Genomic DNA, 225445 nt, shown 5'->3' on the forward strand with positions numbered 1-225445 from the left:
CTCCCCGGTGCGGATAATGATGTTGGCAAAGTCGTCGGCCTGGTTTAAGCGCCCTAGCCCGTTGATGGTTAGCGTCTGCTGCTGGCCGTTAAACACCGGCGGCGTGCCGACCTGGCCTGCCGCCCCCTGCACGTTCTGCTCGCGCAACGCCTGCGCCACGTCATCGCTGGTCACGTTCAGGGCATTCATGCGGTCCGGACGCAGCCAGATGCGCATGCTGTAGTCGCGCGCGCCAAACATCTGTACCTGCCCGACGCCCGGCAGACGCGACAGCGCCTCGCGCACCTGGGTGCTGGCGTAGTTGCTGACGAACAGCGGCGTGTGGGTGTTATTTGGTGAGTAAAGGCTTACCCCCATCATCAGGTTGGTGGCGCGCTTGCGCACCTGCACGCCGTTTTGCTGCGCCTCGGTCGGCAGCTGCGCCACGGCCTGCGCCACGCGGTTCTGCACGTCTATGGCGGCGAGATCCGGATCGGTGCCCGCCGCAAAGGTGATGTTCAGGCTGTACGTGCCTTCGTCCGAACTGGTGGACTCCATATAGAGCATATGATCCACCCCGTTCAGCTGCGTCTCCAGCGGCGTGGCGATGGCCTCCGCCACGTCAGCCGAGCTGGCGCCCGGCCATGACGCTGACACATTCACGACCGGCGGTGTGATCTGCGGGTACTGCTCCACCGGAATAATCCTCAGCGCGATGGCCCCCAGCAGGGTGATGACCAGCGCAATCACCATCGCAAAGCGCGGGCGTTTGATGAAAAACGTCAGCATGATGGCTCCTTAATTCAGTATCTGAACGGCAGCGCCTGGCTGCACGCGCTGCGCACCGTCAGTAATTGCTCGCTCACCGGGCTTAACGCCGGAGGCAATCAGGAACTGCTGGCCCATCTGCCCGGCGACCTTAAGCGGACGCATTTCGGCTTTATCCTCGGCGTTAACCACCCAGGCGAAGAACCCGTCGCCATTCTGTTGTACCGCAGCGGCGGGCAGGGTCAGGACAGGCTGCTCGCTTGCCGGACGCAGGTAGACGTTCACATTGCCGCCGGGCAGCAGCTGATGGCGCGGGTTGGCGAACTCGGCGCGCAGCATCACGCTGGCGGTACGCGGGTCGATGCGGTTGTCCACGGAGGTGAGTTCCCCGCTGACGCGCTGGCCGTTGCTGTCAATCAGCGCCTGCCAGGCCTGCTTCATGGCGCTGATATCCGCATGCTGTCCGGCTTTGGTGGCAAACGCGCCCTCTTCCAGCGCAAAGGCGATGCGGATCGGATCGAGCTGCACCACCTCTACCAGCACACCGCTGGCAGGATCCACCAGGCTGCCGACGTGAAAGTTGCTGTGCCCCACGCGTCCGTCAATCGGTGAGGTAATGCGCGTGTAGTTGAGGGTGACGCTGCGGGTGTCGAGACGGGCTTTCGCCTGCTCCAGCGCGGCGCTGGCAACGTCGCGCTGCATGCGGGCGTTGTCCACGTCGTGGCGGCTGATGGCGTTGCTGCTGCCCAGGCTTTCGAAGCGGGACAGCTGCTGCTGCGCCTGACGCAGCGTGGCTTCGGCGCTTTTCACTTCGGCCTGCGCCAGGCGCAGGGCGGCGCGCGGCTCGGCGTCGTCCAGCTCGAACAGCACGTCACCTTTTTTCACGTACTGGCCGTCGCGAAAGTGGATTTTGGTGATGACGCCTTCCGTACGCGCGCGCAGTTCAACGGTGTGAATCGCTTCAATGCGACCCGGGATCTGACGTTCGGCGGCGTGGGCGGTCTGCTCCACGGTGGCGACACGCACGGGAATGACTGCGGCGAATGCGGGCGGCAGGGTAGCGGCGAGGAGCGCGAACAGAAGTGGGAGTTTCATGGGAGTACCTCAGTATTTTCCCCTCACCCTAACCCTCTCCCCAAAGGGGAGAGGGAACTTGAACACCCTCTCCCCTTTGGGGAGAGGGCAGGGTGAGGGATAAGGTTTTAGTTATGCAGCCTTACGGAACCTGCGGGTCAGTCGCTTCTCGATTTCGACGACGAAGAACATCACCCCCGCCACCGCCAGCGTCACGAACCAGTAGCGCAGCGGCAGCGCTTCGGTGCCGAACAGCATCTGCATAAACGGCAGGTAGATGATCGCCGCCTGGAGCAGGAACAGTACGCCCGTTACCAGCCAGATCCCTTTGTTCGCCAGCAGGCCGCGGTTCAGGGAGAACCCTTCGGTGTTGCGGCAGTTAATCATGTACACCCACTGGGCGCAGACCAGCATCTGGAGCAGCACGGTGCGGATGAACTCCGCGCTGTGCCCGCGCGGGGCCAGCCAGGCTTCCAGCGCAAAGGCGGCGATGGCAATCATGGTGCCGACGAAAGCCACGCGCCATACGGCGTAGGCGTCCATCACGTGCTGCCCGGTCTGACGCGGCGGGCGGCGCATGATGTTGCGCTCGGCGGCCTCGAAGGCCAGGCCGAAGGAGAGCGTGGCGGAGGTCGCCATGTTCATCCACAGGATCAGCACCGGCGTCAGCGGAATGATGTTCCCCGCCAGCAGCGCAATCACAATCAGTAGCCCCTGCGCCAGGTTGGTCGGCATGATGAACAGAATGGTCTTCTTCAGGTTGTCGTAAACGCGACGCCCCTCTTTCACCGCGCTGGCGATGGTGGCGAAGTTATCGTCCGTCAGGACCATGTCCGCCGCCTCTTTGGTGACTTCCGTGCCTTTGATGCCCATCGCAATACCCACATCCGCCTGACGCAGCGCTGGCGCATCGTTCACGCCGTCACCGGTCATGCCGACGATTTCGCCTTTGTCCTGTAACGCTTTCACCAGGCGCAGCTTATGCTCCGGGCTGGTACGGGCGAAGATGTCGTACTTCACCGCCGCTTCGGCCAGCTCCGCGTCGTCCATCTTCTCCAGCTCATAGCCGGTGACCGCCTGCTCGCTGTTAGTGATCCCCAGCATCTGGCCTATGCTCATCGCCGTCTGCGGGTGATCCCCGGTGATCATCTTCACGCGGATCCCCGCCTGCTGGCAGGCGTTAATCGCCTCAATCGCTTCCGGACGCGGCGGATCCATCATCCCGGCAATGCCGAGGAAGATCAGGCCGTGGCTCAGGTCGTCGTGAGTCAGTGCCTGCTCACCGTTCGCTGGCCTGAACGCCGCGGCGACCATGCGCAGCCCCTGACGCGCATAGCGCTCCATCTCCGTTTCCCAGTACGCGCGGTCAAAGGCTTGCGCACCGTTGCGGGTCTGCTGCTGCTCACACAGGGCGAAAATCACGTCCGGCGCGCCGGTGATCAAAATCTGCTCCTCACCGCCAATCTGGTAGTGGGTGCTCATGTACTTGTACTGCGAGTCGAACGGGATCTTGTTGACCAGGGTGGTCTCGACCGGTGCGAGGTGGGCTTTTGCCGCCAGCACCTTCAGCGCGCCCTCGGTCGGGCCGCCGGTGATGCCCCACAGGCCGCGCTCGTCCTGAATCAGCTGGCTGTCGTTACACAGGTCGATGGTGCGCAGGTACTGCTCCAGCACGGTGCCCGGCTGGATCTGCACCGGCTCGTCGCTGCCTTCGAGGTAGAGGTTGCCCACCGGCTCGTAGCTGTTGCCGTCCACGCGATAGCACGCATCGGCGGTAATGATGGCTTTCACCGTCATCTCGTTCATGGTCAGGGTGCCGGTTTTATCCGAGCAGACCACGGTCATCGCGCCCAGGGTTTCAACCGTCGGCAGCTTGCGGATAATCGCCCGCTTACGCGCCATCGCCTGTACGCCCAGAGAGAGGATGATGGAGATAATCGCCGGCAGACCTTCCGGTACGGAGGCTACCGCCAGGCTAATCAGGGAGAGCAGCAGCTCGCCCATCGGGATCTCGCGGAACACCAGGCTGAAGACAAACAGCGCGGCCATCATCGCCAGAATGATGGCGAAAATCGCTTTGCCCAGCTTGTCCATCTGCACCAGCAGCGGGGTGCGGTGCTTTTCAATGCCCGCCATCATCTGGTTGATGTGGCCGAGCTCCGTATCCTTACCGGTCGCGGTGACCAGGCCAACGCCACCGCCCGCGCTTACGGTCGTCCCGGAGAAGACCATATTGGTGCGGTCGCCCAGCGGCAATTCACCGCTCAGCGGATTAATGTGTTTATCCACCACGGTGGATTCGCCGGTCAGAATTGCCTCTTCCACGCGTAAATTATGCGCTTCTATTAAGCGCATATCCGCCGGAATACGATCTCCTGCGCGCAACACAATAATATCGCCCGGGACGATTTCCGTCGTCGGGATGGTTTCATGGTTACCATTACGAATAACGCGCGCCTCGCTGGAGAGCATATTGCGAATACTCTTCAGGGATTTTTCTGCGTTACTTTCCTGAATGTGGCCAATTAAGGCATTGATTACCGCCACGCCCAGGATAACCAGCGTATCAACCCAGTGTCCCATTACAGCCGTTAATACGGCGGCCGCCAGCAGGACGTAAATCAGGACATCGTTAAAATGCGCGAGAAAACGCAGCCAGCCCGGCTTGCCTTTTTTCTCCGGCAGCGCGTTCGGGCCATGCTTCTGCAAACGCGCCTGCGCCTCGGTGCGGTCCAGACCATTCGCCTGGCTCTGCGCCTGAGCAAGCACCTGCTCTACGGTCTGCTGGTACGCCTGCCCGCCTGCGGGTGGCATATTCTGCGAGAAATTTTTTTTGGTCATGGTATTTTTCCTTCAATATCCGGTGGACGGAAGCCGGAATTCCTTTCTGGCTTTAAATAATTCATTTTTAAGTCTTGCGGGTTAAATTGATCTACCGCAATATATTGACTACCCGGTTATTCAAAACTGATTAAAATTATTTCGACGCGTTGATTTTTACAAAATATTTCTAAACCAACACTAAACGAGGAGGAAGCATGTTTGGTATTTATCGCGGGCGGCGCCTGGCGTTATACATTGTCGCAGCCATTGTTATTGCGACGTTAATTGGATATAGCACCTATAGCTTTGTAAAATTATTTTCGTGAAAAAGACGTTTATTTACATTACGCGATATTAATTTAATCGCCCCGGAAATATTATCTATTTCCCGTTATTAACTCGCAGAATAACGGTGGCCTTTCACTCAATTTTGCCAGTGGGGATGATATTGCTTTACGTTTCAGGATGCCGGACAATGACATTTTTAACTCACGATTAACATTACGATGAAACACCCGTTAGAATCGCTGCTCACCGCAGGGGGCATTTTGCTGATGGCCCTGCTCTCCTGTCTGCTGTTACCTGCGCCGTCGCTGGGTCTGGTGCTGGCGCAGAAACTGGTTCAGACCTTTCATATGGTCGATCTGAATCAGCTGTACACCATTCTGTTCTGTCTGTGGTTTTTGGTGCTCGGCGCCATCGAATTCTTTATCCTGCGTTTCATCTGGCGCCGCTGGTTTTCACTGGCGTCGTAAGCCAGTAAGATCGCGCATCCCGTGGATCAGCGCTTCACACCAGGCCGCGTAGTCGTGGCCGCTGGATGAGGGGTGGAAGCTGACGCGATAGCCTTTTTCCTTCAGCACCTGTTCAAAATCCTGCGTGGTGCGATAAATGCCGCCGCCCGGCCCCGTGGTTTCAAACTTTCCGGCCTGTAACCAGAAGCGCACCGGATACGGCGGCGACTGCTGGTACTGACGCGTCAGCCAGCCGGGGGCGTCACCTTTCGGCGCCCACCAGTAGGAGCCGGAAAGGCTCAGCACGTTGCCAAACAGGCGCGGATAGCGCAGCGCTACCCATGACGAGGCGATTCCCCCGTAGCTCGACCCCGCCAGCACCGTTTTCTGCCGCTGCATGCCGATGCCCTGCTCGCGCAGCCACGGCAGCAGCTCGTGCGCCAAAAAGTCAGCAAAATCCGGGTTCGGCGGCAGCTCGTTGCCGCGACGGGCGTGATCGAGGCTGTCGATAAACACCACGTTAATCGGTGGCAGGTGATGCCGGGCAATCAGACCGTCCAGCACGTTGGCGAAATGGTATTCGTCCTGATAAATCTGCCCGTCGAACAGAATTAACGTCCAGCGTGCGGGCTGTGCGCCGCGCGGTTTGTAGATCATCACGTCGCGGGCGTTGCCGAGGATGTGGCTGGAAAAACTCTGACGGCTCAACGTCCCGTGCACCAGCGGCTTTGCCGTGGCCTGAACGGAGCAGTAGCGCGCCGGGCTGAGATCGAGCAGCGAGTAACGGTTCCATCGATCCGCCTTCTGCTCCCCAAAGGTGTTCGGGTTAAGCGGATCGGCCTGTGCGCTCACCAGGATGGCGCGGCGTTGATCGCGGGCAGAGCCTTCAACGATCGGCACATCGGGGGCGAGCTTATATTGCATCACCGTATCAGCGGGGACCACGTAGCTGCGGAACCAGACGTCGCTGTTGCCCAGGCGGAACAGCGGATCGTGATCCCCCGCCGGAGAGCCGAGAATGAAGACGTTATCCCGCGCGCCGCGCCACAGAAAGGTCACGCGCTTATGGTTCGCATCTACCGGTTCCACCATTGGCGTTCCCTGTCGACGCTGCGCCTGCCAGAACGCCTCGGTACTTCCACCGGCAGAAATGACGTTTGCCAGCGCCTTTAGCGTCGGGCTTTCTGGCGCCAGCATCTGCACGCGTGGTAACGGAGAGGTCTCTTTCATCCGCCACTGAAAACGCCACGGCTTACCGGCTTCGCCGTGTAGCACCAGCGAGGTGTTCTGTTTCACCGGCAGGGCAAACAGCAGCGTGTGTTCCCCGTCCGCAGGACCGTTTTCGATCAGCGTGCGGATGCGGCGGTTTTGCCCATCCAGCAGGCGCGCATCCGTCACGCCATTCAGCGTGGCGGAAACGTAATTTTCACCCAGTTCAGGCAGGGAGAAGCAGACTTCGCCGCTGGCATCAAACTTTCCCTGAACATCGCCCTGCCGGGACGACTGCTCGCACGTTGCCGCCATGGCGGGCAGCGCGCCGATCCCCAACAGCAACCCACTCCATACCCTCTTCATTACCGCTTGTTCCCCAACGAAATTTGTTAACAACGCTAATGCAAATGGTAATAATTTGCAATATCATCAACGGCGATTTACCGGTGTTTTTATGGCGATAGCAACCAAGGACGTTCAATAAAAATGTTTAAAAATAATAAGATAATGTATCTCTGGCTGATGAGTCTGGCGACGACCAGCGTCGCGGCTCAGGCAGAAACGAAAGAAGAAACGATTACGGTGACGCAGGGCGTGAGTGAAGAGCCCACTGCGCCCGTAAAAGGCATTGTGGCGACGAAAACGCTCTCCGCCACCAAGACCAGCGCGGAGATTGTGAAGACGCCGCAGTCGGTATCGGTGATCACCCGCGATCAGATGAACATGCAGGACGTCACATCCGTTTCGCAGGCGCTGCGCTACTCGGCGGGCGTGTTTACCGAATACCGGGGCTCGTCTAACCGTAACGACGAGGTGTTTGCGCGCGGCTTTAGCTACGTGCCAAAATTCCTCGACGGCTTAAGCTTTGGTGCAACGGCCTCATCACAGACGGGCACAGTTGACCCGTGGCTGCTGGAGCGCGTGGAGCTGGTGCGCGGCCCGGCGTCGGTCCTGTTTGGTCAGGTGAATCCTGGCGGGTTAATCAGCATGACCAGCAAGCGCCCGACGGCGGAGGCCATTCACAACGTGCAGTTCCGCACCGGCAATAACGATCTCGCCGAAGGTGCGTTTGATTTCGGCGGCAGGCTGAGCGACGACGGCCGCGTACTGTATCGCGTGAACGGTATCGCCCGTACGCAGCATAATCAGGTGGACGATTATAAAGAGACGCGGATGGCGATCGCCCCGGCGATCACCTGGTATCCGAACGATCAGACCCGCTTTACGCTGCTGACCAGCTACCAGAAAGATCCGGATGCCGGATACCGCAACTTCCTGCCCGCGTATGGCACGGTGAAAAGCGTCGACGGGAAGTACATCCCACGCGACTTTAACGTCAGCGATCCGAATTACAATCAGTCCTGGCGCGAGCAGACGATGATTGGCTACGAGCTGGAACACCAGTTCGCCGACAACCTCACCTTCCGCCAGAACGCCCGTTACGCCACCATCAAGCAGAAATACCGTTATCTGGTTTACGCCAACAGCGCGGCCAACAGCACGGTGTTGACCCGTCGCGCCCAGCGTGAAGAGCGCACGACCAATGAATTTGGCCTCGATAACCAGCTGGAATATCTGCTGGAGACCGGGAGCGTCAGCCATACCCTGCTCGGCGGGTTTGATTACAAGACAAGCAAGGATAAACAGCTGCTGGCGCGCGGGAGCGGCTCACAGTATGACCTCGACTGGACAACCCCGGTTTACGGCGTGAACGTGGATGAAAGCACCTTCAAAACGGCCTCCGACGAGCAGCAAAATCTCGACCAGATGGGGCTGTATCTTCAGGATCAGATGAGTTGGAACAACTGGGAGTGGCTGGTTTCCGGGCGCTACGACTGGAGCGAAGTGCGTACCAACGACTTCACCGATAATAGCTTTACGCAGCAGAACGACAGCAAATTTACCTGGCGCACTGGCCTGCTGTACGCGTTCGATTTTGGTCTCTCGCCGTACATCAGCTACAGCACGTCGTTTGAGCCGAACCTGCAAACCAACCGTGCGCCGGGCGTCGCGCCATTCAGGCCTACTACCGGGGAGCAGACCGAGATTGGCCTGAAATATCAGCCGGTCGACACCACGCTGATGACTCTCGCGCTGTACGATTTAACTCAGGACAACGTAGCGACCTATAACAGCGCTGAAGGCTGGTTCGAAAATGCGGGCAAGGTGCGTTCGAAAGGCGCTGAAGCGGAAATCCACGCCACGCTGATGGATAACATCAACCTGATTGGCTCCTACACTTACACCGATGCAAAAACCGAAAGCACCACGGTGGCGGGCACCGAGGGCAAGACCCCGGCGCGTATCCCGACGCATATGGCGTCTGCGTTTGCCAGCTATACCGTTCCGGGCGGGGCGCTCAAGAGCCTGACCGCTGGCGTGGGGATGCGCTACATCGGCACCAGCTACGGCGATGCGAAGAACACCTTTAAGGTGCCATCGGTGGATCTGTATGACGCGATGCTGCGCTACGATCTGGGCGAGATGAACCGCAGCCTGAAAGGGGCAAGCGTGCAGTTCAACGTCAATAACGTGGCGGACACGAAGTATGTGGCATCATGCGCAAGCGATACGGCGTGCTTCTACGGGATTGGCCGGACGGTGACGGCGACGGTGAATTATCGGTGGTAAGTGATTTGTAGGCCCGGTAAGCGCAGCGCCACCGGGCAATTACGGGCACCGAGCTCACAAAAAAGCCGGGTGGCGGCTACGCCTTACCCGGCCTGCACGCGACATGTTAATGTGTCTGGCTATGGTTCTCTTTGCGGTACGCCCCGGGCGGCTGGTTGAAGGTGCGGGTAAAGATGCGGGTAAACGTCTGCTGCGAGTCAAACCCGTAGCGCAGGCAGATATCGTACACGCGCTCGTCTGACTCACGTAGATCGCGCGCCGCCATCAGCAGCTTGCGTTCGCGGATGTAGCGCCCCAGACTTTCGCCTTTGTACTGCATAAACAGCCGCTGTAAATGCCATTTTGAGTAACCCGCATGGCGGGCAATCTCTTCGATGCGTAACGGCTGGTGTAGGTTGTCATCGATCCATTCGACAATCGTATCAATGACCTGAGCGGAAATCGTCATACTGCTCTCCCCCTCTGCTTCTCGCTTAAACATTATTCCCACCACTCGCGAAATTGTTGCGTGGTATCACTCACCAGCACGGGCTCGCCCAGCTCCGGTGTCAGCAGCCGGTAGTTTTTATCCTTACTGGCTTTCGCCAGCTGGATCAGTGGATCGTTCCAGGTATGTTTCGCCAGCACAAAACGCCCGTTATGTCCCGGTACGACCGCTCTGGCATTGAGATCTGCCGAGGCCTGCGCCGTTTCCGCCGGATGCATATGAATGTACTTCCAGTCCTGGTCGTACTGGCCGTTTTCCATAATGGCTAAGTCCACTCCGCCAAACTGCTCGCCAATTGCTTTGAAGTGCGGGCCATAACCGGAATCTCCGCTGTAGTAGACCTTCTGCTCCGGAGAGACAAACATAAAGCTGCCCCACAGGGTCTGGTTACGCTTAATGCCGCGCCCGGAAAAATGGCGCGCCGGCAACACGTGAACCGTCAGCGCATCGCTGATACGTACCGACTGGTTCCAGTCCCGCTCGTCGATAATCTCAGGGTTCATCCCCCAGTAGCGCAGATGCGAACCCACGCCCAGCGGGGTGACCACGCGCTTAACCTTCGGCAGCAGCGCCTTGATGGTGGCGTAATCCAGATGATCATAGTGATCGTGGGAGATAATCAGCAGGTCGATCTCCGGCATGCTCTCCGCACGCCACGGGTACTCCCCCGCAAAGGCTTTATTGAGGAAGGAGAACGGTGCGGCGTAGTTACTCAGAACCGGATCGATCAGGATTCGTTGCTCCGCCAGCTGCATATACCAGGAGGAGTGGCCGAGCCACACCAGCGTGTCCTGTTCAGGCGACAGGCTCGCCAGATCGGTTTTCACCAGCGGCAGCGGCTGCGCAGGACGGGCGTTTTCGGTTTTACGGGTAAGGAACTGCCACCACGCCACCAGCATATTTTGTTGCCCGGTAAAGCCCGGCGTAGGGAGCGTGTTATGGAATTGCCCGTCGCGATAGTGCGGAGAGGCCTCCACTTCAGAGAGCTGCGCACCCTGCGGTGGCTGGCCAAATCCGGCATTCAGTACAAACGGTAAACTGGCAGCTGAAGCAATAATCATGACTAACACCACGCAGATGAATAGAGGCTTTTTCATTATCCTGACCCGCCAACGCGCCCTGTCCGATAGTTTGCGCGGGTTGAACTTGATTATGAGTGAGTAAGCACTCATTATAGATAGGATGATTACGCCGTCAAGAAGGTTTTCGATCTTTGACATTCCGCGTTGCAGCGTGACAAAGCACGTGTTTCAATCAGGGTTTTTACAATTGACGGGAGGAAAAATTTAGTGGCACGTCCGAAGAGTGAAGATAAAAAACAGGCCTTACTGGAAGCAGCAACGGCTGCGTTTGCGCAGTCAGGTATTGCCGCCTCAACGGCGTTAATTGCCCGTAATGCGGGCGTCGCTGAAGGGACACTGTTTCGCTACTTTGCTACCAAAGACGATCTGCTGAATGCCCTCTATCTGCATCTGAAGCAGGATCTTTGCCAGACCATGCTGGCGAACCTCGATCGCACCATCACCCAGCCAAAAGAGCATACCCGTAATATCTGGAACAGCTATGTGGACTGGGGCATTCGTAACCCCCTGGCGCATGCGGCTATCCGCCAGATTGGCGTCAGTGAAAAGCTGAACATTGAAACCGAGCAGGCGGTGAAAGACATGTTCCCGGAAATACACGAACTGTGTCACCGCTCGGTGCGCCCGGTGTTTATGTCTGACGAGTTTAAGACCTTCGGTGATGCAATATTCTTATCGCTGGCTGAAACCACCATGGAGTTTGCCGCGCGCGATCCGTCCCGTGCCGTCGATTTTAAAGCGCTGGGCTTTGAAGCCATGTGGCGCGGGCTTGCTGAGGAAGAGAGCCATGGACAGTAAAGCCTTGCAGGAACATGCCAGACGCGTCGCGCTGGAGATGCCTTTTACCGAACATTGCTGGCCGTTTGGCCCGGAGTATGACGTGTTTAAGGTGGGCGGGAAAATTTTTATGCTGATGGCGACCGCTCACGGTCGGGCCCACGTCAGCCTGAAATCCGATCCGGAAAAATCGCTGCTCAATCAGCAGATCTACCGTGGCGTGGAGCCTGGCTACCATCTGAATAAAAAACACTGGATCTCCCTTTATGGCACGGACGACATCACGCCTGAACTGGTCACCGACCTGATTACGGATTCGTGGAATCTGGTCGTTGATAAACTGCCGAAAAAAGATCAGAAGTGGATTCGGCCAGCCTGATTGTTCGTCTGAGACGAACAGAATAAGCGCTCGAATCGCACTTATCTTTTCCCGCTTCGCGCGGTAATCTGCTTTCCTTTCACGCCCGCCCGCGGGCGAATTTCATCACCAGGAGTTGTTATGGATATTATTTCTGTCGCCCTGAAACGCCACTCTACCAAGGCGTTCGACCCAGCCAAAAAACTGACCGCAGAAGAAGCGGAAAAAATCAAAACGCTGCTGCAATACAGCCCGTCCAGCACCAACTCCCAGCCGTGGCACTTTATTGTTGCCAGCACTGAAGAGGGTAAAGCGCGCGTGGCAAAATCCGCGGCGGGCACCTATGTGTTTAACGAACGCAAAATGCTGGATGCCTCTCACGTGGTGGTGTTCTGCGCGAAAACCGCGATGGACGATGCCTGGCTTGAGCGCGTCGTCGATCAGGAAGAGGCTGACGGCCGTTTCGCCACGCCAGAAGCAAAAGCCGCGAACCACAAAGGCCGCTGCTATTTTGCCGACATGCACCGCGTGGATCTGAAAGATGACGACCAGTGGATGGCGAAGCAGGTTTACCTGAACGTCGGCAACTTCCTGCTGGGCGTGGCCGCGATGGGCCTGGACGCAGTGCCGATTGAAGGCTTCGATGCCGCAATCCTCGACGAAGAGTTCGGCCTGAAAGAGAAAGGCTTCACCAGCCTGGTGGTGGTGCCGGTTGGGCATCACAGCGTTGAGGATTTCAATGCCACGCTGCCGAAGTCTCGCCTGCCGCTGAGCACGATTGTGACTGAATGCTAATGAAAATGGGCCGCTGCATGCGGCCCGTTACGCTTTACTGATGACAAGCCTGCGATGCGGATGGACCTCACGATCGTTTCCCCAGGCAAAAGCAATCCAGCGCTCTTCCAGCTCAGCGTAGGAATTTACGGGCGTTAACGTCCACTCTTCTCCCACCGTACCGTCCGCCACACTAATGCGATAGTTCATGGTAAACGCCCAGTCGATCATGCGCAGCCAGAACCGTTGCCCGTCTCCCGTTTGTTCGCTGTCAGAGACAACGATGTCGTATTCGCTTAGCAGAGCCAGCTCTTATTCCCTGAAAGCCCCTCACAAAAAATTATTTCCCCTGCGCCTCCAGCCATGCCATCGCCCTCTCACCCGCCTCGTCCACCGGTAAATAGACCAGCAGCCGCGATCCGTTTCGCGGGGCGGAGTACCAGTACATCTGCTGGAGATGAAAATCCCCCAGCTCGGGATGGGTGAACAGCTTGAGCTGGTTCTCCACGCCGCGCACGTCGTTGCGCTGGTGCCACAGGGTTTTGAACTCCTCAGAAACCGCAAAAAAACGCGCCAGCTTCGCTTCCCAGAGCGGGTCGCCACGGTGCTCAGCCATTGCCGCGCGGAAGTAGGAGACGAAAATCGGCAGCACGTCGTCACGTTTGCCGAGCCGCGCGCGCCACGCCGGATGGGTGAGGAACAGGTAAATACAGTTGCGATCTTCCGGCGGGATAGCGTTGAAATCGACGCCCATCAGGTGTCCGAAGCTGTCGTTCCACGCCACGATATCGAAATTCGGTTTCTGAATACTGGCAGGCTTCGGCATCAGGGTATCCAGCAGGCGACGCGTGCCTTCGCTGATCCCCTCACAGCACACCGCCTGCGGGGCTTCGCCCGGCGGCAAACCGGCAAGCACAAAAAGATGCCGGGCTTCGGTCGGGGTGCATTGCAGCGCTTTTGCAATGGCGGCCATCACCGCGCTGGACGGATTGACGTCCCGGCCCTGTTCCAGCCAGGTGTACCAGGTCACACCGACATCCGCGAGCATCGCTACCTCCTCCCGGCGCAGGCCCGGCGTGCGGCGGCGGCCGCTGCGCGGTAAGCCGAGCCGCTGCGGATCGAGGCTTTCGCGCCGGGCACGCAAAAACGCGCCCAGCTGCTTGCGGGTGTCATCCTGGAGAGAGGTGACAGGTTCAGACATCAGCGCCATAACATCTCCTGCATGGTAGTGCCAGTACCAGTATAAGTAAGAACTGGTACCCGTTTATCAGATGGTTGATGCTACGACTCTACGCTGTTTGACGCAATGGAGTCACCATGAATACGTCAGTTGTTTCACCGGGTCGTGCGGGCCTGATATTGCTATTAACCGGCCAGATGCTGCCGCTGATTGATACCTCGATCACCAACGTGGCGCTGGATTCCATCACCCATTCGTTACACGCCACCGCCACCGAACTGGAGCTGATCGTCGCCCTCTACGGCGTGGCCTTTGCCGTCTGCCTGGCCCCCGGCAGCAAGCTGGGCGATAACCTTGGCCGCCGTCGCTTGTTTATGTGGGGCGTGGCGAGTTTTGGCCTGGCCTCGCTGCTGTGCGGCATGGCGGGCAATATCGAACAGTTGCTTGCCGCGCGCATTATTCAGGGCGCGGGCGCCGCGCTGATCATGCCGCAAATTCTCGCGACGTTGCACGTGACGTTAAAAGGAACGGCACACGCCAAAGCGATCAGTCTGTTCGGCGGTATCGGCGGTATTGCGTTTATCGTTGGCCAGATGGGTGGCGGCTGGCTGGTGTCGGCGGACATCGCCGGGCTTGGCTGGCGTAACGCCTTCTTTATCAACGTGCCGATTTGTCTGGTGGTGCTGGCGTTGAGCCGTCGCTACGTACCGGAAACCCGCCGCGACACGCCGTCGCGCATTGACTGGACCGGGACTATCCTGCTGACGGCGATACTGTGCTGTCTGCTGTTCCCGATGGCGCTCGGCCCGCAATGGCACTGGTCGTGGCCGCTGAAGGCCGCGCTGCTGGCGATTGTGCCGCTGGTCTATTTGATGGTGTTAAACGCGCGTAAGAAAGAGCGAGAAGATGCCCACCCGCTCATCGCGCCGCGCCTGTTGCAGTTGCGCAGCATCCGCTTTGGCGTGCTGATCGGGATACTCTTTTTTAGCGTCTGGTCCGGGTTTATGTTCTGTATGGCGCTGACCATGCAAAGCGGTCTGGGGATGGCGCCGTGGCAGTCCGGGAACAGCTTTATCGCGCTCGGCGTCACCTATTTTATTTCCGCCTGGTTCGCCCCACGCCTGATTGCCCGCTACAGCACCAGCGCCATCCTGCTGACCGGGCTTGTGATTCAGCTTGTTGGCCTGGTGGCGCTGATCGCCACGTTCCGTCACTGGGGGATGCAGAATACCGCGCTGACGTTGGCCCCGGCCACCGGGCTGGTGGGTTACGGGCAGGCGCTGATTGTAAACAGCTTCTACCGTATCGGGATGCGCGATATTCAGCCTGACGACGCGGGGTCCGCGAGCGCGATTTTAAGCACGCTGCAACAGGCTGCGCTGGGGCTTGGCCCGGCCATTTTCGGCGCGATTTTGCTGCACGGGCTGCAAAATCATCACGGAGATTACACACAGGCGATCAACGTCTTCCTGATGTTGGAAACGGCCATGATGGGGGTGCTGGCAGTGGCCACGCTGCGTATGCGCCATCGTCTGTGTTTACCGGTCGTCAAGGCCTGTCCGGCGACAAAATAAAACTGCCTGAATTTGCATAATAGATCCGCAGCCGCCATTATGGGGCTGCATCAATACAGGAGACGTTATGCAGGAATTAATTGCTCAGGTTGAAGAGTTAGGGATTGAAATTAATCACACCACCTCTTTAGTGATTATCTTTGGTATTATTTTTCTTACAGCCATTATCGTTCATTTTATTCTGCACAAAGTGGTGCTGCGCGCCTTCGAAAAACGCGCGCAGGCCAGCAGCCATTTATGGTTGCAGATCATTACGCAGAACAAGTTATTTCACCGTCTGGCGTTTACCCTCCAGGGGATAATCGTCAACGTTCAGGCGGTTCTGTGGCTGCAAAAAGGCAGCGAAGCGGCGGAAATGCTCACCACCTGCGCAAAATTGTGGGTGATGGTCTATGCCCTGCTCTCCTTCTTCTCGCTGCTGGACGTCATATTCAATCTGTCGCAGAAAATGGCCACCGCATCACAGCTGCCGCTGAAGGGGATATTCCAGGGCATCAAGCTGGTGAGCGCCATTCTGGTGGGAATATTAATTATCTCCCTTCTGATCGGTCAGTCACCCGCCATTCTGATAAGCGGCCTGGGTGCGATGGCTGCCGTTCTGATGCTGGTCTTTAAAGACCCGATACTGGGCTTAGTGGCCGGTATTCAGCTCTCCGCCAACGACATGCTGAAGCTCGGGGACTGGCTGGAGATGCCGAAATACGGGGCCAACGGCACGGTGACCGACATCGGCCTGACCACCGTTAAAGTGCGCAACTTCGATAACACCATCACCACCATCCCGACCTGGGCGCTGGTGTCCGACGCGTTTATCAACTGGAGCGGCATGTCAGCCTCCGGTGGTCGCCGCATCAAGCGTAGCCTGAATATCGATACCACCAGCATTCATTTCCTCGATGAGCAGGAGCAGCAGAAACTGATTCAGGCGAAACTGCTGAAGCCGTATCTGGCCGCGCGTCATGAGGAAATTAACCTGTGGAATCAGCAGAACGGCGAAGGGGAATCGGTATTAAACCTGCGCAAGATGACCAATATCGGCACCTTCCGTGCCTATCTGAATGAATATCTGCGTAACCACCCGCGTATTCGTAAAGATATGACGCTGATGGTGCGCCAGCTCGCGCCCGATGCCAACGGGCTGCCGATTGAAATATATGCCTTTACCAACACGGTGATTTGGGCAGAATACGAAGATATTCAGGCCGACATCTTCGATCATATTTTCGCGGTGGTGGATGAATTTGGCCTGCGTATTCACCAGTCGCCAACCGGAAACGATATTCGCTCGCTGGCTGGCGTCATCGCCAGATAATCAGGTGCTGGCGCGGGAAATAAAGCGCCAGTCCATCATGACCCTTTCCGTGGGCGCATCCGGGTTGTCGATCTTATTTAACAGCAGATTGACCGCCTTGCGCCCGATATCCCGCGACGGTTGTTCAATGGTGGTGAGAGAAATCATCTCCGCCAGCTCGGTGCCGTCAAAACCCACCACCGCGATATCTTCTGGCACCCGCAGCCCTGCCTGCTGAATGGCGCGCAGCGCCCCCGCCGCCAGCGTATCGGAAACGGCAAACACCGCATCCGGCGGGTTTGCCGTTAACAGATTTTGCATCGCCGCCATGCCCGCACTGGAGCTGAGCTCACTGGCGTACTCCACCGCCTGATAGTCCAGATCCCGCAGGTGTATGACGCTCTTATAGCCGCGTTCGCGCAAACGGGCATATTTGTAGCTGAGGTCGTGGTTGATGAGCGCAATGCGTTTGCGGCCCTCGTCGGCAAGCTGGCTGACAACGTGCTGGGAGGCATCAACATCGTTAATCCCCACGCAGGAGACCGCGCCCGCATCGGCGTATTCGGCGCACTGCACCCACGGCGCGTTGCCAATCAGCGCGGCCAGCTCCGGCAGCTTCGAGAACGCATCCATAGTGATAATGCCATCGACGATTTTGCCGGAGAGCAGGCTTAAGCCCGAGCGGGAGCGCTCAATATCCGAGCCAGAGTTGCACAGCAGAATGCGGTAGCCGTTTTTCTCCGCCTCGGCTTCGATGCCCTTCACCACTTCGGCACAGAACGGGTTGGCGATGTTCGAGACCATCACCAGGATCATATAGCTGCGGGCGGTGCGCAGCTGACGCGCCAGCAGATTGGGCTGGTAGTTACTCTCCTGGATCGCCTGCAAAACGCGCTCGCGGTTTTTCGCCTTCACGGTATCGCTGTTATTCAGTACGCGAGAGACCGTTGCCACGGATACCCCGGCCAGTTGAGCGATTTTCTGAATTGACATAGCGACGATACATCCTGCGGTTAGCGTTTTGTGCAGGCTACCATAAATTGGTTGCCCGGCGAACCGGGCAATGCGTCAGTATTCCACACGCACCCAGCGCTGCTGCTGATGGCTTTTCACAATCGCATCAAGGATATACATCACACTGGCGCCATCGTGGAAGGTGGCAAACTGCGGCTTATCCGGCATCGCTCCCGCCTGCACGGCACGGTAAAACTGCGCCATCATATTTTTAAAGGCATCCGGCCAGCCTTCAATGTGTCCGCCGGGGAAATGGGCGCTGTCGGCCACATCACGGTTCATCAAACCCGGATCGTCGCTGAGCGTCTGGTTTGCCCGGGCGCGATGGCCGATCCACAGCTGCTGCGGGGTTTCCTGATCCCACGCCACCGACTGCTCGCTGCCGTTAATTTCAAAGGTCAGGCGGTTTTTTCGCCCCGCGCTCACCTGCGAGACGCTAAAGCTGCCCTTGCTGCCGTCGTCAAAACGCAACAGCACCGAGCCGAAGTCCTCGGTGGTGACCAGTTTATCTTCATAGTGAGCATGTTCGTCGTGCGTAAACGTCTGACTGCCCGCCACGTTAGCCTTGCGCGTCGGCCAGACGATGGATAAATCAGCCATCACCTCAGTAATGCGCCTGCCGGTGACATACTGCACCGTATCGCACCAGTGGGAGCCGATATCCGCCACCGCCCGCGATGCGCCGCCGAGCGCGGCATCCACCCTCCAGTTGTAGTCGGTTTCCAGCAGCATCCAGTCCTGTAAATAGCTGCCGTGCGAGGCAAACAGCCGCCCGAGGGTGCCGGCGCGCATCATGCTCGCCGCCTGGCGCACCATCGCAAACTGACGATAGACAAAGCTCACGCCATGCACCACGCCCGCCTGCTCTGCCAGCGCCACCAGCTCGCGCGCCTCGTCCGGCGTCATGCACAGCGGCTTTTCGGAAAACACGTGCTTGCCCGCGCGCAGGATCTGGCGGTTAATCTCCGCGTGCAGGTGGTTCGGCGTGCAGTTGTGCACCGCATGCAGATTGGGGTGCGCGAGCAGTTCTTCCACGCTGGCGTAAGCATGCGGCACATTTAGCTGGCGCGCCTTTTCCTGCGCCTTAACGAGCGAACCGTCGCAGAGCGCGACCACCTGCACAAACCCGAGACGCCTGAGCGCCTCGATGTGTGCCGGGCCAATAAACCCGCTGCCGATAATCCCGACGTTAATCATGGCTGCCCCCTGCGGCGAAATCATCAAACGCCCGTCCGGAAACGGGAATAATGTGGCGGCGGATAAATTCGCTGCCTTCACTCGCGCCAGTATCGCCATCCTTCAGGCAGCACTCCCACTCCAGCACCGCCCAGCCGTCGTAGTCGTACTGGGTCAGCTTGCTGAAGATGCCCTTAAAGTCGATCTGCCCGTCACCCAGCGAGCGAAAACGTCCGGCGCGGTTGATCCACGGCTGGTAGCCGCCGTAGACGCCGCTGCGCCCGCTGGGGCGGAACTCCGCGTCCTTGACATGGAACGCTTTAATGCGCGCATGGTAGAGATCAATAAAGGTCAGGTAATCCATTTGCTGAAGCAGCATATGGCTCGGGTCGTAGAGAATGTTGCAGCGCGGATGGTTATCCACCAGCGCCAGAAAACGCTCGAAGGTTACGCCGTCGTGCAGATCCTCCCCCGGATGCAGCTCAAAGCAGACGTCCACGCCCTGCTCGTCGAAGGTATCCAGTATTGGCCGCCAGCGGGTTGCCAGCGCCTCGAACGCCTCCTGAAAACGCTGCTCGTTGTGCGGCGGCCACGGATAGAAAAACGGCCAGGCCAGCGAGCCGGAGAAGGTGGCGTGCGCTTTCAGGCCTAATCGGGCCGAGGCGACCGCCGCCTGCTTCAGTTTTTCCGTCGCCCACGCCTGACGCGCCGCATCGTTACCGCGCACGGATGCGGGTGCGAAGTGGTCAAACGCCTCGCTGTAAACCGGGTTCACCGCCACAAGCTGCCCTTCCAGATGGGTCGACAGCTCGCTGATGACCAGCCCGTGCGCGGCCAGCTTTGCGGTGATGTCGTCGCAGTAGGCCTGACTCTCTGCGGCTTTCTCCACATCAAAGATATGCGGATGGTTGCAGGGGATTTGCACCGCTCTGTAACCCTTCGACGCCGCCCATCCTGCCAGCCCGTCGAGCGTGTTGAAGGGCGCTTCCCCGCCAATAAACTGCGACAGAAAAATACCCGGTCCTTTCATTGTCCTCATACCACCTCCAGAACATTACGCCTTGTCATCGTCATACTTAAACGTGAGAAGGAAAATCAGCGCGATCGCCGCGGCAGCCACCGCCGGGATCCACCAGAATGTAACCCACGCCTGCGGCACGGTCTGCCCTGCCACCAGGCGGTTGTAAAGCGCCCCTGAAATCTGCGAGCCGAGCAGCATGCCGATGCCGTAGGTGAACATCACGATCATGCTCTGCGCCTGGCCTTTGACCTTTTCTCCCGCCACGCGGTCGGTGTAGATAAAGCCGACGACAAAGAAGAAATCGTAGCAGACGCCGTGCAGCAGAATGCCCAGATACAGCAGAATGCGCCCCTCCTCGCTGACGCCCAGCGCGAACATGGCATAACGCACGAACCACGCCAGCATGCCGATCAGCAGCATATATTTCACGCCCAGGCGGCGGAACAGCAGCGGAATAACCAGCATGAAGACGATCTCAGACATCTGCCCGAAGGACATGGCGGTGCTGACGTCGGCAATGCCGGCATCCGCCAGATACGAGGCGGTGTAGGCGTAATAGGTGCCGAGCGGGACGGAGATCAGCATTGCGCAGACGGAGAAGACGAAGAAGTGGCGGGTTTTGAGCAGCGCGAAGGCGTCCGCGCAGAAGAGATCGCGCACCTTCACAGGCAGGCCTTTCGCCGGTGCAGGCGTGTGCGGCAGCGTCAGGCTATAGAGCGCCAGCAGCACGGAGCTGACCGCCGCCACCTGGAAGATGGTCACGCTGGACGCCACGCCGGTGACGCCAATAAAAATGCCCGCCACGATCCAGCCGATGGTGCCAAACACGCGCACCACCGGGAAGGTTTTATCCACGTTTGCCAGGCTGTGGAACGCGATGTTATTGGTCAGCGCCAGCGTTGGCATGTAGCAGAGCGTGTAGCCAAACAGCAGGCCAATCAGCAGCGCGCCGTTCTCAGCAATCAGCGCCCCCGGCACGAACCAGAGGATCGCCGCGCCCGCGAGGTGCATCACCGCCATCACCTTCTGTGAAGCGAAGAAGCGGTCCACCAGCATCCCGAGCACGAACGGCGAAAGAATGGAGGCGATGGGCCCGGCTGAGAACGCGTCGCCAATCAGCAGTGACATGTTGTGCCGGGTCATCACCAGGCCAAGCGTGACCGACCAGCTACCCCAGATAAAAAATTGCAGAAACATCATCAGCGACAGACGCGGCACCAGCAGCCGGTGCTGCGTTATCGTCTTTTCACTACTCTCAGTTGACACCATGATAAGCCTCACCCGGAAAAAGTAATCGATTACAAATTAGCTCAAATGAAAAGTAATCGATTACAAAACAAAGATCCTGTGGATCGAAACAGAATTGGGAGAGGGGTCACGATAATGGTGAAGCGGAGGTGCCGGGTGGCGGCTTCGCCTTACCCGGCCTACTAAATAACGTCCCCGAACATGTAGGCCCGGTAAGCGCAGCGGTGCCGGGCGTGAAGGCGGGCAGTGTGGTGCGGTCTGGTTTGGTGCGGTCTGGTGCCCTCACCCCGGCCCTCTCCCACAGGGAGAGGGGGCAAACACTAAAAACGGCAACCAGGTTGCCGTTTTGCTTTTACCTTCGAGAGAGTTTAAACGCAACAAACAGGAACACCACCCACACCGGCAGCAGCATCGCTGACAGGCGCATCTCATCCATGGTGCACATCAGCACCAGAATCAGGCCGAGGAATGCGATACAGATGTAGTTCCCCGCCGGATAGAGCAGCGCCTTGAACTGCGTCTCGCGCCCCTTGCGGCGCATCGCGGCGCGAAAGCGCAGGTGCGCCAGGCAGATCATGATCCAGTTCAGCAGCAGCGTGGCGACAACCAGCGCCATCAGCAGGCCAAACGCCTCTTTCGGCAGCAGATAGTTGATCAGCACCACCAGCGAGGTGATAGCGCCGGAAAGGAACAGCGAATTGATCGGCACGCCGCGACGGCTGACGCGGGTGAGGAACTTCGGCGCGTTGCCCTGTACGGAGAGGCCAAACAGCATGCGGCTGTTGGAGTAAACCCCGCTGTTGTACACCGACAAAGACGCCACCAGAATGACGAAGTTCAGCGCGGAAGCCACCACGTTGCTGTTCAGGTCATGGAAGATCATCACGAACGGGCTGCTGTCAGATTTTACTTCCACCCACGCATAGAGCGCCAGCAGCACCACCAGCGAGCCGATATAGAACAGCAGGATACGGTACACCACCTGGTTGACCGCTTTCGGAATGCTTTTGTGCGGATCGCGCGCTTCGGCAGCGGTAATACCTATCAGCTCCAGACCGCCAAAGGAGAACATAATGACCGCCAGCGAGAGGATCAGCCCTTTCCAGCCAGTCGCCAGGAAGCCGCCGTGCTGCCACAGGTTGTCGATCGATGCACGCTCGCCGCCGTGGCCGGAGAACAGCAGCCACAGGCCAAAGCCGATCATGCCGATAATCGCCAGCACCTTGATCAGCGCAAACCAGAACTCGGTCTCGCCATACAGGCGCACGTTCACAAGGTTAACGGCGTTAATAATGATGAAGAAGGCCGCCGCCCAGATCCACGTCGGGACATCCGGCAGCCAGTACTGCATATAGATGCCTGCGGCGGTCAGCTCCGCCATGCCCACCAGCACAAACATCACCCAGTAGTTCCAGCCGGAGAGGAAGCCTGCGAACGGACCCCAGTATTTATAGGCAAAATGCGCGAAGGAGCCGGACACCGGCTCTTCAACAACCATCTCGCCGAGCTGGCGCATGATCAGGAAGGCGATAATCCCTGCGAGAGCGTAACCCAGCAGAACCGCCGGGCCAGCCATTTGAATGGCGGGGCCGATGCCGAGAAACAGCCCGGTACCGATCGCGCCGCCAAGGGCAATTAACTGAATATGTCGATTTTGCAAACCACGTTGCAGCGTCGGACTCTGATCCGACGAAGCTTCAGCGCTACCATGGCCTGAAGCGGATGACGCGTCTTTCACGCCCTACCCCTGTCTCTTTTTTAGAAGGGGCACGTTTTAACACTTCATGCTGGTGGTAGCAAGCTTAACGCCGGGCCAGCGCATGCGCCCGGCGGATAAACGTCACGACCCGATGATCCCGCCGTCTGCTTTGACGATCACCACCGTTGACGATCGCGGACGCCCGTTCGGGCTCGCGTCTGGCCAGCTGGAAACAGCGCGAGGGTTGGCCGGGTCGGTAATATCATCCCCACCCTCCCCCGGATGCTGAATGTTGATAAACAGCGTCCGGTTGTCTGGCGTAAATGCAATGCCGGTGATTTCGCACCCGCGCGGCCCGGTCAGGAATCGGCGATACTCGTTGGTGCCTGGAATGGTAGCCACCATCTGGTTATTGCCCATCCCCTCGTACGCTTTCTTATTGATGGTGCTGGAGGAGACATCGGTCTGGATCCACAGGACGCCCTGGTGGTCAAACGACAGGCCGTCCGGGCTGCCAAATTCCGCGCCCTGCATCGAGCCTTTGGCCTTCGGATCGTCGCCGTCGGTGCGCCCGGCCATGACCAGAATATCCCACTTAAAGCGTGAGGCGGCAGGATCGGCCCCCTCTTCGAGCCAGTGCATAATATGCCCGTACACGTTGTTGGCGCGCGGGTTAGCAGCATCGACCGGTGCCTTGCCCTCTTTCCCGCGATCGCTGTTGTTGGTGAGCGTACAGTAGACGCTGCCGCTGGCGTGCGGATCGACGGCTATCCACTCGGGGCGATCCATCTTCGTTGCCCCCACCACGTCGGCCGCCAGACGGGTTTTAATCAGCAGATCGCCCTGGCTTGCAAAACCGTTGCTTTTATCCAGGCCATTTTGCCCGAAGACAAGCGGCAGCCAGTCGCCGCTGCCGTTTTCGTTGAACCTGGCGACGTACAGCGTGCCGGACGTCAGCAGCTGCATATTGGCTTCGCGGTTCGCGGGATCGTATTTTTTATCCGAAACAAATTTATAGATGTACTCAAACTTTTGGTCGTCACCCATATAAACCACCACGCGATTATCGGCGGCGAGCGTGACGGCTGCCCCCTCATGCTTGAAGCGGCCCAGCGCGGTGTGCTTGCGCGGGGTGGAGGTCGGGTTGTAGGGATCGATTTCCACGACCCAGCCGAAACGGTTGGGTTCGTTAGGGGTTTTATCGACGCTGAACCGCTCATCCACCTCGTTCCAGCGGTATGATTCATCGCTGTCGCTAATGCCGTAGCGTTTTTCCAGCGGGTTGAGATCGGCTTTTTTCACAAATATGTCCGACCAGTTCTCCTCGCAGGTGAGATAGGTCCCCCACGGCGTGTGGCCGTTGGCGCAGTTCTGCATGGTGCCCAGAACGCGTTCCCCCTGCGGATCGGCGGCGGTTTTCATTAAGTCCTGATGCCGCGCCGGGCCGGTAAGCTGCATCGGCGTATTGACGGTAATACGGCGGGCGAACGAAGACGGACGCACCACCTCCCAAGCGCTGCCCGTTTTTTTCACTTCCACCACCGACACGCCCATCGCGTTCTGCCCCTTGCGGGCTTTGTCGAGGCTCCAGTTCGCCGTACCGTCCGTAAACAGCATTCCGTTGTCGATGTATTCATGGTTCAGCGCCAGCAGGCCATGCTCCGGGCTTTGCCCCCCCTGCGGCAGGCTAAACCACGCCATGCCGTCGTGGTGCATGCCCGCCTGCACGGCCTGTTCGTCTGTGGTATTGCTGGCGTCCGGTTTAAACGCCGGCATGTTGTTTTTGATGCCTGTCGGATCGCCCCAGCGATAGAACGGACGGGCAATATAGCCTTCCGGCACCCTGACCGTATCTTCCGTGGAGACGTCGATGCTGGTAAAGCCCAGGGAAACCGCTTTTGCCAGCGCGGACGGTTTTGAGACCGCGGCAATGGCATTCTCGGGTGTGATCAGATACGGGAATGATACGGCAGCCCCCGCTACGGCCCCCATCTGGAGAAAACGGCGGCGGGAGAGGAACACCTCTGCCACCTCGGAGAATACCGGGTTAGCGCTGCGGTTACTGATATCGTCGCGATGTTCTTTTTTAAATACGGATTTGAGGGGTCTGCCCATAGCGGCTTCCTGTCATTGGCCAAGAGGTAAGGATGTGGCGACCAGTGTAAGAAGCTTTTATTACAATTTTATAACACAACAACGAAGGGATTGGGGCGTCCCTGCCCCGGATAACGAGGTGGAACGCTTAGAACTCGTAGCCAACCGAGACCTTAAAGGTACGCGGCTCGCCCTGAGTGATGTAAGTACCGGAATCATCCACGCTTGACCAGTAGTTCTCGTTGGTCACGTTGTCGATGCCTGCGCGCACGGTCATCTGGTTTTCATTGTGGTTCACCGCGAAGCGATAGCGCATGCCCAGATCCAGCGTGGTGTAGCTGTCCAGCTTTTTGGTATTCGCCAGGTCAGCATACTGCGTGCCGGAGTGGTTAACGCGCGCGGTCGCCGTCAGGCCCTCAATCGGCTTGATATCGTATTCTGCCCCCAGCACGGCGTAGAAGCTCGGAATACCGATCGCGTCGTTCCCCTGGTTCACGCCGTTTTTAGTTTTGGTCAGCTCGGCCTGAAGCCAGGTGGCGCTGGCGTTCAGACGCATCCCAAGCATTGGCTCGCCGAAAACGTTCAGCTCCACGCCACGGTTACGCTGTTCAGCGTCCAGGCCGTAGTGGCCGCTGTCGTCGAGGATAGCCGACGGCATTTTGATCTCAAACAGTGCCAGGGAGCCGCCCACGCGGCCAAAGTCCGCCTTTACACCCACTTCGTTCTGCTTAGAGTGCACGATACCGGTGCTCTGGCCGTAGTTGTTTGCTGAGCGAGGCGCAGTTTCACCGGGCTGTAACGCCTCGGTGTGGTTGGCGTAGAGGGAAATTTCCTCCCACGGCTTATAGACCACGCCGTAGGTTGGCATCCAGCGGCTACCGTCAAAACCGTCCGCGTCGTTTTCCGCACCGGTAATTTTGTTGTACCCGCGAATCACCACTTTCTGATGGCGTGCGCCTGCGGTAAACAGCAGTTTGTCGTCCAGCACGCCCAGGGTATCGCTCAACAGCCAGCCCTGCGTGCGGGTGCGCCCACTGGTCAGCGGATCGCTGTATTTGCCGCCTGAGCCGCTGAAGTTGCTGCTGTCCGGCATAGCAACGCCAGTGTTGTGGTAGATGTTGGTGGTCGGGTTATCCGCCGCGGCAGACATTTTCCACGCGATTTTTTCGTTTTTGGTCATCGCCGAATACCCGACATTCACCTTGTGCGAGACGAAGCCGGTCATGAAGTTACCGCGAATGCCCGCCATGCCGCTGACGGAATCGCTGATGCGGTTGGTATCAAGGCGGCTGACCGTCGCATTACCGCCTTTATCCAGGAGCTTCGGCGCGCTGTAGATCCCCTCTTCGTGCGCGTGCTGTGCGCCGAGGCCGGTATAGGCCGTCCAGCTATCGGTGATGTCGTACTCGCTGCGCCACATGCCGAATTCGTTTTCGATATCGCTGTAGGCCCACTTCTGCGAGAAGTTGCGATCGTTCTTCGGTGGTTCAGGCACGAAGTCCACCGCCGAGATGTTGACGCTGGTCGGGCTGCCGTGGAAGGTTTTTTTCTGATAGCCCAGGTCCAGCGAGGTGCGGAAACGGTCACCTTTGTAATCCAGACCGGTGGAGAGCAGCGTGGTGCGGCGGCGGTCGTTCGGCACGCCGGTTTCGCCTTCACGATGCACAAGGTTCACCCGCGCGCCGAACTGGTCGTTATCGCCAAAGCGACGCCCCGCATCCAGCGTGGTGCCAATCTGGGAATCCGAGGTGTAGTCGACGCCCACTTTCGCCTGCGGGATGTCGCCCGCGTGTTTTGGCTCAAGGTTGATCATCCCGCCCACGCCCGAGCTGGCCGCGCCGTTCATCAGGGAATTGGCCCCTTTGAAGATCTCGATGCGGTCAACCATCTGGGCATCCACCACCTGGCGCGGCAGTACGCCGGACAATCCGCCAAAGGTCATATCGTCGCCGTCAAACTTCAGGCCGCGGATACGGAAGGTTTCCGCGCTGTTGCCGTACCCCTGAACGAACTGCACGCCCGCGTCGTTAGCGACCACGTCAGCAATGGTTTTCGCCTGCTGATCTTCCACCAGCTTCGAGGTGTAGCTAATGATGTTGAACGGCACGTCCATGGCGTTCTGCTGCCCGAGCATCCCCATACGTCCGCCGTTAGCCACCTGGCCGTCGAGGAAGGCCGGAAGCAGTTGGTCACCGCCGGGTTTGAAATCACTCCCCGCCGTGGACTGGACCACGATGGTGTCCTCTTTTTTCTCTTCCGCCGCAAAGGCGGAGTGTGTAACCGCGCCGATGGCAATCGCCAGCAGCGTTTTGTGCATTGTGGTGTTGTTCATAATGAGCTCTTAACATGCGCGCAAAAATGGCCCGTTGTCGGGCCTTAGTATTTATCAAATGAAATGCAAATGAGAACTATACGCATTATGCATACGTAATCAAGCGTCAACGAGGAGTACTGCGCGAGAAGAGGTTAAAAACGATGTGGGGGAGAAGTACGGCGCACAACCACCCCAGACAGGGGTGGTTGCTAAAGCATTATTTTTTCTTGTAAATATCGGCGGTGCCGTGAATTTTGTTGTTTGTATTACCGGAAGTCAGCACCAGCACATCAGCACCTTCTTTATCGGCCTTTTCGACCAGCTCTTTTTTCGCATCGTCGACAGAGACTTCGTTAGCCGTGCTCACGGTACCGATTTTTTCGTACTGAGACTCAACTTTTTCGAATTCGTTTTTTGTCATCATTTCAGCCGCAAAGGCGTTGGTGGTAAACAGAAACGCGGTGCCCAACAAAATAGCAGTCGTTTTTTTCATAAACTTTTTCCTTAAGATTAATGAGCAACTACGAAAAGCCCCCACGCGAAACGGTGAGGTGTAATGAGCATGGTAGAGGATTGGCGAAAATGCCATATACCAGGGAAAATTCTTTTATAACAGGCTGTTGTCCTGCATGAATAAAGGGTTTAAGCGGTATTTGAACGCGCCAGATACTTCCTCTGGACGATTTTATGGTGTCGTCTGATTTTTTTTGCGATCAGGCGTTTTTCCCAACGCCGGTGGGATTCAATGGGAATACCAATGCGAAGGCTGGCCGTCACGTTGTCTTCAACAATCCTTTTCGCGTTACAACGCTTCCCGGACAGATCGATGATCCTTATTCCTTTTTCACTCAGGATGAAGTTCCCGCCGTGCGCATCGCCGGAAATGATTTTCAGATTGTGCATTTTCTGCATACTGTGTCGGATTTCACGCTTTATGTCCGGCGTGATCGCGGGAAGAACGCGTAACTCCGGACCGGGGACATACTCAAACAACATGAGCGAGATTTTTGCGAATCTGAAAATCCGGCGTTCAGCCAGGAGATAAAAATCATTCGGGAAGGTATGACCTTGCCTGCCAGCATAGTCGATCCGCTCAATCAAATTTTCGTTGGGGTTGGGCGTAAAAAACGATTTGAAAAATTTTTCTATCCTTTTTTTCCTGGGGGAGTAAATCTTTAATACAAACTGTCCATAGGGGGTATTCAGTAAAGAGACGTGGGTATGCGGAAGGCTTTTAAATACCATCTGAACGCTGAGTCGTTTTACATTACAGGACAATATATCGTCCAGTATTTCCAGGTATCGTGTATCGTTATTTTTATAACAGACGTGAAAACCACGGTATTTCATTTTTGTAATCATAATAATGTGCTTAGTATGTTTTTTCCACGGTGGTATTAGAACCCGTTGTGATGATACGAACTTTGTCGCCAGGGTTAAATGTCAAACCATTATTGTGCTGCACCACCTGAATAGTCTGCCCGGATTGAGTCTTGATAAGTAACTTCACTTCCTGTGCTGCCAATTCGTTAGACTGCCGGTTATGAGAAGCCGCCGCCCCGGCTGTTGCACCGGCTACCGTCATGGCGGTTTTCCCTTTGCCGTTACCGAACTGGTGACCCACTACGCCACCAATCGTGCCCGCGGTTAAGGTACGCAGCGGATGATACCCTTCTCGGGTATGCGTAATAATTTGGCTCTGCAGAACCGTGCCATCCTCCACCAGCGATCGGATGCCAGCGTAACTCGCCGGACTGGTGATAGCCAGAAAGCTCAACGCGATGAGTAAATATTTTTTCATTTTAAGCCTTTCTTATACATTGAAGGTGACACTATTCTGCCCGGCGAAAAATCATCTCCTTTAGCTAAATATGCTTTACCAGGCAAATAATTTATTTTTACACAAAACGACCATAAATTTAAAAATAAACAATTTAAAACTGGAAAGGTATATTGACTTCAATTATCAATAACGTGTTTTCCAGATACATTGTCAGAGTATTTGATTCAGACGAAGCAATATCCATTGCACAATTCTCAATAAGTACCAATCATCGTTATTAAAATAATGGTCCCTGTCCATACAGGGAAAACATCAGGAGTTATATTATGAAAAAAGTCATTCTCGCTCTGGCTTTCACTGCGGCATCATTTTCTGCATTTGCAAATCATCCGGTAGCCCGTGCGACTGCCGTCGCCTCCGCCGATCATCCTGTTGCCGTTGCGGCGGCCACCGGTGAAGGTAACCATCCTGTCGCCCGCACAACGGCGGTTGTATCTGCCGATCACCCTGTCGCCGTCGCAGCCGCAACAGACGGTAGTTATCATCCCGTCGCCCGTGCAACCGTGGTCGCTAACGCTGACCATCCGGTCGCCGCCGCGGCCGTTACAGGGCACTAATGGCGCTCTCCCCCGGCAAGTAAGTTGGGGGAAAAGTCAATGTGTCGTATGACCCTGGAAGGCCAGTTATAAAAGGTAATGAAAACACGATTCAGGCTGGTCAGGAACGGCTGAGTGCCGGAGGGTTAATGGCACGCCCTGTAGGATTCGAACCTACGACCTACGGCTTAGAAGAACGTAGAGTACTATTTAACACACTGTAATATCATTGGTTTTTCCGCGCTCGCAACGCGTTTGTGTCATTACGTGTCGTTACCTGCTTTCTCGTTATATTCTGATACATCCATGCATGACACATCTATGACACAGAGAATTCATAGCCATGCAGCCTGGCATAGCTATGCCTTTTCCACATCATATCACCGGGCAGTCGTCGTCATCCCTCGCGCGGTTGATGAAGAACGTCACCCGCCCCATTACCTCAACCTCTTCCAGTGCCGGGCCCTCTATCGCCTCGCCATCGTCCGTGATTAACACCTTACCCATCAGTTTGGCGAACTGCGTATGACCGTCGCAAAGAATCAGCAATATATCGCCCGGCGTTTTTTTCGTGGCAGGCTCAATGATGGCAAAGCCAACATCAGTTTCAAGCACCCTACTCTCTGCCCCCATATTACAGATCACCTCAGGGGATAGCCGTCGCTCGACGTAATCATTCGCAGGTGATGCAAATCCCATTACTGGACCCTCCCCATGTTACGCAGGACCCAATAGCGGTTATCGCTGCCGTCGGTGGTCTTATCAGCGAAGCCCGGCTGGTTGCGCTCTATCCAGGCATTCGCTTCTTCGCGCGTGTAGTGCCAGTTGAACTCCCGCAGCTTCTCGATAAAGCTGTCTGTGCTCAGATATCTATAGCCCTTATGGTTGAGCTTAATTACCGCAACGAAGGCGGCGTGTATGTCTGCTGTGCGTGGCATAATTACCTCACAAAATAACTGTATGCATATACAGTATTATCATTTGTAGGCTCAGATCAAGCGAAGCGAGTGAGATGGTTTATAAGTGGCGGTTCGGGCTGGGAAAATAGTTGTGAAAAACCCGCCGAAGCGGGTTTGATAAGTCTATGCGCTCATAGTCGTTTCGAGTTAAAACAGTTTTCTAAGTTCAATGCTGTTGACGGCCTTCCATGCCTCGGCAGGCCATGATTTAACGCTCCCGTAGGTTTCATCCGGTACATCTCTGGGCTTCATGCCATTAGCGGCACACCATTTCTTCATCGGCCAGTGACTGAATGACTTACCAGTGACGCGCTGAACGGCCTTGATCGTCGCATGCTTCTTGCACTCACCCAATTTCTCCGCCAACGCATTAGCCTTACGCTTCTCGGCTGAGGCTGTCGCCATCGCCGTGGCTTCACGCTTATCTGCGATCCAAAGCTTCTCTTTTACTGCTCGGTCACGCTGCTCTGTGATGATGCGGTTTTCCTTTACCTTTGACAGCAGATCTTCCAGTGCTGCTTCATAGGTAAGTGGAATGCCAGCAGAGGCGGCAGGACGAAAATACGAGTCCTCAAGACGTTCGAAGAAAGACCAAGCCTCGTCAGTGTCGACAATCTTAGACATACGGGCAGCGCCCTTCTCGGTCCAAAGAATAACGGAACGGGCTTTGCTCGAAATTTGTGCGTGACTATTAGTCACTCGCAAATCCTTCAACTCTTGACCTTTAATAGTGAAAATGTGGATGCCATCCATGAATCGACTAGCGTTGCGTGACAGGTTTTTCCGGATGTTAGCCTCATCAGAACCATACCCTGCGGCCAGCGTTTCAGTCGTAACAACACGCAAACCCTTCCATTCAATAACCGGCAGCGGCTGGGGATCGACATTTCGCTCTTGAACTGCTAAATTTAATGATGTCATTAGTTGGATCCTTCTGACATGTTTCAATGGAAGCCGGCAGCTCGTAACTACCGGCTTTTCTATTTGCATCACTGCAAAATTCCTTTCCCGTATGAGAAGACGTTTTTCCAGTCACTATCTCCCCATGGTTGTTCTTTGATGTGATCTGTTTCGCGCTTAAGAATGGCGCGAGCCTTATTGATCCCCCGGTTGTAATTTGTGCCAATAGAGCTAAATCGAGGAACCAGTCGATGCTCGGCAACTAACAGTAGAGGATGTACTTCGCGGCAAGCCTCATACATCACCGCAGCCGAACGCCAAAGATATGCGAGGGTGCATAATTCATCGTCCGTAAACTGCTTAGCGATTGGCGAGCGCTGAATTTCTCTGTCAAGAATGTCCAGAACCCAGCGGCGGAATTCTTTGGCCTTCGGGGTGGTAGCGAACATCGCGACAAGATGAGCGCCACGAAGCGAAAAAACGCGAACCGGAATATCAACAGCACCAGTCTTTCTAACGACACTCATTTTGAGGGTCGTTGACATATGTTCCGTAAATTCATCGTGATACCTACTGAATATTTGGGTAACGGCATCTGACTTTTTGTAACCGAGCGCCGCTGCTAACTCAGATGAAGTGAGCCATGTTTCACCAGCGTGTGATACCGGGTGAAACTCTGTCTGCTGGAAAGTTAATTCTTTGTTCTGTACACTGTTCATGTCATCATTCCTACGGTGGTTTGTTGGCAAAGAAGCCCGGTTAGTGTCCCCACACTGCCGGGTTTCGTCTTTTTTACTGACCATTAGCGCGATCCTCACGCAAGCTTTTAGCCAGTCGCTGCACAATCGCAGAGTTGATTGAAATTCCGTCCATCTCAGCCATTCTGCGGATCTCCTCTTTCATCTGTCCCGGTAGGCGAAGCTGGAAGCTTTCATTTTTACGACCAGCGTATGTAGTGGTTTGCATAGTAAACTCCTCATCAATGATACCAACTTGGCACTACAACCAATTTAACACCATTTATGATGGTGTCAAGTAGGTGCTATCATGATACAAATTTGTATCAGCGAGTCTTGATAATGAGTAAATTCCCCAGCCAAGAGATGGACCGTTTCAACGTGAGACTGCCGGCAGGAATGCGAGACGCCATAGCAGAGCGTGCCAAGCGCAATGGAAGATCGATGAATTCTGAGATAGTCGACATCATTTCCAGTGCTATGTCGCAACCAGCTTTAGCACAGGAAGGAATTGAGTATTTGCTTGGACTTGCTGAAGAAGGTGAGGCTGAAAAACTATCCGCGCATGATAGAGAGAGAGCCAGGAGTCTTGTTTTGGATGCAGCAGCTATTATGGCGCATAGGTTGGAATCAGAAAGCAAAGATTTAAGAATTCTCCTGTATCTGGCTTCGAAGGATAGTCCTCTCAAGGAGTCTGAGGATCTAAGCTAATTGTTAAAGAGCACCTGCTGGCGTGATTAAAGCGTCTTCTGGTGCTCAAGGATAGGGTTAAAGATGCAGAAATTACCCGTCAGGTAATTTGAATAGGTATGAGTAAGTAGCGATCGCACAAAATGCAAAATAATCTTTACTGGTACCATATTTTGGAAGAAATATTTGATGAATCTGACATGTGGTTAACCTCAGAATCACCTACCGTTCGTCAGGTTGGTATTTGAGTTTTACTCAGGTAGTATTCCCGACGTTTGCTCGGGCATGAACACTGAGCAATCAGCCGCCGCTCATTCTTACACAAAATGGGCGGCGGTTTTTTACGAGCCCTGTTCCTGCTTTAAAGCCTCTTCCGTTTGTTTCTGATTCCAGATGCTGTCAGCTGGCATTTCTACACGAACGCTGACGAACTGATGAGCCGGGATGTCAACCGGCTCACCATCTGCCAATCCATCACGCTCATTCCTGGCAAATGCTGGCGCAGAAGAATGTTCGCGGTGATAGGTTTTTACCAGCACAGAGCCGTCTGCGTTAACCTCGTAGTCCAGCCATATGAGCGGTTGCTTATTCCTGTCTGTGGGGATTTCAAATCCTCCGTCGATACCGCCCCAGGCAGCGTCTGAATTGAGTGCTTTACAGCCTTCAATAAGGTATTGTCCGATATCCAGACGAGTGACCGTGACGCCTTCTGATTCGTCGTTAGTTTCATATTTACCATTAGAGAAGACTTTGACGACCGGGGATGCCTGTTTTATAAAGCCATTGCTATCTACAACCGTATTTTTATCATCATACAAGATCCTGCTGTGCGTCCAGCCTGTGCTGGCAGAACCCCCCAAAATACGAACTTTGCCAGATGATTCAAAAGGCATTGAGAAAAGACTATAAGTATCACCGGTACGGGCAAATATTGTCGGAGAATAGTTCCATATATTCCATGGCTCAGGTATTTGGGCATCATTTCGAAGAACTGTAAGCCCATATCCTGTCAATCCAACAAGAAGATCATCCTGGCTCGTTGTGTTGAATATTAATGCCCCATCCGGACGACCAAGCCCAAACATGCCGGGCTGCATGACATTGTCGCTCATTGTTCCTGTGTTTTTTGTTGCAGATGTTCCCAAACCGAGGTTTGTGCGAGCGTCAGCAGCATTCTTTGCACCTGTACCGCCCTGGCTGATACTGAGCGCGGTAGTCAGGCCGCTTAGGCTGGTTATATCGCTGTTAGCCCCTTTCTTCGCCAGTGATTTCTGGCCCGGTACGGTAACGGCCACACCGTTAATCGTGATAGTGACGTCTGTAGTACCGTTCATCACATCAGCGAAACCGCTCATGTAACGCTGATACATAGTGAAGGTTTCAGCGATGTCCTGCGCCAGACCGTCGACGCTCAGGCTGTCGCTCAGAAGAATGGCATATTTTGTTCCAGCAGGGATTGTAGGGTTAGCAGCTGGCGTAACGGTGAGACTTGTTGCGCTGCCAATGGTGGTAATCTGAAATACCTGCACAGGGCTGGTCATTGCAATAACGGTACAGCCGTTACGAATAAGAGAACCAGCAGCAGTGAAGTTTGTGCCGGTACCTGTAAGGGTGTTTCCGCTGATGGCGATAGTGCCAGTAGTATAAATCATGTTTTCTCCAGGCAATAAAAAACCCCGCCGAAGCGAGGTTGATTAAAAAGACAGTTTATTCAGACGTACATATCGGGAAGAACGGGAAGGTTCAGTGGCGTTACCGTGTCATTACCAAAAATTGCATACCGCTCGCGCCCCAGATATTTCCCGCCCTGAACTGAAGCACTGCCGTTCTGTATTTTTATTCCGAACATTCGATACACGTACATGCCATTAACTTCGTGAGCCATCAGCCCGAATCTACCCAGCGGAACATACCCGCTGCCGATGCTCACGGCATTTTTTGAAGGCGTCCAGAGCTGGTTGAGGTAGACGAAAGGCCGCTTTGTCGTTGAAAACGTGCAGGCCCCGGCTGCATTGAAGATGTTTAGCCCCGTTCCCGGCTGCGGCGCCACACCACTGGCGAATATGACAATATCTATCGTGCCGGTTGTCGGAGCGTCATCGTTGGTGGATGGAGGGCTGAAGAACCTGACCGTGTTGCCATCGAAATCGACGGTGTTACCGCTATTGCAGCGCCCAAAGACGATATATTTGGACTTGTCGTACCCCGCTATCGTGGGAACTGTCCAGCCGCCTGTGGGGATATTGACGGTCCCCTTCCAGATACACTGCCCTGACTGCGTGGCATTGGTAATCGCCAGGAAGTCAGTACTGTCATCAATAAGCAGGCCTTCTCCTTTACGCTGGCCAGGAGGAAATATCTGCCAGATGCTTCCGGGGAACGTGTACGTACTCTCACGCTCACTGATGCTTACGTCCTTCATCGTGGAGTTCTGCGTCACACGGCCACCGGATATGGTGACCGAGTTCATTTTATGAAGCAGCCCTGAATCAAGGTAAGCTGTCGCGTGCGGGATAAACAGCACCTGCGCCCCGGAAACATAACCGGCAATATCAGCGTATTTGGCTTTCTGGTAGCCACTGTCAAAGTAGGATCCAAAAGACGGGCATCGAAGACCCGCCGTTATCTCCATCCGCTTTCCGCCATCATTCAGATCAATTAGTAGTCCTCTTGGCATGTTATGTCCATTCTCCAAGTACGATACGGCCGCCTCCGGTCAGGTTGATAGTTACACCATTACTGTCTATCACCGTCGCCTTGTTCGGCCCACTGAATCCAAAGTTACCCGTTGTGGCGTAAATCGAGCCACGAACAGTCACGTTGTTAAACACGGCATACCCGGACTTGTTGATATGCCATCCGACATTCCCTGTTCCATCCCAGGTTGATGACTGGATGTAATTACCGATTTTACTGTTACCGATCGTCCCCTCCCCGATAACAGCATCGCGGATTATCAACTGACCATTTTGCGTGGTGAAGACGATGGTAGGGGTTCCTCCTGCCTGCATCATCACTGCAAAACGATCTGCGAGGAATAATACCTGCGACTGCATGCCAGATGGAGTATTCTCAACACCTATCCCCATACCAGCAGCATACTGTTTTCCGTTCGCATCCACGGCAACCTTGATGCTGTACATCGCCTTCAGGTCGCCGTTGACGTTAGCAATGGCCTGCGCGTTGGTGGTGATCGCTGAAGTGTGCCCGTTGATGGTCGCCGTAATGCCGTTTATCTGCGTGGCCGTGGCCTGCTGATAATTGGAAAACGTCTGGTTCAGGCTGTTGATTGCTGCCTTGTTGCCGTTCACGTCAGTCTGCAAACTCAGCAGCGAACGCGCTGTTGCCTCCCTGTCGCTTGCCATAACATTATCAATACGATCGATGCTGGCCTTACTGTCACCGTACTGCGCGCTGAGTCTCACCTGCTGATCAACCTGCGCCAGCGTACTCGTAATTAGCGCGATGGAGTTACTCTGAATACCGCCGCTGGCCTTATCAGTTTGTGCCCCCAGCTCTTCCAGGCGTGATGCCATTGAGGAATCGAGGTCCGTGACAACCTGGCTAAGGTCAGTGATTGATGCTGTATTCTGAGCACCTACAGCAGCTGCTGAATCAGCTTTGTCAGATGCGGCCTGAGTGGCAGCCGTCAATTGACTTACCGCAGAAGCGCGAGCTTCAGTTTCCGTTGCTAACGCCTGGCGAACATCAGTAATACCCGCTTCATTCTGGGCAGTTTTCGCCTCAAGACGAGTAACATCCGTAACGCGGGCTTCCGTCTCAGTGGCGATCACCTCCCTGAGCTGTTCGAATGTCGCAGAGTTAGCGCCCTGCTGGGCTGTCTGGCGCACGACAACATCGGCAATAGCCAGCGCGTTTCCGATGATTGCTTCAGCGGTCTGCTTATTCGAACCTACGGCGGCAGCCAGACCATCGGCGTTCTCCTTAATCGCATCAGAAAGTTCAGCCAGTTTCTCGCTGCTGGCTACTGCATCCTCAATTAGGTCCTTGAAGACTTCAGAACTTTTGATGTCCTCCAGGATTGCATTGGTGATATCGGAAACATCGATACTGGCCTGCCCGCGCACCCAGTCTGTCCAGTCGCTCTGATTCCCGATGCGGTCAACCAGCCGGGCGCGATACCAGAATTCCTGACCTGCCTTCAGCCCCATCTGCTGATAGAGTTTCTGAGGATACGGAACATCAGCCAGAAGCATCGGACTCGCACCGTCAGAGGTCAGGCTGTATTGCAGTTCTGTATTAAGCGTATCACCGGAATCAGCAGGGAATCCCCAGGTTACGTTGATGCCGAAAACAACATTATCCGTTGCAGAAAGACCAACCGGCTTAGGCACATTACCAGTGCGTCCTTTCAGATGCGTGAGAGCTGAAGTTGCCCATAGACTTGAGGCCCCGCCAGAGTTAATTGCCCTGACTCTGACAAGGTAATCACCATCGAAGATACCGGCCACTTCGATATTGCGCAGGCCAGTCTCCGGCACGTTAACCCACTCATTGTCGCCGCGCTTCCACTGCACCCGATAGGCTATGACATCCGCCTGTGGTTTGCCGTTCTTGTCGACCGGCGCATCCCAGGATGCCGTCAGGGTAGCCACTCGCTGCCCCTGGCGCACTGCGTCATAGCTCGCTACCACGATATTGGTCGGCTGGTTGACGAGACCGGTTGGTATCAGACTAATTGGCGGCGTGTCCAGGCGGGCATTGTTATCGACCGCATCATATTTTGATGCGTTATATTCGGCCCCGGTGATTGTGAAGGTGTTTTCTTCATCATCAAATCTCAGGTTCGTAACGCGGAAGTATTGCAGGCGCAACTGCCCGGCATCGATGACGAATACAGCGTTGGGTAACGGCTCTGCCGTGAAAGGCGTGGCGACCACCAGCTGCGTGCCGTTTACGGCCTGGATCACCCTGCTTTCAACGGTACCGCCCCGTGTGCGGATCATCAGTGTGTCACCCGCAACGGCACTGGTTCCCCGATCGGTTGTCACAGCCTTCAACCCGGCGTTATATCCGGTTATACGCCCGCCATAAACACGCCCTGAAAGGCGTTCGTCAGCAAATGCAAACACGGTACCCGGCACGTAGACATAGCCATCAAGCCCGGTCTGTAGCGTGATAATCCGGTCAAGTGAGTTGGAGTACACAGCCCACCCGCCACGGCGCTGTGCTTCGCTCTCGCGCGTACAGCCGATTGCGGTGATCTGCGTCTGCTTAAACTTGAACTGCTTAACCAGGTCCGGGAACATCACCGCTGTTGTGCGGTCCTGATAGTGATTGTCAGGGTCGCTGAAGTTAATCAGCGCGCTGGAGTAGCGGGTCTTTTCACTGCCGCTCGAGTAAACCGGTTTGCCCACCACCGAAGCGCGGGTAAGGATTTGCAGCTTCGACGTATCTGCCGGCATGTCCGAGACAACATTGAACATATTGTTGCCCCAGAACGTCATGCCATTGAACCCTGCGGCGATATCCTTGATCACCTGCCAGGCGTCGGCCTGCGCCTGAATGTACACGTCAAACATGAAGCGCGGCTCGGTACCGCTTCCGCCTTTCCCGTCGGGTACCTTCTGGTCGCAGCGCTGGGCGATGCGATAGAGCTCCCACTTATCGAGCATTTCTGGCATCACGCGACGGCCAAGGCCGAAACGCGGCTCTGTCAGAACATCGAACCAAATCCAGGCCGGGTTATTCGTCCAGCCCCACTTAAACGTCCCGTCCCATGTGCCGCTGTAGGTTCGGGCTATCGGATCGTAATTCGAAGGGATGCGGATAATGCGCCCCTTAGGTTTACAGGAAACCTTCGGGATATTATTGAACGATTTGGCGTTGAACGACACATACAGCAACGCCGTGTGGGGATAACGCAGGCGCGCATCAATAACCTCAGTGATCGCCTGTACCTGCGTTTTGTTCTGCAACATCTGACTGGTGCTGTCATCAGTGTCACGCACCACGCGAATCTGCCAGCCAGTGCTGGCTTTGGGAAGATTAATACGGTGGGTTAGTTCATAGAGCGAACTGAGTTTCTCTGTGACGGTTCTTGTCATGACCGTAGAGAACGCACCACCATCTACAGCAAGATCGATATGGTACTTTACGGTAGTGCCGACAATATCCCCGTCGTTTTCCTGCTGCTGCAAACCCGGAATACCAATGCGAACGAGCACAGCGTCAATCTGGGTGTTGCTCAGCGCGCGCGTCCAGGGCGTGGCTTTTGTCAGCGATACGCCGACTGTAGTTTCGTTCTCCACTGCGGGGAAACCCGGAATCGGCGTCTGGGTCTGTGTGCCTGGCCGAAATTCCCAGGAAACGTTTTCAAAGTTCATCGTTCCGTCTGAGTTTCCCAGCGGCGTACCGTCCAGGAAAATGCTGGTCGCATCCAGACCACCAGCAAACTCACCCTCCCCGAGCGCCAGCAGCATGCGGCAGCGCGCCATTGACTGCGCCGAATCAGGTTGTTCTACAGGTGTGTGCTGCTTCTGGCTGCCACCCTTTGCACCAGTGATCGCTTCCATATTACATCCATAAAAAAAGCACCCGACTGGGTGCTTGATATTCAGAAAGGAGTTATCAGATGTCTTCGGCGACTATGCCAGCGCTGATGATAGCGCCGCCGATCTCGCGCTCACCATAAAGAAGCGCGACCGGGTTTCCCATCGCAAGGGTATTAACTGAGCCACCAAAGGCATAAGAGGGTTTATTGTCAGGGTCGTCTCGCCCCTGCAACCCTTTGGGCTGGGGCGAAAGCATCTGGTAAATACCGCCGGCCATCATACCGATGCCAGCGGATATCATCGCCCCACCAACTGGCCCAGCCCAACCAGCAGAGAGACCAGATACTACAATGCCCGCAACCACCATCACGGCACCAAGGATGGTTTGAAAAATGCCGGCTTTTTTGGCCCCCTCCATCACTGGCGCTATGCGAATATCGCTATTGCCTGCCAGCTCCTGGAAGTCCTGCACGCCTATGTTGCGCTTACCGCGAAACACCGCGAAGATCATGCCATTTTTTTTGGCATTCATCAGATAGTCTTCCAGCCCGTCGAAATTGATACATAGGGCTTTTACCGCTTCGGCAGATGTCTGCACTGCCAGTTTATGCACACGCCCGAAGCGGGCGCCCAGTGCGCCATACAGACGAATGGTGGTTAAACGCGCCATGGCTTTATCTCCTGCGGCAGGTCTTTGTGACGAACGCAGATCATCGTGCGGTCTTTGAAATAGCCTCGGGCATACGGGGTAATGCAGGAAGGCTGGCCGTAAAGGTGGTGGAGCAGTTCACCTTCTTCAGTGATGATGCCCGCATGGTTCCACTTATCGGAATCAACCTGCATGATGACCATACAGCCTGGTAGCGGATCGCACTCGACGAATCCTTCCCGCTCCCAGTTTTCGAAATAGAGATTGTCCGGGTACTGGGTTTCCCACCACGGGTAATCGACGCGAAAATCGTTCAGCGTGACGCCCTGAATGGCGTGCCAGTCCATAATTAGCCCCCAGCAGTCATTCGAGCCCAGGATAAACGGACGCCCAATAAGCGGCACCGCCTCCGGCATTATCTCGGCGTATTCATCGCTGTCAGGTGAGTAAATACCCCAGATCACGCCGGAGTTGTTGCACTGCTGGCGGTCCAGTTCGGACGGAATAGGCCGGGCACCGTCGCCAGGGTGGGAGTGGATGACGCGAATAATCGTCCCGATATCTTCGGCGTTAGCCCAGTGCTCGCCATCGATGCGAAAATGTTCTGTCGGATTTTCGTGCGTATTCGGCACGGGAATGTAGCGCTGGCGACGGCCAGACTGAATAACGAAGCCACAGCACTCACGCGGGGATTCCTCCAGTGCATGCGCCCGGATAGCTGCCATTATGGTTTTATTCATTGGTACGTCCGGTTATCGGGAAAAAAGCACGGTGGCTGGATAGCCTCCAAAATCAAGGGTCGCGGTATTAGGCTCTGCCAGCCCGGCACCAAACCGCTTACGGCAGTCACTCAGGCAACCGCCACAAACATCAAGGGCAGGATCTGATACCGGATTCCCTTTCGCGTCGAAATACGCAGTGCCGTTATAGGTGCATCCATCGCCGCTACGGTACTGACCGCGCAGCGCCCATTCACAAAGCGATGTGATTTGTCGGGTGGGGATCACAAGGCTCTGCAAATCGGCTGGGCTGCTGAGTGCCCAGGTAACCACCTCATCATCTTCGGAGGTTTTGGTGTCAAGCCAGAAGGTCTGAAGTGTGAACATTGACGAATCAGCTGTAGGGTTTACGCCACCAGGGTAATTTACGGCATCGAGATAGACCGCATAGGTATCGATAATGCTCACTTTGGCGTTAACCATGTCCTTAAATTGCAGGCACAGCGCAGTGATATGGCCGTCAAGGTTTGAGACGCTGAGGGTGGGCTCCGCCGCCTGGTCTGTTGATAGCTCCAGGCCTGAAACCTGAAACGGCCAAAAATCGTAGGTCTTGCCACCGAATGCTATTGGCTTTGGTCCAAGCTTTTCTTCTTCACCATTGGCAGCGTCGATCTCTTCCGGTGTATGGGGGAAAGGTGCGTAGTGGAAACGGTGAATACCGCCACTGAACTCTGAGGCGTCAACTTCAACCAGGCGTACTCTGCCACCTGGTGCCAGCATCGCCGCCTGATCGACTAATGCCATTATGCATACACCCCATAAGCCCGTTTGATAGTGAATGTCAGCTCAGCGAATTTGCTGCTGATCTGATTTTTCCGCACAGAATCTGCGACTACACGGTAAAGCCCCTTCTCTTCTCCCGGCGGCGTGATGATGAAGGCCTTCACGGTATGAGCCAGGAGGAAATCACGGACTGCATCAACCTCAGCCTCTGCTCCTGTATGCTTCATCGGCACCTGAATGGCTGTGGAGTTGATGCCATTCTCAGCCACCTGCTCATAGCCATCACCGAACTGCGCCGCGCGTACTGCCTGGCTATATTCAATCGCGCCAGCACCGAGCTGCGAGCGCCAGCTGTATGTTTCAACTGCCATATTTGCTCCATAAAAAAGCCCCGCATGTGCGAGGCTTAATACTGGTTGAAAGCATGGGGGGAAAGTTTTCAGACCATTTTGATTTAACTTCCATTCATTTCTACAAGCCGGTAATCAGTCTTCCCATCCTTGTCTTCAATACATTCAGCCCTGAATTTCTGCTCAAGACCAAATTTATTTTTGGCGCTAAACTCCTGCGTGGCGTAAAACTTACCGTCATCACCGAGCCATCTGTTCGAGCCAAACACCGACATATCCAGGGTGCTTTTGTTAATGACTGACATCCTTACGTAAGCTTCACAGGCATCGCGAAGCTCATCCAGTTTTTTATCCGTAAGTTCCTTGGCTTCTTTTTGCTTCTTTTCTTGTTCTGAAGGTTTGTTAACCAGCGCTGCAACAATAATCACTACAATCAGAAGCAGTAATAGTCCAATGGTTCTTAAGATCTTCTTAAAGATTTTTTTTAACACAATCATCCCCTGATTTTTATGGTTTTCATCATATTAACCAGGGGACGACGTAAACACTACCTGCCTTTACTGAAGTTGTAGATCATGCCTCCAGGCTTAAGGTGCTTCTGGATAACCTGCAACGCAGCGTTCTGCATTTCATCAGCAAGGGCACGGCCCATAGCATCACCAGAACTTGATGTGTTGGCTGTTGCCGAGCCACCAGCATCGACATTAACGGTGGTATTAATGATGGGAGCCATTGCCCCACCGCCTTGCGCTCTAACTCCAAGTCTTCCGGCAGAATCTTTTGCCAGTGGCATGATCGCTTCAGCTCCGGCCTCTGCGAATACACCGCCCTTCGCAAACTTGGACGTCCCCTGGAAAGTAAAATACTGGGGAGAGTCGTATACCCCATTAACGTACTTACTGAGCCCTGGCGAATCATAAACACCGCCTTTAGCGTTAAAAGTTAGGCCAGCGGCAGCGTTCGCGTAAGATCCCCCTGGTGTGCTCCCGCCTTTACTGCCACCGCTTATCCAGCCCATCGCGGCCTGTACTGTATAGGCCACTATAAGTTGGTTGGTTATCTCGAGGATCATCTTGAGCATAGATTTGCCGAACTCTTTAACTGACGCGGTGCCAGTTGTCATAAGCTCAGTCAGCATGTTGCTCAGGCCGGTCAGCGTGGAACTGGCAACGTTTTTAACGGCGTCGTAAGTGTTGGTTGCAGCATCGAGATATTCGTTCCATCCACTCACCGCACCCGCTTTCCAGTCGCCCCGTAATTTGTCCTCTTCGGCATAATATTTCCTGAGAGCCGCCAGTTCTTTTTCATACCCGGCATCCTCAAGTTTACCCCCACCGTTGAGCCAGCCCTGGCGGAGTTGCGCTTCCTCCATCATGCGCTGTGTTTGCCGACTGCTGAGGCCTACACTAGCGCGCAAAGCATCAGTCTTTTCCGACATCTGCGTGACGTATTTATTCGCCTGCTGCGCCAGGCCGTTAATCTTCTGCTGCGCCTCTACTTCCTTATTCTTCTGATCAACCACCTTGGCGGCGTTCAGAATCGCCTCACGGCTCGACAGTAAAGATTTTTCCTGAGCAGTCAGCGCGCGGGTTTTGGCTGCCTCATCCAATTCAGCAAACCGAGATTGCTGTTTACTGAACTCGGTATTTTTAGCGTGGGTTTCGCCAGTTTGTCGGAGGGTCTCGAGCGTTTCAGTTAACGTTCTGGCCTGGGCGCGGTAGTTCTCCAGGGTGCGATCGCCAGCATCCAGCGTGGCCTTGGCCTCTTTGGTCTTTTTGGCTGAGTCTTCGGCAAGCTTCGATACTGCGTCCCTCGACTCGCGGATCGATCCCCCCTCCCCTTTAACGCTGGCACCTCGCGCTTCGGCTTCATAATATGCCTGTGCGTTAGGAGCAGTGACACGCTTCCAAAGCTCGTTATAGCGTTTTTTGTTCGCCTCAATCTCTTTGTCCGCTTCCGCTCCAGCCTTTTTCATTGCCTCAGCGTCCATGCCGAGGAAATTAGCCAGTGCCCCACCACCAGGGATTTTTTCAGCCCAGCCAGCAATTGTGCCGGTGAATTTAGCGTCCAGTGAAGTAATGTTGAGGAACAGGTCTTTAATCGAAGCCTTAACAAGTTCGAAGATATCGATGATCTGGTTTCCCCATGCGCGCACGGTAACCCCGATTTGACCGAAAATGTCGGAGGAGAAAGCCTTAAACCCGTTCCACGCCTGCCCGATATTATCGGTGGCCTCTACAATTTTATTACTTCGATCCTCCATGGTGTCGGCAAAAAGCGTTATAGCTTCGTTTGCCGCTGCTGTTTTCCCCTTCGTTTTCTCCAGGGTAATGATGTGCTTCATCATGGCTTCATCAACAAAGCCATATTGCTGGTTCAAGCTTGCGAGCGCTTTAATAGGGTCGCTTGCCAGGCGTGAAAAATCCGCCAGCGCAGCCTTTGTATCCAGCCCAGCATCGCCCATAGCCAGAATTGATTTGGCGATTTTCGACATCTGGTCGGCGGTATACTTCCCGGTGTCATTTAGTTGGACCAGGGTATCAACGGACTCAGCCAGGGAAGCACCTGCGTTATCAGCAACAGCTTTTGCCGCATCGTTCAGTTGCTGCATGGAGGAAAAACCAGCCCCGCCCATCAAAATGAGCGATCTGGCAACGTTGTCGAACTGTTGGGATGAACTGTATGCAGCCCCCGCCAGAAGAGCCAGCAAACCCACCGAGCCAGCAATCGCAAGGTTAAAGGTATTTAACAGGCCACCCGCCCGCCCCAGCTTCTCCGCTGCCTCACTGGTGTTGTTAAGTCCTTCAGCAGCGTCACTAATCCCCGCTGCCGACTCGGATGTTTCTCTGCTCTCCTCGTTAAACCCAAACAATGCGTCCCGCAAAGCCTGGAGCATTGGACTTAACCCCCCGAAGGAATCTTTTATTTGCCCACCTTGCTGGAGCAGGATAAGGAATGGAGACTGCCCTCCCGCCAGTTGCGTAGCGATATCGGTAAACTGCGCCGGAAGCGTGCGCAGCGCTGCGCTGTATTGACCGACGGAGATTCCAGCGCGGCGGGCCGCCGCCTCTTGGCGGGATAGTGCCTCTGGGAGAGCGTCAGCCACGCCAGAGAGGCGCTCACGCGTCTGGTTAAGGATTGTGTTGAAGTGCTCGAACTGAGCGCCGTTAATGCGCCCTGCTTCGAAATGGGCCACCAGCTGTGCGTGCTGTTCATCCAGTGAATTGAACGCACGGATAGTCGGGTCGATGGAACCCAGCAGGTTCTTTAACGCTGCGGACTGCTTCTCTGCCGCCTGGGTAGCGGCTAATTCGGCCTGAGCGCGCGCCGCGGCTTCTCCGGTGTCGGTCAGCTTGAGACGGGTGTCATCCAGGATTTTGTTGTAAGCCTGAAAGGTATCGGTATCCAGGAAACCTTTGGCCTGGAATTTCCGCAGCGATTCTTGCTGCTCATCCAGGCGGTTTAAGGCCTTGGTAACCGGGTCGATATTCTCCAGCAGCCCTTTGAGCGCGTTCTGCTGCTCCTTGAGCCCTTCACTTCCTTGCTTCGCAGATTCAGCGCCAGCGCGAAACACGCTATTCAGATCATCTGCTTTATCTACAGCACCGGCCGCCGCCTGGCCGAGTTTATCCAGTTCGTTGCTGGCTGTTTTCAGGTCAGAAACATCGGCCCGCAAAGTAATCGAGGCGATCTGGTCTGTCATTATTTCGTCTCCTTATGCATTACCTTGAGAGCCTCGCTTTCCATAATTTGAAGGTCAGCCATGCAGGCCGCCGCATCCTCAACCCCGTGTAACTTGAACATCCAGGGGAGAACGTTGTAATCAAGGCCGGTCGCCCCGCTCCCGCCGACGCGCCACTGGGTTGCCAGGGCAGAGAAGATGGTGAAAGACTTCCACACAGAGGGCAGGATCCACACCTCTTCCTCCACATCATCAGGCGTTAAACCAAAAGCGCTCAGTTCCGCGAGCGTCGGACCCGGCGTATACAACGCTGCGGCGACCTGCCTCAGTTTTTTTCGCGGATACCCATCAGCTCTTTGGTGTAGGCCAGACCGATGCTGTCGAACGCGCGCGGGTAGTTCTGAAGAAGGACAATAACGTTGTCGCGGGTGAACTCGTCAGGTAGTGCCCACCCCTCGACAATTTCCATGAGGTAGTCGGCCTGCGGCTCGATAGCAGCCTTTTTACCTTCAGCGGCCTTTTGCAGCTTTTCGTCCATAGAGCGCAGCTCTTCCAGTGTCTTATGGCGGAAGGTGAACGTCAGCTTGCCGTCTTCGGCTCCAGCACGCGGAATGCTCGCGGTCACAGAAAAAGTTGGGTTGGGGTTCAGAGAAAATTTGGTCATTTCGGTTCCTTAGAAAATGAAAAACCCGCCGTAGCGGGTTGAATATTCGAGTGCGTGATGGGGGGGTTATCGTTTGTACAGCAGACCGCCTGGCTTGAGCGCATTGAGGAGAGCATCGTTCACCGCTTCGTGCATCGCCTGTTGCAGGCCAACTACTGAAGCTGTCTGCGCATCAATCTTTGCCAGGAGGGATGCGAACAAATCGCTTTCACGCACAGCATCAATGACGGCCTGCTTCGTTTCATCGCCAAGTGCGATATTTATCTTCGTTTTTGTTACGACGGCGTTCTCGATGATGGATGAAGCGGCTTCATGTACCTTAAAGCGATCGGCCAGAAACTCAACCTTGCTATGCTCACCTTCAACACCGAGGGTCATGCCAGCTTCGTGCGGCTTGCCTTTGCCGGCGACGTTTAATTTAACGCTGTAGTTTTGAGACACTACGCCATCGCCAATCAGCGCTTCGTGGATGTAAGCCTTGCCGGTTTTATCGACAAACCAGCCACCTTTAAGGCCATGAAGTGCGCAGCTGTTACGGATCTCTTCGTCCAGCGCCTCAATAATCTCTTCGGTATCGACAGAAGAAACCCCTTCGATCCAGTCACCGGCTCGCCAATCTCGTGCTGAGCCATCTTCTGCAATTGGACGCAGGCGCACCTGCAATCTCTCACCAGCTTTGAGGCCGGAAATAAGGCATACGGTAGCTGGCCAGAAGATGCGTTCTTTCATAAGTCGGCCATCTTCATGAAGGCATTGCAGTTCTAGCACCGCGCAGCCACCTGGCCATTTCCATTCGACGTCCACACCAAAAGGTTTGGGAGTGGTTTTTACGTAAGGGACGACTGAAGGTTCTGACATTTTAATTTTCCTTTTAGACGTGATCCTGTCGCACGGAAAAGCCGCCGAAAGTTAACGGTTTGCCCAGGCTCACAGCTGAAAGACTTTCTTCGATGTGCGCGTGCGATGCGCAGATGTGTTTTTACCTGGAGCCTTCGTATGCGGTGTTCGTCAGCTCATCTGACAGTTCGCTGATGGAGTAAGCGATAGCCATCTTCTGTTCCCTGCTGAACGACGGCCAAAGATGACGCAAAGATTTAGTGAGGTGATGTTGCCAGTGTCCATCACCGCTTAGATCTTCCCATCCATCAGGCAGGAGACATAGCCCGTGACCGTAAAGCCCCTCTTCCGGGGTAAGGGGTGGCCGAGCGGTTATTGTATTTACTGGGCCATCACCCCAATTGCCGATAACTATTTTCCCGCCACCAGCCATATTGACTGTCATCCCAACCTCACTAATCTCAATTGTTCCGCTCATGGGTTACTCCAAAAAAAAGCCCGGCTTACCGGGCCTGATTGGTTAGCTGACCGTGACAGTACACGCAGCAGAGGTGATGGTTTTGCCCGCGGCGTCGGTGACTTCACAGGTGTAAACGCCAGCATCCCCGGACGCGACGGACGAAATGTTGAGCGTCGAAGCGGTTTTGCCAGGAATAGCGGTGCTGCCTTTCTTCCAAACGTAGGTGTAAGGTGCTGAGCCGCCCTTCATTACCACTGCCAGATCCAGCGCTGCGCCTGTGGCAACGGACTTGGTGGCCGGCAGGTCAGTCAGGAACGCCAGAGGCGTCACGGATGAATCGGCGATCGGGTAAATCTGCATGTCCGATTCGAAGTTCATGCGCGCCTCGTTACTTTCCACAGCGTTGATTTCCGTGCGCGGCACGCGCTGGAACGAGACTTTGGCTGAGTAGAAACGATCGGCTTTGCCGCGTGGGTTATGGAACCAGACCGCGGTGGTGTCGCTGGAGTCATCCAGGTCAATGAGGCGTTTGTAGATCGCCAGTTGAGGGTCATGTGCAAAGGTGTAAACCTGAACCACCGCGTTTTTAAACGTTGGGATAGTTCGCGCTTTGTCATCTTCCAGGAACTGCACGCTGATGGTCTGCTGGTCACCACCTTCAGTTGATAGTGTCATCACCTGAGGCATGGTGATCCATGAGTCGATTTTACGCAGCGTGCCCGCGCCAGTGCCTGCCGGGAATTTGGTGGTGTCGGTAGTATCGAATGCTTCCAGCACGATTTTATTACTGGTCACCGATTTTACGCGCAGCACCATGTTATCGAGCTTTAACCAGCCGGAACTCACCTGAACTACGTCACCGGCCAGAATGCCGGAAGCCGATGCAACGGTCAGTTCGCATTCCGTCGCGTTAGAGGCTGCGGTAAAGGTGATTGGGGCTTGATAGGCCTTGGCCACGTTCACACGCGAGCCGTTAGGGATTGCGAATGCCATAGCACTCTCCTGAATTTAGCTAATAAAAAACCCGCCATCTGGCAGGTCAGTAGTCAGCGCGGTACTGCATGCTGACGGGAATGGTGTAGGTTATGGAGCCACTGGACCCGTTGGGCGCCGAGGTTGGCCGGTCCTGGATGGGTTGTCTCACCTGCGGCGGCCCGTTGATGTAAACCGTCAGATTACCGTCCACCAGCGGCAGTCCTTCAGGGAATGCATCTGCCACCGACTGGGCCAGCCCTCTTGCCTGGCTCACGCCTGAGCCTGCGGGAGTAATGATGTTTACCTGCAAGATCCCCTGATAGGTACGCATCAGACCTTCTATGTCCTGACCTACAGTTTGTGCAGGTAAAACATAAACACGGGCGTATGGCGCATCCGGTGGATCAAATACGATATTCGGCCATGCGATCGGCAAGCCGAGAGAGGCCGAGATTATGGCTACCCGACTCTCCAGCAGGTCAGCTATTCGCATGGACTGATCACCGACCATTGCGTACCTCGCTCATTGCCTCACGGAAATATTGGGCTGCATCCAATGCGGTCAACCCGACCATACCTCCGGGCGCCTGGTTTGAATGTCCGTTCTCCAGTGCCTGGGCATATGGCAGGTTGTTAGTGAAGTAAATCGTGCTCACTTGCCCTACTTTGAACACCTCAAGCACCGCCAGACCGCGGGAGTTTGAACCCTGCCCCGAAGCGTCCGGGGTATCGTTCGTCTCTGTTGGCTGGCTATCGAACCCGACATACCAGTTGTTCTTGAACCGACCACCGACATAACCCTCAGGCTTTTTGATGTCCATCGAGTCGTTTACACGCAAACCGCGCTTTAGTCGTCCCGATTTGGTCAGGTTGGCAGGATCATCGCGAAGGGCAGCATTATGTTCACGCACTGCAGTATTATAAGCAGAGGCCGTTTGGTTCACTTGCCAGGTCTCCGGCTGCCCGACTGGTGACATCTCCACCAATCTACCCAGGATTTTGATACCCGTCCGGCGCACCGCCTCGTCAATCTCCTGCTTTGAGCCATCAACGAACAGCTGAATAGCAGCCAGGAACGGCTGATTTGCAGAACTGGTCATAATCAGGTCCTCAGCTGGATGTTGTAGGAGATCAGCACATCTGCGGGCTTAACCGGATTCGGCTGAACCACGCGCCACTTTTTTCCGTCGATATCAATGAGGTCGCCAATGCGCACTTCCGTTTCAAACGTGGCCGCCAATTTTTTATCGCCCGTAGCAATCAGTGAACCGTCGATTTCACGCGTGGAGTATTCGGTGATAACGCCGGTAACGGTCGCTGTAATAGGCTCGGTGATAACCTCTTTCCCGTACTGATCGCGGGTGGTGGTTCCGCCGCGAGTCAGTTGGTAGGCTTTGCCGTTCTCCGTCAGTAGCCGCGTTGCCGTAGCGCGCATGCGGCGATAGTCGATTGCCATGCTACCCCCTTTCGATCCGGACCTGGTTGCCGCCCACCACAAGCCCGCGCAGCGAGGAATAGAACCAGGGGAATGATGGAGTAGCCTTATTCGTTCCCGGCTCGTACTGCACAGAGACCGCCCCCTGTACGCTCTCAGCTATGACCGCGCCGCCACCGGAGACCGACGGCGTGAGGTCAATCTCCTGCGACTCGATAGCCAGGCGGCATTGGGCATCAATCAGGCGCTGTGGAATAGCATCATCCGGCAGGTCCACGCCATCGAAGCGTACGCCGGAGCGCGGCCAGGATAGAGGCTGAGATGCGCTGGAGCGCTGACCACGCCAGGTCCTTCCTTCCAGAAAGTCCATCGCCTGCATCAGCATCTGGCTGCATTCGCCATCTTCGGCAGGTATGGTGTATCCGCGCGCGGCGGCAAAGACCCGCAGGTCGGACACGCTGGCGTAGCTGTTAAAGTCCGGCGAATGGGGATCGGCAACCAGCATGGTTATTCCTCCAGACGCCAGTCCAGCGCCAGCCAGTTATCCACTTCATCAGGATGAACATCTGCACGCAGCGGGCCGCCGGGGAACTCTGGGGTGTCACGCACCATGACCACCAGCTCAATACCCTGCTGAGCTGCAAGCTTTTCCGCGTCACGCTGCGCGCGCTGCTCTCTGGTTAATCCGGCCATTGGGCCTCCTGAAAAACAAAGGGGCCGAAGCCCCCTGGGTTAACCCATGATGATGGCGGAATGACGTGGCGCCACAGCAGCCACACCCCATGCCAGACCAACTTCATAACGCACCTGACGGTACTGGCGGTACAGCGCAACCTGGAAGGTGATGCCAGATACCGGGTCGGTCACATTCATGACGTCATCAGCAGTATCGCCACCTTCAGGCATCGCCGGGGTACGACTGGCCAGCAGGAATGCCCCGCGGTCAAACGCCATGTTCGGTACAAATTCGCTCAACACAGTGACATCAGCCTGGTCTGCCAGATCCTGACGGAGCCCCGGCGCGCTGATGGTGATAGTGGAAGACGTAGCCGCAACAACCAGATACTGATTGTCATCACCAGCGAACTTCACCGCAGTACCTGCAGCAATACCGCCGGTGCCGGCAGAGATAGCGATGATGATATCGCCCTCTTTCTTCTCGCCATTGACCTTATAGCCAGCAGCAGCGCTTTTCGCGGTACGCTTGATGCTGAAGGATTCGTGGAGGTTGAAGCCCATGATGCGACCGATAACACCTTCACGCAGCAGCTGGTCGGTTCCCGCTTCGTTCGCTTTGAAGAGGACAGCCTGTTTACCACGGATGGATGCCATCGCTTCGCCACCAAGCACCATACGCAAATCGGTAGTCGGCGCACCGTTATCGGTCAGGATTTGACGCGCCAACGCAGCATCAGTCAGATCGTCTTTGATGCTGAACGGGGTATTCTTCGGCGCGCCAACAGCGCGGGAGGAGTTGAGGTACAGCGCAGCGAGGTCTGCATCCACTTCGTTCGCCAGCGCTCGGAAAGCCTGCTTGAACTGGTCAGCCAGGATGGTGTTGTAGGTACCAGCCGGGCCCAAAGCCAATTGCTCTTCACCATTCCATTTGACCGGGGCCATCTTGGATTTGGTGATTTTGACATCCACACCACCGATGGTCTGGTCGCCAGAATTAGGTGCTGACGGACCAGGGACAATATCTTCAGTGGTGGCTGCAGGTGCGACTGGCGCACGTACGGTCTGGTCTTTTGCAGCAGCATCCGCTTTCGCGTCACGCGCCACCGCAGGAATAAAACCAGTTTGCTCGCGGGACACTACGTCCAGCGCGGTATAGATGGTCGGGATCAGACCAGTAAGGGTATTGCCTGCCATTTATGGCTCCTTTCGATTTAATCGACGATGCTGACGCCGTCTTTCAGCGCTGCTTGCTTGCCAGCGTTATCCAGGGAATCAAACGCATCGCGTTTCATGGTTTTTTGCCCGGCCTGGTGCTGCGACTGGTGAGAACCGCCGCCGCTGTTGCCGGACGCTTTGAGGATGTAGTCTTTCTGCGGGTGCGACTCGACCAGAGATTCCAGCGCTTCATCGAAGCTGGCCAGCTCGCCGGGCTTGGTGCGGGAGAACACCTTATTGCCCTGACCGTCGAAGGCCACGACCTTGCCGTCTTCGATTTTGAAGTTCTGCCCGAAGTACGAACGCACGAACTCAGCCGGGATCGCCATCTTCTCTGAAATGAATTTGGAGCCACCGAAGCGGCCGCCGATCATCTCGTCGTAGAGCTGGCTTTCGAGCTGTTTGGTCTTGCCGTTCGCTTCATCCAGCTGCTGCTGGAATACCTTGGTAATCTCAGCCTTAACCTGGTCAACAGCGCCAGCGTCGATCAGTTTTTTCTGGTCGATTTTGGTCATCATCTCCAGGGCTTCGAGCGCCTTGGCCGGGTCACTGATGCCAGAGAATTTCGCGAGGTTGGCTTCCGTCGCTTCCTTAGCTTCACGGTGAGTTTTCGCCTCACCATTCAGGGAGGTGATTTTGGTCATCGCTGCGACCGCATCAAACGGGATCTCTTTGCCATCATCATGGATGTACACAGGCATACCGTTTTCAACGACCACATTTCCGTTAGCATCAAGTTTCAGTTTCATTGTTTTTGCTCCAGCCTTCCGGCCATACGTAATGGGTCATCCGACCCGGGCACCGCGTCGCATCCGCTCAGCGGCAGGCATAAAAAAAGCTGCCCGGAGGCAGCCTGTTAGATAAATTCGATGGTTATGTAACCGCGCAGCTTGCGGGAGTAAATTTCACCCCGCTTTCGCTTGTGGATCCGTAACGGGTGTGGATGAATACAGGCGATACCACGTTTGACATCAGCCCATACACAGCTCTTTATCTCATTGCCATTAACGAACACCCTTCGCCTTCCACGACCATCTCCAACGTAGTGAAAATCTTCGTTACGCATACCCTATTCCTCAAACGCCGACGCATCCACGCGGCGCAGTTCGTCCAGGGTCAGAAACTCCCCGGCATCATTGAACATCTCAGGCACGGTGATTTTGCCGTCACGCAGCATTCGCGCGCGAGTAACGCCCAGCACCTGCTCCTGCCGTGCGTACGGTTGCCTGACGAGCCATTCGGCATAGCTGGTATGCGAAGGCACCTGTCCATCCATCGAAGCGCGTGTGGCGCTGCTCAGTTCGCCAGAGGCTATCTGCAATTCCTCCCACGATTTAGTGATCAGAATTTCGCATGAGCGACAGCAGAAATGAATTTTGCCGGGCCCGCGCAGATATGGGATTGCATGGCCCAGCGGCTTGCCATCGAGCGAGTAGAGTTTGCGGTCGCGGATGATGCACCACTGGCTGGTGTGGGTGTCCAGAGTCGAAGACCACTGTTTCGCCTTCACGATATCGCTGTTGGCTTGGGCGAACTCCTGGCGCGCTGTAGCGGCCACATGGTTCACCGCCGTGCGGGTTACTACCGCAAGGTCTCGACGTGAGGCATTGATAACCCCGTCCTGGCGTTTAAGTTGCGGCGTGCCGGCGACCCGCTTCACAATCTGCTCGACGGTTTCTCCCTGAAGAAATCCTGTGCGTACGGCACTGGTAATTTTTTCCAGCCGATCCGATTCGAGTTTCTTGCCCCACTCTTTCAGCAACCTCCCCTGGAACGGCTGCGCCACCGCAGCAGCATAGACCTGTTCCGGGACAATGCTTTGCAGCGGGACGTGCTTAAGCACCTGACCGGGAATAAGGCTGCTGAACAGGTCAAACTGATACCCGGTCTCATAATCAGCGTAACGCGTCAGTTCGCGCATCAGAGCAGCATTGACCGGTTCGTAGGCCTGCTGGTTTAGATCCCGCACACCAGCCAGTAGCGATGCAAGGCGACGCGCGCTGTAGGTGTCAGCGCGCTTACCCTCCAGCAGTACAAGCAGTCGGGCAGCCAGTTCAGCATCCATCCTGTTAAGCAGCGTCACCATTCGTCGGGCAACGCCCGTACCGTAGCGCGTCACGTAAAGTCCGTGAGCTATGGTCTCGTCCTGCAACCTGTCGTTTACCGAACGAGCCATATCACACCTCACCCGGCGGCGGTTCAGTCAGAGATGCTGACTCAGCAAGCAACTCGCTCAGAACCACATCGGGATCAGCGTCGGCATCAATCAGGTTGAGTTTTTGCAGGGCTTTGATTGCATCGATACGACGAAGGTCACCGCCCTGGCGCAGCGACTGAATGGCCATAGCCGCTGGTGGATTAAACTCTTTCGACTCGACATCAAGCTCGGTGCGCACATCAACGTTGCCGCCTTCCGCTTCACCGATGTACTCAGCCATGATTTGCAGGATATTGTCGATCGCATCTTCCAGGCTTGTCGCCATGGTGTAGAGCGGTGACTGCTCCTGCATTTTCTCTTCAGAGGTCTGGTCTACCGACTTGGTAGAGGTATTTTCGGTGCGCAGCAGCTTCGCACCTGCCTGTCGCATTTGCTCCACTAGCTCTGCCAGCGACTCTTTGCCAGCACCGATGGAGGAACCTGTATGCTCGACGTATTCCAGGCCCTGGGTGTTCCGATCGGAGAATGACGTAGCAGAGGAAGAGCCAATCACTAATTCCTGATCCTGCTCGAGACCGAATACTGTCAGTATCGGCACCCGGGCGACATGCAGAATGTTGTCCTGCTCGCTCTGGCTCTGCCAGTGCTTAATGTTCAGCAGGGCCATATTGAGCAATGGAGGTGAACCACACATAAACCCGGTGCGCTTGGTGTAGAGCGTGACCAGAGTGATATCCTGGCGGGATGTCTGCCACCCATCGAATAGCGCCCAGTTCGCGGCACCGTCAGCATCTTTAGCCTTGCGGTAAATTTCCACCTTTCCGGGTGTCAGGTACCGTATTTGTTCGACTTTGGTCTGCCCGAAGTCGTCGCCGTCTTCGACCACAACCTCTTTGATACGCAGCGCAGTCAGCACCACTTTGCCGTCCACCATTTTCGACTTCCAGCCAATTACCTGGCGTGGATTGAGCATGGTGACATAGGGGCGCGCGCCGGTAGCTTTCTCTTCAGCTTTGGTTTTCACCTTTTCGGTGTCCACCCTGGGATAATCCACCAGCGCGTGGGAGAGGCCATACTGCATCGCCAGACCGAAGAAGGCCTGCGCCCATACGTCCAGGCGCGTCCCTTCAAGGTCGAAGTTTTTCGCATACTCTCGAAGCTGATCCGGCACATTCTCGGCAAGCTTAATGGGCTCGGCGAATACACGCCCGATGTTTTGCTTAATGGTCTCTTCGTAGGCTGGCAGAAGCGTGGCCACGGCGAGGCGTTTTTTGTAGTCCTCTTTGTCTTCTTTCGGCCAGCGCGGTAGATATTGCTCGCCCAGCTGTCGCATATAGAGCGTGCCGCCCATCAGGGCATCGTTGATATCCCACGCCTCGACCATGTTCCCATAGTCCAGATTGGGTGTTGAGATGTCAGGCATGGAGTTAAATCCGTAGTTGAGTGACTTTTCCGGTCGGCTTGATGATCGGGAATTGCTTCACGATGAAATAGCCACCAGCATCATTTGGGTGATCGTTGTCGGCTGATTTATCCGGTTCGCCGTTTGCCGCCCATACCTGCTGCTCAAGGCTGTCGGTATAGACCGGGCAGCGAGCAACATTCACTTTGTAGCGGCGCTCGCCGTTGCCATTGCAGAACATGGCGTTCATGGAGTTGATGCGATCCTTCACTGGCGGGTTGGCTGCGTTTACCACCACGCTGAATCCGGCCTGTTTGAGCTGCGCAATATCCGTAGCGCTGGCGTTATTCGATTTGCGCGAATCACCAGAGGCATCTGGAAAGATATAAATCTGCCTGGACGACACGTAGCGTCCGCCCTCGTAGCGCCAGAACTCTTCCTGGATACGCTTTATCATGGCCGGCGTGTCATAAACTTTTATCAATTCGCGAACGGCGCGCGGCTCGCCATTCCGAAGGACGTGGACGATGGCTGCCATTTTGCCAACGTTAAAGTCCATGCCGATATACAGCGGCTCGCCTGCCTGTTCTTCATCGGTGCAGTTATTCAGGCGTCGATCGAACTGGTGATAGATAGTGCCGCTGGTCAGGTTGGTGAAGCGCCCCCTCAGATACGCCTTAATCAACTCCGGAGGATAGGAGTTCATCAGCGAAGGGATGTAATCCGCGGGCAGGTTCTTCGCGTTGTCGAACGTACTGGCCTGAATCAGCCCGTACAAAGCAGAAAGCTCAGGTTTTTCACGCACAGCCTTAACGAACTGCTGGTAGACGAATTTGAACCCTTCTGGCGTGGTCGTGACGTCAATACCGTTACGCAGCCCATCAACCTTATAACGCATACGGGCAATGATTTTTCGCCACGCCTGCTGCGCTTTGGCAGCCGCCATAACGTCCAGCTCATCCACCATCGCGTTACCGATTTTAAAGCCGACTATCGAGCCGGGCTTCTCCATCGAGCGGCAGATAGTTGTCCCGCGGTACCGTCGCCCCTCGTAGAAGTGAACCTCTTTGTTCCCCTCGTTGATTTTGACGGTCAGCCCCCAGTCAAAGGCCACCTCTTCAATCGTCGGGTAGAAGATGTCACGAATTTGCGGGTACGTTGGCGCGAAATAGCCCTGGTTAATCTTCGGGTGTTCCCACATTCCTTTGCAAATGCCGCCACAACCCACCCACGTCTTACCGGAACCGAACCCAGCAACGTAGGCTTTGAATTTGTGCTGCATTGCCAGGAACCGCGCCTGAGGGATATTAAGTGTCGGGCTGATCCCCATCTTCCGCCCTCGCGTCCACTACGTTGATATTGATTGCAACTGGCGTTGGTTCGTCATCATCACCATCACCGGCCAGCTCTTTGCGGAGTTTCTCAACCTCCAGCTGCCGGCGGTCGATTTCGATCTGCTGGAGGCGCTGCGCGAATTCGCTATCTGCCAGGCCAAGCCGCTTCATAACGGCTTCATACATGCGCTCGCGGCTGATTGCCGTTATCTCAACACCATTCTTCCCAAGCTTGACGCCGGAATAAGCCAAAGCAGCATCAGGGGAAAGTTTCCGGGTGTCTGCGAAGTAAGGCTGTCCTACTCCGTCGCCATTGCAGCGCGGGCATTCAGGGTTAGGCTCTCGGTTGTGGTCATAGCCATACCCGCCGGGGTCTTCCGGTTGCTTAGCACCTTCCTTGCCCTCGATTTTCGCGACTGCTTCGTCAAACTCCACAGCATCACGCCACTGATAATGGTGGCCAAAGCCCCAGCAATAGCGACAAGCTCCGCGACGATACTGTGAAAGCTGGTTTGCATCGAAAGTGGCAAGTTGCCACATCTGGGAGAGAACCTCATCAGCACTGCCAAGCGTGCGCGCAATGGAGGCTTTCTGCTGCTGCGCAATGGCCTGTGCAACTGAAGTTTTCTGAAGAAGTTGATAACCGATTTGTTCAGCGGATTTTTTGCTATAACCCGCCCTGATAGCTGCTTGTGTGGCGTTACCATCCTTTAGGTATTCTGCGACAAAACGCCTTTGCTGTGCCGTTAATCCATCATCATCCACCAGCTCTTCTGCGCTTTGTTCTTTCTGCGCAGTGCGCACTTTTTTCTGCGCAGATTTTTGCGCAGTTTGCGCAGAAGGTTTTTTGATATATCGGCGTGCGGTTGCATAATTCAGTCCCTGCGCTTCACACCAATCCTTCGGTGATACGCCGGTTACGGCATGGTCGGACAGGAACCGTTGCTGAAGCGCGCCCCAGTCCGGTTTTGCCATATTGTTTATTCCTGTTTGATGTATGGCAGGAAGTGACTGAACATGCGATCCAGCATGTAGCAGTACGTTTCGTTGGCGTCTTCCGGCTTGGTTGTCACGCCGACATCACAGCAAACGTAAAAGCATACGTGAGCGCATTCATGAACGAGCGTGGATATCTGATTATCGAATACTCCGATCAGGTAGCAACGCTCTCCGGTATCGGTGTTTTCATAGTTGCTTGCCAGTCCAGAGTTAAACGGCCTCTCATCCCCGCTGCCGCCAAGGAATTTATCAGCGTGCTGAAACTGTTCTCTGGTTGTTGCGAGGTAGACATGCGCACTTTGAAACAGCGGAATGGTGAATGCCGGAAGTCTGTGCCATTTGGCTTTTGCCATTTGTTGCTCCGTCATTATCCGTTGCAGGGGTTATTTTTGATTTATCCGCTCAGTGGGATATCCATTATCAAGCCCACCAGCAGGTGAGCTTTGTAATGGCTACGAATCCACCGCGTTATGCAGTGCTTCCTGACTGGCAATATGCTCGTAACGAGAAACCGTCTTTCCGTTCTGGTTCATCACGTAGGCGACCTCGCCAGGTTTCAGGAATACATTTTTGTCCATTCCCGATACCGCGATGCTCTGCTGGGTGGGATTAAAGCCAACACTCAGGCCGCAATGAATCTCTTCGCCACCACCTGGCGACATCACTTTTACTGTTAACATGCTTATTCTCCTGCTTCTTCTGGTATTAAAAAGCCCCGCACGATGGCGAGGCTCGTTTACTTCAGGCACTGCGTATTGATGTACTCCTGCAGCACCCTCAGTGCTGACTGGTCTTGCTTGATTCCGGATCGGATACCGAGAACGTTTCGTCCAGCAACGTCAGAGAGTTCGACGGTGGCATCATGGCCCACGCCGGAGGTGCTGGCGGTTTCGGTTGTGGCTGGCACTGGACACTTGCCTTTGACGAGCACCCGACCACCATTATCAAGCTTGCGCTGAAGAGCATCATTTTCAGCTTTAGCATCTGCCAGCTCCTTCGTGTATTTGGCATCCAGTGCAGCAACGTCTCGCTGGCGGGCCTGCATATCAGTGATGGTGGCCTTTGCCAGGCTGAGTTTCTCGGTTTCCTTGTCGCGCTGGTCTTTGTAGGTGATGGCGTTGCCGCGGTAGTGGTTAATAGCCCAGGCCATTGAACCCAGCAGGCAGATAACGACAGCGCAGATGATTGCTGTTAGTCGGCTCATTTCTGGCCCCACTCGCAAACTTCACGCTCAATCTCGCGTCGGGTGATCAACCCCTTCCACTGTTTACCACCGGCATACGTCCAGCGCTGCAGTTCTTTGCATGCACCCGGTACATCACCGGCGTTCAACTTCTTCAGCAGCGTGGAACTGGCGAAGGCACCAGAGCCAACGTTGTAGGTAAAGGAGTAAAGCGCGGCGCGGGTCGGCTCAGAGATGCGAACCTTGATCAGCGGGTCGATGGCGTTTGCCACCTTTCGCAGATCTGCCTTCAGCAAGTTGTCGCACTCTTTGTCGGTGTAGCGGTGGCCGCGGCGAATGTCGGTACCGGTGTGCCCATCACAAACAGTCCAGACGCCGACAACATCCTGATAGGCGTAATAGCGCCGCCCCTCCAGACCATCTGCATTACCCAGCATTACTGCAGAAATGGTGATTGCTCCGGATCCGCCAACAATGGCACCCACCAGCTTATTCCTGAGTGTCGGGTTCATCTCGGCTCCTGCTGCGGCGGTTGTCTTCGCGGATCTTGAAATACAGATTCGTCAGGTACGTCAGTACGGCAATGATGATACCCACCAGCACGCCGATCGCATTCCACTGCTCGGGGCTGTAGGCATTCAACATGCCATTTAGGATGCTCCCGGCTGAAGCGCCATAGGCAGCACCAGTGGTTATTTTTTCCATGCGATACATACTCTCACCTCGCGTATCTAGCGGGTGCTGTGTTTGAAAGGGGTCAGGTTCTCGGGCTGAGTTTAACAACAAAGCATGTCGAGGATGATTCCTGGAACCTGATAATAAAAAAGCCAGCGGCGTGGCTGGCAATGTGAGGGTAAGGCAATGTCGGCTCTACGGCCTATCCCAGCTGGCGGGATTCTGGTGCTGATTGACGGAGTTGAACCGCCGACATCCTACTTACAAGGCAGGCGCTCTACCTACTGAGCTAAATCAGCTAATAAAAAAGCCCAAGGCGTTAACCTCGGGCTTGTAATTTTTTTGCTTCGGAACGACTGAACGGATTCCCAGCGTTAGAGATGAATCTATCCAGTTCTTCCGCAAAATGCAAGTCTATTTTCTACATAACCAATGTTTCATGGAAAGTATTTTTCATCTCGTGACTTTTGAGAGAATAGAATCAGCCATAGACTCCTGTTTATGGCATTCGGCGACCAGTTCCTCAAAGATCGGCTGAAGTTGCTCATATGCTGCGGTTTTCTTTATCTCCACAACGGTATTAACACCATCAATTACCGTCGAGAACTTGAGTCTTGCATATCCTCTACCTCCGCAACGGCCACAGACCTTCATCACCGGCACGCCCTGCCGATAGCTTTCTGCCTTGTCCAGCACCTTACCTTTTCCGTGGCAGCGACACGAATTGCTGATAACACCTTTTCCGTTACATGGTTTGCATTTAACCCGCACCACCTCACGCGCCTGAGACCAACTCTCCCAGTCGCTCGGACGCACGGCCCGTGACATTTTCGCCCAGTACGGCGGTTTGCCCCACGGATAGGTGACCTTGTTCGTAAACACCTGAGCATCTGTAAATCCGTCCCCATCGCAGCAATCACATTTTCGAGTGCTGGCAGCACTTCTTGAGTAATCCTGGTATGCAAAAGCGCAGATAACTTTAAGAACGCCTGCGCGAAGTGATTCATCGAGATCTGATAATGCTCTGTTCTTACCTGATAATTTCCTCGCCTGCTCATACAGTCTCTCCAGTGCTATGTCAGGGGTGGTGACGCCAATCTTTGACAGGTAAAGATCGAAGCCAAATCCGCATTTGTGCCCAACAAGGCCAAGCGCCGCCATAACGTCAGTTCCGGTCAGGCTGTCTGATGCTGTTGCGCGAGGAGAGTCACTGAACATCGGTGATTTAGGCGCAAAGTATTTAGCGATTGATTCGAGGTTCATTATGCGGCTTCCTTCTGTGGCTGGTTGGTTTTGGTCTCGCTGTGCTTTGCTACTGGTGGCAGGCTGGCGCGCTTAACGCTTTCGGCCTGGTACTGGAGGAAGTCGGTATAGTTCATGCGGCCTCCTGACGGCGGGTCCGGCGTTTTTCCAACTCGCGGGCTTTGCGTGTGAAGATGGATTTGATGCGCTGCAGGTATGGGATATCGAACCGGCGTGGCTCGTTGTCAGATTCAAGGCGCTCGACACGCTCCAGACCAATACGCTCAATCAGCCGAACTCGATACTCAACGGCATTACCGCTCAACTGCCGGTTACAGCGGGTGCAAGCGGAGTGGACGTTAAACACGTTGAATTTGAGGTGTGAGGCAGCACCACGTGATCGGTAATGGCTGGCGTCAATGGCGCTACCGGTCAGGTAATTGCTTTTGCCGATGAGTGGATTGCCGCAGCTGACGCATTCTTTCCCCTCGTCACGGATCCGGATGTAGCGGTTGAAGGCCGATTGGGCCTCTTTATCCCACTGAGCTTTAGTCTTGAATGACTCGCGCTTGGCCTTGCGACGCTGGCGTCCTGCCTTCTCTTCGGTGCGCTGGCGCTGCGCCGCCTTCTGCTTAGCGGCTTCACGGGCTTTTGCGGTCTGTTCTTTGCCGATCGCGCTGGCGCATTCGAAGCTACAAACTAACTGCCCGTTGCGTACCGGGTGGAACCACTGGCGACAGCCATGATGTGCGCACTTGCGGCGCGGTAACTTAGCCATTGAACCAGCCCTCATATTCAGATGCGGGCACACGCTCAGCGACGATCCGCAACTCGCGCTCCTTATTGGTGGAGTGCTCATCGGCATTTATTTTTTCCGCCTCTGCAGCCAGGCACTCTACAGCCTTCAAATAATCTTCTTCCCTGAAGTTATCTACGGCCATAAATGCATCCATTACCCGCCAAACAACTCGCTTCTCTTCCTGCTTTTTCTGGGCGATAAGTTCGTTGATGTGATTCCTCAGCGACTGAAGCTGGCAGAGGTCATAATCTTGAAGTTGCTGAATGATATTGCTCACGATGACTTCCTCCGTGCCGCCAGGCGCAGCCATTTCTTATCGACCAGACGGGCGGTGTAGTCCTTCAGGGTCGGGATGTCGGACGGCTTAATCACTGGCTTGCGCTGACGGCGAGTCCGAACGCGGAAGATTTCGTTTGTGATGACGCGTGCGAGAGGATTATTCATGCAAGCCTCCCAAAATAATCGCCACGATAACGGACATCGCGAAGTTGGATGTTCTGGCTGACGGCGAAAGCCTGGGTGTACTCAATCAGGCTGTTCATCCGCTTGATCCCCATCGATGAGGTGCTTTCGCGAATTGCCACCAATTCCCCCTCAAGCCCGGCAATAACCTTCCCCTGCCCTCCAGTGGCAATGGAGTGACCGGAGACCAAAATTGATTTCCACGACGGAAGCGACCAAGCAGAGCCAGCCCACTGAATGCGATGCTTTGCCAGGTCGCCGCAAAGCGCGTGGAATAGTGAATTCTGAGGAAGGGTGCGCTTAGGGTCGGCAAAACTCACCACGAGCGGAAAATCTGCGTTGACAGGCTGCTTGTTGATGTAGTCGATGAGGTTGCGGCGAACCTGCTCGTCGCGTAGGTAGAATTTGATACTCATACGCCACCTCCAAGAGGTAACGCAGAATGCAGAAAATCGCAGGTGCATTTCTGCATCTGTGACAAGGTGAGGAGTTCAGATTGTGGTCGCATTTAAGTCCCCTTAAATGCGCAGAAGTCACCGGAGTTGTTCAGGCTCCGATGACATGATTATGGCTGCTTGATTCTTGAAAATCAATTTAAGGAGGGTCAGTAACCGGAGATTATTTCCTGTATCTTATTGAGCAATTTTACAGCATCAGCGCTTTCATCGTCTGGAATGCAGGTAAAGTCTCCTCGCTCAATTTCGAACTTTGCGCCGCTCCAGTTAACGTCACGTAGCGCTACGTCATGTAGCAATTCCTCTATCATGTGAATCTTGTCGTCTTGCACCTCGTGGTCTATTACGATAGTGGTCATTTGATTTCCTTTTCAATAAGTTATGTATAAATATTGAGCTTTTACTTCTTTTCTTTATTAACATTTCGTGCTGTGTAATCAGGCCTCCGAAGAGGCCTGTTTGTTATGCGTCTAATGGGTCAGGCATTATGCGATACCACTGATGGCGAACTGAGTGGGCAGGCGACACCGATAGGATGCTTACCATTGCAGATAAAGCACCGCATCTCACTAAGCACCTGAGGATGGGTAGTGATCGTCTGCGTAGGATTACCCTCGCTCAATGCATCCCGGAACGCGACCGCTACAACCTTCCCGCCCAAAGCTTCCATATGGGCATGCACTGGCGGCTCCTTGCCTTCTTCGAACTCAATGACGAAAGTAAACTTGCCCATCACTTCACCTCCTGCCGCTTGAATTTTGCTATCGGGTTATTCCATGCGTCGATATCTTCCTGAATGACCTTGCCAGAACCTTTGCATAGCCCACATTTAGCGATCCCGTGAAAGCATTCAGGGCATCTGACAAACGGGCCAAACTGTCTTTTCCATGAAATCAATCTGGCTCTGGCCGCAATAACGTTGAGACTACTCATTGTCGGCCTCCTGCTGCGGTGCTGCTGGCAGTGGCATCCAGTGGGTCGGCGTCCATGATGCGCTATACACCGTCCATTTCCCCGCTAAGTAATAACCAACCTTTTGGCGCCAATCACCTGGACCATCGAATTCTTTGGCACACAAAACTTCATCAGCTTTCTCCGGCATCCGCTCACTGCAAGCCACCCAACCATCCGGCAACTCATCACGATTACTTACAAGTTCGGCACCCTGAAGCATGGCGGCGCGGCATTCATCTTCGCGCTCACCAAAAATTGCTGACTCCAGGACATCGATAGCCTGCGATGGTGAGTACGCGTATTTATCGAATGACGCCCCCTTGATTCGCTGTGCGAGCTTGAACAGCCGTTTCTCCTGCGCGTGATAAAGCTCACTCAGATGCTGATAACGCTCATCAGGCACAGATACCGGCGCTGGCGGGGCGGCGTAATAATACTCGTCCTCAATCCCATCAACTGGTTTTGAGAAGCAGATAAAATTACCGTAATGCCAAGGATAAGGGCCGTATGGCTCAGCGGTCACCCTGCGCCAGCGATGAATGGCAGGCTCCGCTTCGAGCGATGCCAGCGCGATACGCGCCAGCTCAAGATCCATTTGCGCTTTTTCTGACTCCGGAAATCCTGATGCGACAGAAATTCTGTGCTGAAGCTTTTCGATTAACTGCTCTTTGGTGAAGGTGCTCATGATGCCTCTCCTTTCCCGGCTGCAGCGGCCGTTAGTTTGGTATTCACGTCGCCTTCAAAAATCGGCAGCACACCAATTGCAGCGGCCCAGTTTTTAGCTAGCTCAGGGTCAGATGTCTCGTCGGTGTAGTCTGATGCTCGCCAACCAATAATTCGCTTCTGGTCAGGAAGGTCAGAATTTCTCTTCTCTGATGATTGCCCTAACGCATTAAGAAGCGTTCGTATCTCCTGCTGCTGAGTGGCTATGGTTGAGTCTTTTGCTTCCAGCTCATCCAGCAGCACCAGTACGGTGGCGGGGTTGGCTGCGGCGATGAAAACTGAATCAACCTTGAGGCAATGTTGCGCTACCGCTTTCACGCCAACCTTAACCTCATAGCCTCGCGCTCCTTTGTGTGGCTTGTAAGACTCCCAATATCCCCATGATGCTGCGTTTGCCGCATTGGCTGCTTCACGTAATGCCCGTTTGTCGATGTTGCTCATTGGGCGGCCTCCTGGCGAAGCTGGGCGGCGATGTCTTCGAGTACGCCATCAGCGAACGAGCGATCGAAATCGCCTTCGGGAGCATCAGCCATAAACTCTGTTGATGTGAGAATCATCCGCGCGATGTCTGCCGCGCTCTTTGCTGTGTCGTCGATAAATCCAGCATCCCATGCGGCCAACATTCGGTTAGCAACAAAGTGAGCGCCTTCCTTGCGAGCCTGAGCCCGCACTTCAGTAAAGAAATTTTCTGTTTCTGGAGTTTCTGGCATACCTCCATCTGTAGCACTGATATACGCGTCGGATATTTCATGCTGTTCACCATCAAACACGTAGCAACTCTGTGTGATGAATTTGTTCAGCCTCGCATTCTCCGCAGCCAGCCGCGCGCATCTGGCTTCACCTTCTGCCACGCCAGCCTGGTAGGCTTCGAACATGTGCTGCGTCATCTCGTAGACAAAGCTTCTGTCGTCTTCCATCGCTGGCGAGCAGCCGTTGTTGTTCTTGGTAAACCACTCGATAAATTTCTGTTTCATACCCCTACCCTCCCCCAAACCATCAATACCCTTCTCATCGCCGGACTGTTGCGGCACTCCTGAAATATTCCGTTGGTGCAGCTGCGCGCGGTGCCGTCCTGCTCTTCCGGCGTAGCCAGGCGATAAGTCACCGTTCGCCAGACCTTGCTCACGCGCACAATCTTGCGGGCCCGCTCCAGATCGATAGCGTTCTTCGTGATGCAGTTGATGGTCATGCCGCACTCTGTGGCCACATCCTTCGCGGTGAAGGTCCGGTGCGTTTCGAGATAACGCAGAATTGCCTGTTTGCCTTTCATCGTCTTAGCACTCATAGTCAGCCTCCTGTTGCATCTGGCCGCTGTAGGTGAAATCTACCGGGTCCAGGCCGGAGTAGCGGCTGCTGAAGTGGTAGGTCTTTTCTGCCCCCGGCGCATGGCGGGACTTCACACAGATGATTTCGGTGATGCCTTTCAGTTCGGTGTTTTCGTTGTACTTCTCATCCCGATACACCATGAAGATCACATCTGCCTCCTGCTCAATAACGCCAGACTCTCGCAGGTCTGCCGCAACGGGACGCTTATTAGCGCGCTGCTCCAGGTTTCGGTTCAACTGGGCCAGAGCGATGACCGGGCAACGCAATTCTTTTGCCAGGTTTTTCAGTCCAGTGGCGATCTCCCCTACGCTGCGGTTCATGTTCTCCGGGTCTGACATCCGCATTTTCTGAAGATAATCGACGATTACCACGCCCAGTCCGCCCAGCTTCTTGCTCATTCTGCGCGCTTCAGCACGCACCTGGTGAACGCTCAGGGATGGCTTGTCATTGATGTAGATTGGAGAGTCGATGAACTCCTTCATGCAGTGACTAACCTTCCCCCATGCCTCGTCCATTTTCCCGCTAACTTTGCTCAGCAGATCTTCTTTGCTTACCCGCGCCCGGTGGAAAGCGACTCGCTCAGAGATTTGTTCCACTGGCATTTCGAGACTGAAGAACAGCACTGGCTTTTTGTTTTTCAGGCCTACGGTTTCTGTCACTGTGGTGCTAAACATGGTTTTCCCCATGCCAGGACGTCCACCAACGACGATAAAATCGGTGTTGTTGAACCCGCCGAATGCGCTGTCGATGGTTGCCATGCCAAGCTCGGTTTTGTGCTTCCAGATATCACCGCTGATAATCGACTGGATGGTCTCTAACGACATGTCGATCCCGGTGGTGATGTGTTCGGTTCCATAGTCAGCACTGTGCTCAATACCGGAGATATCGGCCTGTATGTTGCCGATGATGTCAGCGATACCCTCACTGGATGGTTCGGACAGTTTCTGGATCCCTACCTGTAGCGCCAGGGTCATCCGGCGGCCGAGATGCATTTCCCGCAACTTTTCGCAGTACGAGGCAAGGTTCGCGAACGACGGTGTGTTTTTGCTGCATTCAGCCAGGTAAGCGAATCCGCCCGCACTCTCCAGCGCTCCAAGGCGCTCAAGGTCGCTGGTCAGTGTCAGCAGGTCTATCTTCTCCCCGGATTCGTTAAGGCGCTTATAGGACCGCAAAGCCACCTTGTGAGGCGTTGCTGTGAAGTGGTCCTCAGTCAGCCCCTCAATCGCGTCAGTCGCCATGTCAACGCCGTCTGTGCGGCCCGCTGCGAGCATGATCCCGCCGATGACGGCCTGCTCAACGTATAAATCAATAAAACGGCTCATGCTTTGACTCCCTTGCGCTCACGGTGCTCGTTGATGGCCTGCTCGTAGACAGATCCCCAGTTCTTCGGATTAAGTATCCAGTCGAGAGTCAGCCATGGCTGATCGCCTCTGGTGCCGAACAGGGAAGACTTGCTAATCAGCTCGAAGGCCATGCCCATGTGCTTCAGTTCGCGCCAGTTGCCCTGGGTGGTTTTGCCGTTCCATACAGCTTCCAGGTCTCGATAGGCCGGGCGGCGGCGGTTCCACTCATGCAGCGAAACGGCTTTCGAAGGGAATTTTTCATTCCAGAGCTTGATGATCTCTGCGTGCGGACAGGCTTCCGGGTTGCTTCCATGACCATCTGCCCATACCAGGGCGTCTGACAGGTATCCATCAAAGCGGGTCATACGGCACAGGTTCTCTGGCTTGAAGCTGTGACCCCAGTTCACATGGGCCCAGCGGATAACGAGTTTCAGCTCTTCAGCGGTGTAGCACTGGTCTTTGCTCTTCACCGTGGAGAGAGCTTTCTCGAAAGGTGCCAGCGCAGCACAACGACTACCAGTTAGCTCGTTGAAGTAATCCATCACATCCTGAGCGAGCGATTTTTCCCCCTGGGGGGATTTAGGGGGATCTTGTCTTTCTGTATTTTGATTATTGTCTTTTGTGGTTAGCACCTTCTGCTTAGTTCTGTTAGCAACTTCCGCTAAGGTTTTCTTAGCAGGTTTAGCTAATGTTTTGCAGAATCCGTTAACCTTTGTTTTCCACTCGGAGACATTAGTGTTCATGCCCACTTTGCGGCCTTCCTGAATGAATACCTTCTTGCCGATCAGCAGGTTTTTGGCAGTAGAGCAATGCGTGTGGTGCTTACCAACCATCTGCTCCAGTTGCTCGTTGCTGACCCAATCCATTTTTTTATTGAAGCCGTATGTTTTGCGCCAGACAGCCAGCACAATGCACATCTCAGTTTCGCTCAAACCTGAAGCCATAACGGCATCAAGAAGCTCATTCGCGACGCGAGTGAACCCATCTTCCAGTTGCGCCACACGATGCTCCACGACCTCCAGCGGCGGCCTGTAGTCTGCTAAATGCTTAACGACGCCCATGCTTCACCCCTGCCTGAATCAGTGCCAGTCTTGCCATGCCAACGAAGCGCTCCGCGAACGCCCGGTTTTTTGAGGCAGCGACAACCAGGCCATCTGGTGAATCTGGATGGCGACGTTCCTCTTTTTCCTGGTACTTTTTGCGAGTTTTTGACATACTTACTCCCGTTACTTGGCGTAACACAGTGTTTGGAAGGCCTTTGAAGTGACCGCTTCAAGGGCTTTTTCTTTTCTGGCACCTATCACATAACCCCCAACATCGACGTCACCATTGTCATCAGCGGCCCTACCTGCTCCGGCATGAGGCGGAACAGCGACGCTATACCTTCGCTTACCTCTTTCAGCTTCTGATGCTCTGGAGCGTCCAGAAGCACTGCCTGTTTAGCCTCGGCGCACTCTTTCATTGCAGAGGCGATTAGTGACATCGTGTCGTTCTTCGGCGCCAGGCGGTTGCGGTACTCCAGCGGCAGCACGGCCATGATTGCCGGAGCCAGCTGGCGAATGTTGTTGGCGGCGTACTCGGTGTCGCCGTCGATCCAGCGGAATACTTTCTGCATCTGGCGGTGCGAGTCAGTCGGGATATCCAACCCGTTGCCGCCGGTTGCCCGCCACTCTTCAACAATCAGTGCAGCGACAAATTCACGGCTGCGGCAATCAGCGGCCCAGGCGCGAACTGCTGCGCGGATCCCATCGATGTTTAACGCCTTGGAATCAGGTTCCCGGCGATTCTGGTAAATCATCGCCGTTGGCGAAAATTTGTTACCTTGTTGATACGCAAGTGAATGCATTGCTTTCCCTTTCGTGGTTAGGGCCGCAATTAAGCGGCTGTGTTATTCGCCTCAAGCAGCTGGGCGAGGTCTGGACGGATATCTGCTGGTTTTAGCTTGCCGTTTGTTGCAGTGACAATCTTCATTACGTAGCGGGCATCAATGCCGCCGCCGTGCAACCAGCGCCATACCGTCGGCTGAGCAACGCCGCAAAGGTCGGCTAATTTCTTCTGGCTACCAGCGATATCAATGGCGCGCTGGATTGTTTTGTTCGTCATCTTCCAATTCCTATGAGTATTGGTGTGAATTGATAATAGCAATGCGTATTGATTTAGGCAATAGCTAAACGTGTTTTGACCATCAATACGCAAGCGTATAAATTAAAACTCATGAAAAAAGAAACTCTTGCAGAACGCCTGAATCAGGCGATGGAACTATCTGGCATGTCTCAGGGCGCTTTAGCTAAGGCGTCTGGCGTTGCTCAGCCCACCATCTGGAGGCTGACCAGTGGCAATGCCCGAGGCTCAACTAAAATCGTTGAGATCGCCAATGCGCTTGGCGTTCGCACTGAGTGGCTTTCAACCGGAGTTGGCCCAATGCGTGAAGATGGTCAAATGCCCGCAATTTCGCAGCCGAAAACAGAGCTGGCCCCTACTGACACATTCCGCATTGAGGCGCTAGACTTTTACGTAAGCGCCGGGCCAGGAGCCATCAACAGCGAATTTGTAGAGGTGCTTAGATCCGTGGAATACTCAGTGGAAGATGCTCGTCGGATGTTTAATGGCAGGAAGGCTGAGCAGATCAGAATCATTAATGTTCGCGGAGACAGCATGTCCGGGACCATTGAACCAGGCGACTTATTGTTCGTCGACATCAGCGTCCAACATTTTGATGGTGACGGGATCTACGCCTTTATCTACGACGATACTTCCCACGTTAAACGCCTCCAGAAGATGAAAGATAAGCTGTTGGTCATCTCCGACAATCAGACTTATCGCCCGTGGGAGCCAATCGAAAAAGAAGAAATGAACAGGATACTCGTATTCGGCAAGGTGATTGGTAGCATGCCTCAGACATACAGAAAACACGGTTAACAAACCCAGCTATGAATCAAGCCCAGCCATAGTGCTGGGTTTTTTATTGCCCGCAGCCAGCCCATTCGTCACAGCAATACCCGCCGCAGTAAAAAAACGATCTGAATCTCAATCCCGCGAAAAAATATCCAAATAAATTCCTTTAGCTATCAACGCATTAATAGCAATTGCTATTATTTAATATCAATACGTATTGCTATAAACAATACTCATCGCTATTATCAATCCATCGAAACGAAACATCGACAGCTGAGCGAAGTTAGCCAGCGGCGAAGTGGAGATTCGGTCAGTCGAACGGCGCGACAGTAAACCATGCGTCGGACGCCCGGCGGGCTCAGGGAGAGCGGCAATGGTGCGTAACTGGAATGTTTTGGGATTGGATGAATTAGCTGTAGAGGCATTTGGTCGCAGCGCGGTCAATGCCCAGCCGGAGTCCAGCACCGGCCATCCAATCGCCAAAGCATTTCTCCCGCATCAGCGGGTAACGACAGAGGGTAAGGGTATGTCAGATAAGCAGGTTCAACTGTCTGGTAAATGCGTCTTGAAGATAGACACCATCAAAGGCAGCAGCACTATCGAAATACCAAAAGTGAATCTCAGCGGCAAAAACAATGCAGACGCTTTGCTTAATGAAGTGTTCCATTTTGGAGTAATGCGTCACGGGAAAAACAAGCTTCGCGAAATGCTTGAAGAGAAGCTTGATGGCTACGGGGAAGAGTACGAAAACCATGGCCTCACTTACGACTGACCCGCTCCGGCGGGTTTTTTAATGCCTCATACCTCAGTCGCTTCACCGAGGCGGCTTAGTTATGACAACCGGTGGCCATCCACCGCCCATTGAAACACTGAATAAATGCGTTGAAGTCTTGTATTAACTGTTCCGTTCGCCGCGATAAGGCCAAGAGGAAATCATGGTAAACCAGCAGCAGATCAGAGAGGCCCAACGGCTCGCGTCGTTCGCGGTACTCCATCGCAATGCTCCGGCGTGGGAAGCAGCAAAGCGCCTTTACGCCATCGCCATCGGGAGGACTCTTCACTGATGGAAACTTTATTCGCGCTCGTCCTGACCGTGGCAATGACCAACGGTGATTATCAGGACGTCATTCTCGGCGTTTACGACAGCCAACAGGAATGCAGCCAGGCAGCAACAGAGCAGAAAGTAACAGCAGAATGCTGGCCGGTAGAAAGCATCCTTCGCAACGGCGAGTTCCCGGCGAAATCCATCGCGCAACAGTAACCACCCTATTCAACCGATCGGCCTGGCATTAAGCGGGCGGGATCTGCACATCCAAATTTCAGGAGAAACCATGAGCGAAGTAACGGATTTAGTCGTCATTGAAAAACAGAACGCAATGGCGGTATTCACCACCAAAGAGCAGCTCGACCCGATTATTGAGGCGATCGAGAAAGAAGCTCGCAGCCTGGTGCCGGATGTGTCGACCCGAAAAGGCCGCGACGCTATCGCATCCATGGCGCACAAGGTTGCCCGTTCAAAAACCTACATCGACAACGCCGGTAAAGATCTGGTTGCCGAGCTTAAAGCCCTGCCGAAGCAGATCGACGAAAGCCGCCGCATTGTGCGTGAGCGGCTGGAGGCGCTTAAGGATGAAGTGCGCCGTCCTCTAACCGAATGGGAAGCCGAGCAGGAACGTATCAAGGCTGAAGAAGCCATGAACGCGCTGCACGCCGAAGCGCTGGAAATGAACATTAAGTTCGATCAGGAGCTGGCGGCCAAGTTCGAAGCAGACCACGAAATGGCTCTGTTGATGAACAAGGATTTCGACCGGGACCGCGAAGAGCAGCGACGCTTGGCAGAACAGGCTCAGCGTGAACGTGACGAACGACTGAAGCAGGAAGCGGCAGAACAAGCCCGCCGCGATGCCGAAGCAAAGCACAAAGCGGAGATTGACGCCGCAGCACGCCGTGAAGCTGAAGAGAAAGCGCGTGCAGAGCTGGCAGAGCGCCAGCGCATCGAAACGGAGCAGCGTGCGGAACGCGAGAAGCAGGAAGCGGAAGCGCGGGCGGAACGCGAAAAAGCCGCGGCGGTTGAAGCTGAGCGCCTGAAGGCAAAACAGGTTGAAGATGCTCGCTTGGCCGAAGAGAAGCGCATCGCCGATGAGCAGGCAAAACGTGAAGCTGACGTGAAGCATCGCAAGACGGTCGGCACCAACATCGTTAACGCGCTCACCAGCCAAACCAGCTTAACCCGCGAACAGGCTATCGAAGTGCTCACCGCACTGAAAGATGACCTGATCCCCTGCGCGAAAATCCATTACTGAGGCAACCATGAACGCATACCTCACTTACGACCGCATCGAAGATCGGCGCTGGGTTGAGCAGCAGCTCACCGACGAGAAAGAGAAGTGGATCGACGACCGGGCGCAGAAAATCATCGACATGATGCCAAAAGAGCCGTCCGGCCTCTTTCACTTCACGATCCCGATTGACTCCAGCCCATACGAAGGACTTCGCAGCGATAAAGCTGGCGAAGCCTACAACGATTTCATTTCGGCAGTTGCTTACGCCCAGGCGGAATACGACTGGGAACACCGTACCGGCTGCCCATTTTAATTTTTGAGGGGATTAACGATGGCAAACGAATTAACAATCACGGCGAGTGCGCTGACGGAAAAAGGTATCGACGTCGCTACCTGGAGCGCGCTGAAGAACAGTATCTACCCTGGCGCCAAAGACGAATCGGTAATGATGGCGCTCGATTACTGCCGCGCCCGCCAGTTGGATCCGTTGCTGAAGCCCGTTCACCTCGTGCCGATGAGCGTCAAAGACTCAAGAACGGGTAAAAGCGAATGGCGCGACGTGGTCATGCCGGGCATAGGGCTTTACCGCATTCAGGCGGACCGCTCCGGCGATTATGCCGGGGCCCGCGAACCAGAGTTCGGGCCAGACACGACTCAGACGCTTTCTGGTGTCGAGGTCACCTTCCCTCAGTGGTGCAAATACACCGTCTACAAGCGCATGCCCAGCGGCGAGATCGTCGAGTTCAGCGCTAAAGAGTACTGGATTGAAAACTACGCCACCGGAGGGCGCGACACCACGGCGCCGAACGCGATGTGGAAAAAGCGCCCGTATGGACAACTGGCGAAATGCGCGGAAGCTCAGGCGTTGCGTAAGGCATGGCCTGAGATTGGCCAGCAGCCTACCGCTGAAGAAATGGAAGGTAAATCACTGGACGTAGATATCCGTGACGTCACGCCTCGCAGCACAACAGAATCACTTCCACCAGCAGCAAGCGAAGAAACGCTGCAGGCGATAACCGATCTCTTAACATCGCTGAATAAAGACTGGGAGAAAGACTTCCTCCCACTGTGCAGCGACATCTTCAAACGGCAAATTCTTGAGGCGTCAGAACTCACTGAAGAAGAGGCGCAGAAAGGGTTTGGCTTCCTTCAGAAAAGGGCTAAGGCGGCAGCATGACACCAGAAATTATCCTTGCCCGGACCGGTATTGACGTAACCACTATCCAGCAAGGCGACGAGGCATGGCACCGGCTGCGCCTCGGCGTTATCACCGCCTCTGAAGTGCACAACGTTATCGCCAAGCCAAGATCGGGGAAGAAGTGGACTGACATGAAAATGTCCTATTTCCACACCTTGCTCGCCGAGGTATGCACCGGTGTAGCGCCTGAGGTTAACGCCAAGGCGCTGGCTTGGGGTAAGCAGTACGAGGAAGATGCTCGCACCCTCTTCGAGTTCACAACTGACGTAAAAGTCACGGAGTCTCCGATCCTTTTCCGTGACGTGAGCATGCGCACTGCGTGCTCTCCTGACGGCCTGTGCAGTAACGGATTCGGCCTCGAATTGAAATGTCCGTTCACCTCCCGCGACTTCATGAAGTTCCGCCTTGGCGGTTTCGAAGCCATCAAGTCTGCGTACATGGCCCAGGTGCAGTACAGCATGTGGGTTACCGGAAAAGACGCCTGGTTCTTTGCCAACTACGACCCGCGCATGAAACGCGAAGGTATTCACCACGTCGTCGTTGAGCGGGATCCGCAGTACATGTCCAACTTCAACGAAATGGTGCCTGAGTTCATCGAGAAAATGGACGAGGCGCTGGCGGAGATTGGCTTCACGTTCGGGGAGCAGTGGAAATGAAACGCACACCCTTCTACCGCAGACCCGGTCGAACCGGACAATTCTCAGGCCTCCGTGAGCGCGTTATCTGGATGATTCAGACGCGCGGCCGCCCGGTAACCGGCAGCGAAATCGCCGAGAAGTTTGGCGTAACGCTCATCGAGTTTAACCGTGTAGCCAACGGCATTACCCGCGGCTCCGGGCAGATAGCTCAGATCGTTGAGTCGGAAAAATGGGTCAACGAGGACGGCATCTGCGATCGGACATTCGACCTGGTCACGAAGCCAAAGGTCATTACACCTCAGGGCAAATCGCGGCTGTTCACCAGGCGCGCCATTGAGCAATCGCAGGAAGGTAGGCGGCAGGAGTGCATTGAACGTGCCTCCCGCCGTAGCCGCCTGATTGCTCAGGGCCTCTACATCGACGAAATGGAGTCAGTGCTATGAAAGCGTGGTCACTCGAAGAGCTGGCGCTGCTGTGGCGACACTCAAACGCTGAAGTCGCAGAGATTACCGGCCGCAGCATTGAAGAGGTCGGAGATAAGCGGCTGCAAACCAATATTGAGCGTAATGGCTGGGATGTTAACGATCCGGAGCGTGCATCATGAAATACGGAAGCGTGTGCAGCGGCATCGAAGCTGCCAGCAAAGCATGGGAACCTCTCGGCTGGAAACCCGCCTGGTTCTCTGAAATCGAACCATTCCCATCCGCAGTCCTCGCCCATCACTGGCCGGAAGTAACCAACCTCGGCGACATGACCAAAATCGCCGATGCGGTGCGCGCTGGTGATGTCGAAGCGCCTGATGTTCTTGTCGGTGGCACGCCCTGCCAGGCATTCAGTATCGCAGGCTTACGTGAAGGCCTGTCTGACGACCGCGGGCAGTTAACCCTCTCTTACGTGGAATTAGCCAATGCAATCGACGCAAAGCGCCGCGAACGCGGTGAGCCAGAATCAATCATCGTCTGGGAAAATGTTCCCGGCGTGCTCAGCAGCAAAGACAATGCCTTCGGGTGCTTTCTGGCAGGACTTGCCGGAGAAAGCAGTGAATTGCAGCCAGCAGGGGGAAAATGGACGCACGCTGGTTGTGTGTCTGGACCAGAAAGGGTTATCGCCTGGCGCATCCTTGATGCTCAATTTTTCGGAGTGGCCCAACGACGCCGTCGTGTGTTCGTTGTCGCAAGTGCTCGAAAAGGATTCGATCCCGCAGCGGTACTTTTTGAGCAAGACGTCGGCGGCGGGTCGATTGAGACGAATAATGATGGGAGCGAAAGACGCGCCAGCACAGTTGATAACTGCACTCTCTATCGCTTCAGAAGAACAGACTCATACGTCGATGACGGAGTAAGCAGTACGCTTTCGGCCAGAGATTATAAGGACCGCAGAGAGATTGTCGTGATGGATGATAATCGCGTAAGAACCCTCACCCCACTCGAATATGAAAGGCTTCAGGGATTCCCTGATGGGCACACGCTGATCCCATATGAGGGAAAATCTGCTGATGATGCACCGCGTTACAAGGCGATCGGCAACAGCATGGCAGTACCGGTTATGCGGTGGATTGGTGAGCGCATCGCCGCAGCGCTTCCAACAGAGAAGACGAATGGTGATTATGGCGGAAGTAAAACACCGCTCGATCAGCGCGACCTCTGGCGCACTCCACCAGCCCTTTTCGCCTCCCTTGATGCTGAGTTCTGTTTCCAGCTGGATGCCGCTGCGGCGCCGCATAACGCGCTGTGCCGGAAGTTCATCACAGCCGAGGAGAACACTCTGGAAACGCCTTGGGCTGATTACCTGAATGTGCCTGGATACGTCTGGATGAACCCGCCATACAGCGACATCACGCCCTTCGTTAAGAAGGCCGCTGCCGAGAGCGCCAATCAGATCGGCACGGTAATGCTGGTTCCGGCAGACACTTCGGTTGGCTGGTTCAAAGAAGCGATCCAGACCGCCAGCGAGGTTCGCTTCATCACCGCGGGGCGGCTGGCATTTATCAACCCGGTCACCGGTAAGCCGGTATCGGGAAATAACAAAGGGTCGATGCTCATCATCTGGCGACCGTATCCGCGAACACACTGCCACTTCGCAACTGTGGATCGGGACGAGCTGATGGCTTTCGGGGCGAAACTCTCGCCCGTCGGGAGGCCGCATGACGCCAGAGACAGAGAACGCCATCCGCGCCGCCTGCCGCCGCTGCACCGAGGAAATCCAGCAGGCCATGCGCAAGAAGCCAAAGCCTAACTGGAACGAAACGGTGCCTACCATCATCAACAAGCATCACAAGAAAATTGAAGCTCTGGGAGTTAGCCTCCTGGAGTTCGTCGTATACACAGGGCGGCTTAATCGCCGCTTCGGAGTTGAATCGTGAAGGTAGAAAAAAGCGATGTTATGGCGTTTACCATTTCAGATGTTGAACGCCTCGACCCGGTCAGGGTGATGATTGAAAACTATGAGCCGGGTAAGGGTCGCATCACCATTACCTGCTTCGGTAAGGCGTGGGCCGGAGCCTGGTTTGCTATGGGCGGTGACACTGTTCAGGACTTCATTAAGCGCGTCAGCAATGAGTACCTTATCGGCTATTTCGACCCGCAACTGCAAAGCACAGTAGATGATGACAATGACGCCAACCTCGCCTTCGTTAAGGGTGAGATCATCAAACTGCGTCGCGAGCATGAAATTGACGGCAATGAAGCTCGCTCAATGTGGGATGAGGCTGAAGATGCTGAAGATGTGAAGGCGAGCTGCTGCAACTATCTCGTCGGCGACAAGCTGCTTAACCTGCTGGGTGATGATCCATGGTACGCAAAATGGCCGTCTGTGCCGAACCATCATTATCAGTACCTCGAACGCATCATTGATGCAGTGCGCGGTGGGCTCGAAGAGCTGGAGCGTGCTGCATGAACAAAGCCTCGCCCGTTGATTTGAGAAAAAGCCTCGATATTGCCAACCACCTGGCGCACATCGGGATTCGCTTTGTGCCGATCCCGGTGGCGACCGATGAAGAGTTCCAGACTCTGGCCGCCGAGTTATCGCGACGGCTTGAGCAGATGGCAGTCGAAGCCGTGAAGAATGAAGGCGGTGCAGCATGAAGGCACTAATCCCCCGGGAGCTTAAGGCTCCTTTTTTATTGCTGGCGTTCACCTTCAACCGAATTAACCGACAGTTCCGGGAGCATTGACCATGATTACTCAGGCAAGACTTAAGGAGTGCTTAGATTATGACCCGCTTACTGGATCGTTTACTTGGATAAAATCCACCGCTTATTGCATAAAGCCGGGAATGCCAGCTGACAGCCTGACCTGCAATGGTTACATCGGGATTAAGCTCGACGGGAAGAATTACTTGGCGCACAGATTGGCCTGGCTTTACATGTTTGGCGAATTCCCTCCAAGTCATCTTGACCATATCAACTGCGTTCGTACCGACAATCGTATCGCAAATCTACGCCCAGCGACTCACACCCAAAACATGCATAACCAAAAGCTGCGCAAGACCAACAAAAGCGGTCACAAAGGTGTCAGTTGGTGCAATAAAACTAAGAAATGGCACTCCCAGTGCATGTTTGACAGAAAGAAATATCACTTGGGTAAATTTGAAAATATTGAAGATGCAATTCAAGCCGTTGAGTCATTTAGAAATGCACGACATGGCGAATTCGCTAATCACGGCCAAACCGCGAGTAAGGAGTGACCATGGACATCATCGACACAGCAGCAGAGATTGAAGAGCTTCAGCGTAACGCTGCCCTTTCCGCTCACCGCATCGACCGCAACGCTGTATCAGCTGAGCGTTGTGAAGAATGCGACGAACCAATTCCCGAGCCGCGACGCGCTGCCGTTCCCGGCTGCCAGACGTGCGCCAGTTGCCAGGCTGATTTGAAACTTATCCGTAAGCAAAGGGGCTGCTGATGGATTACACCAAACTCAGTGATGGTCAAATCAGCGTGCTTCTCGCAAACCTTCTTAAGCCGAAATATGAAGCAGAAATAAGTCCTCATCACTCAGGAGGTGCTCAGCTTAGCTGGGATTGGTGTGGAACCAAAGCAACCACTGGCTTCTTCCCTTTGCACAAAGCGGAAGAGCTTTTCCCGGTAATGAAGAAACATCGGATCAGGCTCGTTCCATCAGGAAAGACTGTGTGGATGGCATCACACGAATTAGGTTTTACCGCCACTCACCGTAATCCACTTCGCGCCGTGGCAATTGTCTACCTCCTTTTGCAGGAGTCATCCAATGTTCCAGCTAATTCAACGGGGTCAGATTTACGCTGACCAGCACGGTTGGCCCGTCATCATCCACAGCTGCACTTCTCAGATAGTCCGCTACTGGCGACAGGGCCGGATAAACACCGCTTCAATCGACCGATTCAACAATGACTTTGAGCACCTTGATCACAGAGAGGCGGAACAGATACGCGCCGAACTGGAGACGAGCGAGCATATCAAATCGCTGCGTGCCCGGCGCGCTGCATGAGGAGAAATTATGTCAAATTTAGCAATGAAGGTTTTGCAGTGGCAGGCGACAGGAGATGTCGGCGTTAGCAGTGCGACGATGGCATCCATTGCTTTGGGTTTGGATAAGCCATTTTACGGAAGCCATTTCGGCGCGCCGCATGACCCATCCGATATGTTGCGTTGCATGAAGTTACTGGAAGCCATCCCGGAGATTCGGGATCACTTCCCTGCTATCGCCAAACGAGTTCCAACCTTCAAAGGGATTATTGAGCAGTGGGATGATCTGGTCGAGGTGATGAAACGTGAGTGCGTTGGTGAAAGATGGCGCGCTCCGGATGCATACAACCTGATTAAAAAACTGCGAGGCGACGACAAGCAGCGCCGAACAATCAGATTCGCCTGACGCAACTGATAGCCAGTTATGAGCTATGAGCTGGCTATTGGGTGCGAAAGCGCCACCTCGTGATCCCTTTTGCCCGGCCCCGCGCCGGGTTCTTTTTTGCCTGGAGGAAATGCATGGTTGAGGCAAAAACACTGACAGCCAGACAGGCGGCCGAGCTACTAATCACCTCACCGAGAACTGTCTACCGTCTTATCGACTCCGGGCAACTAGCCGGTAAGAAGATCGGTAACAAATACCGCACGACCGACGTTGCATGTATTGCGTATTTACATGACCCGCGCGATCCTGTTCCTGCGAGCGCGGGTGAACATAAAGGAGAAATTTTATGTCAATCACCCTCAGAGGCGGCGTCTGGCACTGTCATTTCGTTACGCCGTCAGGGAAAAGAATTAGACGATCTCTTGGTACGGGGGACAAGAAACAAGCGCAGGAGTTGCACGACAAGCTGAAGGCAGAAGCGTGGCGGGTTGATAAAATTGGAGAGCTGCCGACGAGGACGTTTGAGGAATGTTGCATCAGGTGGATCCGCGAGAAGGAGCATAAGCGGTCACTCGATGACGATAAGACCAAAATCGAATATTTCCTGCGGCATTTCTCCGGCCGGGATATTTCAACCATCACAGCTGATCAGGTTCATGAGGCTGTTTCGAAGATGGTCAACCGTAAGCATATTCAGGTATGGGAGTCGCGCAGGGACGCGGCTATACGCCGGGGGAAGGAACCGCCTCCGTATGTTGAGAAACCGGTAAGCCAGGCCACAAAGAGCCAGCACCTTTCGTTCATGCGATCTCTATTCAAGGCTGCGGCTAATGACTGGGGCTGGATTAAAACGGCCCCGGTTATAAAAACGAAAAAGCCGATCAGCAAACGCATCCGATGGCTGACCAGGGACGAGGCAGAACGGTTAATTGCCTGCATGCCGGAGTCGATAAAGCCGGTGGTGATATTTGCACTGGCAACCGGCCTGCGCCGCTCCAACATCATTGATCTGGAGTGGCAGCAGGTCGATATGCAGAGAAAGGTTGCATGGGTAAATCCGGAGAACGCGAAGGCGGGCAAGGCTATCGGCGTGGCTCTGAATGATACCGCATGCAGGGTGTTAAGGGATCAGATCGGGAAAAGTTCCAGGTGGGTATTCGTTCACACGAAGCCATCAACGCGCCCGGATAAAACCGTCACTCCGGCTGTCCGAAAAATGCGAGTGGATGACAATGTCGCCTGGCGCATTGGACTGGAAAGAGCGGGTATAGAGGACTTCCGTTTTCACGACCTTCGACATACCTGGGCGAGCTGGTTAATTCAGTCCGGCGTACCGCTTTCCGTTCTGCAGGAAATGGGCGGCTGGGAGTCCATCGAAATGGTCCGTCGATACGCTCACCTGGCACCGAACCACTTAAGCGAACACGCACGGAAAATTGATGCCATTTTTGGCAACCATGACACAAATACGACACAAGGAGAAAATCAGGCTGGCTTGAAACTGGCGTAAGCGCCTGTTTTTAAATGGTACGCCCTGTAGGATTCGAACCTACGACCTACGGCTTAGAAGGCCGTTGCTCTATCCAACTGAGCTAAGGGCGCACGGAGAAGAGTGTACTTCGCGGTGGTGAAACGCCTGGAATTATACGGTCAATGCGTAGTGAGTCAATGCCTTTTCCACCTTCTCTGCCGTTAATGACTAGCTGATTGTAAATACGGCTGTTTTTTCAACATTTATCCCTCTTTTACGGGCTGCGAAAAGGCTTAGCCGCTTTTAAGTAACGCCTGCTGTTTTCCTGTTTACTTCCCCTTCACACTGTCCTGCGGTATCCCGGCCGCCTGGAGGCTGGAAATGAACAGGACGACGGAGTGACAGCGTCAGACCAGACAGGTTTCCCCTCGTGCGTGCAGCACATCTCACACGACATTACAGGCATCAAGCTTGAACCCATTGTCGCCCTCTCCTCTTCGCGCACGGTAGGGGCTGAAGTGCTCAGCGTGCTGTCACCGCATCAACAAAGCGAAGGCTTTTTTCACGACTGGTCCGCTGCTCGGGCGCTTATGCTGCTGGAAGCACAGATCGCTGCGTTAAAAAAACCCTTTCCCTGCGACAACCTTTTCATAAATTTGCCGATAACCGTTCTGACCATACCGGAAATGTTCCAGCGTTTACTGCAACTTAACAGCCCACCGCTGAACATTGAACTCGTGGAGCCTGCTTCCTTCTTTTCTCTCTCAGACCCGGCACGTCTGAGGGTGAGTTGTGCGCTTCAGCAGTTGACGGCGCAAGGACATCGGATCTGGTTGGATGACATTGATGAAGCGTCAGGGCGCGCGTTTTTGTCCTGCCGCATGCCGTTAAGCGGAATAAAAATCGATAAGATCGCTTTCTGGCGTTTACGTGCAACGCCAGCGCTGGCAAACCTGGTCACGCTTTGTTCAAAAATTGCTGAAAATGTACTCATAGAAGGCATTGAAACAGAAACGGACCGTAAGTTTGCGCTTCAGGCTGGCGCGCGCTTCGGTCAGGGATATTATTGGCCATCCTGGAGATGGCAGGAGGACTGAACGGTCATCGCCAAGAGGGAAGCTATGCGAATGACAGTACGCCGTTACCGGCGTCGTCGGACAGGAAGTGATTCACCGGGTTCAACGCACTCGCCTTTTGCTCTCCCATTTTTTGATCGTCTCGAATATTTGAGCCAGTCAATCAACCAGACCCGCAAAACCGATGCTCCCTTTATCGTTCTGGTCACACAGGATAACTTTTTCCGTTCCGGTTTTCTGAGCGGGCACTCTCCCCTGAGCAATTGCTGTGACTATTCCACCCTGGAAGCCGCCCTCAGCGATCTGAATCAGTGGCCTTCATCACGTCTGGTGGTAGATGTAGAAAGCCGCGCCTCGCCGCTTATTGACCTGCTGGACCGATTACGACGCCACAGCCTGTTCGCCCCCTACCTGACACCCTACCTGCTCATCCGCGCCGATGATTACGATACACGCCTGTTTTGCAAAGCGGCTGGCCCTTTTCATGTGATTGAACGGCAACTTACGCCGCGGGCGTTGCAACAAACCTTGCTGGAAACGCCGTCACCCGCCGGCCACCGGAAAGAGTGGTTTTCACGTGATGAATGGCCGATCCTGCAGGCGCTATCGCAGGGTAGCACCCTGCGACAGATTGCTCAGTTACAGAACCGCCCCTATAGCCGCATTATTTACCGTCTCAGCTGCATCCTGGCGAAACTTGGGCTGAATCATCGTCATGAGTTGCTACATCTTCTCAACAACCTTTCAGATTTCACGTATTAACGTATTCAGTAACCCCTTAATTCCTAAAGACCTTTAAGAAAATACTTAGGATATATGTTAATTTTTTGTGTTTTTTAACAAAACTTTCGATTTTATAACTATTCCTAATTCTTCATCTTAAACCATGCGAAATGCTGCCTGTACGCTAAACGAGAGTCGTTTTATCCATGCGTTAAGTTTCCGACGTTTCCGTTAACAGGATGATAATGGTGTAAAAACAAGCGATTTATCTGTAAATAAAAGCGATGAGAGGTGAAGAAAACAGCAGATAGTGCTGTTTTGACGAAGGGATCATCCTCCTGGCCTGAGGTGTTAGAAATGAGGCGATGACGCGCTAAAGAGCGGACATCAGAGGTAGCGGACAGGCGGAAAACACTTTGTCACGACCTGCGTATTGTTAACATTTGATCAACATACAGTAAGATCGTTTATTTTTTGTTATTACATAAAGATGAAACTGTGTGGTAAATGCAATATCAGGACATTTTTGCTAATTTTAAAAAGTTAGCGATTCAGATACAGAAGATAATAATCATCAATATATGGACATTAATTTACAGGCTTTTCGGACAATACTTAAACGGTATAATAAGACGTGTTTGACACGCGAATAAGAAAAATCATTTTGCCATAACAGCCTTATGAGATAACTGCGCTCAGGCATTGATATCACCACTACGTAAACAAGGATGCTTTCGCTCTTCCCAGGGATCTACCGTACAAGGATCTGCGTAATTATCCTTCCGGCTTTTCGAGAGTTTTAACAAAACTCAGCATAACGCTTTTAACAATCTGAGGCATAAAAAATGAAACCGGCATCCGTTATCATTATGGACGAACACCCTATCGTCAGAATGTCGATAGAAGTCCTGCTACAGAAAAATAAAAACATCCAGGTCAAACTGAAGTCAGGCGACAGCCACGAAGTGCTTGACTGTATACGCAACCACCCCATCGACCTGGTCATTCTCGATATCGAAATGACAGGCACGGACGGCTTCGTATTATTGAAAAGAATCAGAAACTTAAATAAAGATATTAAGATTCTCTTCCTCTCTTCGAAATCTGAAGCCTTCTACGCAGGGCGCGCCATCCGCGCCGGGGCAAATGGTTTTGTCAGTAAGCGGAAAGATCTGGGGGAAATTTATAACGCGGTGGAAATGATACTGACGGGCTATTCTTTTTTCCCGTCAGAAACATTGAGTTTTATAAACCATATAGGCTCCCGGACAGGCGCCGCTGTGGATATGCCATTATCGAATCGTGAAGTGACGGTTCTGCGATATCTGGCGAACGGATTATCTAATAAGGAGATTGCGGATCAATTATTACTTAGCAACAAAACAATTAGCGCTCATAAGTCTAATATCTTTTCCAAGCTGGGCGTACAAAGTATCGTTGAATTAATTGATTACGCGAAAGCGCACGAATTACTGTAATCCTTCCCTCTCCCTGCAACATATAACCGTTACAGGGAGAGGGGATACGATTAATTATAATTAATCATGAAAGTTGCATCGGCATCAGCCCGGCCCGGCTGCGGGTTATCCGCCGTGGCGATATAATTGGCATAAAACGACAGTTCGGCATTTCCCTGCGCATCCACCGACACCGTCTGGCTGGCCTGCTGCAACGCGAGGCGCGTTTTATCCCGGTCGAGGATCTCCACGGCCACGTTACTGGCCGCGCTGGCATCATTCAGCGCCAGCAGGCTGTTATCATGCCCGTCCATCTTCCCCGTAAATGTGATCGAAGCCGCCCCCGGCGGGCATCCGGTCAGCTTCAGGGTGAACGGTACAGGCTGCGTCCGGCTTCCCGTTGTGCGGAGCTGTTTCGTGGGCCAGGTGCCGAGCGTGACGGTTTTATTGCTGTCGTCCCCCTCCGCCACGCAGGTAAAGTCCACTATATTGCCGTAAAGCTGAATGTTAATTTCCCCAAGCGCCGTCTCTGCGTGCGCAGGGGAGCAAAGCGCAAAGAGCGCGACGGCTAAATACCGCATTCCGTTTCGCATACCTGCTCCTTAGTCATAGTCGACGCGTAAATAGCCGCGAGAGGTAAAACGCCCCTCGGCAGGTTTTTTACCGGTCACGCTGACGGGCCACGCGCGGATCCCCACCAGTGCCTGTGCGCTGTCGTCCAGACGGAACGGGATTTTGCTGGTCAGGTTGTTCGGCGTCAGCGGCACGCCATTACTGTTGGCAATCACAAAACCCACATCCGCGTTATCAGAGACCAGCGTACTGCCTGAAACCTTCTCCGCTTCAACACGCATTGTGAGCATGGCGTTCGCCTCGACGTTGGTGCATTTTATGCCGATGGTTTTGCTTTGCGCTGAGATCCCCTCCGGCTTATTTCCGATGCCCGCTTTACTGAACAGAGAGGCGCCGATGTCTCCGAAATCGAACTCCACCACATTTCCGGCATTAATCTCACAGCTCTGAGGCACCTGAATGGTCCCGCTGTAGCTGATGGTATAAACCGGCGTGGTGAGCGGATCCGTGGAGGTCGTGGTGACGTAAACCCGGAACATGATTGCCCGGGGGATCACCACCATATTGATAAAGCGTCGGGTCACCTTAAGCCGAAAGACGAGGCTGGAATCCTGTACTCCAAACGGTTTGTTTTTAGACACGTTCGGATGGCTCCCCATCTGAATGTACTTTCTGGGTGGATAGAACGTGCCAGCGTAGCTGTCGGTGATTTTCATCGCCCCGTCCAGATAGTCGTTTAGCTTCAGATACTGGTAGCCATCGCTGGTGCCTGTGACCGGGAATTCGGTCACATAGCTACGCTTGGTGGTGTTCCCGGACGTTCCCTTAGGGCAGACGGCGTTGACGCCCACCCACTGGGACTTCTCGCTGAGTGTAACAATCTGCCCCACCTGGTTATTGGAGCTGTTGAATTTATCCGTCAGGTCGTAATACACCTCCGTCGGCACGCCATTTTCATTGACGCAGACGGTGGCGAACGCCTCAGATAGCGGCAAAAATGCCAGAAGGGATAGCCCCAGATAATGGATTTTATTCACAGCGGATCCCCTTAAGTGTGATCGCCTGTTGCAGGCTCTGTTCTGGCAGGCTGTAGGGCGCACGACACTGGGACTGCTTCCCGTCTCCCCACTGAATCAGCAGTTCCCCGCTCAGCGGCAGCCCGCTCAGGTAAATCTGACCGTCATCTCCCACCATGCTGGTTACGCCGCTCTGCGTCTCACGCACCACCGCCCCAAACGGCACAGGCTGGTTATCACGCTTCACGGTGAGCAACGCACGCACGCCGATGCGGGTGTCAAAACTGGCGCGCACCAGCGCACCGTTCGTCGGCACGACGCTGGAAACGTTATTTTCAATGTCGGTGTTGTTGCTCATGGTGTTAGTGTCGAGCGCCACGCGGTTGTAACGGTACACCGTGGCGTACGGCATCACCGCATAGCCACGCCAGTCTGTTTTGACGCCGGTCTGGTTTTCGACGCTCACGCCTGACGCGCCCGGCGCTTTGATCAAGACGTTGGTATCGCCCAGCGGCTGACTGAATGTGATGCCGTCTGAATGCCCTACCACGCCGCCGGAGAGCTGCCAGTTGAGGTCGTGCTGATCCCGCGTGTAGTTGTAGCCCACACCCAGCGTACCGTACGTTGCCTGCCAGTTGGCGCTGGCGCTGCCGCTGGCACCGTTATTGCTGGTGTGACCCTGCGTGACGCTGTAGTTCAGGTTACGATCCTGGAGCAGCGTTCCGCTGATCCCGGTCTGCCAGCTGGTATCACCGTCGCTGTTGCGGCTGGCTGAGGCCGTGGCATAGGCCCGGTCGATCGCGTTATCGCGACGGTAGCCGTGACGGGTGAACAGGCTGAACGGGACGGAGACGTTAAACGAGGCGATCCGGTCAGTTCCTTCAATGCCGACGGCCTTGTTCCATGACCAGGATAAGGCGTAGCTGATCCCGTTCACCCCGCCGGCGTAGCCGAGCTGATACCAGACGTTGGACTCGCTGGTGCCCCAGTAACTTTGCTGGCTGCCCGACACGTACACCGAGCCGTAATCGCCAAGAGACTGGGAGATATTGAGCTGGAAACGTCCTTTTTTATTCAGCGTCAGGTTGTGATAGCTCTGCACGTCCGGCACGCCGTCATCGTCCTGATCGTCGCCATACTGGTAGCCTTCCATTGTGCGCCAGGCCACATCGTCGAGGGTGTAGAAGCCTTTGGTCGAGTAGCGATAGCCCAGCAGCTGGAAGTTGGTGCCGAATCCGTTAAGGGATTTTGCGTACAGGAACCGCAGAGACTGCCCTTCATGGCGGCTGTCATCGGCAAGCTGGCTGCGGGCATGGGTGAGGTCAAGTGACACAGCCCCCCAGTCACCGAGGTTTTTACCCGCGCCAATGGCGATGGCGGTATAGCGCGAGGCCAGCTGCGTTCCGCCGTACAGCGTGTAGCCGTCGGCAATACCCGCAATCATCGTACCCTGAGTAAAGAACGGCGTGTCCTGCTCGCTGTTGCCGCTGCGATAGTCCCCTGCCACCAGATCGTATTTCCAGCGTCCTTCACGCTGAAGCAACGGAACGGTGGAATACGGGACGGTGTAGCGCTGCTGGCTGCCGTCCTTCTCTTCCACCGTCACCTCCAGGTCACCGCTTGAGGAGGTCGGGTTAAGGTCAGTTATCGCAAAAGCCCCCGGCTGCACATAGCTCTGGTAAATCACGTATCCGTTCTGGCGGATAACCACTTTGGCAGGGGTGCGGGCGATTCCGCGTACGGTAGGCGCGTAGCCTTGCAGGCTGTCCGGATACATGCTGTCGGACGAATAGAGCCGACCACCGCGAAAACCGACGCTGTCGAAGACATCGTTACCGGTGTTGCTGTCGCCGAGCACCAGCTCGCTTTTTAGCGGAATGACCGTACGCTGCGCCCAGGTGCCAATATTTTGCCAGCTGCTGTGCCGCTGGCCGTTGCTTTCGGTATAACGCCACGCGCCGTTATTGCGTAATCGCCAGGCGCCATAGTTCAACCCGCTTTGCAGGTTCAGATAGTAGCTGTCGTCGTCGCTGCCCCGGTTGCCGGTGAAGCTGTAGTTCAGCAGCGCGGCGGGGATGCCTTCATCCCACTGTTCAGGCGGAATATACCCGCGGGCGCTGTTTTGCATCGCCACCTGAGGCAGACTGACGTTAAGGCGCAACGAGGCGAAGTTGAACGCCGTTTCGCTGCCCGGAATAGCCGTGGTGAGCGGAACGCAGGTCTCGCCCTGCACGTTGCTCAGTTCCGGGAAGGCGGCGATATTGACGCCAAAGCGATCGAGCATCGCGCGCGTAATGCACGGCGACAAACCGCCCGCGACCGGCGGCGTGTTGTCGGCTTGCTCAAACCGCACGTCCTGGGTGCCGATAAACTCATCGTTACGCCAGATATCGACGCGATAGACGCCCGGTGCCTGCTGGTGGCCTTTCTCAAAACGCGACAAATCCGCCACGTTCGCCGCGTCATCGGAGAGAAACGCCGGGTTAAAGTAGCTTTCGCCCCAGCCAGCGTGTGGCCAGAGCGTTGCCATCAGTGCCAGCGCAACCGGGCAGTAACGCCATTGAGTGTTCATCGCCCTGTCTCTGCTCACAGGCTGACGCTACGCGCCGGCGTAATGGCACCGTAGTCATTCACACTCTGCCAGGAGAGCGTGCCGCTCGCTGCGGCAGGCAGCACCTGCTGCGCCGAGCTTTTAGGAGCAACCATCAGGTTCTCCAGCGTCTGACCGCCGAGCTTCAGATTGACCAGCGTGACGTAATACGGCGAGGCATTGCTCACCTTAAGATGGTTGCCGACGCGCTCAAAACGCAGCTGTGAGAGCGCCTCTTCCGGCGGCATCGCCAGGTTAGCCGGGCGAACAAACAGCTTGATGCGTGACAGAATGGCCAGTTGCAGGACGTTGTTGCCGTCCTGATGTTTTTTGCTGACGGAGGGAATCGCTTTGACGTTCATGTAAAAGAGTGATTCGCGATCGGCAGGCAGCGCCGGGCCTGCGTAGATAATGCGCAGGGTGTTTTCGCTGGCCGGCTCGCTGACAAACAGCGGCGGCGTGACGGCAAAGGTTTTTTCCTTTTGCCCGTTGGCATTTTCTATCCACGCGTTAATTAAATAGCGCTCTTGTTTATTGCTGTTGGTGATCGCCAGCGACGTTTGTTTTGCATCGGCCGGATAAATAACGCGCGTCGCGCCCAGCGCAATTCCGCCGGATGCATTCGCGCTGGCAGAAACCATCATCAAAATAAAAGTTAAAAACAGTCCAGGTTTAATCAGGGTGTTCATCACAACCGTACCTTTAATAATTAGTTCGCAGGCGTCAGGGATAAATCAACGTAAACCAGACATTCGACTGAATAGTGCCTGGTACAAGGTGTTCGGAAATAGCCCGGTAGCGGGCGCTGAAATGAAATACCAGCTCGCGGGTGTTAATGGGTAACCAGCTCACTGCCGTCGCGTTCGGGATGATCTGACGTTGCTGTTCGTCAAAAAGCGCCAGTCCGACACCACTGCTGACCGCATTTTCCCCCGGCCGCGATGTCGCCAGGAAAACCTGCGGGTCTTCTGCCGGTGTCACTCCCTGGAACTGGATCCCCACGGTGCGGGAGACGTCCACGCTGCAATCCAGCAGACGTACGGTGAAAGGCACATTAACCGTGGAAAAGCTGCCGACGCCGGAAAAGGCGTTTGTGCGGTATTGCCCCATATCCACGCGCATATTCTGGCTGTCCGGGGCCACGGCGCAGCCGCCGTTAACCAGCTCTCCCCTGAGGTGTACTTTGCCGCCGTCTATGACAACGGTATGTGCGTTTACCGCTGAGGCAATCGCAAGGGCACACAGCAGTATCCCAGTCCTTGTCATCCTTCGCTCCCGGTATAGGCGATCAAAAGACCTCTTCCCTGAGGCCAGCCACATCCCTGTACTCAGGCATTACTCGTATTTCATTACGAATGTTGCGTCCGCGTTTGCCTGGCCTGGCGCGGTGGTCGCCGCCGTGGCTTTATAGCGCGCGGTGAAGTTCAGGGTGTTAGTCCCTTCAATCAGGTTCTGCGCCGCAGAGAAGGTTGCACCGTCCGGGGTCAGCGTGGAGGATTTGCTGTCGAGGATCTCAATGCCTACGCCCTTCGCGGAGTTGTCGTTGTTACCGGAGCTTACCGCCAGCAGCGTTTTGTCGGTGGCGTCGATCTGGCCGGTAAACGCGACAGCAGCAGTTTTCGCTACCGCAGGATCGCAGTCGTTCAGTTCGATGGTGAAGGGAATATTGGAGGTGGTGTCACCCACTTTAGTGAATTTCGCGGTACGGTACTGGCCGAGATTAACCGTCTGCTCTGAAGAGTCAGTATTCACTGAACACGCGGCATTCACTAATTCACCTTTAAAATGCACCGTACCACCGTTTACAGTTACAGGTGCTACCGGATCTTCTGCGTGAGCGGCACCCGCGACCAGGGCCAGAGTTGCAATAACAGTAGAAGCAATGTTGCTGAGTTTCATGTCTATTCCTTTAAAATGTAAATAACCCTTCCCGCGCATATTCGGGAATAAGAAATACGTTCAATTAAAAAATTGAAGGCTTATTTCGGAGAGGACAAAGTAGCTCAAGAATCTATTTTGTAATATGTCAAAACGCTGCCATTTTGCCAGGTCACATCCTAATCGCCTCTAAGAAATTGACCATGCCCTGAGAAGGGGTTTTGCGGGCCATCGATGAAATCTCGTAAAGGGTGACTGACAGCGGCGCTCGCTTCTGACAAAATACAGGTAATCCCCCCTTTCTAACGTTACAGACGGAATCTTCTCTCTGATGGCAGCAAAGATTATTGACGGTAAAACGATTGCGCAGCAGGTGCGCTCTGAGGTTGCGGAAAAAGTGAAGGCGCGTAAAGCTGCCGGAAAACGCGCTCCAGGGCTGGCCGTAGTGCTGGTTGGCAGCAACCCGGCCTCGCAAATTTATGTCGGCAGCAAACGCAAAGCGTGTGAAGAGGTGGGGTTCGTCTCCCGCTCTTACGATCTGCCGGAAACCACCAGCGAAGCGGAACTGCTGGAACTGATTGACACCCTGAATGCCGATAAAGAGATCGACGGCATTCTGGTTCAGCTGCCGCTGCCTGCGGGCATCGACAACGTGAAGGTGCTGGAGCGTATCGCGCCGGACAAAGACGTTGACGGTTTCCATCCGTATAACGTGGGCCGCCTGTGCCAGCGCGCGCCGCGCCTGCGTCCGTGCACCCCGCGCGGCATCGTGACGCTGCTGGAGCGTTATAACATCGACACCTATGGCCTGAACGCCGTGGTGATTGGCGCCTCCAACATCGTGGGCCGCCCGATGAGCATGGAGCTGCTGCTGGCGGGCTGCACCACCACCGTCACCCACCGCTTCACCAAAAACCTGCGTCATCACGTCGAAAACGCCGATCTGCTGATCGTTGCGGTCGGCAAGCCGGGCTTTATTCCGGGCGAGTGGATCAAAGAGGGCGCAATCGTCGTGGACGTGGGTATTAACCGTCTGGAAAACGGCAAAGTGGTCGGCGACGTGGTGTATGAAGATGCCGCAGCGCGCGCATCCTATATTACTCCGGTCCCGGGCGGCGTAGGCCCGATGACGGTAGCAACACTGATTCAGAATACCTTGCAGGCGTGCGAGGAGTATCACGACGTAGAGGACGCGTAATCATGGCAACTTTTTCTTTAGGAAAACATCCGCACGTTGAGCTGTGCGATCTGCTGAAGCTGGAAGGCTGGAGCGAAAGCGGCGCGCAGGCGAAAATCGTCATCGCCGACGGGCAGGTAAAAGTAGACGGCACGGTGGAAACCCGCAAGCGCTGCAAAATTGTCGCGGGCCAGACCGTGAGCTTTGCAGGTCAGAGCGTGACCGTGACGGCCTGAGCTGTCTGATGCCCGGTGGCGCTGCGCTTACCGGGCCTACGTACTGTCTCCGTTTGTAGGCCGGGTAAGGCGAAGCCGCCACCCGGCAATTTCTCTCACAATCCCCTCACACCCATCACGGTTAATTATCGATCAACTTCAAATAATCACTATTCCCTCTGGCGAAACGTGAAAATTATGTTGCGCGATTTTCAGACTTTCCCCACGATAAGTAGAACGTTCTACTAAAACGTTATACTTACAATAACAGCGCGAAAATAGCGCTACTCGGGGGGAAATCAGCATGAGTCTGATATCAGGGTTTGTTAAATCGCTGTCTAAGTTATCGATGATTGGTCGCGCCTTAATGCTGCCAATTTCACTGCTTCCCGCTGCGGGCCTGCTGCTGGCCTTCGGCGATAAGTTCCACCTGCCGCTGATGATGAACGCCGGCGGGGTTATCTTTGATAACCTGCCGATGCTGTTCGCCATCGGCTCTGCCGTCGGTCTGGCTTCGGAATCCGGCATTGCGGCACTCTCTGCGGCGGTCTCGGTGTTTGTCACCAACATAACCATCAGCACCGTGCTGAGCATTACGCCGGAAATGGCCTCCCAGGGCGGGAAATACGCCATGGTCGTCGGCATTCCGACGTTGCAAATGGGCGTCTTTGGCGGCCTGATCTGCGGTATTCTCGCGGCCTGGTGCTACAACCGCTTCCACACCATGCAGCTGCCGGAATTCCTCGGTTTCTTCTCCGGGAAGCGTTTTGTGGCGATTGCGACGGCATTTCTGTCGTTCCTGCTCGGCCTGCTGCTGCCGTACGTGTGGCAGCATATTCAGTCCGGGATCGACGCCCTGTCCGTGGTGGTGAACGGCGATAACCAGGCGGCCTCGACCTTTATCTTCGGGCTGGTGGAGCGCGCGTTGATCCCGCTCGGCCTGCACCACATCTGGTATCCCTCCTTCTGGTATTCGTTCGGGGATTACACCACCCAGGCGGGTCAGGTGATCCACGGCGACCAGACCATCTGGTTCAAGATGCTCGAAGAAGGGGTGAAATCCTTCAGCAGCGATACCTACCAGAACGCCGGGAAATTCATGCAGGGCGAGTTCCCGCTGATGCTGTTCGCGCTGCCTGCAGCGTGCCTTGCGATGTACCATGAAGCGCATACGAAGAATAAGAAAATTGCGGCCGGTATTCTCTTCTCCGCCGCCCTCACCTGCTTCCTGACGGGCATCACCGAGCCGGTAGAGTTCACCTTTATCTTCGTGGCGCCAATCCTTTACGTCTTCAACGCCATCATGGCGGGCCTGGCGTACATGACCATGTACCTGCTGCATGCGCACATCGCCAAGTCGTTCTCGGCGGGCTTTATCGACTACCTGTCGTTCGGGATCCTGCCGTCGTTTAACGGCTATCAGACCAACTTCCTGAGCGCCATTATCATCGGTATCCCTATGGCCCTGATTTACTACTTCACGTTCCGCTTCGTGATCCGCCGTTTCGACGTGAAAACGCCGGGCCGCACCGAAGTGACCGCCAGCGCGAATGACAAGTCCGATTCCGAACTTGCCACCGAAATCATCGGCCTGCTGGGCGGTGCGCAGAACATTGATTCTGTCGGCTCCTGCATCACGCGTCTGCGTCTGGAAGTGGCGAAGAGCGAAGCGGTGGACCGGGACGGGCTGAACGGGCTGGGCGCGCGCGGCGTGGTGTTTGTTGGCGACAACGGGATACAGGTGATTTTCGGGGCCAGAGCACAGTTTATCGCCCAGACCATGTCCACGATGATTGGCAAATAATAAGATGCCTGAAGGAGGCGTCTCCTGTACGCTGGGGTACGCCTCTTATCTGGCTGATAATCGGTAAATTTCAGGGAGCGGTTTTGAAGAAAGTCAGCATTATTGATGTTGCAAAGCATGCGGGCGTGTCGGTTTCTACCGTGTCGCTGGTGCTGCGCCAGAAAGGGAAAATCTCAGAGGCGACGATCGGGAAGGTCAATGCCGCCATCACAACGCTGGGCTATGTTCATAACGTCGCCGCTGCCAACCTTCGCGCCAACACCTCCAATTTAATCGGCCTGATCCTGCGGGACTTCAGCGACAGCTTTTCCATCAAAGTGATGGCGAGCATCGTTCAGGAGCTGGAGAAACAGGGTTATATGGTTTTTCTCGGTCAGCCGCTGAACGACGACGAACATCTTGAGCGTACTCTGCTCTCATTTAAGCAGCAGGGCGTGGCGGGCGTCATCTATCTGGCGTCGGACACCCGCGCCGCCTCTCTCCCGGAACACATTCGCCAATGCCCGCTGCCGCTTGTGGCGGTTTCGCAGTCGTTGCTGGAAGAGAAATGCAATCTGGTGATGCGCGATAACCGCCAGGCGGCGAACCTGGCCGCGCGTTATCTTATCGAGCGCGGGCACCGCACCATCGCCTACATTGGCGGGCGCGACGGGTGCCGTATTCGCGAGCAGCGCCTGCTCGGTTTTCGCAGCGCGATGACGCAGAACGGCCTGGTCTGGCGTGAGGAATATTCACCCGCCTGCACCGATGATACGCAGGCGGCGGCCATGGCGACTCGCCAGCTGCTGGAGAAGAACAACACGATTACCGCCCTGCTCTGCCATTCGCCGGACGCGATGATCGGTTCGATCTCCGGCATTCACCAGGTGGGGCGCACGGTGGGCAAAGACGTGTTTTTAACCCAGCAGGTGGCGCTGATTGGTTTTGAAGATATGCTTCACGTAAACCTCACGTCGCCGTCACTGACTTACGTTTCGTCTGCCAGCGAAGAGACCGGCCGCCAGGCGGCAGGGCTGATGATCCGCAGGCTGAAGGAGCCGGATCTGCAAACGCAGCGTATTACCCTCTCCGGCCAGCTTATCGCGCGGGAATCGGCGTAAATTCAGAATTTAGCATGGGTCTTATAGCGCGTGATGACTGCTATATTTCCATGATTTGCCATGGATAAATGTAATGCCTACCGTTATCACCCACGCTGCCGTACCTCTGTGTCTGGGCTTAGGGCTCGGAACCAAAGTCATCCCACCCCGCCTGCTGTTTGCCGGGATCGTCCTCGCCATGCTGCCTGACGCTGACGTACTGGCGTTTAAATTCGGTGTCGCCTACGGGAATATTTTCGGCCACCGCGGTTTCACTCATTCGCTGCTGTTTGCCTTGGTAGTGCCCATACTTTGCGTGCTGGCTGGGCGTCGATGGTTCCGGGCCAGCCTGTCGCGCTGCTGGCTGTTTTTAACCGTGTCGCTGCTGTCGCACAGCCTGCTGGATTCGATTACCACCGGCGGGAAAGGCGTCGGCTGGCTGTGGCCCTGGTCAGATGAGCGCTTCTTTGCGCCGTGGCAGGTGATTAAGGTCGCGCCGTTTGCACTGTCGCGCTATACCACGCCGTACGGGCATCAGGTGATTATCTCGGAACTGCTGTGGGTGTGGCTGCCGGGGATGGTGCTGATGGGGTTGCTGTGGTGGCGACGGAGGTAAAAAAGCCGGGTGGCGGCTGCGCCTTACCCGGCCTACTTTCAACTGTAGGCCCGGTAAGCGTTAGCGCCACCGGGCGTTACGGACTTACTTACGACGCCAGGTGGTTCCCTGCGGGCCATCTTCCAGAATAATGCCCATCTCGGTCAGACGGTTACGCGCCGCATCCGCCGCCGCCCAGTCTTTCGCCTGACGCGCTTCCAGACGCGCTTTAATCAGTGCTTCAATTTCCGCCACTTCGCCGTCGTCCGCCTGCGCGCCGCTTTGCAGGAACACGTCCGGGTCCTGCTCCAGCAGGCCGAGCACGGAAGAGAGCTTACGCAGATGAGACGCCAGCGCATTCGCCGCCGCCATATCTTCTGACTTCAGGCGATTCACCTCACGCGCCATGTCGAACAGCACGGAGTAGGCTTCCGGCGTGTTGAAGTCGTCGTTCATGACCTCAACGAAGCGGGCTTCGAACGCCTCGCCGCCAGCGGCCGGAACAGACCTGTCGGTGCCGCGCAGTGCGGTATACAGACGCTCCAGCGCAGCGCGCGCCTGCTTCAGGTTCTCTTCGCTGTAGTTCAGCTGGCTGCGATAGTGGCCGGACATCAGGAAGTAGCGCACGGTTTCCGCGTCGTAATACTTCAGCACGTCGCGCACGGTGAAGAAGTTACCCAGCGATTTCGACATCTTCTCGCGGTCAACCATCACCATCCCGGAGTGCATCCAGTAGTTCACGTACTCGCCGCCGTGAGCACAGGTGGACTGCGCGATTTCGTTTTCATGGTGCGGGAACATCAGATCCGAACCGCCGCCGTGAATGTCGAAATGGTTGCCCAGCTGTTTGCAGTTCATCGCGGAACATTCAATGTGCCAGCCCGGACGCCCTTCGCCCCACGGGGATGGCCAGCTCGGTTCGCCCGCCTTGGACATCTTCCACAGCACGAAGTCCATCGGATTACGCTTCACGTCAACCACGTCCACGCGTGCACCGGCCTGGAGCTGGTCCAGATCCTGGCGGGAAAGCGCACCGTAGGTTGGGTCCGTCGGCACCGAGAACATCACGTCGCCGTTGTCCGCCACATAGGCGTGACCGCGCTCGATCAGCTTTTGGGTGATCTCAATGATTTCATGAATATGGTGGGTCGCACGCGGCTCGCTATCCGGGCGCAGAATATTCAAGGCATCAAAATCCTTGTGCATTTCGGCGATCATGCGATCCACCAGCGCGACAAAGCTTTCGCCATTTTCATTAGCACGTTTAATGATTTTGTCGTCGATGTCGGTGATGTTGCGCACATACTTCAGGTTATAGCCCAGGAAGCGCAGGTAGCGGGACACCACGTCGAACGCGACAAAGGTACGGCCATGGCCGATATGACAGAGATCGTAAACCGTAATACCACACACGTACATGCCGACTTCCCCGGCATGGATAGGTTTAAATTCCTCTTTTTGGCGCGTCATTGTATTAAAGATTTTTAACATCGAAGATTCCATGTAAACACGTGTGTGGATTGTTTGTTCCTTATAATACCCATAATTCGGAGCACGGTCAGCACACAATGCAAGGTGATCGTGTCCTGTGGTTATGCTATAACAAGCCCCTATATGTGACCCGAGCACGGGTCGACGCACCACAATAACGGAACAGGATGCAAAAATGGTTACTTTCCACACTAATCATGGCGATATCGTAATCAAAACCTTTGATGACAAAGCGCCTGAAACAGTTAAAAACTTCCTGGACTACTGCCGCGAAGGTTTCTACAACAACACTATTTTCCACCGTGTGATCAACGGCTTTATGATCCAGGGCGGCGGTTTCGAGCCTGGCATGCGCCAGAAAGAGACGAAAGAAGCGATCAAAAACGAAGCGAACAACGGCCTGAAAAACACCCGCGGTACGCTGGCAATGGCCCGTACTCAGGCCCCGCACTCTGCTACCGCACAGTTCTTCATTAACGTGGCGGACAACGACTTCCTGAACTTCTCTGGCGAAAGCCTGCAAGGCTGGGGCTACTGCGTATTCGCAGAAGTGGTTGAAGGCATGGACGTGGTCGACAAGATCAAAGCCGTTTCTACTGGCCGCAGCGGTATGCACCAGGACGTTCCTAAAGAAGACGTTGTGATCACAAGCGTGACCGTCAGCGAGTAATTCGTGGCGACACTCTTTATTGCGGATCTGCATCTGCAAACAGAAGAACCGGCGATAACCGCCGGTTTTCTGCGTTTTTTACGCGGTGAAGCGAAAAGCGCCGATGCGCTGTACATTCTGGGTGACCTGTTTGAGGCCTGGATAGGCGACGACGATCCGAACCCGCTGCACCGTGAGATGGCAGCGGCCATTAAAGCGCTGGTGGATTCCGGCGTCCCCTGCTATTTCATTCACGGCAACCGTGATTTCCTGATCGGCCAGCGCTACGCCCGCGAGAGCGGCATGACGCTGCTACCGGAAGAGCAGGTGCTTGACCTCTATGGCCGCAATATTCTGATCATGCACGGCGACACGCTCTGCACTGACGATACCGGCTACCTGGCGTTTCGCGCCAAAGTTCACACCCCTTGGATCCAGAAAGTGTTCCTCGCCCTGCCGCTGTTTATCCGCAACCGCATCGCCGCCAGAATGCGCGCGGGCAGCAAGGCCGCCAACAGCAGCAAATCGATGACCATCATGGACGTCAACCCGCAGGCGGTGGTGAACGTGATGGAGAAGCATCGCGTTCAGTGGCTGATCCACGGCCATACCCATCGTCCCGATGTGCATTCCCTTATCGCCAACGGCGAGCCCGCCCATCGCGTGGTTTTAGGCGCCTGGCACAGCGAAGGATCGATGGTCAAAGTCACGCCGGAAGGTGTGGAACTGATCGCCTTCCCGTTTTAACCCTCCTCGTTTTTTCGCTCATTTCCCGACCACGCAACCGTTTTCCTTGCCGGTATTACATGCTATTCTCTGTGCCCTCGAAAGCAGTGTGTTCCGCACCACAGGAGTTTTAAGACGCATGTCTTCCCGCAATAATCCGGCGCGTGTCGCCATCGTGATGGGGTCCAAAAGCGACTGGGCTACCATGCAGTTCGCCGCCGAAATCTTTGAAATCCTGAATGTTCCGCACCACGTCGAAGTGGTTTCCGCGCACCGTACGCCGGATAAACTGTTCAGCTTCGCCGAAAGCGCCGAAGAGAACGGTTACGAGGTGATCATTGCCGGTGCGGGCGGCGCAGCACATCTGCCGGGCATGATTGCCGCCAAAACCCTGGTGCCGGTACTGGGCGTGCCGGTACAGAGCGCCGCGTTAAGCGGGGTTGATAGCCTGTACTCTATCGTCCAGATGCCGCGCGGTATCCCTGTCGGTACGCTGGCGATTGGTAAGGCGGGTGCCGCAAATGCCGCCCTGCTGGCCGCGCAGATCCTCGCGACGCATGATAATGACTTACATCAACGCCTGGCGGAGTGGCGTAAAGCCCAGACCGACGAGGTGCTGGATAACCCGGATCCGCGGGGTGCAGCATGAAGCAGGTTTGCGTTCTTGGTAATGGTCAGCTTGGCCGGATGCTGCGTCAGGCCGGTGAGCCGCTGGGTATTGCCGTCTGGCCCGTCGGGCTGGACGCCGAGCCGGAAGCCGTGCCGTTCCATCAGAGCGTGATCACCGCCGAAATTGAACGCTGGCCGGAAACCGCCCTGACCCGCGAGCTGGCGCGCCATAACGCCTTTGTGAACCGCGACGTCTTCCCGATCATCGCCGACCGTCTCACGCAAAAGCAGCTGTTCGACAAGCTCGGCCTTGCGACCGCGCCGTGGCAGCTGTTGTCCGACAAAAGCGAGTGGAATGACGTCTTCGCCATGCTGGGCGATCTGGCGATCGTGAAGCGTCGTGTCGGCGGCTACGACGGTCGCGGGCAGTGGCGCCTGCGCGCGAACGACACCGCCGAGCTGCCGGACGACTGCTACGGCGAGTGCATCGTTGAGCAGGGCATAAACTTCAGCGGTGAAGTGTCGCTGGTGGGCGCGCGCGGGCATGACGGGCACACCGTTTTTTACCCGCTAACGCATAACCTGCATCAGGACGGGATTCTGCGCACCAGCGTCGCCTTCCCGCAGGCCAATGCTGACCAGCAGGCGCAGGCGGAAGAGATGCTCTCTGCCATCATGCATGAGCTGGGCTATGTGGGCGTAATGGCGATGGAGTGTTTCGTCACGCCATCGGGTCTGCTGATCAACGAACTTGCGCCGCGCGTGCACAACAGCGGCCACTGGACGCAAAACGGCGCCTCCATCAGCCAGTTCGAGCTGCACCTGCGCGCCATCACTGACCTGCCGCTGCCGCAGCCGGTGGTGACCAGCCCGTCGGTGATGATCAACCTGATCGGCACCGATCTGAACTACGACTGGCTGAAGCTGCCGCTGGTGCACCTGCACTGGTACGACAAAGCGGTGCGCCCGGGTCGTAAGGTCGGCCACCTGAACCTGAACGATACCGACACGGACCGCCTGAGCGCCACGCTGGAAGCGATTGTTCCCCTGCTGCCGCCAGAATACGCGAGCGGGATTGTCTGGGCGCAGTCAAAACTGAAGTAAGTAACCCCCGCCGGGGAGTTGACCTTCCCCTTCCCCGGCGTACAATTCCCGCCCATTGCTGCTTAGCTTTCTTCTGGAACCACCATGAACGATGGAACGGACTATCGCGCGATCCTCGCGTCCGATACCCCTTTAATCGACGTTCGCGCGCCGATCGAATTTGTCCAGGGTGCGATGCCCGCCGCACTCAACCTGCCCTTAATGAACGACGACGAGCGTGCCGCCGTCGGCACCTGCTATAAACGCCAGGGTCCGGACGCCGCACTGACGCTCGGCCATAGCCTGGTCAACGGCGAGACGCGAGAGGCGCGCATCAACGCCTGGCGCGAAGCCAGCCTGGCCCATCCTGAGGGCTACCTTTGCTGCGCGCGCGGTGGCCAGCGCTCACATATCTCCCAGGCCTGGCTTAAAGAGGCGGGAATCGATTATCCGCTGATCCGCGGCGGCTATAAGGCCCTGCGCCAGACGGCAATTCAGGTGACGATTGAGCAGTCACAAAAACCGATGGTGCTTATCGGTGGCTGTACCGGAAACGGCAAAACGCTGCTGGTGAAGCAGCATGCGCAGGGCATCGATCTGGAAGGGCTGGCGCACCATCGCGGCTCGTCATTTGGCCGCACGCTCACCCCGCAACTTTCTCAGGCGAGCTTCGAGAATCACCTTGCCGTCGAGCTGCTAAAAAAAGATGCCGCGCGCTGGGTGCTGGAGGATGAGGGCCGGATGATTGGCTCTAACCACCTGCCGGAGTGCCTGCGCGACCGCATGGCGGAAGCGCCTGTCGTTGTGGTCGAAGATCCGTTTGAGATCCGTCTTGAGCGGCTGCGCGAAGAGTATTTCGACCACATGTGGGCCGACTTTTCTGCCGCCTACGGTGAAGAAGCGGGCTGGAAAGCCTACAGCGAATACCTGCATCACGGCCTGTTCGCCATCCGCCGTCGTCTGGGGCTGCAACGATTCGCGGAATTTACCGCGCTATTGGATTCCGCGCTTCTGGAACAACAGCGCTCTGGAAGCACTGACGCGCACTTCAGCTGGCTTGTGCCGCTGCTGAAGGACTATTACGACCCGATGTACGGCTATCAGCTGGAGAAGAAAGCGGAGAAGATTGTTTTTCGCGGGACGTACGAAGAAATTGCCGAGTGGCTTGATCGCTGAAAAAAGCCGGGTGGCGAGGTAAAAGCAAAACGGCAACCTGGGTTGCCGTTTTTAATGTTTTTTCCCTCTCCCCGTGGGAGAGGGTCAGGGTGAGGGCATCAGGCCGCACCCTACATGACAACTTAGAAGTCGTAACGCAGACGCACCAGGTTCATGTCGCCCAGGTTGTCGGTGCTGGAGGTGAACACGTGTTCGTAATCCACGCGGAAACCGTAGTCCAGCTGGACGCTGATACCTACGCCGTTGTCGATGCGCTGGTAGTTACGGCCGTTCACGTACTCAATGCGGTCGCCCATGAAGTACGGCTGAATGGATTTCACCGCATACTGACCGACCGGGAATTTGTATCCTGCGAAGTATTCAATACCCCATGCATCACCGGCGAAGTAGTCGTTAACGGACACTTTTTTGGTGGTCATGAAGTTCTGATACCAGCCGCCGCCTGCGGAGAAGGTCCAGTTATCCGGCGTCCAGCTCAGTGCGGTGCCGAGAATGTTCTGGTCGTAGGATTTGCTGTCGCCGTTGTCCGGATTACGCATGTCCGCGCGGGTGTAGTTCCACGCTGCGCCCCAGGTCAGATCGGTGGTCAGGTGGTAATCGATACCCAGTGAACCGCCGCCTTTACGCTTGTAGCGCAGGCCGTTGCCCGGCAGGTATTCGCTGTCTTCAAACAGATAGGATGCGTAGATGTCAGCATCGCCCACGGTTTTCTTGTACTTCAGCATCTGGCGTGAACGGTAAGAGCCGTCGTAGTCGCCGTTGATCCCGTTACCCGACGCCTGACCAATCATGTCGTAGTCCCAGATATCGGTTTTTGCGCCCACCACGTCATAGTACACGCTGTTCTGCTGGCCGAAGGTCAGCGTACCCCAGGTGTCGCTCTTCAGACCGGTGTAGAGCATACGGCGTGAAGTATCGTGCGCGCCGTCGGCGTAGTGGTTATCCCAGTTAAACTGCGCCGGAATGTTCACACCCAGCTCGTAGTAGGTGATCCAGCTGATGTCATCGAACAGGTAGTAGTCTGCCGCGAAACGGAAACGGGTACCGCCGTCAAAACCGTTACGCTTGTAGCCGTTTTTGCCGTCATCACCGGTCATGTTCTGGAACTGAGGACGGATGCTGCCGCCAACGGTGAAGTTCAGACGGCTCAGCGGGTTTCCCGCCTGCGGATCCTGTTTCAGAAGGGTGATTTCCGCCTGAGATGCGAAAGAAGCCAATGCCACTGCTGCGCCGATCGTTGTCGCCAGCGCTGTTTTTCTTATAGTCATTATTTTTCCTTGATAGACACGCTGCTAAATATTTAGCTGGTGAATATTAACCGGAAAAATTCGGGCTGTGTGGGCGGGTTTTTAATGTTTTGTGCTACTAAATGCATGGGTATTAACGATTTGTGCTATTAAGCGATGACACACCAGCAGAAATGCCGGTGCGTCATCATCACGCAAGTAAACTAGCTGACAAACTGGCGGAACAGCGCTTTACCTTTCAACAGCCGCGTCCCGAGCCAGCCACCGCACAGGGACAGCAGCACCGCGCCGCAGACGGGCAACGTTAACCACAGCCGCCAGTCAGGCTCCCATGGAAAATCAAAGACTTTCGTCTGAAGCACCGCCAGTGCGGTTTCCGCCCCGATGGCCGCCACCAGGCCCGCCACCAGCCCGAGCAGGGCAAATTCGCTCCACAGCGTGGCGCGCAGCAGCCGTTTACTGGCCCCCAGCGTGCGGTAGACCACCAGCTCCTGATGACGCTGACGCATGCCGACCTGCACCTGCGCCAGCAGCAGCAATAGGCCGCAGACGGTCACCAGCACCACCATCACCTCCAGGGCGCGGCTCACCTGTTCCAGCACCTGCCCGACATGTTTGAGGATCGCGCCGATATCCAGCAGGCTCACCGTCGGAAATTCCCGGTTCAGTTGCGTCAGCATGCCGTTGCCGTTTTCCCAGCGGAAGCTGGTCAGCCAGCCCTGGGGCTGTCCGTCCAGCGCGCCCGGCGGGAAGATGAAGAAGAAATTTGGCCGCAGGCTTTCCCAGTCCACTTTGCGCAGGCTGGTGACTTTGGCGGTGAAATCCTGGGTATCACCGGTAAAGGTCACGCTATCGCCGAGCTTCACGTTCAGGCGTGTCGCCAGCCCCTCCTCCATCGACACTTCCCCCGCTTTCGGCGGCCAGGTGCCGGCAACGATCGGGTTATGGTCCGGACGTTTCGCCTGCCAGGTCAGGTTGAGCTCGCGGTTGAGCGATTCATCCTTATTTCCCTCCGTGGACTGGCCGTTGATCTGCGTCAGGCGGGCGCGCACGATCGGATAGAACGATTCCGGAATAATGTGATGCTCAGACAGGAACCCCTTCAGCGGCGTCACCTGTTCGGGAGCAATGTTGATCAGGAAATAGTTCGGGCTTTCCGGCGGAAGCTGCTGCTGCCAGCGATCCAGCAGATCCCCGCGCAGCACCAGCAGAAGCGCCAGCAGCATAAACGACAGCGAAAATGCCGAGAGCTGGCTGAGGGTAGACCACGGCTGGTGCAGCAGTCGGTTAACCGCCAGCCGCACCGGCAGCGATCTCACCGTCAGCTTTTTGAGAAGATTGAGCAATAGCCAGCCCACCACGCCGCACAGCAGCGCCAGCACCACCGCGCCCGCCAGCACCGCCCACAGCAGCGTACTGCCGCCCATCAGCCAGGCCAACAGCCCGACTGCCACCGCAATAATCACCGGCAGATAGAACTTCAGCGGCCAGACGCTGGCCACCACATCCCGGCGCAGCACGCGCAGCGGCTGGGTGGCGAGCAGCAGCCGGTAGGGGCGTAACCCCACCAGCAGGGAGATCGTCGTCATCGCGCCGATGGCCCACAGCCACGGCCAGAGGCTGGCAGGCGGCAGCGCAGCGGGCAGGACCGGTTTGAGCAGCACCATCAGCAGCTTTTCAAACAGCAGCCCTATCGCCCCGCCGGTCAGAGCCGACAGCGCCAGCACCATCAGCCACTGGCCGACAATCAGCTTGCGCAGCTGTGCCCGGCCCGCGCCGAGAGTTTTGAGGATCGCCACCAGATCGTAACGGCTGCGGCAGTAGTGCCCCATTGCCACGGCAACGGCCGCAATGGCCAGCAGCAGGGTTAACAGCGCCGACAGCAACAGAAACTGCTGAGAACGCTCGAGGGATTTGCCGAGCGCCCCGTCATCCTGCTCCAGCCCGTACCAGCGATGTTCCGGCTTGAGCTGCGGCAGGATCCATTTTTCATACGCCTCCAGTTGAGCAGGCGTCCCGCCAAACTTATAGCGCCATGTGACGCGGCTACCCGGCTGGACGGCGTTGGTTTTCGCCACATCAGCGGTGTTCATCAGCAGGCGCGGCGCGAGCTGGAACGGATTAAATCCGGAGTCGGGTTCCTGCACCACTTCCCCGGCAATTTTGAGGGTCGCGTCGCCGACGTCGATACTGTCGCCGGGTTTCAGGTTCAGCAGCGCCATCAGACGCGATGCCAGCAGTACCGTACCGGCCGTCGGTTTTAGCCCCGGCGGACTGGTTTGTAAATCACCATACATCGGGTAGATGTCATCCACGGCTTTTACGCTGGCAAGCTGTGGCGTGTCGCCCGCAAAGGTCATGGTCTGGAAGGTGATTTGCTCTCCCACCTTCAGCCCCTCTTTGCGCGCTTCCTCAATCCAGCCCGGCGGCACGGGGCGAGAACTTTGCAGAGCCCGGTCCCCCGCCATAAATTCCCGGCTCTGCTGGCTAAGCCCTTTCTCCATACGATCGCTGACGCTGCCGAGCGCCAGCACGCAGGCCACCGCCAGGCTCAACGCCAGCCAGACAATCAGCAGCGAGGGCGAGCGCCATTCGCGCCAAAACCAGCGGGCAATCATGCTTCCTCCTGAAGAACACCGTTCACCAGCCGCAGGCGGCGGTCGCAGCGGGCGGCCAACTGCGGGTCGTGGGTAACCAGAATCAGCGTGGTGCCATGCTCGCGGTTGAGGGAAAACAGCAGATCGGCAATTTTGTCCCCGGTTTTACGGTCGAGATTGCCCGTGGGCTCATCGGCAAACAGCACTTCCGGGCGCCCGTTAAACGCCCGGGCCAGCGCCACGCGCTGCTGCTCACCGCCGGAAAGCTGCGCCGGAAGGTGGTCGAGACGTTTTCCCAGCCCCAGCTGTTCCAGCAACGCTTTGGCGTGATCGCGGCTTTCGCGGGTATTTTCACCGCGCAGCAGGCCGGGCAGCTCAACGTTTTCCAGCGCGTTGAGGGTTGGAATCAGCATGAATGACTGAAAGACAAACCCGATATGCCGAGCACGCAGCGCGGCGCGCGCCTCTTCATCAAGCGCGTGGAGGGGCTGGCCGACCAGGTTCACTTCCCCGCTGCTGCCATCGTCCAGCCCGGCGAGAATGGCCAGCAGCGTGGACTTACCGGAACCGGATTCGCCAATCAGGGCGATGGTTTCGGCACGTTTGACAACGAGTTCAACTCCGGTGAGGATGGAAAGCTCGTGTTCTCCCTGACCGACGGACTTCTTAAGACAATGAACTTCAATAATGTTTTCCGCTGGCATTTGCCCTTCCTGTTTTTGATGCTGATGACCTTCCGCGCGGCGGCTGCGGACACGTTATTGATTCTGGGCGATAGCCTGAGCGCGGGCTATCGTATGGCGGCCAGTGCGGCCTGGCCCGCCCTGCTCAATGATAAATGGCAGTCCCGGGCGTCTGTCGTTAACGGCAGCATCAGCGGCGATACGTCGCAGCAAGGCTTATCGCGCCTGCCTGCCCTGCTTAAGCAGCATCAACCGCGTTGGGTGCTGGTCGAACTGGGCGGTAATGATGGTTTGCGCGGCTTCCAGCCACAGCAAACGGAGCAAACGCTGCGGACTATTTTGCAGACCATTAAGGCCGCTAACGCCCAGCCGCTGCTGATGCAAATTCGCCTGCCCGCTAACTACGGCCGTCGGTATAATGAGGCGTTTAGCGCGATCTATCCTAAGCTTGCCAAAGAGTTTGATATTCCGCTGCTGCCATTTTTCATGGAAGAGGTCTATCTGAAACCCCAGTGGATGCAGGATGATGGCATTCACCCCAATCGCGATGCCCAGCCGTTCATTGCCGACTGGATGGCAACCCGGCTGGCTCCTTTAGTAAAACATGACTCGTCAAACAGCTGAGAACCTGACAGGTAAAGTTATGCAAAAATCGGTCTTAATAACAGGATGTTCCAGCGGAATTGGCCTTGAAAGCGCCCTTGAACTGAAACGTCAGGGGTTTTGGGTGCTGGCAGCCTGCCGCAAACCCGAGGATGTCGAACGCATGCGAGGGCTGGGATTTACCGGCATTCTGCTGGATCTCGATTCGCCAGAGAGCGTGGAGCAGGCCGCCGACGAGGTTATCGCCCTGACCAACAACCGGCTTTACGGCCTGTTCAACAATGCGGGCTATGGCGTGTACGGCCCGCTACAGACCCTCTCGCGGGAACAGCTGGAGCAGCAGTTCTCCGCAAACTTTTTTGGGGCGCATCAGCTCACCATGCGCCTTCTCCCCGCCATGCTGCCGCACGGCGAAGGGCGGATTGTCATGACCTCCTCGGTGATGGGCCTGATCTCCACGCCGGGACGCGGGGCTTACGCTGCCAGTAAATATGCGCTTGAAGCCTGGTCCGATGCGTTGCGCATGGAGCTGCGCCACAGCGGCATTAAGGTCAGCCTGATTGAACCGGGCCCCATCCGCACCCGCTTTACGGAAAACGTTAACCAGACGCAGGCGGACCAACCGGTCGAAAATCCCGGTATCGCGGCGCGTTTTACGCTTGGGCCAGAAGCCGTGGTTGCCAAAGTGCGCCACGCATTTGAGAGCGATACCCCTAAAATGCGCTATCCGGTGACGCTGGTGACCCATGCCGTCGGCTGGTTGAAACGCCTGCTGCCGGGGCGGATGATGGACAAAATTTTGCAGGGTTGAGTTGAAGCGACGACGCTTACCCCCATGTAAAGAGTAAACCGATAAAAGAGAATGCCGCATGTCCGTACAGAATATCGTCAACATAACTGAAGCTAACCTGCAACAGACACTCGAACAGTCAATGACTACACCGGTGCTGTTCTACTTCTGGTCTGAACGCAGCCAACACTGCCTGCAGCTGACGCCGGTCCTGGAAAGCCTTGCCGCGCAGTACAACGGTCAATTTATTCTGGCGAAGCTGGATTGTGACGCCGAACCGATGGTGGCTTCCCAGTTTGGCCTGCGTGCGATCCCAACCGTCTACCTGTTCCAGAACGGTCAGCCGGTGGATGGCTTCCAGGGGCCGCAGCCGGAAGAGGCGATCCGCGCCCTGCTGGATAAAGTCCTGCCGCGCGAAGAAGAGCTGAAAGCGCAGGAAGCCATGGCGCTGATGCAGGAAGGCAAGTACGACGAGGCGCTGCCGCTGTTAAAAGACGCGTGGCAGCTGTCGAACCAGAACAGCCAGATTGGTCTGCTGCTGGCAGAGACCCAGATTGCGCTGCACCGCCCCGAAGACGCGGAAGCCGTGCTGAAAACGGTGCCGATGCAGGATCAGGACACCCGCTATCAGGGCCTGGTGGCGCAGATTGACCTGCTGAAACAGGCGGCGGATACCCCTGAAATTCAGCAACTTCAGCAGCAGGTTGCGGACAACCCGGCGGATGCCGCGCTGGCAAGCCAGCTGGCGCTTCAGCTTCATCAGGTGGGGCGTAATGAAGAGGCGCTGGAGCTGCTGTTTAGCCACCTTCAGAAGGACCTGGGCGCCGCAGACGGTCAGGCGCGAAAGATGTTCCAGGAGATCCTGGCCGCGCTCGGCACCGGTGACGCGCTGGCGTCTAAGTATCGTCGTCAGCTGTACGCATTGCTTTACTAACAAAAATGCCCGGTGGCGCTAACGCTGCCGGGTCTACAAAAGCCGATATTACCCCGTCTTTTTCAACTGCGTCACCACCAGCTGGTGGCGCGCGTTGTAAAACTTCCGATAGGTCAGATAGCAGGCAATAATCGTCGACAGGCTCGCCGTAGAGAGCAGCATAAACGTCACCATAATCTGGTATTTAATCGCTTTTACCGGATCGATACCGGCAAAAATTAGCCCCGACATCATGCCCGGCAGGCTCACCAGACCCACGGTTTTGGCGGAATCCACCGTTGGGATCAGCGAAGAACGAATGCTGTCGCGGATCAACCGCGCCGAGGCCACCTTCGGTGTCGCGCCCAGGCTTAGCTTCTCCTGAAGCTGTTGCTGTTCACTGCTGAAGCGTTGCCCCAGATTGTTGTAGCATAACCCGACCGCCACCATCGCATTGCCCGCAATCATCCCGGAAATGGGGATCACCTGCATCGGCGTAAATTCTATCGAGCCGGAGAGCACCAGTACCGCCAGCGTTAACGCGGTCCCGGTGGTGATGGCAATAAACGACGAGAGGAACGCTTTATCGATGTATTTACTGCGTTTCTGCGCGTTCCATGCCGCGTTAAAGCAGATAAACAGCACCATCAACAGGGTCAGCACGGCATGATTGACGTTGAAGATGTATTTCAGCACATAGCCGACGATGATGAGCTGAATGACCGCGCGAACGATACTCCACAGAATATCTTTTTCCAGCCCCAGCTTCTCCCGGTAGCTGACCACAATCGCCACCAGCACCAGCACCATCGACAGCGCCAGCGATTCGTTGGTTATGTTATGTTCACCCACGGTGAGCCTCCTCCATTTTCCCGCCCTGCGGCCTGAGCGTGATGACATCATCCGCATGGCTAATTTCATTTGAATCGTGCGTCACCCACAGCACGGCAATATCCTGTTCACGGACGTAGCGATGAATAATCTCATTGACGTTGCGCTTGTTAGCGTCATCCAGCGCGCTGGTGATTTCATCCAGCAAAAGCACCTTCGGCAGGAATTGCAGGTTACGGATCAGCGAGACGCGCTGCTTTTCCCCGCCTGACAGTTCGGCAGTCGATTTGGTCAGCGTCTCCGGCGGAAGCCCAAAACGGGTCAGATCGTCCGCAAACTTTTTCGGATCGGGCGTTTGGTTGCGGATGTGCCAGGGGAAAACCAGATTGTCGTACACCGTGTCGCCAAACAGGGACGGCGTTTGCACGCAGTATGACACCTGCTGGCGATAGCTTTCCGGTGTAAGCGTGGCGATATCTTTCCCTTCAAACAGGATGGTTCCCTCCGTTGGACTCAGTAGCGAAGCCACGATTTTCAGGAGGGTGCTTTTGCCGCAGCCGGAGGGGCCGGTTATGAGTTTAAATTCGCCCGGAGAGAGACAAAAATCGACGTGCTGAAGGATGGTGTTATCACCCACACGAAAGCCAACATCCCTGATATCCAGAAGATTTTTTTTATTATTCATTCCGATTCCGTTAACCGCTGTGATAAGAACAGCCTTTAGCATAATCCTTTCCGCTACGCTGCGCGAATAGCCTTAACCTATCGCAAGTGTTAAACTTTTTGTTCGGTAATTGTCACCTCTATAACTACAGGAAGTCAGCAACATGACACATATCTTTTATGAGTTCTCTTCCCTGAAGCCTGGTGTTCCAGATGTGGAAACATTAATGGAAGTCATCAATTCTTCTGAACTCACGCGTTTTGTCATGGGTGCAGAGGTGGTCGATTTTGTTAAGAAGGCGCTCATCGTTAACACCACGATCGGAAGCTTTAAAAACTGCTATTTTGCTTTCGATGATGGGGCTTACTTTCTCGAGTTTGACGGCAAGGGTAAATCCAGACGCTTTACTGAGGTGCCGGACTGGTTCGTTTCCCCCGCGGAATTTGCCCGCTCGCAATGGCTGATTAACCATGACCTGGCCGATGTGAAGGCGACGGCGTTTATTGACGTGCTAATGTCCTACCCGCTTAAAGAGCGCCGGGCGCACTGCAATCTGCTGTTTGGTCTGGATCTGCATAAGGTCAATGTGGTTCCGGCGCCTACAGCCCCTGCCGGAAAAATGGGCAATAAAAACGGAAAAACCACCAAGCCTCGCGTCACGGATCTCGGCTCTTTTGAGCTTTTTACCGCGTTCTTTGCACGCATGAAAACCGCCGTCAATGCAAATGAGTTCCCCACCTTACAGGTGCTGACAGGCCAGAAGGATCTTGCAAAAGCGCCGCACAGCTTAAAGCAAGGGATCAGAACCTGGTTTAAGGGGATTACCGGCGATCTGCCGCCGAACAACAAACGTGTCGGAGCGGGCAATGCAGTACTGTTCTGCGCGCCCGTTCGCGAGCAGATCCAGCAGATAGAGGCCATCGGCCTGGAAAAATACTATCAGGGCTTATCGAAAGCCATCGCTGACGCCGGGGATGGGTTTATCACCGACTTCAGCTATACCTGGTCTGTAGAGTAACGCTATGCGCCCCGCTCTCCTGGCGGGGCGTTTTAATTTTACCAGTCCGGTTCCCACCTCTTTACAGGGGCGAAATCCCGCCCGTTAACCGATATACTTACGTTCAACAAATACGCAATTTTTCTCGTTACGGCATGCAAAACAGGAGGTTTTTATGCTCATCGTTGTTCCTGTCCTTATTTTCGTTGCGCTGGTTATCGTGGGCGCAGGCGTCAAAATTGTCCCGCAGGGTTACCAGTGGACCGTCGAACGTTTCGGTCGCTACACCAATACCCTTCAGCCGGGTTTAAGCCTGATCGTCCCCTTCATGGACAGAATTGGGCGTAAAATCAACATGATGGAGCAGGTGCTGGATATTCCTTCCCAGGAAGTCATCTCTAAGGATAACGCCAACGTCACCATCGATGCGGTGTGCTTTATTCAGGTGATTGATGCGCCGAAAGCGGCCTATGAGGTGAGCAACCTGGAGCTGGCGATCGTCAACCTGACGATGACCAACATCCGTACTGTGCTTGGCTCGATGGAGCTGGACGAAATGCTCTCCCAGCGCGACAGCATTAATACCCGCCTGCTGCACATTGTTGATGAAGCCACCAATCCGTGGGGGATCAAAGTGACCCGCATTGAGATCCGCGACGTGCGCCCACCGGCAGAGCTGATTGCTTCCATGAATGCGCAGATGAAGGCCGAGCGTACCAAACGCGCCTATATTCTTGAAGCCGAAGGGGTGCGTCAGGCCGAGATCCTGAAAGCGGAAGGGGAAAAACAGTCGCAGATCCTGAAAGCCGAGGGCGACCGTCAGTCTGCCTTCCTCCAGGCAGAAGCGCGTGAACGTTCGGCAGAAGCGGAAGCCCGCGCGACGCAAATGGTTTCCGAGGCGATTGCCGCCGGGGATATCCAGGCTGTGAACTACTTCGTCGCGCAAAAATATACCGATGCGCTGAAGGAGATCGGCTCTGCGAACAACAGCAAAGTGGTGATGATGCCGCTGGATGCCAGCAGTCTGATGGGATCTATCGCCGGAATTGCCGAGTTGATCAAAGACGGCGGAAACGAGCGTAAAAAATGATTGAGCTCATCGTTGCACATCCTCATGCGTTCTGGCTAAGCCTTGGCGGCTTGCTGCTGGCCGCCGAGATGCTTGGCGGCAACGGTTATCTGCTGTGGAGCGGTGTTGCCGCTGTGATTACCGGGCTGGTCGTCTGGCTGCTGCCTGTCGGCTGGGAGTGGCAGGGCGCGCTGTTTGCCGTGCTGACGCTGCTGGCCGCCTGGCTGTGGTGGCGCTGGCTGAACAAACGGGTGAAGGCGCAGAAGCCGGTCGACGCGCATCTCAATCAGCGTGGGCAGCAGATCGTGGGTAAACGTTTTACGCTTGATAACGCGCTGATCAACGGACGCGGTCATATGCGCGTGGGGGACAGTTCATGGCCGGTAGTGGCCGATGATGACCTCAGCGCCGGCACGCGGGTTGAGGTCATTGCGGTAGAAGGCATTACCCTGCGGGTTAAAGCCTGTTAGGCGTGGGTTTTACGGTGGCAGCAACCGGAAAGATTGTCGATAATCGGGCACTCGGCGCTGTCATCTCCCGGGCAGGATTCTGCCAGCTGTAACAGTTGCTCACGCATCGCCTGTAATTCGATGATATGGCGTTCGATCTCCGCCACTTTTTCCAGCGTACGTTTTTTCACGTCGGCACTGTGGCGTTTCGGATCGTTAAACAGGTTAACCAGCTCGCCGCACTCTTCAAGGTTAAATCCTACCTGTCTTGCCTGGCGCAGTAACGTCAGTTCATCAAGATGCAGTTGCGTATAGCTGCGGTAGCCGTTCTCACTGCGCAACGGTGGCGTCACCAGCCCTTTTTCCTCATAAAAGCGAATCGCTTTGCTGGTTAAGCCGGTTTTTTTCGCAACATCGCTGATATTCACATTTCCCCCTTGACCTTCCCCTTGATGGAAGGTTTAACCTTTATAACAGTTAGCGAAAAGCAGAGTGAAGGTCAACAATTGACCAGAACATTATACGGGAGTTTTGTTATGTCTCACACTATTGACCTGACACTGGACGGCCTCTCCTGCGGCCACTGTGTCAAACGTGTTAAAGAAAGCCTGGAGCAGCGTCCTGATGTGGAAAGCGCTGAGGTGACTATCGATCATGCCGCCGTGACCGGCAGCGCCAGCGCCGACGAGCTGATTGATACCATTAAACAGGCCGGTTACGGGGCGGAGTTAAGCCACCCAAAGGCTAAACCGCTGGCAGAGTCATCATCCCCGTCGGAAGCACTGACAGCGGCCACTCCTGAGCTTCCGGTAGCTGATGATATTGATGACAGCCAACAGCTGCTGATCAACGGCATGAGCTGCGCCAGCTGTGTCTCCCGGGTACAAAACGCCTTACAGGCGGTACCGGGCGTCGCACAGGCACGGGTAAACCTGGCGGAGCGTACTGCGCTGGTGATGGGCAGTGCCTCCGCCGCAGATTTAGTGCAGGCCGTGGAGAAAGCGGGCTACGGGGCGGAGGCCATCGAAGATGATGCCGAGCGCCGCGAGCGCCAGCAGGAAACGGCTGTCGCCACCATGAAGCGCTTCCGCTGGCAGGCGATCGTCGCCCTGCTGGTCGGTATTCCGGTGATGGTGTGGGGCATGATGGGTGACAACATGATGGTCACCGCAGACAACCGCACCCTGTGGCTGGTGATTGGTCTGATTACCCTAGCGGTGATGGTGTTTGCAGGCGGACATTTCTATACCAGCGCCTGGAAGAGCCTGAAAAACCGCACCGCGACGATGGACACGCTGGTCGCGCTCGGGACGGGCGCTGCGTGGCTGTATTCGATGAGCGTTAACGTCTGGCCGCAGTGGTTCCCGATGGAGGCGCGCCATCTCTATTATGAAGCGAGCGCGATGATTATAGGTCTGATTAACTTAGGCCATATGCTCGAAGCCCGCGCGCGTCAGCGCTCGTCGAAAGCGCTGGAGAGATTACTCGATTTAACCCCGCCGACGGCCCGCGTGGTCACCGACGATGGGGAAAAAAACGTTCCTCTCTCAGAGGTGCAACCCGGTATGACGCTGCGTCTCACCACCGGCGACCGCGTACCCGTCGACGGTGAAATCACCCAGGGCGATGCCTGGCTTGATGAAGCCATGCTAACCGGTGAGCCGATCCCCCAGCAGAAATCTCAGGGCGATGCGGTGCATGCGGGTACGGTGGTACAGGACGGCAGCGTGCTGTTCCGCGCCAGCGCCGTTGGCAGCCATACCACACTGTCACGCATCATTCGGATGGTCCGCCAGGCGCAGAGCAGTAAGCCGGAAATTGGTCAGCTTGCCGATAAAATCTCCGCCATTTTTGTGCCAGTGGTGGTCGGTATTGCCCTGCTGAGCGCGGCAATCTGGTATTTCTTCGGCCCGGCGCCGCAGATTGTCTACACCCTGGTGATCGCCACCACGGTACTGATCATCGCCTGCCCTTGTGCCCTTGGTCTGGCCACGCCGATGTCGATTATCTCTGGCGTCGGACGCGCCGCCGAATTTGGCGTACTGGTCCGTGATGCTGACGCCCTGCAACGGGCAAGCACGCTGGACACCCTCGTCTTTGACAAAACCGGCACGCTCACCGAGGGCAAACCGCAGGTAGTGGCCGTTAATACCATTGGCTGTACGGAGACGGATGCCCTGCGCCTGGCCGCCGCGCTGGAACAAGGCTCCAGTCACCCGCTGGCGCGCGCCATCCTTGAGAAAGCCGGTGATGCCCGCCTGCCGCAGGTAAGCAACTTCCGCACTCTGCGCGGTTTAGGGGTCAGCGGTGAAGCAGAAGGCCATACGCTGCTGCTGGGTAACCAGGCACTGCTAACTGAACACGGTGTTGATACGTCCGTGCTGGACGCTGAGCTGAACGCGCAGGCCTCTCAGGGCGCGACGCCGGTTCTGCTGGCGAGGGATGGTCAGGTGGCGGCGCTGCTGGCCGTACGCGATCCGTTACGCCAGGACAGCGTGGATGCCTTGCAACGCCTGCACCATGCGGGCTATCGCCTGGTGATGTTAACCGGTGATAACCCGACTACCGCTAACGCCATCGCCAGAGAAGCCGGGATTGATGAGGTGATAGCCGGCGTGCTGCCGGATGGCAAAGCGGACGCCATCAGGAAATTGCAACGTGATGGTCGTCAGGTGGCGATGGTGGGCGACGGCATTAACGACGCCCCGGCGCTGGCGCAGGCTGACGTAGGTATTGCGATGGGCGGCGGGAGCGATGTCGCCATTGAAACCGCGGCGATCACCCTGATGCGCCACAGCCTGATGGGCGTGGCGGATGCGCTGGCGATTTCGAAAGCCACGTTGCGCAACATGAAGCAGAACCTGCTGGGGGCGTTCGTCTATAACTCGCTCGGCATTCCGATTGCCGCCGGGATTTTGTGGCCGCTGACCGGCACCCTGCTGAACCCGGTTGTTGCGGGTGCGGCGATGGCGCTCTCGTCAATTACCGTGGTGAGCAACGCTAACCGTCTGCTGCGGTTTAAACCGAAGGATTGAACCTTGTACCCGTACGCGCTAGCATGAACCTTTCCGGTCATGGAGCGCGTATGGGTCTGTTTAATCGTATAAAAACATCGTTTCGCGCCCTTTTTCCCCGCCGTTATGCCTGGCCCGGTATGGATATTTCGCTTCCGGGTGGGCAGCAACTGCACCTGGTGGGAAGCATTCATATGGGCACGCAGGATATGTCCCCCCTGCCCTCCGGCCTGATTAAACTACTGAAGCGCGCCGACGCGCTGATCGTCGAAGCCGACATCTCCGGCCATGAATCGCCGTTTGCCGGGCTGGAAAGCGACCGCCCCCTGGCTGAACGTCTTAACGAGACGCAGCTGGCTGAGCTTACCCGTCTTGCGGATGAGTCCGGCGTCTCGCTCTCAATGCTCGACACCCTGCCCCTGTGGCAAATTGCCATGGTGCTACAGGCAACCCAGGCGCAGCGCCTGGGGCTGCGCGGCGATTACGGTATCGATTATCAACTGCTGAATGCGGCAAAGGCGTGCAACCTGTCCGTCATTGAACTGGAAGGCACGGACAGCCAGATTGCGCTTCTTCGCCAGCTTCCTGATGACGGCAAGATGCTACTGGATGATACCCTGACCCACTGGCACACCAACGCGCGTCTGCTGCAAACGATGATTGGCTGGTGGCTGGATGCGCCGCCCGCAGACGGTAAGCTGGCGTTACCGTCGACGTTCAGTGAATCGTTGTATGATGTGCTGATGAACGCGCGCAACCAGGCGTGGCGGGAGACGCTGTATGCCCTGCCTGCCGGTCGTTATGTTGTCGCGGTTGGCGCGTTGCATTTGTACGGAGAAGGGAATTTGCCGTCGCTGCTGAAATAAAAAAATGGCCAATATTTCTATTGGCCCGTCAAAGAGGAATTTCATCGTTTTTATTATACCGAAGTGACCTTCGGCTACGCCGATTGTCGCTCAAAGTAACCATCACTGCCAATACTATTGCGCAAGATGGTGCTATTTTTTAGACAAACGTCAGGCGTATGCTGCTGGCATGAACCGTCTGTCGTAAGAAGGATAGCCATGACTCCCGCCGTTAAATTACTCGAAAAAAACAAAATTTCTTTCCGGATCCACACCTACGATCACGATCCGAACGAAACCAACTTTGGTGATGAAGTGGTGCGCAAGCTGGGGCTGAACGCGGACCAGGTCTACAAAACGCTGCTGGTCGCGGTGAATGGCGATATGAAGCACCTCGCCGTGGCAGTGACGCCCGTCGCCGGACAGCTTGATCTGAAGAAAGTGGCCAAAGCGCTGGGAGCGAAAAAGGTCGATATGGCAGACCCGATGGTTGCGCAACGCACTACGGGTTATCTGGTCGGCGGGATCAGCCCGCTCGGCCAGAAAAAGCGTCTGCCGACCCTGATCGATGCGCCTTCGCAGGAATTTGAGACGATCTATATTTCTGGCGGCAAACGCGGGCTGGATATCGAACTGGCCGCAGGCGATCTGGCGAAAATGCTGGACGCGAAATTTGCGGATATTGCGCGCAGGGATTGAGAAAATTGCCCGGTGGCGCTGCGCATACCGGGCCTACGATTCGAATGTAGGCCGGGTAAGGCGTAGCCGCCACCCGGCACAACACACCCGCTCTACTGCCAGCTCACCTCGCCCTTCGGCTCATACGCGTTCACGTCAATCGGTGAATTTTGCTGGATAAACTGCTTTAACACTTCCGCATCAATAAACCCGGTATTTACATAGCCCGGTTTGTTATCGATATGCGGATAGCCGTCGCCGCCGGTGGCGTTAAAGCTTAACGTTGCCAGGCGGTAGGTTTTCGCCGGATCAACAGGTTCGCCTTTGATTTTGAGATCGTTGAGCTTACCGTCCTTCGCGACGAAGCTGACGTTAGCAAACTGCGGATACGCTCCGGAGTCCGGCTTCATCTGCGCCACGGCGGTCAGGTAGTCAATTACCTCTTTCCCGCTCATGTCCGCATACACCACCACGTTGCCAAACGGCTGCACTTTGAGCACGTCTTTATAGGTGATGTTTCCGCCTTCGATGGAATCACGAATACCGCCGCCGCTCATCACGCCGAAATCCGCATTCGTGCGCGCCATCTGCGCGGCCAGCACCAGACGCCCCATGTTGGTTTGTACGAAGCGGACTTTGCTGCGGTCCCCTTCCAGTCGTCCGTTAAGCGTGCCAATCTTCACGTCCAGCTGCGCTTTCCCTTTGCTCTGGAACGGCGTCAGCAGGGAGAGCATCTGCTGGTTTTCAGCGATCTCTGGCGTGTAGAGTACCCGCTCGCTTTTGCCGTCCGGGTAGGTTACTTTCTTCTTCAGGTTGACCGGGATGAGCTGATAGTGCACCAGCTTCATCTCGCCGTTACGGAATTCGAAATCCGCACGGCCTACGTATTTACCCCACTCGTGGGCCTGTACAATCCAGATCCCGTTCTGACGATCCGGCGCGCACGGCGTGCCGGGCACATAATCTACCTGCTTTTTATTCTCAGAAGCCATGCAGACCGGATCCTGTGAGTGACCGCCCACAATCATCGCCAGCGAGCCCGCAGGAAGGCTGCGCGCCATCTCCACGTCGCCCGGCGCGTTAGAGCCGTGCTGACCGTTGTCGTAATGCCCCATGTGGGTGGTAGCGATAATCACATCCGGTTTTTCATTCTGCTGCAACTCCTGGATCACCAGCTTCGCTTCGTCCGCCGGTTTACGGAATTCGATGTCGGTGAAAAATTCAGGGTTGCCAATTTTGGCCGTATCGTCGGTGGTTAAGCCGATGACCGCGATCTTAAGATCCTGACGCTTAAACAGCGCCCACGGTTTAAACAGGCGCTCGCCGGTGCTTTTCTGATAAATATTGGCGGAAAGGAACGGAAATTTGGACCACTTTTCCTGCTGGCGCAATACGCTCAGCGGGTTATCAAACTCGTGGTTTCCGACCGCCATCGCGTCGTAACCAATTAAATTCATGCCGCGGAAATCAGGCTCGGCATCCTGCAAATCAGATTCCGGTACGCCGGTATTAATATCCCCGCCCGACAGCAACAGCACGCTGCCGCCCTGAGCCGAGACCTCTTTACGAATGCCGTCCACCAGCGTTTTTTGCGCCGCCAGGCCATATTCACCGTATTCGCTGCGCCAGAAATGGCCGTGATGATCGTTAGTATGCAGAATGGTAATTTTATAGGTTTTATCTTTTTCATACGCCTGCGCGGGCAGGCTTGTCAGCCCCCATGCGGCGATGAGCGCCAGCGCGACGCCACGCTTTATTAACTTCATCTTCTCTCTCCCTGACCCATAGACAAACGCAAAAATTACAGTGACTCGCAAGAATAGACAAATAAGTTTTCAGAATTGCGACTTTCTTCAAATGTCACGGACGGGTATGTTAGTCGGATAATAATTACTCCCTGCATCTCTAATTACAAATTGACGTGGTATTTATGGCAATCAGTGAATCAACCCAGCCTGTTCAGGGCGTTCCGGCGTCGCCGCCGAAATCGCGCACTTCCTTCAAAGTATTAGGCGCAATCAGTCTCTCTCATCTGCTCAACGACATGATCCAGTCGCTGATTCTGGCGATCTACCCGCTGTTGCAGTCTGAGTTCTCATTAACCTTCGTGCAGATCGGGATGATTACCCTGACCTTCCAGCTGGCCTCTTCGCTGCTACAGCCGGTGGTGGGCTACTGGACGGACAAATACCCGATGCCATGGTCGCTGCCCATTGGGATGTGCTTCACCCTGAGCGGGCTGGTGCTGCTGGCCATGGCGGGCAGCTTTGAGGCGGTACTGGTTGCAGCGGCGCTGGTAGGAACCGGTTCATCGGTGTTCCATCCGGAATCGTCCCGCGTGGCGCGTATGGCCTCCGGCGGACGCCACGGGCTGGCGCAGTCTCTGTTCCAGGTGGGGGGGAACTTTGGTAGCTCCCTCGGTCCTCTGCTGGCGGCGGTAATTATCGCGCCTTACGGCAAAGGCAACGTGGCGTGGTTTGTGCTGGCCGCGCTGCTGGCGATTGTCGTCCTGGCGCAAATCAGCCGCTGGTATGCCGCGCAGCACCGCGTAAATAAGGGAAAACCTGTCGCGAAGATAACCAATCCCCTTCCGCGTAATAAGGTGATCCTTGCCGTCAGCGTGTTGCTGGTGCTGATTTTCTCGAAATATTTCTATATGGCGAGCATTAGCAGCTATTACACCTTCTATCTGATGCAAAAATTCGGATTATCGGTACAAAACGCCCAGTTCCATCTCTTTGCCTTCCTGTTTGCGGTGGCGGCAGGCACGGTGATTGGCGGCCCTGTGGGAGATAAAATCGGACGTAAATATGTGATTTGGGGCTCTATCCTCGGCGTTGCGCCGTTTACGCTTGTTTTACCGTACGCAACGCTGGAATGGACCGGAATATTGACAGTGATTATTGGTTTTATTCTCGCGTCGGCGTTTTCAGCCATTCTGGTCTATGCGCAGGAGCTGCTGCCGGGACGTATCGGTATGGTTTCCGGTCTCTTTTTCGGTTTTGCCTTTGGCATGGGCGGCCTTGGCGCCGCCGTGTTAGGGATGGTTGCAGACCACACCAGCATCTTCCTGGTCTATAAAATCTGCGCTTTCCTGCCACTTCTGGGGATGTTGACCATATTCCTGCCTGACAACCGTCATAAAGCGTAACTTCATGGCTGCCAAAGTTAAACTTTGGCAGCCGGATAACCTGATGCCATAAGGCTTTCCTCTCCCTCCCCTCAGCAAATTTATCAAAATCTGCCTTTTTTCGTGCTTATTGCCTTTTTATTGTGATTTCAACAATTATTCATAAACATAAGCGTAAAAATTGTCATAAACTATTAATCGGCTTTTTGGTATTTGCACCAAAAATGGATCACCCATCGCGAAAGGAGACGGAATGCACCACGCCACACCGCTTATCACCACCATTGTTGGTGGACTTGTGCTCGCTTTTATCCTCGGTATGATTGCCAACAAACTGCGTATTTCGCCCCTGGTAGGCTATTTGTTAGCGGGCGTGCTGGCAGGACCCTTTACGCCGGGTTTTGTCGCAGATACCAAACTTGCACCGGAGCTGGCGGAACTGGGCGTTATCCTGCTGATGTTTGGCGTCGGACTGCATTTTTCCCTAAAGGATCTGATGGCGGTAAAGTCGATCGCCATACCGGGAGCGATCGCCCAGATAGGGGTGGCGACGCTGCTGGGCATGGCGCTTTCGGCGGTGCTGGGCTGGTCAATCATGACCGGTATCGTATTTGGGCTGTGTCTTTCAACCGCCAGTACCGTGGTGCTGCTGCGCGCGCTTGAAGAGAGGCAGCTGATAGACAGCCAGCGCGGGCAAATCGCGATTGGCTGGCTGATAGTTGAAGATCTGGTGATGGTGTTGACGCTGGTACTGCTGCCCGCCGTCGCCGGGATGATGGAAAAAGAGAATATCGGCTTCGCTTCGCTGGCGCTGGATATGAGCATTACCATCGGTAAGGTTGTGGCGTTTATTGCCATCATGATGCTGGTGGGCCGCCGTCTGGTGCCGTGGATCATGTCCCGCAGCGCCGCCACCGGCTCGCGTGAACTGTTCACGCTTTCGGTCCTTGCGCTGGCGCTGGGCATTGCCTTTGGCGCTGTCGAGCTGTTTGACGTCTCCTTTGCGCTGGGCGCGTTCTTCGCCGGGATGGTGCTGAACGAGTCCGAGCTGAGCCACCGTGCCGCGCACGATACTCTGCCACTACGTGATGCGTTCGCGGTGCTGTTCTTTGTCTCCGTCGGGATGCTGTTCGACCCGATGATCCTCATCCAGCAGCCGCTGGCCGTGCTGGGTACGCTGGCAATCATCATCTTTGGTAAGTCCGTTGCCGCCTTCTTCCTGGTGCGGATGTTCGGTCACTCGCCGCGCACGGCGCTGACCATCGCTGCCAGCCTGGCGCAGATTGGCGAGTTCGCCTTTATTCTGGCTGGTCTGGGGATGGCCCTGAACCTGCTGCCACAGGCTGGGCAAAATCTGGTGCTGGCGGGGGCGATCCTCTCCATCATGTTGAACCCGGTATTGTTTGCCCTGCTGGAGAAATATCTCGAGAAGACCGAAACCCTCGAAGAGCTGACGCTGGAAGAGGCGACAGAAGAAGAGAAACAGATCCCGGTGGATATCTGCAACCACGCACTGCTGGTCGGTTTTGGCCGCGTCGGCAGCCTGCTGGGTGAAAAACTGATGGCTCAGGGCATTCCACTTGTAGTGATTGAAACGTCACGCACTCGCGTCGACGAGCTTCGCGAGCGCGGCATCCGCGCGGTGCTGGGCAACGCGGCTAACGAAGAGATTATGAATCTGGCGCATCTGGACTGCGCTCGCTGGCTGCTGCTCACTATCCCGAACGGTTACGAGGCTGGCGAGATTGTCGCCACAGCCCGTGAAAAATGCCCGCATATCGAAATCATAGCCCGCGCCCATTATGATGACGAAGTGGAGTACATTACCGAGCGCGGCGCGAATCAGGTGGTGATGGGTGAGCGTGAGATTGCGAATACGATGCTGACAATGCTGACGAAGCCGCCGGTTGAAGAGGCGGTGACGGGGTAAATTTTGTGCGGCCTGGTCCCCTCACCCTGGCCCTCTCCCCAAAGGGGAGAGGGCCAGGGTGAGGGGTCTTCTTTTACCTGTCCCAATACGCCTCTTCGAGGCTGTCTTCCCGTTCCGGCAGCCCACGCGTTAAGCGCGGTGAATGCTGGTTCAGCACCTGATAACTCACGCGGTTCGCGTACTTGCACACCTGCGCCAGCGAGGAATAGGTCAGCCAGTTGAAGGTGTGTTTGCTGGAATTCGGCACATTGGTTTTGTGGTAGGCGTTAGCGGTGATGTCGTGCAGCAGCGCGGCCAGCGCGCCGTCGCCCGCGCCGTTGGTGTTCATGATCTTCTCGGGGCCACCCATATACGGTGCAATGTGGGAGAAGATACGCAGCGGGTTGATGCAGTCTTTATGACGCATGGCGCGGCTGAACTCGTACTGGTTAAATTCGGCGATAGCGCCCGGCAGCAGCGGGTGCTGGGTTTTCCGCTTGCTCTCTTCTTCCGTGAAGCCCGCCATGTACAGCCCGACCGGCCCGGCGGTGCAGAGCACCAGATCCACCCAGTCCAGCGCCTTATCAGACGCCAGCAGCGGATCGCTTTCGCCGGTCAGCGCTTCGGCTTCTTCTTCATTCATCGCCAGAATCGAGACGTGTTCTTTCAGGAAGGCCTGCCACCACTCCGGGTTGTCGGCAATGACGAATTTGGTGCCCAGCGTCAGAACCACAGGCACGTTGTATTTCTTCGCATACTCAATTGCCTTCATGGTTGCGTCCGGCATTGGTTCGCCCGGCTTGCAGCGCACCAGATAAGACGTCAACACCAGCGCAGACGCGCCCGCGATCACCTCTTCCGGAATACTTTCAGCGCGTAGCTTGTTCATATGGCCGGGGCTGATGGCAAAGGTACGCTCGCCGGAATCGCTTATCAGCGTAAAGCAACGACCAATTGGCCCGTCAACGCCCTGCAAATAGTTCAGATCGGTGCGGCTGGAGGTATTGCACAGGTAGCGGTAGGCGTAGCCACCGATTTCGATATTGCTGCACATCACGCCAAGCAGCACCGAGCGGTCGTCTGCCAGAACGGAGTAGTTGTGCATGGTGTTACCGATGGTGCCGCCAGCAAACTGGTGGGTGATAAGATTTTCGCGCATCAGTTCCTGATACAGCGCTTCGGCAACGTCATCCTCAATCACCAGCGAGTGCCCGGCGCTCAGACCGTAACGTGCGACAAACGCATCATCCACTTTGGCTTCAATGTCCACCAGCGTCTGATCGATACCGACCACCCAGGCAGCGCTGGTTTCGCTTTCCTGCTGAATTTGCTGTAACAGCGGATCGCGGGCATCGACGGGGAAATAGTGTTTGGACTTACGTTTACCGGGAAATTTCATGGTCTGAACTGTGCAAAGAATACGGGCCGGGAATGGTAGCACAAACCCGGCCCGTAACGCGATCAGCGGCGGGTGGTGACCAGTGACACCATCATATCGATGTGTTCAGGGGAGTCGTTAAGCGCAGGAATGTATTCGTATTTCGTTCCGCCGGCCTCCATGAAGAACTCTTTGTTCTGGACGGCAATCTCTTCCAGCGTTTCCAGACAATCCGCCGAGAAGCCCGGCGACATAACCTGAATGTGCTTCACGCCCTTCTCGCCCAGCATTTTTAGCGTTTCATCAGTATACGGGGTCAACCACGGTTCACGACCGAAGCGCGACTGGAAGGTCATCATAACCTTCTCAGGCGGCAGGCCGAGGGCGGAGACCAGCTCGCGGGTGGTATCGCGGCAACGCTGGGGGTAATCGTCCCCTTCGTTCGCGAAACGCTGCGGAATACCGTGATAGGAGAGCAGCAGCAGATCCGGCTCGCCGTGTTTTTCAAACGACGCGCGCGCGCTGCTGGCAAGCGCCTGAATGTACAGCTCGTTATCGGCGTAGTCGCGGATAAAGGTGATGCCCGGTATACGGCGGCGGGTCGCCAGAATGCGTGCCAGTTCGTCCCAGACGGCAGCCACCGTGGAGCACGAATACTGCGGATAAAGGGCCAGCACCACAATGTGTTCAACGCCCTGCGCCAGCAGAGAGTCGACGGCGCTTTCCAGGGATGGCTTACCGTAGCTCATACCGAGCGCAACGGGCATGTCCGGCAGACGGGCGGCCAGCGCCTTCTCCTGACGACGGCTGTAGACCATCAGCGGCGAGCCTTCTTCCATCCACACGGACTGATAGAGCTTTGCTACACGCGGAGAACGAATCGGCAGAATGACACCACGCAGCAGTGGCCACCACAGCAGTCTTGGGGTATCCACGACGCGCGTGTCGCTTAAAAATTGTCGCAGGTAGCGTTTTACCGCCGCTGGAGTAGGTGCTTCTGGGGTGCCCAGATTGGCAAGCAGGATGCCGGTTTTCGCCTGACTCATTCACGCCTCTTAACCATTTGATAGGCTGTCAATTGTAGCGGAAATGCGTTTAAACGAAACCCATTGCTGTAATAGGTAAGATGAGAATTTTTCTCACCCGGGGCTCCGGGTGAGAGAGGTGCGCTTAGCCGAGGATTTTTTCCAGCTCTGCACGTACGTCAGCCACGGCTTTGGTGCCGTCAACTTTCGCGTATTTGGTGTTACCCGCCTGCGCCTCTTTGGAGTAGTAGCCGATCAGCGGTGCGGTCATCTGATGGTATTCCACCAGGCGTTTACGCACGGTTTCTTCCTGGTCGTCTTTACGGGTGGTCAGCTCTTCGCCGGTCACGTCGTCTTTGCCTTCAACCTTAGGTGGGTTGAATTTGATGTGGTAAACGCGGCCAGAGGCAGCGTGCACGCGACGGCCAACGATACGGTCAACGATCAGTTCGTCCGGTACATCGAACTCCAGCACGTAATCCACGTTGATGCCCGCTTCTTTCATGGCGTCAGCCTGAGGAATGGTGCGCGGGAAGCCGTCCAGCAGGAAACCATTGCGGCAGTCTTCCTGAGCAATGCGCTCTTTTACCAGCGCGATAACCAGTTCGTCGGTCACCAGCTTGCCTGCGTCCATGATGTCTTTAGCTTGTTTGCCCAGCTCGGAGCCAGATTTAACAGCGGCACGCAGCATGTCACCAGTAGAGATTTGCGGAATACCGTATTTCTCCATGATGAACTGAGCCTGAGTTCCCTTACCCGCGCCCGGAGCGCCAAGCAGAATAATACGCATTGCGAAAATCCCCTCAAATGTCGATTCAATTTTTCAAAAGCGCTAAACAATACCACCAGAACGGGTATCGCTCAAGGAAGGCGGGGAGGCTGAAACGGTTAACGGGGGGAGATTATTTGGGTTAGTGCGAGAATGCCCCCTCACCCTAACTCTCTCCCCAAAGGGGAGAGGGGACGATTATACCCTCTCCCCTTTGGGGAGAGGGCCAGGGTGAGGGGTAGGTTTTGTATTACGCCAGCAGCAGCGCATTCACACGTTTAATGAACAGGTTAGGATCTTCCAGGGTGCCGCGCTCGGCCAGCAGGGACTGATCCAGCAGCAGTTCAACCCACTCCGCAAAGCGGGCGTCGTCCTGGGTATCCGCCGCGCGTTTCACCAGCGGATGATCCGGATTAAGCTCAAAGATATATTTCACTTCCGGCACGGCCTGGCCCGCCGCAGCGAACAGTTTCGCCATCTGGGTGCTCATTTCGTCCGCATCGGTGGTGACAATGGCTGGCGTATCGGTCAGACGGTGCGTGAAGCGCACCTCTTTCACGCGGTCGCCCAGCAGGGTTTTCACGCGCTCAACGAACGGCTCCAGCGCCTTCTCGGCTTCCTTCGCGCTGTCGTCCACTTCATCCGCCAGCTTATCGATAGACTCGTCGGCTTTAGCAACGGACTGGAAGGATTTACCGTCGAACTCGGTCAGGTAGTTCATCATCCACTCGTCGATGCGGTCAGACAGCAGCAGCACTTCGATGCCTTTCTTACGCAGCAGCTCCAGATGCGGACTGCTCTTCGCTGCCGCATAGCTGTCGGCGGTGATGTAGTAGATCTTCTCCTGCCCTTCTTTCATGCGGGAGACGTACTCTTCCAGCGATACGGTCTGGGCGGAGGAGTCGTTGTGCGTAGAGGCGAAGCGCAGCAGTTTAGCGATAGCTTCCACGTTCGCGGTGTCTTCCGCCGGGCCTTCTTTCAGCACCAGGCCGAACTGTTTCCAGAAGGTCTGGTATTTTTCCGCATCGTCTTTCGCCAGTTTTTCCAGCATCTGCAACGCTCGCTTGGTCAGGGCGTTACGCAGGTTACGGGTGACGGTGCTGTCCTGGAGAATTTCACGGGAGACGTTCAGCGGCAGATCGTTGGAATCTATCAGGCCACGCACAAAGCGCAGGTAGTTCGGCATGAACTGCTCGGCGTCGTCCATGATGAAGACGCGCTGCACGTACAGCTTCAGGCCGTGCTTGTGATCGCGGTTCCACATGTCCCACGGCGCCTGCGCCGGAATGTACAGCAGGCTGGTGTACTCCTGCTTCCCTTCCACACGGTTGTGGCTCCAGGTCAGCGGGTCGGTAAAGTCGTGGGCGATGTGCTTGTAAAACTCGTTGTACTCGTCGTCTTTAATTTCAGCTTTGTTGCGCGTCCACAGCGCCTGCGCCTTGTTGATTTTCTCCCAGGAAACCACGGTTTCGCCGTCTTTCTCTTCCTGTTTTTCAATCTCAACCGGCAGCGCGATGTGGTCAGAATATTTGCTGATGATGGAGCGTACACGCCAGTCGTTCAGGAAATCGTCTTCGCCTTCGCGCAGGTGCAGAGTGATTTCGGTGCCGCGATCCGCTTTGGTGATATCATCAACGGTGTATTCGCCTTCCCCTTTGGATTCCCACAGCACGCCGTTTTCGGCGCTGTCGCCCGCGGCGCGGGTGCGCACGGTGACTTTATCCGCCACGATGAATGCCGAGTAGAAGCCTACGCCGAACTGACCGATCAGCTGGCTGTCTTTCGCCTGGTCAGAGCCCATGGACTCGAGGAACGCTTTGGTGCCGGATTTAGCGATGGTGCCGAGATGGTCGATCACCTCGTCGCGGTTCATCCCGATGCCATTATCGGCAATCGTCAGGGTGCGGTTCTCTTTATTAAAAGAGACGCGCACGCGCAGTTCGCCATCGCCTTCGTACAGATCCGGGTTGGACAGCGCGCGGAAGCGCAGCTTGTCCGCCGCATCGGAGGCGTTGGAAATCAGCTCACGCAGGAAGATTTCTTTGTTGGAATACAGGGAATGGATCATCAGGTGCAGAAGCTGTTTTACTTCTGACTGGAAACCACGGGTTTCTTGTCCTTTCATCTAAGTCGACCTCAACAATGCCATTTAATGGGGTTGTAAAACGTTGAGTGAGAGATGGGGATAAGGGGGGGAATTTTCAAGCGGAGGCCGCGCACGCAGCCTCCGTTTGGTCAGAAAATAATCTTGTGTCGTCCGGCCAGCGAGTGCGACAGCGTGGTGCCGTCGACCATCTCCAGCTCACCGCCGACCGGCACGCCGTGGGCGATGCGGCTGGCGTCAACGCCGTACTGCGCGCACAGCTCGGCGATGTAGTTGGCGGTTGCCTCCCCTTCCACCGTCGGGTTGGTGGCGAGGATCACCTCTTTGATCGTCTCGGACTCAAGACGCTGTTCAAGACGATCGAGACCGATATCATCCGGGCCGATGCCGTCCAGCGGGGAGAGATGCCCCATCAGCACGAAATAGCGGCCGGAAAACTGCCCGGTTTGTTCGATGGCGTAGATGTCCGCCGGACTCTCCACCACGCAAATCTGACCGTTTTCCTGACGACGCGGGTTCGTGCAGATGTTACAGACGTCCTGCTCGGTAAAGGTCCGGCAATCCGCACAGTGACCAATTTCTGACATGGCGCGGGTCAGAGCCTGCGCCAGGCGCATCCCGCCGCTGCGGTCGCGCTGCAATAGCGTAAACGCCATACGCTGCGCCGACTTCGGGCCAACGCCCGGCAGGCAGCGCAGTGCTTCCATTAACTGCGTGAGCAGCGGACTGGTTTGCATCAGAATGGCATCTTAAAGCCCGGCGGCAGTTGCATACCGCTGGAAACAGAGGCCATTTTCTCTTTCTGGGTTTCGTCGATACGGCGAGCAGCATCGTTAAACGCGGCTGCAACCAGATCTTCCAGCATCTCTTTGTCGTCTTCGAGCAGGCTCGGGTCGATTTCAACGCGACGGCAGTTGTGCGCACCGTTGATGGTCACCTTGACCAGACCGGCACCCGATTCACCCGTGACTTCCAGCTGAGCGATCTCTTCCTGCATCTTCTGCATTTTTTCCTGCATCTGCTGAGCCTGCTTCATCAGGCCACCCAGACCGCCTTTTCCACCAAACATAGGCTTCTCTCTTCTTTCACGTTAAGGATTACAACCGTAAGTCAGACTCACGATCAAAGGGGGCGAATACTCTCTTCATCCAGATCGGCGTCGAAGAACCGGCGCAGGGTCTGGATGTTGTTATCCGCGATAATCGACTCGCGCGCCTGCGCGAGCTTCTCTTCATAAATCGCCTGTCGCCACTCGAGCGGCGTTTTCACCGCCGGATTATCATCTTCAATGATAGTCAATTCAACCGGCACACCCTGTAATGCGGTAAGCGCCTCGGCCAGCGCCTTTTGCGCGCCTGGGGAGTTGAGGTGCCGCTGGCCAGGGCGCAGGTGCAGACGCACCTGATTGCCTTCCTGCTCTTTCCAGGCATTCAGCGCGACCTGCTCCACCAGCTTCGGCAGCTGAAGTTTGCTGACCTCAGCGGCCCAGGCGTCGCGCTCGATGGACTCTTCCGCGAGCTTCGCGGACAGCTCCGGCGTTTTTTCATGCTCAAGCGCCTTTTTCAGCGCTTTTGGCGTGGCGACCACTTCCTTGACCGTTTCAACAACGGTAGTCGCCTTCCAGCGGTATGCCTCTTCTTTCGCCGGGGCTTTTTGCTCGAGCGCGGACGGTGCCGGACGCGACTGCACGCGCTCCGTTACCGAGGCCAGTCGTTCAAGCGCGGCGTTGTTCACCGGCCGCGCTCTTGCAGGCGCTGCCGGTTCACTCTTTTTTGGTTTGGTTGCTCCCTGCGCGCGTTGCAACTGGCTTCGTGCGGCAAGCACCGAACTGGTGGCATCCGACAGCGGCACGTTCTGCGGCGGCGGCGATGCCGGTTGCGGTGGCACCTGCTGCGGTGACATTACCGCGGTCGGCGCAACCGGCGCAAAGGACTGCCGGGGCGTTTCCGGCTCCGGCAATGGCTTGCGCGGATGGAAGGCCAGCGCGCGCAGCAGCGTCATTTCAACGCCCATCCGGCGATCCGGTGCAAACGGCAGCTCTTTGCGGCCAATCAGCAGGGTTTGATAATAAAGCTGCACGTCAGCCGGCGGCACGGTGCGCGCAAGTTCACGCATCCGCTGTTCAATGGTCGCCATGTCCGCGCCAATGGCCGACGGAGACAATTGCAGCATCGCCACGCGATGCAGCAGGCTGAGCATCTCGACCAGCAGCGCTTCCCATTCAATGCCACGGGCGGCGGCATCGTTGACGAGGGTCATTACCCGCTCACCGTTGGCGGCAATCATCGCTTCGATAAGCGACAGCGCCTGATCGTCATCCAGCGTGCCGAGCATGGTGCTGACCGCGTCAGTGGAAAGCTTACCGTCACCGCTGGCAATTGCCTGGTCAGTCAGGCTCAGCGCATCACGCAGGCTTCCGTCCGCCGCGCGGGCCAGCAGCTGCAGGGCGCGCGGCTCGTGAACGATCTTCTCTTCATCAAGAATGTGTTCAAGCTGAGCGCGGATCTGCTCAACGTCCAGCGCCTTCAGATGAAATTGCAGGCAGCGCGACAGGATCGTGACCGGCAGCTTTTGCGGATCGGTGGTCGCCAGCAGGAATTTGACATGCGCAGGCGGCTCTTCCAGCGTTTTCAGCAGGGCGTTGAAGCTGTGGCGCGACAGCATGTGTACTTCATCGATCAGATAGACCTTGAAGCGGCCGCGCGCCGGGGCGTACTGCACGTTGTCGAGCAGATCGCGAGTGTCTTCCACCTTGGTGCGCGAGGCGGCGTCGATCTCGATCAGATCGACAAAACGCCCCTGCTCGATCTCCCGGCAGTTGTCACATACGCCGCACGGGGTGGCGGTGATCCCGGTTTCGCAGTTCAGACCTTTTGCCAGCAGACGGGCAATAGAGGTTTTACCGACGCCGCGGGTGCCGGAGAAAAGATAGGCGTGATGGATGCGACCTAGCGACAAGCCGTTCGCCAGGGCCGTCAGCACATGTTCCTGACCGACAACGTCAGCAAAGGTTTGTGGTCGCCATTTACGGGCTAACACCTGATAACTCATGGGCAGGCTCTGCAACGCTGGAAGGTGAATTAATGGAGGGGAATGCTATCACAACCTCACCCATTGAGCGAGGTTGTGAGATACGGGATTAATGTCCCGGGAAAGGCACCAGGCTGTAGCTGGTAATACCCTGTTTTTCCAGGCGCTGCTCGCCGCCGAGATCGAACAGGTTGATGATGAAGGCCGCGTCGGTCACTTCCCCGCCCAGACGACGGATCAGCTTCACGGTCGCTTCGATGGTGCCGCCGGTTGCCAGCAGATCGTCCACCACCAGCACTTTGTCGCCTGGCTTGATGGCATCAACGTGAATTTCCAGCTGATCGGTGCCGTATTCCAGCTCATAGCTCTCAGCAATGGTTTCACGCGGCAGTTTGCGCGGCTTACGCACCGGCACAAAACCCACGCCCATCGCCAGCGCAACCGGTGCGCCGAACAGGAAGCCACGGGCTTCGGTACCTACTACTTTAGTGATCCCGGCGTTTTTATAACGCTCAACCAGCAGTTCAATGCTGAGGGCGTACGCTTTCGGGTCTTCCAGCAAGCTGGTGACATCACGGAAAAGAATGCCAGGCTTTGGATAATCCTGGATACTTTTGATGCTATTTTTCAGATATTCAAGCTGCTGTGCAGTTGCGGTCATCGGTTTGTGCCTAAATGAAACAGTGTTACTCACGGCGCGCGACGAGTCGGTCAAAGTAACAGTTGTTTAACCTTTGACCAGGCGCACCTGTGCTCGAAAACGGTCGAATTTACTGGCTGTGCGCCATAATTGCAACCGCCATGATGAGGCTTCAGTGCTTTTGTTGCTTTTCATCAACCACGGGGATCCGCCACATGAAGATCAGCAGGCAGGCCAGGATTGCCAGCAGCAGAATGCGCACCCACATCATTTTCACCAGCCATAACGAGACGGCGAAGGTGATCAGGATGAAGGCAATGGCGCGCGGCTTGGCCCCGGGCGGCATGGCCCGGTGTTTTTGCCAGTGCCGCAGGTAGCCGCCAAACCACGAACGGTACAGGAGCCAGTGGTGAAAACGCGGCGACGAGCGGGCGAAGCACCAGGCGGCCAACAGGATGAACGGGGTGGTCGGCAGCAAGGGCAATACGATGCCCAGCGTACCCAGCACTACCGCGAGCCAGCCAATGATGATTAAAATAGTACGCTGCATAATGCGAATCGTTATCAAACTGAACGGCTACTTTACCACTGGAGAGCGCATTGAAAACAGCACTGCTTCTTGAGAGGCTGCAAAATCAGCTGATCGCGCTGCGGGCGCAGGCCACACCGCTGATGGGACATGCTACGCTGAAACCGCGCTTTGACCGGCAGCTCTTCCGCACCCGCAGTACCGTCATTCAGGATTACCTTGCTGAGATGCAGACCAACCTCGACGAGCTTCGCCACGCGGTTGAGAGTGAACAGCAGGAACAGGTGGTGTGGCTTGCGGAGCATCTTACTGAGCAGATCACCGCCCTGCACCGCGAAATCGCCGCCTGGCCGCTACGGGCGTGGGACAGCGCCTCGCCTGGGCTCGGAAAATGGCAGCGCAAGCGGCTGGAGAACCAGGAGTTTGAGCGGCGTCTGTTTGAGATGAAGTGTGAGCGCGAAGCCCGCCTGACCACCAGCGAAACGCTGCAAGAGCAGCAGTTATTAATGCGTGAAATCAGCGCGCTGGAAGGCCGCATCGTCCGCTGCCGTCAGGCGCTGGATGAGATTGAACGCGTCATTGAACGCCTGACCCGTTAACAGGAGCCACTAATGTCACTGGAAAATGCCCCCGACGAGGTCAAGCTGGCCGTCGATTTAATTATGCTGCTGGAGAATCACGAGATCCCGGCGGAGACGGTGCTGAAAGCGCTGGAGATTGTGCGGCGGGATTTTGAGGGAAAGGTGAAGGCCGGTTGCCCTCACCCTCACCCTAGCCCTCTCCCTGGAGGGAGAGGGGACCGTTAGGTGCGGTTTGAAAGATCTGCCCTGATTCGCTTTTTACCCTCTCCCCTCTGGGGAGAGGGCAGGGTGAGGGGCGGAGTTTTCGTCACCCTTAATCTCGCGCTTCACTTCCGTATGTTCGTCACCTTTCTCGTTACGCAGGTGAACCTCAAGCTGATTGAAGGCGATATTAATGTTGTTTTCACGGCACAGACGGTCAATGGTGCGGTTCAGCTCATCGACGGTGTAGCTGCGATCGCGTAGTTCGCGTACGTACAGGCGCAGCTCATGATCCAGCGTGCTTGGCCCGAAGGTGGTGAAGAACACGTCAGGCGCAGGATCGTGCATCACTTTAGGATGTGATTTCGCGGCTTCCAGCAGGACCTCTTTCACTTTATCCAGATCTGAACCATAGGCCACCCCGAGTCGGACCACCACGCGCGTCGTAGTATCCGAAAGCGACCAGTTGATCAGTCGCTCGGTCACGAAGGCTTTGTTCGGGATGATCACCTCTTTACGATCGAAGTCAGTGATGGTGGTCGCACGAATACGGATCTTGCTGACGGTCCCGGAGAAGGTGCCGATGGTGACGGTATCGCCGATACGTACCGGACGTTCGAACAGGATTATCAGGCCAGAAACAAAGTTACCGAAGATCTCCTGCAAGCCGAAGCCCAGACCTACCGACAGCGCCGCCGCCAGCCACTGGAGTTTATCCCACGAGACGCCCAGCGAGCCGAATACCGTCATCGCCCCGACAATAATAATGACGTAGTTCAGGATGGTGGTAATGGCATACGACGCCCCCTGACGCAGGTTCAGCCTTGAGAGCACCAGCACTTCCAGCAGACCAGGCAGGTTGCGGATCAACGCCCAGGCCACCACCGAGGACACCAGCGCAAAGAGCAGGCTGCCCATGGTGACGCTTTTCATTACCGCAGCGCCCGCTTCGGTACCGTTGTATTGCCAGAGGGTGATACTGTCGAGGTAGGCGAAGACGGTAATTAAATCAGACCAGATGGCCCAGAACATCACCGCAAACAGCGCAATCATCACCAGCATGGTAATACGCATCGTTTGCTGGTTGACCTGCTCCAGGGCAATGGTCGGCTCTTCCTGCGGCTCAGCCCCTTCAGCCCCCTCTTTAACCTGATGCTGTCGACGGGCAACAGCGCGACGATAAGCAATGCGGCGCGCCGCCACGCTCAAACCGCGCAGCACGGTCTGGAACAGCAGGTTCCACAGGATCACCAGATACACGGTTTCAATCCAGCGGCCTGACAGACGAAGCGTGGTATAGAAGTAACCCGTTGCCGTCAGCACCATCAGCGCCAGCGGAATGATCGCCAGCACCGTTACGGTAACCAGACGAAGATTGTGGGACTCTTTATCACGCCAGCTGTCGCGGCACATCGGCCACATCAGGACGGCTATCAGCAGCAGGTTCAGCATAATTACCAGCTGTCCCAGCACGTCATCCATCAGATGCAGCGGCGAAAGCTCGGCCACAACGGACCAGAAGTGCAGCGGCAACAGCGCGAGGCTGATACGTACAATCTGGCGACGCCAGTGGCTGGTGAGTTTCTCCGGCATGTTGAAGTGTCGGACCGCGACGCCATCTTTTTCCAGCACTTTCCAGCACAGACCAAACACCAGCCAGAACAGCGCCAGCTTTTTGCTGAACGCCCACAGCAGGTCGCTGATATTGAGCTGCATGGTCAACAGGATCAGGCCGACGGCGAGGATCAGCAGGCAGACCGGCAGAGCACGGATCAGATCGATCAGGATCGCTTTCGGTGTGTGCAGCTGGCTGTCGTTACGCAGTTGCCCCACTTCCGAGGCCAGCTTCGCCTGGTACTGCTTCAGCCATTTCAAACGCCAGCGTATTACTCCGGCGATGAGCAGCAAAGGCAGACCCGCAAGGAAGGCAATCATTACCGCAGGCCAGGCTTTCTCCCAGTTCACGGTAATTTTCATGCTTTTGATCTGGGATTTCAGCGTTTCAGGGAAAGATTTAAACCAGTCCCAGTCCATGGGTTTGTTGCTGTTCACCCAGAAAATCTGCTGGGTCAGGATCTCCTGGAGGCTTTTAGACACGCTCACCAGCTGCTGCTGGTTGATTTGCAGGTTAATCGCCATCATCAGCTGGTTGCCTAGCTGCTTATTAAGCTGATCGAGCAGTTCGCGGCGCATATCCACAACCTGCAACAGCGCGTCGTGAACTTCACCGTTTACTTCACTTGAATGGCCTTCTTCCACTTTGGCAACAAACGTATCGCTCTGGAACAGGGCATCGCGCTGCTGGTTAACGTCAAACTGTTCAAGACGCAAATCCGCAATGCGGTTGGTCATGTCTTCCAGCTCGTCGGCGGACGGCAGCGTCTGCTGCTGCTGGTAAAGAATGCGCGACAGCAGCAGGCTTCCCTTCAGGACGGCAATCTGCTCTTTGACATTGCGCTCAGCCTGCAAAGCGCGATCCAGCCAGTTTTTGACTTTAATATTCTGCTGCACCAGCGCGCTGCCGCTTTCAGTCGCCTGAATCAGGCGCTCGCTCAGCTGATGATTAATCTCCAGCTCCTGCTTCACCAGCGGATTGGCCTGGATACGCGCCGTTTCGTCTGGCGAGACCGCTTCCTGCGCCGTTTTTTCGGTCAGCGTCAGGCGCTTGCTGTTCACCGCCTCCTGCAACAGCTGAAGCTGATGCTCGAGCCGGTTGATATTCGCGTTCACGTAGTCACGCTGTTTTTGCAGCGCATCCTGCAACACCGTGTTGCCTTCCAGACTCTTACGCTGCTGTTCAATCTCCGCGTTCAGCAGCGTCTGCTGGATGTTCAGCAGCGTTTGCTGGGTCGGTCGAAGCGCCCCTTCCCCCACAGTGATGCCATTCAGACGGTTACGTATCTGCTGTAGCTGTTGCGATGCAGAATACATGGCGTTCTGCACGCGCTCAGGCTGGGTTTGCAGCGAAACCAGCTGGCTGTTATAGGTCGAGAGATCGGACTGCGCCGTTTGCAGATCGTCCAGCAGCTGCGCCACGCGCGACTCAAGCTGGCGCAACGAAAGCGTGGCAAGCGTTTTTCGGGTTTCATCGTCGTTATCAACGTCGCTAAGCGCGTTCAGGGCCTCCGTTGCTTTACGCATGTTCTCCGGCGCCTGAGCGACCTTCTGCCGCAACTGGGCCGTTTCGGCTTTGATGCGATCGATCTTATCCAGCGTATCCAGGGTTTCCGTCAGGTCCTGCTGAACGAGCTTTTCCTGGGCGGAGAGATCTTTTTGTTTATTCAGGGTGTCGAGTTGCGACTGAACCTCGGCACGCGTCGGGACGTCACTGCCGTTGTCTGCACGGGCCCAGGAATGCGGTGCGGCTGCAAAGAAAAACAGCAGGATCAAAAAAACGGCCAGAACAGAATGTGTCGAGCGATAGGTGTGCAGCATAGTCGTGAATGTGATCTGAGAAATGACCGAAAATAGTCGGGCGTGAAGAATATCACGCCCGGCTAAAGCAGAATAGCGGGAAGGTAATCCTCTAAGACATTTCCTGGAAAGATTCAGGCAGTAAGCGGCGCTCCCTCGCTGCGGAGGGTCGGGCAAAGCTGGCACATCTCCAGGAAAATCGCGACGTAGCTGCGCGCCTCTGATTTCAGATCGAACGACTGCGGGGCGAAAAGCCAGTTTTCCATCAGGCCGGAAATATAACTGCGCATCAGGATCGCCGCCCGGCGCGTTAACAGCGTAGCGGGAAGCATGTCGGCCTGCATACATTCCTTAAGAACTTGCTCGATGCGATCGTAGCTTTCCAGACACAGGTCGCGCTGCGCCTGCTGAACCACCGCCATTTCGCCAACAAACTCACATTTATGGAAGATGATTTCCATCATCAGACGTCGGCGTTCTTCCACAACAGTCGCTTCAAGGATATATACTAATATTTCTCTTAATACTGAGAGTGGATCGTGAGGGAATTTTGCCCGATACTCACTCTCAAGATCGCTGATGCTGGACTCTGAAAGCTCCCAGATTTCACCAAACAGATCTGACTTGTCTTTAAAATGCCAGTAAATCGCTCCCCGCGTGACGCCCGCGGCCTGAGCAATCTGCGCCAGCGAGGTTGCCGAAACACCCTGCTGTGAGAACAAACGCATTGCCACATCCAGAATGTGTTGTCGGGTTTCCAGCGCTTGTTGTTTGGTTTTTCGTGCCATACGTTGATGAATTTACAGGAGTCAGATTTACATACATTTATGAATGTATGTACCATAGCATGACGATAATATAAACGCAGCAATGGGTTTTTAGACTCAGGACCCTTGATCAATTTGAAATCGGACACTCGAGGTTTACATATGAACAAAAACAGAGGGTTAACGCCTCTGGCGGTCGTTCTGATGCTCTCAGGCAGCTTAGCGCTTACAGGATGTGACGACAAAGAGGCTCAACAAGGAGCTCAGCAGGTGCCAGAAGTTGGCGTCGTGACGCTCAAATCCGAACCTCTCCAGATGACAACAGAACTACCGGGCCGCACCAGCGCCTATCGCATTGCAGAAGTACGTCCGCAGGTGAGCGGTATCATCCTGAAACGTAACTTCACCGAAGGCGGTGATGTGAAAGCAGGTGAGTCTCTTTATCAGATTGATCCAGCAACCTATCAGGCGTCTTATGAGAGCGCTAAAGGCGATCTGGCGAAAGCAGAAGCGGCAGCCAAAATTTCGCAACTGACGTTGAATCGTTACAAGAAACTGCTCGGCACGCAGTACATCAGCCAACAGGATTACGATTCTGCCCTGGCCGATGCACAGCAAGCCAATGCAGCCGTTGTGGCGGCGAAAGCGGCGGTAGAAACCGCGCGTATTAACCTCGCCTACACCAAAGTGACCTCCCCTATCAGCGGTCGGATTGGTAAATCAGCCGTCACCGAAGGTGCGCTGGTGCAGAACGGTCAAACCAACGCGCTGGCCACCGTGCAGCAGCTTGACCCGATCTACGTTGACGTTACACAGTCCAGCAACGATTTCCTGCGTCTCAAACAGGAGCTTGCCAGCGGACAACTGAAACAGGAAAACGGTAAAGCCAAAGTTGAACTGGTTACCAACGACGGTATCAAGTTCTCACAGACAGGCACACTGGAATTTTCTGATGTGACCGTCGATCAGACCACCGGCTCTATCACCATCCGGGCTATTTTCCCGAATCCGGATAAAACCCTGCTGCCGGGTATGTTCGTACGCGCCCGTCTTGAAGAAGGGACTAACCCAAGCGCCATTCTGGTTCCGCAGCAAGGTGTGACCCGTACGCCACGCGGCGATGCGAGCGCGCTGGTTGTAGGTGCCGATAACAAAGTCGAAACACGCAATATCACTGCAACGCAGGCGATTGGCGACAAGTGGCTGGTAACGGAAGGTCTGAAAGATGGCGATCGCGTGATTATTACTGGTTTGCAAAAAGTTCGTCCTGGCGCGCAGGTCAAAGCTCAGGAAGTGAAATCTGACGACAAACAACAAGCATCGGCCGCTGGCCAGTCAGAACAAACCAAGTCTTAACTTAAACAGGAGCCGTTAAGACATGCCTAATTTCTTTATCGATCGCCCCATATTTGCGTGGGTGATCGCCATTATCATCATGCTGGCCGGGGGACTTGCGATCCTGAAGCTGCCTGTTGCGCAATATCCAACGATTGCGCCGCCGGCAGTGACGATCTCCGCAACCTACCCGGGCGCTGATGCCAAAACGGTGCAGGACACCGTTACGCAGGTTATCGAACAGAACATGAACGGTATCGATAACCTGATGTACATGTCCTCAAACAGTGACTCAACCGGTACAGTTCAGATTACCCTGACCTTTGAATCCGGTACGGATGCGGACATTGCGCAGGTTCAGGTGCAGAACAAACTGCAGCTGGCGATGCCCCTGCTGCCGCAGGAAGTGCAACAACAGGGTGTGAGCGTCGAGAAATCGTCCAGTAGCTTCCTGATGGTTGTCGGCGTGATTAACACCGATGGCACCATGACGCAGGAAGATATTTCCGACTACGTGGGCGCCAACATGAAGGACGCCATCAGCCGTACGTCTGGTGTGGGTGACGTTCAGCTGTTCGGTTCACAGTACGCGATGCGTATCTGGATGGATCCGAATAAGCTGAACAACTTCCAGCTGACCCCGGTTGACGTGATCAGCGCAATTAAAGCGCAAAACGCCCAGGTTGCAGCCGGTCAGTTAGGCGGCACGCCGCCGGTGAAAGGTCAGCAGCTTAATGCGTCTATCATCGCGCAAACGCGTCTGACCTCGGCGGATGAGTTCAGTAAAATTCTGCTGAAGGTGAATCAGGACGGTTCGCAGGTTCGCCTGCGTGACGTGGCGAAAGTGGAGCTGGGTGGCGAGAACTACGACGTTATTGCGAAGTTCAACGGTAAACCGGCTTCCGGTTTAGGTATCAAACTGGCGACTGGGGCGAACGCCCTGGACACCGCGACGGCTATCCGTGCAGAACTGAAGAAGATGGAACCTTTCTTCCCGTCAGGTCTGAAAATTGTTTACCCGTATGACACCACGCCGTTCGTTAAAATTTCGATTCACGAAGTGGTAAAAACCCTGGTTGAGGCGATCATCCTCGTCTTCCTGGTAATGTACCTGTTCCTGCAAAACTTCCGCGCAACGCTGATCCCAACCATCGCCGTGCCGGTTGTACTGCTCGGCACCTTCGCGGTTCTGGCGATATTTGGCTATTCGATAAACACCCTGACGATGTTCGGGATGGTGCTCGCCATCGGCCTGCTGGTGGATGACGCCATCGTAGTGGTCGAAAACGTTGAGCGTGTGATGGCGGAAGAAGGCCTGCCGCCGAAGGAAGCAACCCGTAAATCAATGGGCCAGATCCAGGGCGCGCTGGTCGGTATCGCGATGGTTCTGTCTGCGGTATTTATCCCGATGGCCTTTTTCGGGGGTTCAACCGGTGCGATTTACCGTCAGTTCTCTATTACCATCGTTTCCGCGATGGCGCTGTCGGTGCTGGTAGCCCTGATCCTGACGCCAGCCCTGTGTGCGACCATGCTGAAGCCGATTAAGAAAGGTGGCCACGGCGAGCACAAAGGGTTCTTCGGCTGGTTTAACCGCATGTTTGATAAGAGTACGCATCACTACACCGACAGCGTGGGGAACATCCTGCGCAGCACCGGTCGTTATCTGCTGCTCTATATCATCATCGTGGTGGGCATGGCTTTCCTGTTTGTTCGTCTGCCAAGCTCGTTCCTGCCAGATGAAGACCAGGGCGTGTTCCTGAGCATGGCTCAGCTTCCGGCGGGTGCGACGCAAGAACGTACGCAAAAAGTGCTGGATGAGATGACCGACTACTTCCTGACCAAAGAGAAAGACAACGTCGAATCCGTGTTTGCGGTTAACGGCTTTGGCTTCGCGGGTCGTGGTCAGAACACCGGTATTGCCTTCGTTTCTCTGAAAGACTGGTCCGAACGCCCGGGTGATGAGAACAAAGTTGAAGCCATTACCAACCGGGCCATGGGTACCTTCTCACAGATTAAAGATGCGATGGTCTTCGCCTTTAACCTGCCAGCGATTGTTGAACTGGGTACGGCGACCGGCTTCGACTTCCAGCTGATTGACCAGGGCGGTCTGGGCCACGAAAAACTGACTCAGGCGCGTAACCAGCTATTTGGCGAGGTGGCTAAACACCCTGACCTGCTGGTGGGCGTGCGTCCTAACGGTCTGGAAGATACGCCGCAGTACAAGATCGATATCGACCAGGAAAAAGCACAGGCGCTGGGTGTGTCCATCAGTGACATCAATACCACGCTGGGTGCAGCCTGGGGTGGCAGCTACGTCAACGACTTCATCGACCGTGGTCGCGTGAAGAAAGTGTACGTCATGTCCGAAGCGCAATACCGTATGCTGCCGAACGATATCAACAACTGGTACGTTCGCGGCAGCGATGGCCAGATGGTGCCGTTCTCAGCCTTCTCAACTTCGCGCTGGGAATACGGTTCGCCGCGTCTGGAGCGTTATAACGGCTTGCCATCGATGGAGATCCTCGGTCAGGCGGCGCCGGGCCGAAGCACCGGTGAAGCCATGAACCTGATGGAAGAGTTGGCCAGCAAACTGCCTGCGGGTATTGGCTACGACTGGACCGGTATGTCCTATCAGGAACGTCTGTCCGGTAACCAGGCCCCTGCCCTGTACGCCATTTCACTGATTGTGGTGTTCCTGTGTCTGGCGGCATTGTATGAGAGCTGGTCGATTCCGTTCTCCGTTATGCTCGTGGTTCCGCTGGGGGTTATCGGTGCGCTGCTTGCCGCAACCTTCCGTGGGCTGACTAACGACGTTTACTTCCAGGTGGGCCTGCTGACAACCATTGGCTTGTCGGCGAAGAACGCGATACTTATCGTCGAATTCGCCAAAGATCTGATGGAGAAAGAAGGTAAAGGCCTGATTGAAGCAACGCTTGAAGCCGTTCGTATGCGTCTGCGTCCAATCCTGATGACGTCCCTGGCGTTTATCCTCGGCGTTATGCCGCTGGTTATCAGCTCAGGCGCAGGCTCCGGCGCACAGAACGCGGTAGGTACCGGTGTAATGGGTGGTATGGTCACTGCGACCGTTCTCGCCATCTTCTTTGTACCGGTGTTCTTCGTGGTGGTACGTCGCCGCTTTAGCCGCAAAAATGAAGATGTGGAGCACAATCATTCGGTAGAACATCACTGATACCGGTTTCACATGATAAAAAGGCCGCATTTGCGGCCTTTTTCATTTTCAGAAAAATTCATAAAATAGTCTTATTGTCGTTTTATTTATTTTCACCCGTCCTGATAAGACTTATCATAATAATCCGATAAGCTAATCGTAGAATTCAGCATTCTTTTAATATCAATTCATCGCCTAAAATATTCGGACAAATCCTAAATCATCGTAAATGCCGAAGACATCTGAATCCGGACTTCAAATGAAACATTGCGCTAACTCAATGAATCTTAAGGAACGGATGAAAAAAAGGGTTTCTCTTGATAAAAGTGTTCGCGTCTGAGGTCACATTTGCGTAAGCGCTCGCAAGGAAACGTTTTAATTGTAATTTTTCGTAATAGCGCGGTGAAATCCTGATCAGAGTGGCTTATAGTTAGTGTTATCAGGAACACAGCTCCCGTGTGGCTAAGCAAGTTGTATCCATCCCGACATGATGTTCGGTGAGTAAAAAATCACTCAGAAGGGGATGCGCTATGGACGAGTACTCGCCAAAAAGGCATGATATCGCGCAGTTGAAATTTCTCTGCGAATCCTTGTACCATGACTGCCTTGCCAATCTTGAAGAAAGTAACCATGGCTGGGTGAACGATCCAACGTCTGCTATCAATTTACAGCTTAATGAGCTGATCGAGCATATCGCAACCTTCGCACTTAATTATAAAATTAAGTACAATGAAGATAATAAGTTGATAGAGCAAATTGATGAATACCTGGACGACACCTTTATGTTGTTCAGCAGCTACGGCATTAACGCACAGGATTTGCAGAAATGGCGTAAATCAGGAAACCGTCTATTTCGCTGCTTCACGAATGTCAGCAGAGCTAATCCGGTTAGTCTTTCCTGTTAAAATTATTACAAATACTAAGGTGAATTTTATGTCTGATAAACCATTAACTAAAGTCGATTATTTGATGCGCCTGCGACGCTGTCAGTCAATTGACACGCTCGAACGTGTTATTGAGAAAAATAAATACGAGCTGTCTGATAATGAACTGGCGGTATTTTATTCAGCTGCCGACCATCGTCTTGCTGAACTGACCATGAATAAACTCTATGACAAGATCCCCTCTTCGGTATGGAAATTTGTTCGTTAGTCGTTGAAGAGAGACTTAAAGGCACTACGCCCGTTGTTAAGCTGAATTTACCTTTCGTATTACGCTTCAAGTGCAAACGCCAGGTCCCCGTATAAAACGTATTTATACGCAAGAATGTTGTGACTCCTGTCACAGTCACTTTTAGGGAACGTTCCCTTTCTGGCTAATCCTCTTTACGCTACGTAAAACGATTCCAGAGAGGTTCCCATGAGTGAAGAAAAACAGAAGATGATTGCCGGTGAATATTATCGCCCCGGCGATGACACGCTGAGGGCTGACCGTTTACGCGCTCGTCATATTGTTCACCGCTATAACCATACCGCACCCGATGAGAAGGCCGAACGTCGCGCCTTATTATCTGACCTGCTGGGTCAAAGCGAAGGCGCTTATATTGAGCCGAGTTTCCGCTGCGACTACGGCTATAACATCTATCTGGGCAACAATTTTTACGCCAACTTCGACTGCGTCATGCTGGACGTCTGCCCTATCCGCATTGGCGATAACTGTATGCTCGCACCGGGGGTGCACATTTATACGGCCACGCATCCTCTGGACGCGACCGAACGTAACAGCGGGCTGGAGTACGGTAAATCGGTCACCATAGGCCATAACGTCTGGATCGGCGGACGCGCGGTGATTAATCCGGGCGTGACCATTGGCGATAATGCGGTTATCGCTTCCGGCGCGGTAGTGACCAAAGACGTGCCGGCCAATGCGGTAGTGGGCGGGAATCCGGCGAAAATCATTAAAATGATCTAAGCGCATCCTGAGTAACTGTTATGCTTTTTCCTGGCATAACTGTTACTTTCATCGCATAAACCCCTCTCATAAAATAGGCAGATCACCTGTATTTTTAACAATCATAAAGGCAAAAAATGACAGAGATACAGCGCCTGCTTACCGCCACCATCGACGAGCTCAATACCCGCGAAAAGCGCGACAATCGTCCGCGCTTTAGCATCAGCTTTATTCGCAATCATCCCGGATTGTTCGTCGCCATGTACGCCGCCTGGCTGGCAACGCTTATCGTCATGCTGAAGTCTGAAACGCTGGTCGATTCCGTCTGGCTGCTGGTTGTGCTGTTCGTGGTGTTTAACGCGTTTTTCTTTTTCGACGTCAATCCGCGTTACCGGTATGAAGATATCGACGTACTCGATTTCCGCGTCTGCTACAACGGGGAGTGGTACAACACGCGTTACGTGCCGAAGGAGCTGATCGACAGCATCCTGCACTCGCCGGCTGTCGAAGCCGGGCAAAAAGAGAAGTTGCAGAAAATGGTCCTCACCAAGGGCCAGCTCTCTTTTTATGATGTCTTTACCCTTTCCCGCCCCGCTGCTGTGTAATGAGCGCCTGAAGACGTCGAATACCCGGCGCAAACTGCGAAGCAGAGGTATTGCCGTAACCTAAAACCAGACCGGTTTGCCCCTGCGTCGTCTCAAGGTAGTACCCGCTCAGTGCAGCGGGTGCCAGCTGAAACGCTCTTGCCTGCTCCACCAGCCGCTGGTCGTCGATACCGTCAATCGCCAGCGCCAGGTGCATCCCTCCTTCTCCGGCAAGAACACGGTGCGGCGTATGAAGCTCTGCACTTAGCACCTCCCGCAGCTGGCGGTATCGCTTACGATAAAGTCGGCGCATGGCGGCAAGATGTCGCGCATAGTGGCCTTCCTCAATAAATAGCGCCAGGGTGCGCTGTTCAGCGCGATGCCCGCCGCGCAGCAGCGAGCCGATGGCCGGACGCGCTGCCTTCGCCAGCGCTGGCGGTAATACCATGAACCCCATTCTGAGCGACGGAAACAGCGTTTTGCTGAACGTCCCCAGATACACAACGGGCGCATTGTTGACCATTCCCAGCATCGCCGGTACGGGCTCACCGGCATAACGGAATTCGCTGTCGTAATCGTCCTCAATGATCCACGCGCTGTGCTGCCGGGCCAGTTCCAGCAGCGCCAGACGCCGCCGCGCGCTGAGCACGCTTCCGTAAGGGAACTGATGCGATGGCGAGGTAAAAATCAGCGTGGGTGAAGGCGCACACAACCCTTCCCAGCACATTCCCTCGTCATCAACCGGTATGCCGCTCATCGCCAGGCCGGTTTTGACGAAAGCGCTTTTAGCGCCGCTATAGCCGGGATTTTCAACCCAGGCGACATCCCCCGGCTCGCTTAACAGCATCGTGCACAGATTGACGCCCTCCAGTGCCCCTTCGGTTATCACAATCTGGCTGGCATCGCAGTCAATGCCGCGGGAGAGCGCAAGATGGCGGGCAATGGCGGCCCGTAGCGTCGGCTCGCCGGCCGGGTCGCCATACCCTAACAGGGCGCTCCCCTCCTCGCGCAGGACGCGATCGTATAACCGCCGCCACAGCGGCAAGGGGAAATAGTTGATGGCAGGCGTTCCTGGCGTAAATGCCATCACCGGAGTGTCGCGCGGCACAGGCTCGGGCAGCAGGGCAACACGTTTTGTCAGCCTGACGTCCGGGTCCGGTAATGTCCGGGCAATCGTACGATGAGCGAATTGCCCCACCCGCGTACCCTGGCGGCTACGCAGCAAATAACCTTCGAGCGTGAGCTGGTCCAGCGCCGCATTAACGGTGTTTCGGGACACCGAGATCTGCTGCGCCAGCGTTCGCGAGCCGGGCAAATGACTGCCGGACCGAAGCCTTCCGCACAGTATGGCCTCCCGCAAAGCAAGGTAGAGCGCGCGCTGGAGCGTTTCTTCCCCACGTTTTTTCAGCGCAGCATGGAGCAGGGTGTATAGCTCATCACCCGGTATATTCATCTTTACCTCCTCGTGGTACCAGCAAAACATAGCCTGGTGGTTCTTTTTAAGGAACCAGTAATTCACTAATCTGGAGATCTTTTCAACATCGTGGAAATAAAGATGAGTGTATTCAATGAGTTTGGACAACCTGTAGGGGAAAGCCTTACCGACTGGCAGCCTCGCCCGCACCCGTCCCGGATGGTACTTCAGGGTCGCTATTGTCGGCTTGAGCCGCTGCGCGTGGAGCATGCCCACGCGTTGTTCTCTGCGTATTCCCTGGCCGGAGATACCCGAAGCTGGACGTGGCTGCTGCGTGAACCCGATGCCACCGCAGTGGAGTTTGCCGAATGGGTAGCGAGCGTGAGCAAATTATCCGATCCCATCCACTTTAGCGTTATCGATAACCAGACCCAATCTCCTGTCGGGACGCTGTCCCTTATGCGGATCGATCCTAAAAACGGCGTTGTAGAAGTGGGACATGTTCACTTCTCGTCACTGTTAAGCCGCACGCCCATGTCGACAGAAGCGCAGTATCTGCTGATGCGGTACGTGTTCGATACCCTGGGCTACCGACGTTATGAATGGAAGTGCAACAGCCTGAACGAACCCTCCCGCAAAGCGGCCCTGCGTCTTGGGTTTCAGTTTGAAGGGCGTTTTCGCCAGGCGCTGGTCATTAAAGGCCGAAACCGGGACACCGACTGGTTTTCAATTCTCGACAAAGAGTGGTCAGCGCTGGCGAGCGCGTTTGAAAGCTGGCTTGCCACCGACAATTTTACCGTCGATGGCAAACAGAAAAGATCCCTGGAAAGCTGGCGAGAAACGCGCGTCTAGCGTCTTTTTTTACGCCCCTGCACCGCCTTAAAGCGCGGGTTAGATTTGCAAATCACGTATAAGCGTCCCTTGCGTTTGACTATCTGGCAATCCGGGTGACGCTGTTTTGCACTGCGCAATGAGTTAAGCACCTGCATGATTAGCCTCGCTTCGCATCAAGAAAGCCACCAAAACGCTTGCGGAAGCGTGCCGCGCTGCCATCCGTCGAGAAGGTCTTCTGCTTCCCGGTATAAAACGGATGTGATTTAGAGGAGACATCAAGAGTAACGTAGGGATACGTTTTCCCCTCAAGTTCAATTTCACGGTCTGTCTTAATCGTTGAGCCAACTTTAAAATATTCATTAGCCGTGGTGTCGTGAAACACAACGGTGCGATAGGTTGGATGGATATTCGGTTTCATCTCTGGCCTTCATGTATTGTTATAACATAACAAAATACTATCTGAGCTTTGCTGCAAAAACAACCCCTGTGACGCACAGCCTGTTTTTGAAAGGTTTTCAAATACTGCGAGAGACTGTTACATGCTATAACTATATCATTTAGCGATAAAAAATTTTTCATCTGGCGCGCAAACTCCATGCCCTGGTCGGGCATATGGAAAGGATACAGCAGCATGCGAACCCGACATCTGGTCAGCCTGGTGACAGGCGTACTGATCTTCTCTGTGCTGGTCCCTGTGTGCCTCAGTATCTGGCTGGCGCATCGTCAGGCAGAGGCGAAATTTGTGGATGCACTGGACAGATATGCCTCGCGCGCCCTGATCCGTACCGACAGAGTCGTTGCGCAGGCAAAACAGGCGCTCACGCACCTACAGTTGTTCAACGCCCCGCCCTGCACTCCTCCGCACTTACGCGAAATGCGTCGTGTCGCGTTCTCATGGCGCTATATTCAGGAAGTGATGTATATCGATAACCTGAAGCCGCTCTGCTCCTCTCTGGAACAATCCAGTAATACGGCGATCTTACCGCCCCCGATGCGGATCACCGCAGACGGATATAGCGCGTGGCTCACCTCGCAAAACGACCTCGGCATTCACCGTTATATGGCCGTTCTGGGGAAAGGACATTATCTGGTAATGGTCGATCCGGCGTCGCTTGTGGATGTTGTCCCGTTCGGTGACATTTCGATGGATGCCGCCCTGGTGGGAAGCGAAACCCATCGGATATTTGCCAGAAGCAATATTCTCGACCCGTATATTCTTTCTGTCGTTAAGGAGCAGCAGGACGTTAAGCGCGTGCAATACAACGGCTCGATGTACGTGTTGAAACCGGTGCCAGAACTGGGGCTTACGGTTATTGCCTGGGCATCGTTAAAACCGCTCGCGGCATCCTGGCATCAGCAGCTGATCATCTGGCTACCGGCAGGCATACTGATAAGCCTGGTTGCAGCCCTTATTGTGCTTCGCATCCTCCGCCGTTTGCTTTCCCCGCGTAACCGGCTGATCGACGCGATCAACAACCGGGAGATCGAGGTTTACTATCAGCCCATTGTGGCGCTATGCAGTGGAAAACTGGTGGGTGCAGAAGCGCTGATGCGCTGGCCGCAGCCAGATGGCAGTGACCTGTCGCCTAATCTCTTTGTTCCCCTGGCGGAGCAGACGGGGCTTATTTCAACGCTGACACAGCTGGTGGTGAATAAGGTGTTTGAGGATTTAGGTGCCTGGCTGCATCATCACCCGGAACTGCACATTTCTGTCAACCTTTCGCCAGCCGATTTAACGTCCCCCGAGCTGCCTCGCCTGCTGAGTCAATTGCTCAACAAATGGGGCGTCCACCCGCGCCAGATCGCCCTTGAATTGACCGAGCGCGGCTTTGCCGATCCTGCCGTCAGCGCCCCTGCCATCGCTGCGTTTCGGCGCTCCGGGCATGCCATCTACATTGATGATTTTGGTACGGGTTACTCCAGCCTGAGCTATTTGCAGGATCTTGATGTCGATACCCTGAAGATTGATAAATCCTTTGTGGACGCGCTGGAGTATAAGAACGTGACTCCCCACATCATCGAAATGGCCAAATCGCTTAAGCTGGCGATGGTCGCAGAAGGCATTGAAACTGAAGGGCAGCTCGAATGGTTGCATCGCCACGGCGTGCAGTACGGACAGGGCTGGTATTTCAGCAAGGCGCTGCCTAAAGAAGATTTCATTCGCTGGGCCGAGCACAACCTCAGGAAATAAACCCATTACGCGGTGTTACGTGCGGCCACGGCAGTGGCCGCACGTATCGGCTCAGCCGTTCTGCTGCCAGCAAAACGTGTAGCGCAGCCGACGGTTTTGCAGAATGAAGGCGGGAGCTACGCTCGGGCTCCATGAGTCGTCCCCCCCCACGCCCATGTGGAAGGCATCAAGATTCAACCAGCAGCCAGCCTCTTCCCGCAGCAAGTGCTGATGCGTTGTCGTATGCAGTTGCTGCTGGCTGTAACGGCTCAGGGAGAAATGGAACTGTCCCTGGAAGTGATGTGAGCCAAACGTCAGCTCACGGGTGTCGCAGCGTAAACCGTTCTCCGTCGGGAAGATATACGGCGTCTGCATGGCGTCCAGCGGTAACGCCCAGCGCCCCCGCTGCGCCGCCAGTTTTCTGTCCGGATAGTTCTCCAGCGGGCCCAGCCCCAGCCAGCGCACCGTTTGCGGGATATCCGCCAGCATAACGCTCAGGCCCACGCGAGCGGGTTCAGGAATGTCAGACGCCACCGTCACCTGCACATCACCGTGCAGTAACCCGTGGTCATCAATCCGCCAGACCTTGTAGCTGATAAACAGCGCTTTACCCTGATGCTCCCAGACGTGCTGCGTGGTCACCACCACCTCACGGGCATGCTGTTCCGCTTCACACTGGATAAGGCGCGAGGATATCTCATACATCCCTGCCGCTTTCCAGCGTTCCACCCACGCGTTCGGATCGATGCGGGTCGCCTCGCTGACGCCAATGTCATTATCCAGCGGCGCCCGGGTAAAGCTATCCGTTAGCGGGGAACGGAGCGTTTCAGCGCCCGCGTTCCACCACTGGGTCAGGTTGCCGGTGAGACGGCTAAACTGCCAGCGCTGCTGCTGATGAGTGATGTCCAGCACCTCTTCCTGCACCGTTAACTGTGGTGGGGTTCCGTCTGCTTTCGGTGGCGTAAGGTACAGCGGAGCCGGGAGCGGCCACTGATCCCAGGCACAACGGTGGCCGGACGGCGACCACGGCGTGGCCTGCGGCTGAACGATCTCCACGTTGAGCCAGACCTCGCCCGGTTCAGCGCCCAATTCAGTCTGCGGGATCTCAACGCGCTGTGTTCCCTGGGGCGCAACAGAAAGGGTTATTTCGCCGGAAGCCAACACCGCACCGTCACGCGCCACCGACCATCGCAGACTCTCGTTGTCAGTATGACGGAACAGATAATCGCTCTGGATCTCGACGACCAGCGGAACGGTGCTCACCAGCGTAAAGGTAAAGAACTGCTGGGCACGCTGCGCCTCGTAAAGGGCGGGATGCGGAGTGCGATCGGGAAACACCAGCCCGTTGAGGCAGAACTGACGGTCGTTGGGCTTATCGCCAAAATCGCCGCCGTAGGCCCAGAATGCCGTGCCGTCTTCCGCTTTTTTCGTCAGTGCCTGATCGAGCCAGTCCCAGACAAAGCCGCCCTGCAACCGGGGATGGCTGCGGAATGCCTGCCAGTAGCTGGCAAAGCCGCCAAAGCTGTTACCCATCGCGTGGGCATACTCGCACAGGATCAGCGGACGGGTTTCGTCCGGCATACCAATCCATTTTTTAATCGACCACTTTGGCACCGCCGGGAACGGCTGATCCTGATCGACGCGGGCATACATCGGGCAAATAATATCAGTTGCCGCCGTACTGGCCCCCCCGCCTTCGTACTGCACCGGCCGCGTGGGATCGGTGGTTTTCAGCCAGCGGTACAGCGCATCGTGATTCGCCCCATGCCCGGACTCATTCCCCAGGGACCAGATGATGATGGACGGATGATTCCGGTCCCGCTGCACCATACGCGTGACGCGTTCGATCATGGCAGGCAGCCAGCGCGGATCGTCCGCCAGGCGGCTCATCGGCACCATGCCATGGGTTTCAATATTCGCCTCATCGACCACGTACAGGCCGTAGCGATCGCAAAGCGTGTACCACAGAGGGTGATTCGGATAATGCGAGCAGCGCACGGCATTGAAGTTATGCTGCTTCATCAGTTCGATGTCGCGGCGCATGGTCGCCTCATCCATCACCTGCCCCTTCTCAGGATGATGTTCATGACGGTTCACGCCGCGGATCAGCAGCGGTTTGCCGTTAAGCTTCAGCAGGCCGTTGCTGATTTCGACGCGTCTGAAACCGACATCGCAGGCTTCAGTCTCCAGCATGTTGCCCTGCACATCCCGAAGCGACATGGTCAAACGATAGCGTTCCGGTGTTTCAGCGCTCCACAGCGCGGGATTGTTCACGGGTATCGCCACCGTGAGCCGCTCCGCCCAACTGCCGCGTTCGTCCACGATGGCCGATCCGGGCTGTTGCGTGATTTGCGCGCAGGCTTCGCCGTTACGCCACAGGGTAAACGCCACCTCGCATTCGGCATAGCGTAAGCCTTCCAGCGCAACGTCAACCTGGAGCAGCGCCCGATCGCATTCGGCATTCAGATCGGTCACGATCTGATAATCGGCAATCTGCGTTTCCGGCTTGTGCAGCAGCGAGACGTCACGGAAAATGCCGCTCATCCGCCACATGTCCTGATCTTCAAGGTAGCTTCCGTCGCACCAGCGTAACACCATCACCGCCAGGCGGTTCTGCCCCGGTCGCAGCACCGCGCTGAGGTCGAACTCCGCAGGCAGACGGCTGTCCTGGGAATAGCCTATCCACTGGCCGTTACACCACAGATGAAAAGCTGAATTCACCCCATCAAAGATAATGCGGTTTTGCCCGCTGAGCAGCCAGGCATCATCCATCTCAAATGTGAGCGAGTAACAACCGGTTGGGTTTTCAGCCGGAACATAGGGCGGGTTCACATTTATCGGATAGGTGACGTTGGTGTAGATGGGGGTATCAAATCCCTCCATCTGCCAGTTCGACGGCACGGGCATCTCAACGGCATCAGACAGATCGTCCGTTACCCATGCCTCGGGCACCTGCTCTGGTGCCGGGAAAAAGCTGAATCGCCAGATGCCGTTAAGCAGACGCTTGCTCAGCGAAGGCTTATCCTCCCGGGCGAGGGTTTCATCGCGCCAGCTATGAAAAGGCGCGTGTGCGGCCAGACGATTCCACTGCGTCACGCCCGGGTTTTCCCAGTCACGACGAGCCAGAATTGCGCTGAGGGTCAGCGGCAATGTAGAAGACATATCAACCTCTTTGCGAAGCGCTCACAATTTTAGTCAACATGCCCTGGTAAACGGTGGCGGTAAAGACTTTGATCGTCACCAGGCGAGCACGATCACAAAAGCGCTAGCTGCGCGCCAGTTTCTCCGCCAGCAGCGCCAGCGTTCTTAGCTGTTGCGCCAGCTCTTCACGATCGGCCTGTTGTACGGCGCGCGGCGCGGTGGAATGACGAACGATCAACGTAACGGGAAGTTGTTGTTGCCAGGGTTCGGCGTGACGGGCTGTTGCCAGGAGCCACTCCACGCTGCGTTCACCGGCCTCGCGGAACGCCTGCCGAACGGTGGTCAGCGGAGGGGAAAACCACGCGCTGTCAGCCGTATCATCAAACCCGACAACCGAGATCTGCCCCGGTACCGCAACGCCTTTTTCCGCACAGGCGCGTAAAACGCCAAGCGCCATCTGATCGTTCGCCACAAGGATCGCCTCCGGCAGCTGTGCGCCCGCCAGGAGCTGATGCCCTTTCTCGTAGCCTGAAGCCGCGCTCCAGTCGCCCTGCGCCACCGCAAACGCCTCCACGCCAGCCTGAGCCAGCGTAGTTTTCCATCCCGCCAGGCGAGCCCGGGCAGAGACAGAACTTTCCGGCCCGGCGAGCAGCGCAATTCGCCGGTGCCCCAGCGAAAGCAGATGCTCCGCCCCCAAGCCAGCGCCCTGTTCAGCATTGAAAACGAGGCTGTTAACCCGAGCTGTGGGGGAAACATCAAGAAAAAGAACCGGGGTCGGCGAGGCCATTTCCTGAAGCATTTCTGCCTGAGCATCTTCCAGCGGAACGTTCACCAGCAGCGCCTCCACGCGCTGCGCCAGTAACTCCTGCAAAGCAGCCTGACACTGCGCGGGCTGCTCCACCATAGAGATGAGCACGCCAGCCCCCTGCTCCACTGCCCGGGATTTTACAGCTGAGGCGATTTGCGACGGCGCATGCAGCGCCAGATCGCTGGTCATCAGCCCCAGCGTGCGGGTGCGTTTTCCGGCCAGCTGCTGCGCGCCACGGTTAGGTACATAGTGTAGCGCCGCCATGGCCTGTCGGACCTTTTCCCGCGTACGGGCAGAAACGTGTTCCGCGTCGTTAATCACCCGGGAAACGGTCTGATAAGAAACGCCCGCTACGCGGGCAACGTCATAAAGAGTGATCGCTTTCATAGATTCTGGCGTCGTAAAAGGTATTCACTATTCTGACACAGTTACGCCATTATAGCCTGTGAGCGCTTCGCAAAATTAAGCAATCCGCTCCGGCTGCGCGGCTTTCTGCATGCGCGGTCTCTGGCGAAACCACGGCAAACAAAGCTGGATCAGCGGGCCGATGGTTAACGCATATAGCACGGTTCCGACGCCAAACGCTCCCCCGAGGAGATAGCCGACGATCAACACGGTCACCTCGATTGCGGTACGCACGCTGCGGATCGACCAGCCCAGCCGGGCGTGTATGCCGGTCATCAGACCGTCGCGCGGGCCTGCGCCAAAACCCGCGCCGATATACATTCCGGTGGCAAGGGCGTTAACCACAATGCCGGAAACCAGCAGGGTGATGCGCACGGGCAGCGAGGTGAGTTCCGGGATCAATGCCATTGACGCATCTGCCGCCAGGCCAATACAAATCACGTTACTGACCGTACCCAGCCCCGGAAGCTGACGCAGCGGGATCCATAGCAGCAGCACCGCAGCCCCGGTTAAAATCATCACCGTGCCGATGCTCATTCCGGCCTGGATGGCGACGCCAAGGTGAAAAACATTCCAGGGATCAACACCCAGATCCGAACGAATAAACATCGCGGTTGAAAGTCCGTAAAGGGCTAAACCGACATAAAGTTGTACCAGACGACGCACCATTTTCTCTTCTCCGAAGAACCAGCTTCCATCTTCGCTGAAAATGGCACTATGATTAATGTCCAGTTTTCAAATAGTGGACTGCACATGTCATCACGTCGTTTTGGAAGCCAGTCTCTGGTTCGCCTGTTAGGGCACTGGCAACAAACCTCTTCCCGCACCCCGCGGTGGCGCCAGCTGGCTGACGCGTTACGCCTGTTAATTCTGGATGGCAGGCTGGCGCTAAACACGCGCCTGCCCGGAGAGCGGGAACTGGCCGCCGCACTGGACGTCAGCCGCACCACCATCAGCAGCGCGCTGGCGCATCTGCGTGAAGAGGGTTTTCTGGAGAGCCGTCACGGCAGCGGTTCCCGGGCGATCCTGCCAGACAGCCGGGCCGTGCCCACGCTTTCCACTGCCAGCGCGGCGCTGGATCTCTCAACCGCCGCGCTCAACGCAGGGCCAGAGATCCATCAGGCCTACACCCACGCGCTGACGACCATTACGCCGAATCTGGCGCTGACCGGGTACGATCAGCTTGGGCTTCCAGCGCTGCGTGAAGCTATCGCCGCCCGCTACACCGCACGCGGTCTGCCCACCCGGGCAGACGAAGTGATGGTGGTGAACGGTGCCGTCAGCGGCTTCGCCCTGATCTTAAGAATGATGACCGGGCCCGGGGATCGCGTGGTGGTGGATCATCCCACCTACCCGCTGGCGATAGCCGCGATTCAGGGGGCGCAATGCCGGCCCGTGGGCGTCTCGCTGCCAGAAACGGGTTGGGATACCGATGGTTTTGCCGCAACGCTTGCCCAGACAGCCCCGCGTCTGGCCTATCTAATGCCGGATTTTCATAATCCGACCGGGCGCTGCATGGATGCCGCGACGCGTCAGACCATAACCGACATCGCCGCGCAAACCCGCACCACGCTGGTGGTGGATGAAACCATGGTCGATCTCTGGTTCGATGCTCCCCCGCCGCCGCCGCTGGCCGCCTTTAACCCGGAGGCCGCGGTGATTACGCTGGGTTCCGCAGGCAAAAGCTTCTGGGGTGGGCTTCGTCTCGGCTGGATCCGCGCCTCGTCCCGCACTATCGCCACGCTCGCACAGACGCGCGATACGCTGGATCTGGGCTCTCCGGTGCTGGAACAGCTGGCCACGCTGTGGCTTATCGAAAACAGTGAAACCTTCCTGCCTGCCCGGCGGCAAATGCTGGCAGAACGGCGTGACCGCTGCGGCCAGATGTTACGGGAGCATTTCCCCGAATGGCGATTTCAGGAAGCGGAGGGAGGACTTTCATACTGGATTGAACTACCCGGCATGCTGGCGACTCAACTGGCGGCACGTGCGGAAACGACAGGCATCATTATGGGCACCGGCACGCGCTTTGGGCTTTCAGGCGCGTTTGACCGCTACCTGCGTATGCCCTTCTCACTCAATTCGCCAGAACTTGAAGAGGCATTACTGCGTATCAAACCGCTGTGGCTTGCCTTAAATAAAAGTACACCGCCAGTAAAACGGAGCCTGGTGTAAATTATTCGCCAGAAACAATAAAAACAGCTGACTGTAACGCATGCAGTCAGCTGTTTTCATGAAGAACAACTTAATGTTGAGGAGGAATCGGGAAGCCTTTCAGCGAAATAATGAAATTTTCACCTTCTTTCTTTATTTTTGCACCGGTATCACACCAGTCAGACGCAATTCGAAAGAACTCATCGCTTCCTACATTCCAGCCAAGACGAACATGTTTCACATAGCCCGAACGTAACAGATTGCAGGCCTCGTTGTAATCACTGGCTGTCGATAGTTGTTGTTTCATTTTCTCTTCTTCAGAAGTTTACGTAGTGCTTTGATTTCTTTAGGAGTAAATGGATTTACGCTCTCTTCTTCCGTATGCTGATTATCAACATCCTCTTCCGATACTCCCGCCTCTTCTACTGCTTCAAATGCCAGCAGCAGCAGTTTCTCTGTGGTCACGCTTAAATTCTCATTATTGTCTTCCGCATAGTGGCGGAGTCTTTCTTTTAGCGCTTCATCAATTTTAACGTTTAAAACCGCAGTTACCATGATTGTCACATCCTTTCGGAACACGTGTTTAATTTAATACACGAAGATAAGTTTGTTATCCAGATATATATTTTTTTACTTATGACAACAAAAAGACGCCCGATAATAAAATGACAGTCTATTATTACAGGTTTATGACATTATTATTTCAGTTCAATGAAGGATATATTGCACGAACAAAATAGGCACATAATTGAGAAGGTTTATATAGGGGGAAACTTCAGAGAAGAACACAAATGGGTGGGGGCCCTGCCAGCTACATCCCGGCACCCACGTCGTCTGCCCTGGCTGCTTCCTTCCGGACCTGACCTGGTGAACAGAGTAGCGTTGCGGGAGAACCAACAGAGCCCCCATTGAGAGCGTTGATAACCAACGCGCTGGCGCATTATCCCTGTGGAGCACCTCAATTGCAAGCCGCTGGCAACTGGATGCTGGATTATTGCGCAAACTGACCCGACAATCTTCTTTATCTTCGTATAACATTACCCTTCGCTGATTTCCCGCTGGAGAAACAATGGACGAACACGACTCTTTCCCACAGCGAGTGTGGCAAATCGTGGCCTCGATTCCGGAAGGCTGTGTCACGACCTATGGGGAAGTCGCCCGACTGGCGGGCTCTCCGCGCGCAGCGCGTCAGGTTGGCGGCGTGCTAAGAAGGCTTCCGGAGGGAAGTACGTTACCATGGCACCGGGTCGTTAATCGCCATGGCGCCATTTCCCTCACCGGGCCAGACTTGCAGCGCCAGCGTCAGGCATTACTCTCAGAAGGGGTACAGGTGTCCGGGACGGGACAGATAGATATGCAGAAGTATCGCTGGGAATACTGACGCCCTCTCCCGTCAAACTGAAGAGGGCGAAAGAAAGTTACAACTGTGTTGGCGGTGTAGGCAAGGTCGGCTGATTGGTCTGCGTTGCCACAGGCACTTCAGTCTGCTGCACCGGGACCAGGGTCAGGTCGATTTTGGTGCCCCCTTTGTTGACCGCTTCCTGCACGGTATCGGTGATAAAGACCAGCTTATCGTTGATCGTTACCGCCGCGCTCAGGAGGATACGCGCGTTAGGCTGAACGTCAGACGGGTTGTACGGCAGCACGAAGCTGAACGGCGCCTGTTTACCCTCTGTACGAACTGCACGCTGTGCAAGGACTTTAGACGGTGCATCCGCCAGTGACGCATCGGATAACGTGACCGTTAAAACCGCGTCCGGCGGCAGAGCGACTTTCTGTTTGATCCAGATGGTACCGGACACGTTAGGCTGTCGAATAGCTTGCTGTGAAAGGGTGTTAATCCCGTTTGGGGTCGCCGTTGGTACCGCTACATCGGCACTCTTATCCGCACAGGCGGACAACGCCACCGCCATTGCAACACCGCTTAACATAGGCACGAGTTTCATTGAAGTCTCCTTATCATCAATGCACCGGCGGGATCGATCCCATCCGATGTCGTTTTATTCACATAACGTAAACAAGTGTGGCACAAATCACGGATTTATGCCTAATTTTGCCCAGGTATTAAGATAATTCTACCCATCGGACCACTATCGTTTCTGCGTTATACTCAGCGTATCTTTCGCCACGGCGTTTATTGAGGACCACTATGAGTCAGGCACTGAACAATCTGCTGACATTGCTGAACCTGGAAAAAATAGAAGAAGGGCTTTTTCGCGGACAAAGCGAAGATTTAGGCTTACGCCAGGTTTTTGGGGGCCAGGTCGTGGGGCAAGCGCTATATGCCGCTAAGGAGACCGTTCCGGCAGACCGTCTGGTGCACTCATTCCACAGCTACTTTTTACGCCCCGGTGACAGCGCTAAACCGATTGTGTACGACGTGGAAGTTCTGCGTGACGGCCAAAGCTTCAGCGCTCGCCGTGTGGCGGCCATCCAGCATGGGAAGCCCATCTTCTACATGACCGCCTCCTTCCAGGCGCCAGAGCCGGGCTATGAGCATCAAAAACAGATGCCGTCTGCCCCATCGCCGGACGATCTGAAATCGGAAACCGAAATTGCCCGCGCACTCGCACATCTGCTGCCGCCGCAGGTAAAAGAGAAGTTTCTGTGCGATAAACCGCTGGAGATCCGCCCGGTCGAATTTCATAACCCAATGAAGGGGCATACTGCTGAGCCCACCCGCCAGGTGTGGATCCGCGCCAACGGCAGCGTACCGGCAGACTTGCGCGTGCATCAGTATCTGCTGGGTTATGCGTCGGATTTCAACTTCCTGCCGGTTGCGCTACAGCCGCACGGCGTGGGATTCCTGGAAAAAGGGATGCAGGTCGCCACGATTGACCATTCCATGTGGTTCCATCGTCCTTTCGATATGAACGAGTGGCTGCTTTACAGCGTAGAAAGTACCTCTGCGTCCAGCGCACGCGGTTTTGTTCGCGGGGAGTTTTACACCCAGGATGGTGTGCTGGTGGCTTCTACCGTGCAGGAAGGTGTGATGCGTAATCGCGGGTGAGGTAAAAAGCCCGGTCGCTACGCTTACCGGGCCTGCAAATTTCACTTTTTCAGGCCGGGTAAGGCGAAGCCACCACCCGGCAAGGCACTCAAATTATGCGTTGTACGCATTCTCGCCGTGGCTGTTGACGTCCAGGCCTTCGCGCTCCTGCTCTTCCGGCACGCGCAGCCCAACGGTCATATCAGCCAGCTTGTAACCGATAAAGGCCACAACACCGGACCAGACAACGGTGATCGCGATGCTTTCCAGCTGGACCAGCACCTGATGCATCATGGTCACGCCTTCAGCATAACCCACGCCGCCCAAAGATTGTGCAGCAAAGATACCGGTCATGATACAGCCGATAATGCCGCACACACCGTGTACGCCGAATACATCACACGGATCGTCAACGCGCAGAATACGTTTCAGTGCGGTAACGCCCCACAGCCCCGCCAGACCCGCGACGATACCGATCAGCAATGCGCCGCCCACGCCCACGTAACCGCATGCTGGCGTAATACCTACCAGACCGGCAATCGCCCCAGAACAGGCACCCAGCAGGGATGGCTTGCCGCGAACGGCCCACTCGCCAAATACCCATGAGAGGATGGCCCCGGCAGTTGCCACCACGGTATTCACGAAGGCCAGCGCGGCGATTTCGTTAGCGGCGCTGGCTGAACCTGCGTTGAAGCCGAACCAGCCAAAGTAGAGGATGGCGGTGCCGGTAAAGACCATCGGCAGGTTGTGCGGCTTAAATGCTTCTTTCCCGAAGCCCACGCGCTTGCCAATCAGGTATGCGCCTACCAGGCCGGCTACGGCGGCGTTGATGTGAACAACGGTGCCGCCCGCAAAGTCCAGAGCGCCATGGGAAGCCAACAGACCACCGCCCCAGACCATATGCGCAATCGGGACATAGGAGAGCGTCAGCCAGACCACCACGAAAATCAGTACCGCAGAGAAGCGGATACGCTCAGCCAGCGCGCCCACAATCAGCCCCACGGTGATGCACGCGAATGAGCCCTGGAACGCGACATGAATATACTGATAGAAGCTGCCCATTACCGCGGTCAGTTCGATATTTTTCAGCATCGCCCAGTTAACGTTGCCGAAGAAGGCGTTGCCCTCCCCGAAGGCCAGCGAGTAACCGTAAACCACCCACAGCACGCACACCAGCGCGAACGTGACGGCAACCTGCGTCAGCATGGAGAGTACGTTCTTGCCGCGGATCAGGCCGCCGTAAAACAGCGCGATCCCCGGAATCGTCATGAACAGCACCAGCGCGGTGCAAATCATCATAAAGGCATTATCGGCTTTGTCTGCCACAGCAGGTGCAGCCATTGCCAGGCCCGGCAGCAGTGCCAGCGAACCCAGACCTGTTTTCATTGTTGCTTTCATCATTTTCTCGATCCCTATCACTGTGTGCCAGGAGTTACTTACAACGCCGCTTCGTCAGATTCGCCGGTACGGATGCGAATGACGCGCTGTAGTTCGGCAACGAAAATTTTGCCGTCGCCAATTTTTCCGGTGTAGGCCGCTTTGCTGACGACATCAATCACCTCATCAAGCTGATCGTCGGCAATCGCCACATCAATCTTCACTTTTGGCAGGAAGTTAACGCTGTATTCCGCCCCGCGATAAAGCTCGGCATGACCTTTCTGACGCCCAAAGCCTTTCACTTCGGTGACAGTCAGTCCCTGAATACCCATGGAAGACAGCGCTTCACGCACGTCTTCGAGTTTGAATGGTTTGATTACCACCGTAACCAGCTTCATATATCCCCTCCAGTCAGAATTCGGTAATGGCCGCAGCTAACACGAGAGGTATATTGCAAAGGGTGTGCCAGAAGTGAAATGTGAGGAGGAAAGCGCCGCGGCGCGCATGCGCCGCGAAGGGGTGAAAAAAAATGCACCATGGCAGTGCAGGGTGCGTTTCAGTTTTGCACCAACGGTTAAGACTGTTAGCGCATTGCCTTGTTATGGTGCATCAGGCGCTGAGCGACTCCTCCTCGCGCACGCTGGCGGCCAGCTCGTCGCCTGCCAGCTGCAACTGATACATCTGCCAGTAGCGTCCTTTCGCCTCGAGCAGCGCTTTGTGCGTTCCCCGTTCAACGGCCTGGCCACGGTGCAGCACCAGAATGGTATCGGCATCGACGATTGTTGAGAGGCGGTGAGCGATCACCACCAGCGTAGTGCGATCCCGCACGGCAGCCAGCGCCAGCTGGATCGCCTGTTCGGTACCGGAGTCGATGCTTGCGGTCGCTTCATCCAGAATCAACACCTGCGGCGTCTCAATCAGCACGCGCGCCAGCGCCAGGAGCTGCTTTTGCCCGACAGAGAGGTTATTGCCTTGCTCGCCCAGCCGGGTATTGATCCCCTCGCTTAACCCGCGCGCCAGATCTGCCAGCTGCACCGTTTCCAGCACCTCCCATACCTGCTCAGGCGTGAAAGATCGTCCCAGCGTCACGTTGGCATAAAAGGTATCCGCCAGCACTACCGGATCCTGCTGCACCATCGCGACGCCTTTACGCAACGCGTTGTGGCTAAGCGCGGAAAGAGGCCGTCCATCCAGACGGATCTCCCCCTGCGTCAACGGATAGTAGCCCATCAGCAAACTGGCGAGCGTGCTTTTGCCGCTGCCGGTATGCCCAACCAGGGCGACAAAACCGCGCGACGGTACCTCGAGGTTGATATCCTGCAAGACAAGCTGATCGTCGCGGTAGGCAAACGAGACATGATCAAACGCTATGGATCCACTTTCCAGCGGACGTTCATCATCGCCATAGGTCTGACGCGGCCTGTCCATCAGCTCAAACACACGCTCACCCGCGACTACCGCCTGTTGCAGCATCGATTGCTGCGTAGTGAGTTCAATCAGCGGTTCGTTAAGACGGCCAAGGTAACTGATAAACGCGTACAGCACTCCCACCTCAATGGTTCCGCGCGTCGTCAGGCCAAACAGCATCAACAGCCCGCACAGCACCAGTGCAGAGAAGAGGCTCAGCAGCGGGCGTAACAGGAAGCCGTCCAGACGTAACGTCTGCATCCGCGCCATATAGTGCGAACGGCTGGCTTCTCCCATCCGCTCGCCAAAACGCGCCTGCTGGCGAAACTGCTGGATAACGCTCATGCCGTTGATCACTTCGTTGAAGCCATCATTGATGTCTGCAAGGTAAGCGCGCACGCGACGAACAATCGGCGTGCTGTAGCGCTGGTAAATTACCATCACAATCAGCACCGCCGGGAAAATAGCGATCGCCACCAGCGCCATCCGCCAGTCCAGACTGAACATCGCCACGAGCATCGCGCCAATCAATGCGGCACTGCGCAGAACCGTTGCGACAACGGTCACATAAAGGTCGCGGATCACCTCGGTGTCATTGGTGACGCGCGAAATAACCTGCCCGACCGGCTGGGTATCAAACTCGCTCAGCGGCTGGCGCAGCGCGGCATCCATCACATCCGTGCGTAGCTGCTGGACCACGCCCACGGCGGCCCGGTTAAACAGCAGCGACTGCGCATAGTGCAGCCCCGCCGCCGTCAGCTGTAGCCCGACATACGCCACACCCAGCCCCGCCACCAGCCCCAGCGGCAGATAGCTTTTCGCCACCATGTTATCGATAAAATAGCTGATAAGCAGCGGACCGGTCACCTCCGCAATCGCGGCGATCCACAGTAACAGCACGGCAATGGAAAGCGGTTTGCGCCACGGTGAGCCATAGGCGAGCAGCCGTTTTAACGTCGGCCACATCTGTCCAAACTTACGCATCGGTGACCTCCTCATCCAGCGCAGCTTCAAGCTGTTGATAGCGGTACATATCCCGATACCAGCCGGCCTGCCCGGCGAGCTGTTCATGTTGACCACGTTGGGCAATATGCCCGTGCTGAAGCACCAGAATTTCACTGGCTTCGGTAAGGGCCGACAGACGGTGCGCGCTGATGATGACCGTGCGCCCCTCCCCCCACTGGCGAAGGTTATGCAGAATTTGATGCTCGGTACGCCCGTCAACCGCGGACAGCGCATCATCCAGAATCAGGATCTCAGCGTCCAGCAGCAGCGCGCGGGCAATAGAGATACGCTGTTTTTGTCCACCGGAGAGCATAACGCCCCGCTCACCCACTTCTGTGTCGTAGCCCTGCGGCAGGCGCAGAATATCCTCATGAACGCTGGCTAAGCGCGCCACATGCTCGATCTGGTCCTGTGTCGCCGTCGGGCACCCGAGCGCGATATTGTTGGCTATGGTGTCTGAAAACAAAAACGGCGTCTGGCTGACGACCGCCAGGCGGCTGCGCCAGTCATCCAGCAGCAGACGTGGCAGGGAGACGTCATGGAAACGGATATCGCCTTCGCTCACGTCAAAATGGCGCTGAATCAGTGACAGAATGGTGCTTTTACCGGAGCCCGTCGGGCCGCAGATGCCCAGCATCTGACCAGGACGCAGCGTGAAACTGACGTTTTCAAGCACCGGATGTTCCGTTTGCGGGTAGATGAAGACGCGGATATCAGCCTTCAGAACACCCGGACCTTCCGGTACCGGCTCGCTGCCATCGTTCACTACCGGTACTTCCGCCAGCATGGCGCGGATACGGCTGTAGGCGGCGCTCCCACGTTCAACGATGTTAAACATCCAGGCCAGCGCCAGCATCGGCCAAATCATCAGCCCGAGGTACATCGCAAAGCTGGTTAACTGCCCGAGGGTCATGGTGCCTCGCACCACCATCCAGCTGCCGCCGCCCACCGCCAGCAGGTTCGCCATGCCAATCGCAATATAAATTGTCGGATCAAAGCGGGCGTCTATACGCGCCACGCGCATGTTTTTCGCGCCGGTATCGGCGGCGTCGGCCGCAAACAGCGCGGACTGCCTGTCTTCCAGACCAAACGCTTTGATCATGCGGATGCTGGTCATGCTCTCCTGGGTGCGATCGTTTAACGACGAGAACGCCGCCTGCGCCAGCTTAAAGCGTTCATGGAGCTGCTCGCCGTAGCGGTTAATCGCCAGCGCCATCAGCGGCATCGGCAGCAGCGCCAGCAGCGTGAGCTCCCAGCTAATTTGCGTAGACATCACAATCAGTACCGCACAGCCCATCACCAGGGAATCCACCAGCGTTAACACCCCTTCACCGGCGGCAAACACCACACGGTCCACATCGTTAGTGGCGCGGGCGATGAGATCCCCGGTACGGTGACGCAGATAAAACTCAGGGTGCTGGCGGCTCAGCTGGCGGTAAAAGTCCTCGCGCAGCTCAACGGCAAGCTGATAGGACGCGCCGAACAGCAGCACGCGCCAGACATAACGCAGCAGGTAAACCACCACGGCCGTCAACACCAGCGTACCGACCCACATCATCACCCGTGCGGCGGTGTAATGTTGTTCCGTAACACCATCCACGACGTATCCCACCACTTTGGGCGGGATCAGTTGCAAAATGGCAATGATAATAAGCAGGGCCACCGCGCCGAGGTAGCGTTGCCACTCCCGACGAAAGTACCAGCTTAATTGGGCAAATAATCGCACGCGGTCTTTTCCTGAAGATATTTTATGAAGTTATTCAATGGGTAACGCTGTGGTGTATTTAATCTGTTCCATGGCGAAACTGGAGGTGACATCGGACAAGCCCGGTACGCTATTGACCAGCCGCTTGTAAAAATCATCGTAGCGCTTCATGTCTGCCACCTGAACGCGCATCAGATAGTCGTATTCCCCCGCCATGCGCCAGAAACCGAGCACCTCGGGCATGTCGGAAACCTGGGTGACGAAGCGGCTGTACCATTCGCTGCTATGATGCTGCGTTTTTATCAGGACGAAGGCGGTCAGTCCAAGCCCCAGTTTTTCGGGGTCCAGCAGCGCCACACGTCCCAGCAGAATGCCATCATCTTCCAGCTTCTTGAGTCGCTTCCAGCACGGTGTGGTGGTCAGATTAACGGCATCTGCCAGCGCCTGCAAAGAGAGGGTGCAGTCGCTTTGCAGCAAAGAAAGCAGCTTACGATCAATTTTATCTAACATAGCCACCTCGAAGAGAAAATTATTCTCCTTACATTCTATTTTAAAGGTCAGATAGCAACAATTTTTTCTGTGCTTTTCGCTATGCTGGGCACAAAATGACAAACGGATAACTACGATGAATAGCACCTGGGTTAAACATGCCATCAGCGAAATAAATGCCGACTATCAGCGCTCGGCAGACACCCACTTGATCCGCCTGCCTCTGCCTGGATTTCCCGGCATTCAGCTTTACCTGAAGGATGAAAGCACCCATCCTACCGGCAGCCTGAAGCATCGCCTGGCGCGTTCACTCTTTTTATACGGTTTATGTAACGGCTGGATTAAAGAAGGCACCACGATTATTGAATCGTCGTCCGGATCAACTGCCGTCTCAGAGGCCTACTTTGCCCGCCTGCTGGGCCTGCCGTTTATCGCTGTGATGCCCTCCTGCACGGCGAAACGTAAAGTTGAACAGATCGAATTTTACGGCGGACGCTGCCACTTTGTGGAAAGCGCCTGCGAAATCTATGCGGCCTCCGAAATGCTGGCCCGCGAACTAAATGGTCACTATATGGACCAGTTCACCTTCGCCGAGCGCGCCACCGACTGGCGCGGCAATAATAACATTGCGGACAGCATTTTCCGCCAGATGACCCACGAGCCACATCCCGTCCCCTCTTACATTGTCATGAGCGCGGGCACGGGCGGAACCTCCGCCACCATCGGACGTTATATCCGCTGTCAGGGTTATGATACGCAGCTGATGGTGGTTGACCCTCAGAACTCGGTGTTCCTTGATTACTGGCAATCTCGCGATGCCAGCCTGCGCAGCCCTGTGGGGAGCAAGATCGAAGGAATTGGTCGCCCGCGCGTCGAACCCTCGTTCATTCCGGACGTTGTGGATGAGATGCTCCGCGTGCCGGACGCCGCCAGCGTCGCGACGGCGCACTGGCTGGAGACACAGCTTGGCCGTAAGGTCGGAGCCTCTACCGGCACCAATATGTGGGGGGCGCTACAACTGGCCGCGAGAATGCGTGAAGAAGGCCTTAGCGGCTCTGTCGTCACGCTGCTGTGCGACAGCGGGGAACGCTACCTGGACACCTATTACAACGCAGAATGGGTACAGGCCAATATTGGCGATGTTGAACCGTGGAAAGCGCAGATTTTGCATCTGGTGAAATAAAAAAAAGCCAGGCTTTAGCCTGGCTTGCTGGAAGGATCTCGCTATTCGGGGGAATATGGGAGGTTATTTTTGTCCAGCCAATGCGTCAAAAAATGGGACACCGCTTCGTTACGACAGTGTCCGATAACCGGTAAATGCGGGAGCGCGGCGATAAGTTGCGGCATCGCGTTCCCCATAATCAGACCACGGCCTACGCTGCTCAGCATCTCGTGGTCGTTCATGGCGTCACCAAAGGCCATACAGTCCTGCATCGTCAGCCCCAGACGATCGCTCAGCACCGCCAGCGCAGATCCTTTGTTACAGCCCACCGGCAGCACTTCAAGACAGTCCACCGCCGAGAAGGTCAGGTGCGCCCGGTCGCCCAGCGCCTCGTTAAGCTGAATACGCAGGCGGCAGAGATCGTCGTGATCGCCGCAGAAGCAGATCTTGGTTACCTTGTGTGCCGGAATGCGGCGCAAATCGATGAGCTGATATTTAAAGCCGCTGTAAACGTGAGCGTGCAGCAAGGCCGGGATCTCACGCCCGGTAAACCAGCCTTCATCGTTAAAAACATGCACGCTGGCCTGCGTATCCCAGGTGCTGTGCAGGACGATGTCCGCCACTTCCGGATCCAGATCCTGACGGTGCAGCACATCGCCCTCGACGGAGTGAATGCGCGTCCCGTTGCCGGTGATCAGGAACGCATCGAGGGCAAATGTTCCCAGCAGATGGCGCATCTCCAGCACATGACGACCAGTGGCAAACGTCAGGGTGACTTCACGCTCGCGCAGGCGCTTAAGTGTGTTCAGGGTTTTCTCCCCTAAACGGTGATCCGGCATTAACAGCGTGCCGTCCATATCAAATGCAGCGAGCCGAGCCATAATTACTCCCGAAATGTGATGCGGTTAACTTGTGCATCAGTATTACGTGAGATATACGGAAGTAATAGTGAATAGATGATAATTATTGTTCCGGGTTTTTCATGCGCCAGCTTAACCGTCTTAACCAGTATCAGCGTCTGTGGCACCCCTCCGCCGGCGCAACGCAGCAGGTGACCATCAGTGAACTTGCCAGCCGCTGCTTTTGCAGCGAGCGACATGTACGCACCCTGCTGCGCCAGGCGCAGGAGGCGGGCTGGCTAAGCTGGAACGCCCGCTCCGGACGAGGAAAGCGTGGGGAATTACGCTTTCACGTCACCCCGGATTCGTTGCGTAATACGATGATGGAAGAGGCCCTGAAAAGTGGACAGCAGCACAACGCGCTGGAGCTGGCCCAGCTCGCGCCTGAAGATTTGCGATCGCTGCTGCATCCGTTTATGGGCGGGCAATGGCAGAACGATACGCCGACGCTGCGTATTCCCTACTATCGCTCGCTGGAGCCGCTTCAGCCGGGGTTTCTCCCTGGCCGGGCGGAGCAGCATCTGGCGGGACAGGTATTCTCTGGTTTGACGCGTTTTAATGGTAACAGCAGTGAACCCACGGGCGATCTGGCGCATCACTGGGAAGTCTCTGCTGACGGCCTGCGTTGGCATTTCTACATACGCTCCACCCTGCACTGGCATAACGGCGATAAAATAGAGACGGCACAGCTCAGGCAAAGCCTGACGGCGCTGCTATCGCAGCCCGGCATGGACACGCTTTTCCGCAGCGTCTTACGTATCGAAACCACGCATCCGCAAAGCCTGACGTTTATTCTCCATCAACCTGACTATTGGCTGGCGCACAGGCTGGCAACCTACTGTAGCCGTCTGGCGCATCCTGATTACCCCGTGGTGGGCAGCGGTCCCTTTCGGCTGAGCGTTTTTGAGCCTGAACTGGTGCGTCTGGAAAGCCACGAGCAGTATCACCTTGGTCATCCGTTACTTAAGGCTATCGAGTACTGGATCACGCCCCAGCTTTTTGACTACAGTCTGGGCACCAGCTGTCGCCACCCGGTGCAAATCGCCATTGGCGAGGCCGACGAGCTGGCCAGCCTGCGGCTGGTGAGTAACAGCACCAGTCTGGGCTTCTGCTACCTCACGCTGAAACAAAGTCCGCGTCTGAGCGAACTTCAGGCAAAGCGGCTGATTAATATCATTCATCTCTCAACGCTGCTGCACACGCTTCCCCTGAACGAAGGGCTCATCACTCCTACCGAGGAACTGCTTCCCGGCTGGGCGATCCCCCAGTGGACTGATTTAACCGACGTTGTGCTGCCAGAGGCATTGACGCTTGTCTACCACCTGCCGGTTGAGCTTCACACCATGGCCAGTCAGTTAAAAGCATACCTTGCGCGGCAGGGGTGTGAACTGACCGTCATCTTTCACGACGCCAAGACGTGGGACGGTTGCCAGCAGCTTGCCGATGCAGACATCATGATGGGAGACAGACTGATTGGCGAAGCGCCAGCGTACACCCTTGAGCAATGGCTCCGCTGCGATGCGCTCTGGCCGCATCTGCTGAGCGCACCGGCATACGCCCATTTGCAGGCCACGCTGGATGCGGTGCAGACGCAGGCCGACGAACGTGACCGACACGCAGGACTTCAGGCTATCTTCAGCCGGTTAATGGAGACAGCCGTCCTGACGCCGCTCTTTAACTACCAGTATCAAATCAGCGCGCCTCCGGGGGTCAACGGCATACGCCTTAACACTCGCGGCTGGTTTGACTTCACCGAAGCCTGGCTTCCTCCACCAAACGCGTGAAGAAGCTGGTCGCCGCTTTAGCCAGGCGTTAACATGACGCTTTTACCGTAACTGTCGAGATGATCTATGAAACGTGCCGTCGTCGTGTTCAGCGGAGGACAAGATTCCACAACCTGCCTGATTCAGGCACTTCACCAGTATGATGAAGTGCATTGCGTCACTTTTGATTATGGTCAGCGTCATCGCGCTGAAATCGATGTCGCTCGTGAACTGGCCCTCAAACTGGGCGCCCGCGCTCATAAAGTGCTGGACGTGACGCTGTTAAATGAACTGGCCGTCAGCAGCCTCACCCGCGACAGCATTCCGGTTCCTGATTACGAACCGGATGCCAGCGGCATTCCGAATACCTTCGTACCTGGGCGTAATATTCTCTTCCTGACCCTGACGGCAATCTATGCCTACCAGGTGAAAGCCGAAGCGGTGATCACGGGCGTGTGTGAGACCGACTTCTCTGGCTACCCGGACTGTCGGGATGAATTCGTGAAAGCACTCAATCACGCCGTCGATCTGGGTATGGCAAAAGAGACCCGCTTCGAAACGCCGCTGATGTGGCTGGATAAAGCCGAAACCTGGGCGCTGGCCGACTACTGGGGCAAGCTGGATATCGTTCGCAACGAGACCCTGACCTGCTACAACGGCATTAAAGGGGACGGCTGCGGGCAGTGTGCCGCCTGTAACCTGCGCGCGAACGGTCTGAATCATTTTCTTGCGGATAAAGCGGGCGTGATGGCCGCGATGCAGAAAAAGACCGGTCTGAAATAAGGGCTACCTGACCGTGCTGTCGAACGGTAAGTGGCGACAGCACGGTTATCCCTGAACATTTCTTACGCGATCATCAGCTCCAGCTTTTCGCGCAACTCCCCTTCCAGCGGCAACGCTTTCTGGGTTTTGAGATCGATACAGACAAAGGTGATCAGCGCATCGGCCACCACCTGCCCTTCTGGCTCAAGCGTGACGACCTGGCTCAATACACCACTTTTGCCATTCAGTTGTTGGACCTCACTGGTCACGGTGAGCACATCCCCCAGCACAGCCGGGCGGCGGTAGTTAATGTTGATGTTGACGACCACAAACGCGATGTTGTGTGCGGTCAGCCACTGGAAGCTTTCGCTGTTCTCCAGGCCATCCCAGCGCGCCTCTTCAAGAAATTCAAGGTAGCGGGCGTTATTGACGTGCTGGTAAACATCGAGGTGATAACCACGGACTTTGATTTGTGTCTGCATAGCGCAATAGCCTTTCGTTGTTATAGGTTCAGAGGTCATAACTGGTATGACCTCTTTATCCTGGCAAATTTTTGCCGCAGTGCAAGTGATTACGCGATTACAGCGTCAGGTGTGCGAGATTGCGCTCAACCAGCGCGCTGCCCATACCCGGCACCTGCTTGAGATCGTCAAGGGTTTTGAAAGGACCGTACTCCTCGCGGTAGCTAACAATGGCCTGGGCTTTTTTAAGTCCCACACCGTTCATCACGCGCGCGAGCTCTTCTGCCGATGCCGAATTGATGCTGACTCGCGTACCGTCATCCTCTGCACTTTTACCGGCATCAGTCGCTTTTGATTGCGTATGAGCCTGCGCAGCTGAGTCTGTTTTGGTCTGTGCAGCCTGCGCTTTAGCCGAGGGCGACGCCGCCAGCGCGCCCGCACTCATCCCGGAAGTGGCAATAGCCAGTGTAATTAACAGTGCTTTGATTCCACATTTCATGCTGTTTTCTCCTTGTTTGTTGACAGCCACGCCACGATAGCCGTACGAGAAAACAGGGACAAACAGCAGATTGCAGAAATGGAAAAGGCCGCGAAAGCGGCCTTTAGTTTTTGCAGAGCGTTACGAAAATCTGCGAGCAGGTACGTAATTATTGCTCCTGGGTCACCACATCACCCAGCTTGATTTTGGCTTCTTTACGCAGGTTGCTCATCATCGCTTCGAAAGCAATCTGGGCATTATTCTGAGTAATTCCCTGAACCATGGCCTTCTTCTGCGCGTCTGGCAGCGTGCCGGCTTTGACTTCATCCAGCGCCAGAATCACCACGTTACCCTGCATATCGGTCGTGGTGCCAAAGACAGGTTTGTCTTTCGCCGGCAGGCTCAAACCAAACGCCGCCTGGCTGACAGGATCCTGACCGGTACGGCTCAGCGTTTTGGCTTCGCCAAAGTTCAGGCCAGCCGCTTTCAGTGCATCGTTCTTACCGGCTTTCAGATCGGCCAGAATTTTCTCTGCATCCAGTTTTGCCTGCTGTGCCGCTTTGTTGTGTTTGACCAGCGCCACCACCTGATCTTTCACTTGCGCCAGGGGCTTCACTGCCTCGGCTTTGTGCTCGCTGACGCGCAGTACGAACGCACGGTCACCGTCAACGGTAATGATGTCTGAGTTGCTGCCCGGCGTACCGTTCTCACCTACCAGACCACCATTGAAAATGGCATCTGAAACCGGTTTGAAGTTCAGTTCTTCCGGCAGATTTTCATGGCTGAACCAGCCCGTCTCAACCGCTTTCACGCCAGCAGCCTGCTCAGCGCCCGCCAGTGATTCGTTGTCGTTGCTTGCGGCATCGCTCACTTTCTGTTGCAGAGCATAGAAGGCGTCCAGCGCTTTCTCCTGCTTCACTTTCGCAGCGATATCATCACGAACGTCAGCCAGCGGCTTGGTTTTCGCCGCCACGACATCGTCCAGACGCGCCACCAGGAAGCCAACGGAGGATTTGATTACACCAGACAGTTGGCCTTTCTCTTTAAGACCCGCATTTTTCAGCTCGTCCGGGGTAGTGGAATCTTCCAGCCAGCCCATATCACCACCGTTTTTGGCAGAAATAATGTCGGTGGATTTTGCTTTCGCCACGGTCGCGAAATCAGCGCCTTTGTTCAGCTCGTCCAGCACGGCTTTTGCTTCTGCTTCCGTTTTGGTCTGGATCACGCTGTAACGGTTACGCTGCGGCTGAGTGAACTGATCCTGATGCTGGTCGTAATAAGACTGGATCTCGGCGTCAGTCGCGTTTTTCTGCATCGCGGCTGCATCCAGCTTGATATAGCTTACGCGGAACTGTTCAGGAGAGATGAAGTTGTTCTTGTTTTGCTCGTAGTAAGCATTAACTTCAGCGTCGCTAACCTGCTGTTTCGCCGCCAGTGCATTGACATCAATCGTCGCTTCACGCACCACGCGTTGCTGCGCTACCAGTGCCGCCAGCGCTTCAGTTTCGCCTTTCAGCATGAAATCGGTGCCCACCACCGCGTTGATCAGCTGTTGCGTGGTCAACTGGTTACGCAGCGCCTGTGCGTACTGGTCAGCCGTCATCCCCATCTGGTTAACAATGCTGTTGTAACGCGCGTTGTCGAACTTCCCATTAGACTGGAAAGCCTGCGTCGAGAAGATGGCTTTTTTAACCTGCTCATCGCTGATGCCCAGACCGAGGCTTTTCGCGTACTGGTCCAGCAGCGCTTCGTCGATAAGGCGGTTCAGCGTCTGCTGACGCAGGTTTTTCATATAGCCTTCGTTGGCTGCAAGTTCAGAGTATTGGTCGCCCAGCTGTTGCTGCATGCGGTTACGTTCACCAGCAAAAGCGTTCTCGAACTGCCCACGGCTAATTTCCTGGCCATTCACTTTTGCGGCGTAGTTCGCGCCACCGCCGATGAGGTAACTACTCACACCGGTCAATATGAACGACACGATAATGATACCGAAAATAATCTTGAGCACGAGACTGTTAGCAGCCGTGCGTAAGCTGTCCATCATGGTGTAACAACACTCCGCTGTAGGTGACTGGTTACCTGACGCTGACGGAAAATCCTGACCGTCGCGCGTAAAGGCGTATTGTGACAAGAAAACAGGGCAATTGTCAGCCCACAACTCGCATAAACTCGCACAAATCAGGTCTGGACAAACAAAAAAGGCACATCAAACGATGCGCCCTTGTACTTTTCAGCTTCCCTGGAGCGGGAAAGCAATCAATTTACTGCGTCTTTCAGCGCCTTACCTGCACGGAAACCCGGCACTTTAGCGGCAGCAATGGTGATCTCTTTACCGGTCTGCGGGTTGCGGCCAGTACGGGCAGCACGCTCTTTAACCGCAAAAGTACCGAAGCCTACCAGTGCAACGTCGTCCCCAGCTTGCAGAGATTCAGTAACAGAAGCAATTAAAGCATCTAAAGCACGTCCAGCTGCAGCTTTAGAAATATCAGCACCCGCAGCAATTTTGTCAATCAGTTGAGATTTATTCACTGTTCTCTTCCTCTCTTTATAATTTATATCGCACCTGAATCCTTCACAGCGCGACCGCGCAGCAGTTATATCAGTCCTGCTATGACCTTACAACACCCGTTGTTGATGGCTAACCCAATCAGCAATCTAAATTAGCTATACAAAAAAAGGCTGGCAAGTACGAAATGACTTACCAGCCTTGTTTTTATTAGCGCTCTTTGCGCGAGGTCACTATTTTGCGGTTACAACCTGCATTCCGGACGGTTCATTTTGCAGTGCGAGAGTCAGAACTTCCTCAATGCGTTTCACCGGATGGATCTGCAAATCGGCAATAACGTTGTCCGGAATCTCTTCCAGATCGCGTTTATTCTCGTAAGGAATCAATACGGTTTTGATCCCACCACGGTGTGCCGCCAGCAGTTTTTCTTTTAACCCGCCGATGGGCAGTACCTGACCACGCAGCGTAATTTCACCAGTCATGGCCACATCAGCACGGACCGGGTTCCCCGTCAGGCAGGAAACCAGCGCCGTACACATAGCAATACCCGCGCTTGGGCCATCTTTCGGCGTCGCCCCTTCCGGAACGTGAACGTGAATGTCGCGTTTTTCGTAGAAATCCGGGTTGATACCCAGTTTTTCCGCGCGCGCACGCACCACGGTCAACGCTGCCTGGATGGACTCCTGCATCACTTCACCGAGCGAGCCAGTGTAGGTCAGCTTGCCTTTACCCGGTACACAGGCGGTTTCAATGGTCAGCAGATCGCCACCCACTTCCGTCCACGCCAGTCCAGTCACCTGACCAACGCGGTTTTCGTTGTCCGCACGGCCATAGTCGAAGCGCTGAACGCCGAGGTAAGCATGCAGATTGTCGCCGTTAATCACGATGTGCTTCAGGCTCTTATCCAGCAGCAGCTGCTTAACCGCCTTACGGCACAGTTTAGAGATCTCACGCTCAAGGCTACGCACGCCCGCTTCACGGGTGTAGTAACGAATAATGCCGACAATAGCGCTGTCCTCAACGGTCAGCTCGTTAGCTTTCAGCGCGTTACGTTCAATCTGCTTCGGCAGCAGGTGCTGCTTAGCAATGTTCAGCTTCTCGTCTTCGGTATAACCGGACAGACGGATCACTTCCATACGGTCCAGCAGCGGTGCCGGAATGTTCATGGAATTCGACGTCGCCACGAACATCACATCGCTCAGGTCGTAGTCGACTTCCAGATAGTGATCGCTGAACGCCACGTTCTGCTCTGGATCAAGCACTTCAAGCAGCGCCGACGCCGGATCGCCACGCATGTCCGAAGACATTTTGTCGATCTCGTCGAGGAGGAACAGCGGGTTTTTGACGCCCACTTTCGCCATCTTCTGGATCAGCTTGCCCGGCATAGAACCGATATAGGTACGGCGGTGACCGCGGATTTCCGCTTCATCACGCACGCCGCCCAGCGCCATACGGATGTACTTACGTCCGGTCGCTTTGGCGATGGACTGGCCCAGAGAGGTTTTACCCACCCCTGGAGGCCCTACCAGGCACAAGATTGGACCTTTGATTTTGTTCACACGGCTCTGTACCGCGAGGTACTCAAGAATGCGGTCTTTCACACGTTCCAGGCCATAGTGGTCGGTATCAAGGATTTCCTGTGCCTGACGCAGGTCTTTTTTGACCTTGCTGCGGGCATTCCATGGAACCTGAACCATCCACTCAATGTAGCCGCGTACAACGGTCGCTTCCGCCGACATCGGAGACATCATTTTCAGCTTCTGCAACTCAGCTTCGGCTTTCTCTTTCGCCTCTTTCGGCATCTTCGCCGCGTCGATCTTACGCTTCAGCGCTTCGTTTTCATCCGGCGCATCGTCCATCTCGCCGAGCTCTTTCTGAATGGCTTTCATTTGCTCGTTCAGATAGTACTCACGCTGCGATTTTTCCATCTGCTTTTTGACGCGGTTGCGAATGCGCTTCTCAACCTGGAGCAGATCGATCTCAGACTCCATCATCGCCATCAGGTATTCCAGACGTTCGTTAACGTCGGACATTTCCAGCACGGACTGTTTGTCAGCCAGCTTCAGCGGCATGTGCGCAGCGATGGTATCCGCCAGACGTGCAGGATCGTCGATGCTGTTCAGCGACGTCAGCACTTCAGGTGGGATTTTCTTGTTCAGCTTGATGTAGCCTTCAAACTGGCTGATCGCGGTGCGTACCAGCACTTCCTGCTCGCGCTCATCAAGTTCCGGTGAATCAAGGTACTCTGCCTTCGCAGAGAAGTGCTCGCCATCGTCTGACAGAGTGGTAATACGCGCGCGCTGTAAGCCTTCCACCAGCACCTTCACGGTGCCATCTGGCAGCTTCAGCATCTGCAAAATAGAGGCCACGGTCCCGACGGTGAAAAGATCGTTTACACCCGGCTCATCCGTTGATGCTTCCTTCTGCGCAACCAACATGATTTTTTTATCATGATCCATGGCGGCTTCGAGGCAACGGATAGATTTTTCCCGCCCTACAAATAAGGGTATGACCATGTGCGGATAAACCACCACATCGCGCAACGGCAATACGGGGATTTCAATGCGTTCAGAACGCTCAGGATTCATAGAGCTCTCTCTTAGTTTAGTGTCCGCCAGGTAAACTGGTCATGTAACTGTGCTTCACACAACCATTAACATGTAATCCAGTATATGGGGATGTTTCCCATACATTCAACGCCATGAATACGGAAAAAGTAAAGGGGAGATAAAATCCCCCCTTTTTGATTAACTGATTGTATGAAATGGTGAATTATTCGCCAGATGCCTGCTGCGCTTCCGGTTTACCGTAAATCAGTAACGGCTTGGTCTGGCCACCAATGACGGACTCGTCGATCACGACTTTTTCGACATCTTCCATAGAAGGAAGATCGTACATCGTGTCGAGCAATGCTGCTTCCACGATAGAACGCAGGCCACGGGCACCGGTTTTACGCGCCATCGCTTTCTTTGCAATCGCGTCCAGTGCTTCGTCACGGAATTCCAGCTCAACGCCTTCCAGATTAAACAGCGCCTGATACTGCTTGGTCAGCGCGTTTTTCGGCTCTTTCAGGATCTGAATCAGCGCGTCTTCGCTCAGTTCGTTCAGGGTCGCCACAACCGGCAGACGGCCGATAAATTCCGGAATCAAACCAAATTTGATCAGATCTTCCGGTTCAACCTGCGCCAGCAGCTGGCCTTCGTTTGGTTTTTCAGACGTAGCTTTCACCGTTGCGCCAAAACCAATGCCGGAGCCGGTTTCCACACGGTGAGAGATCACTTTATCCAGGCCTGCAAACGCACCACCACAGATAAACAGGATTTTGGAGGTATCAACCTGCAAGAATTCCTGCTGCGGATGTTTACGCCCACCCTGCGGTGGAACAGCCGCAACCGTACCTTCAATCAGCTTCAGGAGCGCCTGCTGCACGCCTTCGCCCGAGACGTCACGGGTGATGGATGGGTTGTCTGATTTACGGGAGATTTTGTCAATCTCATCGATATAGACGATCCCGCGCTGGGCTTTCTGTACGTCGTAATCGCACTTCTGGAGCAGCTTCTGGATAATATTTTCAACGTCTTCGCCCACATAACCGGCTTCGGTCAGGGTGGTGGCATCCGCCATGGTGAACGGAACATCCAGCAGGCGCGCCAGCGTTTCTGCCAGCAACGTTTTACCGGAACCCGTAGGCCCGATCAGCAGAATGTTACTTTTGCCCAGTTCCACGCCATTGCTGGTATCGCCGTTACGCAGACGCTTGTAGTGGTTGTATACCGCCACCGCCAGCACTTTTTTCGCCTGCTCCTGACCAATGACATAGTCGTCCAGGTGGTGGCGAATCTCGTGTGGTGTTGGTAACGCGCTGCGCTCACGGTGCGGCGCGACTTCTTTAATCTCTTCGCGAATGATGTCGTTACATAAATCGACGCATTCGTCGCAGATATACACGGACGGCCCGGCAATCAGTTTACGCACTTCATGCTGGCTTTTGCCGCAAAAAGAGCAGTACAGCAGTTTGCCCGAACCATCTTTGCGTTTATCTGTCATGAGTCCAAACCTCTTTTTAAGTTCTATGTGCCGCACATGACGACGCAAATGCCATACTCAGACGCAAGCTGCTTACAGGCAACGTGCCGCCCTAAATTAGTATAGCGGCACACTCGCGTCGCGGGCATCAATTACGATGGGTCAAAATGGAGTCGACTAAGCCGTACTCAACTGCCTCAGGTGCAGACAGGAAGCGATCGCGCTCGGTATCGCGCTCGATCTGCTCGAGTGGTTGACCCGTATGCTGCGCCATAAGTTCATTCATGCGCGCTTTTACTTTCAGAATTTCTCGGGCGTGGATTTCAATATCCGTCGCCTGGCCCTGGTAACCACCCAGCGGCTGGTGAATCATCACGCGGGAGTTAGGCAGGCAGAAACGCTTACCTTTCGCCCCTGCGGTTAACAGGAAAGCCCCCATGGACGCCGCCTGTCCCATACAGATGGTGCTGACATCCGGCTTGATGAATTGCATGGTGTCATAAATAGACATGCCCGCCGTAATCACACCGCCCGGCGAGTTGATGTACAGGTAAATGTCTTTTTCCGGGTTTTCCGCTTCCAGGAACAGCATCTGCGCCACGATCAGGTTAGCCATATGGTCTTCCACCTGGCCGGTCAGAAAGATAACGCGTTCCTTGAGCAGACGGGAATAGATATCGAAAGATCGCTCACCGCGTGAGGTCTGTTCAATAACCATTGGCACCAGCGCCATATGGGGTGCAAAGTTATCTCGTTCGCCACTGTATGACATTTCCGTCTCCTGGTTCAAAATTGAAAACACCTGCTGTACTGATTGTAACCTTATGGACGGATTATCAGCCAGTCTCAATCATCGTGATTACATACTAATGGGGGTCGCCATGCCCTATTTCAAGCATAACAACGTTTTGTTGTAACGCTAACACTGAAAGGGCGTTTTAGCACCCTTCCAGGACTAAAGCTGTGATAAAAAAAACCCGTCGCCGGAGGGCAACGGGTTTTTTGTTCAAACTTTAAACCGTTGGGGCGAAATTACGCCTGCTGGTTCATCAGTTCGGTGAAAGAGGTCTCTTTTTCGGTTACTTTCGCTTTCGCCAGTACCGCTTCAACAGCCTGCTCTTCCAGTGCAACGTTGCGCATGTTGTCCATCAGCTCTTTGTTCTTACCGTAGAACTCGATCACTTCTGATGGATCTTCGTATGCAGAAGCCATCTCTTCGATCAGGCCTTTCACACGCTCTTCGTCAGCTTTCAGCTCGTGGGTACGAATCACTTCGCCCAGCAGCAGGCCAACAACAACGCGACGTTTCGCTTGCTCTTCGAACAGCTCGCGTGGCAGTTCCATCGCTTGCTGCTGGTTGCCACCGAAGCGCTGTGCAGCCTGACGGCGCAGAACGTCGATTTCGCTGTCGATCAGAGCAGCAGGAACGTCGATGTCGTTCGCTTTCACCAGACCTTCAATCGCCTGAGACTTCACGCGGTTACGTACAGCGCCGTTCAGCTCGCGCTCCATGTTTTTACGCACTTCAGCACGCAGACCCGCAACAGAACCATCTTCCACGCCGAAACGCTTGATGAATTCTTCAGTCAGTTCTGGCAGTTCGCGCTCTTCAACTTTCTTCAGGTTGATGACGAACTTCGCTGCTTTACCTTTCAGGTTTTCAGCGTGGTATTCTTCAGGGAAGGTCACGTCGATGGTGAACTCTTCGCCTGCTTTGTGGCCTTTGATACCGTCTTCGAAGCCTGGGATCATACGACCCTGGCCCATCGCCAGTACGAAATCAGACGCTTTACCGCCTTCGAACTCTTCGCCGTCTACTGAACCGGTGAAGTCGATGGTTACGCGGTCTTCCGCGTCAACAGCGCCTTCTTTCTCTTTCCAGTTCGCCTGCTGCTTACGCAGGGTATCCAGCATGCCGTCAACGTCTTCGTCAGTCACGGAAACGATCGGTTTTTCAACTTCGATTGATTCCAGACCTTTCAGCTCAACTTCCGGGTACACTTCGAACTCTACGGAATAGGTGAAGTCTTCGCCCTGCTTGTATTCACCTGGAACGTAGTTTGGCGCGCCGGCTGGATTGATTTTTTCTTTGATGATCGCGTCGATAAAGTTGCGGCTCATCAGTTCACCCAGCACATCCTGACGCACGGAAGCGCCATAACGCTGAGCAACAACATTCATTGGTACTTTGCCCTTGCGGAAGCCGTCAATACGTACTTTTTTTGCTACGTTGACCAGCTCGCTTTTCACAGCAGTTTCGATGCTGTCAGCAGCGATAGTAATCGTTACACGGCGGCCAAGGCCTTGAGTGGTTTCAACTGAAACTTGCATCTTGTTACCTCAAAAAAATCACAGTGCTCGGTCAACTCTGAATCTGTCTGTTATACCGGGATGCTCTCTTATGTGCAGATTCACATTCCCTGTCGCCAGAATCATCCCGAAGACATTCAATAAGACGCGGCATTATAGCGGCATCACTTAGGTGAGTCGAGAACGGTTGGAGCATGTTGCTGCGGCTTTTTTCACACTTTAAGGCTATTTTTAGCCTTAAAAACGCGCCATCCGCTCAAAACTCAGACAAAACAAAACGGCCCGAAGGCCGCTTTGACGAAATCTGTAAGCAACATACTGGAAAAACTCCGGCGGTTGCAAATCCGATTTATCAGGCGATGGTGCCTGCACCCCGACAAGGCGGTGATGCGAATACCGTATCCTGCAGCCCTTCCCATTCCTTAATGGTGTAGGTATGCAGCGCCAGCGCATGTACGGTTGTGGAGAGTTCTTCCGTCAAGGTGCTGTAGATCAAGCGGTGTCGGTTCAGGAAACGTTCTCCCGTGAAGCGATCGCTGACCAGAACCACTTTGAAGTGGCTTTCAGAACCTGCCGGCACGTTATGACGATAGCTTTCGTCGACAACTTCGAGAAACACAGGGTTGAACGCTGCCCTTAATTTTTCTTCTATCTGTTCACGTATCATCATGAAATCACTCCTCCGACAACGCTAAGATGTCACCCATCCCTTTAAATATTAGCCGCTTTTACCGGTTCCATTACACCGTGACAACAAATATTTAGCTTTCGTCTGATTTTCTCATCCAAACGGATGAAGTTCACTATGAGGTTCGTACGTTTTGTCACTTACAGGCAGAGAAAAGCGGAAAGGTGGTCAGTTTTCGGACAAGGCGATGAATTTACATGCGTTGACCACTTCCCCTGGCCGTTGGCGATGTTATGATGGCGGCAATTTTTCTCTCTTTGCTTACGATTCGTTGAGAACCCGAAAATGTTAAAAAAAATCTTCTTTCCGTTGGTAGCACTCTTTATGCTCGCCGGTTGCGCAACCCCGCCGACGACCATTGACGTTTCACCAAAAATTACCCTGCCTCAGCAGGATCCAAGCCTGATGGGCGTGACGGTCAGCATTAATGGCGCCGATCAGCGTCAGGACCAGGCGCTGGCGAAAGTGACTCGCGACAACCAGCAGGTTACGCTGACCGCTTCCCGCGACCTGCGCTTCCTGTTGCAGGAAGTACTGGAAAAACAGATGACCTCCCGTGGCTACATGATTGGCCCAAGCGGCGCGGTTGATCTGCAAATCATCGTGAACAACCTGTACGCTGACGTCTCCCAGGGTAACGTTCGCTACAACATTGCGACCAAAGCCGATATCTCCATCATCGCTACCGCGAAGAACGGCAACAAGATGAACAAAAACTACCGTGCAAGCTATTCCGTTGAAGGCGCATTCCAGGCCTCCAACAAAAATATCGCTAACGCGGTTAACAGCGTGCTGACTGACACCATTGCCGACATGGCACAGGACACCAGCATTCACGACTTCATCAAGCAGAACGCACGTTAATCCTGCTGACTGACCCGGTGCTTCACCGGGTCAGTTCATAAGAACATGTCCAGTCACTACTTACGCATTTTCCAGCAACCGAAATCAGCTATTCTGCTGATCCTGGGTTTCGCCTCCGGTTTACCCCTTGCGCTCACCTCCGGCACGTTACAGGCGTGGATGACGGTTGAGAACATCGATCTTAAAACCATTGGTTTCTTCTCGCTCGTCGGCCAGGCTTACGTCTTTAAGTTCCTGTGGTCGCCAGTGATGGATCGCTATACCCCACCGTTCCTCGGGCGCCGTCGCGGCTGGTTAGTGATGACGCAGGTGCTGCTGTTGCTCGCCATTGCCGCAATGGGTTTCCTTGAACCGTCAACGCAGCTGCGCTGGATGGCCGCGCTTGCGGTGGTCATCGCCTTCTGCTCCGCCTCGCAGGACATTGTTTTTGACGCCTGGAAAACGGACGTCCTGTCAGCAGAAGAGCGTGGCGCCGGTGCGGCAATCAGCGTGCTCGGCTACCGCCTGGGTATGCTGGTTTCCGGCGGACTCGCACTGTGGCTTGCTGACCGCTATCTCGGCTGGCAGGGCATGTACTGGCTGATGGCCGCACTGCTGATCCCCTGCATTATTGCCACCCTGTTCGCGCCTGAACCGAGCGATGTGATCCCGGTTCCACGCTCGCTGGAGCAGGCCGTCGCCGCACCGCTGCGCGACTTCTTTGGTCGCAATAATGCCTGGCTGATCCTGCTGCTTATTGTCCTTTATAAGCTTGGCGACGCTTTCGCCATGAGTCTGACCACTACCTTCCTGATCCGCGGCGTCGGGTTTGATGCGGGCGAGGTCGGCGTGGTGAACAAAACCCTGGGGCTGTTTGCCACGATTGTCGGCGCGCTGTACGGCGGCGTATTGATGCAGCGCCTGACGCTGTTCCGCGCTCTGCTGATATTTGGCATCCTTCAGGGCGCTTCGAATGCCGGTTACTGGCTGCTGTCGATCACCGACAAGAATATGATCAGTATGGGGACGGCGGTATTCTTTGAGAACCTGTGCGGCGGTATGGGCACTGCGGCATTTGTCGCCCTGCTGATGACGCTGTGCAATAAGTCATTTTCCGCTACCCAGTTTGCGCTGCTCTCTGCCCTTTCCGCCGTCGGGCGCGTATACGTTGGCCCCGTCGCGGGCTGGTTTGTTGAAGCCTACGGTTGGCCGACCTTTTATCTCTTCTCGGTGGTGGCGGCCGTGCCGGGGATTTTATTGCTGCTGGTCTGTCGCCAGACGCTGGAATATACCCAGCGGACGGAACACTTCATGCCGCGCACGGAATATCACGCTGCCTATCGGTTTGCCCTGCGTCTGCTAATGGCAGGTTGTCTTGTCCTGGTAGGGTGGCTCACGGTGCTCATCATGAATGCGACTACCGACTTGTCACTTCCTTTTGAAACCCTTCTGCTTGATGCAGGTGTGTTTCTCGCTCTGGCGGGGATCCTGACGGGTGGGATGCTGGATTTCATGTCATTACGAAAAACGCAGATGACATGAAGTAAAAAGCGAAAGGTTATTTCCCGTTGTAATAACAGCCCGAAATTATAACGGTGAAATAACCGCCATCGACAAAAAAAATATTTGTTGTTTTGTGCGGGATAGCATTCGGAAATTATTGGAGCTTATTTCGCTACGCTATTTTTCATTAAACGATTCAGCATTCGAAACATTGAATTTTCGTTTTTTAGTTGTCTTTTTATTGATAATTAATTGTTAACTAATTGTGTGTTTTTCGCAAGGGTTATACCAATTGTCCCTTTTGCGGTATGCTGGGGCACCCTTTCGTTATAACGCTCACTCCGTGCGGCTTCCGTCTGGAAACGCGACATAATTTGCAACACTTGTGACATGTGCGGCAGAACCCAGTAACACCTTCCTGACACAGGGCTAATGATGTTTACAGTAATGTAACCTTCCCGTAAAATGCCCCCACACTTTAAACGCCACCAGACTCCCGTGGAATTGAGGTCGTTAAATGAGACTCAGGAAATACAATAAAAGTTTGGGATGGTTGTCATTATTCGCAGGCACTGTATTACTCAGTGGCTGCGATTCTGCACTACTAGACCCCAAAGGACAGATTGGACTGGAACAACGTTCATTGATACTGACGGCTTTTGGCCTGATGTTGATTGTGGTTATTCCTGCCATCTTGATGGCTGTTGGTTTCGCCTGGAAGTATCGTGCGAGCAATAAAGATGCGAAGTATAGCCCTAACTGGTCACACTCCAATAAAGTGGAAGCTGTGGTCTGGACGGTACCTATTCTGATCATCCTGTTCCTTGCTGTACTGACCTGGAAAACCACTCACGCACTTGAGCCGAGCAAACCGCTGGTTCACGATGAAAAACCCATTACTATTGAAGTGGTCTCCATGGACTGGAAATGGTTCTTCATCTATCCAGAACAGGGCATTGCTACCGTGAATGAAATCGCCTTCCCGGCGAACACTCCGGTTCAGTTCAAAGTGACCTCCAACTCCGTAATGAACTCCTTCTTCATCCCACGTCTGGGCAGCCAGATTTACGCGATGGCCGGTATGCAGACTAACCTGCATCTGATTGCGAATGAAGCAGGCACCTACGACGGTATCTCCGCCAGCTATAGTGGCCCGGGCTTCTCGGGTATGAAGTTCAAAGCTATCGCTACGCCAGACCGCGCGACTTTCGACCAGTGGGTTGCAAAAGCGAAGCAGTCTCCAAACACCATGTCTGACATGGCGGCGTTCGAAAAAGTGGCTGCACCTAGCGAATACAACAAGGTGGAGTACTTCTCTAACGTGAAACCGAATCTGTTCAAAGATGTTATTGGCAAATTTATGGATCACGGCATGAGCATGGACATGACCCAGCCTGAAGGCGAGCACAACACGCACCAGGGTATGGAAGGCATGGACATGAGCCACGCGGAAACCGCTCACTAAGGGGCCGAGGAAGAAAATGTTCGGAAAATTGACATTGGATGCGGTGCCGTACCATGAACCCATTATCATGGTTACGATTGCTGCAATTATCATTGGTGGCGCGGCCTTAGTTGGCCTGATCACTTACTTCGGTAAGTGGAGCTACCTGTGGAACGAGTGGCTGACTTCGGTTGACCACAAAAAACTCGGCATCATGTACTGCATCGTCGGTATCGTCATGTTAATTCGTGGCTTTGCGGATGCAATCATGATGCGTAGCCAGCAGGCGCTTGCGTCTGCGGACGAAGCCGGATTCCTGCCACCGCACCACTACGATCAGATCTTTACCGCTCACGGCGTTATCATGATCTTCTTCGTGGCGATGCCGCTGGTAATCGGTCTGATGAACGTTGTCGTTCCGCTGCAAATCGGCGCGCGCGACGTTGCGTTCCCGTTCCTGAACAACCTGAGCTTCTGGTTCACCGTTGTCGGCGTTATCCTGGTTAACCTGTCACTGGGTGTGGGCGAATTTGCTCAGACCGGCTGGCTGGCCTACCCGCCACTTTCGGGAATTGAGTACAGTCCGGGCGTGGGCGTTGACTACTGGATTTGGGCGCTTCAGCTCTCCGGTGTCGGTACCACCCTGACCGGTATTAACTTCTTCGTGACCATCCTGAAGATGCGTGCACCAGGTATGACGATGTTCAAGATGCCAGTATTTACCTGGGCATCTCTGTGCGCCAACGTCCTGATTATCGCGTCGTTCCCAATTCTGACCGTCACCATCGCGCTGCTGACCCTGGATCGCTATCTGGGTACCCATTTCTTCACGAATGATATGGGTGGCAACATGATGATGTACATCAACCTGATTTGGGCCTGGGGTCACCCGGAAGTGTACATTCTGGTTCTGCCGGTGTTCGGTGTGTTCTCCGAAATCGCGGCAACCTTCTCGCGTAAACGTCTGTTTGGTTACACCTCTCTGGTGTGGGCAACCGTGTGTATTACCGTCCTGTCGTTCATCGTCTGGCTGCACCACTTCTTCACCATGGGTGCGGGCGCCAACGTAAACGCCTTCTTCGGTATTACCACTATGATTATCGCGATCCCGACCGGGGTTAAGATCTTCAACTGGCTGTTCACCATGTACCAGGGCCGTATCCAGTTCCACTCAGCGATGCTGTGGACCATCGGCTTCATCGTGACCTTCTCCGTAGGTGGGATGACCGGCGTGCTGCTGGCGGTTCCGGGCGCTGACTTTGTCCTGCACAACAGTCTGTTCCTGATTGCGCACTTCCATAACGTTATCATCGGCGGCGTCGTCTTCGGCTGCTTCGCAGGTGTGACCTACTGGTGGCCAAAAGCGTTCGGTTTCACCCTGAACGAAAAATGGGGCAAACGCGCGTTCTGGTTCTGGATCATCGGCTTCTTCGTGGCGTTTATGCCGCTGTACGTGCTGGGCTTCATGGGGATGACCCGTCGTCTGAGCCAGCAGATCGATCCGCAGTTCCATCCGATGCTGATGATTGCAGCGGGCGGCGCCGCGCTGATTGCCTGCGGTATCCTGTGCCAGCTGATTCAGTACTACGTGTCTATCCGTGACCGTAACCTGAACCGCGACCTGACCGGTGACCCGTGGGGTGGCCGTACGCTGGAGTGGTCTACCTCTTCTCCACCTCCGTTCTATAACTTTGCCGTAGTGCCGCACATTCATGAGCGTGACGCATTCTGGGAAATGAAAGAAAAAGGTGAAGCGTACAAGCAACCTGAACATTACGAAGAGATCCATATGCCGAAAAACAGCGGTGCGGGCATCGTGATTGCCGCCTTCGCAACGGTATTTGGTTTCGCAATGATCTGGCACATCTGGTGGTTGGCGATTGTTGGCTTCGCTGGCATCGTAATCAGCTGGATTGTGAAGAGCTTTGACGAGGACGTGGACTACTACGTACCAGTCCGTGAAGTTGAAAAGCTGGAAAACCAGCATTTTGACGAGATTTCTAAAGCGGGGCTGAAAAATGGCAACTGATACTCTGGCGCACTCGACTGCCCACGCGCATGAACATGCGCACCATGATACAGGACCGACGAAAGTCTTCGGTTTCTGGATCTACCTGATGAGCGACTGCATCCTGTTCTGCTGTCTGTTCGCAACCTATGCCGTTCTGGTGAACGGCACAGCGGGCGGCCCGACCGGTAAGGACATCTTTGAGCTGCCGTTCGTTCTGGTTGAAACCGCACTGCTGTTATTCAGCTCCATCACCTACGGCATGGCGGCTATCGCCATGTACAAAAACAACAAAAGCCAGGTTGTTTCCTGGCTGGCGTTGACCTGGTTGTTTGGTGCTGGCTTTATCGGGATGGAAATCTATGAATTCCATCACCTGATTGCGGAAGGCTTTGGTCCGGATCGCAGTGGCTTCCTGTCAGCGTTCTTCGCGCTGGTCGGCACCCACGGTCTGCACGTGACCTCTGGTCTGATCTGGATGGCAGTGCTGATGTTCCAGATCTCCCGTCGCGGCCTGACCAGTACTAACCGTACCCGTATCATGTGCCTGAGCCTGTTCTGGCACTTCCTGGACGTGGTATGGATCTGTGTGTTCTCTGTTGTCTATCTGATGGGGGCGATGTAATGAGTCATTCTAACGATCATGGCGCTTCCCACGGCAGCGTAAAAACCTACATGACAGGTTTCATCCTGTCGATCATCCTGACGGTGATCCCGTTCTGGATGGTGATGAACGGTTCTGCATCTAAGCCGGTTATCCTGGGCGCAATCCTGGTGACCGCGGTGATTCAGATTCTGGTGCATCTGGTTTGCTTCCTGCACATGAACACCAAGTCCGATGAAGGCTGGAACATGACGGCCTTTATCTTTACCGTGATTATCATCGCTATCCTGGTAGTCGGTTCCATCTGGATTATGTGGAACCTTAACTACAACATGATGGTTCACTAAGAGCGGCGAGTATGTTTAAGCAATACCTGCAAGTCACGAAACCAGGCATCATCTTTGGCAACCTGATCTCCGTAATCGGAGGGTTCCTGCTGGCCTCTAAAGGCAGCATTGATTACACCCTCTTTATTTACACGCTGGTCGGTGTGTCACTGGTGGTTGCGTCCGGTTGTGTATTTAACAACTACATCGACATGGATATCGACAAGAAGATGGAAAGGACCAAAAATCGGGTGCTGGTTAAAGGCCTGATTGCTCCTTCCGTCTCGCTGGTGTACGCCACCTTGCTGGGTATTGCTGGCTTTATGCTGCTGTGGTTTGGTGCTAACCCGCTGGCCTGCTGGCTGGGGGTGATGGGGTTCGTGGTGTATGTAGGCGTCTACAGCCTGTATATGAAACGCCACTCCGTCTACGGCACGCTGATTGGTTCTCTCTCCGGCGCTGCGCCGCCGGTGATTGGCTACTGCGCCGTCACGAACGAGTTCGACAGCGGTGCGCTGATCCTGCTGGCTATCTTTAGCCTGTGGCAGATGCCGCACTCCTACGCCATCGCGATTTTCCGCTTTAAGGATTATCAGGCAGCGAACATTCCGGTTCTGCCGGTCGTGAAAGGCATCTCAGTTGCCAAAAACCACATCACGCTGTACATCATCGCTTTTGCCGTGGCAACGCTGATGCTCTCTCTGGGCGGTTACGCCGGATATAAATATCTGGTGGTGGCCGCTGCGGTGAGCGTCTGGTGGCTCGGCATGGCTCTGCGCGGTTACAAAGTGGAAGATGACAAGGTCTGGGCACGCAAGCTGTTTGTGTTCTCGATTGTCGCCATCACCTCCCTGTCCGTGATGATGTCCGTAGACTTCATGGTGCCAGATTCACAAAGCCTGCTGACGTACGTCTGGTAAGAAGACTGAAGTAAAAACGCCGGGTTTAACCCGGCGTTTTTTATTGGTACAGCGTAACCCCTTTCTTTAACAGTATATTGCCGTATTTCGCTGTCTCGCCTGTCACCACAATGGCGTACGCTTTCTGTGCCCGCGCATAAAACGCATAACGGTCAATTCGCATAATCCCCTCCCCTTCCGCCTCACCAAAGAGTGCGTTGCGATAGCGTGCTTCTACCTGTATATCGAGCGTATCCCCGTCGACAGGGGCCATCATCACCAGCGGTGGCGCATAGCTGTCGAGTTCAAACAGCGGTATCACCGCGGCCAGCAAATCGCTGATGAGCAGGCCATCTGCGCGGATCGTCTTTGGCCCCAGGCTGTGCGCGGGAAAGTGAGCGTCTGCAAAAATAATCTCGTCACCATGGCCCATCTCTGCCAGCGTTTTCAGCAGCTCGGGTGAAATCAGTGGGGATATCGTTTTAAGCACGGCTTTGTTCCTCAGGATAGAAATAACGGTAACGATAGTGGACCCGATCGCGAGCAGCCTCAGCGCTGGCCGTTTCTCCGACGCCCCACCATCCGTACAAAGACGCCCCCAGCACGGTCGTATCTGCATCTTCAAGAACCTTCACCGGGATCCCAAGCGCATTGGACTTGAGCTGATTCCACAGCATATTGCGGCTACCTCCCCCCACCAGCAGGAGTTCACGCGCCTTAAATTGCGCGATCGCCTCCAGCGCCTGGAGTTTTTCTTGCAGATGCACCGTGAGTCCTTCCAGGGCTGCGCGATAAAAATGGGCTGGCGTGGTGGTGAGCGTAACGCCCTGCCAGCCAGCGAGCGGAGAATCGAGCAACTGGGTATTCATCGTGACGCCATCCGCCCCGTACGGAATTGCCGCCGCCTGAGCCAGAATAGTGTCCCAGTTGACATCAGGCGACCAGAACAGCGCGCGGATCCACTCCAGTACGCCAGACGCCAGATATTGCATTCCCGGATTATAGAGCCCCGTCCGGCTATCCAGTTCGCAGGTCGCGCCCGGGTATTGCCCCAGTAAAGCGGTATCAACCTGCGAGGTGCGCGCCATTAAAATCTCCCAGGTTCCCGAAGAGAGAACCGGCTCATTAATTCCCGCACCGGCGCCAAAAAGGGCAAACTGCGTATCGTGCCCGGCGGAGATCACCGGCACACCGCAAGGCAATCCGAGTCTGGATGCAGCGTCGGGCTGCAGTTCACCCATCATCTCTCCGGGGGAAACCAGCGGCGGGAAAAGGGAATGAGGCACGCCGATCTTGCTTAAGATCGTTTCGCTGAAGCACCGCTGATGCAGATCGAACATCTGACTGGTACCGGCCATCGTGAGATCGGTCGTCATTTTTCCGGTCAGGCGATGGTTGATTAGCGAGGAGATAAAAAGCCAGGCGTGAGCACGCTGTAACAGATCGGGATGGTTGTCCTGAAGCCAGCCTAGCTTATACAACGTGTTGAAACTAAACTGCCCAACGCCGGTGATCTGCTGTAGTTCAGCCGGGGAGCATAAACGGGCAACCGCTTCCATCACCGGCACGGTCCGTGGACATTTCCAGCTGATGATCGGGTAAAGCAGTTCTCCCCGCTCATCCACCAGCGCGCCATCCACGCCAAAGGTCGTCACACTCATTCCGCACAGTTGATGCTTGCTCAGCACTGCGCTGATTTTCTGACAACAGACGGCAAAACGTTGCATGATGGCATCGAGCGACCACTGGTGCCAGGCCGGATATTCAGCGGCACTTTCGCTCTCGTTCGCCACCGAGGCTCGCGCCACAATATTCCCTTCAGGATCCAGCGCAATGGCGCGCACGTTCGTCGCGCCACAATCGAGAACCAGAAAACATTTTTTCATTGCGGTCCCCACAGGCTGCCAGTCCGCCGGAGCAGGCTGGCAAACCGGCTTATTGTTTGTATAACGGTCCGTAATTTTTACAGGCGCGGTAATCCTGCCCTTCCGGATCCATACCGTGAGCGCCCCAGGCCGTCGGCCGATAAATCAGCGCCTCCGGTACGTTATGCATGCACACGGGAATGCGCAGCATGGACGCCAGGGTGATGAAATCAGCACCGACGTGCCCGACGGTTAATACTCCGTGGTTAGCGCCCCAGTTCGCCATCACTGAATAGACGTCACTGAACGGGCCTTTACCGGTCAGACGTGGGGCAAACCAGGTGGTGGGCCAGGTTGAATCGGTGCGCTTATTCAGAATGTCATGTACTTGTTCCGGCAGCTCAACACTCCAGCCTTCCGCTATCTGTAATACCGGGCCCACCCCCTTGATGAGGTTTACGCGGGTCATGGTAAATGGCACGCCACCTCGGGTGAGGAAGTTTGATGAGAAACCGCCCCCGCGAAAGTATTCATGCACCGCCGGACACCAGTGGGTTGCGGCCAGGCACGCGTTGGCTTCCTGCTCAGTAATGTCCCAGTGTGGTTTCAGGGTCGGTTTCCCCTCGGCATCTTTCTGCTCCGCTGTACCGTCCAGTGCCGCCGAGCCGGAGTTGATCAGATGAATAATGCCCTGCTCAGCCCGTCCAGTGAGTTTCTGACCGGTAACACGCTCAACCGACTCTGGCGACCAGTAGGTGCGCACGTCGGCAAAGATTTGCGCTGTACCGGTCATCAGATGTCCAAACAGCATTGCTACCCCGTTCAGGCTGTCATTTTCCGTCGCCACCACCAACGGCTGGCGAATACCGTTCCAGTCAAAGGAGCTGTTCAGCAGCGCCTCTGCGGTATCGCCATTTGGATACTGATCCGTCCAGTGGCGCTGTCCCTGGAACCCAGACGCGATGGCGTTATAGCCCAGAGATTCCTCCACGCGGCCCATCGCAGCGAGTTTTGGGTTACCCTGCATCATGTCGCGGATGCACATCGCCATCAGCAGACTCTCCCGCAGGATCGCGGCATTCTCCTGTTCATTGCGACGATACTGCTCCGCGTTTTTATCCTCGCCGAAACGGAAATGTGCTTGCGCCCAGTCCAGGGCCAGCTCAAGTTCTTGCTCGTCGTAAATCTTATGATCGATGCGGCGACGCAGTTCGGTCATATCCACCGCCTGCACCTTCATCCCCAGCCAGGATTCAAAGAAGTTGTGATCGACAATCGAGCCCGCAATCCCCATCGAGACGCCGCCCACCGACAAATAACTTTTCCCCTTCATGCTGGCGACCGCCAGGCCCGCCCGGGCGAAGCGCAACAATTTTTCTTCGACGTCTGCCGGGATGGTCTCGTCGCCCGCATCCTGTACATCGTGGCCATATATGGAAAACGCCGGGATCCCTTTCTGGTTATGCGCCGCCAGTGCCGCCGCGAGATATACTGCCCCCGGACGCTCGGTGCCGTTAAAGCCCCAGATCGCTTTCGGACGCAGCGGATCCATATCAATGGTTTCACTCCCGTAACACCAGCAGGGGGTGACGGTGATCGTCAGACCAACGTGGCACGTGCTGAACTTCTCTTCGCAAGCAGCGGCCTCCGCCATTCCGGCAATGCAGCTATCGGCAATCACGCACTCAACGGGCGTACCGCAGGGGTGGCGTAATTTTTCACTGAGTAGCGCCGCCGTGGCTTTCGCCATGTTCATGGTCTGCTCTTCCAGAGACTCGCGTACGCCCATTCGGCGGCCATCAATAACAGGTCGAATGCCAATACGGGGTAACGCTTTTATCGTTTTCATAGCCCTTCCTCACGTTGGTTAACCTATCCGTCTCAGGGGCATAGCCGTGAAAAAGCGCCCAGGCAGCGCCGTGAACGGAAAGTGGTGAAATTTGCTAACTCGAATTAGCTTAGGGTTCACACTAAAAATGAGACAAGATAAATGTGCAGGATCTGTGAGCAGTTTCACGATGAGAGGTCAAAATTCGATCAGCGTCAGGTATTACGATTCAGCAAAAACTAAACATATCTTTTAAATTCAATCAAATAACAAAATACCTTTGCACGACGTCACAATTTGAATACAAATGATTTGGCTAAATTATAACCCTAAAATAGCTTTTAAGGACGAAAGCTAAGTCGAGTTAGCTTATTAACTAAATCACTGTGGCTTGTGATTCATTGCCTTTCCAACACAGGAATTTTGCAATGTCAGAGACTCTTATTCAGATGACGTGCATTACCAAACGCTTTCCCGGCGTGCTGGCGCTGAATCAGGTTGATTTCGATTTACGCTGCGGCGAAGTTCATGCCCTCTTAGGTGAAAACGGTGCCGGCAAATCGACGCTGATGAAAATTTTATCCGGTGTTTACCAACCTGATGCCGGTGAAATTCGCTTTGAAGGGCAATCTGTATCATTCAGCGATCCGCTAAGTGCTCAGCATGCAGGTATTACGATTATCCATCAGGAATTTAATCTCTTCCCCGATTTAACCGTGGAAGAGAATATCTTTATTGGCCGTGAATTCTGCAAAAATAGTCGCTGGCAGTTAGATAAACGCGCCCAGCGACAGGCGGTTGAGAAAATACTGCACACGCTGAATTTAAAAATCGCCCCGGACGCCCGCGTCAGTGAATTAACCGTAGCCCAGCAGCAGATGGTGGAAATTGCCAAAGCGATTTCGGTCAATGCCAAAGTGCTAATCATGGATGAACCCACCGCCGCGCTGACCGAAAGTGAAATCGAGAGTTTGTTTGACGTCACGCGGATGCTCAAGGCTCAGGGCACGGGGATTGTCTACATCTCGCACCGTCTGGAAGAGCTGGCGCTGATCGCCGATCGCGCGACCGTCATGCGCGACGGACAATACATCGCCACCGTAGATTATGAAACGGTTCAGATCGGCGAGCTTATCGCCATGATGGTTGGCCGCAATCTCGATAACATCTACCCAAAACGCCCGCCGCATCAGCGCAGAGAAAAAGTGCTGGAGGTGAACGGCCTGACGCGTAATGGTGTACTGCATGACATCAGCTTTACCCTCTGGCGCGGTGAGATCCTCGGTCTCGCTGGCTTAATGGGCGCAGGCCGAACTGAACTGGGCCGGGCCCTGTTTGGCGCCGATGCTATCGACGCTGGCACCCTGACGCTGAACGGCACCCCCACACGTATTAAAGACGTGGCTGACGCCATTGAGAAAGGCATCAGCTATTTAACAGAAGACCGCAAAAAAGAGGGACTCGCCCTCGGCCTTTCTGTTGAGATGAACATTATGCTCGGCAATTACCCGGACTACGCTGGCGCCGCAGGTAATGTTGATGAAAAACGCTGCCGGGAGTCCAGCCAGAAACTGGTGGATACGCTGCGAATAAAAACGCCACATCTGGAACAGGCGGCACTGAATTTAAGCGGCGGTAATCAACAGAAGATTATTATTGCCCGCTGGGTCTGCAAAGACACCGATATTTTAATTTTTGATGAGCCAACCCGGGGAATTGACGTTGGCGCCAAGCTGGAAATCTACGAATTAATGAATCGCCTTGTCGCTAAAGGTAAATCGATCATCATGATTTCATCCGAACTGCCGGAAGTATTAGGAATGTGCGACCGCATACTCGTGATGCGCAGCGGCCGCATTGCCGGCGAAATAGCGGCTGAGCACGCCACCCAGGAAAAAATCATGCAATACGCCACGCTGGAGGATTAATCATGTCCGTTACCGTTCCATCGCCGCAAAGCGGAAGTCATACGATGAAAATAAATAAAGCGCTCCTGATGCGTCTGGCGCCTCTTTTTAGCCTGGTATTGCTGGTTCTGTTTTTCAGCTTCAGCTCACCGTTCTTCTTTAATACTGAAAATATCATGACTATCGCCCTGCAAACGGCGGTGATTGGCATCATGGCCATTGGCGTGACCTTTGTGATTATTACCGCCGGGATCGACCTGTCACTCGGATCGGTGGTGGCGTTCTCAGGGGTTGCGGTGGGCATCGCCGCCGGGTTTGGTATGCCGTTGCCGGTCTGTATTCTGGCAGGCGTGCTCGCAGGGGGACTTTGCGGCTATGTGAACGCGTTTCTGGTCACCAAAATGACCATACCACCGTTTATTGCCACCCTCGGCTTAATGATGTCGGTACGCGGCATCAATATGGTGATGACCGATGGCCGCGCGATTTATTTTTCTGACTACCCGCAGTTCAAGCTGCTAGCACAGGGTCGCCTGTTCGACGTTCTGCCTTATCCGGTGTTCTACCTGGTCATCGTGGCACTGATCGCCATGTGGATCCTGAAGAAAACGGTGATGGGCCGCTATATCTACGCTGTCGGCAGCAATGAAACGGCGGCACACCTTTCCGGGATCAAAGTCCAGCGAGTGAAAATTTTCGTTTACGCCTTCTGCGGCCTGTTAACCGGCGTGGCCGGGGTGATCCTCGCCTCTCGTCTCAACTCAGGCCAGCCAACCGTGGGCGTGGGTTATGAGCTGGAAGCCATTGCGGCGGTAGTGATCGGCGGTACCAGTCTGATGGGCGGCGTGGGCACGATTGGCGGCACCATCATAGGCGCGTTCATTATGAGCGTGCTGAAAAACGGCCTCAATCTCATGGGCGTGTCCCAGTTCTGGCAGATGGTGGCGATGGGCGTGGTCGTCGTTGCCGCCGTCTACCTGGACACGTTACGTAAAAGAATGCGTTAGGTTCTCGATACAACAAGCCCTGCCAACCCTACAACGGAGCAAAATAATGAAAACCAGCCATATCCTGAGCGCCCTGTCGCTCGTAGCCATCCTGTCCAGCAGCGCGCTGGCAAAAGATTTAAACCTGCCGGTGGTCAGTAAAGGTTACCAGCACGAATTCTGGCAGACGGTCAAAATGGGAACGGAAGCTGCCGCAAAAGAGTTGGGTGACAAAACCAGCTACGTTGGCCCTGCCGATGAAACGCAAATCGCCGAACAGATCCAGTTAGTCGAAAACACCATGGCACAAAAGCCAAACGGCCTGTTGCTGGCCGCACTTGATGCAAACGCCCTTGCCCCGCTGGTCGAAACCGCCAACAGCCGGGGGATCAAAGTGGTGACCTTCGACTCGGGCGTGAACTCGGATATCCCGGCCAGCTTTGTCGCCACCAATAACCGTAAGGCGGGCGCACAGGCTGCGGATGCGCTGGCGGAGCAGGTAGGCCAGAAGGGGAAAGTGGGTATTATCGCTCACGTAGCCGGGACGACGTCCGCCATTGAGCGCTCTGAAGGATTCAGCGAGCGAATGAAAGAGAAGTACCCGAATATTCAGGTACTGCCGGTGCAATACAGCGATGGCGACCCGCAAAAAGCGATGGATAAAACCATTGATATGGTTCAGGCCAACCCGGATATCGCCGGTATTTATGCCACCAACGAAGGCTCAACCCTGGGCGTTGCGAACGCTATCGACAGCCAGAATCTGAAGGGCAAAGTAAAAGTCATCGGTTTTGACAGCACCGAAGCCATCATTAACTTCCTTAAAAACGGTGTGATTCAGGGCTTCGTGGTGCAGGACGCCTATCAGATTGGTTATCAGGGCATAAAAGCGCTGAACGCGGTGATTTCCGGACAGACGGTGGCCAAAGAAATTGATATTCCAGTGAAATATGTCAATGCGCAGAATATCAACACGACTGAAATTGATAAACTGCTGCATCCGTTTGGTAAAAAATAAGGAAGTTCATGATGAGTGACGGCTATTTCCTCGGGGTAGATGTAGGTTCAGCCAGCGTTCGTGCAGGGCTTTACTCTGCGCAAGGCGAGCGTTTGAGCTTCGCGACCCGTCCGATTTCGCAGTTTCACGCCAGCAATGCGCGCGTGGAACAATCCTCTGTGGAAATCTGGCAGCAGGTTTGTGCGGTGGTGCGGGAAGCCGTCGACTCCTCTGGGATTTCACCTGACGCCATTCGTTCGATTGGCTTCGACGCCACGTGCTCGCTGGTCGCGCTGGATGCTGACGGTAACGGCCTGAGCGTCTCCCCGGACAGTCCGGCATCGCAGGACATCATTATGTGGATGGATCATCGTGCTCACGAAGAAACCGTTCACATCAATGCCACACGCGATCCGGCCCTGTGCTACGTGGGCGGCGAGGTCAGCATCGAGATGGAGTTGCCAAAACTGCTGTGGTTGCAGCGGCATCATCCTGAAACCTGGAATCAGGCCTGGCGCTTTTACGACCTTGCCGATTTTCTGGTCTGGAAAGCGACGGGCCAGGACGTCGCCAGCCTGTGCACCCTCACCTGCAAATGGAACTACCTTGCGCATGAGGCGCAGTTCAGCGAATCGCTGCTCAGAGCGGTGGGGCTGGAAAACTTACTGACAAAAATTCCCGGCACTATTCTGGACGTCGCTGAATGCGTCGGAAAACTCAGCCCGCAGGCAGCGCAAGCTCTGGGTTTGTCCGAAGAAGTGGTTGTGGCAAGCGGCATGATCGATGCCCACGCGGGTGGCGTGGCGCTGACGGGCTCACACCCGGAAGGCACGCTGGCGCTCATCAGCGGAACCTCGAACTGCCATATGCTTGCCAGTCAGACGGAGATCCATACGCCCGGCGTCTGGGGACCTTACTGGAGCGCCATGCTGCCGGGCTACTGGCTGACGGAAGGCGGGCAAAGTGCTGCCGGGGCGCTGGTCGACTGGACGTTGCGCGAGCACGGAGTCAGCGCAGAGCTGTTTGCAAAAGCAGAAGCGGCGCAATGCCATCCGGTGGCATTACTCAACGACTGGGTAGCCGCGCTTGAACAGGAAGAAAAATATCCCACCCGCAACCTGCACATTCTGGCCGATCACCACGGCAACCGCTCGCCGCGTTCGCGTCCTGATGCCCGGGGCAGCGTTGTCGGTCTGACATTAGAGACCGGTGAGCGCGCGCTGGCGAGGCTCTATCTGGCCACGCTACAGGCCATTGCCTACGGCACACGACACATTATGGATACTCTGAAACATCATGGGCACACCTTGTCGCGCATTGTCATTTGTGGTGGAGCTACTCATAACCGGCTCTGGCTGCGGGAGTATGCCGATGCCACAGGCTGCGATATTCACCTTTTAGCCGAAGAAGATGCGGTCACTCTCGGCGCGGCCATTTGCGGCGCTGTGGCGAGCGGTGCATGGGCAACGCTTACCGACGCCACCCGGGAAATGGTCAAAGCCGGCGATATCATCCCCCGTCGGCCGGAAACCGCGGCCTTCCACCGGCAAAAATATGAGGCGTACCTGATGCTGTGGACCCAGCAACAGGCGCTTAATCTCCTGATGCAGCAGGAAATGTAATGGCAGGATGCGTATGCTTTATCAGCAGTTTTTACGTACGTTAAGGATTGAGGCGTAGCGATGGCCAAAACAGTTGAACAGATAGCGAAGGATCTGAATTTATCCGTCACCACCGTGCGGCTGGTACTGAGCGGGAAAGCCGAACAGTATCGGATCAGTGTGAAAACACAGTCCCGAATTAATGAACACGTCGAGCGCTTCGGCTATACCCTCAACCATTCGGCGCGCAGTCTGAAGTTAAACAAAACCGAGACGCTGGGGCTCATCGTGCCCAACATCTCAAACGTGTTCTTTGCAACGCTCGCCGAGAAACTCGAACTGCGCTGCCGCCGTTCGGGTTACCAGCTGATGATCAGCTGTACTTACAACGATGTGGATTACGAAAACAAGCTGGTAAAAGCTCTGATGGCGCGCAACGTGGACGGCTTATTTATCGTTCCCTCGACGCTGGAAAATCAGCAGCATCATTTGCGGCAGATCCAAAAGCCACTGGTGCTCCTTGACCGGGATTTTGGCTTTACTGACAACGCGCTGGTAGAGAGTCATAACGAGGCTGGGGGGGATGAACTGGCCCGCAATATGCTGGAAGAGTGCAAAACGCCGCTCTGGTTCCTTGTGGGCGATACCGCACTGCCCAGCATTACGGACCGTCTGAACGGCTATTTGCAGGCCCTGAAAACAGCCGGTATTCACCATCGCGAGTGGGTCATCGAAGGGCCGGACAATACGCCGGAGGGGGGATATGCCCTGATGGATTCGCTTATCGACAGCCAGGGTGTTCCGCAGGCGTTTATCGCCTCATCGTTACCCGTCCTGGAAGGGGCAATCGAAGCCCTGCGGACGCGTACCGGTACCGTGCCTCAACACATCAATATTGGCACCTTCGATGAGCACCCCATGCTGGGGTTCCTGCCTAACAGCGTCTGGTCCATGCAGCAGGATGAAGATACCTGGGCGGAAAAAGCGTTTGAACTGATGCAGCGAGCCATCGACGGCGAAGCGGTCAACGAGACGGCGAAAGTCGATATGAAGCTGGTCAAACGTTCCCGCCAGTAAAAATAAAACTGTACCCGGAGAATAAAAAATGGAACGAGCCCGATTAGCCAGAGACATTATCGACACCTGCCTTGAGATGACCCGCATGGGATTAAATCAGGGCACCGCCGGGAATATCAGCGTTCGCTATCGCGACGGTATGCTGATTACGCCGACCGGAATTCCCTACGAGCATCTGACCGAAGAGAGTATCGTCTATGTCGATGCACAGGGGCGACACGAAGAGGATAAACTGCCCTCCAGCGAATGGCGTTTTCATCAGGTTGTGTATCAGACCCGCCCGGATGCTAACGCCGTCGTCCATAACCATGCGGTTAACTGTACCGCCGTCTCGATACTCAACCGCCCCATTCCTGCTATTCACTATATGATTGCCGCCGCCGGGGGAAACTCCATTCCCTGCGCGCCTTACGCGACCTTCGGGACGCGCGCGCTGTCAGAGCATGTCGCGGTCGCGTTACGCGATCGCAAAGCGACGCTATTACAGCACCACGGCCTGATCACCTGCGAAGAAAATCTTGAGAAGGCACTGTGGCTGGCGCAGGAGGTAGAGGTGCTGGCAAAACTCTACCTGGCCACGCTGGCGATCGTGGATCCCGTTCCGGTACTCAGTGACGATGAAATTGCCATTGTTCTTGAGAAATTTAAAAGCTACGGGTTGCGCGTCGAGGCGTAATTTTTTATCCGGGGGTGCTTTTATCACACCCTCGTAATATCTCTTAAACAAACACCTATTTACCGCACTTATCACCCCGCCTAAACTATGGCCTGCTTTTTGGTAGAGGTGGTAATGAACGATTATAAAATGACGCCAGGTGAACTGCGTGCGACCTGGGGTTTAGGGACTGTTTTCTCGCTGCGGATGCTTGGCATGTTTATGGTCCTGCCCGTTCTGACCACATATGGCATGGCGTTACAGGGTGCCAGCGAAGCGCTGATTGGTTTGGCGATCGGTATCTACGGCCTGGCACAGGCGATATTCCAGATCCCCTTTGGCCTGCTCTCCGACCGCGTGGGTCGCAAACCGCTGATAGTCGGCGGGCTGCTGGTGTTTGTACTTGGCAGCATCATCGCCGCCCTCTCCCACTCCATCTGGGGAATTATTCTTGGCCGCGCCCTGCAAGGTTCCGGGGCGATTGCCGCCGCCGTGATGGCGCTGCTGTCAGATTTAACCCGCGAGCAAAACCGCACCAAAGCCATGGCGTTTATTGGCGTCAGCTTCGGCGTTACGTTTGCCATTGCCATGGTGCTGGGGCCGATTATTACCCATTCACTCGGCCTGCACGCCCTGTTCTGGATGATAGCCGTGCTGGCAACCATCGGGATCGCACTCACGCTGTGGGTTGTGCCGGACAGTAAAAACCATGTCCTGAACCGTGAATCCGGGATGGTCAAAGGCTGCTTCAGCAAAGTCATCGCCGAGCCGCGCCTGCTTAAGCTGAACTTCGGCATTATGTGCCTGCACATTCTGCTGATGTCCACCTTTGTCGCCCTGCCCGGTCAACTTGCCGCAGCAGGTTTCCCGGCGGCAGAGCACTGGAAAATTTATCTGGTCACAATGCTGATCTCGTTTGTCTCCGTTGTGCCCTTCATTATTTACGCCGAAGTGAAGCGCAAAATGAAACGCGTCTTCGTGGGCTGCGTGGCGTTACTGTTGATTGCCGAGATTGTGCTGTGGGGCGCCGGCCCACATTTCTGGGAGCTGATCGCAGGCGTACAGCTGTTCTTCCTGGCGTTTAATCTGATGGAAGCCCTGCTGCCGTCGCTTATCAGCAAAGAGTCTCCGGCAGGATACAAAGGCACCGCGATGGGCATTTACTCCACCAGCCAGTTTCTCGGCGTGGCGATCGGCGGGTCACTCGGCGGCTGGGTGGACGGTCTTTTTGATTCTCAGACCGTGTTCCTCGCCGGTGCGCTACTGGCGATGCTCTGGCTGTTTGTTGCCAGCACCATGAAAGAGCCGCGCTATGTGAGTAGCCTGCGGGTAGAAATTCCCGATGACGTGGCAATCGGTGACGCGTTACAACAGCGTCTGGAAGCGACAGAGGGCGTGAGCGAAGTGCTGATTGTCCCGGAAGAGCGCAGTGCGTATGTCAAAATTGACAGCAAAGTGACTAACCGCTTTGAGGTAGAGCAGGCGCTGAAGGCGTGAAAAAATGCCCGGTTTAGCCGGGCATAATTGTCTTAATCGCGGAAGTTTTTAAACTGGAATGGCTGACCGAGATCGCCGCCACGCACCAGCGCCATCACGGATTGCAGGTCATCACGGGATTTTCCGGTCACGCGGATCTCTTCCCCCTGGATCTGCGCCTGCACTTTCAGCTTACTGTCTTTGATAAGCTTAACGATTTTTTTCTGTACCGCGCTTTCAATCCCCTGCTTCAGCTTCGCTTCCACAAACCAGGTTTTGCCGCTGTGAACAAAATCTTCCGGTACATCAAGTGAGGTCCCTTCAATGCCGCGCTTGAGCAGCTTGGCGCGCAGGATATCCAGCAGTTGGTTGACCTGGAAATCAGACTCACTCAGGACTTTGATTGTCTTGTTCGCGTCGTTCAGTTCAATGGTCGCCTCAACGCCACGAAAATCGAAACGTGACTCCACTTCACGAATAGCATTATCTACGCCGTTACGCGCTTCCTGCAGATCAACTTCAGAAACAATATCGAAAGATGGCATCTTTTCTTCTCCCTTCATTTTTGTTGCGTTGCATAATACCTGCAACGAGGCATAACGAGAAGCTTAGCTGATGGCGCTATACTTAGCGTCTTAGCACCTGGCGCAGTTGCAGGTGAGGAGGAACAATGAAAGTAACAGTGCTTGGATGCGGCGCCCTTGGTCAACTCTGGCTCAGCGCGCTATGCAAACAGGGACACGACGTTCAGGGCTGGCTGCGAATTCCCCAACCCTATTGCAGTGTGAATGTGATGGGTACAGACGGTTCAATTTTTAACGAGTCTTTGACGGCAAACGATCCGGAATTTCTCGCGAGCAGCGATCTGCTGCTGGTCACGCTGAAGGCCTGGCAGGTCTCCGATGCGGTGAAAAGCCTGGCCGCCCAATTACCTGAAAGCACGCCAGTCCTGCTGATTCACAACGGTATGGGTACCATTGAAGAGCTAAAGTCTGTCCGGCAACCGCTGCTGATGGGAACAACCACCCACGCGGCACGCCGCGACGGTAACGTCATTATTCATGTTGCCAGTGGCATCACCCATATCGGCCCGGCGCGTGAACAGCCCGGCGATTACAGCTATCTTGCGGATACCCTGCAAAGCACGCTGCCTGACGTCGCCTGGCACAATAACATTCGCGCAGAACTGTGGCGCAAACTGGCGGTCAACTGCGCGATCAATCCGCTGACTGCCCTGCTGGATTGCCCTAACGGTGATCTGCGCCAGCATCCCGATCGGTTAGCGCTGATTTGCCGGGAAGTTGCCGCCGTCATTGAACGCGAAGGCTACCACACCTCAGAAACCGATTTACGTTATTATGTCGACCAGGTCATTGAGAGTACGGCAGAAAATATCTCCTCAATGCTGCAGGATATCCGGGCTATGCGGCATACCGAAATTGATTACATTACCGGTTATCTGTTAAAACGCGCCCGGGCACACGGCATTACCGTTGCGGAAAACAGCCGTCTGTTTGAGTTAGTTAAACGAAAGGAGAGTGAGTATGAGCGCATCGGCACTGGTATGCCTCGCCCCTGGTAGCGAAGAGACAGAAGCGGTCACCACCATTGATTTGATGGTACGTGGTGGTATTAAGGTTACCACCGCCAGCGTCGCCAGCGACGGAAGTCTGGCGATTACCTGCTCGCGTGGGGTCAAGATCCTGGCAGATGCACCGCTTGTACAGGTGGCGGACGGTGATTACGACATTATCGTGCTGCCGGGCGGTCTGAAGGGCGCGGAGTGTTTCCGCGACAGCCCGCTGCTGGTTGAAACCGTTCGTCAGTTTCATCTTTCCGGGCGTATCGTCGCGGCAATCTGTGCGGCCGCAGGTACGGTACTGGTTCCGCACAACATTTTCCCCATCGGCAATATGACCGGCTTCCCAGGCCTGAAGGATACGATTCCGGAAGACCAGTGGGTGGATAAACGCGTGGTCTGGGATCCGCGCGTTAACCTGCTCACCAGCCAGGGGCCGGGTACCGCCATTGATTTTGGCCTGAAGATTATTGACCTGCTGGTCGGGCGCGAAAAAGCGTACGAAGTGGCGTCATCGCTGGTGATGGCGGCGGGGATTTATAACTACTACGAGTAAAAAAAGCCGGGTGGCGGCTACGCCTTACCGGGCCTACAAGTGTACGGTACTGTAGGCCCGGTAAGCGAAGCGCCACCGGGCAATAGGCTACGGGCGATACACCTTCACGTTCGCGAAGCCCTGTTCACGCAGGTACAGCGCCTGCAAACGGCTCATCACCCCGCGCTCACACCACAGCAGATACGTTTTGCTCTGGTCGAGATCGCCAAACTGGGTGCTCAGCTTGTAGAACGGCAGCGAAACCACCTCCACGCCTTCCACCTGCAACGGCTTGTCATCCTGCTCATCAACAGAACGTATATCCAGAATCGTATCGTTAGCACCGAAGCCGCTGACCGTCTCCACCTCAACCACGTCCTGCCCGGTCTGCTGGGCGATCTCACGGATATCGATGTTCGACGCTTCCGCCACCACTTTTTCCAGGATGCTGAAATCGAAGTTCTCTTCTTCCGCTTCGATCTTCGCCTTCACCGCTTTAATGGTTGGACTTTTTGAGATCACGCCGCAATATTCCGGCATGGTGCGGGCAAAATCTTCAGTACCGATTTTACGCGCCAGATCGATGATGTGCTCTTTATCGTGAGAGATCAGCGGACGCAGGATCAGCGTATCAGACACGTTGTCGATAAGGCGCAGGTTGGTCAGCGTCTGGCTGGAGACCTGCCCCAGTGCTTCACCGGTGACCAGCGCTTGCACGCCGTAGCGCTCAGCCACTTTGGACGCGGCACGCACCATCATACGTTTCAGGACTACGCCCATCTGGCCGTCATCCACTTTCTCAAGAATTTCGCCGACCACCGGCTCAAAGTTGATCGCCACAAAACGCACGCGGTGAGAGCTGCCGAAGCGGTTCCACAGGTAATGCGCCACCTGACGTACGCCGATTTCGTGCGCCGCGCCGCCCAGGTTAAAGAAGCAGTAGTGCACGCGGCAGCCGCGACGCATCAGCATATAGCTGGAAACGCCGGAGTCGAACCCGCCGGAGATCAGCGACAGCACATCTTCTTGCGTGCCGATCGGGAAGCCGCCAATACCTTCATAACGGCCCTTAACCAGCAGCAGGCGATCGTTTTCGATCTCAAGATTAACGGTAACGTCCGGATTAGTCAGACGCACGCGCGCCGTCTCAACGTGCTGGTTCAGACCGCCGCCGACATAGCGCTCAACGTCAATGGAGCTAAACTCATGCTTACCACGGCGCTTCACGCGTACGCAGAACGTTTTGCCTTCGATCTGATCGCGGTACTGTACCAGCGCCTTTTCGAAGATATCGTGCATATCGGTGAAGGGAACGTCTTCCACTTCCAGAATATGGTGAATACCCGGGATACGGGTCAGCGCGTCGCGAATATCAAGACGTTTGTTTTCGTCTTTCGCGCGGACTTCAACGTGGTCCCAGTGACGCACCACGGCGAGCGTTTCGTCGTAGTGTTTTAATACGTTACGAATGTTCCCGGTGAGAATTTTAATAAAGCGCAAACGCACGGATTGGCTTTTGATGGTGATTTCAGGGAACAATTTAATGATAAACTTCATGGCGGCAATGTTTCTTAGGCAAGCTTATAAAGGCTTGTAGTGGAAAATGATACAGCAGCCCACACCCGTGGCTGCATCCAGGCGCGCAAGTATACCACCATCGCGCCACTCGCGTTATTTGATAATTGCCCCGAGTCCGTTACCATGTCAGGGCGAAAAATTTAAGAGTCAATTCACTATGCCGAAGAAAAACGACGCACCGGCCAGTTTCGAAACTGCGCTGAGTGAACTGGAGCAGATCGTTACCCGTCTTGAGAGCGGCGATCTCCCGCTGGAAGACGCGCTCAACGAATTTGAACGCGGCGTGCAGCTCGCGCGCCAGGGGCAGGTAAAACTCCAGCAGGCCGAGCAGCGTGTGCAGATCCTGCTTTCCGACAGCGAAGACGCTAAAACCACGCCATTCACACCGGACGCCGAGTAAATGGATTTTTCCAACGCGCTTCAGGCGCGCGTCATCCGCGCCAACGACGCGCTGCGCCGTTTCATTGAGCCGCAGCCTTTTCAGAACACTCCTCTGGTTGAAGCCATGCACTATGGCGCACTCTTGGGGGGTAAACGCCTGCGTCCGTTCCTGGTGTATGCCACGGGCAATATGTTCGGTATCAGCGATAACACGCTGGACGCCCCGGCAGCCGCCGTGGAGTGTATCCACGCCTATTCGCTGATCCATGATGATTTGCCGGCCATGGACGACGACGATCTGCGTCGCGGTCAGCCGACCTGCCACATTAAGTTCGGCGAAGCGAATGCCATTCTGGCGGGTGATGCGCTGCAAACCCTGGCGTTCTCTATTCTGAGCGATGCGCCGATGGTTGAAGTGAGCGATCGCGATCGTCTGGCAATGGTGTCCGAACTGGCAATGGCCAGCGGCGTCGCCGGGATGTGCGGCGGCCAGGCGCTGGATTTAGAGGCTGAAGGTCGTCAGGTAACTCTGGAACAGCTGGAGCGCATCCACCGTCACAAAACGGGCGCCCTGATTCGGGCAGCCGTTCGTCTGGGCGCGCTGAGCGCGGGTGAACGCGGGCGTAAAGCCCTGCCGATTCTGGACAGATACGCAGAAAGTATCGGTCTGGCATTCCAGGTTCAGGATGACATTCTGGATGTGGTGGGCGATACTGCAACATTGGGAAAACGTCAGGGTGCGGATCAGCAGCTTGGCAAAAGTACCTACCCCGCCCTGTTGGGCCTTGAGCATGCCCAACGTAAAGCCCGGGATCTGATAGACGATGCCCGCCGGTCACTGAATGAGCTGGCCGCGCAATCGCTGGATACCTCGGCACTGGAAGCGCTAGCGGACTACATAATCCAGCGTAATAAATAAACTATATATCTCGATGAGCCTTTGATGAGTTTTGATATTGCCAAATACCCGACACTGGCGTTAGTTGACTCCACTCAGGAGTTACGTCTGTTGCCGAAAGAGAGTCTGCCGAAGCTGTGTGACGAGCTGCGTCGCTACCTGCTCGACAGCGTTAGCCGCTCCAGCGGCCACTTCGCCTCCGGACTTGGCACGGTTGAGCTGACCGTGGCGTTGCATTATGTCTATAACACGCCGTTCGATCAGCTGATCTGGGATGTTGGCCACCAGGCCTATCCGCACAAAATTCTGACCGGACGTCGCGATAAGATTGGCACCATTCGCCAGAAAGGCGGCCTGCATCCGTTCCCGTGGCGCGGCGAGAGCGAGTTTGACGTGTTAAGCGTCGGCCACTCTTCCACCTCCATTTCCGCAGGCATCGGGATTGCCGTTGCCGCTGAAAAAGAGAATAAACAACGCCGTACCGTCTGCGTGATTGGTGACGGGGCGATCACCGCCGGGATGGCTTTTGAGGCCATGAACCACGCGGGCGATATCAAACCGGACATGCTGGTGATCCTCAACGATAACGAAATGTCGATCTCCGAGAACGTCGGCGCGCTGAATAACCATCTGGCGCAGCTGCTGTCCGGTAAGCTTTACTCCTCACTGCGCGAAGGCGGGAAAAAAGTCTTCTCCGGCGTACCGCCGATCAAAGAGCTGCTTAAGCGTACCGAAGAACATATCAAAGGCATGGTCGTGCCGGGTACGCTGTTTGAAGAGCTGGGCTTTAACTATATTGGCCCGGTGGACGGCCACGATGTGTTAGGTCTGGTGACGACGCTTAAAAACATGCGCGACCTGAAAGGCCCGCAGTTCCTGCATATCATGACTAAAAAAGGGCGTGGTTACGAACCGGCGGAAAAAGATCCGATCACCTTCCACGCGGTGCCCAAGTTCGACCATACCAGCGGTTGTCTGCCGAAAAGCAGCGGCGGAATGCCGAGCTACTCAAAAATCTTTGGCGACTGGCTGTGCGAAACGGCGGCGAAAGACAACACGCTGATGGCGGTGACGCCTGCCATGCGTGAAGGCTCCGGCATGGTCGAGTTTTCCAAAAAATACCCGGACCAGTATTTCGACGTCGCCATTGCCGAGCAGCACGCGGTAACCTTCGCAGCGGGCCTGGCGATTGGCGGCTACAAGCCGGTGGTAGCGATTTACTCTACCTTCCTGCAACGCGCCTACGATCAGGTGATCCATGACGTTGCCATCCAGAAGCTGCCGGTGCTGTTTGCTATCGACCGTGCGGGCATCGTGGGGGCTGACGGCCAGACGCACCAGGGCGCATTTGACCTCTCCTTCCTGCGCTGCATCCCGGACATGGTGATCATGACGCCAAGCGACGAAAACGAGTGTCGTCAGATGCTGTATACCGGTTACCACTATCAGGACGGTCCCTGTGCGGTACGTTATCCACGCGGCAATGCCCTTGGCGTTGAATTACGGCCGCTGGAAAAACTGGACATCGGTAAAGGTCTGGTGAAACGTCGCGGTGAAAAAGTGGCGATCCTGAACTTTGGTACGCTGATGCCGGAAGCGGCAAAAGTCGCTGAAACCCTGAATGCGACGCTCGTCGATATGCGATTTGTGAAGCCGCTCGATGAATCTCTGATTCTGAGCATGGCGGAAAGCCATGAGGCGCTGGTCACGCTGGAAGAGAACGCCATCATGGGTGGCGCGGGTAGCGGTGTGAACGAAGTGCTGATGGCGAACCGTAAAGTCGTTCCGGTGCTTAATCTCGGCCTGCCGGACCACTTCATCCCGCAAGGCACTCAGGACGAGGCGCGCGCCGACATTGGCCTGGACGCCGTCGGTATCGAAGCTAAAATCCGCACCTGGCTGGCCTGATCCCTCCCCTTTTCTGCTCCTGCTATGCTTAAACGTATTGTTTAAACAGCAGGAGCGGAACCATGCAATACACGACATTAGGAAAAACAGACCTCAAGGTGTCCCGGCTTTGCCTGGGCTGCATGACGTTTGGCGAGCCTGACCGGGGAAATCACGCCTGGACGCTGCCGGAAGAGAGCAGCCGCCCTATCATTAAGCGCGCCATTGACGGCGGCATCAACTTCTTCGATACCGCCAACAGCTACTCCGACGGCAGCAGCGAAGAGATTGTGGGCCGCGCCCTGCGAGATTTTGCCCGTCGGGATGAGATTGTGGTCGCCACCAAGGTGTATTACCCGTCAGGCGATCTGGCGGAAGGCCTTTCTCGCACGCAAATCCTGCGCTCCATTGATGACAGCCTCAGACGCCTGAACATGGATTACGTCGACCTGCTGCAAATTCACCGCTGGGATTACAACACGCCGATCGAAGAGACGCTTGAAGCGTTGAACGATGTCGTGAAAGCCGGTAAAGCGCGCTACATCGGCGCATCGTCCATGCATGCCTCACAGTTTGCTCAGGCGCTCGATCTCCAGGCGCAGCATGGCTGGGCGCGCTTTGTCACTATGCAGGATCACTACAACCTGATCTACCGGGAAGAAGAACGCGAGATGCTGCCGCTCTGCTACCAGGAAGGCGTGGCGGTGATCCCGTGGAGCCCGCTGGCGCGCGGAAGGTTAACCCGTCCGTGGGGTGAAACTACCGCCCGGCTGGTATCGGATGAAGTAGGTAAAAATCTGTATGACGATACAGAAGCCAGCGATGCGTTAATTGCCGAACGATTAGCCGGGATCGCCGACGATATCGGTGCAACGCGCGCGCAGGTAGCGCTGGCGTGGCTGCTGAGCAAGCGCGGTGTCGCCGCGCCGATTGTGGGCACATCGCGGGAAGAACAGCTGGACGAGTTGTTGAGTGCGGTGGACTTATCGTTGACGCCGGAGCAGATTGCCGAGCTGGAGACGCCGTATCAGCAACATCCGGTGGTAGGGTTTAAATAAACAATTCAGGGAACAAAATCCGTAGGCCGGGTAAGCGCAGCGCCACCCGGCAATACAGAGCGCACAAAATTACGCGAAGTGATCGTACCCTTTCCAGTCAAGCGTAACCGGGGCGCCGTCGCGGACAAACAGCAGCCCTTCACTTTCCGGCATCACCTGCCCGATGTAGGTAAATTTCGCCCCCAGATGCGCTAACGCCACATCCAGCGTCCCGCGATTCAGCTCGGGAACGGTAAAGCACAGCTCATAATCTTCCCCACCGGATAGTGCCCAGCGCAGCGCCTGTTCAGGATCGGCATGGCGACGCAACGGCTCTGACAGTGGGAACAGATCCAGATCGATCCGTGCGCCCACGCCACTGGCCTTCAGGATATGGCCGAGATCGGAGATCAGCCCGTCAGAGAGATCGATAGCAGAACTGGCCCGCTCGCGCAGCGCCTGACCGTGCAAAATACGCGGCGTGGGCCGCAGGTGGCGCTTCACCAGGTACGCCGCATCGTCAGCATCTTCAACTGCTAAACGGTTCTGAAGGATCGCCAGCCCGGCCGCGCTATCCCCCGGCGTACCGGTCACGTAGATCCAGTCGCCCGGTTTTGCGCCCGAACGCTTCAGCGCGCGCCCCGCTGGCACATAGCCGTGGATTGCCAGGGTCATCGACAGCGGCCCGGCGGTGGTATCACCGCCAATCAGCTGCATATCGTAATAATTCAGCTGTTCAAACAGGGCATCGCTGAAGGCTTCAAGCCAGGCTTCATCCACCTCCGGCAGGGTCAGAGCCAGCGTCAGCCAGGCCGGGTCGGCGCCCATTGCCGCCAAATCGCTAACGTTGACCGCCAGCGCCTTATACGCCAGGTCGGCAGGATCGATATCGGGCAGGAAGTGACGCCCACATACTAAGGTGTCGGTGCTGATTGCCAGCGTCTGTTTTTCGGGAATATTGAGAAGTGCGCAGTCATCGCCAATGCCGGTTTCAACATCAAGACGAGAGGTTCTGACACGGTCGAAATAACGGGCAATCAGGGAGAATTCGCCGCATGCCATACGTTATGCCTCAGCAAATAAAAGAAAAAAACCGGAGCCGCACTGCCAAAAAGGCAATGCAAGACTCCGGTTTGCGGATCACTTTTTGTGGGGACGGATCGCAGGTGCGGCTTTATCCAGCACGCCGTTTACAAACTTGTGGCTGTCTTCAGCGCCGAAGGTTTTTGCCAGTTCGATCGCTTCGTTGATGGCCACTTTGTACGGCACATCATCACGTTTAGACAGCTCAAACAGCGCGATACGCAACACTGCTTTTTCGACCTGGCCCAGCTCTTCGAGCAGACGGGACAGGTATGGCTTCATCAGACCATCGAGATACGCGCTATTAGTCGCCACTCCCGACAGCAGTTCACGGAAGTACAGAACGTCAACGTCTTTCACGTCCTGTTCTGACAGGAACTGGTATTCAACATCAGCGATGTCGTTCTGGGACAACTGCCAGGAGTAAAGTGCCTGGACGGCACATTCACGGGCGCGGCGACGAGCAGCAGGTTTCACGGAATTCCCCTTACAAAAAAATCAGGCCTTGATGGCTTTCAATACATTGATCATTTCAAGCGCGGTCAGTGCAGCTTCTGCACCTTTGTTACCGGCTTTGGTGCCAGCACGTTCGATGGCTTGTTCAATACTTTCGGTAGTCAGTACGCCGAACGCGACAGGAATTTCAGCATCCTGTGCAACGTGCGCCAGACCATTGCTTGCACCGCCCGCAACGTATTCGAAGTGCGCAGTGTCGCCACGAATAACAGTACCCAGTGCAATCACCGCGTCGTATTTACCGGTTTTCGCCAGCGCGCCCGCTGCCAGTGGCAGTTCGTAAGCACCTGGTACCCAAACGACGGTAATGTTGTCATCTTTAACCTGGCCGATACGTTTCAGGGCGTCAACCGCACCTTCCAGCAGGCTGTCGTTGATGAAGTTGTTGAAACGCGCAATGGTGATGGCGACGCGAGCGTCCGGGGTAGCTACAGCAGCTTCAATAATGTTCATACTCTTCCTTTACGGGTTCATTTGGCCCCGCAGGGGGGCGGATTTTATCATAATACTTTGCGCACTGCTTCCCTATTTCAGGAGCAATTACGCTGTCGTTAAATGGAGGCAGACATCCGGGCCTACCGGACGAATCTCGCTGAATGAGAGTTGCGGCGCATCGGCCAGTTTTTCAAGGCCGGGCAGCACAAACAGGCCGCGCGCGTCGTTACCTAACAGTTTAGGCGCAACGTAGACCAGAAGCTCATCCACCAGCCCTGCCTGGAGCAGCGCGCCGGCGAGCGTCGGACCGGCTTCGACCCAGATGCTGTTGACCTGCTGTTTACCCAGCAGCATCATCAGCACCACCAGATCGAGATGCCCGTTGTGTTCCGGCACCATAATGCTGCGCACGCCTTGCGGCCATTCGCGCGTATCTTCTTTGGTGCGGGCAATCCAGGTTTCCCCCGGTTGCTGCACGATACGGTGTTCCGGCGTCACGCGGTTCTGGCTATCAATAATAATGCGCAGCGGCTGACGCAGGTTCTCCTGCGGATAGAGTGCCTGGGTATCGGCATTCAGCTCATCCCAGCGCACGGTCAGGACCGGATCGTCAGCCAGCACCGTTTCACTGCTGGTGAGAATAGCATGGCTTTGTGCGCGCAGACGTTGCACATCGCGCCTTGCCTGTGGCGAGGTGATCCACTGGCTCTCGCCGTTCGCCATCGCCGTGCGGCCATCCAGTGACGCGCCAAGCTTAAGCTGGATAAACGGGAAACCGGTGCGCATACGCTTCAGGAAGCCTTTGTTGATGGCTTCGGCATCCTGCATCATCAGGCCGTGACTGACGTCGATCCCTTCCTGTTGCAGACGGTACAGCCCGCGGCCCGCCACCTGCGGGTTAGGATCCTGCATGGCGGCGACAACGCGCGAGACTCCCGCCGCAATCAGTGCTTCGCAGCACGGAGGCGTGCGCCCGTGATGACTGCATGGCTCCAGCGTCACGTAGGCCGTCGCGCCACGCGCCCTCTCCCCCGCCATGCGCAGGGCATGCACTTCAGCGTGCGGCTCGCCTGCGCGGTAGTGAAAACCTTCACCCACGATCTCGCCATCTTTAACAATGACGCACCCGACATTAGGGTTAGGGTGAGTGGTAAACCGACCGCGCTGCGCCAGCTTCATGGCTCTCGCCATGTACATCTCGTCCTGCATAGGCTTAATCCTGTAAGCGGGCGATCTCTTCGCCAAACTCTTTAATGTCTTCGAAGCTGCGGTAAACGGAGGCGAAGCGAATATAGGCGACTTTATCGAGCTTTTTCAGCTGTTCCATCACCAGGTTACCGATCATTTTGCTCGGCACTTCGCGCTCACCTAGCCCCCGCAGATAAGATTTAATATGATTTAACGCCATTTCGACGTCATCGGAGCTGACGGGCCGTTTTTCCAGCGCCTTGAGCATCCCGCTACGCAGTTTTTCTTCATTGAACGGTTCGCGCACATCGTTACTTTTTACCACGCGCGGCATTACCAGCTCTGCCACCTCGAAGGTGGTAAAACGCTCGTTGCACACCAGGCACTGCCGACGACGACGCACGGAAGACCCTTCGCCTACAAGACGTGAGTCGATGACTTTGGTATCCACAGCGGAGCAAAATGGGCAATGCATACGATGTCCCTGTTATCTGGTTAACTGATTTCTATTTTACCCTGAACTGGCCCGACAACAAAGGAAGAGCTTTTTGAGACAAAGGATCTATGCCTGACGCCACTATCCTGTCTACCATTGCAGCAATGTGTGATTTCAAGGAATTAAACGCAATGACAAGACGTTACCTGAAAATAGTGCTGGTTGGGAGCCTGTTCACGCTCAGCGCCTGCGCACAGCAAAGTGAAGTTCGCGAGATGAAACAAAGCGTGAATACGCTCAATGTGGCGATGGACAAACTTAATAAAGAAACCGTGAAGATCACCCAGCAGAACGCGCTGAATGCCAAATCCAGCAATGGCGTTTATTTATTGCCGGGCGCAAACACGCCCGCGCGTCTGAACAGCCAGATTGGCACGCTAAGGATGTCTCTGGTGAATGTTGCAGCGAATGCCGATGGTACGCGCGCAACATTACGCATTCAGGGTGAATCCAACGATCCGCTTCCCGCCTTCAGCGGCACCGTAGAGTGGGGCCAGATTCAGGGCACCACGGAGAGCTATCAGGAGGTGAATGTGAAGAATCAGCTCTTCACCGCCCCCGCCAGCACGCTGGCACCGAGCGATGTTGATATCCCGCTCCAGCTGAGCGGACTGACGCCAGAACAGTTGGGCTTTATCCGCATTCACGACATTCAACCTGCCGCGCAATAACCCGCCCTTTTAGCGGAGTGAAATGTCACTCCGCTAACATTTACATTTCGTATGGATTGGCAACATAAATGATTGCCGCTACAATCCCGGCCGTTTAAAGTACGCAAACGTGAACGCAATCGATTACGTATGTGAGAGATATGTGAAACAACACATATTTTTGTGAGCAAGGATTCCTATAATAGGCTCCGCAGAAACACGAAATATTTAGAAACGCAATTCGCGCATTTTTCACTCCCGGAAGGGAATTTCAATCAGTGGCATGATTATGAAAAAAACATTACTCGCAGCTGGCGCCGTGCTGGCACTGTCCTCCTCTTTCACTGTTAACGCAGCGGAAAACGACAAACCACAATATCTCTCCGACTGGTGGCACCAGAGCGTTAACGTGGTAGGCAGCTACCACACCCGTTTCGGGCCGCAGATCCGCAACGATACCTACCTGGAATACGAAGCGTTTGCCAAGAAAGACTGGTTTGATTTCTACGGCTACGTCGATCTGCCGGTATTCTTCGGCGGTAACTCCGATGCGAAAGGTATCTGGAACAATGGCTCCCCGCTGTTCATGGAAATCGAACCGCGTTTCTCTATCGACAAACTGACCGGCACCAGCCTGGCGTTTGGTCCGTTCAAAGAGTGGTACTTCGCGAACAACTACATCTATGACATGGGTCGCAACGATTCTCAGGAACAGAGCACCTGGTATATGGGTCTGGGTACTGACATCGAAACCGGCCTGCCAATGAGCCTGTCACTGAACGTGTATGCGAAATACCAGTGGCAGAACTATGGCGCATCAAATGAGAACGAGTGGGATGGCTACCGTTTCAAAGTGAAATACTTTGTGCCAATCACTCAGCTGTGGGGCGGTAACCTGAGCTATATCGGCTTCACCAACTTTGACTGGGGTTCAGACCTGGGCGACGATAACTTCTATGACAACAACGGGAAGCATGCTCGTACCAGTAACTCCATCGCCTCCAGCCACATTCTGGCGCTGAACTACGATCACTGGCACTACTCTGTTGTTGCGCGTTACTGGCACAACGGTGGCCAGTGGAACGACGACGCCAGCCTGAACTTCGGCAACGGCGACTTCAGCGTTCGCTCTACCGGTTGGGGTGGTTACCTGGTCGTGGGTTACAACTTCTAACCTGTGCGGACTTCGCCCGGTGGCGCTGCGCTTGCCGGGCCTACGATCCGAATGTAGGCCGGGTAAGGCGTAGCCGCCACCCGGCTTTTTACTGCTTCACCTTCCGCAAAAAATCTGCCAGAGCTCTGTCCGCACTTTCGCTAAAGCGTCTCTCCGTCTGCACAATATTGAGGCACCTGTCGAGCCGGAAGCAGCGGTATGCATACTGTCAGGAGTAGACAAAAAAAATCCCGGCCAGCAGGCCGGGATTTCGATACCGCATAAGACTCTTACGGCAGAATGGACGGCTGATCCGCCCCTTCTTTCTCGACTTTCTGCTGGATCAGATGCTCGCGCTTCATGCCCAGCTTCAGCGCCAGCGCGGACGCGACGTAGATAGACGAGGCCGTACCGATTGACACACCGATCAGCATGGTCAGCGAGAAGCCTTCCAGCACCGGGCCACCGAACAGGAACAGCATCAGGATCACCATCAGGGTGGTGCCGGAGGTGATCAACGTACGGTGCAGCGTCTGGGTCAACGACACGTTAAAGATTTCGTACGGCGTGCCGCGACGGATCTTACGGAAGTTTTCACGAATACGGTCAGATACCACGATACTGTCGTTCAGTGAGTAACCGATAACGGACATCAGGGATGCCACAATCGTCAGGTCAATCTCAATGTGGAAAAGAGACAGTATGCCCATGGTGATCACCACGTCGTGCGCCAGAGCGATAACCACGCCTGCCGCCAGTCGCCACTCAAAGCGGAAACCGACGTAAATCAGAATCGAGATCAGCGCCACCAGCAGCGCCATCGCACCGGTCTGTGCCAGGTCAGCACCAACGCTCGGGCCGACAAACTCAATACGCTTAACCGTTGCATCCTGGCTGGTCGTTTCGTTAATAACCTGAACGACCTTGCTGCCCAGCTCCTGGCTGCCGTTGGCATCGTGTACCGGCGGCATACGCACCATGATGTCGCGGCTGCTGCCGAAGTTCTGTAGCAGCGGCTCTTCAAAGCCCGCTTTTTGCAGAGACTCACGCATCTGGTCCATATCGACCGGTTTTTCCAGGGTAATTTCGATCACCGTACCACCGGTGAAATCCAGACCCCAGTTAAAGCCTTTCACGCCCATAATGACGATGGACAAGATCAGCAGAAAACCTGAAATGCCGAAGGCCCAGTAGTCCCAGCGCATAAAGTCCCAGACTTTACGGCCGTGGTTCAATTGTTCAACAGTATATTCCTGTGCCACAACGCACTCCTCAGATAGACAGCTTTTTGACGCGCTTGCCGCCGTACAGCAGGTTCACGATGGCACGGGTGCCGACAATAGCGGTAAACATCGACGTTGCGACACCGATACCGGTAGTAATCGCAAAGCCTTTGATCGCGCCAGTACCCACTGCATACAGGATAAGAACCTTAATCAGTGTTGTTACGTTCGCATCGAAGATGGAGCTGAACGCCCCTTTGTAGCCTTCTTCAATCGCCTGCTGTACAGAACGACCGTTGCTCAGCTCTTCTTTAATACGTTCGTTTATCAGTACGTTGGCGTCGACCGCCACCGCAAGGGTTAGAACGATACCCGCGATACCCGGCATGGTTAGCGTCGCCCCCGGCAGCAGGGACATGATACCGATGATCAGCACCAGGTTGGCAATCAGCGCGGAGGTCGCAATCAGGCCGAACTTCTTATAGAAGAAGATCATGAAGATGATGGACACCGCCAGACCGGCCAGACACGCTTCCAGACCCTGCTTGATGTTCTGCATACCCAGGGTTGGACCGATGGTACGCTCTTCAACAATCTGAATTGGCGCAATCAGCGCACCGGCACGCAGCAGCAGAGAGAGCTGACGCGCTTCGTTCGGGTTGCTGATACCGGTAATACGGAAGCTGTTACCCAGACGAGACTGGATGTTGGCGATGTTAATCACCTCTTCCTCTTTCACCAGCACGGCACGGCCATTGGCGTCTTTCTTACCGCTGTCTTTGTACTCCACGAACAGGGTCGCCATCGGCTTGCCGATGTTGTCCTTGGTGAAGTTAGACATGATGTTGCCACCTGCGCTATCCAGCGAGATGTTAACCTGCGGCTGGTTGTACTCATCCTGGCTTGAAGTGGAGTCGGTGATATGGTCACCGGTCAGGATCACGCGTTTGTACAGCACAACCGGCTGGCCTTCGCGGGTCTGTTTCACTTCGGAATCGCCCGGCACACGGCCTGAAGCCGCAGCAGCCTGGTCAACGTTGGCGTTAACCAGACGGAACTCCAGAGTCGCCGTCGCGCCCAGAATCTCTTTCGCACGGGCGGTATCCTGGATACCTGGCAGTTCGACCACGATACGGTCAGCACCCTGACGCTGTACCAGTGGCTCAGCCACGCCCAGCTGGTTTACACGGTTACGCAGAATGTTAATGTTCTGCTGAACGGCGTACTCACGTGCTTCACTCAGACGCGCGTCGGTCATTACCGCACGCAGCTGGTTGCTGCCCTGAGAAGTGATCACCAGATCGCGGTGACGCTGAGACAGATAGGTCACAGCCTGATCGCGTGCCGCGCTGTCGCGGAACGTGATGCTCATGCCGTAGTTATCTTCTTTACGTACGGTGGTGTACGGAATGCCTTTATCGCGCAGATCGCTGCGCAGGCTGTCGATATTCTGTTCCTGTAGCTTGCCGAGCGCGGTATCCATATCCACTTCCATCAGGAAGTGAACGCCGCCACGCAGGTCAAGACCCAGTTTCATTGGCTCTGCGTTCAGCGCAGCCAGCCAGCGTGGGGTTGCAGGAGCAAGGTTAAGCGCCACGACATATTTATCACCCAGCACGCCCATCAGCGCTTCACGTGCGCGGAGCTGCGTGTCGGTGGTGTCGAAGCGAGCAAGAATTGCGCCCTCTTCCAGTGCCACAGACTTAGCGGTAATTTTTTCTTCTTGTAACGTTTTCTGGACCTGGATCAGCGTTTGCTCACTGGCGGCGACACCGCGCGCGCCAGTGATTTGAACGGCCGGATCCTCACCATACAGGTTGGGAAGCGCGTACAGCAGGCCGACGATAATCACGACGACCAGCATGATGTACTTCCACAAAGGATAACGGTTTAACACGGCAGTTCCCTTTGGGAAAAGTTGGGATTACAGCGCCTTCATGGTGCCTTTCGGCAGAACGGCAGCTACGAAGTCACGTTTGATAACCACTTCAGTGGTGTCGTTCAGGGCGATAGCAATGTAGCCGTTTTCCGCTACTTTGGTTACGCGACCCACCAGGCCACCATTGGTCAGGACTTCATCGCCCTTCGCGATGGAGTTCATCAGGTTTTTGTGCTCTTTAGTACGCTTCTGCTGTGGACGCAGGATCATGAAGTAGAAGATCAGACCGAACACAACCAGCATCAGAATCAGAGACATCGGGCTGCCCTGCGCTGGTGCACCCGTTGCTGCTACCGCATCAGAAATAAAAAAGCTCATTCAAATTCCCTCATTATTAAAATTAATCAACGTTCAACGGTGGAACATCCCGCCCCTGACGTTGGTAGAAATCGGTCACGAAGCTCTCTAATTTACCCTCTTCGATAGCCTTACGTAAACCAGCCATTAAGCGCTGATAATAACGAAGATTATGAATGGTATTGAGACGCGCCCCCAAAATCTCGTTGCAACGATCGAGATGATGCAGATACGCGCGAGAATAATTGCGACAGGTATAGCAATCGCACTCGGAATCGAGCGGGCTGGTGTCACTCTTATGCTTCGCGTTACGGATTTTCACCACGCCATCGGTAACGAACAGATGACCGTTACGTGCGTTTCGGGTTGGCATAACGCAGTCGAACATATCAATGCCGCGACGTACGCCTTCCACCAGATCTTCTGGTTTACCCACACCCATCAGGTATCGTGGTTTATCCGCCGGGATTTGCGGGCAGACATGCTCCAGAATACGGTGCATATCTTCCTTCGGCTCACCCACAGCCAAACCGCCGACAGCGTAGCCATCAAAGCCTATCTCTACCAGACCTTTAACCGAGATATCGCGTAAATCTTCGTAAACGCTGCCCTGGATAATGCCGAACAGCGCATTTTTGTTTTGCAGGGAGTCAAAACGGTCGCGGCTACGCTTCGCCCAACGCAGGGACATCTCCATGGAACGTTTGGCATAGTCCCAGTCCGCCGGGTATGGCGTACATTCGTCGAAGATCATCACGATATCGGAGCCGAGATCGTACTGAATCTCCATAGACTTTTCCGGATCGAGGAAGATTGGATCGCCGTTGATCGGGTTACGGAAGTGTACGCCCTGCTCGGTGATCTTACGGATATCGCCCAGGCTGAAGACCTGGAAACCGCCGGAGTCGGTGAGGATGGGGCCTTTCCACTGCATGAAGTCGTGCAGGTCGCCGTGGAGCTTCATGATCTCCTGGCCTGGACGCAGCCACAGGTGGAAGGTGTTGCCGAGAATAATCTGTGCGCCAGTGGCTTCAACTTCTTCCGGCGTCATTCCTTTTACGGTGCCGTACGTGCCCACAGGCATAAACGCGGGGGTTTCTACCACGCCGCGATCAAACACCAGGCGACCGCGACGCGCGCGGCCATCGGTGGTATCGAGTTCAAATTTCATTTTTTCTCCGACGTCAGAAAAACAGTCCAACGTTGTAACACGGTGCCGCGGACTTATTCCCCGACACGCTCATTCAAAGCCTGCGGATTGTACGTGATAAACATCGCGTCACCGTAGCTAAAAAAGCGATATTTTTGTTCTACCGCAGACTTGTAGGCGTTCATCGTATGCTGATACCCCGCAAACGCGGAGACCAGCATAATCAGCGTCGATTCAGGCAGATGGAAGTTGGTTACCAGCGCATCAATGACTTTGTACTGATAGCCCGGGTAGATAAAGATCTGCGTATCGCCAAAGAAGGGCTCAATCAGCTCTTTTTTCGCGGCCTGCGCAGCGCTCTCAAGGGAACGTACCGACGTTGTACCGACGGCCACGACGCGGCTACCGCGCGCTTTCGCCGCCAGCACCGCATCCACAACCTCCTGCGGCACTTCGGCATACTCAGAGTGCATGATGTGGTCTTCGATGCTGTCCACGCGCACCGGCTGGAACGTCCCCGCGCCGACGTGCAGCGTCACGAAGGCCATCTCAATACCCTTGGCGCGCAACTTTTCCAGCAGCGGTTCATCAAAGTGCAGGCCCGCCGTTGGCGCCGCCACTGCGCCAGGCTTCTGGCTGTAGACGGTCTGATACAGCTCGCGGTCGGCTTCTTCATCCGGGCGTTCAATGTACGGCGGCAGCGGCATGTGGCCGATGGCGTTGAGGATATCAAGCACCGTGCGCTCGTCGTTGAACTCCACCTCGAACAGCGCGTCGTGACGCGCGGTCATGGTCGCTTTGATGCTCTCGTCATCACCCAGCAGCAGTTCAGCGCCCGGCTTCGGCGCTTTGGATGCGCGAATATGTGCCAGAATACGTTTATCATCGAGCATACGTTCGACCAGCACCTCAATCTTGCCGCCGCTGGCTTTACGGCCAAACAGACGCGCTGGGATCACGCGGGTATTGTTAAAGACCAGCAGATCGCCAGGGTTGAGCTTGTCGAGCAGATCGGTGAAAGTACCGTGCGTCAGCGCGCCCGTTGGCCCGTCCAGTGACAGCAAGCGACAGCTGCTACGCTCAGGCATGGGGTAGTGAGCAATCAGGGATTCAGGTAGTTCAAAGGAGAAATCGGCGACGCGCATGACGTATACTCGTGACTTAAAAACAGGCGGCATAGTCTAGTGCTCACACCCTTTTGCTGCAACAACTAGCCGCCACCGGACGAATAAAACGCATGAATTTTCTCGCTCACCTGCATCTCGCTCACCTCGCGGACAGCTCCCTCTCCGGCAATTTGCTGGCCGATTTCGTACGCGGCAACCCCGCGGAAGATTATTCCCCCGAGGTTATCGACGGGATTTTTATGCACCGCCGCATCGACGTGCTGACCGATAACCTGCCGGAAGTGACGGAAGCCAAAGCCTGGTTCCGCCCCGAAACGCGACGCGTGGCGCCGATCACGCTCGACGTCATGTGGGATCATTTCCTGTCGCGCCACTGGTCCCAGCTGTCGCCTGATATGTCGCTGCCTGAGTTTGTGCGCTACGCCCACGCGCAGGTGTCGATCATTTTGCCGGACTCCCCACCGCGCTTTGTGAATCTGAATAACTATCTGTGGTCTGAACGCTGGCTGGAGCGTTACCGCGAGATGGATTTCATTCAGAACGTGCTCAACGGCATGGCCAGCCGTCGACCGCGTCTGGACGCGCTGCGCGACTCCTGGCACGACCTGGACAAACATTATGACGCGCTGGAAACGCGCTTCTGGCAGTTCTACCCGCGCATGATGGCGCAGGCGAAAAATAAAGAACTGTGATGCCGGTTCGATTGATAGGTAAAAGCTGGTGGAACGATTGTTACCACCTCTTTGTCTTATTCCCGCGCTGCCTCTATACTGGCCCGCGTTGCGTTCCAAATAACCTTAGTATCTACAGGAGAATCATATGGTTCTGGTAACTCGTCCGGCTCCGGATTTTACAGCTGCCGCCGTTCTGGGCAACGGTGAAATCGTTGAAAACTTCAACTTCAAACAGCACACCAACGGTAAAGCGACCGTTCTGTTCTTCTGGCCAATGGACTTCACTTTCGTTTGCCCGTCTGAGCTGATCGCGTTCGACAAACGTTACGAAGAATTCCAGAAGCGTGGCGTGGAAGTGGTTGGCGTCTCCTTCGACTCTGAATTTGTACACAACGCATGGCGTAACACCCCTGTCGAAAACGGCGGCATCGGTGCGGTGAAATACGCGATGGTTGCGGACATCAAACGCGAAATCCAGCAGGCTTACGGTATCGAACATCCGGACGCTGGCGTTGCGCTGCGTGGTTCTTTCCTGATCGACGCGAACGGCATCGTTCGTCACCAGGTTGTGAACGATCTGCCGCTGGGTCGTAACATCGACGAAATGCTGCGCATGGTTGACGCGCTCCAGTTCCACGAAGAGCACGGTGAAGTGTGCCCGGCTCAGTGGGAAAAAGGTAAAGAAGGTATGGCGGCTTCCCCAGACGGCGTAGCTAAATACCTGTCTGAGAACGTATCCAGCCTGTAATCGGCACGGTTTACGAAAAAAACCCGCGACTACGCGGGTTTTTTTATGGCTTATGCTGCGCCGTCTTTTTTTACCTCGCGCCAGATGCGCCATGCCATACCCGCAAGCACCATCACCCCGACGATCAGTACGCCCCAGACCATCAGCGTTTTCATTCTGCTTTCCTGCTCAGCCGCAGACGTCGCGGTTAAACGCGCCTCGCCGCCCAGCGGGACAGGTTCCAGCGTATCCGCCATCGGCAGGGCTGCCAGAGCGTAGGTTTTACGCAGTTCGGTCGGGATCAGCATATCCGTCTCCACGCTTGCCGGTTTCGCAGCCCCGTTCCCCCACGCAAGCAGATACGGCCCCTTCCCCTGCGCGTTGAACACCAGATCATAGCGCACGCGTTGCCCGATCACGCCCGGCAGGTTCTCTGGCAAACGGGCATTGTAGGTCTTGATTTTTACCACCTCGACCAGCCCGCCCGGGAGCGGAACAGGTTCAGACGTTTTGCCGCCGAGCTGGTAGATCACCTCTTTTTTCAGCGTATGCCACCGATCCTTGTCCGCCCCCCGCCAGGCTATTTCTGCCGGGAGAACGCCGTCACCATTCAGCATGAAGGCGATCGCACTCAGAGGCTGCGGATGCGTCCAGCGCCACACGGCTTCGCTTTCGGATAGCCGCTCCCCCTCTCCCGCCAGGCTAATGTGCTCTGATTCCGGCTGCACAGGAGCGTTAATCGCGTTGACGCCGGTTAACGTCAGGGCTGAACGCCCCGTGTTCAGCACCAGCAGCAGATAGCGATTCGCCTCAGGAGATAACACCAGATCGGTATCGATGCGGTCGAGCTTCAGGCGATCCTGTCCACTCATCACGTCCAGCAGGGGCATCTCTTCGCGCAGGGTATACCAGTTTTTCAGATCCTCGCTGTAATAGACCGATGCCGTCCCCTGCCACGAGCCCTGCGGCGTGTCCCAGAAAAGCTGGAGCTGAGAGAGCGGAACCTCCGTCGCGTTTTCCGGCAGGGTCAGCAGATAGTGCTGTCCGGCAGCCGCCGCGTGTTGCTCTTCCAGCACAATCTCCACGCCGTTTCTGGCACGTAACATAATTTTATCACCGCTACCCTCTTCCCCACCCGGCGAGGCGTTAAGCGCAAAGAGGCGCAGCGCCGTGGTGGTCGGTGCCGGCTGCGGACGCGTCGTGGTAACCAGACTGAACGGTACCGGCTCGCCCGACTGATTAAACACGCGCACGTCGCGCAGATCGGGCGATGTGCTCTGCTGATAAACCGCCAGCGGCAGCATGACCCGATACCACGGCGAAGAGGCAGAGGTATCAAGGGACAGGCCATAGGCATAATCCCGCGGGGATTCCACCGGCGCGCCCTCGCTGAATGCCGGACCGGCGACGGCCAGCAGTGCCGCACAAACAACCGATTTCATCCATTTCATTTTTCTTCTCCTGCTTTAGGCGGTAGCGGCGAGAAATAGCCCACAATCAGGACCAGGATCGCCACGCCAATAAACGCGACAGCACGCGCCAGGCCGCCACCGCCCGCGCTGTCCACCAGCATCAGTTTGAGCATGACCACCCCCAGCAGCACCGCACCGGCAAGCCACTGCTGACGGGAGGCCTGACGGGTGGCGCGGATCATGACCACCAGCGCGCAGAACATCCAGAACAGGGCAAAGGTGGTCTGGATAAGCCGCGAATGCCACAACGACTCCATATTCCAGGCCACCTCGCCGTACCACGCCAGCGCGCGCAGCAGCGCGCCGTTTAGCCACCAGAAGCCAAGCGCCATCAGCACAACGGCGGACCACGGTCGGGACTGCGCAAGCGATGCCGGATAGTGGCGATCCACTGCCCGATAAAACACCACCAGCCCCAGCAGCGCGAACGACGCCCCTTCCTCAAGCGGGTTCACCAGCGGCAGCCAGGTCTGTCGATAGACTACCCCGTCCTGGAAATTAGTCACGACCAGCAATACCACCAGCGCCACAACCACAGGGATCACGGCAAGGCAGGCGTAGAGCGCAGGCCATACCCGGAACGGCCACCCGCGACGCCGTACGGCCGCGGAGAGCGCCATAATCACCCCACCGCCGACAGCCATCGCAATGCCGCTTCCCCAGGCCGCCATGCCCCATGGCAGGGAGCGGGCAAACCAGTAAAGCTCGGCGGCCATGGCGAGTAAAATCATCCACAACAGCGACAGATGCAGCCCCATTGCGATGCGCGGAAGAAGTTTATCTTCGTCGCGCCGCAACAGCATCAGGGCGGCAGGCAGCGCAATAGCCCAGGCCAGATTTGCCCAGCCGGCTGCCAGGATCTGCTGTTGCCAGACCTGATACAGCACCATCAGCAGCATCACCGGCCACAGCAGCCATTTGCTGGCATCCAGCTCCCGCCATGCCAGACGAGCAGCAGCCTGCCGCCATCCCCAGGCCGACGCCGCCGTCAGCGCCAGCACGCCCGCCAGAACCGATAATTCTGTCTTGAGGATCAGTTGCGACGCACCCAGTTGCGCCACTAACCAGAACAGCAGCCCACCGACCAGCAGCGCCCAACTACCCGGCAGAGAGATTTTTCGCCACAGCCAGGCCGCAGCCACCCAGCAAAGACTGAGCACTGCGAAAATAAGCAGCAGGCTCAGGGAGGTGACGCCGTCCATCTGCGCCCATATCGCGCTGCCGAGCGCCAGCACCAGCAGCGCCGTCCCGCTATAGCTCATACGCCGCTGCTGCTGTTGCACGCCCAGCCAGAGGATACCCAGCCCCTCCAGCGCCCAGGCCATCGCCGTCCAGCGCGCCGAAAGCGCCAGCGGAATGGCAAGCGTGGCAAACCCGCCGCCAATCGCCAGCGCCGCCATAATCAGTGGTCGCCCAATGGAGGGGTAACGTCGCAGCGCGAGGAACGCCAGTGAGAGATAAAACGCACCATAACCCAGCGCGCTGAGTGCCGGGCCGTACGTCCAGTGCGACGTCATGCCGTACTGCATCCCAAAACCAATCAGCGGCGGGGCAAACAGCAGTACGCCGTCAATAATCTGTTTGCCCTTTTCCTGCGCCCGCAGCGACAGCGCTACGCTAAACACGCCAAAAATAAGCGTATTGGCAATCAGGAACAGCTGACAGATAACATAGTTTTCAGGCTGGTAGTCGCTCAGCCCCCACACTCCGCCAACGCCAAACGTGAAGAGCAGCCCGAGCAGGTTGAGCTCGCGCCAGTGCTGCCAGATGCTAATGACGAGAATGCCGATGGAGAGCAGAAGATAGAAGGAGAACAGCTCCACAAAGCTACCGCCCCCGGTAGACAGGAGCAGCGGCGCAAGATATCCGCCGAGGCTCGCCAGCATGGCAAGACTCAGCGCCTTTTGCAGCACGGCCAGCCCGACGCTCGCCGCGCAAATCACCACCAGCAGCGCAAACGCCAGCGTCATCGGCAGCATCTGCCACAGCCGGAATGCGCCAAAGACGGTCAGGTAAAGCACGCCGGTCGCCCCGCCATGGAGGATCAGCGCGTAGATCCGCTGCCTGTGCCGCAGCCGCCATCCAACGGCCAGCAGAACCATGGCAAACAGCGCCGTGGCGGCAAGACGCAGCTCAAGCGGAAACAGTGAATGTTCAACGGTATAGCGCAGCAGGAAAGAGAGGCCGAGGAAGAGCAGTACAATCCCCAGTTTTGCCAGCGGATTGCCCTGCATAAACCAGCGCGTCAGCGAGGACAGGATGCCGCCAAAGGCGGAAGGCCGTTTTGCCGCCGGGACAGGCGCAGGTTCTGCTTCAGTGACGGGCGGTTCGGGACGCCAGGGATCGACAGGTGCGTTAACGGCCTCTGGCACCGGCGCTGGTGTCTCCACTGGCGCGGCGGTCTGCACCGGCTCCGGCGCTTTCTCAGCTACACCGTGCTGCTCAAGCGCCTCAATGCGCTGGCGAAGCCGGGCGATCTCCTGCCGCGCCGCCGTGCTTCGATTAAAGCCTATCACCGCAAGCACGGGGGCCACGACCAGCGCAAAAACCAGGAACAAACAGCCAAGGATGTAAAGCTCGTCCATGTTTCCACCTTCACCGTAAAAGATCCGTTAAGATTGACACAAATAGTTGCATTTGCGCCATCTAAAAGGTGAAAACCATGCTGCCTGCGCTTAGCTGCCGAACCAGACCGTAGCGGAGATCGCCGGCAGCGTGAGCACGCTCTCCTGTAACGTCGCTTTCCCCTCTTTGCTCTTCCACGTTTTACCGGCCAGCAGCGGTGAATCTTCCAGCACCACTTCACACGCCTCACCCCGGTTGATCGCCACCAGCACGCGCTGCTGGTTGTAGACGCGGACAAACACCACCACATTATCTTGGGCGTACATCACCTGACAGCCCCCGTAGCGCAGGGCCTGGCTCTGCTTGCGTAGTGTCGCCATACGCTGGTACAGGCTGAACAGATCCTGATCCTGCTTTTCAGGCTCCCATGGGAAGGTTTTGCGGCAGAACGGATCGTTGTTACCGTCCAGCCCCACTTCATCTCCGTAATAGATGCACGGCACGCCCGGCCAGGTGAAAAGCCAGGTCACCGCCAGCGGCAGACGCGCCACATCTTTACCCAGCAGCGATTTAAAGCGCGCGGTATCGTGGCTGTCGAGCTGGTTAAACATCCGAAGCTGCTGCTGATGAGACAGGCCAGCGCGATAGTTCTCCATCCACGCCATGCAGGTTTCAGCGTCAATATTCTGCGGATCATAAGAGATATCGGTGTTAGCGAGGAAGCCCCACAGCGGGAAGGTGAAGCCGCGATAATTCATCGACGCGTCTTCTGCATCTGCCTGCAACCACTGACGCGCGTCGCCAAAGTGCTCCCCGAAGACGAATGCTTCCGACCGGGCCGCTTTTGCCGACCGGGTAATGGCGGCGACATGCTGAAGGTTATTCCGCGCCCCGCCTGCTTCACCCAGCATATGCACCACGTCCAGCCGCCAGCCGTCCATATTCCACGGCGCTTTCAGCCAGTGGCGCACGATGCTGTCTTCGCCGCCGTAGATTTCATTCACAAGCGTTGACGACTGGAAATCGAGCTTCGGCAGACTCGGGTAGCCCAGCCAGTCCAGGGCGCGTCCATTCTCGTCAAAACTGTACCAGTCACGTTGGGGGGAATCCGGATTATGGCATGCGCCGCCCATCGACTGATTGTGGCGGTCGAACCACGCATGAGAATCACCGCTGTGATTGAACACGCCATCAAGGATCAGGCGCATACCTCCTTTTTGCGTGTTGTGGCGCAGTCGCAGCAGCGCCTCGTCACCGCCAAACTGCTCGTCAACGTGGCGGTAGTCCTGCGTATCGTATTTGTGAACGCTTGGCGCTTTAAACACCGGGTTCAGGTACAGCGCCGTCACGCCGAGCTTTTTCAGGTACGGCAGTTTTTCGCTGATACCGTCGAGATCGCCGCCGTAAAAGGTCGATCCCCCCGCCTGGGCGGTCAGCGGCTCGTCCCATTTTTTCAGAATGATGTCGTGACCGACCGCATGATGGTAATAAACCTTGTCCTGATCGGCGGTGCGCTTTTCACTGCGCGCAAAGCGGTCCGGGAAAATCTGGTAAAAGACCTGATCGTTAACCCACTGCGGGCCGTTATCCGGGTGATCCACGGCAAACTGCTCCAGCCTGGCCGGAGGGAAACGGCTGAAGCCCTGCGGGGTAAACCACAGCTGGCGGTTGTTCCACAGCAGCTTGAAGCCGTAGCGGCGACGCGGCTGTCCGCTGCGCAAATCGATATTCGCCCGCCACGCCGTAATACCCGGCTGAGGCTGGCTGCGCACCTTGTGCATTTTCAGCGATGTCTCTTCGTTATCCACTTCGGCGCGCAGGGTCACACGTTCAGGCTGATTTTCCCCTGCCAGCCAGAGCGTAATCACAAGGTTGTCTTTGTTTTGCTTAACAAATGGGGCAACCGGAAGGTGCCAGGCGTTTAACATCACGAATCCCCTTTGATGAAATTGACGTCACCTTGCCACAGGGTTGTTAAGGATAGCTCACCATGATGGGATTTATTGGGGGAGGAGGACGGGGGAGGAGGGATCAGTGCGGCCTGATGCCCTCACCCTAACCCTCTTCCACGGGGCTGAGGGATCCCCAGTAATTTTTTTATGCAGAAGCAATAAAGTTGCTTTCTAAATGACTGAGGGCTGTCAGCGATGCCCTGGTCCGGCTGTAAATCGCTGAGGCGTTTGCCTTCCGGCCGGGGCGAGGCGCAGGGATGCGCCGAGAGGGCGGCTTTACAGGGACGTTGCCTCCCCCCGTACCCGATAAGCCGGAAGGAATAAGCCGAGGGCACCGCGAAGCGGCGATTTTCCGCCGGGAGCCCGGGTCGCCAGGGTGGTGGCGACTGAGCCACCCTGGCACGTTCACCGGTCATGTCGTTACAGAGTAGCAAGGAACATAAAGTGAACGGAATGACCACCACCGCCGTATGTTCCCCTCACCCTAACCCTCTCCCCGGAGGGGCGAGGGGATTGCTCAGTGCTCGCATTAATTTGTGGGGAACCCTCAGCCCACGGGGAGAGGGGAAAAGAATGTTACTGTGCTTCCGCCAGCTGACGATCGCGGCGACATTTAAACATCCAGCCCACCAGCAGCAGGACGATCCACGCGAAGCCCACGTACAGGGAAATACGGGTATCCGGGTGATAACCAATCAGGCCAATGATGAAGACCAGGAAGATGAGACCGACAATGGTCGTTGGCACGCCGCCCGGCACTTTAAACTTCAGCGCTTTGGCCTCTTCTGGTGACAGGCGGCGACGGAACGCAATCTGCGACAGCAGGATCATGATCCACACCCACACCGTCGCAAAGGTCGCCAGCGACGCAATCACCAGGAAGACGTTCTCCGGCATAATGTAGTTCAGGTAGACCGAGAACAGCAGCGCCACGGTCATGACCAGCACCGTTACCCACGGGGTACCGCGACGCGACGTTTTGGCAAACACCTTCGGCGCACTGCCCTGCTCCGCCATGCCGTGCAGCATACGGCCCACGCCGAACACGTCACTGTTGATGGCCGACAGCGAGGCGGTCAGCACCACAAAGTTGAGAATGCTGGCGGCAAACGCAATGCCCATATGCTGGAAAGTCAGGACAAACGGGCTGCCGTTGGTGCCCACCTGGTTCCACGGGTAGATGGACATAATCACAAACAGCGTGCCCACGTAGAACACCAGGATGCGCATCGGCACCGAGTTGATGGCGCGCGGAATAGACTTCTCCGGATCTTTCGCTTCCCCGGCGGTGATGCCGATAATCTCGATTCCGCCATAGGCGAACATGACCATCTGCAGCGACATGACCATCCCGAGCCAGCCGTTGCTAAAGAAGCCGCCGTTGCTCCACAGGTTGTGAATGCCGGTTGGCTGTCCACCGTTGCCGATACCCCAGATGATAATGCCGAAACCGGCGAGGATCATGATGATAATGGTCGCGACCTTGAAGAAGGAGAACCAGAACTCCAGCTCGCCAAACACCTTCACGCTCATCAGGTTAACGGCGCAGATAATCAGCACCACGCTCAGCACCCAGATCCAGTGCGGCACGGCGGGGAACCAGACACCCATATAGATACCAAACGCCGTCACATCGGCAATGGCAACAATCAGGATTTCGAAGCAGTAGGTCCAGCCGGTGATAAACCCGGCCAGCGGGCCTAAATTTTCCTGCGCGTAGCGGGAGAAGGAACTGGCAGAGGGGTTGTGAACCGACATTTCGCCAAGGGCGCGCATGATGATATACGCCGCCACGCCGCCGATGATGTAGGCCAGCAGAACGCTTGGACCGGCCATTTTGATGGCATCTGCCGAGCCATAAAAAAGACCGGTACCGA

At 55.5% G+C, this 225445-nt stretch carries 233 protein-coding genes, 2 tRNA genes, 1 other RNA gene, 1 pseudogene and 1 other annotated feature (2 of these 238 cut by a window edge); of the genes and pseudogenes, 93 read left to right on the top strand and 144 right to left on the bottom strand.

From position 1 onward, the window contains the following. The 3 genes from SK51_RS20855 to SK51_RS20865 form a co-directional block, all read right to left on the bottom strand. On the bottom strand, positions 1 to 768 hold the start of the coding sequence (locus tag SK51_RS20855; protein WP_023305632.1) for an efflux RND transporter permease subunit. The gene continues 2388 nt to the left of window position 1, outside the view; the window shows 768 of its 3156 coding nt (coding positions 1-768); it begins with the start codon at positions 766 to 768; the stop codon falls past the left edge of the window. A gap of 9 nt (positions 769 to 777) precedes the next feature. Beyond that, positions 778 to 1842, bottom strand: coding sequence for an efflux RND transporter periplasmic adaptor subunit (locus tag SK51_RS20860; RefSeq protein WP_023305631.1), 1065 nt, complete (start codon positions 1840 to 1842; stop codon positions 778 to 780). A 111-nt stretch (positions 1843 to 1953) separates the two neighbouring features. Beyond that, a complete protein-coding gene (locus tag SK51_RS20865) occupies positions 1954 to 4662 on the bottom strand; it encodes a cation-transporting P-type ATPase (protein ID WP_023299512.1) in 2709 nt (902 codons plus the stop codon). 488 nt (positions 4663 to 5150) lie between these two features. On the opposite strand from SK51_RS20865, the gene SK51_RS20870 reads away from it, so the two are divergent. Then, positions 5151 to 5399, top strand: coding sequence for a DUF1158 domain-containing protein (locus SK51_RS20870; RefSeq protein WP_003858875.1), 249 nt, complete (start codon positions 5151 to 5153; stop codon positions 5397 to 5399). Here the strand turns inward: SK51_RS20870 and SK51_RS20875 are convergent. Then, positions 5385 to 6953: an alpha/beta hydrolase-fold protein gene (locus SK51_RS20875; protein ID WP_023305630.1), complete on the bottom strand. Its 1569-nt coding sequence runs from the start codon at positions 6951 to 6953 to the stop codon at positions 5385 to 5387. The two genes, SK51_RS20870 and SK51_RS20875, sit on opposite strands and share 15 nt — an antisense overlap. 123 nt (positions 6954 to 7076) lie before the next feature. On the opposite strand from SK51_RS20875, the gene SK51_RS20880 reads away from it, so the two are divergent. Beyond that, entirely contained in the window at positions 7077 to 9221 is a 2145-nt protein-coding gene (locus SK51_RS20880; protein WP_032676378.1) for a TonB-dependent siderophore receptor, read from the top strand. A 106-nt stretch (positions 9222 to 9327) separates the two neighbouring features. Here SK51_RS20880 and SK51_RS20885 read toward each other — a convergent pair whose 3' ends face one another. Further along, the gene (locus SK51_RS20885) at positions 9328 to 9669 is read right to left on the bottom strand and encodes a RamA family antibiotic efflux transcriptional regulator (RefSeq protein WP_017694370.1); all 342 of its coding nucleotides are present in this window, start codon (positions 9667 to 9669) and stop codon (positions 9328 to 9330) included. 32 nt (positions 9670 to 9701) lie between these two features. Beyond that, positions 9702 to 10805, bottom strand: a complete 1104-nt coding sequence (locus SK51_RS20890) for a RomA family MBL fold metallo-hydrolase (protein WP_048207035.1) — start codon at positions 10803 to 10805, stop codon at positions 9702 to 9704. A gap of 192 nt (positions 10806 to 10997) precedes the next feature. Here SK51_RS20890 and SK51_RS20895 point away from each other — a divergent pair, with 192 nt between their 5' ends. The 3 genes from SK51_RS20895 (at position 10998) to nfsB (ending at position 12720) form a co-directional block, all read left to right on the top strand. After that, positions 10998 to 11588 carry a TetR/AcrR family transcriptional regulator gene (locus tag SK51_RS20895; RefSeq protein ID WP_023299509.1) on the top strand — a complete coding sequence of 197 codons (591 nt, stop codon included), beginning with the start codon at positions 10998 to 11000 and terminating at the stop codon, positions 11586 to 11588. Next, the gene (locus SK51_RS20900; protein WP_022647330.1) at positions 11578 to 11946 is read left to right on the top strand and encodes an MmcQ/YjbR family DNA-binding protein; all 369 of its coding nucleotides are present in this window, start codon (positions 11578 to 11580) and stop codon (positions 11944 to 11946) included. Before SK51_RS20895 ends, SK51_RS20900 begins: the two co-directional genes overlap by 11 nt. A gap of 120 nt (positions 11947 to 12066) precedes the next feature. Continuing rightward, a complete protein-coding gene (gene nfsB, locus SK51_RS20905) occupies positions 12067 to 12720 on the top strand; it encodes an oxygen-insensitive NAD(P)H nitroreductase (RefSeq protein WP_003858884.1) in 654 nt (217 codons plus the stop codon). A gap of 27 nt (positions 12721 to 12747) precedes the next feature. On the opposite strand, the gene SK51_RS20910 is transcribed toward nfsB, so the two are convergent. Together SK51_RS20910 and SK51_RS20915 are read right to left on the bottom strand one after the other, a co-directional pair. Beyond that, positions 12748 to 12930 (bottom strand): hypothetical protein, encoded by a 183-nt coding sequence (locus SK51_RS20910; protein WP_223861950.1) that lies wholly within the window; start codon positions 12928 to 12930, stop codon positions 12748 to 12750. A gap of 109 nt (positions 12931 to 13039) precedes the next feature. After that, the gene (locus SK51_RS20915) at positions 13040 to 13909 is read right to left on the bottom strand and encodes a helix-turn-helix transcriptional regulator (protein WP_022647328.1); all 870 of its coding nucleotides are present in this window, start codon (positions 13907 to 13909) and stop codon (positions 13040 to 13042) included. Between the two features lie 107 nt (positions 13910 to 14016). Here SK51_RS20915 and SK51_RS20920 point away from each other — a divergent pair, with 107 nt between their 5' ends. Then, positions 14017 to 15453 carry an MFS transporter gene (locus SK51_RS20920; RefSeq protein WP_023305627.1) on the top strand — a complete coding sequence of 479 codons (1437 nt, stop codon included), beginning with the start codon at positions 14017 to 14019 and terminating at the stop codon, positions 15451 to 15453. Positions 15454 to 15520: 67 nt separating this feature from the next. Continuing rightward, positions 15521 to 16765 carry a mechanosensitive ion channel family protein gene (locus tag SK51_RS20925; RefSeq protein ID WP_022647326.1) on the top strand — a complete coding sequence of 415 codons (1245 nt, stop codon included), beginning with the start codon at positions 15521 to 15523 and terminating at the stop codon, positions 16763 to 16765. Here the strand turns inward: SK51_RS20925 and SK51_RS20930 are convergent, their stop codons facing one another. From SK51_RS20930 to SK51_RS20975, 10 genes are all read right to left on the bottom strand, one after another. Next, positions 16766 to 17737, bottom strand: coding sequence for a LacI family DNA-binding transcriptional regulator (locus SK51_RS20930; RefSeq protein WP_023305626.1), 972 nt, complete (start codon positions 17735 to 17737; stop codon positions 16766 to 16768). It lies immediately after the preceding gene. 75 nt (positions 17738 to 17812) lie between these two features. Then, positions 17813 to 18955: a Gfo/Idh/MocA family protein gene (locus SK51_RS20935; protein WP_032670955.1), complete on the bottom strand. Its 1143-nt coding sequence runs from the start codon at positions 18953 to 18955 to the stop codon at positions 17813 to 17815. Next, a complete protein-coding gene (locus tag SK51_RS20940) occupies positions 18948 to 19973 on the bottom strand; it encodes a sugar phosphate isomerase/epimerase family protein (protein WP_023299502.1) in 1026 nt (341 codons plus the stop codon). The genes SK51_RS20935 and SK51_RS20940 overlap by 8 nt, the downstream gene beginning before the upstream one ends. Positions 19974 to 19988: 15 nt before the next feature. Further along, the gene (locus SK51_RS20945) at positions 19989 to 21224 is read right to left on the bottom strand and encodes an MFS transporter (protein ID WP_032676379.1); all 1236 of its coding nucleotides are present in this window, start codon (positions 21222 to 21224) and stop codon (positions 19989 to 19991) included. Positions 21225 to 21555: 331 nt separating this feature from the next. Continuing rightward, positions 21556 to 22941: a phenylalanine transporter gene (gene pheP, locus SK51_RS20950; RefSeq protein WP_032676380.1), complete on the bottom strand. Its 1386-nt coding sequence runs from the start codon at positions 22939 to 22941 to the stop codon at positions 21556 to 21558. Positions 22942 to 23043: 102 nt separating this feature from the next. Continuing rightward, positions 23044 to 25017, bottom strand: a complete 1974-nt coding sequence (locus tag SK51_RS20955) for a PhoX family protein (protein ID WP_023305622.1) — start codon at positions 25015 to 25017, stop codon at positions 23044 to 23046. A gap of 127 nt (positions 25018 to 25144) precedes the next feature. Then, positions 25145 to 27328 (bottom strand): TonB-dependent receptor, encoded by a 2184-nt coding sequence (locus tag SK51_RS20960; RefSeq protein WP_023305621.1) that lies wholly within the window; start codon positions 27326 to 27328, stop codon positions 25145 to 25147. A gap of 199 nt (positions 27329 to 27527) precedes the next feature. Continuing rightward, the gene (gene yahO / locus SK51_RS20965) at positions 27528 to 27803 is read right to left on the bottom strand and encodes a DUF1471 family periplasmic protein YahO (RefSeq protein ID WP_022647318.1); all 276 of its coding nucleotides are present in this window, start codon (positions 27801 to 27803) and stop codon (positions 27528 to 27530) included. 149 nt (positions 27804 to 27952) lie between these two features. Then, complete coding sequence (locus tag SK51_RS20970) at positions 27953 to 28672, bottom strand: lipopolysaccharide core heptose(II) kinase RfaY (protein ID WP_023305620.1); 720 nt, start codon at positions 28670 to 28672, stop codon at positions 27953 to 27955. A 10-nt stretch (positions 28673 to 28682) separates the two neighbouring features. Then, positions 28683 to 29111, bottom strand: coding sequence for a glycine zipper 2TM domain-containing protein (locus tag SK51_RS20975; RefSeq protein WP_032676381.1), 429 nt, complete (start codon positions 29109 to 29111; stop codon positions 28683 to 28685). 308 nt (positions 29112 to 29419) lie between these two features. On the opposite strand from SK51_RS20975, the gene SK51_RS20980 reads away from it, so the two are divergent. After that, the gene (locus SK51_RS20980; protein WP_022647314.1) at positions 29420 to 29710 is read left to right on the top strand and encodes a hypothetical protein; all 291 of its coding nucleotides are present in this window, start codon (positions 29420 to 29422) and stop codon (positions 29708 to 29710) included. Positions 29711 to 30064: 354 nt separating this feature from the next. On the opposite strand, the gene SK51_RS20985 is transcribed toward SK51_RS20980, so the two are convergent. The 5 genes from SK51_RS20985 to SK51_RS21005 form a co-directional block, all read right to left on the bottom strand. After that, entirely contained in the window at positions 30065 to 30388 is a 324-nt protein-coding gene (locus tag SK51_RS20985) for a hypothetical protein (protein WP_047728218.1), read from the bottom strand. After that, positions 30388 to 30627 carry a hypothetical protein gene (locus SK51_RS20990; protein ID WP_047359782.1) on the bottom strand — a complete coding sequence of 80 codons (240 nt, stop codon included), beginning with the start codon at positions 30625 to 30627 and terminating at the stop codon, positions 30388 to 30390. Before SK51_RS20990 ends, SK51_RS20985 begins: the two co-directional genes overlap by 1 nt. Positions 30628 to 30795: 168 nt before the next feature. After that, positions 30796 to 31569, bottom strand: coding sequence for an ORF6N domain-containing protein (locus SK51_RS20995; RefSeq protein WP_047359787.1), 774 nt, complete (start codon positions 31567 to 31569; stop codon positions 30796 to 30798). Between the two features lie 68 nt (positions 31570 to 31637). Next, positions 31638 to 32351, bottom strand: a complete 714-nt coding sequence (locus SK51_RS21000) for a P22AR C-terminal domain-containing protein (protein ID WP_047359781.1) — start codon at positions 32349 to 32351, stop codon at positions 31638 to 31640. Beyond that, the gene (locus tag SK51_RS21005; RefSeq protein WP_047359780.1) at positions 32341 to 32514 is read right to left on the bottom strand and encodes an Arc family DNA-binding protein; all 174 of its coding nucleotides are present in this window, start codon (positions 32512 to 32514) and stop codon (positions 32341 to 32343) included. Before SK51_RS21005 ends, SK51_RS21000 begins: the two co-directional genes overlap by 11 nt. A 113-nt stretch (positions 32515 to 32627) precedes the next feature. Here SK51_RS21005 and SK51_RS25065 point away from each other — a divergent pair, with 113 nt between their 5' ends. Next, positions 32628 to 32996, top strand: a complete 369-nt coding sequence (locus tag SK51_RS25065) for an Arc family DNA-binding protein (RefSeq protein ID WP_080459243.1) — start codon at positions 32628 to 32630, stop codon at positions 32994 to 32996. Between the two features lie 320 nt (positions 32997 to 33316). Here the strand turns inward: SK51_RS25065 and SK51_RS21015 are convergent, their stop codons facing one another. The 50 genes from SK51_RS21015 to SK51_RS21260 form a co-directional block, all read right to left on the bottom strand. Next, the gene (locus SK51_RS21015; RefSeq protein WP_048207043.1) at positions 33317 to 34627 is read right to left on the bottom strand and encodes a phage tail fiber protein; all 1311 of its coding nucleotides are present in this window, start codon (positions 34625 to 34627) and stop codon (positions 33317 to 33319) included. Positions 34628 to 34686: 59 nt separating this feature from the next. Continuing rightward, positions 34687 to 35652 carry a DUF6453 family protein gene (locus SK51_RS21020; RefSeq protein ID WP_048207045.1) on the bottom strand — a complete coding sequence of 322 codons (966 nt, stop codon included), beginning with the start codon at positions 35650 to 35652 and terminating at the stop codon, positions 34687 to 34689. A gap of 1 nt (position 35653) precedes the next feature. Further along, entirely contained in the window at positions 35654 to 39511 is a 3858-nt protein-coding gene (locus SK51_RS21025; RefSeq protein ID WP_048207047.1) for a TipJ family phage tail tip protein, read from the bottom strand. Between the two features lie 55 nt (positions 39512 to 39566). Further along, a complete protein-coding gene (locus tag SK51_RS21030; protein WP_048207049.1) occupies positions 39567 to 40160 on the bottom strand; it encodes a tail assembly protein in 594 nt (197 codons plus the stop codon). Further along, complete coding sequence (locus tag SK51_RS21035; protein ID WP_048207050.1) at positions 40148 to 40879, bottom strand: C40 family peptidase; 732 nt, start codon at positions 40877 to 40879, stop codon at positions 40148 to 40150. Before SK51_RS21035 ends, SK51_RS21030 begins: the two co-directional genes overlap by 13 nt. Positions 40880 to 40891: 12 nt before the next feature. Then, a complete protein-coding gene (locus SK51_RS21040) occupies positions 40892 to 41662 on the bottom strand; it encodes a phage minor tail protein L (protein WP_048207052.1) in 771 nt (256 codons plus the stop codon). Next, positions 41662 to 42012, bottom strand: coding sequence for a phage tail protein (locus SK51_RS21045; protein WP_045621122.1), 351 nt, complete (start codon positions 42010 to 42012; stop codon positions 41662 to 41664). Before SK51_RS21045 ends, SK51_RS21040 begins: the two co-directional genes overlap by 1 nt. An 83-nt stretch (positions 42013 to 42095) precedes the next feature. After that, on the bottom strand, positions 42096 to 42482 hold the full coding sequence (locus SK51_RS21050; RefSeq protein WP_127348274.1) for a hypothetical protein: 387 nt from the start codon (positions 42480 to 42482) through the stop codon (positions 42096 to 42098). Between the two features lie 56 nt (positions 42483 to 42538). After that, positions 42539 to 45694, bottom strand: coding sequence for a phage tail tape measure protein (locus tag SK51_RS21055; RefSeq protein ID WP_048207054.1), 3156 nt, complete (start codon positions 45692 to 45694; stop codon positions 42539 to 42541). Beyond that, positions 45694 to 45981, bottom strand: a complete 288-nt coding sequence (locus tag SK51_RS21060; RefSeq protein WP_048207055.1) for a DUF1799 domain-containing protein — start codon at positions 45979 to 45981, stop codon at positions 45694 to 45696. The genes SK51_RS21055 and SK51_RS21060 overlap by 1 nt, the downstream gene beginning before the upstream one ends. A 17-nt stretch (positions 45982 to 45998) precedes the next feature. Beyond that, the gene (locus SK51_RS21065; RefSeq protein ID WP_044596250.1) at positions 45999 to 46337 is read right to left on the bottom strand and encodes a phage tail assembly chaperone; all 339 of its coding nucleotides are present in this window, start codon (positions 46335 to 46337) and stop codon (positions 45999 to 46001) included. A gap of 66 nt (positions 46338 to 46403) precedes the next feature. After that, a complete protein-coding gene (locus SK51_RS21070) occupies positions 46404 to 47195 on the bottom strand; it encodes a phage tail tip fiber protein (RefSeq protein WP_048207057.1) in 792 nt (263 codons plus the stop codon). A gap of 121 nt (positions 47196 to 47316) precedes the next feature. Further along, positions 47317 to 47652: a hypothetical protein gene (locus tag SK51_RS21075; protein ID WP_023330242.1), complete on the bottom strand. Its 336-nt coding sequence runs from the start codon at positions 47650 to 47652 to the stop codon at positions 47317 to 47319. 42 nt (positions 47653 to 47694) lie between these two features. Further along, a complete protein-coding gene (locus SK51_RS21080; protein ID WP_048207060.1) occupies positions 47695 to 48627 on the bottom strand; it encodes a phage tail tube protein in 933 nt (310 codons plus the stop codon). A 46-nt stretch (positions 48628 to 48673) separates the two neighbouring features. After that, the gene (locus SK51_RS21085) at positions 48674 to 49102 is read right to left on the bottom strand and encodes a phage tail terminator-like protein (RefSeq protein ID WP_230679795.1); all 429 of its coding nucleotides are present in this window, start codon (positions 49100 to 49102) and stop codon (positions 48674 to 48676) included. Between the two features lie 7 nt (positions 49103 to 49109). Beyond that, positions 49110 to 49709 carry a hypothetical protein gene (locus SK51_RS21090; protein ID WP_048207064.1) on the bottom strand — a complete coding sequence of 200 codons (600 nt, stop codon included), beginning with the start codon at positions 49707 to 49709 and terminating at the stop codon, positions 49110 to 49112. Positions 49710 to 49711: 2 nt separating this feature from the next. Continuing rightward, a complete protein-coding gene (locus SK51_RS21095) occupies positions 49712 to 50065 on the bottom strand; it encodes a hypothetical protein (RefSeq protein WP_022651630.1) in 354 nt (117 codons plus the stop codon). A gap of 1 nt (position 50066) precedes the next feature. Beyond that, positions 50067 to 50549, bottom strand: coding sequence for a DnaT-like ssDNA-binding protein (locus tag SK51_RS21100; RefSeq protein WP_045626288.1), 483 nt, complete (start codon positions 50547 to 50549; stop codon positions 50067 to 50069). Positions 50550 to 50551: 2 nt separating this feature from the next. Next, positions 50552 to 50737: a hypothetical protein gene (locus tag SK51_RS21105; protein WP_023277171.1), complete on the bottom strand. Its 186-nt coding sequence runs from the start codon at positions 50735 to 50737 to the stop codon at positions 50552 to 50554. A 39-nt stretch (positions 50738 to 50776) separates the two neighbouring features. Next, complete coding sequence (locus tag SK51_RS21110; protein WP_023277172.1) at positions 50777 to 51916, bottom strand: major capsid protein; 1140 nt, start codon at positions 51914 to 51916, stop codon at positions 50777 to 50779. Between the two features lie 17 nt (positions 51917 to 51933). Continuing rightward, on the bottom strand, positions 51934 to 52686 hold the full coding sequence (locus SK51_RS21115) for a DUF6651 domain-containing protein (protein ID WP_048207065.1): 753 nt from the start codon (positions 52684 to 52686) through the stop codon (positions 51934 to 51936). Positions 52687 to 52793: 107 nt separating this feature from the next. Further along, positions 52794 to 53003: a hypothetical protein gene (locus SK51_RS21120; protein WP_022651635.1), complete on the bottom strand. Its 210-nt coding sequence runs from the start codon at positions 53001 to 53003 to the stop codon at positions 52794 to 52796. Positions 53004 to 53006: 3 nt separating this feature from the next. Next, positions 53007 to 54113 carry a phage minor head protein gene (locus SK51_RS21125; RefSeq protein WP_044596246.1) on the bottom strand — a complete coding sequence of 369 codons (1107 nt, stop codon included), beginning with the start codon at positions 54111 to 54113 and terminating at the stop codon, positions 53007 to 53009. A gap of 1 nt (position 54114) precedes the next feature. After that, positions 54115 to 55518 (bottom strand): DUF4055 domain-containing protein, encoded by a 1404-nt coding sequence (locus tag SK51_RS21130; RefSeq protein WP_048207068.1) that lies wholly within the window; start codon positions 55516 to 55518, stop codon positions 54115 to 54117. 4 nt (positions 55519 to 55522) lie between these two features. After that, positions 55523 to 56827: a terminase large subunit domain-containing protein gene (locus tag SK51_RS21135; protein WP_048207070.1), complete on the bottom strand. Its 1305-nt coding sequence runs from the start codon at positions 56825 to 56827 to the stop codon at positions 55523 to 55525. Beyond that, positions 56805 to 57806, bottom strand: a complete 1002-nt coding sequence (locus SK51_RS21140; protein ID WP_048207071.1) for a terminase small subunit — start codon at positions 57804 to 57806, stop codon at positions 56805 to 56807. The genes SK51_RS21135 and SK51_RS21140 overlap by 23 nt, the downstream gene beginning before the upstream one ends. 5 nt (positions 57807 to 57811) lie before the next feature. Further along, positions 57812 to 58183 (bottom strand): hypothetical protein, encoded by a 372-nt coding sequence (locus tag SK51_RS21145; RefSeq protein WP_032621551.1) that lies wholly within the window; start codon positions 58181 to 58183, stop codon positions 57812 to 57814. 99 nt (positions 58184 to 58282) lie between these two features. Continuing rightward, positions 58283 to 58510: an FHA domain-containing protein gene (locus SK51_RS21150; RefSeq protein ID WP_048207073.1), complete on the bottom strand. Its 228-nt coding sequence runs from the start codon at positions 58508 to 58510 to the stop codon at positions 58283 to 58285. Between the two features lie 56 nt (positions 58511 to 58566). Next, on the bottom strand, positions 58567 to 59034 hold the full coding sequence (locus tag SK51_RS25920; protein ID WP_048207074.1) for a lysis protein: 468 nt from the start codon (positions 59032 to 59034) through the stop codon (positions 58567 to 58569). Beyond that, positions 59031 to 59525 carry a lysozyme gene (locus tag SK51_RS21160; protein WP_048207075.1) on the bottom strand — a complete coding sequence of 165 codons (495 nt, stop codon included), beginning with the start codon at positions 59523 to 59525 and terminating at the stop codon, positions 59031 to 59033. Before SK51_RS21160 ends, SK51_RS25920 begins: the two co-directional genes overlap by 4 nt. Continuing rightward, a complete protein-coding gene (locus SK51_RS21165) occupies positions 59503 to 59727 on the bottom strand; it encodes a class II holin family protein (RefSeq protein WP_001752682.1) in 225 nt (74 codons plus the stop codon). Before SK51_RS21165 ends, SK51_RS21160 begins: the two co-directional genes overlap by 23 nt. 184 nt (positions 59728 to 59911) lie before the next feature. Further along, positions 59912 to 59987 (bottom strand) — tRNA-Thr (locus SK51_RS21170). 154 nt (positions 59988 to 60141) lie between these two features. Beyond that, positions 60142 to 60951: an antitermination protein Q gene (locus tag SK51_RS21175; RefSeq protein ID WP_048207076.1), complete on the bottom strand. Its 810-nt coding sequence runs from the start codon at positions 60949 to 60951 to the stop codon at positions 60142 to 60144. Further along, a complete protein-coding gene (locus SK51_RS25695) occupies positions 60951 to 61067 on the bottom strand; it encodes a hypothetical protein (protein ID WP_155404799.1) in 117 nt (38 codons plus the stop codon). Before SK51_RS25695 ends, SK51_RS21175 begins: the two co-directional genes overlap by 1 nt. Beyond that, positions 61064 to 61708: a recombination protein NinG gene (locus SK51_RS21180; RefSeq protein WP_048207077.1), complete on the bottom strand. Its 645-nt coding sequence runs from the start codon at positions 61706 to 61708 to the stop codon at positions 61064 to 61066. Before SK51_RS21180 ends, SK51_RS25695 begins: the two co-directional genes overlap by 4 nt. Continuing rightward, entirely contained in the window at positions 61701 to 62006 is a 306-nt protein-coding gene (locus tag SK51_RS21185) for a hypothetical protein (RefSeq protein ID WP_048207079.1), read from the bottom strand. The genes SK51_RS21180 and SK51_RS21185 overlap by 8 nt, the downstream gene beginning before the upstream one ends. After that, the gene (locus SK51_RS21190; RefSeq protein WP_048207080.1) at positions 62003 to 62173 is read right to left on the bottom strand and encodes a NinE family protein; all 171 of its coding nucleotides are present in this window, start codon (positions 62171 to 62173) and stop codon (positions 62003 to 62005) included. The genes SK51_RS21185 and SK51_RS21190 overlap by 4 nt, the downstream gene beginning before the upstream one ends. Then, positions 62170 to 62607 carry a recombination protein NinB gene (locus SK51_RS21195; RefSeq protein WP_013097726.1) on the bottom strand — a complete coding sequence of 146 codons (438 nt, stop codon included), beginning with the start codon at positions 62605 to 62607 and terminating at the stop codon, positions 62170 to 62172. The genes SK51_RS21190 and SK51_RS21195 overlap by 4 nt, the downstream gene beginning before the upstream one ends. Positions 62608 to 62795: 188 nt before the next feature. Beyond that, positions 62796 to 63005, bottom strand: a complete 210-nt coding sequence (locus SK51_RS21200; RefSeq protein ID WP_048207081.1) for a hypothetical protein — start codon at positions 63003 to 63005, stop codon at positions 62796 to 62798. A 119-nt stretch (positions 63006 to 63124) separates the two neighbouring features. Then, positions 63125 to 63379 (bottom strand): hypothetical protein, encoded by a 255-nt coding sequence (locus SK51_RS21205; protein WP_048207083.1) that lies wholly within the window; start codon positions 63377 to 63379, stop codon positions 63125 to 63127. Then, entirely contained in the window at positions 63379 to 63579 is a 201-nt protein-coding gene (locus SK51_RS21210) for a hypothetical protein (RefSeq protein WP_032634778.1), read from the bottom strand. The genes SK51_RS21205 and SK51_RS21210 overlap by 1 nt, the downstream gene beginning before the upstream one ends. Then, positions 63572 to 64285 (bottom strand): DUF551 domain-containing protein, encoded by a 714-nt coding sequence (locus SK51_RS21215; RefSeq protein ID WP_048207085.1) that lies wholly within the window; start codon positions 64283 to 64285, stop codon positions 63572 to 63574. The genes SK51_RS21210 and SK51_RS21215 overlap by 8 nt, the downstream gene beginning before the upstream one ends. Continuing rightward, positions 64282 to 64764 carry an ead/Ea22-like family protein gene (locus tag SK51_RS25700; RefSeq protein ID WP_075551287.1) on the bottom strand — a complete coding sequence of 161 codons (483 nt, stop codon included), beginning with the start codon at positions 64762 to 64764 and terminating at the stop codon, positions 64282 to 64284. The genes SK51_RS21215 and SK51_RS25700 overlap by 4 nt, the downstream gene beginning before the upstream one ends. Then, complete coding sequence (locus SK51_RS21230) at positions 64761 to 65297, bottom strand: hypothetical protein (protein ID WP_048207087.1); 537 nt, start codon at positions 65295 to 65297, stop codon at positions 64761 to 64763. The genes SK51_RS25700 and SK51_RS21230 overlap by 4 nt, the downstream gene beginning before the upstream one ends. Continuing rightward, positions 65294 to 65593, bottom strand: coding sequence for a hypothetical protein (locus tag SK51_RS21235; RefSeq protein ID WP_023311412.1), 300 nt, complete (start codon positions 65591 to 65593; stop codon positions 65294 to 65296). The genes SK51_RS21230 and SK51_RS21235 overlap by 4 nt, the downstream gene beginning before the upstream one ends. Before the next feature lie 4 nt (positions 65594 to 65597). After that, positions 65598 to 66971 carry a replicative DNA helicase gene (locus tag SK51_RS21240; RefSeq protein WP_048207089.1) on the bottom strand — a complete coding sequence of 458 codons (1374 nt, stop codon included), beginning with the start codon at positions 66969 to 66971 and terminating at the stop codon, positions 65598 to 65600. Further along, the gene (locus tag SK51_RS21245; protein ID WP_048207091.1) at positions 66968 to 68053 is read right to left on the bottom strand and encodes a replication protein; all 1086 of its coding nucleotides are present in this window, start codon (positions 68051 to 68053) and stop codon (positions 66968 to 66970) included. The genes SK51_RS21240 and SK51_RS21245 overlap by 4 nt, the downstream gene beginning before the upstream one ends. Further along, the gene (locus SK51_RS25485) at positions 68040 to 68207 is read right to left on the bottom strand and encodes a hypothetical protein (RefSeq protein ID WP_013095956.1); all 168 of its coding nucleotides are present in this window, start codon (positions 68205 to 68207) and stop codon (positions 68040 to 68042) included. The genes SK51_RS21245 and SK51_RS25485 overlap by 14 nt, the downstream gene beginning before the upstream one ends. 85 nt (positions 68208 to 68292) lie before the next feature. After that, positions 68293 to 68838, bottom strand: a complete 546-nt coding sequence (locus SK51_RS21255) for a toxin YdaT family protein (protein WP_048207092.1) — start codon at positions 68836 to 68838, stop codon at positions 68293 to 68295. Positions 68839 to 68867: 29 nt separating this feature from the next. Then, the gene (locus SK51_RS21260) at positions 68868 to 69095 is read right to left on the bottom strand and encodes a helix-turn-helix domain-containing protein (RefSeq protein WP_023306335.1); all 228 of its coding nucleotides are present in this window, start codon (positions 69093 to 69095) and stop codon (positions 68868 to 68870) included. Positions 69096 to 69206: 111 nt separating this feature from the next. Between SK51_RS21260 and SK51_RS21265 the strand changes: the two genes are divergently transcribed. From SK51_RS21265 to SK51_RS21350, 20 genes are all read left to right on the top strand, one after another. Then, positions 69207 to 69911: an XRE family transcriptional regulator gene (locus SK51_RS21265; RefSeq protein WP_032665741.1), complete on the top strand. Its 705-nt coding sequence runs from the start codon at positions 69207 to 69209 to the stop codon at positions 69909 to 69911. Positions 69912 to 70260: 349 nt separating this feature from the next. After that, entirely contained in the window at positions 70261 to 70659 is a 399-nt protein-coding gene (locus SK51_RS25705) for a hypothetical protein (protein WP_230679797.1), read from the top strand. 291 nt (positions 70660 to 70950) lie between these two features. After that, positions 70951 to 71148 (top strand): DUF1482 family protein, encoded by a 198-nt coding sequence (locus tag SK51_RS21275; RefSeq protein ID WP_048207095.1) that lies wholly within the window; start codon positions 70951 to 70953, stop codon positions 71146 to 71148. Positions 71149 to 71218: 70 nt separating this feature from the next. Then, positions 71219 to 72190 (top strand): coiled-coil domain-containing protein, encoded by a 972-nt coding sequence (locus tag SK51_RS21280; RefSeq protein ID WP_048207097.1) that lies wholly within the window; start codon positions 71219 to 71221, stop codon positions 72188 to 72190. A 7-nt stretch (positions 72191 to 72197) separates the two neighbouring features. Next, positions 72198 to 72482 (top strand): host nuclease inhibitor GamL, encoded by a 285-nt coding sequence (gamL, locus tag SK51_RS21285; protein ID WP_048207099.1) that lies wholly within the window; start codon positions 72198 to 72200, stop codon positions 72480 to 72482. Positions 72483 to 72500: 18 nt separating this feature from the next. Further along, entirely contained in the window at positions 72501 to 73346 is an 846-nt protein-coding gene (bet, locus tag SK51_RS21290) for a phage recombination protein Bet (RefSeq protein WP_048207100.1), read from the top strand. Beyond that, on the top strand, positions 73343 to 74023 hold the full coding sequence (locus SK51_RS21295) for a lambda exonuclease family protein (RefSeq protein WP_048207102.1): 681 nt from the start codon (positions 73343 to 73345) through the stop codon (positions 74021 to 74023). Before bet ends, SK51_RS21295 begins: the two co-directional genes overlap by 4 nt. After that, positions 74020 to 74448 carry a hypothetical protein gene (locus SK51_RS21300; RefSeq protein ID WP_048207104.1) on the top strand — a complete coding sequence of 143 codons (429 nt, stop codon included), beginning with the start codon at positions 74020 to 74022 and terminating at the stop codon, positions 74446 to 74448. The genes SK51_RS21295 and SK51_RS21300 overlap by 4 nt, the downstream gene beginning before the upstream one ends. Further along, on the top strand, positions 74445 to 74609 hold the full coding sequence (locus SK51_RS25490) for a hypothetical protein (RefSeq protein WP_165601990.1): 165 nt from the start codon (positions 74445 to 74447) through the stop codon (positions 74607 to 74609). Before SK51_RS21300 ends, SK51_RS25490 begins: the two co-directional genes overlap by 4 nt. Continuing rightward, positions 74606 to 76240: a phage N-6-adenine-methyltransferase gene (locus tag SK51_RS25070; RefSeq protein ID WP_230679798.1), complete on the top strand. Its 1635-nt coding sequence runs from the start codon at positions 74606 to 74608 to the stop codon at positions 76238 to 76240. Before SK51_RS25490 ends, SK51_RS25070 begins: the two co-directional genes overlap by 4 nt. Then, a complete protein-coding gene (locus SK51_RS21315) occupies positions 76149 to 76367 on the top strand; it encodes a hypothetical protein (protein WP_048207106.1) in 219 nt (72 codons plus the stop codon). Before SK51_RS25070 ends, SK51_RS21315 begins: the two co-directional genes overlap by 92 nt. Beyond that, the gene (locus SK51_RS21320) at positions 76364 to 76900 is read left to right on the top strand and encodes a phiTE_072 family protein (protein WP_048207107.1); all 537 of its coding nucleotides are present in this window, start codon (positions 76364 to 76366) and stop codon (positions 76898 to 76900) included. Before SK51_RS21315 ends, SK51_RS21320 begins: the two co-directional genes overlap by 4 nt. Continuing rightward, a complete protein-coding gene (locus SK51_RS21325; RefSeq protein ID WP_048207109.1) occupies positions 76897 to 77088 on the top strand; it encodes a DUF1382 family protein in 192 nt (63 codons plus the stop codon). The genes SK51_RS21320 and SK51_RS21325 overlap by 4 nt, the downstream gene beginning before the upstream one ends. A 91-nt stretch (positions 77089 to 77179) precedes the next feature. Then, positions 77180 to 77689: an HNH endonuclease gene (locus SK51_RS21330; protein WP_047359666.1), complete on the top strand. Its 510-nt coding sequence runs from the start codon at positions 77180 to 77182 to the stop codon at positions 77687 to 77689. 2 nt (positions 77690 to 77691) lie between these two features. Then, entirely contained in the window at positions 77692 to 77907 is a 216-nt protein-coding gene (locus SK51_RS21335; protein WP_053072955.1) for a TraR/DksA family transcriptional regulator, read from the top strand. After that, entirely contained in the window at positions 77907 to 78269 is a 363-nt protein-coding gene (locus SK51_RS24625) for a hypothetical protein (protein WP_072202601.1), read from the top strand. The genes SK51_RS21335 and SK51_RS24625 overlap by 1 nt, the downstream gene beginning before the upstream one ends. Further along, the gene (locus tag SK51_RS21340; RefSeq protein WP_045324641.1) at positions 78232 to 78471 is read left to right on the top strand and encodes a DUF4222 domain-containing protein; all 240 of its coding nucleotides are present in this window, start codon (positions 78232 to 78234) and stop codon (positions 78469 to 78471) included. Before SK51_RS24625 ends, SK51_RS21340 begins: the two co-directional genes overlap by 38 nt. Before the next feature lie 9 nt (positions 78472 to 78480). After that, a complete protein-coding gene (locus SK51_RS21345; protein ID WP_045324643.1) occupies positions 78481 to 78855 on the top strand; it encodes a hypothetical protein in 375 nt (124 codons plus the stop codon). A 113-nt stretch (positions 78856 to 78968) separates the two neighbouring features. Then, positions 78969 to 79304 carry a helix-turn-helix domain-containing protein gene (locus SK51_RS24630; protein WP_071886183.1) on the top strand — a complete coding sequence of 112 codons (336 nt, stop codon included), beginning with the start codon at positions 78969 to 78971 and terminating at the stop codon, positions 79302 to 79304. Next, positions 79187 to 80344, top strand: a complete 1158-nt coding sequence (locus SK51_RS21350) for a tyrosine-type recombinase/integrase (RefSeq protein WP_223831790.1) — start codon at positions 79187 to 79189, stop codon at positions 80342 to 80344. The genes SK51_RS24630 and SK51_RS21350 overlap by 118 nt, the downstream gene beginning before the upstream one ends. A 15-nt stretch (positions 80345 to 80359) precedes the next feature. Here the strand turns inward: SK51_RS21350 and SK51_RS21355 are convergent. After that, positions 80360 to 80436 (bottom strand) — tRNA-Arg (locus SK51_RS21355). 303 nt (positions 80437 to 80739) lie between these two features. Here SK51_RS21355 and SK51_RS21360 point away from each other — a divergent pair. The 3 genes from SK51_RS21360 to fimZ all read left to right on the top strand — a co-directional run bounded on the left by SK51_RS21360 (position 80740) and on the right by fimZ (position 83582). Beyond that, positions 80740 to 81402 carry an EAL domain-containing protein gene (locus tag SK51_RS21360; protein ID WP_032670951.1) on the top strand — a complete coding sequence of 221 codons (663 nt, stop codon included), beginning with the start codon at positions 80740 to 80742 and terminating at the stop codon, positions 81400 to 81402. 24 nt (positions 81403 to 81426) lie between these two features. Then, positions 81427 to 82143, top strand: a complete 717-nt coding sequence (locus tag SK51_RS21365) for a helix-turn-helix domain-containing protein (RefSeq protein WP_023305615.1) — start codon at positions 81427 to 81429, stop codon at positions 82141 to 82143. Between the two features lie 806 nt (positions 82144 to 82949). Further along, on the top strand, positions 82950 to 83582 hold the full coding sequence (gene fimZ, locus SK51_RS21370) for a fimbria biosynthesis transcriptional regulator FimZ (RefSeq protein WP_022647311.1): 633 nt from the start codon (positions 82950 to 82952) through the stop codon (positions 83580 to 83582). Between the two features lie 50 nt (positions 83583 to 83632). Here the strand turns inward: fimZ and sfmF are convergent, their stop codons facing one another. From sfmF to fimA, 6 genes are all read right to left on the bottom strand, one after another. Beyond that, entirely contained in the window at positions 83633 to 84154 is a 522-nt protein-coding gene (gene sfmF / locus SK51_RS21375) for a fimbria assembly protein (RefSeq protein ID WP_023299488.1), read from the bottom strand. A 9-nt stretch (positions 84155 to 84163) separates the two neighbouring features. After that, positions 84164 to 85171, bottom strand: a complete 1008-nt coding sequence (fimH, locus tag SK51_RS21380) for a type 1 fimbria D-mannose specific adhesin FimH (RefSeq protein WP_048207113.1) — start codon at positions 85169 to 85171, stop codon at positions 84164 to 84166. After that, positions 85164 to 87722 carry a fimbrial biogenesis usher protein gene (locus SK51_RS21385; RefSeq protein ID WP_023305614.1) on the bottom strand — a complete coding sequence of 853 codons (2559 nt, stop codon included), beginning with the start codon at positions 87720 to 87722 and terminating at the stop codon, positions 85164 to 85166. The genes fimH and SK51_RS21385 overlap by 8 nt, the downstream gene beginning before the upstream one ends. A 14-nt stretch (positions 87723 to 87736) precedes the next feature. Beyond that, the gene (gene fimC / locus SK51_RS21390; protein ID WP_022647307.1) at positions 87737 to 88429 is read right to left on the bottom strand and encodes a type 1 fimbria chaperone FimC; all 693 of its coding nucleotides are present in this window, start codon (positions 88427 to 88429) and stop codon (positions 87737 to 87739) included. Positions 88430 to 88463: 34 nt separating this feature from the next. After that, positions 88464 to 89006, bottom strand: coding sequence for a type 1 fimbrial protein subunit FimI (fimI, locus tag SK51_RS21395; protein ID WP_023305613.1), 543 nt, complete (start codon positions 89004 to 89006; stop codon positions 88464 to 88466). A gap of 69 nt (positions 89007 to 89075) precedes the next feature. After that, positions 89076 to 89639: a type 1 fimbrial major subunit FimA gene (fimA, locus tag SK51_RS21400; RefSeq protein ID WP_048207116.1), complete on the bottom strand. Its 564-nt coding sequence runs from the start codon at positions 89637 to 89639 to the stop codon at positions 89076 to 89078. A gap of 310 nt (positions 89640 to 89949) precedes the next feature. On the opposite strand from fimA, the gene folD reads away from it, so the two are divergent. The 5 genes from folD (at position 89950) to SK51_RS21425 (ending at position 94509) form a co-directional block, all read left to right on the top strand. Then, on the top strand, positions 89950 to 90816 hold the full coding sequence (folD, locus tag SK51_RS21405; protein WP_008499332.1) for a bifunctional methylenetetrahydrofolate dehydrogenase/methenyltetrahydrofolate cyclohydrolase FolD: 867 nt from the start codon (positions 89950 to 89952) through the stop codon (positions 90814 to 90816). Positions 90817 to 90818: 2 nt separating this feature from the next. Then, complete coding sequence (ybcJ, locus tag SK51_RS21410; protein WP_022647303.1) at positions 90819 to 91031, top strand: ribosome-associated protein YbcJ; 213 nt, start codon at positions 90819 to 90821, stop codon at positions 91029 to 91031. Between the two features lie 283 nt (positions 91032 to 91314). Continuing rightward, entirely contained in the window at positions 91315 to 92814 is a 1500-nt protein-coding gene (locus tag SK51_RS21415) for a PTS transporter subunit EIIC (RefSeq protein WP_003858916.1), read from the top strand. Between the two features lie 83 nt (positions 92815 to 92897). Beyond that, positions 92898 to 93914, top strand: coding sequence for a Mal regulon transcriptional regulator MalI (malI, locus tag SK51_RS21420; protein ID WP_023299483.1), 1017 nt, complete (start codon positions 92898 to 92900; stop codon positions 93912 to 93914). 73 nt (positions 93915 to 93987) lie between these two features. Beyond that, on the top strand, positions 93988 to 94509 hold the full coding sequence (locus tag SK51_RS21425; protein ID WP_023305610.1) for a metal-dependent hydrolase: 522 nt from the start codon (positions 93988 to 93990) through the stop codon (positions 94507 to 94509). Positions 94510 to 94593: 84 nt separating this feature from the next. Here the strand turns inward: SK51_RS21425 and cysS are convergent, their stop codons facing one another. After that, positions 94594 to 95979 carry a cysteine--tRNA ligase gene (gene cysS / locus SK51_RS21430; protein WP_023305609.1) on the bottom strand — a complete coding sequence of 462 codons (1386 nt, stop codon included), beginning with the start codon at positions 95977 to 95979 and terminating at the stop codon, positions 94594 to 94596. 175 nt (positions 95980 to 96154) lie between these two features. On the opposite strand from cysS, the gene ppiB reads away from it, so the two are divergent. The 5 genes from ppiB to mnmH all read left to right on the top strand — a co-directional run bounded on the left by ppiB (position 96155) and on the right by mnmH (position 100222). After that, positions 96155 to 96649 carry a peptidylprolyl isomerase B gene (gene ppiB, locus SK51_RS21435; protein WP_000256009.1) on the top strand — a complete coding sequence of 165 codons (495 nt, stop codon included), beginning with the start codon at positions 96155 to 96157 and terminating at the stop codon, positions 96647 to 96649. A 3-nt stretch (positions 96650 to 96652) separates the two neighbouring features. Then, complete coding sequence (lpxH, locus tag SK51_RS21440; RefSeq protein WP_022647299.1) at positions 96653 to 97375, top strand: UDP-2,3-diacylglucosamine diphosphatase; 723 nt, start codon at positions 96653 to 96655, stop codon at positions 97373 to 97375. Positions 97376 to 97493: 118 nt separating this feature from the next. After that, a complete protein-coding gene (purE, locus tag SK51_RS21445) occupies positions 97494 to 98003 on the top strand; it encodes a 5-(carboxyamino)imidazole ribonucleotide mutase (protein WP_023299481.1) in 510 nt (169 codons plus the stop codon). Beyond that, positions 98000 to 99067 (top strand): 5-(carboxyamino)imidazole ribonucleotide synthase, encoded by a 1068-nt coding sequence (purK, locus tag SK51_RS21450; RefSeq protein ID WP_023299480.1) that lies wholly within the window; start codon positions 98000 to 98002, stop codon positions 99065 to 99067. Before purE ends, purK begins: the two co-directional genes overlap by 4 nt. An 84-nt stretch (positions 99068 to 99151) precedes the next feature. Next, positions 99152 to 100222, top strand: coding sequence for a tRNA 2-selenouridine(34) synthase MnmH (gene mnmH / locus SK51_RS21455; RefSeq protein ID WP_022647297.1), 1071 nt, complete (start codon positions 99152 to 99154; stop codon positions 100220 to 100222). Between the two features lie 122 nt (positions 100223 to 100344). Here the strand turns inward: mnmH and SK51_RS21460 are convergent, their stop codons facing one another. From SK51_RS21460 to ybbA, 3 genes are all read right to left on the bottom strand, one after another. Continuing rightward, positions 100345 to 101490 carry a porin gene (locus tag SK51_RS21460; RefSeq protein WP_022647296.1) on the bottom strand — a complete coding sequence of 382 codons (1146 nt, stop codon included), beginning with the start codon at positions 101488 to 101490 and terminating at the stop codon, positions 100345 to 100347. A 182-nt stretch (positions 101491 to 101672) separates the two neighbouring features. Further along, positions 101673 to 104087, bottom strand: coding sequence for a putative ABC transporter permease subunit YbbP (gene ybbP, locus SK51_RS21465; protein WP_023305608.1), 2415 nt, complete (start codon positions 104085 to 104087; stop codon positions 101673 to 101675). Then, a complete protein-coding gene (ybbA, locus tag SK51_RS21470; protein ID WP_022647294.1) occupies positions 104084 to 104770 on the bottom strand; it encodes a putative ABC transporter ATP-binding protein YbbA in 687 nt (228 codons plus the stop codon). Before ybbA ends, ybbP begins: the two co-directional genes overlap by 4 nt. Between ybbA and tesA the strand changes: the two genes are divergently transcribed. The 3 genes from tesA to SK51_RS21485 are packed head-to-tail and all read left to right on the top strand — an operon-like array spanning position 104741 to position 107076. After that, a complete protein-coding gene (gene tesA / locus SK51_RS21475) occupies positions 104741 to 105373 on the top strand; it encodes a multifunctional acyl-CoA thioesterase I/protease I/lysophospholipase L1 (RefSeq protein WP_003858933.1) in 633 nt (210 codons plus the stop codon). The two genes, ybbA and tesA, sit on opposite strands and share 30 nt — an antisense overlap. Further along, entirely contained in the window at positions 105354 to 106163 is an 810-nt protein-coding gene (locus SK51_RS21480; protein WP_087878403.1) for an SDR family oxidoreductase, read from the top strand. Before tesA ends, SK51_RS21480 begins: the two co-directional genes overlap by 20 nt. Positions 106164 to 106221: 58 nt before the next feature. Continuing rightward, entirely contained in the window at positions 106222 to 107076 is an 855-nt protein-coding gene (locus SK51_RS21485; protein WP_022647291.1) for a co-chaperone YbbN, read from the top strand. A gap of 48 nt (positions 107077 to 107124) precedes the next feature. Here SK51_RS21485 and fetB read toward each other — a convergent pair whose 3' ends face one another. Next, positions 107125 to 107907: an iron efflux ABC transporter permease subunit FetB gene (gene fetB / locus SK51_RS21490; protein ID WP_022647290.1), complete on the bottom strand. Its 783-nt coding sequence runs from the start codon at positions 107905 to 107907 to the stop codon at positions 107125 to 107127. After that, positions 107900 to 108571, bottom strand: a complete 672-nt coding sequence (gene fetA / locus SK51_RS21495; protein WP_023305606.1) for an iron efflux ABC transporter ATP-binding subunit FetA — start codon at positions 108569 to 108571, stop codon at positions 107900 to 107902. The genes fetB and fetA overlap by 8 nt, the downstream gene beginning before the upstream one ends. A 142-nt stretch (positions 108572 to 108713) precedes the next feature. Here fetA and SK51_RS21500 point away from each other — a divergent pair, with 142 nt between their 5' ends. The 3 genes from SK51_RS21500 to SK51_RS21510 all read left to right on the top strand — a co-directional run bounded on the left by SK51_RS21500 (position 108714) and on the right by SK51_RS21510 (position 111086). Continuing rightward, positions 108714 to 109568, top strand: a complete 855-nt coding sequence (locus SK51_RS21500; protein WP_023305605.1) for a hypothetical protein — start codon at positions 108714 to 108716, stop codon at positions 109566 to 109568. 154 nt (positions 109569 to 109722) lie between these two features. Continuing rightward, positions 109723 to 110637 carry an SPFH domain-containing protein gene (locus SK51_RS21505; RefSeq protein WP_003858941.1) on the top strand — a complete coding sequence of 305 codons (915 nt, stop codon included), beginning with the start codon at positions 109723 to 109725 and terminating at the stop codon, positions 110635 to 110637. Continuing rightward, positions 110634 to 111086, top strand: coding sequence for an NfeD family protein (locus SK51_RS21510; protein ID WP_023305604.1), 453 nt, complete (start codon positions 110634 to 110636; stop codon positions 111084 to 111086). The genes SK51_RS21505 and SK51_RS21510 overlap by 4 nt, the downstream gene beginning before the upstream one ends. On the opposite strand, the gene cueR is transcribed toward SK51_RS21510, so the two are convergent. After that, positions 111083 to 111493: a Cu(I)-responsive transcriptional regulator gene (gene cueR, locus SK51_RS21515; protein ID WP_017383222.1), complete on the bottom strand. Its 411-nt coding sequence runs from the start codon at positions 111491 to 111493 to the stop codon at positions 111083 to 111085. The genes SK51_RS21510 and cueR overlap by 4 nt on opposite strands. 108 nt (positions 111494 to 111601) lie before the next feature. On the opposite strand from cueR, the gene copA reads away from it, so the two are divergent. The 3 genes from copA to ybaK all read left to right on the top strand — a co-directional run bounded on the left by copA (position 111602) and on the right by ybaK (position 115623). Next, the gene (gene copA / locus SK51_RS21520) at positions 111602 to 114100 is read left to right on the top strand and encodes a copper-exporting P-type ATPase CopA (RefSeq protein ID WP_023305603.1); all 2499 of its coding nucleotides are present in this window, start codon (positions 111602 to 111604) and stop codon (positions 114098 to 114100) included. Between the two features lie 50 nt (positions 114101 to 114150). Then, entirely contained in the window at positions 114151 to 114945 is a 795-nt protein-coding gene (locus SK51_RS21525; protein WP_022647284.1) for a TraB/GumN family protein, read from the top strand. Between the two features lie 198 nt (positions 114946 to 115143). After that, a complete protein-coding gene (gene ybaK, locus SK51_RS21530; RefSeq protein ID WP_010428207.1) occupies positions 115144 to 115623 on the top strand; it encodes a Cys-tRNA(Pro)/Cys-tRNA(Cys) deacylase YbaK in 480 nt (159 codons plus the stop codon). Positions 115624 to 115715: 92 nt separating this feature from the next. Here the strand turns inward: ybaK and ushA are convergent, their stop codons facing one another. Further along, entirely contained in the window at positions 115716 to 117368 is a 1653-nt protein-coding gene (gene ushA / locus SK51_RS21535) for a bifunctional UDP-sugar hydrolase/5'-nucleotidase UshA (protein WP_023305601.1), read from the bottom strand. A gap of 164 nt (positions 117369 to 117532) precedes the next feature. Between ushA and SK51_RS21540 the strand changes: the two genes are divergently transcribed. Together SK51_RS21540 and ybaL are read left to right on the top strand one after the other, a co-directional pair. After that, positions 117533 to 118753, top strand: a complete 1221-nt coding sequence (locus SK51_RS21540; protein ID WP_022647282.1) for an MFS transporter — start codon at positions 117533 to 117535, stop codon at positions 118751 to 118753. Positions 118754 to 118985: 232 nt separating this feature from the next. After that, positions 118986 to 120662 carry a YbaL family putative K(+) efflux transporter gene (gene ybaL / locus SK51_RS21545; RefSeq protein WP_022647281.1) on the top strand — a complete coding sequence of 559 codons (1677 nt, stop codon included), beginning with the start codon at positions 118986 to 118988 and terminating at the stop codon, positions 120660 to 120662. Positions 120663 to 120735: 73 nt separating this feature from the next. On the opposite strand, the gene SK51_RS21550 is transcribed toward ybaL, so the two are convergent. The 9 genes from SK51_RS21550 to SK51_RS21590 all read right to left on the bottom strand — a co-directional run bounded on the left by SK51_RS21550 (position 120736) and on the right by SK51_RS21590 (position 130137). Continuing rightward, positions 120736 to 122040 (bottom strand): inosine/guanosine kinase, encoded by a 1305-nt coding sequence (locus SK51_RS21550; RefSeq protein WP_022647280.1) that lies wholly within the window; start codon positions 122038 to 122040, stop codon positions 120736 to 120738. A gap of 62 nt (positions 122041 to 122102) precedes the next feature. Beyond that, positions 122103 to 123065, bottom strand: coding sequence for a ferrochelatase (gene hemH, locus SK51_RS21555; RefSeq protein WP_017383216.1), 963 nt, complete (start codon positions 123063 to 123065; stop codon positions 122103 to 122105). Between the two features lie 124 nt (positions 123066 to 123189). Beyond that, entirely contained in the window at positions 123190 to 123834 is a 645-nt protein-coding gene (gene adk, locus SK51_RS21560) for an adenylate kinase (RefSeq protein ID WP_022647279.1), read from the bottom strand. Positions 123835 to 124063: 229 nt separating this feature from the next. Next, positions 124064 to 125938, bottom strand: a complete 1875-nt coding sequence (gene htpG / locus SK51_RS21565) for a molecular chaperone HtpG (RefSeq protein ID WP_015571245.1) — start codon at positions 125936 to 125938, stop codon at positions 124064 to 124066. Positions 125939 to 126048: 110 nt separating this feature from the next. Beyond that, positions 126049 to 126654: a recombination mediator RecR gene (gene recR, locus SK51_RS21570; protein ID WP_006809843.1), complete on the bottom strand. Its 606-nt coding sequence runs from the start codon at positions 126652 to 126654 to the stop codon at positions 126049 to 126051. Then, a complete protein-coding gene (locus SK51_RS21575; protein WP_003858972.1) occupies positions 126654 to 126986 on the bottom strand; it encodes a YbaB/EbfC family nucleoid-associated protein in 333 nt (110 codons plus the stop codon). The genes recR and SK51_RS21575 overlap by 1 nt, the downstream gene beginning before the upstream one ends. A 53-nt stretch (positions 126987 to 127039) precedes the next feature. Next, positions 127040 to 128968: a DNA polymerase III subunit gamma/tau gene (dnaX, locus tag SK51_RS21580; protein WP_023299467.1), complete on the bottom strand. Its 1929-nt coding sequence runs from the start codon at positions 128966 to 128968 to the stop codon at positions 127040 to 127042. Further along, positions 127646 to 127710 (bottom strand) — a sequence feature (DnaX frameshifting element). (Overlaps the previous gene by 65 nt.) 88 nt (positions 128969 to 129056) lie before the next feature. Continuing rightward, on the bottom strand, positions 129057 to 129608 hold the full coding sequence (gene apt / locus SK51_RS21585; RefSeq protein ID WP_000127359.1) for an adenine phosphoribosyltransferase: 552 nt from the start codon (positions 129606 to 129608) through the stop codon (positions 129057 to 129059). 151 nt (positions 129609 to 129759) lie between these two features. Beyond that, the gene (locus SK51_RS21590; RefSeq protein ID WP_001189855.1) at positions 129760 to 130137 is read right to left on the bottom strand and encodes a DUF454 family protein; all 378 of its coding nucleotides are present in this window, start codon (positions 130135 to 130137) and stop codon (positions 129760 to 129762) included. Positions 130138 to 130187: 50 nt separating this feature from the next. Between SK51_RS21590 and priC the strand changes: the two genes are divergently transcribed. Both priC and rsmS read left to right on the top strand, forming a co-directional pair. Then, positions 130188 to 130715, top strand: a complete 528-nt coding sequence (gene priC, locus SK51_RS21595) for a primosomal replication protein N'' (RefSeq protein WP_022647276.1) — start codon at positions 130188 to 130190, stop codon at positions 130713 to 130715. Between the two features lie 12 nt (positions 130716 to 130727). Next, on the top strand, positions 130728 to 130922 hold the full coding sequence (gene rsmS, locus SK51_RS21600) for a pleiotropic regulatory protein RsmS (protein WP_022647275.1): 195 nt from the start codon (positions 130728 to 130730) through the stop codon (positions 130920 to 130922). A gap of 33 nt (positions 130923 to 130955) precedes the next feature. Here the strand turns inward: rsmS and mscK are convergent, their stop codons facing one another. After that, positions 130956 to 134333, bottom strand: coding sequence for a mechanosensitive channel MscK (gene mscK / locus SK51_RS21605; RefSeq protein WP_023305598.1), 3378 nt, complete (start codon positions 134331 to 134333; stop codon positions 130956 to 130958). 113 nt (positions 134334 to 134446) lie between these two features. Continuing rightward, positions 134447 to 135100 (bottom strand): multidrug efflux transporter transcriptional repressor AcrR, encoded by a 654-nt coding sequence (gene acrR / locus SK51_RS21610; RefSeq protein ID WP_032624732.1) that lies wholly within the window; start codon positions 135098 to 135100, stop codon positions 134447 to 134449. A 141-nt stretch (positions 135101 to 135241) separates the two neighbouring features. Here acrR and acrA point away from each other — a divergent pair, with 141 nt between their 5' ends. The 6 genes from acrA to SK51_RS21640 all read left to right on the top strand — a co-directional run bounded on the left by acrA (position 135242) and on the right by SK51_RS21640 (position 142078). Beyond that, positions 135242 to 136435 carry a multidrug efflux RND transporter periplasmic adaptor subunit AcrA gene (gene acrA, locus SK51_RS21615; RefSeq protein ID WP_022647272.1) on the top strand — a complete coding sequence of 398 codons (1194 nt, stop codon included), beginning with the start codon at positions 135242 to 135244 and terminating at the stop codon, positions 136433 to 136435. A 22-nt stretch (positions 136436 to 136457) separates the two neighbouring features. Continuing rightward, complete coding sequence (gene acrB / locus SK51_RS21620) at positions 136458 to 139604, top strand: multidrug efflux RND transporter permease subunit AcrB (protein WP_023299464.1); 3147 nt, start codon at positions 136458 to 136460, stop codon at positions 139602 to 139604. Between the two features lie 509 nt (positions 139605 to 140113). Continuing rightward, positions 140114 to 140488, top strand: a complete 375-nt coding sequence (gene tomB / locus SK51_RS21625) for an Hha toxicity modulator TomB (RefSeq protein WP_006809850.1) — start codon at positions 140114 to 140116, stop codon at positions 140486 to 140488. A gap of 28 nt (positions 140489 to 140516) precedes the next feature. Continuing rightward, complete coding sequence (locus SK51_RS21630; RefSeq protein ID WP_015571250.1) at positions 140517 to 140735, top strand: HHA domain-containing protein; 219 nt, start codon at positions 140517 to 140519, stop codon at positions 140733 to 140735. Positions 140736 to 140942: 207 nt separating this feature from the next. Then, positions 140943 to 141494: a maltose O-acetyltransferase gene (maa, locus tag SK51_RS21635; protein WP_023305596.1), complete on the top strand. Its 552-nt coding sequence runs from the start codon at positions 140943 to 140945 to the stop codon at positions 141492 to 141494. Positions 141495 to 141610: 116 nt separating this feature from the next. Continuing rightward, a complete protein-coding gene (locus tag SK51_RS21640) occupies positions 141611 to 142078 on the top strand; it encodes a YlaC family protein (protein WP_023305595.1) in 468 nt (155 codons plus the stop codon). Here SK51_RS21640 and pdxR read toward each other — a convergent pair. After that, the gene (gene pdxR, locus SK51_RS21645) at positions 142050 to 143510 is read right to left on the bottom strand and encodes a MocR-like pyridoxine biosynthesis transcription factor PdxR (RefSeq protein ID WP_023305594.1); all 1461 of its coding nucleotides are present in this window, start codon (positions 143508 to 143510) and stop codon (positions 142050 to 142052) included. The two genes, SK51_RS21640 and pdxR, sit on opposite strands and share 29 nt — an antisense overlap. 102 nt (positions 143511 to 143612) lie before the next feature. On the opposite strand from pdxR, the gene SK51_RS21650 reads away from it, so the two are divergent. Then, entirely contained in the window at positions 143613 to 144323 is a 711-nt protein-coding gene (locus SK51_RS21650; protein WP_023305593.1) for a GNAT family N-acetyltransferase, read from the top strand. Here the strand turns inward: SK51_RS21650 and ykgO are convergent. Both ykgO and SK51_RS21660 read right to left on the bottom strand, forming a co-directional pair. Beyond that, positions 144320 to 144460 (bottom strand): type B 50S ribosomal protein L36, encoded by a 141-nt coding sequence (gene ykgO, locus SK51_RS21655; RefSeq protein ID WP_003859006.1) that lies wholly within the window; start codon positions 144458 to 144460, stop codon positions 144320 to 144322. The genes SK51_RS21650 and ykgO overlap by 4 nt on opposite strands. Positions 144461 to 144462: 2 nt before the next feature. Continuing rightward, on the bottom strand, positions 144463 to 144723 hold the full coding sequence (locus tag SK51_RS21660; protein ID WP_015571255.1) for a type B 50S ribosomal protein L31: 261 nt from the start codon (positions 144721 to 144723) through the stop codon (positions 144463 to 144465). A 213-nt stretch (positions 144724 to 144936) separates the two neighbouring features. Here SK51_RS21660 and SK51_RS21670 point away from each other — a divergent pair, with 213 nt between their 5' ends. Further along, positions 144937 to 146496, top strand: coding sequence for an EAL domain-containing protein (locus tag SK51_RS21670; protein WP_032676383.1), 1560 nt, complete (start codon positions 144937 to 144939; stop codon positions 146494 to 146496). 51 nt (positions 146497 to 146547) lie between these two features. Here the strand turns inward: SK51_RS21670 and SK51_RS21675 are convergent, their stop codons facing one another. From SK51_RS21675 to yczE, 3 genes are all read right to left on the bottom strand, one after another. After that, entirely contained in the window at positions 146548 to 149637 is a 3090-nt protein-coding gene (locus SK51_RS21675; RefSeq protein ID WP_023305591.1) for a beta-galactosidase, read from the bottom strand. Positions 149638 to 149740: 103 nt separating this feature from the next. After that, positions 149741 to 150811: a LacI family DNA-binding transcriptional regulator gene (locus SK51_RS21680; RefSeq protein ID WP_022647264.1), complete on the bottom strand. Its 1071-nt coding sequence runs from the start codon at positions 150809 to 150811 to the stop codon at positions 149741 to 149743. 75 nt (positions 150812 to 150886) lie between these two features. Further along, positions 150887 to 151498, bottom strand: a complete 612-nt coding sequence (gene yczE / locus SK51_RS21685) for a membrane protein YczE (protein WP_022647263.1) — start codon at positions 151496 to 151498, stop codon at positions 150887 to 150889. An 84-nt stretch (positions 151499 to 151582) separates the two neighbouring features. Between yczE and yczR the strand changes: the two genes are divergently transcribed. After that, complete coding sequence (yczR, locus tag SK51_RS21690; protein WP_023305590.1) at positions 151583 to 153004, top strand: MocR-like transcription factor YczR; 1422 nt, start codon at positions 151583 to 151585, stop codon at positions 153002 to 153004. A gap of 70 nt (positions 153005 to 153074) precedes the next feature. Here the strand turns inward: yczR and SK51_RS21695 are convergent, their stop codons facing one another. From SK51_RS21695 to ffs, 3 genes are all read right to left on the bottom strand, one after another. Beyond that, positions 153075 to 153290 carry a hypothetical protein gene (locus tag SK51_RS21695; RefSeq protein WP_006809861.1) on the bottom strand — a complete coding sequence of 72 codons (216 nt, stop codon included), beginning with the start codon at positions 153288 to 153290 and terminating at the stop codon, positions 153075 to 153077. Further along, positions 153287 to 153538 carry a hypothetical protein gene (locus tag SK51_RS21700; RefSeq protein ID WP_022647261.1) on the bottom strand — a complete coding sequence of 84 codons (252 nt, stop codon included), beginning with the start codon at positions 153536 to 153538 and terminating at the stop codon, positions 153287 to 153289. Before SK51_RS21700 ends, SK51_RS21695 begins: the two co-directional genes overlap by 4 nt. A 247-nt stretch (positions 153539 to 153785) precedes the next feature. Continuing rightward, positions 153786 to 153882, bottom strand: an RNA gene (ffs, locus tag SK51_RS24635) — signal recognition particle sRNA small type. Positions 153883 to 154052: 170 nt separating this feature from the next. Between ffs and SK51_RS21705 the strand changes: the two genes are divergently transcribed. Continuing rightward, positions 154053 to 154364, top strand: a complete 312-nt coding sequence (locus SK51_RS21705; protein WP_022647260.1) for an MGMT family protein — start codon at positions 154053 to 154055, stop codon at positions 154362 to 154364. 37 nt (positions 154365 to 154401) lie between these two features. Here SK51_RS21705 and SK51_RS21710 read toward each other — a convergent pair whose 3' ends face one another. Then, positions 154402 to 154929 carry a YbaY family lipoprotein gene (locus tag SK51_RS21710; RefSeq protein WP_022647259.1) on the bottom strand — a complete coding sequence of 176 codons (528 nt, stop codon included), beginning with the start codon at positions 154927 to 154929 and terminating at the stop codon, positions 154402 to 154404. A 203-nt stretch (positions 154930 to 155132) separates the two neighbouring features. On the opposite strand from SK51_RS21710, the gene tesB reads away from it, so the two are divergent. Then, positions 155133 to 155993 (top strand): acyl-CoA thioesterase II, encoded by an 861-nt coding sequence (gene tesB, locus SK51_RS21715; protein WP_022647258.1) that lies wholly within the window; start codon positions 155133 to 155135, stop codon positions 155991 to 155993. Between the two features lie 93 nt (positions 155994 to 156086). Here tesB and amtB read toward each other — a convergent pair whose 3' ends face one another. The 5 genes from amtB to SK51_RS21740 form a co-directional block, all read right to left on the bottom strand. After that, positions 156087 to 157373: an ammonium transporter AmtB gene (amtB, locus tag SK51_RS21720; RefSeq protein WP_022647257.1), complete on the bottom strand. Its 1287-nt coding sequence runs from the start codon at positions 157371 to 157373 to the stop codon at positions 156087 to 156089. Positions 157374 to 157408: 35 nt separating this feature from the next. Next, positions 157409 to 157747: a P-II family nitrogen regulator gene (gene glnK, locus SK51_RS21725; protein ID WP_006809867.1), complete on the bottom strand. Its 339-nt coding sequence runs from the start codon at positions 157745 to 157747 to the stop codon at positions 157409 to 157411. Between the two features lie 211 nt (positions 157748 to 157958). Continuing rightward, positions 157959 to 159740 carry a SmdB family multidrug efflux ABC transporter permease/ATP-binding protein gene (locus SK51_RS21730; protein WP_022647256.1) on the bottom strand — a complete coding sequence of 594 codons (1782 nt, stop codon included), beginning with the start codon at positions 159738 to 159740 and terminating at the stop codon, positions 157959 to 157961. Next, entirely contained in the window at positions 159733 to 161487 is a 1755-nt protein-coding gene (locus SK51_RS21735) for a SmdA family multidrug ABC transporter permease/ATP-binding protein (RefSeq protein WP_023305589.1), read from the bottom strand. Before SK51_RS21735 ends, SK51_RS21730 begins: the two co-directional genes overlap by 8 nt. Positions 161488 to 161517: 30 nt before the next feature. Beyond that, positions 161518 to 161976 carry an Lrp/AsnC family transcriptional regulator gene (locus SK51_RS21740; RefSeq protein WP_022647254.1) on the bottom strand — a complete coding sequence of 153 codons (459 nt, stop codon included), beginning with the start codon at positions 161974 to 161976 and terminating at the stop codon, positions 161518 to 161520. A gap of 115 nt (positions 161977 to 162091) precedes the next feature. On the opposite strand from SK51_RS21740, the gene SK51_RS21745 reads away from it, so the two are divergent. Beyond that, positions 162092 to 163138: a PLP-dependent cysteine synthase family protein gene (locus SK51_RS21745; RefSeq protein WP_023299455.1), complete on the top strand. Its 1047-nt coding sequence runs from the start codon at positions 162092 to 162094 to the stop codon at positions 163136 to 163138. A 41-nt stretch (positions 163139 to 163179) separates the two neighbouring features. On the opposite strand, the gene cof is transcribed toward SK51_RS21745, so the two are convergent. Then, positions 163180 to 163998, bottom strand: coding sequence for an HMP-PP phosphatase (gene cof, locus SK51_RS21750; RefSeq protein ID WP_023299454.1), 819 nt, complete (start codon positions 163996 to 163998; stop codon positions 163180 to 163182). Between the two features lie 101 nt (positions 163999 to 164099). Here cof and SK51_RS21755 point away from each other — a divergent pair, with 101 nt between their 5' ends. Both SK51_RS21755 and queC read left to right on the top strand, forming a co-directional pair. Next, positions 164100 to 165800: an SgrR family transcriptional regulator gene (locus SK51_RS21755; protein ID WP_023305586.1), complete on the top strand. Its 1701-nt coding sequence runs from the start codon at positions 164100 to 164102 to the stop codon at positions 165798 to 165800. Positions 165801 to 165866: 66 nt separating this feature from the next. Beyond that, positions 165867 to 166562 carry a 7-cyano-7-deazaguanine synthase QueC gene (gene queC / locus SK51_RS21760; protein ID WP_023305585.1) on the top strand — a complete coding sequence of 232 codons (696 nt, stop codon included), beginning with the start codon at positions 165867 to 165869 and terminating at the stop codon, positions 166560 to 166562. A gap of 62 nt (positions 166563 to 166624) precedes the next feature. Here queC and SK51_RS21765 read toward each other — a convergent pair whose 3' ends face one another. The 9 genes from SK51_RS21765 to bolA form a co-directional block, all read right to left on the bottom strand. Then, entirely contained in the window at positions 166625 to 167023 is a 399-nt protein-coding gene (locus SK51_RS21765) for a YbgC/FadM family acyl-CoA thioesterase (protein ID WP_017694410.1), read from the bottom strand. A 97-nt stretch (positions 167024 to 167120) separates the two neighbouring features. Beyond that, positions 167121 to 167501 (bottom strand): helix-hairpin-helix domain-containing protein, encoded by a 381-nt coding sequence (locus SK51_RS21770; RefSeq protein ID WP_023305584.1) that lies wholly within the window; start codon positions 167499 to 167501, stop codon positions 167121 to 167123. Between the two features lie 148 nt (positions 167502 to 167649). Beyond that, positions 167650 to 169521, bottom strand: coding sequence for a peptidylprolyl isomerase (ppiD, locus tag SK51_RS21775; protein ID WP_022647248.1), 1872 nt, complete (start codon positions 169519 to 169521; stop codon positions 167650 to 167652). A 212-nt stretch (positions 169522 to 169733) separates the two neighbouring features. Then, a complete protein-coding gene (gene hupB, locus SK51_RS21780; protein ID WP_002444653.1) occupies positions 169734 to 170006 on the bottom strand; it encodes a nucleoid-associated protein HU-beta in 273 nt (90 codons plus the stop codon). A gap of 210 nt (positions 170007 to 170216) precedes the next feature. Then, entirely contained in the window at positions 170217 to 172571 is a 2355-nt protein-coding gene (gene lon / locus SK51_RS21785; protein WP_006809878.1) for an endopeptidase La, read from the bottom strand. A 184-nt stretch (positions 172572 to 172755) separates the two neighbouring features. Beyond that, the gene (clpX, locus tag SK51_RS21790; RefSeq protein WP_006809879.1) at positions 172756 to 174030 is read right to left on the bottom strand and encodes an ATP-dependent protease ATP-binding subunit ClpX; all 1275 of its coding nucleotides are present in this window, start codon (positions 174028 to 174030) and stop codon (positions 172756 to 172758) included. Between the two features lie 127 nt (positions 174031 to 174157). Beyond that, the gene (gene clpP / locus SK51_RS21795; RefSeq protein WP_006809880.1) at positions 174158 to 174781 is read right to left on the bottom strand and encodes an ATP-dependent Clp endopeptidase proteolytic subunit ClpP; all 624 of its coding nucleotides are present in this window, start codon (positions 174779 to 174781) and stop codon (positions 174158 to 174160) included. 260 nt (positions 174782 to 175041) lie between these two features. Then, positions 175042 to 176340 carry a trigger factor gene (tig, locus tag SK51_RS21800; protein ID WP_006809881.1) on the bottom strand — a complete coding sequence of 433 codons (1299 nt, stop codon included), beginning with the start codon at positions 176338 to 176340 and terminating at the stop codon, positions 175042 to 175044. A 331-nt stretch (positions 176341 to 176671) separates the two neighbouring features. Continuing rightward, positions 176672 to 176989 (bottom strand): transcriptional regulator BolA, encoded by a 318-nt coding sequence (bolA, locus tag SK51_RS21805; protein WP_003859051.1) that lies wholly within the window; start codon positions 176987 to 176989, stop codon positions 176672 to 176674. A 303-nt stretch (positions 176990 to 177292) separates the two neighbouring features. Here bolA and SK51_RS21810 point away from each other — a divergent pair, with 303 nt between their 5' ends. From SK51_RS21810 to cyoE, 7 genes are all read left to right on the top strand, one after another. Next, positions 177293 to 177871 carry a lipoprotein gene (locus SK51_RS21810; RefSeq protein ID WP_022647246.1) on the top strand — a complete coding sequence of 193 codons (579 nt, stop codon included), beginning with the start codon at positions 177293 to 177295 and terminating at the stop codon, positions 177869 to 177871. Positions 177872 to 177916: 45 nt separating this feature from the next. Continuing rightward, positions 177917 to 179392 (top strand): muropeptide MFS transporter AmpG, encoded by a 1476-nt coding sequence (gene ampG / locus SK51_RS21815; RefSeq protein ID WP_023305583.1) that lies wholly within the window; start codon positions 177917 to 177919, stop codon positions 179390 to 179392. A 478-nt stretch (positions 179393 to 179870) separates the two neighbouring features. Further along, on the top strand, positions 179871 to 180818 hold the full coding sequence (gene cyoA, locus SK51_RS21825) for a cytochrome o ubiquinol oxidase subunit II (protein WP_006809886.1): 948 nt from the start codon (positions 179871 to 179873) through the stop codon (positions 180816 to 180818). A 16-nt stretch (positions 180819 to 180834) separates the two neighbouring features. Next, complete coding sequence (gene cyoB, locus SK51_RS21830) at positions 180835 to 182826, top strand: cytochrome o ubiquinol oxidase subunit I (protein WP_048207121.1); 1992 nt, start codon at positions 180835 to 180837, stop codon at positions 182824 to 182826. Next, positions 182816 to 183430: a cytochrome o ubiquinol oxidase subunit III gene (locus SK51_RS21835; protein WP_022647243.1), complete on the top strand. Its 615-nt coding sequence runs from the start codon at positions 182816 to 182818 to the stop codon at positions 183428 to 183430. The genes cyoB and SK51_RS21835 overlap by 11 nt, the downstream gene beginning before the upstream one ends. Next, positions 183430 to 183756, top strand: coding sequence for a cytochrome o ubiquinol oxidase subunit IV (locus SK51_RS21840; RefSeq protein WP_006809888.1), 327 nt, complete (start codon positions 183430 to 183432; stop codon positions 183754 to 183756). The genes SK51_RS21835 and SK51_RS21840 overlap by 1 nt, the downstream gene beginning before the upstream one ends. An 11-nt stretch (positions 183757 to 183767) precedes the next feature. Next, the gene (gene cyoE / locus SK51_RS21845; protein ID WP_022647242.1) at positions 183768 to 184655 is read left to right on the top strand and encodes a heme o synthase; all 888 of its coding nucleotides are present in this window, start codon (positions 183768 to 183770) and stop codon (positions 184653 to 184655) included. A 40-nt stretch (positions 184656 to 184695) separates the two neighbouring features. Here the strand turns inward: cyoE and fucU are convergent, their stop codons facing one another. From fucU to fucI, 3 genes are read right to left on the bottom strand one after another with little or no spacing between them, the layout of a single operon-like run. Then, positions 184696 to 185124, bottom strand: a complete 429-nt coding sequence (gene fucU / locus SK51_RS21850) for an L-fucose mutarotase (protein ID WP_023305581.1) — start codon at positions 185122 to 185124, stop codon at positions 184696 to 184698. Continuing rightward, positions 185117 to 186520: an L-fuculokinase gene (gene fucK / locus SK51_RS21855; RefSeq protein ID WP_048207123.1), complete on the bottom strand. Its 1404-nt coding sequence runs from the start codon at positions 186518 to 186520 to the stop codon at positions 185117 to 185119. The genes fucU and fucK overlap by 8 nt, the downstream gene beginning before the upstream one ends. A 49-nt stretch (positions 186521 to 186569) precedes the next feature. Next, positions 186570 to 188348: an L-fucose isomerase gene (gene fucI, locus SK51_RS21860; RefSeq protein WP_023305579.1), complete on the bottom strand. Its 1779-nt coding sequence runs from the start codon at positions 188346 to 188348 to the stop codon at positions 186570 to 186572. Between the two features lie 407 nt (positions 188349 to 188755). Between fucI and SK51_RS21865 the strand changes: the two genes are divergently transcribed. The 7 genes from SK51_RS21865 (at position 188756) to SK51_RS21895 (ending at position 197047) form a co-directional block, all read left to right on the top strand. Then, entirely contained in the window at positions 188756 to 190255 is a 1500-nt protein-coding gene (locus SK51_RS21865; protein ID WP_048207125.1) for a sugar ABC transporter ATP-binding protein, read from the top strand. A gap of 2 nt (positions 190256 to 190257) precedes the next feature. Further along, on the top strand, positions 190258 to 191241 hold the full coding sequence (locus tag SK51_RS21870) for an ABC transporter permease (RefSeq protein ID WP_022647237.1): 984 nt from the start codon (positions 190258 to 190260) through the stop codon (positions 191239 to 191241). Positions 191242 to 191287: 46 nt separating this feature from the next. Next, a complete protein-coding gene (locus SK51_RS21875) occupies positions 191288 to 192238 on the top strand; it encodes an ABC transporter substrate-binding protein (protein WP_023305578.1) in 951 nt (316 codons plus the stop codon). 11 nt (positions 192239 to 192249) lie between these two features. After that, entirely contained in the window at positions 192250 to 193839 is a 1590-nt protein-coding gene (locus SK51_RS21880; protein WP_032670931.1) for an FGGY-family carbohydrate kinase, read from the top strand. A gap of 60 nt (positions 193840 to 193899) precedes the next feature. Continuing rightward, positions 193900 to 194895, top strand: coding sequence for a LacI family DNA-binding transcriptional regulator (locus SK51_RS21885; RefSeq protein WP_023299444.1), 996 nt, complete (start codon positions 193900 to 193902; stop codon positions 194893 to 194895). 28 nt (positions 194896 to 194923) lie between these two features. Next, positions 194924 to 195571: an L-fuculose-phosphate aldolase gene (gene fucA / locus SK51_RS21890; RefSeq protein ID WP_017383181.1), complete on the top strand. Its 648-nt coding sequence runs from the start codon at positions 194924 to 194926 to the stop codon at positions 195569 to 195571. Positions 195572 to 195685: 114 nt separating this feature from the next. Next, positions 195686 to 197047, top strand: coding sequence for an MFS transporter (locus SK51_RS21895; RefSeq protein ID WP_022647234.1), 1362 nt, complete (start codon positions 195686 to 195688; stop codon positions 197045 to 197047). 32 nt (positions 197048 to 197079) lie between these two features. Here the strand turns inward: SK51_RS21895 and SK51_RS21900 are convergent, their stop codons facing one another. After that, entirely contained in the window at positions 197080 to 197571 is a 492-nt protein-coding gene (locus SK51_RS21900) for a YajQ family cyclic di-GMP-binding protein (protein ID WP_022647233.1), read from the bottom strand. A gap of 125 nt (positions 197572 to 197696) precedes the next feature. On the opposite strand from SK51_RS21900, the gene panE reads away from it, so the two are divergent. Both panE and yajL read left to right on the top strand, forming a co-directional pair. Then, entirely contained in the window at positions 197697 to 198608 is a 912-nt protein-coding gene (gene panE / locus SK51_RS21905) for a 2-dehydropantoate 2-reductase (RefSeq protein WP_022647232.1), read from the top strand. Continuing rightward, positions 198571 to 199161: a protein deglycase YajL gene (gene yajL, locus SK51_RS21910; RefSeq protein ID WP_023305575.1), complete on the top strand. Its 591-nt coding sequence runs from the start codon at positions 198571 to 198573 to the stop codon at positions 199159 to 199161. Before panE ends, yajL begins: the two co-directional genes overlap by 38 nt. Before the next feature lie 87 nt (positions 199162 to 199248). Here the strand turns inward: yajL and thiI are convergent, their stop codons facing one another. Next, positions 199249 to 200697, bottom strand: a complete 1449-nt coding sequence (thiI, locus tag SK51_RS21915; RefSeq protein WP_023305574.1) for a tRNA uracil 4-sulfurtransferase ThiI — start codon at positions 200695 to 200697, stop codon at positions 199249 to 199251. Between the two features lie 178 nt (positions 200698 to 200875). On the opposite strand from thiI, the gene xseB reads away from it, so the two are divergent. From xseB to SK51_RS21935, 4 genes are all read left to right on the top strand, one after another. After that, complete coding sequence (xseB, locus tag SK51_RS21920) at positions 200876 to 201118, top strand: exodeoxyribonuclease VII small subunit (protein WP_003859094.1); 243 nt, start codon at positions 200876 to 200878, stop codon at positions 201116 to 201118. Continuing rightward, positions 201119 to 202018, top strand: a complete 900-nt coding sequence (ispA, locus tag SK51_RS21925; protein ID WP_022647229.1) for a (2E,6E)-farnesyl diphosphate synthase — start codon at positions 201119 to 201121, stop codon at positions 202016 to 202018. A 24-nt stretch (positions 202019 to 202042) separates the two neighbouring features. After that, positions 202043 to 203905 (top strand): 1-deoxy-D-xylulose-5-phosphate synthase, encoded by a 1863-nt coding sequence (dxs, locus tag SK51_RS21930; RefSeq protein WP_023305573.1) that lies wholly within the window; start codon positions 202043 to 202045, stop codon positions 203903 to 203905. A gap of 62 nt (positions 203906 to 203967) precedes the next feature. Next, a complete protein-coding gene (locus SK51_RS21935; RefSeq protein ID WP_023305572.1) occupies positions 203968 to 204942 on the top strand; it encodes an aldo/keto reductase in 975 nt (324 codons plus the stop codon). A gap of 69 nt (positions 204943 to 205011) precedes the next feature. Here the strand turns inward: SK51_RS21935 and thiL are convergent, their stop codons facing one another. The 5 genes from thiL to nrdR form a co-directional block, all read right to left on the bottom strand. After that, a complete protein-coding gene (gene thiL / locus SK51_RS21940) occupies positions 205012 to 205983 on the bottom strand; it encodes a thiamine-phosphate kinase (protein WP_032676388.1) in 972 nt (323 codons plus the stop codon). 78 nt (positions 205984 to 206061) lie between these two features. After that, positions 206062 to 206481: a transcription antitermination factor NusB gene (gene nusB / locus SK51_RS21945; RefSeq protein ID WP_006809908.1), complete on the bottom strand. Its 420-nt coding sequence runs from the start codon at positions 206479 to 206481 to the stop codon at positions 206062 to 206064. Between the two features lie 21 nt (positions 206482 to 206502). Further along, positions 206503 to 206973 carry a 6,7-dimethyl-8-ribityllumazine synthase gene (gene ribH, locus SK51_RS21950; protein WP_048207130.1) on the bottom strand — a complete coding sequence of 157 codons (471 nt, stop codon included), beginning with the start codon at positions 206971 to 206973 and terminating at the stop codon, positions 206503 to 206505. Positions 206974 to 207060: 87 nt separating this feature from the next. Then, positions 207061 to 208164, bottom strand: a complete 1104-nt coding sequence (gene ribD / locus SK51_RS21955; protein WP_022647225.1) for a bifunctional diaminohydroxyphosphoribosylaminopyrimidine deaminase/5-amino-6-(5-phosphoribosylamino)uracil reductase RibD — start codon at positions 208162 to 208164, stop codon at positions 207061 to 207063. Between the two features lie 4 nt (positions 208165 to 208168). Further along, positions 208169 to 208618 (bottom strand): transcriptional regulator NrdR, encoded by a 450-nt coding sequence (gene nrdR, locus SK51_RS21960; protein WP_003859099.1) that lies wholly within the window; start codon positions 208616 to 208618, stop codon positions 208169 to 208171. 152 nt (positions 208619 to 208770) lie between these two features. Between nrdR and SK51_RS21965 the strand changes: the two genes are divergently transcribed. Further along, entirely contained in the window at positions 208771 to 209310 is a 540-nt protein-coding gene (locus SK51_RS21965) for a SadB/YajI family lipoprotein (protein ID WP_022647224.1), read from the top strand. 268 nt (positions 209311 to 209578) lie between these two features. Continuing rightward, positions 209579 to 210463: a nucleoside-specific channel-forming protein Tsx gene (locus SK51_RS21970; RefSeq protein ID WP_032621817.1), complete on the top strand. Its 885-nt coding sequence runs from the start codon at positions 209579 to 209581 to the stop codon at positions 210461 to 210463. Positions 210464 to 210551: 88 nt separating this feature from the next. Here SK51_RS21970 and SK51_RS25390 read toward each other — a convergent pair. The 6 genes and pseudogenes from SK51_RS25390 to queA form a co-directional block, all read right to left on the bottom strand. Further along, a pseudogene (locus tag SK51_RS25390) lies at positions 210552 to 210662 on the bottom strand (DNA-binding transcriptional regulator); the annotation flags it as partial. Between the two features lie 70 nt (positions 210663 to 210732). Continuing rightward, positions 210733 to 211704: a protein translocase subunit SecF gene (gene secF / locus SK51_RS21975; RefSeq protein WP_003859105.1), complete on the bottom strand. Its 972-nt coding sequence runs from the start codon at positions 211702 to 211704 to the stop codon at positions 210733 to 210735. Positions 211705 to 211714: 10 nt separating this feature from the next. Continuing rightward, positions 211715 to 213562, bottom strand: coding sequence for a protein translocase subunit SecD (gene secD, locus SK51_RS21980; protein WP_032621613.1), 1848 nt, complete (start codon positions 213560 to 213562; stop codon positions 211715 to 211717). 27 nt (positions 213563 to 213589) lie between these two features. Continuing rightward, positions 213590 to 213922: a preprotein translocase subunit YajC gene (gene yajC, locus SK51_RS21985; RefSeq protein ID WP_003859109.1), complete on the bottom strand. Its 333-nt coding sequence runs from the start codon at positions 213920 to 213922 to the stop codon at positions 213590 to 213592. Positions 213923 to 213944: 22 nt separating this feature from the next. Then, on the bottom strand, positions 213945 to 215072 hold the full coding sequence (tgt, locus tag SK51_RS21990; RefSeq protein WP_003859110.1) for a tRNA guanosine(34) transglycosylase Tgt: 1128 nt from the start codon (positions 215070 to 215072) through the stop codon (positions 213945 to 213947). Positions 215073 to 215125: 53 nt separating this feature from the next. Further along, positions 215126 to 216196, bottom strand: coding sequence for a tRNA preQ1(34) S-adenosylmethionine ribosyltransferase-isomerase QueA (gene queA, locus SK51_RS21995; protein WP_022647221.1), 1071 nt, complete (start codon positions 216194 to 216196; stop codon positions 215126 to 215128). Between the two features lie 92 nt (positions 216197 to 216288). Between queA and acpH the strand changes: the two genes are divergently transcribed. Both acpH and SK51_RS22005 read left to right on the top strand, forming a co-directional pair. Next, positions 216289 to 216870 carry an ACP phosphodiesterase gene (acpH, locus tag SK51_RS22000; protein WP_022647220.1) on the top strand — a complete coding sequence of 194 codons (582 nt, stop codon included), beginning with the start codon at positions 216289 to 216291 and terminating at the stop codon, positions 216868 to 216870. A 127-nt stretch (positions 216871 to 216997) separates the two neighbouring features. Then, complete coding sequence (locus SK51_RS22005; protein ID WP_003859113.1) at positions 216998 to 217600, top strand: peroxiredoxin C; 603 nt, start codon at positions 216998 to 217000, stop codon at positions 217598 to 217600. A 50-nt stretch (positions 217601 to 217650) separates the two neighbouring features. Here the strand turns inward: SK51_RS22005 and SK51_RS22010 are convergent, their stop codons facing one another. The 4 genes from SK51_RS22010 to proY form a co-directional block, all read right to left on the bottom strand. Then, positions 217651 to 219030: a DUF3999 domain-containing protein gene (locus SK51_RS22010; RefSeq protein ID WP_023305570.1), complete on the bottom strand. Its 1380-nt coding sequence runs from the start codon at positions 219028 to 219030 to the stop codon at positions 217651 to 217653. Next, complete coding sequence (locus SK51_RS22015; protein WP_048207134.1) at positions 219027 to 221636, bottom strand: DUF2339 domain-containing protein; 2610 nt, start codon at positions 221634 to 221636, stop codon at positions 219027 to 219029. Before SK51_RS22015 ends, SK51_RS22010 begins: the two co-directional genes overlap by 4 nt. Before the next feature lie 90 nt (positions 221637 to 221726). Then, on the bottom strand, positions 221727 to 223544 hold the full coding sequence (gene malZ, locus SK51_RS22020) for a maltodextrin glucosidase (RefSeq protein WP_023305568.1): 1818 nt from the start codon (positions 223542 to 223544) through the stop codon (positions 221727 to 221729). A 600-nt stretch (positions 223545 to 224144) separates the two neighbouring features. Beyond that, a protein-coding gene (proY, locus tag SK51_RS22025; protein ID WP_017383160.1) for a proline-specific permease ProY crosses the window boundary here: on the bottom strand, positions 224145 to 225445 show its 3' portion. Its footprint extends 73 nt past the window's final position; the window shows 1301 of its 1374 coding nt (coding positions 74-1374); the start codon falls outside the window, past its right edge — the gene reads right to left on this strand; its stop codon occupies positions 224145 to 224147.

The sequence above is a fragment of the Enterobacter sp. MGH85 genome, from assembly GCF_001037655.1.
In the GTDB taxonomy this organism is placed as follows: domain Bacteria; phylum Pseudomonadota; class Gammaproteobacteria; order Enterobacterales; family Enterobacteriaceae; genus Enterobacter; species Enterobacter intestinihominis.

Excerpts from the sequence above, each read along its gene's own strand:
- SK51_RS20860 (WP_023305631.1), bottom strand. The coding sequence starts at position 1,842 with ATGAAACTCCCACTTCTGTTCGCGCTCCTCGCCGCTACCCTGCCGCCC.
- SK51_RS20865 (WP_023299512.1), bottom strand. The coding sequence starts at position 4,662 with ATGACCAAAAAAAATTTCTCGCAGAATATGCCACCCGCAGGCGGGCAG.
- SK51_RS20870 (WP_003858875.1), top strand. The coding sequence starts at position 5,151 with ATGAAACACCCGTTAGAATCGCTGCTCACCGCAGGGGGCATTTTGCTG.
- SK51_RS20875 (WP_023305630.1), bottom strand. The coding sequence starts at position 6,953 with ATGAAGAGGGTATGGAGTGGGTTGCTGTTGGGGATCGGCGCGCTGCCC.
- SK51_RS20880 (WP_032676378.1), top strand. The coding sequence starts at position 7,077 with ATGTTTAAAAATAATAAGATAATGTATCTCTGGCTGATGAGTCTGGCG.
- SK51_RS20885 (WP_017694370.1), bottom strand. The coding sequence starts at position 9,669 with ATGACGATTTCCGCTCAGGTCATTGATACGATTGTCGAATGGATCGAT.
- SK51_RS20890 (WP_048207035.1), bottom strand. The coding sequence starts at position 10,805 with ATGAAAAAGCCTCTATTCATCTGCGTGGTGTTAGTCATGATTATTGCT.
- SK51_RS20900 (WP_022647330.1), top strand. The coding sequence starts at position 11,578 with ATGGACAGTAAAGCCTTGCAGGAACATGCCAGACGCGTCGCGCTGGAG.
- nfsB (WP_003858884.1), top strand. The coding sequence starts at position 12,067 with ATGGATATTATTTCTGTCGCCCTGAAACGCCACTCTACCAAGGCGTTC.
- SK51_RS20910 (WP_223861950.1), bottom strand. The coding sequence starts at position 12,930 with ATGATCGACTGGGCGTTTACCATGAACTATCGCATTAGTGTGGCGGAC.
- SK51_RS20915 (WP_022647328.1), bottom strand. The coding sequence starts at position 13,909 with ATGGCGCTGATGTCTGAACCTGTCACCTCTCTCCAGGATGACACCCGC.
- SK51_RS20920 (WP_023305627.1), top strand. The coding sequence starts at position 14,017 with ATGAATACGTCAGTTGTTTCACCGGGTCGTGCGGGCCTGATATTGCTA.
- SK51_RS20925 (WP_022647326.1), top strand. The coding sequence starts at position 15,521 with ATGCAGGAATTAATTGCTCAGGTTGAAGAGTTAGGGATTGAAATTAAT.
- SK51_RS20930 (WP_023305626.1), bottom strand. The coding sequence starts at position 17,737 with ATGTCAATTCAGAAAATCGCTCAACTGGCCGGGGTATCCGTGGCAACG.
- SK51_RS20935 (WP_032670955.1), bottom strand. The coding sequence starts at position 18,955 with ATGATTAACGTCGGGATTATCGGCAGCGGGTTTATTGGCCCGGCACAC.
- SK51_RS20940 (WP_023299502.1), bottom strand. The coding sequence starts at position 19,973 with ATGAGGACAATGAAAGGACCGGGTATTTTTCTGTCGCAGTTTATTGGC.
- SK51_RS20945 (WP_032676379.1), bottom strand. The coding sequence starts at position 21,224 with ATGGTGTCAACTGAGAGTAGTGAAAAGACGATAACGCAGCACCGGCTG.
- SK51_RS20955 (WP_023305622.1), bottom strand. The coding sequence starts at position 25,017 with ATGGGCAGACCCCTCAAATCCGTATTTAAAAAAGAACATCGCGACGAT.
- SK51_RS20960 (WP_023305621.1), bottom strand. The coding sequence starts at position 27,328 with ATGAACAACACCACAATGCACAAAACGCTGCTGGCGATTGCCATCGGC.
- yahO (WP_022647318.1), bottom strand. The coding sequence starts at position 27,803 with ATGAAAAAAACGACTGCTATTTTGTTGGGCACCGCGTTTCTGTTTACC.
- SK51_RS20970 (WP_023305620.1), bottom strand. The coding sequence starts at position 28,672 with ATGATTACAAAAATGAAATACCGTGGTTTTCACGTCTGTTATAAAAAT.
- SK51_RS20975 (WP_032676381.1), bottom strand. The coding sequence starts at position 29,111 with ATGAAAAAATATTTACTCATCGCGTTGAGCTTTCTGGCTATCACCAGT.
- SK51_RS20980 (WP_022647314.1), top strand. The coding sequence starts at position 29,420 with ATGAAAAAAGTCATTCTCGCTCTGGCTTTCACTGCGGCATCATTTTCT.
- SK51_RS20985 (WP_047728218.1), bottom strand. The coding sequence starts at position 30,388 with ATGGGATTTGCATCACCTGCGAATGATTACGTCGAGCGACGGCTATCC.
- SK51_RS20990 (WP_047359782.1), bottom strand. The coding sequence starts at position 30,627 with ATGCCACGCACAGCAGACATACACGCCGCCTTCGTTGCGGTAATTAAG.
- SK51_RS20995 (WP_047359787.1), bottom strand. The coding sequence starts at position 31,569 with ATGACATCATTAAATTTAGCAGTTCAAGAGCGAAATGTCGATCCCCAG.
- SK51_RS21000 (WP_047359781.1), bottom strand. The coding sequence starts at position 32,351 with ATGGTCAGTAAAAAAGACGAAACCCGGCAGTGTGGGGACACTAACCGG.
- SK51_RS21005 (WP_047359780.1), bottom strand. The coding sequence starts at position 32,514 with ATGCAAACCACTACATACGCTGGTCGTAAAAATGAAAGCTTCCAGCTT.
- SK51_RS25065 (WP_080459243.1), top strand. The coding sequence starts at position 32,628 with ATGAGTAAATTCCCCAGCCAAGAGATGGACCGTTTCAACGTGAGACTG.
- SK51_RS21015 (WP_048207043.1), bottom strand. The coding sequence starts at position 34,627 with ATGATTTATACTACTGGCACTATCGCCATCAGCGGAAACACCCTTACA.
- SK51_RS21020 (WP_048207045.1), bottom strand. The coding sequence starts at position 35,652 with ATGCCAAGAGGACTACTAATTGATCTGAATGATGGCGGAAAGCGGATG.
- SK51_RS21025 (WP_048207047.1), bottom strand. The coding sequence starts at position 39,511 with ATGGAAGCGATCACTGGTGCAAAGGGTGGCAGCCAGAAGCAGCACACA.
- SK51_RS21030 (WP_048207049.1), bottom strand. The coding sequence starts at position 40,160 with ATGGCGCGTTTAACCACCATTCGTCTGTATGGCGCACTGGGCGCCCGC.
- SK51_RS21035 (WP_048207050.1), bottom strand. The coding sequence starts at position 40,879 with ATGAATAAAACCATAATGGCAGCTATCCGGGCGCATGCACTGGAGGAA.
- SK51_RS21040 (WP_048207052.1), bottom strand. The coding sequence starts at position 41,662 with ATGGCATTAGTCGATCAGGCGGCGATGCTGGCACCAGGTGGCAGAGTA.
- SK51_RS21045 (WP_045621122.1), bottom strand. The coding sequence starts at position 42,012 with ATGGCAGTTGAAACATACAGCTGGCGCTCGCAGCTCGGTGCTGGCGCG.
- SK51_RS21055 (WP_048207054.1), bottom strand. The coding sequence starts at position 45,694 with ATGACAGACCAGATCGCCTCGATTACTTTGCGGGCCGATGTTTCTGAC.
- SK51_RS21065 (WP_044596250.1), bottom strand. The coding sequence starts at position 46,337 with ATGACCAAATTTTCTCTGAACCCCAACCCAACTTTTTCTGTGACCGCG.
- SK51_RS21070 (WP_048207057.1), bottom strand. The coding sequence starts at position 47,195 with ATGTCAGAACCTTCAGTCGTCCCTTACGTAAAAACCACTCCCAAACCT.
- SK51_RS21075 (WP_023330242.1), bottom strand. The coding sequence starts at position 47,652 with ATGAGCGGAACAATTGAGATTAGTGAGGTTGGGATGACAGTCAATATG.
- SK51_RS21080 (WP_048207060.1), bottom strand. The coding sequence starts at position 48,627 with ATGGCATTCGCAATCCCTAACGGCTCGCGTGTGAACGTGGCCAAGGCC.
- SK51_RS21085 (WP_230679795.1), bottom strand. The coding sequence starts at position 49,102 with ATGCGAATAGCTGACCTGCTGGAGAGTCGGGTAGCCATAATCTCGGCC.
- SK51_RS21090 (WP_048207064.1), bottom strand. The coding sequence starts at position 49,709 with ATGACCAGTTCTGCAAATCAGCCGTTCCTGGCTGCTATTCAGCTGTTC.
- SK51_RS21095 (WP_022651630.1), bottom strand. The coding sequence starts at position 50,065 with ATGGCAATCGACTATCGCCGCATGCGCGCTACGGCAACGCGGCTACTG.
- SK51_RS21100 (WP_045626288.1), bottom strand. The coding sequence starts at position 50,549 with ATGCTGGTTGCCGATCCCCATTCGCCGGACTTTAACAGCTACGCCAGC.
- SK51_RS21105 (WP_023277171.1), bottom strand. The coding sequence starts at position 50,737 with ATGGCCGGATTAACCAGAGAGCAGCGCGCGCAGCGTGACGCGGAAAAG.
- SK51_RS21110 (WP_023277172.1), bottom strand. The coding sequence starts at position 51,916 with ATGGCAGGCAATACCCTTACTGGTCTGATCCCGACCATCTATACCGCG.
- SK51_RS21115 (WP_048207065.1), bottom strand. The coding sequence starts at position 52,686 with ATGAAACTGAAACTTGATGCTAACGGAAATGTGGTCGTTGAAAACGGT.
- SK51_RS21120 (WP_022651635.1), bottom strand. The coding sequence starts at position 53,003 with ATGCGTAACGAAGATTTTCACTACGTTGGAGATGGTCGTGGAAGGCGA.
- SK51_RS21125 (WP_044596246.1), bottom strand. The coding sequence starts at position 54,113 with ATGGCTCGTTCGGTAAACGACAGGTTGCAGGACGAGACCATAGCTCAC.
- SK51_RS21130 (WP_048207068.1), bottom strand. The coding sequence starts at position 55,518 with ATGCCTGACATCTCAACACCCAATCTGGACTATGGGAACATGGTCGAG.
- SK51_RS21135 (WP_048207070.1), bottom strand. The coding sequence starts at position 56,827 with ATGGGGATCAGCCCGACACTTAATATCCCTCAGGCGCGGTTCCTGGCA.
- SK51_RS21140 (WP_048207071.1), bottom strand. The coding sequence starts at position 57,806 with ATGGCAAAACCGGACTGGGGCGCGCTTCAGCAACGGTTCCTGTCCGAC.
- SK51_RS21145 (WP_032621551.1), bottom strand. The coding sequence starts at position 58,183 with ATGGCAAAAGCCAAATGGCACAGACTTCCGGCATTCACCATTCCGCTG.
- SK51_RS21150 (WP_048207073.1), bottom strand. The coding sequence starts at position 58,510 with ATGTTAACAGTAAAAGTGATGTCGCCAGGTGGTGGCGAAGAGATTCAT.
- SK51_RS25920 (WP_048207074.1), bottom strand. The coding sequence starts at position 59,034 with ATGAGCCGACTAACAGCAATCATCTGCGCTGTCGTTATCTGCCTGCTG.
- SK51_RS21160 (WP_048207075.1), bottom strand. The coding sequence starts at position 59,525 with ATGAACCCGACACTCAGGAATAAGCTGGTGGGTGCCATTGTTGGCGGA.
- SK51_RS21165 (WP_001752682.1), bottom strand. The coding sequence starts at position 59,727 with ATGTATCGCATGGAAAAAATAACCACTGGTGCTGCCTATGGCGCTTCA.
- SK51_RS21175 (WP_048207076.1), bottom strand. The coding sequence starts at position 60,951 with ATGAACCTCGAATCAATCGCTAAATACTTTGCGCCTAAATCACCGATG.
- SK51_RS25695 (WP_155404799.1), bottom strand. The coding sequence starts at position 61,067 with ATGAACTATACCGACTTCCTCCAGTACCAGGCCGAAAGCGTTAAGCGC.
- SK51_RS21180 (WP_048207077.1), bottom strand. The coding sequence starts at position 61,708 with ATGGCTAAGTTACCGCGCCGCAAGTGCGCACATCATGGCTGTCGCCAG.
- SK51_RS21190 (WP_048207080.1), bottom strand. The coding sequence starts at position 62,173 with ATGAATAATCCTCTCGCACGCGTCATCACAAACGAAATCTTCCGCGTT.
- SK51_RS21195 (WP_013097726.1), bottom strand. The coding sequence starts at position 62,607 with ATGAGTATCAAATTCTACCTACGCGACGAGCAGGTTCGCCGCAACCTC.
- SK51_RS21200 (WP_048207081.1), bottom strand. The coding sequence starts at position 63,005 with ATGACCACTATCGTAATAGACCACGAGGTGCAAGACGACAAGATTCAC.
- SK51_RS21205 (WP_048207083.1), bottom strand. The coding sequence starts at position 63,379 with ATGGGCAAGTTTACTTTCGTCATTGAGTTCGAAGAAGGCAAGGAGCCG.
- SK51_RS21210 (WP_032634778.1), bottom strand. The coding sequence starts at position 63,579 with ATGAGTAGTCTCAACGTTATTGCGGCCAGAGCCAGATTGATTTCATGG.
- SK51_RS21215 (WP_048207085.1), bottom strand. The coding sequence starts at position 64,285 with ATGAGCACCTTCACCAAAGAGCAGTTAATCGAAAAGCTTCAGCACAGA.
- SK51_RS25700 (WP_075551287.1), bottom strand. The coding sequence starts at position 64,764 with ATGAGCAACATCGACAAACGGGCATTACGTGAAGCAGCCAATGCGGCA.
- SK51_RS21230 (WP_048207087.1), bottom strand. The coding sequence starts at position 65,297 with ATGAAACAGAAATTTATCGAGTGGTTTACCAAGAACAACAACGGCTGC.
- SK51_RS21235 (WP_023311412.1), bottom strand. The coding sequence starts at position 65,593 with ATGAAAGGCAAACAGGCAATTCTGCGTTATCTCGAAACGCACCGGACC.
- SK51_RS21240 (WP_048207089.1), bottom strand. The coding sequence starts at position 66,971 with ATGAGCCGTTTTATTGATTTATACGTTGAGCAGGCCGTCATCGGCGGG.
- SK51_RS21245 (WP_048207091.1), bottom strand. The coding sequence starts at position 68,053 with ATGGGCGTCGTTAAGCATTTAGCAGACTACAGGCCGCCGCTGGAGGTC.
- SK51_RS25485 (WP_013095956.1), bottom strand. The coding sequence starts at position 68,207 with ATGTCAAAAACTCGCAAAAAGTACCAGGAAAAAGAGGAACGTCGCCAT.
- SK51_RS21255 (WP_048207092.1), bottom strand. The coding sequence starts at position 68,838 with ATGCATTCACTTGCGTATCAACAAGGTAACAAATTTTCGCCAACGGCG.
- SK51_RS21260 (WP_023306335.1), bottom strand. The coding sequence starts at position 69,095 with ATGACGAACAAAACAATCCAGCGCGCCATTGATATCGCTGGTAGCCAG.
- SK51_RS21265 (WP_032665741.1), top strand. The coding sequence starts at position 69,207 with ATGAAAAAAGAAACTCTTGCAGAACGCCTGAATCAGGCGATGGAACTA.
- SK51_RS25705 (WP_230679797.1), top strand. The coding sequence starts at position 70,261 with ATGGTGCGTAACTGGAATGTTTTGGGATTGGATGAATTAGCTGTAGAG.
- SK51_RS21275 (WP_048207095.1), top strand. The coding sequence starts at position 70,951 with ATGGAAACTTTATTCGCGCTCGTCCTGACCGTGGCAATGACCAACGGT.
- SK51_RS21280 (WP_048207097.1), top strand. The coding sequence starts at position 71,219 with ATGAGCGAAGTAACGGATTTAGTCGTCATTGAAAAACAGAACGCAATG.
- gamL (WP_048207099.1), top strand. The coding sequence starts at position 72,198 with ATGAACGCATACCTCACTTACGACCGCATCGAAGATCGGCGCTGGGTT.
- bet (WP_048207100.1), top strand. The coding sequence starts at position 72,501 with ATGGCAAACGAATTAACAATCACGGCGAGTGCGCTGACGGAAAAAGGT.
- SK51_RS21295 (WP_048207102.1), top strand. The coding sequence starts at position 73,343 with ATGACACCAGAAATTATCCTTGCCCGGACCGGTATTGACGTAACCACT.
- SK51_RS21300 (WP_048207104.1), top strand. The coding sequence starts at position 74,020 with ATGAAACGCACACCCTTCTACCGCAGACCCGGTCGAACCGGACAATTC.
- SK51_RS25490 (WP_165601990.1), top strand. The coding sequence starts at position 74,445 with ATGAAAGCGTGGTCACTCGAAGAGCTGGCGCTGCTGTGGCGACACTCA.
- SK51_RS25070 (WP_230679798.1), top strand. The coding sequence starts at position 74,606 with ATGAAATACGGAAGCGTGTGCAGCGGCATCGAAGCTGCCAGCAAAGCA.
- SK51_RS21315 (WP_048207106.1), top strand. The coding sequence starts at position 76,149 with ATGACGCCAGAGACAGAGAACGCCATCCGCGCCGCCTGCCGCCGCTGC.
- SK51_RS21325 (WP_048207109.1), top strand. The coding sequence starts at position 76,897 with ATGAACAAAGCCTCGCCCGTTGATTTGAGAAAAAGCCTCGATATTGCC.
- SK51_RS21330 (WP_047359666.1), top strand. The coding sequence starts at position 77,180 with ATGATTACTCAGGCAAGACTTAAGGAGTGCTTAGATTATGACCCGCTT.
- SK51_RS21335 (WP_053072955.1), top strand. The coding sequence starts at position 77,692 with ATGGACATCATCGACACAGCAGCAGAGATTGAAGAGCTTCAGCGTAAC.
- SK51_RS24625 (WP_072202601.1), top strand. The coding sequence starts at position 77,907 with ATGGATTACACCAAACTCAGTGATGGTCAAATCAGCGTGCTTCTCGCA.
- SK51_RS21340 (WP_045324641.1), top strand. The coding sequence starts at position 78,232 with ATGTTCCAGCTAATTCAACGGGGTCAGATTTACGCTGACCAGCACGGT.
- SK51_RS21345 (WP_045324643.1), top strand. The coding sequence starts at position 78,481 with ATGTCAAATTTAGCAATGAAGGTTTTGCAGTGGCAGGCGACAGGAGAT.
- SK51_RS24630 (WP_071886183.1), top strand. The coding sequence starts at position 78,969 with ATGGTTGAGGCAAAAACACTGACAGCCAGACAGGCGGCCGAGCTACTA.
- SK51_RS21365 (WP_023305615.1), top strand. The coding sequence starts at position 81,427 with ATGCGAATGACAGTACGCCGTTACCGGCGTCGTCGGACAGGAAGTGAT.
- fimZ (WP_022647311.1), top strand. The coding sequence starts at position 82,950 with ATGAAACCGGCATCCGTTATCATTATGGACGAACACCCTATCGTCAGA.
- sfmF (WP_023299488.1), bottom strand. The coding sequence starts at position 84,154 with ATGCGAAACGGAATGCGGTATTTAGCCGTCGCGCTCTTTGCGCTTTGC.
- SK51_RS21385 (WP_023305614.1), bottom strand. The coding sequence starts at position 87,722 with ATGAACACTCAATGGCGTTACTGCCCGGTTGCGCTGGCACTGATGGCA.
- fimC (WP_022647307.1), bottom strand. The coding sequence starts at position 88,429 with ATGAACACCCTGATTAAACCTGGACTGTTTTTAACTTTTATTTTGATG.
- fimI (WP_023305613.1), bottom strand. The coding sequence starts at position 89,006 with ATGACAAGGACTGGGATACTGCTGTGTGCCCTTGCGATTGCCTCAGCG.
- fimA (WP_048207116.1), bottom strand. The coding sequence starts at position 89,639 with ATGAAACTCAGCAACATTGCTTCTACTGTTATTGCAACTCTGGCCCTG.
- folD (WP_008499332.1), top strand. The coding sequence starts at position 89,950 with ATGGCAGCAAAGATTATTGACGGTAAAACGATTGCGCAGCAGGTGCGC.
- ybcJ (WP_022647303.1), top strand. The coding sequence starts at position 90,819 with ATGGCAACTTTTTCTTTAGGAAAACATCCGCACGTTGAGCTGTGCGAT.
- SK51_RS21415 (WP_003858916.1), top strand. The coding sequence starts at position 91,315 with ATGAGTCTGATATCAGGGTTTGTTAAATCGCTGTCTAAGTTATCGATG.
- SK51_RS21425 (WP_023305610.1), top strand. The coding sequence starts at position 93,988 with ATGCCTACCGTTATCACCCACGCTGCCGTACCTCTGTGTCTGGGCTTA.
- cysS (WP_023305609.1), bottom strand. The coding sequence starts at position 95,979 with ATGTTAAAAATCTTTAATACAATGACGCGCCAAAAAGAGGAATTTAAA.
- ppiB (WP_000256009.1), top strand. The coding sequence starts at position 96,155 with ATGGTTACTTTCCACACTAATCATGGCGATATCGTAATCAAAACCTTT.
- purE (WP_023299481.1), top strand. The coding sequence starts at position 97,494 with ATGTCTTCCCGCAATAATCCGGCGCGTGTCGCCATCGTGATGGGGTCC.
- purK (WP_023299480.1), top strand. The coding sequence starts at position 98,000 with ATGAAGCAGGTTTGCGTTCTTGGTAATGGTCAGCTTGGCCGGATGCTG.
- mnmH (WP_022647297.1), top strand. The coding sequence starts at position 99,152 with ATGAACGATGGAACGGACTATCGCGCGATCCTCGCGTCCGATACCCCT.
- SK51_RS21460 (WP_022647296.1), bottom strand. The coding sequence starts at position 101,490 with ATGACTATAAGAAAAACAGCGCTGGCGACAACGATCGGCGCAGCAGTG.
- ybbP (WP_023305608.1), bottom strand. The coding sequence starts at position 104,087 with ATGATTGCCCGCTGGTTTTGGCGCGAATGGCGCTCGCCCTCGCTGCTG.
- tesA (WP_003858933.1), top strand. The coding sequence starts at position 104,741 with ATGAACTTCAATAATGTTTTCCGCTGGCATTTGCCCTTCCTGTTTTTG.
- ybbA (WP_022647294.1), bottom strand. The coding sequence starts at position 104,770 with ATGCCAGCGGAAAACATTATTGAAGTTCATTGTCTTAAGAAGTCCGTC.
- SK51_RS21480 (WP_087878403.1), top strand. The coding sequence starts at position 105,354 with ATGACTCGTCAAACAGCTGAGAACCTGACAGGTAAAGTTATGCAAAAA.
- SK51_RS21485 (WP_022647291.1), top strand. The coding sequence starts at position 106,222 with ATGTCCGTACAGAATATCGTCAACATAACTGAAGCTAACCTGCAACAG.
- fetA (WP_023305606.1), bottom strand. The coding sequence starts at position 108,571 with ATGAATAATAAAAAAAATCTTCTGGATATCAGGGATGTTGGCTTTCGT.
- SK51_RS21500 (WP_023305605.1), top strand. The coding sequence starts at position 108,714 with ATGACACATATCTTTTATGAGTTCTCTTCCCTGAAGCCTGGTGTTCCA.
- SK51_RS21505 (WP_003858941.1), top strand. The coding sequence starts at position 109,723 with ATGCTCATCGTTGTTCCTGTCCTTATTTTCGTTGCGCTGGTTATCGTG.
- SK51_RS21510 (WP_023305604.1), top strand. The coding sequence starts at position 110,634 with ATGATTGAGCTCATCGTTGCACATCCTCATGCGTTCTGGCTAAGCCTT.
- copA (WP_023305603.1), top strand. The coding sequence starts at position 111,602 with ATGTCTCACACTATTGACCTGACACTGGACGGCCTCTCCTGCGGCCAC.
- SK51_RS21525 (WP_022647284.1), top strand. The coding sequence starts at position 114,151 with ATGGGTCTGTTTAATCGTATAAAAACATCGTTTCGCGCCCTTTTTCCC.
- ybaK (WP_010428207.1), top strand. The coding sequence starts at position 115,144 with ATGACTCCCGCCGTTAAATTACTCGAAAAAAACAAAATTTCTTTCCGG.
- ushA (WP_023305601.1), bottom strand. The coding sequence starts at position 117,368 with ATGAAGTTAATAAAGCGTGGCGTCGCGCTGGCGCTCATCGCCGCATGG.
- SK51_RS21540 (WP_022647282.1), top strand. The coding sequence starts at position 117,533 with ATGGCAATCAGTGAATCAACCCAGCCTGTTCAGGGCGTTCCGGCGTCG.
- ybaL (WP_022647281.1), top strand. The coding sequence starts at position 118,986 with ATGCACCACGCCACACCGCTTATCACCACCATTGTTGGTGGACTTGTG.
- SK51_RS21550 (WP_022647280.1), bottom strand. The coding sequence starts at position 122,040 with ATGAAATTTCCCGGTAAACGTAAGTCCAAACACTATTTCCCCGTCGAT.
- hemH (WP_017383216.1), bottom strand. The coding sequence starts at position 123,065 with ATGAGTCAGGCGAAAACCGGCATCCTGCTTGCCAATCTGGGCACCCCA.
- adk (WP_022647279.1), bottom strand. The coding sequence starts at position 123,834 with ATGCGTATTATTCTGCTTGGCGCTCCGGGCGCGGGTAAGGGAACTCAG.
- htpG (WP_015571245.1), bottom strand. The coding sequence starts at position 125,938 with ATGAAAGGACAAGAAACCCGTGGTTTCCAGTCAGAAGTAAAACAGCTT.
- recR (WP_006809843.1), bottom strand. The coding sequence starts at position 126,654 with ATGCAAACCAGTCCGCTGCTCACGCAGTTAATGGAAGCACTGCGCTGC.
- SK51_RS21575 (WP_003858972.1), bottom strand. The coding sequence starts at position 126,986 with ATGTTTGGTGGAAAAGGCGGTCTGGGTGGCCTGATGAAGCAGGCTCAG.
- dnaX (WP_023299467.1), bottom strand. The coding sequence starts at position 128,968 with ATGAGTTATCAGGTGTTAGCCCGTAAATGGCGACCACAAACCTTTGCT.
- apt (WP_000127359.1), bottom strand. The coding sequence starts at position 129,608 with ATGACCGCAACTGCACAGCAGCTTGAATATCTGAAAAATAGCATCAAA.
- SK51_RS21590 (WP_001189855.1), bottom strand. The coding sequence starts at position 130,137 with ATGCAGCGTACTATTTTAATCATCATTGGCTGGCTCGCGGTAGTGCTG.
- rsmS (WP_022647275.1), top strand. The coding sequence starts at position 130,728 with ATGTCACTGGAAAATGCCCCCGACGAGGTCAAGCTGGCCGTCGATTTA.
- mscK (WP_023305598.1), bottom strand. The coding sequence starts at position 134,333 with ATGCTGCACACCTATCGCTCGACACATTCTGTTCTGGCCGTTTTTTTG.
- acrR (WP_032624732.1), bottom strand. The coding sequence starts at position 135,100 with ATGGCACGAAAAACCAAACAACAAGCGCTGGAAACCCGACAACACATT.
- acrA (WP_022647272.1), top strand. The coding sequence starts at position 135,242 with ATGAACAAAAACAGAGGGTTAACGCCTCTGGCGGTCGTTCTGATGCTC.
- acrB (WP_023299464.1), top strand. The coding sequence starts at position 136,458 with ATGCCTAATTTCTTTATCGATCGCCCCATATTTGCGTGGGTGATCGCC.
- tomB (WP_006809850.1), top strand. The coding sequence starts at position 140,114 with ATGGACGAGTACTCGCCAAAAAGGCATGATATCGCGCAGTTGAAATTT.
- SK51_RS21630 (WP_015571250.1), top strand. The coding sequence starts at position 140,517 with ATGTCTGATAAACCATTAACTAAAGTCGATTATTTGATGCGCCTGCGA.
- maa (WP_023305596.1), top strand. The coding sequence starts at position 140,943 with ATGAGTGAAGAAAAACAGAAGATGATTGCCGGTGAATATTATCGCCCC.
- SK51_RS21640 (WP_023305595.1), top strand. The coding sequence starts at position 141,611 with ATGACAGAGATACAGCGCCTGCTTACCGCCACCATCGACGAGCTCAAT.
- pdxR (WP_023305594.1), bottom strand. The coding sequence starts at position 143,510 with ATGAATATACCGGGTGATGAGCTATACACCCTGCTCCATGCTGCGCTG.
- SK51_RS21650 (WP_023305593.1), top strand. The coding sequence starts at position 143,613 with ATGAGTGTATTCAATGAGTTTGGACAACCTGTAGGGGAAAGCCTTACC.
- ykgO (WP_003859006.1), bottom strand. The coding sequence starts at position 144,460 with ATGCAGGTGCTTAACTCATTGCGCAGTGCAAAACAGCGTCACCCGGAT.
- SK51_RS21660 (WP_015571255.1), bottom strand. The coding sequence starts at position 144,723 with ATGAAACCGAATATCCATCCAACCTATCGCACCGTTGTGTTTCACGAC.
- SK51_RS21670 (WP_032676383.1), top strand. The coding sequence starts at position 144,937 with ATGCGAACCCGACATCTGGTCAGCCTGGTGACAGGCGTACTGATCTTC.
- SK51_RS21675 (WP_023305591.1), bottom strand. The coding sequence starts at position 149,637 with ATGTCTTCTACATTGCCGCTGACCCTCAGCGCAATTCTGGCTCGTCGT.
- SK51_RS21680 (WP_022647264.1), bottom strand. The coding sequence starts at position 150,811 with ATGAAAGCGATCACTCTTTATGACGTTGCCCGCGTAGCGGGCGTTTCT.
- yczE (WP_022647263.1), bottom strand. The coding sequence starts at position 151,498 with ATGGTGCGTCGTCTGGTACAACTTTATGTCGGTTTAGCCCTTTACGGA.
- yczR (WP_023305590.1), top strand. The coding sequence starts at position 151,583 with ATGTCATCACGTCGTTTTGGAAGCCAGTCTCTGGTTCGCCTGTTAGGG.
- SK51_RS21695 (WP_006809861.1), bottom strand. The coding sequence starts at position 153,290 with ATGAAACAACAACTATCGACAGCCAGTGATTACAACGAGGCCTGCAAT.
- SK51_RS21700 (WP_022647261.1), bottom strand. The coding sequence starts at position 153,538 with ATGGTAACTGCGGTTTTAAACGTTAAAATTGATGAAGCGCTAAAAGAA.
- SK51_RS21705 (WP_022647260.1), top strand. The coding sequence starts at position 154,053 with ATGGACGAACACGACTCTTTCCCACAGCGAGTGTGGCAAATCGTGGCC.
- SK51_RS21710 (WP_022647259.1), bottom strand. The coding sequence starts at position 154,929 with ATGAAACTCGTGCCTATGTTAAGCGGTGTTGCAATGGCGGTGGCGTTG.
- tesB (WP_022647258.1), top strand. The coding sequence starts at position 155,133 with ATGAGTCAGGCACTGAACAATCTGCTGACATTGCTGAACCTGGAAAAA.
- amtB (WP_022647257.1), bottom strand. The coding sequence starts at position 157,373 with ATGATGAAAGCAACAATGAAAACAGGTCTGGGTTCGCTGGCACTGCTG.
- glnK (WP_006809867.1), bottom strand. The coding sequence starts at position 157,747 with ATGAAGCTGGTTACGGTGGTAATCAAACCATTCAAACTCGAAGACGTG.
- SK51_RS21730 (WP_022647256.1), bottom strand. The coding sequence starts at position 159,740 with ATGCGTAAGTTTGGACAGATGTGGCCGACGTTAAAACGGCTGCTCGCC.
- SK51_RS21740 (WP_022647254.1), bottom strand. The coding sequence starts at position 161,976 with ATGTTAGATAAAATTGATCGTAAGCTGCTTTCTTTGCTGCAAAGCGAC.
- SK51_RS21745 (WP_023299455.1), top strand. The coding sequence starts at position 162,092 with ATGAATAGCACCTGGGTTAAACATGCCATCAGCGAAATAAATGCCGAC.
- cof (WP_023299454.1), bottom strand. The coding sequence starts at position 163,998 with ATGGCTCGGCTCGCTGCATTTGATATGGACGGCACGCTGTTAATGCCG.
- SK51_RS21755 (WP_023305586.1), top strand. The coding sequence starts at position 164,100 with ATGCGCCAGCTTAACCGTCTTAACCAGTATCAGCGTCTGTGGCACCCC.
- queC (WP_023305585.1), top strand. The coding sequence starts at position 165,867 with ATGAAACGTGCCGTCGTCGTGTTCAGCGGAGGACAAGATTCCACAACC.
- SK51_RS21765 (WP_017694410.1), bottom strand. The coding sequence starts at position 167,023 with ATGCAGACACAAATCAAAGTCCGTGGTTATCACCTCGATGTTTACCAG.
- SK51_RS21770 (WP_023305584.1), bottom strand. The coding sequence starts at position 167,501 with ATGAAATGTGGAATCAAAGCACTGTTAATTACACTGGCTATTGCCACT.
- ppiD (WP_022647248.1), bottom strand. The coding sequence starts at position 169,521 with ATGATGGACAGCTTACGCACGGCTGCTAACAGTCTCGTGCTCAAGATT.
- lon (WP_006809878.1), bottom strand. The coding sequence starts at position 172,571 with ATGAATCCTGAGCGTTCTGAACGCATTGAAATCCCCGTATTGCCGTTG.
- clpX (WP_006809879.1), bottom strand. The coding sequence starts at position 174,030 with ATGACAGATAAACGCAAAGATGGTTCGGGCAAACTGCTGTACTGCTCT.
- clpP (WP_006809880.1), bottom strand. The coding sequence starts at position 174,781 with ATGTCATACAGTGGCGAACGAGATAACTTTGCACCCCATATGGCGCTG.
- tig (WP_006809881.1), bottom strand. The coding sequence starts at position 176,340 with ATGCAAGTTTCAGTTGAAACCACTCAAGGCCTTGGCCGCCGTGTAACG.
- bolA (WP_003859051.1), bottom strand. The coding sequence starts at position 176,989 with ATGATGATACGTGAACAGATAGAAGAAAAATTAAGGGCAGCGTTCAAC.
- SK51_RS21810 (WP_022647246.1), top strand. The coding sequence starts at position 177,293 with ATGTTAAAAAAAATCTTCTTTCCGTTGGTAGCACTCTTTATGCTCGCC.
- ampG (WP_023305583.1), top strand. The coding sequence starts at position 177,917 with ATGTCCAGTCACTACTTACGCATTTTCCAGCAACCGAAATCAGCTATT.
- cyoA (WP_006809886.1), top strand. The coding sequence starts at position 179,871 with ATGAGACTCAGGAAATACAATAAAAGTTTGGGATGGTTGTCATTATTC.
- cyoB (WP_048207121.1), top strand. The coding sequence starts at position 180,835 with ATGTTCGGAAAATTGACATTGGATGCGGTGCCGTACCATGAACCCATT.
- SK51_RS21835 (WP_022647243.1), top strand. The coding sequence starts at position 182,816 with ATGGCAACTGATACTCTGGCGCACTCGACTGCCCACGCGCATGAACAT.
- SK51_RS21840 (WP_006809888.1), top strand. The coding sequence starts at position 183,430 with ATGAGTCATTCTAACGATCATGGCGCTTCCCACGGCAGCGTAAAAACC.
- cyoE (WP_022647242.1), top strand. The coding sequence starts at position 183,768 with ATGTTTAAGCAATACCTGCAAGTCACGAAACCAGGCATCATCTTTGGC.
- fucK (WP_048207123.1), bottom strand. The coding sequence starts at position 186,520 with ATGAAAAAATGTTTTCTGGTTCTCGATTGTGGCGCGACGAACGTGCGC.
- fucI (WP_023305579.1), bottom strand. The coding sequence starts at position 188,348 with ATGAAAACGATAAAAGCGTTACCCCGTATTGGCATTCGACCTGTTATT.
- SK51_RS21865 (WP_048207125.1), top strand. The coding sequence starts at position 188,756 with ATGTCAGAGACTCTTATTCAGATGACGTGCATTACCAAACGCTTTCCC.
- SK51_RS21870 (WP_022647237.1), top strand. The coding sequence starts at position 190,258 with ATGTCCGTTACCGTTCCATCGCCGCAAAGCGGAAGTCATACGATGAAA.
- SK51_RS21875 (WP_023305578.1), top strand. The coding sequence starts at position 191,288 with ATGAAAACCAGCCATATCCTGAGCGCCCTGTCGCTCGTAGCCATCCTG.
- SK51_RS21880 (WP_032670931.1), top strand. The coding sequence starts at position 192,250 with ATGAGTGACGGCTATTTCCTCGGGGTAGATGTAGGTTCAGCCAGCGTT.
- SK51_RS21885 (WP_023299444.1), top strand. The coding sequence starts at position 193,900 with ATGGCCAAAACAGTTGAACAGATAGCGAAGGATCTGAATTTATCCGTC.
- fucA (WP_017383181.1), top strand. The coding sequence starts at position 194,924 with ATGGAACGAGCCCGATTAGCCAGAGACATTATCGACACCTGCCTTGAG.
- SK51_RS21895 (WP_022647234.1), top strand. The coding sequence starts at position 195,686 with ATGAACGATTATAAAATGACGCCAGGTGAACTGCGTGCGACCTGGGGT.
- SK51_RS21900 (WP_022647233.1), bottom strand. The coding sequence starts at position 197,571 with ATGCCATCTTTCGATATTGTTTCTGAAGTTGATCTGCAGGAAGCGCGT.
- panE (WP_022647232.1), top strand. The coding sequence starts at position 197,697 with ATGAAAGTAACAGTGCTTGGATGCGGCGCCCTTGGTCAACTCTGGCTC.
- yajL (WP_023305575.1), top strand. The coding sequence starts at position 198,571 with ATGAGCGCATCGGCACTGGTATGCCTCGCCCCTGGTAGCGAAGAGACA.
- thiI (WP_023305574.1), bottom strand. The coding sequence starts at position 200,697 with ATGAAGTTTATCATTAAATTGTTCCCTGAAATCACCATCAAAAGCCAA.
- xseB (WP_003859094.1), top strand. The coding sequence starts at position 200,876 with ATGCCGAAGAAAAACGACGCACCGGCCAGTTTCGAAACTGCGCTGAGT.
- ispA (WP_022647229.1), top strand. The coding sequence starts at position 201,119 with ATGGATTTTTCCAACGCGCTTCAGGCGCGCGTCATCCGCGCCAACGAC.
- dxs (WP_023305573.1), top strand. The coding sequence starts at position 202,043 with ATGAGTTTTGATATTGCCAAATACCCGACACTGGCGTTAGTTGACTCC.
- SK51_RS21935 (WP_023305572.1), top strand. The coding sequence starts at position 203,968 with ATGCAATACACGACATTAGGAAAAACAGACCTCAAGGTGTCCCGGCTT.
- thiL (WP_032676388.1), bottom strand. The coding sequence starts at position 205,983 with ATGGCATGCGGCGAATTCTCCCTGATTGCCCGTTATTTCGACCGTGTC.
- ribH (WP_048207130.1), bottom strand. The coding sequence starts at position 206,973 with ATGAACATTATTGAAGCTGCTGTAGCTACCCCGGACGCTCGCGTCGCC.
- ribD (WP_022647225.1), bottom strand. The coding sequence starts at position 208,164 with ATGCAGGACGAGATGTACATGGCGAGAGCCATGAAGCTGGCGCAGCGC.
- nrdR (WP_003859099.1), bottom strand. The coding sequence starts at position 208,618 with ATGCATTGCCCATTTTGCTCCGCTGTGGATACCAAAGTCATCGACTCA.
- SK51_RS21965 (WP_022647224.1), top strand. The coding sequence starts at position 208,771 with ATGACAAGACGTTACCTGAAAATAGTGCTGGTTGGGAGCCTGTTCACG.
- SK51_RS21970 (WP_032621817.1), top strand. The coding sequence starts at position 209,579 with ATGAAAAAAACATTACTCGCAGCTGGCGCCGTGCTGGCACTGTCCTCC.
- yajC (WP_003859109.1), bottom strand. The coding sequence starts at position 213,922 with ATGAGCTTTTTTATTTCTGATGCGGTAGCAGCAACGGGTGCACCAGCG.
- tgt (WP_003859110.1), bottom strand. The coding sequence starts at position 215,072 with ATGAAATTTGAACTCGATACCACCGATGGCCGCGCGCGTCGCGGTCGC.
- queA (WP_022647221.1), bottom strand. The coding sequence starts at position 216,196 with ATGCGCGTCGCCGATTTCTCCTTTGAACTACCTGAATCCCTGATTGCT.
- acpH (WP_022647220.1), top strand. The coding sequence starts at position 216,289 with ATGAATTTTCTCGCTCACCTGCATCTCGCTCACCTCGCGGACAGCTCC.
- SK51_RS22005 (WP_003859113.1), top strand. The coding sequence starts at position 216,998 with ATGGTTCTGGTAACTCGTCCGGCTCCGGATTTTACAGCTGCCGCCGTT.
- SK51_RS22010 (WP_023305570.1), bottom strand. The coding sequence starts at position 219,030 with ATGAAATGGATGAAATCGGTTGTTTGTGCGGCACTGCTGGCCGTCGCC.
- SK51_RS22015 (WP_048207134.1), bottom strand. The coding sequence starts at position 221,636 with ATGGACGAGCTTTACATCCTTGGCTGTTTGTTCCTGGTTTTTGCGCTG.
- malZ (WP_023305568.1), bottom strand. The coding sequence starts at position 223,544 with ATGTTAAACGCCTGGCACCTTCCGGTTGCCCCATTTGTTAAGCAAAAC.